The 225210-nt window shown below is 69.7% G+C and carries 210 protein-coding genes, 3 tRNA genes and 1 pseudogene (1 of these 214 only partly in view); 91 read left to right on the forward strand and 123 right to left on the reverse strand.

The window, feature by feature from the left end:
• Positions 1–12: 12 nt before the first annotated feature.
• Positions 13–1125, forward strand: coding sequence for a polysaccharide biosynthesis/export family protein (locus ASF49_RS12570; protein WP_082511221.1), 1113 nt, complete (start codon positions 13–15; stop codon positions 1123–1125).
• A gap of 173 nt (positions 1126–1298) precedes the next feature.
• Here ASF49_RS12570 and ASF49_RS12575 read toward each other — a convergent pair whose 3' ends face one another.
• Entirely contained in the window at positions 1299–2480 is a 1182-nt protein-coding gene (locus tag ASF49_RS12575; RefSeq protein WP_056473235.1) for a hypothetical protein, read from the reverse strand.
• A 209-nt stretch (positions 2481–2689) separates the two neighbouring features.
• Here ASF49_RS12575 and ASF49_RS12580 point away from each other — a divergent pair, with 209 nt between their 5' ends.
• From ASF49_RS12580 to hpnK, 5 genes are all read left to right on the forward strand, one after another.
• The gene (locus ASF49_RS12580) at positions 2690–3781 is read left to right on the forward strand and encodes a flippase-like domain-containing protein (protein ID WP_082511223.1); all 1092 of its coding nucleotides are present in this window, start codon (positions 2690–2692) and stop codon (positions 3779–3781) included.
• Complete coding sequence (locus tag ASF49_RS12585; RefSeq protein WP_056473239.1) at positions 3772–4383, forward strand: MlaC/ttg2D family ABC transporter substrate-binding protein; 612 nt, start codon at positions 3772–3774, stop codon at positions 4381–4383. Before ASF49_RS12580 ends, ASF49_RS12585 begins: the two co-directional genes overlap by 10 nt.
• A gap of 106 nt (positions 4384–4489) precedes the next feature.
• Positions 4490–5668 carry a bacteriohopanetetrol glucosamine biosynthesis glycosyltransferase HpnI gene (hpnI, locus tag ASF49_RS12590; protein ID WP_056474296.1) on the forward strand — a complete coding sequence of 393 codons (1179 nt, stop codon included), beginning with the start codon at positions 4490–4492 and terminating at the stop codon, positions 5666–5668.
• Between the two features lie 57 nt (positions 5669–5725).
• Positions 5726–7156 carry a hopanoid biosynthesis associated radical SAM protein HpnJ gene (gene hpnJ, locus ASF49_RS12595; protein WP_056473242.1) on the forward strand — a complete coding sequence of 477 codons (1431 nt, stop codon included), beginning with the start codon at positions 5726–5728 and terminating at the stop codon, positions 7154–7156.
• A gap of 114 nt (positions 7157–7270) precedes the next feature.
• Complete coding sequence (hpnK, locus tag ASF49_RS12600; RefSeq protein ID WP_056473245.1) at positions 7271–8107, forward strand: hopanoid biosynthesis-associated protein HpnK; 837 nt, start codon at positions 7271–7273, stop codon at positions 8105–8107.
• A gap of 98 nt (positions 8108–8205) precedes the next feature.
• Here the strand turns inward: hpnK and ASF49_RS12605 are convergent, their stop codons facing one another.
• Positions 8206–10878 carry an MMPL family transporter gene (locus tag ASF49_RS12605; RefSeq protein WP_056473247.1) on the reverse strand — a complete coding sequence of 891 codons (2673 nt, stop codon included), beginning with the start codon at positions 10876–10878 and terminating at the stop codon, positions 8206–8208.
• A 626-nt stretch (positions 10879–11504) separates the two neighbouring features.
• Between ASF49_RS12605 and hpnH the strand changes: the two genes are divergently transcribed.
• Positions 11505–12668, forward strand: a complete 1164-nt coding sequence (gene hpnH / locus ASF49_RS12610; protein WP_055951783.1) for an adenosyl-hopene transferase HpnH — start codon at positions 11505–11507, stop codon at positions 12666–12668.
• Positions 12669–12780: 112 nt separating this feature from the next.
• Here hpnH and ASF49_RS12615 read toward each other — a convergent pair whose 3' ends face one another.
• A complete protein-coding gene (locus ASF49_RS12615) occupies positions 12781–13200 on the reverse strand; it encodes a PilZ domain-containing protein (RefSeq protein WP_056473249.1) in 420 nt (139 codons plus the stop codon).
• Positions 13201–13597: 397 nt separating this feature from the next.
• On the opposite strand from ASF49_RS12615, the gene ykgO reads away from it, so the two are divergent.
• The 3 genes from ykgO (at position 13598) to ASF49_RS12630 (ending at position 15394) form a co-directional block, all read left to right on the forward strand.
• Positions 13598–13723 carry a type B 50S ribosomal protein L36 gene (ykgO, locus tag ASF49_RS12620; RefSeq protein ID WP_003601867.1) on the forward strand — a complete coding sequence of 42 codons (126 nt, stop codon included), beginning with the start codon at positions 13598–13600 and terminating at the stop codon, positions 13721–13723.
• Between the two features lie 78 nt (positions 13724–13801).
• Positions 13802–14407, forward strand: coding sequence for a tetratricopeptide repeat protein (locus ASF49_RS12625; protein ID WP_056473251.1), 606 nt, complete (start codon positions 13802–13804; stop codon positions 14405–14407).
• A gap of 6 nt (positions 14408–14413) precedes the next feature.
• A complete protein-coding gene (locus ASF49_RS12630; RefSeq protein WP_056473252.1) occupies positions 14414–15394 on the forward strand; it encodes an alpha/beta fold hydrolase in 981 nt (326 codons plus the stop codon).
• A gap of 38 nt (positions 15395–15432) precedes the next feature.
• Here ASF49_RS12630 and pyk read toward each other — a convergent pair whose 3' ends face one another.
• Positions 15433–16869 carry a pyruvate kinase gene (gene pyk / locus ASF49_RS12635; RefSeq protein ID WP_056474299.1) on the reverse strand — a complete coding sequence of 479 codons (1437 nt, stop codon included), beginning with the start codon at positions 16867–16869 and terminating at the stop codon, positions 15433–15435.
• A gap of 1272 nt (positions 16870–18141) precedes the next feature.
• Between pyk and ASF49_RS12640 the strand changes: the two genes are divergently transcribed.
• The 3 genes from ASF49_RS12640 (at position 18142) to ASF49_RS12650 (ending at position 20571) form a co-directional block, all read left to right on the forward strand.
• Positions 18142–19095 (forward strand): MBL fold metallo-hydrolase, encoded by a 954-nt coding sequence (locus ASF49_RS12640; protein WP_082511225.1) that lies wholly within the window; start codon positions 18142–18144, stop codon positions 19093–19095.
• Positions 19096–19359: 264 nt separating this feature from the next.
• Entirely contained in the window at positions 19360–20118 is a 759-nt protein-coding gene (locus ASF49_RS12645) for an SDR family oxidoreductase (protein WP_056473254.1), read from the forward strand.
• A 12-nt stretch (positions 20119–20130) separates the two neighbouring features.
• Positions 20131–20571 carry a hypothetical protein gene (locus tag ASF49_RS12650; RefSeq protein ID WP_056473256.1) on the forward strand — a complete coding sequence of 147 codons (441 nt, stop codon included), beginning with the start codon at positions 20131–20133 and terminating at the stop codon, positions 20569–20571.
• Here ASF49_RS12650 and ASF49_RS12655 read toward each other — a convergent pair.
• The 4 genes from ASF49_RS12655 to ASF49_RS12670 form a co-directional block, all read right to left on the reverse strand.
• Positions 20530–21474 (reverse strand): sigma-70 family RNA polymerase sigma factor, encoded by a 945-nt coding sequence (locus ASF49_RS12655; RefSeq protein WP_082511227.1) that lies wholly within the window; start codon positions 21472–21474, stop codon positions 20530–20532. The two genes, ASF49_RS12650 and ASF49_RS12655, sit on opposite strands and share 42 nt — an antisense overlap.
• Entirely contained in the window at positions 21458–21856 is a 399-nt protein-coding gene (locus tag ASF49_RS12660) for a hypothetical protein (RefSeq protein WP_056473258.1), read from the reverse strand. The genes ASF49_RS12655 and ASF49_RS12660 overlap by 17 nt, the downstream gene beginning before the upstream one ends.
• A gap of 359 nt (positions 21857–22215) precedes the next feature.
• On the reverse strand, positions 22216–22623 hold the full coding sequence (locus ASF49_RS12665) for a DUF1036 domain-containing protein (protein ID WP_335338464.1): 408 nt from the start codon (positions 22621–22623) through the stop codon (positions 22216–22218).
• Positions 22624–22963: 340 nt separating this feature from the next.
• The gene (locus ASF49_RS12670) at positions 22964–24280 is read right to left on the reverse strand and encodes a glycerate kinase type-2 family protein (RefSeq protein WP_056473259.1); all 1317 of its coding nucleotides are present in this window, start codon (positions 24278–24280) and stop codon (positions 22964–22966) included.
• 243 nt (positions 24281–24523) lie between these two features.
• On the opposite strand from ASF49_RS12670, the gene ASF49_RS12675 reads away from it, so the two are divergent.
• The 3 genes from ASF49_RS12675 to ASF49_RS12685 all read left to right on the forward strand — a co-directional run bounded on the left by ASF49_RS12675 (position 24524) and on the right by ASF49_RS12685 (position 25975).
• The gene (locus ASF49_RS12675) at positions 24524–25270 is read left to right on the forward strand and encodes an N-formylglutamate amidohydrolase (RefSeq protein WP_056473260.1); all 747 of its coding nucleotides are present in this window, start codon (positions 24524–24526) and stop codon (positions 25268–25270) included.
• A 48-nt stretch (positions 25271–25318) separates the two neighbouring features.
• A complete protein-coding gene (locus tag ASF49_RS12680; protein ID WP_056473263.1) occupies positions 25319–25627 on the forward strand; it encodes a DUF1244 domain-containing protein in 309 nt (102 codons plus the stop codon).
• A gap of 81 nt (positions 25628–25708) precedes the next feature.
• Entirely contained in the window at positions 25709–25975 is a 267-nt protein-coding gene (locus ASF49_RS12685) for a DUF2312 domain-containing protein (protein WP_056180857.1), read from the forward strand.
• 17 nt (positions 25976–25992) lie between these two features.
• On the opposite strand, the gene ASF49_RS12690 is transcribed toward ASF49_RS12685, so the two are convergent.
• Together ASF49_RS12690 and ASF49_RS12695 are read right to left on the reverse strand one after the other, a co-directional pair.
• Positions 25993–26304, reverse strand: coding sequence for a hypothetical protein (locus ASF49_RS12690; RefSeq protein ID WP_056473265.1), 312 nt, complete (start codon positions 26302–26304; stop codon positions 25993–25995).
• Positions 26305–26448: 144 nt separating this feature from the next.
• Complete coding sequence (locus ASF49_RS12695) at positions 26449–27783, reverse strand: MFS transporter (RefSeq protein WP_056473266.1); 1335 nt, start codon at positions 27781–27783, stop codon at positions 26449–26451.
• Between the two features lie 347 nt (positions 27784–28130).
• Here ASF49_RS12695 and cyoA point away from each other — a divergent pair, with 347 nt between their 5' ends.
• The 5 genes from cyoA to ASF49_RS12720 are packed head-to-tail and all read left to right on the forward strand — an operon-like array spanning position 28131 to position 33250.
• Positions 28131–29384 (forward strand): ubiquinol oxidase subunit II, encoded by a 1254-nt coding sequence (gene cyoA, locus ASF49_RS12700; RefSeq protein WP_082511231.1) that lies wholly within the window; start codon positions 28131–28133, stop codon positions 29382–29384.
• 60 nt (positions 29385–29444) lie between these two features.
• On the forward strand, positions 29445–31448 hold the full coding sequence (cyoB, locus tag ASF49_RS12705) for a cytochrome o ubiquinol oxidase subunit I (RefSeq protein ID WP_056473268.1): 2004 nt from the start codon (positions 29445–29447) through the stop codon (positions 31446–31448).
• A gap of 28 nt (positions 31449–31476) precedes the next feature.
• Positions 31477–32121: a cytochrome o ubiquinol oxidase subunit III gene (cyoC, locus tag ASF49_RS12710; protein WP_243214495.1), complete on the forward strand. Its 645-nt coding sequence runs from the start codon at positions 31477–31479 to the stop codon at positions 32119–32121.
• Positions 32118–32495 carry a cytochrome o ubiquinol oxidase subunit IV gene (cyoD, locus tag ASF49_RS12715; protein ID WP_056473281.1) on the forward strand — a complete coding sequence of 126 codons (378 nt, stop codon included), beginning with the start codon at positions 32118–32120 and terminating at the stop codon, positions 32493–32495. The genes cyoC and cyoD overlap by 4 nt, the downstream gene beginning before the upstream one ends.
• Positions 32495–33250 carry an SURF1 family protein gene (locus ASF49_RS12720; RefSeq protein ID WP_056473284.1) on the forward strand — a complete coding sequence of 252 codons (756 nt, stop codon included), beginning with the start codon at positions 32495–32497 and terminating at the stop codon, positions 33248–33250. The genes cyoD and ASF49_RS12720 overlap by 1 nt, the downstream gene beginning before the upstream one ends.
• Before the next feature lie 2 nt (positions 33251–33252).
• Here ASF49_RS12720 and ASF49_RS12725 read toward each other — a convergent pair whose 3' ends face one another.
• Both ASF49_RS12725 and ASF49_RS12730 read right to left on the reverse strand, forming a co-directional pair.
• On the reverse strand, positions 33253–33879 hold the full coding sequence (locus ASF49_RS12725; RefSeq protein WP_056473287.1) for an alpha/beta hydrolase: 627 nt from the start codon (positions 33877–33879) through the stop codon (positions 33253–33255).
• Between the two features lie 60 nt (positions 33880–33939).
• Entirely contained in the window at positions 33940–34869 is a 930-nt protein-coding gene (locus ASF49_RS12730; RefSeq protein WP_056473289.1) for a ring-cleaving dioxygenase, read from the reverse strand.
• A 126-nt stretch (positions 34870–34995) separates the two neighbouring features.
• Here ASF49_RS12730 and ASF49_RS12735 point away from each other — a divergent pair, with 126 nt between their 5' ends.
• Positions 34996–35919 carry a LysR family transcriptional regulator gene (locus ASF49_RS12735; protein ID WP_056473291.1) on the forward strand — a complete coding sequence of 308 codons (924 nt, stop codon included), beginning with the start codon at positions 34996–34998 and terminating at the stop codon, positions 35917–35919.
• A gap of 9 nt (positions 35920–35928) precedes the next feature.
• Here ASF49_RS12735 and ASF49_RS12740 read toward each other — a convergent pair whose 3' ends face one another.
• Entirely contained in the window at positions 35929–36156 is a 228-nt protein-coding gene (locus ASF49_RS12740) for a hypothetical protein (RefSeq protein WP_056473294.1), read from the reverse strand.
• Between the two features lie 174 nt (positions 36157–36330).
• Between ASF49_RS12740 and ASF49_RS12745 the strand changes: the two genes are divergently transcribed.
• Positions 36331–36858 carry a DUF4142 domain-containing protein gene (locus ASF49_RS12745; RefSeq protein WP_056473307.1) on the forward strand — a complete coding sequence of 176 codons (528 nt, stop codon included), beginning with the start codon at positions 36331–36333 and terminating at the stop codon, positions 36856–36858.
• A 55-nt stretch (positions 36859–36913) separates the two neighbouring features.
• On the opposite strand, the gene ASF49_RS12750 is transcribed toward ASF49_RS12745, so the two are convergent.
• The 5 genes from ASF49_RS12750 to ASF49_RS12770 all read right to left on the reverse strand — a co-directional run bounded on the left by ASF49_RS12750 (position 36914) and on the right by ASF49_RS12770 (position 41142).
• A complete protein-coding gene (locus ASF49_RS12750; RefSeq protein ID WP_056473309.1) occupies positions 36914–37720 on the reverse strand; it encodes a transglutaminase-like domain-containing protein in 807 nt (268 codons plus the stop codon).
• A 73-nt stretch (positions 37721–37793) separates the two neighbouring features.
• Entirely contained in the window at positions 37794–38714 is a 921-nt protein-coding gene (locus ASF49_RS12755; protein WP_056474308.1) for a transglutaminase family protein, read from the reverse strand.
• Positions 38715–38891: 177 nt separating this feature from the next.
• The gene (locus tag ASF49_RS12760) at positions 38892–39413 is read right to left on the reverse strand and encodes a response regulator (protein ID WP_056473311.1); all 522 of its coding nucleotides are present in this window, start codon (positions 39411–39413) and stop codon (positions 38892–38894) included.
• Between the two features lie 271 nt (positions 39414–39684).
• Positions 39685–40854 (reverse strand): transglycosylase SLT domain-containing protein, encoded by a 1170-nt coding sequence (locus ASF49_RS12765; protein WP_056473313.1) that lies wholly within the window; start codon positions 40852–40854, stop codon positions 39685–39687.
• A gap of 211 nt (positions 40855–41065) precedes the next feature.
• Positions 41066–41142, reverse strand: a tRNA-His gene (locus tag ASF49_RS12770).
• A 239-nt stretch (positions 41143–41381) separates the two neighbouring features.
• Between ASF49_RS12770 and ASF49_RS12775 the strand changes: the two genes are divergently transcribed.
• On the forward strand, positions 41382–43226 hold the full coding sequence (locus ASF49_RS12775; RefSeq protein ID WP_056473314.1) for a chloride channel protein: 1845 nt from the start codon (positions 41382–41384) through the stop codon (positions 43224–43226).
• Between the two features lie 6 nt (positions 43227–43232).
• Here the strand turns inward: ASF49_RS12775 and ASF49_RS12780 are convergent, their stop codons facing one another.
• From ASF49_RS12780 to ASF49_RS12790, 3 genes are all read right to left on the reverse strand, one after another.
• Positions 43233–43436 carry a hypothetical protein gene (locus ASF49_RS12780; protein WP_056473321.1) on the reverse strand — a complete coding sequence of 68 codons (204 nt, stop codon included), beginning with the start codon at positions 43434–43436 and terminating at the stop codon, positions 43233–43235.
• Positions 43437–43502: 66 nt separating this feature from the next.
• Complete coding sequence (locus ASF49_RS12785; RefSeq protein ID WP_056473322.1) at positions 43503–44300, reverse strand: YfdX family protein; 798 nt, start codon at positions 44298–44300, stop codon at positions 43503–43505.
• A 277-nt stretch (positions 44301–44577) separates the two neighbouring features.
• Positions 44578–45936, reverse strand: a complete 1359-nt coding sequence (locus tag ASF49_RS12790; protein WP_056473323.1) for an MFS family transporter — start codon at positions 45934–45936, stop codon at positions 44578–44580.
• 296 nt (positions 45937–46232) lie between these two features.
• On the opposite strand from ASF49_RS12790, the gene ASF49_RS12795 reads away from it, so the two are divergent.
• Positions 46233–47123 carry a DUF1236 domain-containing protein gene (locus tag ASF49_RS12795; RefSeq protein ID WP_056473325.1) on the forward strand — a complete coding sequence of 297 codons (891 nt, stop codon included), beginning with the start codon at positions 46233–46235 and terminating at the stop codon, positions 47121–47123.
• Positions 47124–47183: 60 nt separating this feature from the next.
• Here the strand turns inward: ASF49_RS12795 and hrcA are convergent, their stop codons facing one another.
• On the reverse strand, positions 47184–48239 hold the full coding sequence (hrcA, locus tag ASF49_RS12800; protein WP_200930057.1) for a heat-inducible transcriptional repressor HrcA: 1056 nt from the start codon (positions 48237–48239) through the stop codon (positions 47184–47186).
• 279 nt (positions 48240–48518) lie between these two features.
• Here hrcA and ASF49_RS12805 point away from each other — a divergent pair, with 279 nt between their 5' ends.
• From ASF49_RS12805 to hemW, 4 genes are all read left to right on the forward strand, one after another.
• The gene (locus ASF49_RS12805) at positions 48519–48827 is read left to right on the forward strand and encodes a hypothetical protein (protein WP_056473327.1); all 309 of its coding nucleotides are present in this window, start codon (positions 48519–48521) and stop codon (positions 48825–48827) included.
• 153 nt (positions 48828–48980) lie between these two features.
• Positions 48981–49709 carry a ribonuclease PH gene (gene rph, locus ASF49_RS12810; RefSeq protein WP_056473328.1) on the forward strand — a complete coding sequence of 243 codons (729 nt, stop codon included), beginning with the start codon at positions 48981–48983 and terminating at the stop codon, positions 49707–49709.
• A complete protein-coding gene (gene rdgB, locus ASF49_RS12815; protein WP_056473330.1) occupies positions 49706–50338 on the forward strand; it encodes an RdgB/HAM1 family non-canonical purine NTP pyrophosphatase in 633 nt (210 codons plus the stop codon). The genes rph and rdgB overlap by 4 nt, the downstream gene beginning before the upstream one ends.
• Before the next feature lie 63 nt (positions 50339–50401).
• Positions 50402–51580 carry a radical SAM family heme chaperone HemW gene (gene hemW, locus ASF49_RS12820; protein ID WP_056473332.1) on the forward strand — a complete coding sequence of 393 codons (1179 nt, stop codon included), beginning with the start codon at positions 50402–50404 and terminating at the stop codon, positions 51578–51580.
• Here the strand turns inward: hemW and ASF49_RS12825 are convergent, their stop codons facing one another.
• Positions 51581–52795 (reverse strand): penicillin-binding protein activator, encoded by a 1215-nt coding sequence (locus ASF49_RS12825; protein ID WP_056473336.1) that lies wholly within the window; start codon positions 52793–52795, stop codon positions 51581–51583.
• A 120-nt stretch (positions 52796–52915) separates the two neighbouring features.
• Here ASF49_RS12825 and rsmI point away from each other — a divergent pair, with 120 nt between their 5' ends.
• Positions 52916–53884: a 16S rRNA (cytidine(1402)-2'-O)-methyltransferase gene (gene rsmI, locus ASF49_RS12830; protein ID WP_056473338.1), complete on the forward strand. Its 969-nt coding sequence runs from the start codon at positions 52916–52918 to the stop codon at positions 53882–53884.
• Entirely contained in the window at positions 53874–54254 is a 381-nt protein-coding gene (locus tag ASF49_RS12835) for a YraN family protein (RefSeq protein ID WP_243214468.1), read from the forward strand. Before rsmI ends, ASF49_RS12835 begins: the two co-directional genes overlap by 11 nt.
• A gap of 2 nt (positions 54255–54256) precedes the next feature.
• On the opposite strand, the gene ASF49_RS12840 is transcribed toward ASF49_RS12835, so the two are convergent.
• Complete coding sequence (locus ASF49_RS12840) at positions 54257–54646, reverse strand: response regulator (RefSeq protein WP_055951890.1); 390 nt, start codon at positions 54644–54646, stop codon at positions 54257–54259.
• Between the two features lie 324 nt (positions 54647–54970).
• On the opposite strand from ASF49_RS12840, the gene ASF49_RS12845 reads away from it, so the two are divergent.
• The 3 genes from ASF49_RS12845 to ASF49_RS12855 are packed head-to-tail and all read left to right on the forward strand — an operon-like array spanning position 54971 to position 57836.
• Positions 54971–55891 carry a glycine betaine ABC transporter substrate-binding protein gene (locus tag ASF49_RS12845; RefSeq protein ID WP_431739888.1) on the forward strand — a complete coding sequence of 307 codons (921 nt, stop codon included), beginning with the start codon at positions 54971–54973 and terminating at the stop codon, positions 55889–55891.
• On the forward strand, positions 55891–57069 hold the full coding sequence (locus tag ASF49_RS12850; protein WP_056473341.1) for an ABC transporter permease subunit: 1179 nt from the start codon (positions 55891–55893) through the stop codon (positions 57067–57069). Before ASF49_RS12845 ends, ASF49_RS12850 begins: the two co-directional genes overlap by 1 nt.
• Positions 57070–57113: 44 nt before the next feature.
• Positions 57114–57836, forward strand: a complete 723-nt coding sequence (locus ASF49_RS12855; RefSeq protein WP_082511233.1) for an ABC transporter permease — start codon at positions 57114–57116, stop codon at positions 57834–57836.
• On the opposite strand, the gene ASF49_RS24505 is transcribed toward ASF49_RS12855, so the two are convergent.
• Both ASF49_RS24505 and ASF49_RS12865 read right to left on the reverse strand, forming a co-directional pair.
• A complete protein-coding gene (locus ASF49_RS24505) occupies positions 57823–59106 on the reverse strand; it encodes a L,D-transpeptidase family protein (RefSeq protein WP_243214465.1) in 1284 nt (427 codons plus the stop codon). The two genes, ASF49_RS12855 and ASF49_RS24505, sit on opposite strands and share 14 nt — an antisense overlap.
• A gap of 70 nt (positions 59107–59176) precedes the next feature.
• A complete protein-coding gene (locus ASF49_RS12865) occupies positions 59177–60109 on the reverse strand; it encodes an extensin-like domain-containing protein (RefSeq protein WP_082511235.1) in 933 nt (310 codons plus the stop codon).
• A gap of 202 nt (positions 60110–60311) precedes the next feature.
• On the opposite strand from ASF49_RS12865, the gene ASF49_RS12870 reads away from it, so the two are divergent.
• Together ASF49_RS12870 and ASF49_RS12875 are read left to right on the forward strand one after the other, a co-directional pair.
• Positions 60312–62414 (forward strand): M3 family metallopeptidase, encoded by a 2103-nt coding sequence (locus ASF49_RS12870; RefSeq protein ID WP_056473345.1) that lies wholly within the window; start codon positions 60312–60314, stop codon positions 62412–62414.
• Positions 62415–62484: 70 nt separating this feature from the next.
• On the forward strand, positions 62485–63300 hold the full coding sequence (locus tag ASF49_RS12875; protein ID WP_056473348.1) for a hypothetical protein: 816 nt from the start codon (positions 62485–62487) through the stop codon (positions 63298–63300).
• Positions 63301–63346: 46 nt separating this feature from the next.
• Here ASF49_RS12875 and ASF49_RS12880 read toward each other — a convergent pair whose 3' ends face one another.
• The 9 genes from ASF49_RS12880 to recQ form a co-directional block, all read right to left on the reverse strand.
• On the reverse strand, positions 63347–63562 hold the full coding sequence (locus ASF49_RS12880) for a hypothetical protein (protein ID WP_056474321.1): 216 nt from the start codon (positions 63560–63562) through the stop codon (positions 63347–63349).
• Between the two features lie 168 nt (positions 63563–63730).
• Complete coding sequence (locus tag ASF49_RS12885; RefSeq protein ID WP_056473352.1) at positions 63731–64618, reverse strand: SMP-30/gluconolactonase/LRE family protein; 888 nt, start codon at positions 64616–64618, stop codon at positions 63731–63733.
• Positions 64619–64688: 70 nt separating this feature from the next.
• The gene (locus tag ASF49_RS12890) at positions 64689–65588 is read right to left on the reverse strand and encodes an NAD(P)/FAD-dependent oxidoreductase (RefSeq protein WP_056473354.1); all 900 of its coding nucleotides are present in this window, start codon (positions 65586–65588) and stop codon (positions 64689–64691) included.
• Between the two features lie 132 nt (positions 65589–65720).
• A complete protein-coding gene (grxD, locus tag ASF49_RS12895; RefSeq protein ID WP_056473356.1) occupies positions 65721–66062 on the reverse strand; it encodes a Grx4 family monothiol glutaredoxin in 342 nt (113 codons plus the stop codon).
• A 32-nt stretch (positions 66063–66094) separates the two neighbouring features.
• Complete coding sequence (locus ASF49_RS12900; protein WP_056473357.1) at positions 66095–66472, reverse strand: DUF29 family protein; 378 nt, start codon at positions 66470–66472, stop codon at positions 66095–66097.
• 22 nt (positions 66473–66494) lie between these two features.
• Complete coding sequence (locus tag ASF49_RS12905; protein ID WP_055951915.1) at positions 66495–66731, reverse strand: BolA family protein; 237 nt, start codon at positions 66729–66731, stop codon at positions 66495–66497.
• 33 nt (positions 66732–66764) lie between these two features.
• Complete coding sequence (purL, locus tag ASF49_RS12910) at positions 66765–68990, reverse strand: phosphoribosylformylglycinamidine synthase subunit PurL (protein ID WP_056473359.1); 2226 nt, start codon at positions 68988–68990, stop codon at positions 66765–66767.
• Between the two features lie 111 nt (positions 68991–69101).
• Complete coding sequence (locus tag ASF49_RS12915) at positions 69102–70265, reverse strand: hypothetical protein (protein ID WP_056473362.1); 1164 nt, start codon at positions 70263–70265, stop codon at positions 69102–69104.
• Between the two features lie 171 nt (positions 70266–70436).
• A complete protein-coding gene (recQ, locus tag ASF49_RS12920; RefSeq protein ID WP_056473364.1) occupies positions 70437–72287 on the reverse strand; it encodes a DNA helicase RecQ in 1851 nt (616 codons plus the stop codon).
• Positions 72288–72398: 111 nt separating this feature from the next.
• Between recQ and ASF49_RS23685 the strand changes: the two genes are divergently transcribed.
• Positions 72399–72659: a type II toxin-antitoxin system VapB family antitoxin gene (locus ASF49_RS23685; protein WP_156653000.1), complete on the forward strand. Its 261-nt coding sequence runs from the start codon at positions 72399–72401 to the stop codon at positions 72657–72659.
• 89 nt (positions 72660–72748) lie between these two features.
• On the opposite strand, the gene recF is transcribed toward ASF49_RS23685, so the two are convergent.
• The 4 genes from recF to rpsT form a co-directional block, all read right to left on the reverse strand.
• Positions 72749–73876 (reverse strand): DNA replication/repair protein RecF, encoded by a 1128-nt coding sequence (gene recF, locus ASF49_RS12925; protein WP_056473366.1) that lies wholly within the window; start codon positions 73874–73876, stop codon positions 72749–72751.
• Between the two features lie 61 nt (positions 73877–73937).
• A complete protein-coding gene (gene dnaN / locus ASF49_RS12930) occupies positions 73938–75059 on the reverse strand; it encodes a DNA polymerase III subunit beta (RefSeq protein WP_056473368.1) in 1122 nt (373 codons plus the stop codon).
• Between the two features lie 189 nt (positions 75060–75248).
• Entirely contained in the window at positions 75249–76763 is a 1515-nt protein-coding gene (gene dnaA, locus ASF49_RS12935; RefSeq protein ID WP_056474325.1) for a chromosomal replication initiator protein DnaA, read from the reverse strand.
• A gap of 552 nt (positions 76764–77315) precedes the next feature.
• Positions 77316–77582 carry a 30S ribosomal protein S20 gene (rpsT, locus tag ASF49_RS12940; RefSeq protein ID WP_056190238.1) on the reverse strand — a complete coding sequence of 89 codons (267 nt, stop codon included), beginning with the start codon at positions 77580–77582 and terminating at the stop codon, positions 77316–77318.
• A gap of 240 nt (positions 77583–77822) precedes the next feature.
• On the opposite strand from rpsT, the gene speB reads away from it, so the two are divergent.
• Together speB and ASF49_RS12950 are read left to right on the forward strand one after the other, a co-directional pair.
• Positions 77823–78812: an agmatinase gene (speB, locus tag ASF49_RS12945; protein WP_056473370.1), complete on the forward strand. Its 990-nt coding sequence runs from the start codon at positions 77823–77825 to the stop codon at positions 78810–78812.
• Between the two features lie 52 nt (positions 78813–78864).
• Entirely contained in the window at positions 78865–79500 is a 636-nt protein-coding gene (locus ASF49_RS12950) for a glutathione S-transferase family protein (protein ID WP_056473371.1), read from the forward strand.
• 39 nt (positions 79501–79539) lie between these two features.
• Here the strand turns inward: ASF49_RS12950 and ASF49_RS12955 are convergent, their stop codons facing one another.
• The 4 genes from ASF49_RS12955 to ubiE all read right to left on the reverse strand — a co-directional run bounded on the left by ASF49_RS12955 (position 79540) and on the right by ubiE (position 83790).
• Positions 79540–79827: a hypothetical protein gene (locus ASF49_RS12955; RefSeq protein WP_056473374.1), complete on the reverse strand. Its 288-nt coding sequence runs from the start codon at positions 79825–79827 to the stop codon at positions 79540–79542.
• A 270-nt stretch (positions 79828–80097) separates the two neighbouring features.
• Positions 80098–81369: a bifunctional phosphopantothenoylcysteine decarboxylase/phosphopantothenate--cysteine ligase CoaBC gene (gene coaBC, locus ASF49_RS12960; protein WP_056473376.1), complete on the reverse strand. Its 1272-nt coding sequence runs from the start codon at positions 81367–81369 to the stop codon at positions 80098–80100.
• 47 nt (positions 81370–81416) lie between these two features.
• Positions 81417–82973, reverse strand: coding sequence for a 2-polyprenylphenol 6-hydroxylase (ubiB, locus tag ASF49_RS12965; RefSeq protein WP_056473378.1), 1557 nt, complete (start codon positions 82971–82973; stop codon positions 81417–81419).
• A 31-nt stretch (positions 82974–83004) separates the two neighbouring features.
• Positions 83005–83790 carry a bifunctional demethylmenaquinone methyltransferase/2-methoxy-6-polyprenyl-1,4-benzoquinol methylase UbiE gene (ubiE, locus tag ASF49_RS12970; RefSeq protein ID WP_056473381.1) on the reverse strand — a complete coding sequence of 262 codons (786 nt, stop codon included), beginning with the start codon at positions 83788–83790 and terminating at the stop codon, positions 83005–83007.
• Between the two features lie 131 nt (positions 83791–83921).
• Between ubiE and mutM the strand changes: the two genes are divergently transcribed.
• Both mutM and ASF49_RS12980 read left to right on the forward strand, forming a co-directional pair.
• Complete coding sequence (gene mutM, locus ASF49_RS12975; protein WP_056473383.1) at positions 83922–84821, forward strand: bifunctional DNA-formamidopyrimidine glycosylase/DNA-(apurinic or apyrimidinic site) lyase; 900 nt, start codon at positions 83922–83924, stop codon at positions 84819–84821.
• 242 nt (positions 84822–85063) lie between these two features.
• Positions 85064–86467 (forward strand): sensor domain-containing diguanylate cyclase, encoded by a 1404-nt coding sequence (locus tag ASF49_RS12980; protein WP_082511237.1) that lies wholly within the window; start codon positions 85064–85066, stop codon positions 86465–86467.
• 7 nt (positions 86468–86474) lie between these two features.
• On the opposite strand, the gene ASF49_RS12985 is transcribed toward ASF49_RS12980, so the two are convergent.
• The 3 genes from ASF49_RS12985 to uvrB form a co-directional block, all read right to left on the reverse strand.
• Positions 86475–87206, reverse strand: a complete 732-nt coding sequence (locus tag ASF49_RS12985; RefSeq protein WP_056473385.1) for a YidB family protein — start codon at positions 87204–87206, stop codon at positions 86475–86477.
• A gap of 138 nt (positions 87207–87344) precedes the next feature.
• Positions 87345–87728 (reverse strand): hypothetical protein, encoded by a 384-nt coding sequence (locus ASF49_RS12990; RefSeq protein ID WP_243214463.1) that lies wholly within the window; start codon positions 87726–87728, stop codon positions 87345–87347.
• 104 nt (positions 87729–87832) lie between these two features.
• On the reverse strand, positions 87833–90667 hold the full coding sequence (gene uvrB / locus ASF49_RS12995; protein WP_082511238.1) for an excinuclease ABC subunit UvrB: 2835 nt from the start codon (positions 90665–90667) through the stop codon (positions 87833–87835).
• Positions 90668–90719: 52 nt separating this feature from the next.
• Between uvrB and ASF49_RS13000 the strand changes: the two genes are divergently transcribed.
• The 5 genes from ASF49_RS13000 to ASF49_RS13020 all read left to right on the forward strand — a co-directional run bounded on the left by ASF49_RS13000 (position 90720) and on the right by ASF49_RS13020 (position 96468).
• Positions 90720–92339 carry a glycosyltransferase family 61 protein gene (locus ASF49_RS13000; protein ID WP_056473388.1) on the forward strand — a complete coding sequence of 540 codons (1620 nt, stop codon included), beginning with the start codon at positions 90720–90722 and terminating at the stop codon, positions 92337–92339.
• Positions 92340–92440: 101 nt separating this feature from the next.
• Positions 92441–92980 carry an ankyrin repeat domain-containing protein gene (locus ASF49_RS13005; RefSeq protein WP_056473391.1) on the forward strand — a complete coding sequence of 180 codons (540 nt, stop codon included), beginning with the start codon at positions 92441–92443 and terminating at the stop codon, positions 92978–92980.
• Positions 92981–93045: 65 nt separating this feature from the next.
• Positions 93046–94818 carry a pyrroloquinoline quinone-dependent dehydrogenase gene (locus ASF49_RS13010; protein WP_056473393.1) on the forward strand — a complete coding sequence of 591 codons (1773 nt, stop codon included), beginning with the start codon at positions 93046–93048 and terminating at the stop codon, positions 94816–94818.
• A 94-nt stretch (positions 94819–94912) separates the two neighbouring features.
• Positions 94913–95335 carry an acyl-CoA thioesterase gene (locus ASF49_RS13015; RefSeq protein ID WP_056473397.1) on the forward strand — a complete coding sequence of 141 codons (423 nt, stop codon included), beginning with the start codon at positions 94913–94915 and terminating at the stop codon, positions 95333–95335.
• The gene (locus ASF49_RS13020; RefSeq protein WP_243214459.1) at positions 95332–96468 is read left to right on the forward strand and encodes an endo-1,4-beta-xylanase; all 1137 of its coding nucleotides are present in this window, start codon (positions 95332–95334) and stop codon (positions 96466–96468) included. Before ASF49_RS13015 ends, ASF49_RS13020 begins: the two co-directional genes overlap by 4 nt.
• A 4-nt stretch (positions 96469–96472) precedes the next feature.
• Here ASF49_RS13020 and ASF49_RS13025 read toward each other — a convergent pair whose 3' ends face one another.
• Together ASF49_RS13025 and ASF49_RS13030 are read right to left on the reverse strand one after the other, a co-directional pair.
• A complete protein-coding gene (locus tag ASF49_RS13025; protein ID WP_056473401.1) occupies positions 96473–97381 on the reverse strand; it encodes an alpha/beta hydrolase in 909 nt (302 codons plus the stop codon).
• A gap of 111 nt (positions 97382–97492) precedes the next feature.
• Positions 97493–98476, reverse strand: a complete 984-nt coding sequence (locus ASF49_RS13030) for a lytic transglycosylase domain-containing protein (protein ID WP_056473403.1) — start codon at positions 98474–98476, stop codon at positions 97493–97495.
• A 138-nt stretch (positions 98477–98614) separates the two neighbouring features.
• Here ASF49_RS13030 and ASF49_RS13035 point away from each other — a divergent pair, with 138 nt between their 5' ends.
• The 4 genes from ASF49_RS13035 to ASF49_RS13050 all read left to right on the forward strand — a co-directional run bounded on the left by ASF49_RS13035 (position 98615) and on the right by ASF49_RS13050 (position 102116).
• Positions 98615–100243, forward strand: a complete 1629-nt coding sequence (locus tag ASF49_RS13035) for an ABC transporter ATP-binding protein (RefSeq protein ID WP_056473405.1) — start codon at positions 98615–98617, stop codon at positions 100241–100243.
• A gap of 10 nt (positions 100244–100253) precedes the next feature.
• On the forward strand, positions 100254–101474 hold the full coding sequence (locus tag ASF49_RS13040) for a phosphopentomutase (RefSeq protein WP_056473408.1): 1221 nt from the start codon (positions 100254–100256) through the stop codon (positions 101472–101474).
• A gap of 20 nt (positions 101475–101494) precedes the next feature.
• Entirely contained in the window at positions 101495–101686 is a 192-nt protein-coding gene (locus ASF49_RS13045; RefSeq protein WP_056473410.1) for a DUF1192 domain-containing protein, read from the forward strand.
• Between the two features lie 220 nt (positions 101687–101906).
• A complete protein-coding gene (locus ASF49_RS13050; RefSeq protein ID WP_056473412.1) occupies positions 101907–102116 on the forward strand; it encodes a hypothetical protein in 210 nt (69 codons plus the stop codon).
• A gap of 10 nt (positions 102117–102126) precedes the next feature.
• On the opposite strand, the gene ASF49_RS13055 is transcribed toward ASF49_RS13050, so the two are convergent.
• The gene (locus ASF49_RS13055; RefSeq protein WP_056473413.1) at positions 102127–103239 is read right to left on the reverse strand and encodes a helix-turn-helix transcriptional regulator; all 1113 of its coding nucleotides are present in this window, start codon (positions 103237–103239) and stop codon (positions 102127–102129) included.
• A 231-nt stretch (positions 103240–103470) separates the two neighbouring features.
• Between ASF49_RS13055 and ASF49_RS13060 the strand changes: the two genes are divergently transcribed.
• From ASF49_RS13060 to ASF49_RS13080, 5 genes are all read left to right on the forward strand, one after another.
• The gene (locus ASF49_RS13060; RefSeq protein ID WP_056473417.1) at positions 103471–104109 is read left to right on the forward strand and encodes a TetR/AcrR family transcriptional regulator; all 639 of its coding nucleotides are present in this window, start codon (positions 103471–103473) and stop codon (positions 104107–104109) included.
• 86 nt (positions 104110–104195) lie between these two features.
• A complete protein-coding gene (locus ASF49_RS13065; RefSeq protein ID WP_056473419.1) occupies positions 104196–104648 on the forward strand; it encodes a DUF2852 domain-containing protein in 453 nt (150 codons plus the stop codon).
• Between the two features lie 195 nt (positions 104649–104843).
• Positions 104844–105485 (forward strand): uracil phosphoribosyltransferase, encoded by a 642-nt coding sequence (gene upp, locus ASF49_RS13070; RefSeq protein WP_056473422.1) that lies wholly within the window; start codon positions 104844–104846, stop codon positions 105483–105485.
• A gap of 73 nt (positions 105486–105558) precedes the next feature.
• On the forward strand, positions 105559–106569 hold the full coding sequence (locus ASF49_RS13075) for an NAD(P)H-quinone oxidoreductase (protein WP_056473425.1): 1011 nt from the start codon (positions 105559–105561) through the stop codon (positions 106567–106569).
• A gap of 131 nt (positions 106570–106700) precedes the next feature.
• Positions 106701–107003 carry a hypothetical protein gene (locus ASF49_RS13080; protein WP_056473427.1) on the forward strand — a complete coding sequence of 101 codons (303 nt, stop codon included), beginning with the start codon at positions 106701–106703 and terminating at the stop codon, positions 107001–107003.
• Between the two features lie 25 nt (positions 107004–107028).
• Here ASF49_RS13080 and ASF49_RS13085 read toward each other — a convergent pair whose 3' ends face one another.
• The 8 genes from ASF49_RS13085 to ASF49_RS13120 all read right to left on the reverse strand — a co-directional run bounded on the left by ASF49_RS13085 (position 107029) and on the right by ASF49_RS13120 (position 115913).
• Complete coding sequence (locus ASF49_RS13085) at positions 107029–107910, reverse strand: 3-hydroxybutyryl-CoA dehydrogenase (RefSeq protein ID WP_056473429.1); 882 nt, start codon at positions 107908–107910, stop codon at positions 107029–107031.
• A 203-nt stretch (positions 107911–108113) separates the two neighbouring features.
• Entirely contained in the window at positions 108114–109061 is a 948-nt protein-coding gene (locus tag ASF49_RS13090; protein WP_056473431.1) for an electron transfer flavoprotein subunit alpha/FixB family protein, read from the reverse strand.
• Between the two features lie 101 nt (positions 109062–109162).
• Complete coding sequence (locus tag ASF49_RS13095; protein WP_056473434.1) at positions 109163–109912, reverse strand: electron transfer flavoprotein subunit beta/FixA family protein; 750 nt, start codon at positions 109910–109912, stop codon at positions 109163–109165.
• A 272-nt stretch (positions 109913–110184) separates the two neighbouring features.
• Entirely contained in the window at positions 110185–110757 is a 573-nt protein-coding gene (locus ASF49_RS13100) for a cob(I)yrinic acid a,c-diamide adenosyltransferase (RefSeq protein WP_056473435.1), read from the reverse strand.
• Between the two features lie 162 nt (positions 110758–110919).
• Positions 110920–111534 carry an acyloxyacyl hydrolase gene (locus tag ASF49_RS13105; RefSeq protein WP_056473436.1) on the reverse strand — a complete coding sequence of 205 codons (615 nt, stop codon included), beginning with the start codon at positions 111532–111534 and terminating at the stop codon, positions 110920–110922.
• A gap of 131 nt (positions 111535–111665) precedes the next feature.
• Positions 111666–112958 carry an AmpG family muropeptide MFS transporter gene (locus ASF49_RS13110; protein ID WP_056473439.1) on the reverse strand — a complete coding sequence of 431 codons (1293 nt, stop codon included), beginning with the start codon at positions 112956–112958 and terminating at the stop codon, positions 111666–111668.
• Positions 112959–112968: 10 nt separating this feature from the next.
• Positions 112969–113154, reverse strand: a complete 186-nt coding sequence (locus ASF49_RS13115; RefSeq protein ID WP_056474339.1) for a twin transmembrane helix small protein — start codon at positions 113152–113154, stop codon at positions 112969–112971.
• A gap of 92 nt (positions 113155–113246) precedes the next feature.
• Positions 113247–115913, reverse strand: coding sequence for a TIGR02302 family protein (locus tag ASF49_RS13120; RefSeq protein WP_056473441.1), 2667 nt, complete (start codon positions 115911–115913; stop codon positions 113247–113249).
• Between the two features lie 206 nt (positions 115914–116119).
• Here ASF49_RS13120 and ASF49_RS13125 point away from each other — a divergent pair, with 206 nt between their 5' ends.
• On the forward strand, positions 116120–116635 hold the full coding sequence (locus tag ASF49_RS13125) for a DUF533 domain-containing protein (RefSeq protein ID WP_056473443.1): 516 nt from the start codon (positions 116120–116122) through the stop codon (positions 116633–116635).
• Positions 116636–116638: 3 nt separating this feature from the next.
• On the opposite strand, the gene lysA is transcribed toward ASF49_RS13125, so the two are convergent.
• The 5 genes from lysA to ASF49_RS13150 form a co-directional block, all read right to left on the reverse strand.
• The gene (gene lysA, locus ASF49_RS13130) at positions 116639–117916 is read right to left on the reverse strand and encodes a diaminopimelate decarboxylase (RefSeq protein ID WP_056473445.1); all 1278 of its coding nucleotides are present in this window, start codon (positions 117914–117916) and stop codon (positions 116639–116641) included.
• Positions 117917–118022: 106 nt separating this feature from the next.
• Positions 118023–118376 carry an LPS translocon maturation chaperone LptM gene (lptM, locus tag ASF49_RS13135; RefSeq protein ID WP_056473447.1) on the reverse strand — a complete coding sequence of 118 codons (354 nt, stop codon included), beginning with the start codon at positions 118374–118376 and terminating at the stop codon, positions 118023–118025.
• 119 nt (positions 118377–118495) lie between these two features.
• Positions 118496–118789 carry a hypothetical protein gene (locus ASF49_RS13140; protein ID WP_056473449.1) on the reverse strand — a complete coding sequence of 98 codons (294 nt, stop codon included), beginning with the start codon at positions 118787–118789 and terminating at the stop codon, positions 118496–118498.
• Positions 118790–118977: 188 nt separating this feature from the next.
• Entirely contained in the window at positions 118978–119706 is a 729-nt protein-coding gene (locus ASF49_RS13145) for a hypothetical protein (protein WP_082511307.1), read from the reverse strand.
• Positions 119707–119855: 149 nt separating this feature from the next.
• Positions 119856–120476 carry a DUF1134 domain-containing protein gene (locus ASF49_RS13150; RefSeq protein WP_056473453.1) on the reverse strand — a complete coding sequence of 207 codons (621 nt, stop codon included), beginning with the start codon at positions 120474–120476 and terminating at the stop codon, positions 119856–119858.
• A 153-nt stretch (positions 120477–120629) separates the two neighbouring features.
• On the opposite strand from ASF49_RS13150, the gene ASF49_RS13155 reads away from it, so the two are divergent.
• Entirely contained in the window at positions 120630–121118 is a 489-nt protein-coding gene (locus ASF49_RS13155) for a hypothetical protein (RefSeq protein WP_056473457.1), read from the forward strand.
• Positions 121119–121131: 13 nt separating this feature from the next.
• On the opposite strand, the gene ASF49_RS13160 is transcribed toward ASF49_RS13155, so the two are convergent.
• A complete protein-coding gene (locus ASF49_RS13160; RefSeq protein ID WP_056473459.1) occupies positions 121132–122010 on the reverse strand; it encodes a 3'(2'),5'-bisphosphate nucleotidase CysQ family protein in 879 nt (292 codons plus the stop codon).
• A 130-nt stretch (positions 122011–122140) separates the two neighbouring features.
• Here ASF49_RS13160 and chpT point away from each other — a divergent pair, with 130 nt between their 5' ends.
• The 6 genes from chpT (at position 122141) to ASF49_RS13190 (ending at position 128798) form a co-directional block, all read left to right on the forward strand.
• Positions 122141–122875, forward strand: a complete 735-nt coding sequence (gene chpT / locus ASF49_RS13165; protein WP_056473461.1) for a histidine phosphotransferase ChpT — start codon at positions 122141–122143, stop codon at positions 122873–122875.
• A gap of 153 nt (positions 122876–123028) precedes the next feature.
• Positions 123029–125722: a hybrid sensor histidine kinase/response regulator gene (locus tag ASF49_RS13170; RefSeq protein WP_056473463.1), complete on the forward strand. Its 2694-nt coding sequence runs from the start codon at positions 123029–123031 to the stop codon at positions 125720–125722.
• A gap of 32 nt (positions 125723–125754) precedes the next feature.
• Positions 125755–126240, forward strand: a complete 486-nt coding sequence (locus tag ASF49_RS13175) for a chemotaxis protein CheW (protein WP_056274868.1) — start codon at positions 125755–125757, stop codon at positions 126238–126240.
• 23 nt (positions 126241–126263) lie between these two features.
• Positions 126264–126647, forward strand: coding sequence for a response regulator (locus ASF49_RS13180; RefSeq protein ID WP_056473466.1), 384 nt, complete (start codon positions 126264–126266; stop codon positions 126645–126647).
• A gap of 85 nt (positions 126648–126732) precedes the next feature.
• Positions 126733–127911, forward strand: coding sequence for a protein-glutamate methylesterase/protein-glutamine glutaminase (locus tag ASF49_RS13185; protein ID WP_082511244.1), 1179 nt, complete (start codon positions 126733–126735; stop codon positions 127909–127911).
• Entirely contained in the window at positions 127908–128798 is an 891-nt protein-coding gene (locus ASF49_RS13190) for a CheR family methyltransferase (RefSeq protein WP_056473467.1), read from the forward strand. The genes ASF49_RS13185 and ASF49_RS13190 overlap by 4 nt, the downstream gene beginning before the upstream one ends.
• 172 nt (positions 128799–128970) lie before the next feature.
• Here ASF49_RS13190 and ctrA read toward each other — a convergent pair whose 3' ends face one another.
• Complete coding sequence (gene ctrA, locus ASF49_RS13195) at positions 128971–129672, reverse strand: response regulator transcription factor CtrA (protein WP_019903129.1); 702 nt, start codon at positions 129670–129672, stop codon at positions 128971–128973.
• Between the two features lie 420 nt (positions 129673–130092).
• Here ctrA and fliI point away from each other — a divergent pair, with 420 nt between their 5' ends.
• The 3 genes from fliI (at position 130093) to ASF49_RS13210 (ending at position 133154) form a co-directional block, all read left to right on the forward strand.
• Entirely contained in the window at positions 130093–131448 is a 1356-nt protein-coding gene (gene fliI, locus ASF49_RS13200) for a flagellar protein export ATPase FliI (RefSeq protein ID WP_056473470.1), read from the forward strand.
• A gap of 92 nt (positions 131449–131540) precedes the next feature.
• Positions 131541–131948 carry a flagellar export protein FliJ gene (fliJ, locus tag ASF49_RS13205; protein WP_056473471.1) on the forward strand — a complete coding sequence of 136 codons (408 nt, stop codon included), beginning with the start codon at positions 131541–131543 and terminating at the stop codon, positions 131946–131948.
• Between the two features lie 156 nt (positions 131949–132104).
• The gene (locus tag ASF49_RS13210) at positions 132105–133154 is read left to right on the forward strand and encodes a lysylphosphatidylglycerol synthase domain-containing protein (RefSeq protein WP_056473473.1); all 1050 of its coding nucleotides are present in this window, start codon (positions 132105–132107) and stop codon (positions 133152–133154) included.
• Positions 133155–133254: 100 nt separating this feature from the next.
• Here the strand turns inward: ASF49_RS13210 and flhA are convergent, their stop codons facing one another.
• The 3 genes from flhA to ASF49_RS13225 all read right to left on the reverse strand — a co-directional run bounded on the left by flhA (position 133255) and on the right by ASF49_RS13225 (position 137555).
• Positions 133255–135417 carry a flagellar biosynthesis protein FlhA gene (gene flhA / locus ASF49_RS13215; RefSeq protein ID WP_056473475.1) on the reverse strand — a complete coding sequence of 721 codons (2163 nt, stop codon included), beginning with the start codon at positions 135415–135417 and terminating at the stop codon, positions 133255–133257.
• 146 nt (positions 135418–135563) lie between these two features.
• A complete protein-coding gene (locus ASF49_RS13220; protein ID WP_056473477.1) occupies positions 135564–136808 on the reverse strand; it encodes a hypothetical protein in 1245 nt (414 codons plus the stop codon).
• A 93-nt stretch (positions 136809–136901) separates the two neighbouring features.
• The gene (locus tag ASF49_RS13225; RefSeq protein ID WP_056473478.1) at positions 136902–137555 is read right to left on the reverse strand and encodes an ABC transporter ATP-binding protein; all 654 of its coding nucleotides are present in this window, start codon (positions 137553–137555) and stop codon (positions 136902–136904) included.
• Positions 137556–137799: 244 nt separating this feature from the next.
• Between ASF49_RS13225 and ASF49_RS13230 the strand changes: the two genes are divergently transcribed.
• Both ASF49_RS13230 and ASF49_RS13235 read left to right on the forward strand, forming a co-directional pair.
• A tRNA-Ser gene (locus ASF49_RS13230) sits at positions 137800–137889 on the forward strand.
• 440 nt (positions 137890–138329) lie between these two features.
• Positions 138330–138866 (forward strand): FUSC family protein, encoded by a 537-nt coding sequence (locus ASF49_RS13235; protein ID WP_056473480.1) that lies wholly within the window; start codon positions 138330–138332, stop codon positions 138864–138866.
• 54 nt (positions 138867–138920) lie between these two features.
• Here the strand turns inward: ASF49_RS13235 and ASF49_RS13240 are convergent, their stop codons facing one another.
• Positions 138921–139988 (reverse strand): spore photoproduct lyase family protein, encoded by a 1068-nt coding sequence (locus ASF49_RS13240; RefSeq protein WP_056473483.1) that lies wholly within the window; start codon positions 139986–139988, stop codon positions 138921–138923.
• Between the two features lie 93 nt (positions 139989–140081).
• Entirely contained in the window at positions 140082–140813 is a 732-nt protein-coding gene (locus ASF49_RS13245) for an SHOCT domain-containing protein (protein ID WP_056473485.1), read from the reverse strand.
• Positions 140814–141051: 238 nt separating this feature from the next.
• Here ASF49_RS13245 and glgX point away from each other — a divergent pair, with 238 nt between their 5' ends.
• From glgX to ASF49_RS13260, 3 genes are all read left to right on the forward strand, one after another.
• On the forward strand, positions 141052–143328 hold the full coding sequence (gene glgX, locus ASF49_RS13250) for a glycogen debranching protein GlgX (RefSeq protein ID WP_056473488.1): 2277 nt from the start codon (positions 141052–141054) through the stop codon (positions 143326–143328).
• A gap of 217 nt (positions 143329–143545) precedes the next feature.
• Positions 143546–145162, forward strand: a complete 1617-nt coding sequence (locus ASF49_RS13255) for a hybrid sensor histidine kinase/response regulator (protein ID WP_056473490.1) — start codon at positions 143546–143548, stop codon at positions 145160–145162.
• A 38-nt stretch (positions 145163–145200) separates the two neighbouring features.
• On the forward strand, positions 145201–145524 hold the full coding sequence (locus ASF49_RS13260; protein WP_056473492.1) for a hypothetical protein: 324 nt from the start codon (positions 145201–145203) through the stop codon (positions 145522–145524).
• A 345-nt stretch (positions 145525–145869) separates the two neighbouring features.
• Here the strand turns inward: ASF49_RS13260 and ASF49_RS13265 are convergent, their stop codons facing one another.
• The 4 genes from ASF49_RS13265 to ASF49_RS13280 form a co-directional block, all read right to left on the reverse strand.
• Entirely contained in the window at positions 145870–147081 is a 1212-nt protein-coding gene (locus ASF49_RS13265; protein ID WP_056474346.1) for an NADP-dependent isocitrate dehydrogenase, read from the reverse strand.
• Between the two features lie 136 nt (positions 147082–147217).
• Positions 147218–148567, reverse strand: coding sequence for a pilus assembly protein TadG-related protein (locus ASF49_RS13270; RefSeq protein ID WP_056473494.1), 1350 nt, complete (start codon positions 148565–148567; stop codon positions 147218–147220).
• A gap of 16 nt (positions 148568–148583) precedes the next feature.
• On the reverse strand, positions 148584–149237 hold the full coding sequence (locus tag ASF49_RS13275; protein ID WP_056473496.1) for a TadE/TadG family type IV pilus assembly protein: 654 nt from the start codon (positions 149235–149237) through the stop codon (positions 148584–148586).
• A 7-nt stretch (positions 149238–149244) separates the two neighbouring features.
• Positions 149245–149859: a TadE/TadG family type IV pilus assembly protein gene (locus ASF49_RS13280; RefSeq protein WP_056473499.1), complete on the reverse strand. Its 615-nt coding sequence runs from the start codon at positions 149857–149859 to the stop codon at positions 149245–149247.
• A 313-nt stretch (positions 149860–150172) separates the two neighbouring features.
• Here ASF49_RS13280 and ASF49_RS13285 point away from each other — a divergent pair, with 313 nt between their 5' ends.
• The 4 genes from ASF49_RS13285 to ASF49_RS13300 all read left to right on the forward strand — a co-directional run bounded on the left by ASF49_RS13285 (position 150173) and on the right by ASF49_RS13300 (position 155404).
• Entirely contained in the window at positions 150173–150721 is a 549-nt protein-coding gene (locus ASF49_RS13285) for a formaldehyde-activating enzyme (protein WP_056473500.1), read from the forward strand.
• A 173-nt stretch (positions 150722–150894) separates the two neighbouring features.
• Complete coding sequence (locus tag ASF49_RS13290; RefSeq protein ID WP_056473502.1) at positions 150895–151632, forward strand: RNA methyltransferase; 738 nt, start codon at positions 150895–150897, stop codon at positions 151630–151632.
• 43 nt (positions 151633–151675) lie between these two features.
• Complete coding sequence (locus tag ASF49_RS13295; protein ID WP_082511250.1) at positions 151676–154030, forward strand: putative bifunctional diguanylate cyclase/phosphodiesterase; 2355 nt, start codon at positions 151676–151678, stop codon at positions 154028–154030.
• Between the two features lie 123 nt (positions 154031–154153).
• Entirely contained in the window at positions 154154–155404 is a 1251-nt protein-coding gene (locus ASF49_RS13300; protein WP_056473507.1) for a glutamate carboxypeptidase, read from the forward strand.
• A 45-nt stretch (positions 155405–155449) separates the two neighbouring features.
• Here ASF49_RS13300 and ASF49_RS13305 read toward each other — a convergent pair whose 3' ends face one another.
• The 4 genes from ASF49_RS13305 to ASF49_RS13315 form a co-directional block, all read right to left on the reverse strand.
• The gene (locus ASF49_RS13305) at positions 155450–156745 is read right to left on the reverse strand and encodes an O-acetylhomoserine aminocarboxypropyltransferase/cysteine synthase family protein (RefSeq protein ID WP_056473508.1); all 1296 of its coding nucleotides are present in this window, start codon (positions 156743–156745) and stop codon (positions 155450–155452) included.
• A 34-nt stretch (positions 156746–156779) separates the two neighbouring features.
• Positions 156780–157166: a response regulator gene (locus tag ASF49_RS13310; RefSeq protein ID WP_056473511.1), complete on the reverse strand. Its 387-nt coding sequence runs from the start codon at positions 157164–157166 to the stop codon at positions 156780–156782.
• 62 nt (positions 157167–157228) lie between these two features.
• Complete coding sequence (locus ASF49_RS23690) at positions 157229–157387, reverse strand: hypothetical protein (protein WP_156653002.1); 159 nt, start codon at positions 157385–157387, stop codon at positions 157229–157231.
• Positions 157388–157456: 69 nt separating this feature from the next.
• The gene (locus ASF49_RS13315) at positions 157457–158737 is read right to left on the reverse strand and encodes an O-acetylhomoserine aminocarboxypropyltransferase (RefSeq protein WP_056473513.1); all 1281 of its coding nucleotides are present in this window, start codon (positions 158735–158737) and stop codon (positions 157457–157459) included.
• A gap of 337 nt (positions 158738–159074) precedes the next feature.
• Between ASF49_RS13315 and ASF49_RS13320 the strand changes: the two genes are divergently transcribed.
• Positions 159075–160391, forward strand: coding sequence for an MFS transporter (locus ASF49_RS13320; RefSeq protein ID WP_056474353.1), 1317 nt, complete (start codon positions 159075–159077; stop codon positions 160389–160391).
• Positions 160392–160413: 22 nt separating this feature from the next.
• Here the strand turns inward: ASF49_RS13320 and ASF49_RS23130 are convergent, their stop codons facing one another.
• Together ASF49_RS23130 and ASF49_RS13325 are read right to left on the reverse strand one after the other, a co-directional pair.
• Positions 160414–162774 (reverse strand): NACHT domain-containing protein, encoded by a 2361-nt coding sequence (locus ASF49_RS23130; RefSeq protein ID WP_156653003.1) that lies wholly within the window; start codon positions 162772–162774, stop codon positions 160414–160416.
• Positions 162775–162870: 96 nt separating this feature from the next.
• Entirely contained in the window at positions 162871–163296 is a 426-nt protein-coding gene (locus tag ASF49_RS13325; protein ID WP_056473514.1) for a CoA-binding protein, read from the reverse strand.
• A gap of 121 nt (positions 163297–163417) precedes the next feature.
• On the opposite strand from ASF49_RS13325, the gene ASF49_RS13330 reads away from it, so the two are divergent.
• On the forward strand, positions 163418–163864 hold the full coding sequence (locus tag ASF49_RS13330) for a PaaI family thioesterase (protein ID WP_056473516.1): 447 nt from the start codon (positions 163418–163420) through the stop codon (positions 163862–163864).
• Between the two features lie 179 nt (positions 163865–164043).
• The gene (locus tag ASF49_RS13335; protein WP_272481508.1) at positions 164044–165348 is read left to right on the forward strand and encodes a hemolysin family protein; all 1305 of its coding nucleotides are present in this window, start codon (positions 164044–164046) and stop codon (positions 165346–165348) included.
• Between the two features lie 430 nt (positions 165349–165778).
• On the opposite strand, the gene ASF49_RS13340 is transcribed toward ASF49_RS13335, so the two are convergent.
• On the reverse strand, positions 165779–166312 hold the full coding sequence (locus ASF49_RS13340; protein ID WP_056473518.1) for a MucR family transcriptional regulator: 534 nt from the start codon (positions 166310–166312) through the stop codon (positions 165779–165781).
• 848 nt (positions 166313–167160) lie between these two features.
• Positions 167161–168099 (reverse strand): N-acetyl-gamma-glutamyl-phosphate reductase, encoded by a 939-nt coding sequence (gene argC / locus ASF49_RS13345; RefSeq protein ID WP_056473520.1) that lies wholly within the window; start codon positions 168097–168099, stop codon positions 167161–167163.
• Between the two features lie 219 nt (positions 168100–168318).
• Here argC and ASF49_RS13350 point away from each other — a divergent pair, with 219 nt between their 5' ends.
• A complete protein-coding gene (locus ASF49_RS13350; RefSeq protein WP_056473522.1) occupies positions 168319–168837 on the forward strand; it encodes a hypothetical protein in 519 nt (172 codons plus the stop codon).
• A gap of 4 nt (positions 168838–168841) precedes the next feature.
• Here the strand turns inward: ASF49_RS13350 and ASF49_RS13355 are convergent, their stop codons facing one another.
• From ASF49_RS13355 to ASF49_RS13380, 6 genes are all read right to left on the reverse strand, one after another.
• Positions 168842–169093 (reverse strand): hypothetical protein, encoded by a 252-nt coding sequence (locus ASF49_RS13355; RefSeq protein WP_056473523.1) that lies wholly within the window; start codon positions 169091–169093, stop codon positions 168842–168844.
• Between the two features lie 80 nt (positions 169094–169173).
• Positions 169174–169653, reverse strand: a complete 480-nt coding sequence (rpsI, locus tag ASF49_RS13360; protein ID WP_056222465.1) for a 30S ribosomal protein S9 — start codon at positions 169651–169653, stop codon at positions 169174–169176.
• A gap of 2 nt (positions 169654–169655) precedes the next feature.
• Positions 169656–170117 carry a 50S ribosomal protein L13 gene (gene rplM / locus ASF49_RS13365; protein ID WP_055952181.1) on the reverse strand — a complete coding sequence of 154 codons (462 nt, stop codon included), beginning with the start codon at positions 170115–170117 and terminating at the stop codon, positions 169656–169658.
• Positions 170118–170314: 197 nt separating this feature from the next.
• A complete protein-coding gene (locus ASF49_RS13370) occupies positions 170315–170824 on the reverse strand; it encodes a ferritin-like domain-containing protein (RefSeq protein WP_056474361.1) in 510 nt (169 codons plus the stop codon).
• Positions 170825–171005: 181 nt separating this feature from the next.
• Positions 171006–171206: a hypothetical protein gene (locus tag ASF49_RS13375; protein WP_056473524.1), complete on the reverse strand. Its 201-nt coding sequence runs from the start codon at positions 171204–171206 to the stop codon at positions 171006–171008.
• An 86-nt stretch (positions 171207–171292) separates the two neighbouring features.
• On the reverse strand, positions 171293–173299 hold the full coding sequence (locus tag ASF49_RS13380; protein ID WP_056474363.1) for an OPT family oligopeptide transporter: 2007 nt from the start codon (positions 173297–173299) through the stop codon (positions 171293–171295).
• Between the two features lie 282 nt (positions 173300–173581).
• Here ASF49_RS13380 and ASF49_RS13385 point away from each other — a divergent pair, with 282 nt between their 5' ends.
• Positions 173582–173812, forward strand: coding sequence for a hypothetical protein (locus tag ASF49_RS13385; protein WP_056473525.1), 231 nt, complete (start codon positions 173582–173584; stop codon positions 173810–173812).
• A 23-nt stretch (positions 173813–173835) separates the two neighbouring features.
• Here ASF49_RS13385 and ASF49_RS13390 read toward each other — a convergent pair whose 3' ends face one another.
• The 20 genes from ASF49_RS13390 to ASF49_RS13485 all read right to left on the reverse strand — a co-directional run bounded on the left by ASF49_RS13390 (position 173836) and on the right by ASF49_RS13485 (position 195458).
• Positions 173836–174168: a PTS sugar transporter subunit IIA gene (locus ASF49_RS13390; RefSeq protein ID WP_243214454.1), complete on the reverse strand. Its 333-nt coding sequence runs from the start codon at positions 174166–174168 to the stop codon at positions 173836–173838.
• A 152-nt stretch (positions 174169–174320) separates the two neighbouring features.
• Entirely contained in the window at positions 174321–175022 is a 702-nt protein-coding gene (locus ASF49_RS13395; RefSeq protein ID WP_056473528.1) for a response regulator, read from the reverse strand.
• Positions 175019–177754 carry a sensor histidine kinase gene (locus ASF49_RS13400; RefSeq protein WP_056473530.1) on the reverse strand — a complete coding sequence of 912 codons (2736 nt, stop codon included), beginning with the start codon at positions 177752–177754 and terminating at the stop codon, positions 175019–175021. The genes ASF49_RS13395 and ASF49_RS13400 overlap by 4 nt, the downstream gene beginning before the upstream one ends.
• 33 nt (positions 177755–177787) lie before the next feature.
• Complete coding sequence (locus ASF49_RS13405; RefSeq protein WP_056473531.1) at positions 177788–178393, reverse strand: K(+)-transporting ATPase subunit C; 606 nt, start codon at positions 178391–178393, stop codon at positions 177788–177790.
• 32 nt (positions 178394–178425) lie between these two features.
• Entirely contained in the window at positions 178426–180516 is a 2091-nt protein-coding gene (gene kdpB, locus ASF49_RS13410) for a potassium-transporting ATPase subunit KdpB (protein WP_056473535.1), read from the reverse strand.
• 62 nt (positions 180517–180578) lie between these two features.
• Entirely contained in the window at positions 180579–180782 is a 204-nt protein-coding gene (locus ASF49_RS13415; RefSeq protein ID WP_056473538.1) for a hypothetical protein, read from the reverse strand.
• Positions 180783–180785: 3 nt separating this feature from the next.
• Entirely contained in the window at positions 180786–182501 is a 1716-nt protein-coding gene (kdpA, locus tag ASF49_RS13420; RefSeq protein WP_056473539.1) for a potassium-transporting ATPase subunit KdpA, read from the reverse strand.
• Positions 182502–182536: 35 nt separating this feature from the next.
• Entirely contained in the window at positions 182537–182626 is a 90-nt protein-coding gene (locus ASF49_RS13425) for a K(+)-transporting ATPase subunit F (RefSeq protein WP_056473541.1), read from the reverse strand.
• 249 nt (positions 182627–182875) lie between these two features.
• Positions 182876–184051 (reverse strand): amidohydrolase family protein, encoded by a 1176-nt coding sequence (locus tag ASF49_RS13430; RefSeq protein ID WP_082511254.1) that lies wholly within the window; start codon positions 184049–184051, stop codon positions 182876–182878.
• 7 nt (positions 184052–184058) lie between these two features.
• On the reverse strand, positions 184059–185336 hold the full coding sequence (locus tag ASF49_RS13435; protein WP_056473543.1) for an amidohydrolase family protein: 1278 nt from the start codon (positions 185334–185336) through the stop codon (positions 184059–184061).
• Between the two features lie 275 nt (positions 185337–185611).
• Positions 185612–186295, reverse strand: a complete 684-nt coding sequence (locus tag ASF49_RS13440; RefSeq protein WP_056473545.1) for a metallophosphoesterase family protein — start codon at positions 186293–186295, stop codon at positions 185612–185614.
• A 142-nt stretch (positions 186296–186437) separates the two neighbouring features.
• Positions 186438–187400 carry a type II secretion system F family protein gene (locus ASF49_RS13445; RefSeq protein WP_056473547.1) on the reverse strand — a complete coding sequence of 321 codons (963 nt, stop codon included), beginning with the start codon at positions 187398–187400 and terminating at the stop codon, positions 186438–186440.
• A gap of 82 nt (positions 187401–187482) precedes the next feature.
• On the reverse strand, positions 187483–188451 hold the full coding sequence (locus ASF49_RS13450; protein WP_056473550.1) for a type II secretion system F family protein: 969 nt from the start codon (positions 188449–188451) through the stop codon (positions 187483–187485).
• The gene (locus ASF49_RS13455) at positions 188448–189905 is read right to left on the reverse strand and encodes a CpaF family protein (RefSeq protein WP_056473552.1); all 1458 of its coding nucleotides are present in this window, start codon (positions 189903–189905) and stop codon (positions 188448–188450) included. The genes ASF49_RS13450 and ASF49_RS13455 overlap by 4 nt, the downstream gene beginning before the upstream one ends.
• Before the next feature lie 45 nt (positions 189906–189950).
• Positions 189951–191195 (reverse strand): AAA family ATPase, encoded by a 1245-nt coding sequence (locus tag ASF49_RS13460; RefSeq protein WP_056473556.1) that lies wholly within the window; start codon positions 191193–191195, stop codon positions 189951–189953.
• 86 nt (positions 191196–191281) lie between these two features.
• Complete coding sequence (locus ASF49_RS13465) at positions 191282–192016, reverse strand: CpaD family pilus assembly protein (protein WP_056473558.1); 735 nt, start codon at positions 192014–192016, stop codon at positions 191282–191284.
• 61 nt (positions 192017–192077) lie between these two features.
• Positions 192078–193568, reverse strand: a complete 1491-nt coding sequence (locus tag ASF49_RS13470) for a type II and III secretion system protein family protein (RefSeq protein ID WP_156653004.1) — start codon at positions 193566–193568, stop codon at positions 192078–192080.
• Positions 193569–193602: 34 nt separating this feature from the next.
• Positions 193603–194400, reverse strand: coding sequence for a Flp pilus assembly protein CpaB (gene cpaB, locus ASF49_RS13475; protein ID WP_056473564.1), 798 nt, complete (start codon positions 194398–194400; stop codon positions 193603–193605).
• A 123-nt stretch (positions 194401–194523) separates the two neighbouring features.
• The gene (locus ASF49_RS13480; RefSeq protein ID WP_056473565.1) at positions 194524–195030 is read right to left on the reverse strand and encodes an A24 family peptidase; all 507 of its coding nucleotides are present in this window, start codon (positions 195028–195030) and stop codon (positions 194524–194526) included.
• Positions 195031–195287: 257 nt separating this feature from the next.
• On the reverse strand, positions 195288–195458 hold the full coding sequence (locus tag ASF49_RS13485) for a Flp family type IVb pilin (protein WP_056473566.1): 171 nt from the start codon (positions 195456–195458) through the stop codon (positions 195288–195290).
• A 467-nt stretch (positions 195459–195925) separates the two neighbouring features.
• Here ASF49_RS13485 and ASF49_RS13490 point away from each other — a divergent pair, with 467 nt between their 5' ends.
• Entirely contained in the window at positions 195926–196381 is a 456-nt protein-coding gene (locus ASF49_RS13490) for a pilus assembly protein N-terminal domain-containing protein (protein ID WP_156653042.1), read from the forward strand.
• A 78-nt stretch (positions 196382–196459) separates the two neighbouring features.
• Here ASF49_RS13490 and ASF49_RS13495 read toward each other — a convergent pair whose 3' ends face one another.
• Both ASF49_RS13495 and ASF49_RS13500 read right to left on the reverse strand, forming a co-directional pair.
• Positions 196460–196915 carry a response regulator gene (locus ASF49_RS13495; protein WP_056474378.1) on the reverse strand — a complete coding sequence of 152 codons (456 nt, stop codon included), beginning with the start codon at positions 196913–196915 and terminating at the stop codon, positions 196460–196462.
• Positions 196912–198063: a PAS domain-containing protein gene (locus tag ASF49_RS13500; RefSeq protein WP_056473568.1), complete on the reverse strand. Its 1152-nt coding sequence runs from the start codon at positions 198061–198063 to the stop codon at positions 196912–196914. Before ASF49_RS13500 ends, ASF49_RS13495 begins: the two co-directional genes overlap by 4 nt.
• Positions 198064–198381: 318 nt before the next feature.
• On the opposite strand from ASF49_RS13500, the gene ASF49_RS13505 reads away from it, so the two are divergent.
• Entirely contained in the window at positions 198382–199839 is a 1458-nt protein-coding gene (locus ASF49_RS13505; protein ID WP_056473569.1) for an AmpG family muropeptide MFS transporter, read from the forward strand.
• A 10-nt stretch (positions 199840–199849) separates the two neighbouring features.
• Positions 199850–200803 (forward strand): EcsC family protein, encoded by a 954-nt coding sequence (locus ASF49_RS13510; RefSeq protein ID WP_056473571.1) that lies wholly within the window; start codon positions 199850–199852, stop codon positions 200801–200803.
• A 6-nt stretch (positions 200804–200809) separates the two neighbouring features.
• Here ASF49_RS13510 and ASF49_RS13515 read toward each other — a convergent pair whose 3' ends face one another.
• The gene (locus ASF49_RS13515; RefSeq protein WP_056473573.1) at positions 200810–202192 is read right to left on the reverse strand and encodes a leucyl aminopeptidase family protein; all 1383 of its coding nucleotides are present in this window, start codon (positions 202190–202192) and stop codon (positions 200810–200812) included.
• A gap of 130 nt (positions 202193–202322) precedes the next feature.
• Here ASF49_RS13515 and ASF49_RS13520 point away from each other — a divergent pair, with 130 nt between their 5' ends.
• The 4 genes from ASF49_RS13520 to ASF49_RS13535 all read left to right on the forward strand — a co-directional run bounded on the left by ASF49_RS13520 (position 202323) and on the right by ASF49_RS13535 (position 208188).
• The gene (locus tag ASF49_RS13520) at positions 202323–203177 is read left to right on the forward strand and encodes a CDC27 family protein (protein ID WP_056473575.1); all 855 of its coding nucleotides are present in this window, start codon (positions 202323–202325) and stop codon (positions 203175–203177) included.
• Positions 203178–203305: 128 nt separating this feature from the next.
• Positions 203306–205042: a heparinase II/III family protein gene (locus ASF49_RS13525; RefSeq protein ID WP_056473578.1), complete on the forward strand. Its 1737-nt coding sequence runs from the start codon at positions 203306–203308 to the stop codon at positions 205040–205042.
• 112 nt (positions 205043–205154) lie between these two features.
• The gene (gene purH / locus ASF49_RS13530) at positions 205155–206753 is read left to right on the forward strand and encodes a bifunctional phosphoribosylaminoimidazolecarboxamide formyltransferase/IMP cyclohydrolase (RefSeq protein ID WP_056473580.1); all 1599 of its coding nucleotides are present in this window, start codon (positions 205155–205157) and stop codon (positions 206751–206753) included.
• Positions 206754–206811: 58 nt separating this feature from the next.
• A complete protein-coding gene (locus tag ASF49_RS13535; RefSeq protein WP_056473581.1) occupies positions 206812–208188 on the forward strand; it encodes a DUF2252 domain-containing protein in 1377 nt (458 codons plus the stop codon).
• 48 nt (positions 208189–208236) lie between these two features.
• Here the strand turns inward: ASF49_RS13535 and ASF49_RS13540 are convergent, their stop codons facing one another.
• From ASF49_RS13540 to ASF49_RS13565, 6 genes are all read right to left on the reverse strand, one after another.
• Entirely contained in the window at positions 208237–209946 is a 1710-nt protein-coding gene (locus ASF49_RS13540) for an MFS transporter (protein WP_442919039.1), read from the reverse strand.
• 381 nt (positions 209947–210327) lie between these two features.
• Complete coding sequence (locus tag ASF49_RS13545; RefSeq protein WP_056473585.1) at positions 210328–212022, reverse strand: cation acetate symporter; 1695 nt, start codon at positions 212020–212022, stop codon at positions 210328–210330.
• A complete protein-coding gene (locus ASF49_RS13550) occupies positions 212019–212327 on the reverse strand; it encodes a DUF485 domain-containing protein (RefSeq protein ID WP_056473586.1) in 309 nt (102 codons plus the stop codon). The genes ASF49_RS13545 and ASF49_RS13550 overlap by 4 nt, the downstream gene beginning before the upstream one ends.
• Before the next feature lie 145 nt (positions 212328–212472).
• Positions 212473–214422, reverse strand: a complete 1950-nt coding sequence (gene acs / locus ASF49_RS13555; protein WP_056473588.1) for an acetate--CoA ligase — start codon at positions 214420–214422, stop codon at positions 212473–212475.
• Between the two features lie 147 nt (positions 214423–214569).
• Entirely contained in the window at positions 214570–214815 is a 246-nt protein-coding gene (locus ASF49_RS13560; RefSeq protein WP_082511311.1) for a hypothetical protein, read from the reverse strand.
• A 91-nt stretch (positions 214816–214906) separates the two neighbouring features.
• Positions 214907–217501, reverse strand: a complete 2595-nt coding sequence (locus tag ASF49_RS13565; protein ID WP_056473592.1) for a sensor histidine kinase — start codon at positions 217499–217501, stop codon at positions 214907–214909.
• Between the two features lie 201 nt (positions 217502–217702).
• Between ASF49_RS13565 and ASF49_RS13570 the strand changes: the two genes are divergently transcribed.
• Both ASF49_RS13570 and ASF49_RS13575 read left to right on the forward strand, forming a co-directional pair.
• A complete protein-coding gene (locus ASF49_RS13570) occupies positions 217703–218194 on the forward strand; it encodes a phasin (protein WP_056473597.1) in 492 nt (163 codons plus the stop codon).
• 224 nt (positions 218195–218418) lie between these two features.
• A complete protein-coding gene (locus ASF49_RS13575) occupies positions 218419–218733 on the forward strand; it encodes a hypothetical protein (RefSeq protein WP_056473599.1) in 315 nt (104 codons plus the stop codon).
• Positions 218734–218827: 94 nt separating this feature from the next.
• Here the strand turns inward: ASF49_RS13575 and ASF49_RS13580 are convergent, their stop codons facing one another.
• The 6 genes and pseudogenes from ASF49_RS13580 to ASF49_RS13605 all read right to left on the reverse strand — a co-directional run bounded on the left by ASF49_RS13580 (position 218828) and on the right by ASF49_RS13605 (position 222852).
• Positions 218828–219490 (reverse strand): L,D-transpeptidase, encoded by a 663-nt coding sequence (locus ASF49_RS13580; RefSeq protein WP_056473602.1) that lies wholly within the window; start codon positions 219488–219490, stop codon positions 218828–218830.
• A 115-nt stretch (positions 219491–219605) separates the two neighbouring features.
• Positions 219606–220088, reverse strand: coding sequence for a VOC family protein (locus tag ASF49_RS13585; protein ID WP_056473603.1), 483 nt, complete (start codon positions 220086–220088; stop codon positions 219606–219608).
• A 62-nt stretch (positions 220089–220150) separates the two neighbouring features.
• Entirely contained in the window at positions 220151–220615 is a 465-nt protein-coding gene (locus ASF49_RS13590) for an SRPBCC family protein (protein WP_056473605.1), read from the reverse strand.
• 43 nt (positions 220616–220658) lie between these two features.
• Complete coding sequence (locus ASF49_RS13595; RefSeq protein WP_056473607.1) at positions 220659–221081, reverse strand: VOC family protein; 423 nt, start codon at positions 221079–221081, stop codon at positions 220659–220661.
• Between the two features lie 136 nt (positions 221082–221217).
• Positions 221218–222469, reverse strand: a pseudogene (locus ASF49_RS13600) (RNA polymerase sigma factor).
• Entirely contained in the window at positions 222466–222852 is a 387-nt protein-coding gene (locus ASF49_RS13605; protein ID WP_056473611.1) for a YciI family protein, read from the reverse strand. The pseudogene ASF49_RS13600 and the gene ASF49_RS13605 overlap by 4 nt, the downstream one beginning before the upstream one ends.
• A gap of 203 nt (positions 222853–223055) precedes the next feature.
• On the opposite strand from ASF49_RS13605, the gene ASF49_RS13610 reads away from it, so the two are divergent.
• Positions 223056–223132 (forward strand) — tRNA-Arg (locus ASF49_RS13610).
• A 23-nt stretch (positions 223133–223155) separates the two neighbouring features.
• On the opposite strand, the gene ASF49_RS13615 is transcribed toward ASF49_RS13610, so the two are convergent.
• Complete coding sequence (locus tag ASF49_RS13615; protein WP_056473613.1) at positions 223156–224376, reverse strand: MFS transporter; 1221 nt, start codon at positions 224374–224376, stop codon at positions 223156–223158.
• A 65-nt stretch (positions 224377–224441) separates the two neighbouring features.
• On the opposite strand from ASF49_RS13615, the gene ASF49_RS13620 reads away from it, so the two are divergent.
• Positions 224442–225210, forward strand: partial view of an alpha/beta fold hydrolase gene (locus tag ASF49_RS13620; RefSeq protein ID WP_082511257.1) — the 5' portion only. It continues 20 nt past the right edge of the window; 769 of the gene's 789 nt are visible here — the first part of the coding sequence; the start codon lies at positions 224442–224444; its stop codon lies beyond the right edge, outside the window.

A 225210-nucleotide genomic window follows, 5' to 3' on the forward strand; every position in this document is an offset into this window, starting at 1 on the left:
GGCTGCTCGTCGCTGCTTCCTGCGGCCGGCCCGACGACGGGTGCGGTTGTGGAGGGGGCCGACATCTCGACGAGCGAGGGCACGTTCGCGCGCTACGAGATCGTGGACCTGTCTTCGGCCACCATCGAGGCCCTGCGCGGGCGGGCGCTGGACAGCCTGCTGGCCTCCTTCGGCGACCGGCGCCCCTCSCTCGAGCCCGTGATCGGGGTGGGCGACTACGTGGCGATCTCGGTCTGGGAAGCCGGCTCGGGCGGCCTGTTCTCCGGGCCGCTGGTGGCCGACCGCTTCTCGGCCGGCTCCAAGTCCGCCCTCATCCCCGAGCAGGTGGTGCCCCGCGAYGGGGCCATCAGCGTGCCCTATGCCGGGCGCATCCAGGTGGCCGGACGCCGGCCCCAGGACGTGCAGGCGCTGATCGAGACCGAACTCGCCGGCAAGGCGATCCAGCCCCAGGTCCTGGTCTCGGTCACCAAGGCGGTCTCCCAGACCGTGACCGTCACGGGCGAGGCCACGGGCGGCGGGCGCGTGCCGCTCTCGGGCAAGGGCGACCGCCTGCTCGACGTGGTGGCCACCGCCGGCGGCGTGCGCGCACCGGTCAACGAGACCTTCGTGCGCCTCTCGCGCGGCCCGCAGACCGCCACGGTGCCGCTGACCACGGTGGTGTCGAACCCGGCCGAGAACATCTTCCTGCGCCCGGGCGACACCCTGACCCTGGTGCGCGATCCCCAGACCTTCCTGGCGGTGGGCGCGCTGGGCAACTCCACCGAGATCCCGTTCCAGGCCGAGGGCATCACGCTCGCCCAGGCSCTSGCCAAGGCGCGCGGCCTGTCCGACTTCCAGGCCGACCCYTCCGGCACCTTCATCTTCCGCTTCGAGCCCGCCGCGGTGGTGCGCCGCCTCAAGCCCGGCAGCCCGCTGCTGGGCACCCCCCTGGTGCCGGTGGTCTACCGCATCAACATGCGCGACCCCAACAGCCTGTTCCTGACCCAGGCCTTCCGCATGCGCAACCGCGACCTCGTCTACGTCTCCAACGCCCCCTTCACCGAGGTCCAGAAGGTCCTCTCCGTCTTCTCCACCATCACCGCACCCGTCTCCGCAGGCGCCTCCCTCTACGCAACCGCCCGCTAGACCCGCGGGCGNACCGAGGTCCAGAAGGTCCTCTCCGTCTTCTCCACCATCACCGCACCCGTCTCCGCAGGCGCCTCCCTCTACGCAACCGCCCGCTAGACCCGCGGGCGCCACGAAAAAGAGGGGCGCCGATCGCGGCGCCCCTCTTCCTTCGAACGACGGTCGAGACGGTCCTAGAAATACGACTTCAGCGTGCCCCGCCGACGGACGTCGAGGGTGGCGCAGTGGAACGAGCCGCCGAACGGACCGTAGGACAGGAACGGCGCCGGGATGGGATCGAAGCCCCAATCCTTGAGCGCCTTGATCAGGGTCGGCTGGCTCGCGTCGACGACGATCTTCTTCTCGTCGAGCGCCAGCACGTTGATCGAGGTCCAGGGCGAGCACATCGAGATCTTGCTCATGAAGCCCTCGACGGGGTCGGGACGGGGGGCGATCAACACGTCCCACTTCTTCAGCACGGCGGGAAGCCTCTCGACGTCGATGTAGTCCGGGTTCACCAGGACCTTGCCCGGGGCCAGCGGCATGAACGACGAGTCGATGTGCATCGGCTGCGGGCAGCGGCTCTCGATCTCATGGACCCGGAAGCCGGAGCCGAGATGGCGGCGCAGCCACTCGATGCCCATCAGGTTCGTCACGTTGGAGCGCGTCACGAAGATGTCGCGGCCGCACCGGACGAAGTCAGCGGCATCGAAGACCGGCTCGAACTCGTTGACGGTGAACTGCATCGGCTCGCCGGCCTTCAGGTTCGGCACCCGGTAGTCGTAGTTGTAGAGCTCGTCCGTCAGCTGCGGCCGCGGCGCCGACGTCCAGCGCGCACCGTTGCGGAAATATTCCTTGAACAGTGAGCGGTAGGCGTCGCCCTCGAAGTAGCGCGAACGCCAGCACATCGGACTCTCGATGATCTCGTCGCCGATCACCAGGTACGGATCGCGGGGGCAGGCGACGCAGAAACCGCGCGAGGACCAGCGCGGCGCCTTGTACTTGCGCGAGAAGTCGAGGGAATCGGGACGGCGGATCTTCACACCCTCGCCGGCGAGGATCGAGATGAAGTTGTCGAGCTCCTTCTGGGCGAGCTTCTTCATGAACTGCGGGTAGCGAAAACCCGAAGCGAAGCGATAGAACGGCTGCGCCGCTCGCGGAAGGTTGAAGATCACCGTCAGGTGGTGTGTCGGAATGGTCGCACCGTCGAGACTTCCGACGATGACCTCCTCCAGCGGATCCCACTCGTTCCAAGCCATGACCGGGGAGCTCGGGGCGGGATCCCGGGTCGCTCCGTAGACGCTCCCGGCATAGCGCTCCGCCTGCGCGTCATCGTGCACGACCTCGCCGGCCGTGATGTGTGATTCGCGGTCCATCTAAATCCGTTCCCCTGTCCGCCCCGACGGCTGATTCGCGGGCCTTCCGCCCTGTGCCGCTTTGGTTCTGACTGTGTCTCCGGGGTGATAGACAACGGTTCCCAAAGCTGCAACTTCCGGAGACGTTCACCGTTTCCGACGGTTTTTTCCGGTCGGAAACACGGCGGATCTAAGCTCAGACCCGCTGTGCTGTTGGCCGAAAGGGGCCCATGAAACGTCTCACGACACTGGCCCTGATCGTCGGCCTCTGCACGGTCGTCGGCCTGTTCCTGTCCTCGGGACTGGAAGACGTCGCGGCTGCCGTGGTCAGCGCCGGTTGGGGCGCCCTGATCGTGGTCGTCGCCCGCGGCTTCGCGGTGGCCTGGGCCGGCCTCGGCTGGTACGTGATCTTCCCGAAGATGGCGCGTCCGACCCTGTGGGACTGCATGACGCTGCGCTTCGTGCGGGAGGGCATCAACACGCTCCTGCCGGTCGCCCAGGTCGGCGGCGATTTCGTCGGTGCCCGCCTGCTGACCAAGCGCGGCGTCCCGGGTGGCGTCGCCGGAGCCAGCATGTTCGTCGACCTGATGACCCAGGCGGTCACCCAGTTCCTGTTCACCGTGGCGGGCGTGCTGCTCCTCGTTTGGATCGCCGGCGACGGCCCCATCGTCCGGACCGTCGCGGGCGGCCTCGCCCTGGCGGCCCCCGCCCTCGGCGCCTTCTACCTCATCCAGCGCCGCAGCGGACACAAGGTCATCCAGGCTCTCGTCAGCCGCTTCGCCGGCTCGCGCGAGTGGCGGGCGCTCGGCGCCATCGACGTGCTCTACGACAGCCTGAAGCGCCTCTACGGCCATCGCGGCCGCGTCGCCGGCGGCCTCGGCATCCATCTCGTCGGCTGGTTCATCGGCACGATCGAGGTCTACGTCGCCCTGCACTTCATGGGATACCCTGTCAGCATCGTCGAGGCGGTGGTGATCGAGAGCCTGGCCCAGGCGGTTCGCGGTGCGGCCTTCGCCGTTCCGGGCGCCCTCGGAGCCCAGGAGGGCGGGTTGATCGCGCTCTGCGCCATCTTCGGCATCCCGGCCGAGGCGGCCCTGGCTCTCTCGCTGGTCAAGCGTCTGGCCGACCTCCTCGTCGGTGTCCCCGGTCTCTTCGCGTGGCACGCCCTCGAGGGCAGCGATGCCGCGGCGCCCGCGGTGGTGCCCGAGATCCGAAGCGAGCCCGTTCTGCGCCACGACCTTCTCGTCCCGGTGCTCGCCAACGATTTCGGCGGCCGCGCCCGGGTCGAGACCGATCTGGGAGACCTCAAGAAGTGCGCCTGAATCGCGTCGTTCTCGCCGGCCTCGTCATCGGGCTGCTGCACCTGAGCCCGGCCGCTCGCGCGGCGGACGATCCGGCCGTCGATTCCGTCACGAAGGTCTACACGACCTTCGAGTCGGCCCTGAAGGAGGCTCCGAAGGATGTCGGAGCCCGCGCGGCGAGCATCGGCTCGACCCTGAGCGAGACCTTCGATTTCCCGGCCATGATCCGCCTCGCCGCCGGACCGAAGTGGAAGACCTTCACGCCCGAGCAGCAGGGCGCCCTGACGGAGGCCTTCGGCCGCTACTTCACCGCGACCTACGCCACGCGCCTCGCCCAGGCGGCCGGCGGCAAGTTCACCGTGAAGCCGCAGAGCGAGGCCCGCGGCCCCAACCGGGTCGTCCAGACGGAAGTCGCCAACAAGGATGGCGACACATCCCAGGTCGACTTCCTGGTGGGTCCCGGCAACCGCGTGCAGGACGTCTATCTGAACGGCAATGTCAGCGAGGTGGCGAGCCTGCGCGGCAGCTTCGCCGAACCGCTGAAGACCGGCGGCGCGGACGGCCTGCTGACATTCATGCGCGATCGCACCACGGGGATGCTCGCCGCCAAACCAGCGCCTTAGAGTCCGGCCAGACACCCCGGACTTTGTTCCTCTTCCGACCCGTTGCGATTCGCGCCGCTTGCTACCGCGGCACTCTCACGAGACCCGTGACCGAGCGATGCCCTTCATGGACCTGACCTGGCTCTCGCACCTCCTGCCACTGATCGCCCTGGTCGGCTGCCTCTACGGCCTGACCGCAGCCGCCCTCGCGGGCCGGTTCGCGCGGAAAGCTGAGCCGGTGCTCGGGGCCGAGGCGCCGTCGGTGACGATCCTGAAGCCGCTCTGCGGTATCGAGCCGAACCTCTACGAGAACCTCGAGACCTTCTGCCAGCAGGCCTATCCGGGTCCGGTACAGATCGTCTTCGGCGTCCAGAACGCCGCCGACCCGGCGATCGCCGTGGTCCGCCGCCTCCAGGAGGTCTATCCGGCCGCGCGGCTCGATCTCGTGATCGATGCCCGCCAGCACGGTTCGAACCGAAAGGTCTCGAATCTCATCAACATGTCGGCCCGCATCGCCCATGAGGTGATCGTACTCGCCGACAGCGACATGGTGGTGAAGCCCGACTATCTCGGGCGCGTGGTCGCCACCCTGAGGCGGCCCGGCGTCAACGGTGTCACCTGCCTCTACCACGGCGTGCCGGCGCATCGGGGCATCTGGGCCCATCTCTCGGCGCTCGCCATCGACGTCCAGTTCCTGCCGAACGTCGTGATGGGCACCTCCCTCGGCCTCGCCAATCCCTGCTTCGGCTCCACCATTGCGTTCAGCGCGACTGCCCTCGCGGCAATCGGCGGGTTCGAGACGTTCCGGGACGATCTCGCCGACGACTATGCGATCGGCGAGGCCCTGCGCGCCCAGGGCGGACTCGTGGCGATCCCGAGCTTCACGATCGGCCACACCTGCGTCGACACCGACCTGGCCAGCCTCTGGACTCACGAGCTGCGCTGGAACCGCACCATCCGCAACGTCGATCCGGCGGGCTATGCCGGGTCCTTCGTCACGCATGCCTTCCCGCTCGCCCTGATCGGCGCCCTGATTCCCGGCGCCGGCACCACGGCCCTGGCGGTGGCGGCCTTCGCGCTGGCCTGTCGCATCGTCCTGTGCGTCCGCCTGGAGCGGGCTTTCGGTCTCGCCCCGCACCCCTACTGGCTGTTGCCGATTCGCGACATCCTCTCCTTCATGAACTTCACCTGGAGCTTCGTCTCAGGTGCGGTGACATGGAAGGGCCATGATTATCGCGTGGTTGCGGACGGCACCTTGATCCCCGAGACGACGCTCGGCCGCGATGCTGGTGCATCGTCGCTCTGATCTTCGCCTCGACCCTCGTTTCACCTTTCCCTAGATCTCGCTGAGGCCTTGAACCCCATGCGCACCCTTTTCCTGCAGGCTCCCACCTTCGACGGCTTCGACGGCGGCGCCGGTTCCCGCTACCAGGCCAAGCGCGAGATCAAGTCGTTCTGGTACCCGACCTGGCTCGCGCAGCCGGCCGCGCTCGTGCCGAACTCCAAGCTCATCGACGCGCCTCCGCACAACATCAAGCTCGAAGAGATCGTCGCCCAGGCGCACGACTTCGACCTCGTCGTGCTCCACACCTCGGTGCCGTCGTTCAAGTCCGACGTGAAGACCGTCGAGGCGCTGAAGGCCGCCAATCCGAAGCTCATCGCCGGTCTGATCGGCGCGAAGGTGGCGGTGGATGCCGCCGGCTCCATGGCGCAGGCCCCCTGCATCGATTTCTGCGCCCGCAACGAGTTCGACTTCACCGTCAAGGAAGTCGCCGACGGCACGCCGATGTCCGAGATCAAGGGGCTGTCCTATCGTGATGCCAACGGCGTCGTGGTCCATAACGAGGACCGCGAGATCATGACGGACATGGACCAGCTTCCGTTCGTGACGTCGGTCTACAAGCGCGACCTCGAGATGGAGAAGTACTTCATCGGCTACCTGAAGCACCCCTACATCTCGTTCTACTCGGGCCGTGGCTGCAAGTCGCGCTGCACCTTCTGCCTCTGGCCGCAGACGGTCGGCGGTCACACCTACCGCACCCGCTCGGTCGCGCACGTGATCGAGGAGATCAAGTACTGCTTGAAGGAATTCCCGCAGACGAAGGAGTTCTTCTTCGACGACGACACCTTCACCGACAACCTGCCGCGCGCCGAGGAGATCGCCCGCGAGCTCGGTAAGCTCGGCGTGACCTGGTCGTGCAACGCCAAGGCGAACGTGCCCCGCGAGACCCTGAAGGTCCTCAAGGACAACGGCCTGCGCCTGCTCCTGGTCGGCTACGAGTCCGGCAACCAGAAGATCCTGAACAACATCAAGAAGGGCATGCGCGTCGAGGTGGCCGAGAAGTTCACCAAGGACTGCCACGAGCTCGGTATCGCCATCCATGGGACCTTCATCGTCGGCCTCCCGGGCGAGACGAAGGAGACGATCCAGGAGACGATCGCCTTCGCCAAGCGCATCAACCCGCACACGATCCAGGTCTCGCTGGCTGCGCCCTATCCCGGCACGTTCCTCTACAAGCAGGCCGTCGAGAACGGCTGGCTCGACGTCGAGAATGCCGAACTGGTGGATGAGAACGGCGTTCAGATCGCGCCGCTGCACTACCCGCACCTGTCGCACACGGAAATCTTCGCGGCCGTCGAGGAGTTCTACAAGAAGTTCTACTTCCGCGCGCCGAAGATCGCCTCGATCGTCTCCGAGATGGTCCGGTCGCCCGACATGATGAAGCGCCGCCTGCGCGAGGGCGTGGAGTTCTATCGCTTCCTCAAGGAGCGCCAGACCAGCGCCGCCGCCTGAGCGCGACGCCAAGTCCCTGTGAAGCGGCCGGGCTGGCAAGCCCGGCCGTTTCGCGTTTCGGGGGAGAATTCTCTTTCAACGGGACGGTATGCCCCCGCCAGCCGGAGCCGCGACGTGAAGCGATTGGTTGTCACGGCCGATGATTTCGGTCTGAGCCTCGAGGTCAACGAGGCGGTGGAACAGGCTCACCGCGACGGTATCCTCACCGCCGCGAGCCTGATGGTCTCGGCGCCGGCCGCCGCCGATGCGGTGGCACGAGCCAAGCGCCTGCCGTCCCTGCGAGTGGGCCTCCACCTCGTGATGGTGGAGGCTTGGCCGACCTTGCCGCCGGCCGAGTTGCCGGATCTCGTCGGGCCGGACGGCCTCATCCGCAGCGACATGGGACGCCTCGGCCTCGACCTCGCCCTGAAAGGCTCGGCGCGGCGCCAGCTCGCCGCCGAGATCGAGGCGCAGTTCCGGGCCTACGAGGCGACGGGGCTACCCCTCGACCATGTCAACGCCCACAAGCATTTCCACGTGCATCCGCTGATCGCCGGACTGGTCCTCGCCGCCGGCGGGCGGCACGGCATGCGAGCGATCCGCGTGCCCCGCGAAACCCGTGCGGTGCTGCGTGCGGCCGAACCGGGCACCCGCGCGAAGGCGGCCCTGGACACGGCGCCCTGGGCAGCTCTGCTCGCAGTGCGGGCGCGCCAGGCCGGACTCCTGATCCCCGATCGAACCCTCGGCCTCGCTTGGTCGGGCGCGATGACGCCGGCCCGGGTGGCGAGCCTTCTGGCGCATCTGCCGGACGGCATCACCGAGCTCTATACCCACCCGGCGACCGGAGGCGGTTTCCCGGGCGAGGCACCGGGCTACGCCTATGCGGCCGAGCTGGACGCGCTGCTCGCACCTGAAAGCCGTGCGGCCGTTACCGGCATTCCGCGTGGCGGCTTCTCGGATTTTCTGACCTGACCGCCTGAGCGAGCCTCGGGTCTGATCGGCCTCCCGACATGAGAACGGGCGCGGACTCGGCCCGCGCCCGTTCTCATAAATGCGCTGGGAGCGGTGGCCTACTTGGCCGGCACCGCTTCAGCGACGGGGGCCCGTGCCGTCGGCGGCAGGGCTGCATCGCCCTCGGGACGCTTCGGGTCGGGATGCTTCGGCGGCGGACCGAGGAAGGCCGGAACCACGAAGAACGCAGCCACCAGGGTGAAGAACAGCGACAGCGCGAGGAGCTTGCCCATGCTGGCGGTCCCTGGATGGCTGGAGAGCACCAGCGAGCCGAAGGCGGTGCCGGTGGTCAGCGCCGAGAAGAAGATCGCTCGGGTCAGGCTGGATGCCAGCATGTCCGTGACGCCGGCCCGCCAGGCGATGACGTAGTAGATGTGGAAGGCCACACCGACGGCCAGCATCAGCGGCATCGCGATGATGTTGGCGAAGTTCAGCGGCATCCCGACGATGTGCAGGGCCATCAGGGTCCACAGGGTCGCCAGGACCAGCGGGCCGAGGGTCATCGCCACGTCCCACGGCTTGCGCAGGGCCACGGAGAGGATGATGAAGATCAGCACCAGGGCGGTGACCGCCGCCTGCAGGAAGGCGCCGAGGATGGTGTAGCTCGACGAGGTCGTGGCCACGGGCGCACCGGTCGCGTGGGGCGCGACGCTCTGCACCTCCTTCGCGAAGTTGCGCAGGACCCGGTTGTCGTTGGCATCCCCGCTCGGATGGACCTCGATCCGCGATCGTCCATCGGCGGCGACCCACTCCGCCTTGAGCTTCGGCGGCAGGTTGTCGAGCGTGACCTTCTCGGGGTTCAGGAGCCCCGAAAGACGCGTGAGCAGCGTCTTGAGGTCGGTGGTCAAGGCGACGCTGGCGGCCTCACGGGTGGCGACCGGCGCGACCGCGAGCTTTTCGAGATCGGTGGCGAGGTCGCCGGCCGCCTTCGCGCCGGGGGCGCTGGAGCTGGAGGCAATGCCCCGCAGGGCCGTTACGGCGTCCTTGATCGCCTTGACGTTGTCGGCATCGGTCGGCGGTGGCGGCTTGCGGCCCGGGTTCAGCACCGGACCCAGGAGCTGAGCGGTCTCCGCGATGGTCGCGAGCTTCTGATCCTGATCGGGCGGCACGAAGGTGTTGATGTCAATCACCTTCGCCACCGAGTTCAGCTTCGTCAGCTTGTCGGCCAGGCCGGGCACCGCGTCGACCGACGGCGCCATCACGTCGATGATGTTCGGGCTCGTCGCCGGGTCCTTGATCAGGTCGAGATAGGTCGAGATCGACTCCACCTTCGGGCTGCGCAGGTGCATCGGGTTGGAATCGAAGGGCAGTTTGAAGAGCAGCGGGATGCCCGCCAGCGTGATCACGCCCACGCCGATCAGAATCGGCTTGCGGTTGCGGATGATCCACGGATCGACACCGGCCAGCCAAGTGGTCTCGACGGCCTCGCGCTCTCCCTTCGGCCTGAACACCGCGATGAGCGCGGGCAGCAGGGTGAGGGCGAACAGGTAGGCCACGATCATGCCGACGCCGGCAATCAGACCGAGTTCGGAAACGCCGCGGAATGCGGTCGGCAGGAACGCGAAGAATCCGGCGATCAGCGAGATGGCCGCCAGTGTCAGCGACCAGCCGACCCCACGCGCTGCCGCCCGCATGGCCGAGGGAAGATCGGGCTGCTCGAAGCGGTCGGCACGATAGCGGACCGCGAACTGGATGCCGAAATCGATACCGAGCCCGACGAAGAGCGCGGCGAACGCCACCGAGATCGGATTCAGCTCACCGACCATGAGAAGGCCGAGGCCGGCCGTGACGATCAGTCCCGCGAAGGTGGTGATCAGGACCGCACCGATCAGCGGCGCGGAGCGGAGGGCGAGCCACAGGAACAGAACGATCGCGCCGACGGTGACGCTGTAGTTCAGCAGCGCATCCTCGGAGAGGGTGGCGAACTCGTCATCGGCCACGGCCACCGGGCCAGTCAGCCGCATGCGCGGAGCGCCGGCGAATTCAGGGCCACCCAGGGTGTTGATCTTGAGATCGGAGGCGACCTTGCGCACGACCTCGGTGGCGTTCGCACCTGGCTGAAGGGCATTGTAGTCCAGCACCGGCTGGATCATGACGAACTTGCGCAGGTCGGTGCTCTGCGTCTGTCCGTCCGACAGCAGCATCTGCCAGGACATCCGCGCGGGCTCGCCTGCCAGCACCTTGCGCACGGTCGCGTCGATCTGGGTCATCGGCCGCTCGAGATCTTCGAGCTTGGCGTCGCCGCTCTTGATGCCGCGGGCTCCCAGACCGAGGACGCGCATGATGCCGCGCAGCGAGGGATCGGCCGCCAGGGGACCGAGGAGGCCCTGCTGCTGAACGAGCTTCTCGGTGGTCTTGGTCAACTCCTCCTGCGACATCAGCAGGAAGCCGTTCTTCTCGTAGAAGGCACCGCCGTCCGGGCGATAGACGGACTCGATCATGTCCTTGTGGCTGGCCAGAGCCGCGGAGAATTCGGCGGCCGCTTCCTCCGCCTCCTCGGGCGTCTTGCCGTCGATCACCGCCACGAGGGTGCCGGTGCGCTGCGGAAACGCCTTCTCGTAATTGATCTCGTCCTGGCGCCAGGGCACATCCTTGTCGATCAACCGCTCGACGTCTGTATTGATCTTGAAGAGATGAGCCGCCACACCGGCACTTGCCACGGTGACGAGTGCGACGAGAGCTATGACCAACCAGCGACGCTGGACGGAAAACGCGACGAGCCGTTCGATCACGAGTGTCCTACCTGCCTGAGCGATCCAGTTCCCGTCCGGCCGCGCGGATCATCGGCGTAGCGGACGGTGAGGGCCGCGGAACGGGAACCGATCTGTCGAGTGACGCCGGTTATCACCTGTTGGTGCAAATCCCGAATCCAATGCCCGAGCCTGGTCGCGAGGAACCTAGGCGCGAAGGGGTCGGAGATGATCGACCGAATCGCATCGCTCACACGAATTTGCTTTACCGACCCGCCCACCTAGCGGTCCGGAGGCCGTAATGCAACGCAACCGCACCCACGCAACACCGGTTCACCCGACAGTGTGATTTCGCACCGCAACGACCGAAGAATCCAGGCTTTGCTCGCTGGCGACAGACTCGACGTACAGTCAAGCTGCGGCCCTGGCATGCAGTCACCGATTAGGAATAAGCGCTCTCGGCTGAGTTATATGCCGCTGGAGCGCTCCGGCCGTTCGACGGTCTGGAGTCCTGGTCTGTGGCCGGATTGTTTCAGCGCCGGAAGAACGTGCGCGAACGGCGCCCATTCGAGGTCTTTCGGATTGGTTCCAGTCTACCTCGCTGGAATTTGGCCTTTTTTCACGCTAAGCAGCCCGATACATCGGGGCCAACAACAAGGAGCCGCGTCTTGGGCATCCCTATCCGGTACGTCGCGAAGATCGGCGGCTACATCCTGAAGCAGCACCTCACCGGTCGCAAGCGCTACCCGCTGGTGATGATGATGGAACCGCTGTTCCGCTGCAATCTGGCTTGCGCCGGTTGCGGGAAGATCGATTACCCGGACGAGATCCTGAACAAACGGCTGCCGGTCGCGGACGCGCTGGAATCGGTGCGCGAGTGCGGTGCACCCGTCGTCGTGATCGCCGGCGGCGAGCCCCTGCTGCACAAGGATCTGCCCCAGATCGTCGAAGGCATCATCGCGCAGAAGAAGTTCGCCATCGTCTGCACGAACGCGCTCCTGCTCGAGAAGAAGATCAAGGAGTACAAGCCGAGTCCGTATTTCACTTGGTCGATCCACCTGGATGGCGACAAGGAAATGCACGACCAGTCGGTGTGTCAGCGCGGCGTCTACGACAAGGCAGTGGCGGCGATCGCCAAGGCCAAGGAGATGGGCTTCCGCGTCACCATCAACTGCACCTTCTTCAACAACTCCTCCGCCGACAAGATCGCCGACTTCTTCGACAGCGTGACGAAGATGGGCATCGACGGAATCACGGTCTCGCCGGGCTACGCCTATGAGCGGGCGCCCGACCAGAAGCACTTCCTGAACCGCAAGGCGACGAAGGAGCTGTTCCGCGGTGTGTTCCGCCACGGCAAGGAGAAGGGCCGCGAAAAGTGGACCTTCCAGCAGTCGGGACTGTTCCTCGACTTCCTGGCCGGCAACCAGACCTACCATTGCACGCCCTGGGGCAATCCGACCCGGACGGTGTTCGGCTGGCAGAAGCCCTGCTACCTGCTCGGCGAGGGCTACGCGGCGACGTTCAAGGAGCTGATGGAGGAGACCGACTGGGACTCCTACGGCACCGGCAACTACGAGAAGTGCGCCGACTGCATGGTCCATTCGGGCTACGAGGCTTCCTCCGTGGTCGATTCCGTGAAGAAGCCCTGGAAGCCCCTGGTGCATGCGCTCCGCGGCATTAAGACCGAGGGCGAGATGGCTCCGGAGGTCAGCCTGGAGAACCAGCGTCCGGCCGAGTTCGTGTTCTCGCGCAACGTCGCCCAGAAGCTGTCCGAGATCAAAGCGTCTGGCGTCGACACCAAGCGCGAAGCCCGCAACCGCAGCGCCGCCTGAGTCGTCTCGGCGCAGCATCCGCAACACCAAAAACCCCGCCCTGCGCATGCAGGGCGGGGTTTTTCCTTGTCGCGCAGGATAGCGTCGCCTCAAGGAGTGACGAGGCGCGGCTTCAGAACGAAGAGATGCCACGCTTCCGCGAGCGCACGCCGATGCCACCGCCCTCCACCTCGCCAGGCGTCGCGGGGTTGGCCGGTGGATCGATCGCGGGCGCGGTCGGTGCGGACGTGGCAGAGGGTGGCGGGACCTTGCCGACCCGTTCGATGCGAACCCCGACGAAGTCGCCGCGCCGCCACGCGATCCGGACGAGGCAAAGGAAATCGCGCCCGATGATCCTCAGCATGAAGACGGGCGGAAGTTCCTGACTGGCACCGACACAGATCCGCGCGCCGGATTTCGAGACGTCCTTCACGCTGCAGGGAATCTCGGTGCCGTCCCGGAATCGGATCGTCGCAATCCAGTTGGTCGGATTACGCTCTTCCCGCCGCTGGACCGCGGTCGGTGTCTCGGATTGCTCCAGGTTAGTCGTCACGGGTTCTGTCTCCGCGCCCCACGTGCGTTGAAAAAGCATAGCAACCTAATCCTTTACAGACGGATATCGGCAGCCTCTCGCATCGGCTTACAAGTGATTGACAAGCCGGCCAATGGTCACGGAAGCGCGAATGCCTCGATGAGGCCCCCGTTTGATCTGCCGGCTCGAGGAAGCGTAAAAGCCGCGACCCTGCCCCAGCTTCGAGGCGCGAGAAACGACTTTCCGGCGAAGCTTCCGCTTGGAATGGCCCCGAACGCCTTGCCTTGCCGACGCGAATCCTGATATGGCAACCGCCTTTCCGCGATGCATCGACACATCGCCGAGGCCGCCGTCAGGTGCCTCGTTCCCGAGACCCTATGGACAGGCGGCGGGTTCGTTCCCGACCGACGTGAGACCGATGAAGATTCGCAACTCCCTCAAGTCCCTGCGTGGCCGTCACCGCGACAACCAGCTCGTGCGTCGCAAGGGCCGTGTCTACGTCATCAACAAGACCCAGAAGCGCTTCAAGGCGCGTCAGGGCTGAAGCGCACGGGGCGCTTCGCCGCGAGACGCGGCAAGCGCGCACGTTGACGTCGCGATCCGAGGCGAGGAAGCTCCGCCCATGTCGCGCCCTTCATCCGATCGATCCTGCCTGAAAGCCGCGCTCGTCGCGGCTTTCTGCGTCGTTCTCGCTCCCTCCGCCAATGCGCGGCCGGCAGGCGATCCGCAGCCGCCGAAGAAGGTGCAGCCGCTCAGCCTCGACGATCTCTACGCGCGCCTCAAGGCGGCCGGGGACGATGCCGAGGCGAAGGGCGTCGCGCGGCTGATCGAGCAGCGGCTCGGGCGGTCCGGCAGCGCGACGGCCGACCTCCTGACCGAGCGCGCCCGCCAGGCCATGTCCAGTCAGGACCTGCCCCTGGCGGTCGAGCTGATGGACCGGGCCACGACCCTGGAGCCCGGCTGGTCCGAGGGCTGGAACCGGCGCGCGACGGTCTTCTGGATGCTGTCGGACCCCACCGCGGCGATCGCCGACCTGCAGCGCACCCTCGTGCTGGAGCCGCGCCATTTCGAGGCCTGGGCGGCTCTGGGGCGGATCTACCAGACCCTCGAGGACAAGCGCCGCGCCCTGGAGGCGTTCCGCCGGGCGGCCGCGCTGTACCCACGGATGGACCGGCTGCAACAGGCCATCGACCGCCTGGCGCCGGACGTCGACGGCCGCGACCTGTAGACGATCATGCTCCTCCTCAAGCTGATCGCCGGCCTCCTGGCCGGTGGGCTCGTCCTCGCGCTCGTCGCCGCGGGCATCACCCTGCTGATCGCGGCGCGGATCGACGCGCGCTATCCGCCGGCAGGCCCCTTCGCGTCGGTGACCGGCGGGCGCATCGCCACGATCCAGGCCGGCCCGAACCCGTCCGCGCGCGGCACTGTCGTCCTGCTGCACGGCGCCTCGGCCAATGCCGCCGACCCGATGGCGGATCTCGGCCGTCGCCTCGCGGCGGAGGGGTTTCGCGTCGTCGCCCTCGACCGGCCGGGCTTCGGCTGGAGCGACCGCCTGGCGGGCGGCGCCATGGCGACGCCGAAGGCCCAGGCCGCGGCGATCGCCGAGGCGCTGAAGGCGCTCGGGGTCGGACCCGCCCTCGTCGTCGGCCATTCCTGGGCCGGGGCGCTGGCGACCGCGCTCGCCCTCGATCATCCCGACCGGGTCGCGGGCCTCGTCCTCCTCGCGCCGGTGGCGATGCCGCTGCCCGCGCTCGGCCCGCTCCCCTGGTATTATCGGCTCGCCCTGGTGCCGCCGGTGACCTGGCTCCTCAGCCGCACGGTGGCGACGCCGATCGGGCTCACCTACCTCGCGCCCGCGGGCCGCTCGGTGTTCCGGCCCCAGGACGCGCCGGCCGGCTACCTGGAGGCGAGCCGGGCCGCCCTGGTCCTGCGTCCGGCGACGATGCTCGCCAACGTGCAGGATCTCATGGCGCTGCCGGAGGCCCTGCAGCGCCAGAGCGTCGATTACGGGCGCATCGCCGCCCCGACGGTCATCGTCACCGGCGACCGCGATGCGATCGTGCCGGCCGAGCGGCACGCCAGGCCCCTGGCGGGCCTGATCCCGGGCGCCCGGCTCGTGGTCCTGCCCGGGATCGGCCACATGGTCCACACCGTCGCGACCGAGGCCGTGGTCGAGGAGGTCGCGCGCCTCGCCGAATCGCTTCCCAGGCCCTGAGGCGGTTCGGGCCGTGGGCCCGGACCGCCCCGGCGGGATCACGCCTTGGCGGCGTGCTCGCGGGTGACGAAGGCGATGCGCACGAGGTTCGTCGCGCCGGGCGTCCCGAACGGCACGCCCGCCACCACGATGATGCGCCCGCCGATCTCGGCGAAGTTTTCGCGAACGGCGAACTTCGCCGCCCGGAACGCCATGTCGTCGACGTCGCTGGCATCCTTGGTGACGATCGGGTGGGTGCCCCAGCACAGGGCGAGGCGCCGGGCCGTCTCGCGCTTCGGCGTCAGCGCGATGATCGTGGCGTTGGGCCGGGATCGGGCGAGGCGCAGGGCGGTCGAGCCGGAATGCGTCCAGGCCATGATGGCCGTGAGGTTCAGGGCGTCGACCATCTGGTGGGCGGCGGCCGCGATGGCGTCGGAGGCGGTGGCGTCGGGCTCGGAGCGCTGGGCCGTCAGGATCGTCCAGTACAGAGCGTCGCGCTCGACCTGCTCGGCGATCCGGCTCATCATCGAGATCGCCTCGATCGGGAAGCTGCCGGAGGCGCTCTCGGCCGAGAGCATCACCGCATCGGCGCCCTCGTAGACCGCGGTGGCGACGTCGGAGACCTCGGCGCGGGTCGGCACCGGAGCGGTGATCATCGATTCGAGCATCTGGGTCGCGACCACCACCGGCTTGCCCATGCGGCGCGAGGCGCGGGTGATGCGCTTCTGCACGCCGGGCACCTGCTCCAGGGGCATCTCGACGCCGAGATCGCCGCGGGCCACCATCAGGCCGTCGGAGATCTCGATGATCTCCTCCAGGCGGGTCAGGGCCTGCGGCTTCTCGATCTTGGCCATGATGAGGGCCCGGCCCGCCGCGACCTTCTTGACCTCGGCCACGTCCTCGGGACGCTGCACGAAGGAGACGGCGATCCAGTCGGCGCCCGCCGCGAGGCCGGCCTCGAGGTCGCCGCGGTCCTTCTCGGTCATGGCGGCGACGGGGATCACGGTGTCGGGCAGGGAGACGCCCTTGCGATTCGAAATTCGGCCGCCGACCTCGACGCGGGTCACCGCGCGGCCCTCGGACACCTCGGTCACGGTCAGCCGCAGCTTGCCGTCGTCGATGATGACGACGTGGCCGGGCTCCAGGGCCGAGAGGATCTCGGGATGGGGCAGGTAGACGCGCGAGACGTCGCCGGGGGTCGGGTCGCTGTCGAGCACGAAGGTGGCGCCGTTCTGCAGGATCGCGGCGCCCTCGGCGAAGGCGGCCACGCGCAGCTTCGGACCCTGGAGGTCGACGAGGATCGCGATCGGATGCTTCAGCTCGCGCTCGATCGTGCGGATGACCTCGATCTTCTCGGGCAGCTTCTCGCGGGGCAGGTGGCTCATGTTGAGCCGGAAGACGTCCGCGCCGGCGCGAAACAGCTTCTCGATCATCTCCGGCGTGTCGGAGGCCGGCCCCAGGGTCGCGATGATCTTCGTGCGGCGTGAACGTTTCAAGGCAGTCTCCATCCCCGGATTGGGCTCCGCCGGCTTCGAAGCGACCGGATCTCGAGCGAGGGCCACAAGCACCGAAGCGGCCGGGAGGTCAAGAACGTCGCGCTCGCCCGGCGGACGCCCGGTCGGACGCGATGCGGCCAGCACATGGGAGCCAGCAGATGGGAGAAACGACCTGGACGACGGAAGAAGGAACCTGGGCGATGGGAGAACGGATCGCGGCGGACACGGGTATGCGGCCCCGCCGCCGTTTCGGGCGCGGGATTCGATCGGGGGAGACGCGGGACGCCGCGAAACCATGAGAGCAAGATGAAAGCCGGTTTCCCGGCGTCCCTGGGTCCGGCCCCGGAGGCCCGAACCCGTCACGTCACGGCGTCTGTCTACGGCGCCGGCGACTCGGCTTGTGGCAGCCCCCCTCCGGTGCCCCGATCCCTCGCGGGATCGACGGCCCCGGCGGCCGGCTTATCATGGCCCACGGCCCCGGACCCGCCTCGTAATGGGCGGGCCGTCCGTTCTCTGGGGGTGCCCCAGATGCCGGGCCGACGGATCGGCCCGCTCCGGAACACCCTGCGTCGCGCGGCGCGGCTCGGGGCGATGGCGAAACCGGGCCATCGACGCGAGCGCCGTCTCCTCCTCCCAAACCCGCCGGCCCGGTCCGCCGACGGGCCTCCCGTCGGGGGAGGCGAGTGACGGGAAGAGAGCACGGAATAGGAATATTGTCAATGTTTTTCGAGCGGCGACCGAGAGGCGCCTCCGCGCTTGCAGACCCTTCGCGGTCGAGTCCTGGGCGGATCGGACGCCCGCGTCCCCTTCGGCCGGTCGCGGGCTCGGAGGACGTCCGCCTGCAACCGTCGTCGAGACTGGGGCCGACGACCACGCGGCGTCGCTTCCGGCCTGTCCGCTTCTGGACGGCGGAGGCATCGGAGCGGACGACCCCGCGACAGCCGCACACGACCCTTCGCGGACCCTCGGACGGTCCGCTTCGCGGCAGCCTTGTCGAGGATGATCGACGTCCGGGTTCGGTGCCTCCTCGCCCGTCCGCTTCCGGGCGGAAAACGCTCCAGAACAGACATCGCCGTCCAGGTTGCTCCCGGTCTATTGCGAACCCGAGGAACGTCTGCTCCGGATGACTATCGCGGAGCGACGATCATCCATGGACGATGCGTTCGACGTCTCACCGCGCATGTCACATCTGTCGGCTCGATCTCGTCCTCATCGGCTGACGCGCGTTTCGCGCTCCTGACGAGCCGGAAGCACGCGCGTCCCACGAAAGGGATGACGATGACGAATGTGATACCCGCCGATGCCGGACGAAGCGATCCGGGATACGCTGGCCCTCGAAGTGGGGGGCGCGAGGAACTCGTGCCCTCGCGCTACGCGGTGCGGATCGGTGAGATCGACGTGCTGGTCGTCAGCGACGGCGTGCTACCGCTCCCGACCAAGATGTTGGGACACAACGTCGACCAGACCGTAAGGGCGGCTTGGCTGAACGACATGTTCCTGCCGACGGAGGCGTTCGACTGGTCGCTGAACGCGGTCGTGGTCCGCAGCGGCGGCCAGACCATCCTCGTCGACGCCGGGTTGGGACTGGACCCGAACCTGAACCTGCCGCGGGCCGGGCAATTGGTGAGACGGCTGGAGGCCGTAGGCATCGATCTCGCGTCCGTGACGGACGTGGTGCTCACCCACATGCACATGGACCATGTCGGAGGGCTCCTCGTCGACGGGGTGAAAGAGCAGCTGCGCCCGGATCTGCGAATTCACGTCGCGGCGGCCGAGGTCAGGTTCTGGGAAGACCCCGACTTCACCCATGTCGACATGCCGCAGGGGTTCCCGGATGCGCTTCGGGCGGCCGCCAGGCGGTTCGCGCAGGAATATCGCAGCCAGCTACGACTGTTCGACGAGGAGCACGAGGTCGCGCCGGGGGTGATCGTCCAACGCACCGGCGGCCATACCCCCGGACACAGCGTCGTCCGCATGGCATCCCGCGGCGACCGGCTGACCTTCGCCGGCGACGCCGTGTTCACGGTCGGGTTCGAACACCCCGACTGGCACAACGGCTTCGAACACGATCCCGAAGAGGCGGCTCGCGTTCGCGTCCGGCTTCTGCGGGAACTGGCAGCAACCGGCGAGCAATTGATCGCGACGCATCTGCCGTTCCCGTCCGTCGGCCGGGTCGCCGTCGATGGCGACGCGTTTCGCTGGGTTCCCGCGTTCTGGGACTACTGAGGGGGCCTGTGCCGATCCGGTCGTCCGTCGAAACCGGGGCTCCGCACGGATGACGCATCGAAAATCGTCCATCCTCGGGATGTGTCCCGGGGATGCGCTTCCACGAGAACGCGCGCCGTCCCGTCCTGGGCACCCCACACGGTCAAATCCTAGCCCGGCCCGGTCGGGCGCATCGATCTTCCGCGCCGATGTCACACGGCGCGGGGCGCGCCTCGTCATCACCACGACGGTCCCGATCGGACCGGAATCGAGAAGGAGCGTCACATGAAGATCGTGGTCATCGGCGGCACCGGGCTGATAGGATCGCAGGTCGTCGCCACCCTGGGGAACGCCGGCCACGAGGTGCTCGCGGCCTCGCCCAAGACGGGGGTGAACGCCGTCACGGGCGACGGCCTCGCGGAGGCGTTGCAGGGCGCCGGCGTCGTCGTCGACGTCGCCAACGCGCCCTCCTTTGCCGATGACGCGGCGATGGACTTCTTCGTCCGCGCCGGACGGAACCTCGCGGCGGCCGAGAAAGCTGCGGGCGTCACGCATCACGTGGCGCTCTCGGTGGTCGGGACCGAGCTCCTGCTCGACAGCGGCTATTTCCGCGCCAAGCTTGCCCAGGAGGAATTGATCGCCTCGGCGGGCGTGCCCTGGACGCTGGTCCGCGCCACGCAGTTCTTCGAGTTCGTCGGCACGATTGCGGGAGCGGCCGTCATCGACGGCGTCGCGCGGGTGACCTCCGCGTCGATCCAGCCGATCGCATCGGCCGACGTGGCTTCGAAGGTCGCGGAAGCCGCGCTGGCCGCGCCGCGGAACGGCATGATCGAGATCGCGGGTCCCGAGCGATTGCCGATGGTCGAGCTAGTAAAGCGCCACTTCGACGGTATCGGTGAGACGCGCGACGTCATCGCGGACGACACGGCGCCGTATTTCGGCGTGGTCCTCGAAGACCGTTGGCTGACGCCCGCGGGACCCGCGTGGCTCTCGGAGCGGCGCTACGGCGACTGGCTGGCGGCGCAGCCGAAGCGCGTGGCCTGAGACCCCTTCCCGATGGACGCGGCGTACATCTCGGCGCTCTCCGCGCTCGCGGGGTCCGCCATAGGCGCGATGGCCTCCTTCGCGACCACGTGGCTGACCCAACACAGCCAGGAGCGCGCGACGCTCCTGGTCCAGGACCGCGCACGCCGGGAAGCGCTCTACGGAGAGTTCATCCGGGAGGCGTCGACCCTGTTCGGCGACGCCTTCCGGCACGGCCTCGACGATCCGGCCAAGCTCGTGAACCTCTATGCCATCGTCAACAAGATCCGGCTTTTCGGGGAGCCGGAGACGTTGGAGGAGGCCGAGCGCGTCATGCAGCGCATCGGCGAGACCTACTTCGCCCCGAACAAGGATCTCGCCGCCTTCGCGGACATCCGCCAGGCCGGCGATCTCGACCCGCTCTGCAGGTTCTCAACCGTCTGCCGCAGGGAACTCGCCATCGCCCGCCGGTGAGATTCCGTGAGGTGTCGGCGCTCCCGCCGCCCCTCCGAACAGCATCGCCATCCGCTGGAGCTTGTCCGGGTTGCGCGTGAAATAGATGCCGACGATCAGGCCGTCCCGGATATCCAGCGCGACGGTCTGGAACGTCCCGCCGGGCTCCAGGCTGAAATACCCCGGCAGGCCATCGATCCAGAGATCCTGCAGCTTCCGGGCATGCTGGATCCATGCCTTCCGCACCACGCCCTCGAACATGCGCGTGACCTTGTCGATTCCGACGATGGGCCTGGGGAACGCATGCACCTTCCCGCCTCCGTCGGAATGAACGACGACGGCGTCGGCGAGCATGGTGCGCAGCGCCGCGACGTCGCCGGTCGTCGACGCCTCGAAGAAGGCCTTCGCGATGCGCGCGCCCTCGTCCTTCTCGATGGGAAAACGCAGCCTTTCGGATTGCACGTGTTTCCTGGCCCTCGCGGCAAGCTGACGGACCGCCGGCGGCTCGCGCCGGAGCGTCGTCGCGATTTCGGCGAGCGGGACCGCGAAGACGTCGTGCAGGAGGAACGCCGCCCGCTCCAGCGGCGACAGCCGCTCCAGGGCCAGCATCAGCGTGAGCGTCAGGTCGTCGCCGAACGCCTCCTCCGGGTCCATGGCGACGGGCTCGGGCAACCAGGTTCCGAAGTAGGTCTCGCGCCGCGCGCGGGCGGACTTCATGACGTCGAGGCAGAGCCGCGTGACCGTGCGCGAGAGGAAAGCGCCGGCCGACGCCACACCGGTATGGTCGACCTGCCGCCAACGGAGCCAGGCGTCCTGCACGACGTCCTCCGCCTCGCCGAGGGACCCGAGCATGCGGTAGGCAAGCCTCACGAGCCGCACCCGCTCCTGCTCGAAAACGAGGGTCGGATCATCGATGGTCGGCATGGCGGAACCACCAGGCGCTGAGGGCGATCGCGATCAGCGCAGGAAGTGTCACTGCAGGGAAGTCGCGGGCCAGGACCTCCGGTCCGCAAATGCCCACCGCAACCTCCCAGACGTGGAACAGCGCATGCCCCGAGAGCCAGATCGCGCCCAGGCTCCAGAGCAGCATACGCGAGCCGGGCCTCACTGCCCCATACGCGAATCCCGCCCCGATCAGTACGAAGATCAGACCGATGTCGCGCAGGAAGTGCTGATTGAACGGGCCTGTCGACGTCACGCCCGGCACCGCGACGTACCAAGCCTCGGGGGCGGCGAGCATGAAAATGCCGTTGCCGACAAATCCTGCGCCGAGAAGGCCCGCCAGGACCGGAATGACGTGGCTCATCGCATGCTCCTCACGTGATCGGTTCACGAGAGGGACGATGCGGGGGTGCCCCGTGTGACATTGGACGCGAGGTTTATCGGGGCCTTCGTCAAAGCCTACGCCCTGCCACGCGCTTGCGGCTTCGGGGGAGACCCCGGCGGACCCCCTCCGCCGGCGATGTCCGCTTTCGGGCTGGAGAAGGACGCCGTTCGCCGGCGATGCCGGGTCGTAGGCGCAGCGTCCGCTCCCGGTTCGAGAACAACGATGCCGTGGTCGCTCCGAGCGGATCGACTGCGCCAGTCCCGGGACGCGGGGGAGGGCGCCCCGACGGGCGGCGGATCTCCCGCGTGGGATGGACCCGAACCCGCCCCGGCCGCGCCTCAGGGCGCCGGCGTCAGCGGCTGATTCGGGTCGGTGAGCTGGATCGTCCAGCTCTTCTGCTCGCCGGTATCGACCTCGTAGAAGCCGTTGCGGTCGAGGCCGCGCGCGAGGCAGTCCTCGACGCCCCGGATCGTGAATTCGCGATCCTTGGTGCACATCAGGGAGCGTCCGCTCCACTCGCCGCCGCGCGTGTAGTCCACCGCGTAGACGTAGTAGAACCGCGCCGCGAGGGAGCCCTTCAGGAGCGTCTCGCAGGCCTTCGGCGCCACGTCCCACCAGCCCTCGGTGACCCAGCCCTGGGGGTCGCGGTAGCCCAGCGCGATGCCGACCTTGCTGGCGGTCTGGTTGCACATGCGCAGGTCGGCGCGGGCGGGGGCGGGGAGCAGCGTGACGGCCAGGAGGGCCACGCCCGCGAGTCCAGGCCTCCAGCGGAAGATCCGGGCGCCGCCGCGTGCGAGGAAGTCCGTCCCGCGCCTCCGGAGGATGGAAGGCACGCTCAGCCGCCACGGGCCGGCCGCCGTACTGGGCGGATCGATCGACGCCGGGCGTGAGACGCCGAGCCCGCGCGAGACCTGAGGCCCGGCGGCCATGCGGTGAGGCGCCGGTCGTGCGATCGATCGCATGTCCTGCCCAGTCTGGACGGCAGCCGAGCCGGGCGCGCTTCCGGCCTCCCCTCGCCGGACAGCGAGGGGAATGCGCGCGTGCCAGGGGCGGAAGCGCGCGCTGCCGATCGGGCGTTCGAACGCCCTAGCCGACGAGGATGATGCGGCAATCGTTGACATTGGTGCGTGTCGGACCCGGCTGCACGAGGTCGCCGATGGTGGCGAAGAACTTCGTCGAATCGTTGTCGGCCAGCATCGCGGCGGGATCGAGCCCGGCGGCGCGGGCGCGGGCGAGGGTCGTCGGGTCGACGAGGCCGCCGGCCGGATCGGTGGCCTCGCCGCGGCCGCCATCCGTGCCGTCGGTGTCGGCGGCGATGCCGAGGATGTCGTCCGCGCCGTCGAGCGCGAGGGCGAGCGCCAGGGCGTATTCCTGGTTCGGACCGCCATGGCCCTCGCCGCGGATGGTCACGGTGAGCTCGCCGCCCGAGATGATCGCGACCTTGCGGCCGGCCTTCGCCAGGTCGAGGGCCATGCGGGCATGCTCGGCGGCGACCTCGCGGGCCTCGCCCTCGACGTCGGGGCCGAGCATCACCGGCTCGTAGCCGGCCGCGGAGGCGGCGGCGGCCGCCGCCTCCAGGGCGTCGATCGGACGGGCGATGATGCGGTACTCGGCCCGGGCGAAGGCGGGGTCGCCGGCCTTCGGGGTCTCGTTGATGGGATCGTTCAGGAGCGCCTTGGCGGTCTCGGGCAGGGGGATGCCGCGGCGCTCGCAGATCGCGCGGGCATCGGCGAGCGTCGTCGGATCCGGCACGGTCGGGCCGGAGGCGATCACGGCCGGGTCGTCGTGCGGCACGTCGGAGACGGCCAGCGTCAGGATCGAGCGCGCGTTGCGCGCCATCATGGCGAGGCGGCCGCCCTTGATGCGCGAGAGGTGCTTGCGCACGGCGTTGATCTCGTTGATCGGCGCGCCGGAGCGCAGCAGGGCCTTGGTGATGGCCTGCTTCTCCGTGAGGGTGAGCTCCCCGGCCGGGGCGATCCAGTTGGCCGAGCCGCCGCCGGAGAGGAGCACCAGTACGTCGTCGTCCGGCCCGGCATCGGCGGCGATCTTCAGGGCGTCGATGGTCGCGTCGATGCCGGCCTGGTCCGGCACCGGGTGGCCGGCCTCGACCATGCGGATCATCGGCGCCTCCTCGCCGTAGCCGTGGCGGGCGACCGCGAGGCCGACGATGCGGTTCGGATCGACGCCGTGCTCCTCCCGGTAGAACCGGCTGGCCACCGCCGCCATGCTGCCGCCGGCCTTGCCGGCTCCCAGGATGATGAGGCGGCCCGGACCCGGGGCGGGCAGGTGGGGCACGAGGCACCGCACCGGGTGGGCGGCGGCGATGGCCTCGTCGAGGCAATGGAGGAGGAGGGCGCGGCGGGTCCCGGTCGAGGCGGGTGCGGTCATGGCGGGTGCGGTCATGGCGTTTCCGTATTCCGATGGTCGATCGCAAAGGCGGCCCGGTGGTTCTCCTCCGGATTGTTGTGCCCCCGGCATGGTGCCGGATTGTTGCCGTCGCGGCGCGATCCGCGATACGTGCTGTGCCCGACGCTCGCCGCCTCGGCAAGCCGCGCCGTCGCGGGACCTCCCCCCGCGACGCGGCCGGCGGCTTGCATCGCCGCCGTCGTCCCGATGCCGCCCGCGCCCAACCGGACCGTGCCTCCCATGCAGCCACCGCATCCCGTCGAGACCATCCCGGGCGATCCCGCCGGGGGCCTGCTCCTGATCTGCGACCACGCCTCGAACCACGTTCCGGCGGACCTGGCGCAGCTCGGGGTGCCGGAGCACGAGTTTGCCCGCCACATCGCCTACGACATCGGCGCCGCCGGAGTGACGCGCCGGCTCGCCGCCGCGCTCGGCGCCCCGGCGATCCTGACCCGCTTCTCGCGGCTGATCATCGACCCGAACCGGGGCCGGGCCGACCCGACCCTGGTGATGCGCCTCTCCGACGGGGCCGTGGTGCCGGGCAACGCCCGCATCGACGAGGCCGGCAAGGCCGAGCGCATCCGGCGCTTCTACGCGCCCTTCGACGCGGCGATCGAGGCCGGGATCGCGCAGGCCGAGGCGACCGGCATCCGGCCCGCCATCGTCACCATCCACAGCTTCACGCCGTACTGGCGCGGGGTGCCGCGCCCCTGGGAGGTCGGCATCCTGTGGGACCGGGACGACCGCATGAGCGCGCCCCTGATCGCCGGCCTGCGGGCCGACCCCGCCGGACTGACGGTGGGGGACAACGAGCCCTATGGCGGCGGCCTGCCCGGCGACACCATCGACCGCCACGCCATGGCCCGCGGCCTGCCGAACGCCCTGGTGGAGATCCGCCAGGACCTCATCGTCGGGGAGGCGGGCCAGGCCGAGTGGGCGGAGCGATTCGCGCGCCTCCTGCGGCCGATGCTGCCGATCCGCGCTTGACGGGAGGCCGCCGCGCGCCGACCTCAGGCCTCGACTGGGAGAACGACCATGACCGAGATCGACGACGCCACCCGCACCGAACTCGAGGCCGCCGTGTTCCGGCGCCTCGTCGCCCATCTGCAGGCCCGCACCGACGTGCAGAACATCGACCTGATGACCATGGCCGGGTTCTGCCGCAACTGCCTGTCGAACTGGCTCAAGGACGCCGCCGATGCCCGCGGCCTGCCGATGGACAAGGAGGAGAGCCGCGCGCGCGTCTACGGCATGCCCTATGCCGAGTGGAAGCGCCTGCACCAGCCGGAGGCGACGGCGGAGCAACAGGCGGCCTTCGCCAAAGCCGCGGCGGAGCCGCACTAAGGTCCCGGTAAGCTTGACGGCTTATCGAGGCGGTTCCGGCGCGGCCCCACGCGCCTCGCAGATCAGGGACACGAGACGACCATGGCCGCATCCGCCGCACCCGCCGTCGACGCTTCCTCCGTCGCCGCCGACCAGCTGAAGAGCTTCATCGAGCGCATCGAGCGCCTCGAGGAGGAGAAGGCCGGCCTCGCCTCCGACATCAAGGACGTCTACGCCGAGGCCAAGGGCACCGGCTTCGACACCAAGGCCCTGCGCAAGATCATCTCGCTGCGCAAGAAGGACCATGCCGAGCGCCAGGAGGAGGAGGCGATCCTCGAGCTCTACATGCAGGCGCTCGGCATGGTCTGACCGACGGGACCGCCGCGCTAGGGCAGCGCCTTCGGCGGCGGCGCGCCATGGGCCGCCCCGGCCGGGTCCGCATCGCGCAAGCCGGCCCAGTGCTTCCACTCGGTCCAGGCTTCCGCCAGGGCCGCCACGGCCGCGTCGCGCGAAGAGACCGTCGCGCCCCGCCGGAACGGCGCCGCGCCGATGTCGAGGTGCAGGCTCCAGGTCCATTGCGCGGCGGGGGCGGGCGCGTCGCTGATGCAATCGACCCGCCCGACGATCAGCGCCCCGCTCGTGATGACGTAGGTCTCGCGCGGGTGGTCCTCTAGGCGGGTATAGATCAGCTTCGCCACGACGCTTCCCGCCTCGATCCCGGACGGGGTCTCCGCCCCGTCACATCCCAACGCCCACCGGCGCGCCGGGTCCCCGGACGACGAAAGAAGCCCCGGAGGCGGGTCCGCCGTCCGGGGGTCCTTCGTGGGTGGCCGGAACCGGCCTCAGAGGCGGGCGGTCTCGCGGCGGTTGAAGGCGAGGGCGCACAGGGTCGCGACGGCGCCGGACAGGAGGTAGACGCCGACCCAGGACAGGCCGAAGCGGCTCGACACGCCGAGCGCCACCAGGGGCGCGAAGCCGGCCCCGATCAGCCAGGCGAGATCCGAGGTCAGGGCGGCGCCGGTGTAGCGGTAGCGCGTGCCGAGATTGGCGGTCACCGAGCCCGAGGTCTGGCCGTAGGACAGGCCGAGCAGCCCGAAGCCGATCAGCACGTAGATCGTCTGGCCCAGTTCGCTGTCGCCGAAGATGATCGGCGCGGCGATGCTCGCCAGGGCGAACAGCCCGATCAGGCCGGCGGCCACGCCCACCAGGGTGCGCCGGCCGATGCGGTCGGCCAGGACGCCGGAGAGCACGATGGTGCCGGCGGCGAGGAAGGCGCCGGAGCATTGCACCAGCAGGAACTCGCCCGCCGAGCGCTGGGTGAAGAGGTGGATCCAGCTGATCGGGAACACCGTCACGAGGTGGAACAGCGCGAAGCTCGCCAGCGGCACCACGGCGCCGATCAGCACGAAGCGGCCATGGCTCCGCAGCAGCTCCAGGACTGGGGTCGGCTCCAGCTCCTGCATCTCCAGCATGCGCGAGAATTCCTCGGTGGCCACGAGGCGCAGGCGGGCGAAGAGCGCGACGACGTTGATCGCGAAGGCCACGAAGAACGGGTAGCGCCAGCCCCAGTCGAGGAAGTCGGCGTTGGAGACGTTGCCGAGGAAGAACGCGAACAGGGCGCTCGCCAGCATGAAGCCGACCGGGGCGCCGAGCTGCGGGATCATCGCGTACCAGCCGCGCTGCTTTTCGGGAGCGTTGAGCGCCAGCAGCGAGGCGAGCCCGTCCCAGGCACCGCCGAGGGCGAGGCCCTGGCCGAAGCGCAGGGCGGCGAGGATCCAGATCGAGAGCGCGCCGATCTGGTGGTAGTTCGGCAGGAATCCGATCGCCATGGTCGAGCCGCCGAGCAGGAACAGGGCGATGGTCAGCTTGGCCGCGCGCCCGTGGCGCCGGTCGATCTCCATGAAGATCACCGAGCCGATGGGGCGAGCGATGAAGGCCAGGGCGAACAGCGCGAAGGCGTAGAGCGTCCCCGTCAGCGGATCGGCGAAGGGGAAGAACACGCCGGGGAAGATCAGCACCGAGGCGATGCCGTAGACGAAGAAGTCGAAGTACTCGGCCGCGCGGCCGATCACCACGCCGATGGCGATCTCGCCCGGCGCGACCCGGTGGTCGCTGGAGGCCTCGTGCGCATCGCGTTCCAGCGACGTGGAGGATGGCACTGCGTATTCTGCGCTCATCGAGGAAACCGTGCTCGCTTCGTGCGTTCGAGGGCGAATCGGGTGCGCCGCAGCGCGCCGAGCCCAGGGATCGGGGACACGTGTACGCCCTGCGTTTCGTCTGCGTCAAAGCGCAGCGTGACGCGCCCCCTGACAAAGAGCGCGGTCCCTTCGCGCCTTCCGTCAAATGATGGGCTCGGTCTATAGCGCGCTTTGTCTTGCGCCCGCTATGAGCCTAGCGCTGATCAGACGCGCCGCGCGCGACTTGTCAGATTGATGCAATGCAGCGAATTGAGAGCCGACGATTCCTCCCTCGGCCAATCGGGGCCGGCGGACGTCGCTCATCCGAGATGGTGCCAGACGAGTCCATGCCGGTCAAAACCCTCCGTACGCTCGCGCTCCTCCCCGTGTCCGGCCTGCTGTCCGGCTGCAACATGGTCCTGATGCAGCCCTCCGGCGACATCGCGACCCGGCAGCGCGACTTGATCCTGGCCTCCACCGGCCTGATGCTCCTCATCATCATTCCGGTCATCGCCTTCACGCTCCTGTTCGCGTGGCGCTACCGCGCCTCGAACACCGAGGCCGAGTACGATCCCGACTGGCACCATTCCACGCAGCTGGAGGTCCTGATCTGGTCGGCGCCCCTGGTGATCGTCATCGCCCTCGGCGCGCTCACCTGGATCAGCACCCACACCCTCGATCCGTACCGCCCCCTGAGCCGCCTCGACGCGGACCGGCCGCTGCCCGCCGGCGTGAAGCCGCTGACGGTCGAGGTCGTCGCACTCGATTGGAAATGGCTGTTCTTCTACCCAGATCAGGGCATCGCCACCGTCAACGAACTGGCCGCGCCGGTCGACGTGCCGATCTCGTTCAAGATCACCTCCGCCACCGTCATGAACTCGTTCTTCATCCCCGCGCTCGCCGGGCAGATCTACGCCATGGCCGGCATGGAGACGAAGCTCCACGCGGTGATCAACAAGGCCGGCACCTACGAGGGCCTCTCGGCCAATTACAGCGGCTCCGGCTTCTCGCGGATGAACTTCAAGTTCCACGGCCTCGACCAGGCCGGGTTCGACCAGTGGGTCGCCAAGGTGAAGGCCGAGGGCAAGCCCCTCGACCGCCAGAGCTATCTCGCCCTCGAGAAGCCGAGCGAGCGCGAGCCGGTGCGCTACTTCTCCAGCGTGGAGAACGGCCTCTACGGCGCGGTGCTGAACATGTGCGCCGTGCCGGGCAAGATGTGCATGAACGAGATGATGCACATCGACGCCATGGGCGGCGCCGGCAAGGAGAGCCACGCCAATCGGGCACGGCTCGAATACGACAACCGCTACGCCGAGCAGGGCATCGAGGCCCCGGCCGCCACGGTGGGCGGCTCGGGCCGCGAATCGCACAGCAAGGAGCAGCCCGAGGGCATGAAGCCGAAGTCGATCGCCCCCGAGGTGAAGCCCGGCGCGGCGCCCGAGCATTCCGGCCACGGCCCCATGGGCCATGACCATTCCGGCCAAGGCCATTCGGGCCAAGACCGCTCGGGCCAGGACCACTCGGGCCACGGCGGCCCCGCCGGCGACGGGAAGGACTCGAAGGGGTCCGACCCGGTGGCGCCCGGCCAACTCAATCGATAGCGCGGACGCCTCGGACGCCCGCGACCCCCGTTCGGCACTCTTCTCTCACGAGCAGGTCCCATGTTCTCCAATCCGGATCTCCAGAAGCTCCTGTTCGGGCGCCTGACGCTCGACGCCGTGCCGCTTCATGAGCCGATCCTCCTCGTCACCTTCGCGATGGTCGGCCTCGGCGGCGTCGCGGTACTCGGTGCACTGACCTATTTCCGCCTCTGGGGTCCCCTCTGGCGCGACTGGTTCACCTCCGTCGATCACAAGAAGATCGGCATCATGTACATCGTGCTGGCCCTGGTCATGCTGCTGCGGGGTTTCGCCGACGCGCTGATGATGCGCGCGCAGCAGGCGATGGCCTTCGGGCCGAACGAGGGCTACCTGCCGCCGCACCACTACGACCAGATCTTCACCGCCCACGGCGTGATCATGATCTTCTTCGTGGCGATGCCGCTCGTCACGGGCCTGATGAACTTCGTGGTGCCGCTGCAGATCGGCGCCCGCGACGTCGCCTTCCCGTTCCTCAACAACTTCAGCTTCTGGATGACGGTGAGCGGCGCCGTGACCGTGATGGCCTCGCTGTTCGTCGGCGAGTTCGCCCGCACCGGCTGGCTGGCCTATCCGCCGCTCTCGGGACCGGCCATGAGTCCGGGGGTCGGCGTCGACTACTACATCTGGGCGCTGCAGATCGCCGGGATCGGGACGCTGCTCTCGGGCATCAACCTCATCGCCACCATCGTGAAGATGCGGGCGCCGGGCATGACCATGATGAAGATGCCGGTCTTCACCTGGACCGCGCTCTGCACCAACATCCTCATCGTCGCCGCCTTCCCCATCCTCACGGCCGTTCTCGCCCTGCTGTCGCTCGACCGCTACGTCGGCACGCACTTCTTCTCGAACGACCTCGGCGGCAACCCGATGATGTACGTGAACCTGGTTTGGATCTGGGGGCACCCGGAGGTGTACATCCTCATCCTGCCGGCCTTCGGCGTGTTCTCGGAGATCGTCTCGACCTTCTCGAGCAAGCGCCTCTTCGGCTACGCCTCGATGGTCTACGCCACCGTCGTGATCACGATCCTGTCCTACCTCGTGTGGCTGCACCACTTCTTCACGATGGGCTCGGGCGCCAGCGTGAACTCGTTCTTCGGCATCACGACGATGATCATCTCGATCCCGACGGGCGCCAAGATCTTCAACTGGCTCTTCACCATGTACAAGGGCCGCATCCGCTTCGAGGTGCCGATGCTCTGGACGGTCGGCTTCATGGTGACCTTCGTCATCGGCGGCATGACCGGCGTTCTGCTCGCGGTGCCGCCGGCCGACTTCGTGCTGCACAACTCGCTGTTCCTGATCGCCCACTTCCACAACGTGATCATCGGCGGCGTGCTGTTCGGCATGCTCGCCGGCATCACCTACTGGTTCCCGAAGGCCTTCGGCTTCAAGCTCGACGAATTCTGGGGCAAGGTGTCGTTCTGGTTCTGGCTGACCGGGTTCTGGTTCGCCTTCATGCCGCTCTACGTCCTCGGCCTGATGGGCGTGACCCGCCGCGTCCAGCACTTCGACGACCCGTCCCTGCAGATCTGGTTCGTCATCGCGGCCTTCGGCGCGCTGCTGATCCTCTGCGGCATCGCCGCCTTCGCGGTCACCCTCGTTGTGAGCGTCCTGCGCCGCGACCAGCTGCGTGACACGACCGGCGACCCGTGGGGCGGCCGGACCCTGGAATGGGCGACCTCGTCGCCGCCGCCGGACTACAACTTCGCCTTCACGCCGGTGATCCACGATCACGACGCGTGGTGGGACATGAAGAAGCGCGGCTACGCCCGCCCCCTCCAGGGCTTCAAGCCGATCCACATGCCGAAGAACACCGCGGCCGGGCTGATCCTCGGGGTGCTGAGCATCGTCTTCGCCTTCGCGATGATCTGGTACATCTGGTGGCTCGCGGCCGTCAGCTTCGCCGCGATCGCGATCGTCTCGATCGGCCACACCTTCAACTACAACCGCGACTTCTACATCCCGGCCGACGAGGTCGTCCGGACGGAAGCCCAGCGGACCTCCCTGCTGGCGGAGCGCGTCTGAGATCATGGCAACCCACGCTTCTCCCGCCATGAACTTCGAGCCGGGCCGAAGCCCGTCGGTGGCGATCCCCCAGGTCGACCCGACGGCCTTCTACGACGCGAAGGGCGAGCATCACCCGGAAGGGAGCACGATGCTCGGCTTTTGGCTCTACCTGATGAGCGACTGCCTGATCTTCGCGGCCCTGTTCGCCACCTACGCGGTGGTGGGCCGGAACTACGCCGCCGGACCGTCGCCGAAGGACTTGTTCGACCTGCCGCTGGTGGCGCTGAACACCTCGATGCTGCTGTTCTCCTCCATCACCTACGGCTTCGCCATGCTGGAGATGGAGAAGGGCGACCTCAGCCGGGTGCAGATCTGGCTGGCGGTGACCGGCCTGTTCGGCCTCGCCTTCGTCGGGCTCGAGCTCTACGAGTTCCACCACCTGATCCACGAGGGCGCCACGCCCCAGCGCAGCGCCTTCCTGTCGGCCTTCTTCACCCTGGTCGGCACCCACGGCCTGCACGTCAGCCTCGGCATCGTCTGGCTGGTGACGCTGATGGCGCAGGTGCACAAGCGCGGGCTGGTGCCCGAGAACAAGCGCCGGCTGCTCTGCCTCAGCATGTTCTGGCACTTCCTCGACGTGATCTGGATCGGCGTCTTCACCTTCGTGTACCTGATGGGAGTCCTGCAATGAGCGCCGCGTCGAAGGCAGGACACGACGACCACGGGCACGGGCACGCCGACGGCGCCAGCCACGGCACCTTCAAGGACTACATGACCGGCTTCGTGCTGTCGGTCATCCTGACCGCGATCCCGTTCATCCTGGTGATGGGCAACGTGATCGGCAACGACCGGATCACCGGCATCGTCATCATGGTCTTCGCCGTGGCGCAGATCGTCGTGCACATGATCTACTTCCTGCACATGAACACGAAGTCGGAGGGTGGCTGGACCATCCTGGCGCTGATCTTCACCCTGACGCTGGTGATCATCACCCTCGCGGGCTCCCTGTGGGTGATGTACCACCTCAACACCAACATGATGCCGCAGCACATGCATATGGGCTGATGGCCGGCCCTCGACCGGCGGCGCGGCGCTCTCGCCTGGCCCTCGCCGCCATCGCCATCGCGGGACTCGTCATGGCGACGGGTCTCGCGGCGCTGGGGACCTGGCAGGTCCAGCGCCGGGCCTGGAAGCACGACCTCGTCGCCCGCGTCGAAGCCCGCGTGCGGGCCGATCCGGTCGAGGCACCCGGCCCCGGCGCCTGGGACGGCCTGACGGCGGAGGCCGATGCCTATCGGCGCGTGCGGGCCTCCGGGCGCTTCCGCAACGATCGTGAGACCCTGGTCCAGGCCGTCACCGACCTCGGTGCCGGGTTCTGGGTCCTGACGCCGCTGGCGCGCGGCGACGGCACCATGATCCTGGTCAATCGCGGTTTCGTCCCTCAGAACCGGCGCGACCCCGCCGCCCGGGCGGACGGGCAGATCGGCGGCGAGACCACGGTCACCGGCCTGCTGCGCCTGACCGAACCGGGCGGTGCCTTCCTGCGCAGCAACGCCCCCGAGGCCGGGCGCTGGTACTCCCGCGACGTCGCCGCCATCGCGGCGGCGCAGGGTCTGACGAGGGTCGCCCCCTACTTCATCGATGCCGACGCCACGCCGAACCCGGGCGGCTGGCCCGTGGGCGGGCTGACGATCGTGCACTTCCCCGACAACCACCTCGTTTACGCCCTGACCTGGTACGTCCTCGCCCTGATGGTGCTGGGCGCGGTCGGCTACACCCTAATCGATGCCCGCCGCGGCGGGCGGCGGGCATCAGCCTGAGGTCAGGCGGCGGCGAGGCCCGCGAGCCAGGCGCCGGCCCGGGTCACATCCGCCTGCGAGAGGCCGTGCCCGACCGGCAGGGTCTCGTGGGTGACGGCGGCGCCGTCGGCCCGCAGGCGTTCGGCGAGCGCGCCCGCATTGGCGGCCGGCACGATCGGGTCGGCCGCGCCCGAGAGCATCAGCACCGGCCGTCCGGCGAGGTCCACCGGCGGCGTCTCGCGCAAAGGCACCATCGGACGCAGCAGCACCGCACCGGCGAGCACCTCGGGATGCAGCAGGAGCAGGGCCGCGGCGATGTTGGCGCCGTTCGAGAACCCGACCGCCACCGGCGCGGCGAGGTCGTAGGCCGCGCGCGCCCCGGCGACGAAGCCGGCGAGGTCGGCCACGCGCCGGCGGATGTCGGCCTCGTCGAACACGCCCTCGGCGAGGCGGCGGAAGAAGCGCGGCATGCCGTTCTCCAGCACGGCGCCGCGCGGCGAGAGCAGGGCGGCGCCGGGCAGCAGGGTCCGGCCGAGGGGCAGGAGGTCGGCCTCGTCGCCGCCGGTGCCGTGCAGGAGCAGGAGCGGCGGCCGGCCGGGCGCGGCGGCGGGCACGAAGCGATGGACGAAGCCCAGGGATGTCTCGGTCATGGCAATCTCGTGGATGGCGGGGGAGGGCGCGCCCGCTCCGGGGGGCGGGCGCCCGTCGCGTCAGGCGATCTCGGGCAGGTGCCCCGCGATCTGGTCCCGGTGCGGCTCCAGGAAGGCCGGCAGCTTGAGGGCGCGGCCCAGGGATTCCACCGGCTCGTCGACGGCGAAGCCCGGCACGTCGGTGGCGATCTCGAACAGCACGCCCCCCGGCTCGCGGAAATAGACCGAGCGGAAGTACTGCCGGTCCCGCTGCTCGGTGACGCCGAGCCCGTGGGTCCGGGTCAGAACCTCCACCATCCGCGCCTGCTCCGCATCGTCCGCCGCCCGGAAGGCGATGTGATGCACCGAGCCGGCGCCCTGACGGCCGGGCAGGAAGCCGCCCACCGCCCGCAGGGTGACGAAGCCGCCCTCCGCGGCGCCGCTGGCGTAGCGGGTCGCAGCCCCCTCGCGGCCGGCCTCCTGGAAGCCGAACACGCCGGTGAGGACCGCCGCCGTGGCCTCCGCCTCCTCGAGGAGCAGGGTGACGCCGTGGAAGCCGCGGATCGCGAACTCCGCCGGGATCCCGGCGCCGGTCCAGGGCGCGTCCGTGTCCGTCGTCTCGGTGCCGACCAGGGCCAGCATCATGCCGTCGGGGTCGCGGAAGCGCAGGGTCGGTTCGCCGTGGACCTGGACCAGGGCCTCGTGGGTCACGCCCTTCTCGATGAAGCGATGGGTCCACCAGCCGATCGCGGCGCGCGGCACCCGGAAGGCGGTCTCCTGGGTCTCGCCGATCCCGACCCGGCCGGGCGCCGCGTGCGCGATCGGGAAGAAGGTCAGGATCGTTCCGGGGCGGCCGGTCTCGTCGCCGTAATAGAGGTGATAGGTGCCCGGATCGTCGAAATTGACGGTCTTCTTCACCAGGCGCAGGCCGAGCACCCGGGTGTAGAAATCGACGTTGCGGGCCGCGTCGCCGGAGAAGGCCGTGACGTGATGGATGCCGTTCGGGGACATGGGACGAACTCCTTCGGGGCCGCACGGCGCCTGGGACCGGCCGTGCTGCGATGACCGGAAGATGGCCCTTGCCTCACCTTTCGAAAATGGAAACGATGGAAAGGCATCGTTTCCGAAAGTCAGCGTATGAAGCTCCCCGATTTCGAGGCCTGGGCCATCTTCGCGAAGGTGGTCGAGACCGGTGCCTTCGGTCGAGCGGCGACCGAACTCGGCATCACCACCGGCACGGTGTCGAAGGCGGTGACCCGGCTCGAGGCGCGGATCGGCGCGCGGCTGTTCCACCGCACCTCGCGCAAGCTGGCGCTGACGGAGGCCGGTGCCGCGGCGCGGGCGGCCGCCGCCCGCATCCTGGCCGAGGGTGAGGCGGCCGAGGCCCAGGCCCGGGACGCGGCGGCGCAGCCGCGCGGCAAGGTCCGGCTCGCCGCGCCGATGTCCTTCGGCGTGCTGCACGTGGCGCCGCGCCTGCCGGACTTCCTCGCGACCCATCCGGGCTTGAGCATCGATCTGCATCTCGGCGACGACCTGATCGACTTGGTCGGCGGCGGCTTCGATCTCGGCCTGCGCATCGCCGCCCTGACCGATTCTTCGCTCCGGGCGCGGCGGCTCTGCACCATCCACCGCTCCCTCGTCGCCACGCCGGACTACCTCGCCCGGCACGGCCGCCCGGCCCATCCGCACGACCTCGCGGTCCATGCCTGCCTCGGCTACGCCTACCTGCCGAGCCCGGATCGCTGGCGCTTCCTCGGCCCCGCCGGCGAGGAGGCCACGGTGGTGCCGGACGGCCCCCTGCGGGCGAACAATGCCGACGCCCTGGCGCCGGCCCTGCGCGCCGGCCTCGGCCTCGCGGTCCAGCCGGACTTCATGGTGTGGGAGGATCTGCGCGACGGGCGGTTGGTGCGGGTCCTGCCGGGCTGGACGCCGCCGCGGATCGACCTCCACCTCGTGACACCGCCGGGCGATCCGCGCCCGGCGCGGGTCACCGCCCTGATCGCGTATCTGGCCCGGGCGCTCTCGGCCGCGCCCTGGGCCGAGGGGCGGGAGGCGACCTGAGACCGGCGCTCAGGCTTCCGCGATCTCGAGGGTGAGGCCGCGTCCACGCAGCACCTTGTCGATGCGCTGGCGCATTTCCGGGCACAGCCGGTTCACCCGCAGGTGAAGCGTGTCGCCCTGCGGCGTTCCGGTGACCCAGAGCCGATAGCGCAGGCCTTCGTCCCGAAGCTGCTCGAGCAGACGCTCGGAGGCGATTCGGTTGGCCTCGTTGTTCATCGCGATGAGGCGTGCATCCATCTCGATCTCTCCTGCTTGCAGGAGTGCAACGCGCAGCGTGGCACTTTTCGTCCCTTCGACCTGGATTCGTGGTGAAGCCGAGCGAATCCAGACCCACCGCAGGAGCCGCGCTTTCGGGGGAACAGAGCCCGGGCGCCGAGGTTCTCGCGGGTGAAACCGCCTGAGGAGGGTGTGATGAGACGCATGGCCATGATCGCCGTCACGGTTCTGCTCGCGGGACCCGCGGCGGCACAGTCGGTGGGCGAGAAGACGGGGGTGAATTCGCTGATCGGGGTCAGCCCCTCCACGGCGGATTTCGTGAGCCAGGCCGGGATCAGCGACCTCTTCGAGATCCAGACCAGCCGGCTCGCGGCCGAGCGCAGCGACGCGGCGACCAAGGCCTACGCCCAGCAGATGATCACCGACCACGAGAAGACCACGGCCGAGATGAAGGCGATGGTCCAGGGCGGGAAGGTCCAGGCGACCCTGCCGACGGCCCTCGACAGCGCCCACCAGGGCAAGCTCGACAGCCTGAAGGGCCTTCAGGGCGACGCCTTCACGAAGCAGTACCACGGCGATCAGGTGAAGGCGCACAAGGACGCCGTCGACCTGTTCCAGCGCTACGCGAAGGGGGGCGACAACCCGGACCTGAAGGCCTGGGCGGCCAAGACGCAGCCGGCCCTCGAACATCACCTGAAGATGGCCCAGGACCTCGACACGTAGGGCAGGCCCTGCCGGGACGGGGCGGGCCATGCCTCGCTCCGGCGCAGCGGCGGGATCAGAAGACCTCGTCGGTGTGGACGTCGAAGCGGGCGAGATGCGCGTAGCCGAAATTGGTGGTGATCGCGACGTCGGTCGCGTCGCGCCCGCGCGCCATCACGATCCGGCCGATGCGCGGCGTGTTGTGGCGCGCGTCGAAGGTGTACCAGGTCCCGTCGAGATAGGCCTCGAACCAGGCCGAGAAATCCATCGGGTCGGGCACCGGCGGAATCCCGATATCGCCGAGGTAGCCGGTGCAGTAGCGGGCCGGGATGTTCATGCAGCGGCAGAACGCGACCGCGAGATGCGCGAAATCGCGGCAGACGCCCTGGCGCTGCATGAACCCGTCCCAGGCCGTGCGGGTGGCGTCGGCGCACATGTAGTCGAAGCGGATCCGGTCGTGGACGTAGTCGCAGATCGCCTGCACCCGGCCCCAGCCCATCGGCGTCCCGCCGAACAGCGACCATGCCGTCTCCGAGAGCTTGTCGGTGTCGCAGTAGCGGCTGCCCAGCAGATAGACGAGCACGTCGCTGGGCAGGTTCTGCACCTCGATCTGCTGCGCGTACGGCGCGTAGGCGTCGGGCAGACCGGAATCCTGGACCACGAAGTCGGCCGAGATCGTCAGGCGACCGGGCGGCGTGACGATGCGCGTGCAGATGTTGTCGAAGACGTCGCGGTAATCCTGGGACGGGATCGGCGGATCGAAACTGATCACGTGGGGGGTCAACACGTCCGGCATCCGGGAGGGATGGACGCTCAACGCGAGGATCATCGGCGTCGGCTGAACCGATTCGAAGGCGATGTCGAACCCAGTCCTGATTTTCATGTCGACCACCTGATCCTGTCCAGAAACACACGCTCTTCGTCTGCGACCGGGCGGCGGGCGCCGCGCCGGTGCGTCAACGCGCCAAGTTCGGATCGGTCACGCGAGGCCCCCCGGCTCCCGGCTCGACTTCATCGACATGTACGCTCACCGTCATGCCCAGGTCGTCCGCCGGAAACCCGAAGAACGATCCGTGCAGCGGTACCGCCTGACGCGGGTCCCGCGCCACCGCGACCCGGATGAGGTCGCGGTTCCCAACGATACCGTTCGTCGGGTCGAACTCGATCCAGCCCGCGCCGGGCAGGTAGACCTGCACCCAAGCATGAGTCGAGCCACCGCCCACGTGCCGGTCGCGATCCCCGCGTGGGTTGTAGAGGTAGCCGGAGACGAAGCGCGCCGCCATGCCGAGGGCGCGCACGGCCTCGATCATCAACACAGCGAAATCACGGCAGCTTCCGCGCTTCAGGCGCAGGGTGGTGACGGGGTCCTGGACGCCCTTCTCGGAGCGGGCGAGATACGCGAAGTTGCGCCGGACGCTGCGGGTCATCTCCGCCAGGAGATCCTGGGTGCCGATCCGGCCGGCGGGCGGCACGAAGCTGCGGGCCCAGGCATCGACCTCGTTGCGGGGGTCGGAATATTGCCGCTCCATCGAGCGGCTGAGATCCGGGATGTCGTCGGCGCCGTAGCCGAAGGGGTAGTAGGCCGCGTGGGCCGCGATCGGGAAGTTCGGTGCCGATTCCGGCGTGTGGTCGAGGGTGATCGCGCATTCGAAGGTGAGCTGCGCGGCGCGGCCCGTGAAGGTCGCGACGGCGACGCAGTTGCCGAAGACGTCGTGGAGCCAGCGCAGACCGCTCGGCTCGGGCGTGATCTTCAGGGTCGCCGAGATCAGGCGCTGGTCGTAGCTGTCGCGCGGTCGGAACAGGATGCGGTGCTCACCGAAGGCCACCGGCTGCCGGTAGCGGTAGGTGGTGAGGTGGCGGACGGACAGGATGGGCAAGGCGAGGGGCTCCACCACGCGGACTCGGCGCGGTCTGGTCGGCACGGACGCTGGGTTCGGGAATGCAAGTCGTGCGCCGGGGCTCGCGCACCGGGCTTCATGCGCCGGGACGCGCCCGGAGTCATCCGCCGAGCGCCGGCTTCGGAACCGGAGGCCCGGCGATGGATCCGCTTCGCGTCAGGACACGATCGGCTGCGGCGCGCTCGTCGCCAGTTCGGCCTCGGTCAGCAGGTCGAAGGGCCGCCAGGGCTTCGCGATGAAGACCGCCTGCTCCGGCAGGGTGCCGGGCCGCTCGGCCCGCCGGCCCGAGGTCACGACCATGCGGGTCGCCGGCCAGAGCAGCGCCACGGCGGAGGCCAGTTGCACCCCGTCCATCGCGCCCGCGAGGCTGACATCGGCGAAGACCAGGGCGACGTCCCCACCGCGCTCGCGCATGATGTTCAGGGCCGCCTCGGCGCTGTCGCAGCCGATCGCGGTGAGTTCGGTATCGCTCAGCAGGGCCTCGGCGAGGGAGCGCGTGGCGGCGTCGTCCTCGACCACGAGGGCGAGCTTGGAGGAGCGTGCCCTGTCCGCGTCCGGACGGGCCTCGGGCTCGGGCTGGACCTTGCGGACGAGAACGGCGAGGTGCTCCGGAACGCCCTCGGCGATCAGGTCGTCGTAGAAGGCGGCGAGAGCCTGGCCGATCCGGTCCAGCGACATGCCGGGACTGAGGCTGTCCGCGAGCGATGTCCGGCTGACGGCGGATGGTGAATCCGCGTTCGTACCTTTCGGGTCCGGCAAGCAGGGCCTCCGCGGTTCGTGTCTCGGGACGAACCCGGAAACGGGCTCGCCGACATTAAAGCCGGGAGGACACGGTCAGTTGCGGTAAATCATCCGCGACGCCGTTCGCCCTGTGCGTTTCGGCATCCGATTTCCGCGCGATGCGGTCGCGGCGACGGCCTGCGGCTTCGCTCGGACGGACGCCGCCGTCTCAGTCCACCGTCGCGTCGGCGTAGGCGAGGATGCCGGCCACCGAGCGCACGTCGCGGTAGCGTTCGCCGCGGGTGCTCATCATCGCCTCGAACTTCTCGTGCACCTGCGCCACCGACAGGCTGACCGCCTTCCGGCGCCCGCGCTGGGCGGCGAAGAAGATGGTCTTGTTGGCGCGGGCCGGGCCGGGCAGCATCGAGGCGGCGGCCGCCTTCGGCTTGTCGACCACGCTGGCGAGGAAGTCCTCGGCATCGTCCGGGCCGAGGAAGTGGGCGAGGTAGACCTCGCCGAGGGTGAGTTCGCGGCCGATGCGCAGGGCGATGCGGGCAGCGTCGCGCTTCAGCATCTCGCCGGCCAGCAGGGCGGAGAGGTAGGGGTCGCGGCGCATCTCGAGGATGCGGGTGCGCTCGGCGGCGTCGAGGACGGTGGGACGCCCGTTGTCGCCGGCGACCACCAGGGCCGCATCCGCGGCGAGGCCGTATTTCGGCCCGAAGTCGCGCACGACGCCGAACCAGGTCCGCTCGATGAACTGGAACAGGCCGGTGGCCGAGGAGGTCTGGGCCTGGACCTCGGTCTTGAAGCTGGATTCCTTGTCGGCCACCGCCATCAGCAGGACGGGGTCGGTCTGCACCGCCTGGGCGGCGCGGACGATCTTCTGCACCAAGTGGCGCCGGATCTTCATCGGCCCGAATTCGAGCACCTCGTTCGGGTCGCCCACCGAGCTCTCGGTCAGGAGGTAGTCATAGGAGACGCGGTCGACGGCGTTGGAGCCGAGTTCGGTGTCGAGGTCGTGCACCGGGGCGAAGGCCGAGGAAGCCGTGATGACGGCGCGCGACGCGGGGGCGATCGCCTGGGCGGAGGCCTGCAGGATCACCGGCACCGGCTGGATGCGCGGGCGCGGCATGGTGATCTCGGTCATCGCGTGGGCCGACTGCACCACACCGGTGTCCGGGCCGACCCCGTAGGACAGCACGGCGCCGAGGCCGCCGGCCAGCAGCAGCATGGACAGGACGGAGCGGGTGAGCGCGGGGCGGCTGCCATGGTCGCGGCCGACGCGGCCCCCGAGGGTCAGGGCATCCGAGGCCGGCGAACCGGTGCCGAAACCGGAGCGCGGCGCGAGCGAGCCCTTGGCGAAGACGGTCCGTGACGATCCGACATTCCGACCCTGCATCTGCGCGACCCAACCCCGTTCCCTGGCGACGGATTGAGATTAGCTTGACAGATGTGGCGACAACACGGCCCAGTTTGGGGCAATCCCGTGGCAAGTTTGGCACGGTGTCCAGAGCGTTTTCGCACATCGCGGCCCGGGCGCGGGCCGAGGGGAAACGCCGAACGCGGCCATGCCCGAGCACGACCGCCGCAGAACCATCATCGGATGGGAATGGTACCACTGCCCCGGCTCGAACGGGGGACCTCTTGATCCACAATCAAGCGCTCTAACCAACTGAGCTACAGCGGCACTGCGGGCGATCTATCCCGAGCCGCGCCGCATTTCAAGCCGCCTTCGGCCGATCGCCGCCAAAAGTATCGGCCGTCCCCCGCCGGTTGCGGCGGGGCGGGCGCGCCCAAGATAGACCTGCCAAAGGTAGACCCGCCGGAGGGCAGAGCTGTCGACGCAGAGCGGGCCGGCAGGCTAAGCAGGGCGCGGGTCCGTCTCCCGCGCGCTCTCCTCCCGGCGCCCGCCCCCGACACCGGTCGATGCCACCGCCACCCGTCTCCTCCCGCCCGCCGCTCGCCCAACAGGTCCTCGTGCAGGCGCCCGGGCAGCTTCGTGCCCTGGTGCGCGGCAGCGAGATCGGCTTGATCGTGCTGGCCGCCCTGATCGGGTGCTGCGGCGGCGTCGCGGTGGCGGCCATGAACCTCGCGACCCAGAGCATGCGCGAGTTGCTCTACGGCCTGCCGCCCGGCCTGCGCCTCAGCGCGGCCACCGACCTTCCGCCCCTGGTGATGCTGCTGGCGCCGGCCTTCGGGGGCGTGCTGCTGGCGCTGTTCACCCTCGCCCTGCGCTGGCGCGGCCGCCCCCGCCGCGCCGTCGTCGACCCGATCGAGGCGAACGCCCTGCATGGCGGCCGGATGTCGATCCGCGATTCCACCGTGGTGGTGATCCAGAACACCATCTCTAACGGCAGCGGCGTCTCCGTGGGGATGGAGGCGGCCTACACCCAGTTCTGCGCCGGCCTCGCCTCCCGCCTCGGCCTGTCGTTCGAGCTGCGCCGGACCGACCAGCGCACCCTGGTCGGCTGCGGGGCGGCGGCCGCCATCGCGGCGGCCTTCGGCGCGCCCCTGACGGGCGCCTTCTACGCCTTCGAGCTCATCATCGGCACCTACTCGATCGCCACCCTGACCCCGGTCGTGGTCGCCGCCCTCTGCGGCAGCGTCGTCGCCCGCGCCCTGGTGGCGCAGACCGCCCTCGTCGCCGTCGAGCGCGCCGACGCCATCGCCACGACGGCGCTCACCACCCTCGACACCGTGCCGAGCCTCGTCCTCGGCCTCGTCTGCGCCGGCCTCGGCATCCTGATCATGCGCGGCGTGACCCTGGTGGAGGCGGCCTTCCGCGCCACCCGCCTGCCGACCCTGTGCGTCCCGATCCTCGGCGGGTTCTGCGTCGGCGGCCTGGCGCTCCTCGCCTCGCCGCAGGTGCTCTCGGGCGGACACGGGGCGCTGCACCTGCACCTCGACGCCCACGGCACCCCCACGAGCCTGTCCGCCCTGATCCTGCTGTTCGTCGCCAAGGCGACCGCCTCGGCGATCTCGATCGGGTCGGGCTTTCGCGGCGGCCTGTTCTTCGCCTCGCTGTTCCTGGGGGCAATCGCCGGCGAGATCTTCGCCGCCGGGATGCCGCTGATCCTGCCCGGCCTCGCGGCCTTCGGGCTGACCCCGCTCGCCTACGCGGTGATCGGGATGAGCGCCCTGGCGGTGGCGGTGATCGGCGGGCCGCTGACCATGACGTTCCTCGCCCTCGAACTCACCGGGAGCTTCCCGATCACCGGCCTCGTGCTCGTGGCGGTGATCGCCTCGTCCCTGACGGTGCGCAAGACCTTCGGCTACTCCTTCGCCACCTGGCGCTTCCACCTGCGCGGCGAGAGCATCCGCAGCGCCCACGACGTCGGCTGGATTCGGAGCCTCACCGTCGGGAAGCTGATGCGCCGCGAGGTGCCGACGGCCAGCCTCGATCAGACCCTCGCGACCTTCCTGCGCAAGCACCCGCTCGGCTCGCCCTCGCGGGTGGTGATGGTGGACGGCGACGGGCGCTATGCCGGCATCATCCTGGTGCCGGAGGCCCACGCGGCCCTGCGGGAGGCGGCGGACGGCTCGCCCGATCTCGCCGGGCTGCTGCGGCACGCGGACGACGTCCTCACCGCCGACATGAACGCCAAGGTCGCCACGGCGATCTTCGACCGCACCGAGAGCGAGGCCCTGGCGGTGGTGGAGGACCTCAAGACCCGCAAGGTCATCGGCCTCCTCACCGAGAGCCACACCCTGAAGCGCTACAGCGAGGAGCTGGACCGGCAGCGCCGGGCGGTGCTGGGCGAGACCGGTTGAGGGCGCTCAGGTCGTCCGGCCGGTGACGCGGCGCCAGCCGACATAGCCGCAGGCGAGCAGGCTCGCCCCGCCCATCATGACGAGGCTCCAGCCCCAGTCGCTCGGCAATTGCCCGTCCACCGGATGCAGGACGAGCCCCGTGGCCAGCACGAGACCGAAGCCGGTGACGATGGCGGAGACCAGAAGCCCGAAACGGATCCCGATGCCCATGGGAAGAGTGCCTTCTCGATCGAGATGGGCCGGTCGCCCTCGCGAGGCGGCCGGCGGGTCGGAGCATCACTTCTGCGGCGCGGTCGAGGCCGTCGCGGCGGCCGGGGTCGCGGTCTTCTGCGGGGTGCCGAGCACGTCGACCACGTCGAAGCGGACGCCGTCCTCCACCTTCTTCAGGAGGGCGTTGCCCTCGTAGTACTGGCCCTGGCCGATCAGCTTGGCGGCCTGGTCGACCTCGGTCGTGGTCTGGTTCAGGGGCACGACGGCGAGGACGAAGTTCACGTCGACGCCGGCGAGCTTCAGCCCATCCATGGCCGCCTTGCGGTCACCCTTCTCCAGGCTCTTGTTGGCGCTCGCCACCGCGGCGGCCTTCGTCGGCGTCGCCACGAAATCCTCGCCGAGGGTCAGCTGCCCGTCGACCGGGAGCCAGGCGGTGGGCGGGGTGGACGCCTTGGCCGGATCCGCCGGCTTGGTCGTGTCGGCCTTCTTGGTCGTGTCGGCCTTCTTGGCCGTGTCGGTCGGCTGGGCCGGAGCGGTCGGCTTGGCCGGGCCGCGCAGGTCCGCCTCGGCCTTGGTGTAGACCGCCTCGTCGGTCTTGGCCTTGGCCAAGGCGGCCTGGGCCTTTCCGATCAGGTCCTTGGCCAGGGTCGGATCGGCGTCGAAGATGGCGATCCGGGCGAGATGCAGGTCGTGGAAGGCCTGGGCGCCGTCCTTCGACAGCTTGCCCACGTCCGTGTCGGCCGCCTGCTGCGCGGCGCCGACCGGCGGAGCGGCCGGGGCCTTCACGGCGTCGTTGGCGAGGGCGACTCCGCCGAGGAGGGAGGTGGCGGCGAGGAAAGCGGCGACTGTTCTGGTCTTTGTCATGGCAATACCTCCGAAGACGAGCGGCGCCAAGCATCTCGGGCCACCTTGACCTGTCCGCGCCGAAGCTCTCTTCTGATCTCGACTGTGATCCCGCTCCTTTTCGAAGTCACCTTAAAGAATCGTCAGGTTCGGTTCATGCGATCCGGCTTGACAGGGGCCGGGATCGGGCGGCCGCCCTCGCGCGAACGGGCGGCCGCCGGCGCCCGGAAACCGGGCATGAAAAAAGCACGCGGTGCGCCGGCACCGCGTGCTCCCGGAGTTCGGAAAGATCGTCGTCTCAGGCGGCCGAGAGCCGGGTCTTGCGCATCAGGGCCTCCTCGACCGTACCGTCGCCGTCGAGGTAGCCGTGCCGCTTCGGGTTCGGCATGATCAGCGAGCCGATGAAGGCGATGCCGAGCATGACCGTCACGTACCAGAAGAACGTGCTCTCGGAGCCGACCTGCTTCAGGTAGAGCGCGACCATCTCGGCGGTGCCGCCGAACAGTGAGTTGGCGATGGCGTAGGAGAGGCCGACGCCGAGCGCCCGCACCTGCGTCGGGAACAGCTCGGCTTTCACGATGCCGCTGATGCCGGTGTAGAAGCTGATCACGATCAGCCCGATCATGATCAGGGCGAAGGACAGGACCGCGTTCTGGGTGGACCCGATCGCCGTCATCAACGGCACCACCATGAGGGTGCCGAGGCCGCTGTAGAGCAGCATGTTGGCCTTGCGGCCGATCCGGTCGGAGAGCCAGCCGAAGAACGGCTGGATGATCATGTAGACGAACAACGCGGCCGTGGAGATCTGCGAGGCCGTGACCTTGTCGATATGCGCCGTGTTGAAGAGATATTTCGGCATGTAGGTGGTGAAGGTGTAGAAGCTCAGCGAGCCGCCGGCGGTGTAGGCCAGCACCACGCAGAATGCGCGCCAGTGCTTGAACAGGGCCGAGAAGGTGCCGGAATCCTTCTTGGCCATGTCCTCCTTGGTGGCCGTCTCGTCGAGGGACGAGCGCAGGTAGAGGGCGACCACCGCCGCGATGGCGCCGATCACGAACGGGATGCGCCAGCCCCAGGCGGTCAGTTCCTGGGCGGTGAGGAAGCTCTGGAGGATGATCAGCACCAGCGAGGCGAGGAGCTGGCCGCCGATCAGGGTGACGTACTGGAACGAGGCGAAGAAACCGCGCCGGCCCTTCACGGCGATCTCGCTCATGTAGGTGGCGCTGGTGCCGTACTCGCCGCCCACCGACAGGCCCTGGATCATCCGGGCGAGCAGCAGCAGGGCCGGCGCGAGCTGCCCGACCGTGGCGTAGGTCGGCAGCACCGCGATCATCAGCGATCCGGCGCACATCATCAGCACCGAGATCAGCATCGACGTCTTGCGGCCGAGGCGGTCGGCGATGCGGCCGAACAGCCAGCCGCCGATCGGGCGCATAAAGAAGCCCACCGCGAACACCGCGGCAGATTGCAGGAGCTGACTGGTGCTGTCGCCGGCCGGGAAGAACACCGGCGCGAAGTAGAGCGCGAAGAACGCGTAGCAGTAGAAGTCGAACCACTCGACGAGGTTGCCCGACGAAGAGGCGACGATCGCCTTGATCCGGCGTCGGTTGTCGGCGGCGTCTTCCGCCTTCGTTGTGATGGTGCCGGCCCCACCTGTCATCCGTTCCGTCCCTGTGCTCTGCGCAACGCCGTTCCGCGGCTCGCTTTGGCGGGACGTTACCGCCTGAGCCGATTTTCACAAGGGCGATCAGCAGGTTGCAGGAGACAGACAAGCTCATCATGAAATCAGGCTGTGGAAGACCCAAGCTTGAGCTCGGCTGGACTGATCCGACAGGTCGGAAATCTGGAGCCTGAAGATCAGCGCAAGAAAACCGGGAACGGTTTGTCGAAGATGTCCGTTGCGGGGGGCATCGACGTCGAGCGGCGTCTGGCGGCAATGAGAGTGGAATCGATCCCATGAGCAAGCTCTTTCGGAGCACGGTGACGGCGGCGGCCCTGGTGATTGGTGCGGCGAGCGCATTCGCGCAGGGCGGACCCGGCGGTGCCGGCGGCGGTGCCGGCGGCGGGGCGGGCGGTGGCGCTGGCGGTGGCGCTGGCGGAGCCGGAATGGGTGCCGGCGGCGGCGCCGGGGCAGGCGGCGGAGCCGGTGGCGGCGCAGGCGGTGGAGCCGGCGGCGGCGGGATGCGCGGCGGTGCGGGTGGCGGCGCAGGCGGGGCCGGGATGCGCGGAGGTGAGGCCGGCGGTGCCGGTGCGGCCGGTGGCGCACAGCGCGGCGAGGCCGGCGGAGCCGGTGCCCGTGGCGCCGAGGGCGGCGCAGGTCGCCAGGACGGCCGTTCGGGTCCGGCGGCCGGCGAACGCGGTGGCCGCGAGGACGGCGGAGCCGGGGCGCGGGGTGATCGTGACGGCAAGGCCGATCGTGACGGCCGGTCGGATCGCGACGGCAGGGCGGACCGGGATGGCAAGGCCGATCGGGATGGCAAGGGCGTTCGCGGGGACCGGGATGACCGCGGGGGCCGTGACGGCCGGGCGGATCGCGAGGGCCGAGGCGGTCGTGGCGACCGCGGCGATCGCGGTGCGGTCCGGGGTGCCTATGGCCGCCTGGGTGCGCCGCAGCGGACGGAATTCCGCCAGAGCGTGTTCCGCCGCGGCGTTCCGCGCCTCGCGGCCGGCGCCTTCGCGCTCACCGTCGGCACGGCCATCGCCCGCAGCTACACCCTCTACAACCTGCCGCCGGACATCGTCCGGATCGCGCCGGAATACGAGGATTACCGCTACGTGCTGGTGGACGACGACATCGTCATCGTCGATCCCGATACCTACGAGATCGTCGACGTGATCCGCGGCTGATCCGAGCGATCAGGATTCGGGGAGGGGCGGGGCTTCGGCTTCGCCCCTTCGCGTGTCCGCTCAACGCTTGCGGTCGAGGAGCCCGGAGACCACCCGGGCGGTGTAGTCGACCATCGGCACGATGCGCGCGTAGTTCAGGCGCGTCGGCCCGATGACGCCCACCACACCGACGATCTTCTGCGAACCGTCGCGGAAGGGCGCCGCGATCATCGACGAGCCGGAGAGCGAGAACAGCTTGTTCTCCGAACCGATGAAGATCCGCACGCCCTCGCCGCCCTCGGCCCGGGACAGGAGCTCGATCACGTCCTTCTGGGTCTCGAGGTCGTTGAACAGCAGGCGGATGCGCTCGAGATCCTCAGCCGCGCGCAGGTCGTCGAGGAGGTTGGCCTGTCCGCGCACGATGAGCTGACGGGCATCCGAGGGGCCGACGCTCACCGCGAGGCCGGCATCGACCAGGCGCTCGGTGATGACGTCGAGCTCGCGCTTCATCGCCTGCCGGCCCGATTCGATCTCCGCCCGCAACGTTCCGAGGGTCCGGCCCTGCAGGCGGGCGTTCAGGTAGTTCGAGGCCTCCTGGAGCGCGCTGGCCGGCAGGCCCGGCGGCAGGTCGAGGAGGCGGTTCTCCACCGAGCCGTCGTCGGAGACGAGCACGACCAGGGCGCGCGTCGGATCCAGGCGCACGAACTCGATGTGCTTGAGATGGACGTTGGTCTTGGTGGTCAGGACCACGCCGGCGCCGCGCGAGATGCCCGAGAGCAGCATCGAGGCCTCGGCGAGGGCGGAATCGAAGGTGTGGCCCGAGGCGGCCGCGCGCATCTGCGCCTCGATCCGCTCCTGCTCCTCGCGGCCGACATCGCCGAGTTCGAGCATGGCGTCGACGAAGAAGCGCAGGCCCTGCTCCGTGGGCAGGCGGCCGGCGGAGGCGTGCGGCGCGAAGATGAGCCCGGAATGCTCGAGGTCCGCCATCACGTTGCGGATCGAGGCCGGCGACAGCGCCATCGGCAGGATGCGGGCGAGGTTGCGCGAGCCGACGGGCTCACCGGTCGTGAGGTAGCTCTCGACGATCTGCCGGAAGATCTCGCGCGAGCGCTCGTTCAGCGCACTGAGCACCTGCATCTGCTGCGATGTCGAGAAGGGGCGGGCGGGCTCTGTCACGATCCATTCCTGAGGGGGAGAGTGTGACGATCTCCAGTGCTTTACACAATGCTTCCCGCGGTCGCCCCCCCGGGGGAGATCACGCGGCGGCGAAGAAACAGCTTGGCCGTGTGAGGCGTTCCGGGGGGTTCGTGCGTTGCTCAAGCCCATCGTCGAAGGCGGGCCGCGAGGCCGGGCCGACGACGACGGGACCCTGCCGATGTCCAGCTTGCGCGTATCGCACAGAGGAGTGACCATCCCATGAGACCCACCGCCCGATCCGGTCTGATCAAGTCCCTTGCCATCGTCCTGGCGATGGTCGGTGCGATGCTCTTCGGGGCACCACAGGGCGCCCAGGCCGCCCCCGCCATCGTCTCGTCCGAGGTCGCCGGCCCCGCCGCCACGATCACCGACGTGCAATATGGCGGCCACTGGCGCCACCACGGCCGCGGCTTCCGCCACCATCACCACCATGGCCGCCACTTCGGCCATCGTCACCACCGCCACTTCGGCCACCATTACGGCCGGCGCCACGGCCACCATTACGGTCATCGCCGCTACCGCTACTGATCCGAAGCGCGGCCTCGCTCGCCAGGCAGCGCGCCTGGCGTGTCGGGGCGCCCTTCCGGGACAGGGGCGACTCCTGCCGGATGGGGGCGACTCTTGCCGGACGTCCCCCCGAACCGTAAAGCCGCTCTCCATCACATCCGGAAGGAGAGCGGCATGCGGCCCTCGAAGCGCGCGACCGACGAACTGCGCAACGTCACCCTGGAGCGCGCCGTCTCCCGCCACGCCGAGGGGTCGTGCCTCGTCAGCTTCGGCGACACCAAGGTGCTCTGCACGGCCACCCTGGAGGAGCGTGGCCCCGGCTGGCTGCGCGGCTCGGGCAAGGGCTGGGTCACGGCCGAATATGCCATGCTGCCCCGGGCCACCCACGAGCGCACCCGGCGCGAGGTGAATTCCGGCAAGCCGTCCGGCCGGACCCAGGAGATCCAGCGCCTGATCGGCCGATCCCTGCGCGCCGTCACCAACCTTCCGGCCATGGGCGAGCGCCAGATCACGGTCGATTGCGACGTGATCCAGGCCGATGGCGGCACCCGCACCGCCGCGATCACCGGGGCCTGGGTCGCCCTGCACGACTGCTTCGCCTGGATGCGCGGCCGCTCGATGATCTCGGTCGACCCCCTGCGCGACCACGTGGCGGCGATCTCCTGCGGCATCTACAAGGGCAAGCCCGTCCTCGACCTCGACTACGCCGAGGATTCCGGGGCCGAGACGGATGCCAACTTCGTCATCACGGGCACCGGCGGCCTCGTCGAGGTGCAGGGCACCGCCGAGGGCAAGCCGTTCTCGGAGGAGGAGCTGTTCGAGCTGATGCGGCTCGCCAAGGGCGGCATCCAGTCCCTCGTCGCCCTCCAGAAGCAGGCCGTGGCGCCGGGAGCCTCCGTATGAGCGGGCACCGCATCCTCACCGGCCGCGTCGTCATCGCGACCCACAATGCCGGCAAGCTCGTGGAGATGCGCGAGCTGCTGGCGCCGTTCGGCGTCGACGCGGTCTCGGCGGGCGAGCTCGGGCTGGCCGAGCCCGACGAGACCGGCACGATGTTCGCCGAGAACGCCGCCATCAAGGCGCTCGCCGCGGCCACGGCCTCCGGCCTGCCGGCCTTCGCCGACGATTCCGGCCTCTGCGTCAATGCCCTCGATGGGGCGCCGGGGCTGTTCTCGGCGCGCTGGGCCGGTCCCTCCAAGGATTTTTCGGGCGCCATGGCGCGCATCGCCTCGGAGCTCGACAAGCGCGGCGCCACCACCCGGCGCGCGCATTTCGTCTCCGCCCTGGTCATCGCCTGGCCGGACGGGCACACCGAGACCTTCGAGGGCCGGGTCTTCGGCGAGCTGGTGCCGCCGCGCGGCGCGGGCGGCTTCGGCTACGACCCGATGTTCCTGCCCGACGGCCACGACCGCACCTTCGGCGAGATCTCCTCGGAGGAGAAGCACGGGGTCGACTGGCAGACCGGCAACGCCCTCTCGCACCGCGCCCGCGCCTTCGTGCTCCTGGCCCAGACCTGCCTGCGGCGTCCCTGAGACCGGCGCCGGGATTGCCAAACGGCGGCCCCGCGCGCACATCCGCCCCATGACGTGCGCCGCATGACCGAACCGACAGGCCCGGACCACCCGACCCGCGACGCGGGCTTCGGGGTCTACGTGCACTGGCCCTTCTGCGCCTCGAAGTGCCCCTATTGCGACTTCAACAGCCACGTGCGCCACGCGCCCGTGGACGAGAGGCGCTTCCTCAAGGCCTTCCGGACCGAGATCGCCCACGTGGCCGCCCGCACGCCCGGCCGCACCGTGTCCAGCGTCTTCCTCGGAGGCGGTACGCCCTCGCTGATGCAGCCCGCCACCGTCGCGGGGCTGCTCGACGCCATCGGGGGTGCCTGGGCCGTGGCGCCCGGCGTCGAGATCACTCTGGAGGCCAACCCGACCAGCGTCGAGGCGGAGCGATTCCGCGGCTACCGGGCCGCCGGCGTCAACCGCGTCTCCCTCGGCGTCCAGGCCATGGACGACGTCTCGCTGAAGCGGCTCGGGCGCCTGCACAGCGCGGCGGAAGCCATGGCGGCGGTGCGGGTCGCGGCGGCGCATTTCGAGCGCTACTCCTTCGACCTGATCTACGCGCGCCCGGACCAGAGCCCGGCCGCCTGGCGGGCCGAGCTCGAGGACGCCATCGCCCGGGCGGCGGAGCACCTGTCGCTCTACCAGCTCACCATCGAGCCGGGCACGCCGTTCTTCGGCCTCGCCGCCGCCGGCAAGCTGGTGCCGCCCGACGACGATTCCGCGCGCGCCCTCTACGACGTCACACAGGAGGTCTGCGACCGGGCCGGTCTGCCGGCCTACGAGATCTCCAACCATGCCCGGCCGGGCGCGGAATCCCGCCACAACCTGCTGTACTGGCGCTACGGCGAGTATGCGGGCATCGGCCCCGGCGCCCATGGGCGCCTCCTCGGGGAGACGGGCCGGATCGGCACCGTCACCGAGCGGGCGCCGGAAGCCTGGCTCGCCCGGGTGGAGGCCCAGGGCCACGGCATCGTCGAGACCGAGGCGCTGGCGGCCTCCGACCAGGGCGACGAGTTCCTGATGATGGGCCTGCGCCTGCGCGAGGGCATCGACCCGGGGCGCTACGCCGCCCTCAAGGGACGCGCCCTGGATTCAACCCGGATCGACGACCTCGTCGCCGAGGGGCTGATCGCGCGCCGATCCGACGGCCGCATCGCCGCGACGCCGGCCGGCGCGCCGGTGCTCAACGCCGTGGTGGCGGCGCTCGCCGCCTGATCAGGTCCCCGAGGGGCCGAGCGTGCGGGGAGCCGGACTGACGATGGCGGGCGCGCCGGAGCGGATCTCGTAGACCGCCAGCGCCCGGTCGCTCGGGCCGTCCGGCCGGAACCGGAAGGTCCCGTCCACGCCGGAGAAGCCCGAGGGGTTGGTCAGCGTGCTGTCGGCGAAGCGCTGCGAGCCGAACTGGCGCGACAGCGCCGCCGTCAGCGAGACCGCGTCATAGGCCAGGGTGGCGACCCGCGGCGGCACAGCGCCGAAGCGCGCTTGGTAGCGCTGCGAGAAGCCGTTGAAGCCGCCTGCGTCCGGCGCCGCGAACCAGCCGCCCTGGAGGGCGGGCAGCGCGAACACGCGGGGATCGTTCCAGACGGCGGTGCCGATCGGCCGGACGCGGCCGGGGACGAACCCGGCCTTGGTCAGGGCGAGGGCGACGGTGGCGAGACCGTCCGGCGTGTCGGGGATGAAGAGCGCGTCGGCCTGGGCCGCCGGCCCGGTGATCAGCCCGCCGAGGCGCCCGACGGCCGCGGCCGGGTTGCCGGCGGGATAGCGCTCGATCGCCACGAGCCGCGCGCCCTTGCGGGCCACCGCTTCGCGGAACTGGGCTTCGACGGCGTTGCCGTAGCTCGAATCCGGGATCATGGCCGCGAAGGACTTGCGGCCGGCGGCAACGGATTCGTCGACCACCCGGTCGACCTCGGCCTGGGGCAGGAAGCTCAGGAGGTAGGTGCCGCGCGCGGCCACCCCGGCGTCGGTCGAGAAGGCGATGAGGGGCTTGCCCGCCGCGCGCGCCACGCCGGCCGCCGCCTGCACGTTGGCCGCGAAGAGCGGGCCGAGAACGAGTTCGGCCCCGTCCGCCACCGCCGCCTGCGCGGCCTCGCGCGCGCCGTCCGGCGCGCCGCGATCGTCCTTCACCAGGATCTGCAGGTCGGGCTTCTGGAAATCCTCGATGGCGAGTTCGGCCGCGTTGCGCATCGCGAGGCCCACCGCCGAGCCCGGCCCGGTCAGCGGCACCACCAGGGCGACCTTCACCGATCCGGTGCCGATCCGTCCGCCCGCGGCGGGAACCGGCGCATCCGCGGCCACGGCGTCCGGCTGGGGCGGCGGCGCACGGTTCGAGAAGCGGCCGCCGCCATCGGGACCGCCGACGCAGGCTGCGAGCAGGAGCAGGGTCGAGATTCCGACCAGCCCCGATTTCAGCCTGTTCGCGCGCGTCATCGGTGGCCCCCCTGTCGCCGGCTGACGACCCACGCTTGCAGTCTAGGGGCGAAAAGTAAATGTGAGCCGACGCCCTCCCGTGCATTCCGCAGCGGGGGCCGATCGTGGCAAGGTCCGGCCATGACCCAGAAGATCGATCCTCGTCCCCGGCGGCGCCGCGACCCGGCCGCCACGGGCTCCGGCGCCCGCCCGCCCGCCACCTTCACGGCCTTCGGCCTCGCCGCGGAGGCCGAAGCGATCGAGCCCGGCCTGCACGTGGTGGCCACCCCGATCGGAAACCTGAAGGACGTCTCGTTTCGCGCGCTGGCGACGCTCGCCGCCGCCGACGCGGTCCTGGCCGAGGACACCCGCGTCACCCGTACGCTCTTGATGCATTACGGGATCACCACGCCGCTGGTGGCCTATCACGAGCATTCCAACGCGGCGGTGCGCGAGCGGATGGTCGCCCGGATGCAGGCCGGCGAGGCCCTGGCCCTGGTCTCCGACGCGGGCACGCCCCTCGTCTCCGATCCGGGCTTCAAGCTGGTCCAGGCGGCGATCGAGGCGGGCCTCGCCGTCACGCCCATCCCCGGCCCCTCGGCGGTGATGACCGCCATCGTCGCCGCGGGCCTTCCCACCGACCGCTTCTTCTTCGAGGGCTTCCTGCCGACAAAATCGGGTGCCCGGCGCAACCGCCTGGAGGCGCTGGGGGGCATCCCCGGCACCCTCGTGCTGTTCGAATCCCCCCATCGCCTGCCCGAGATGCTGGTCGACGCCGTCGAGGTCCTCGGGGCGACCCGCCCGGCCGCCGTCGCCCGCGAGCTGACCAAGCTCTACGAGACGATCCGGCGCGGCAGCCTCGCGGATCTCGCCGCCCTCTACGCGGAGGAGGGCGCGCCCAAGGGCGAGGTGGTCGTGATCATCGGAACGCAGGACGAAGTTCCGGACGAGGCGCGGACCGATGCCGGCATCGACGCGGCCCTCACGGCGGCGCTCGCCCGGCACTCGATCAAGGACGCCGCGACCCTGGTGGCGGAGGAGACCGGCCAGCCCCGCCGAACCGTCTATGCCCGTGCCCTGGCCCTGGCCCGGCGCGACGATGAGGGCTGAGGGCGGCGCCGCCGAGCGCCGGCGCAGCACCGAACTGCGCGGCCGCACGGCCGAGACCTTGGCGCTCCTCGCCCTGATGCTGAAGGGCTATCGCCCGCTCGGGTCGCGCTTTCGCGCGGCGGGCGGCGAGATCGACCTGATCGTCCGCCGTGGGGCGACGATCGCTTTCGTCGAGGTGAAGGCGCGGGGGACGCTGGAGGCGGCGCAGGGCGCCATCGACGCCCGCAAGGTCGCGCGCTTCTCGCGCGCCGCCAGGGCCTGGATCAGCCGGCATCCGTCGACCGACGCCGCGACGTTCCGGGCGGATGCGGTGTTCGTCTCGCCGCGGGCCTGGCCCCGGCACGTGGCCGACGCCTTTCCGATCCGGTGAGGTCAGGCGCGCGCGGCGGCCACCGCGGCGATCAGCGTCCGCTTCAGATCGGCCTGGCTGAACGGCTTCTGGACGACCGGGCGCTCCCGGAACGGCTCACGGATGCCGGCGCCGCCATAGCCCGTCGAGAACACGATCGGGAGGTTGCGCTTCACGATGGCCTCGGCCACCGGATAGATCGGCTCGCCGGCGACGTTGACGTCGAGGATGGCGACCTCGAAACTCTCGTTCTGCGCCATCTCGAGGGCGGTCGACAGACGCGCGGCGGGTCCGACCACGGTGCAGCCGAAATCGAGCAGCATGTCCTCGAGCAGCATCGAGATCGCAGCCTCGTCCTCGACGACAAGCACGCGAGCCCCGTTGAGAAGGTCTTCGTCCACTTGAGCACTCACGCCGGGGCTTCTTCCCTTCGATCCGTTCGGAATTCCGAAAATCCTTCCGCGGAAGGTCTTCGGATGTTCGCTCCCACCGTGTGCAAACGGCCCCGCGTCTCGCGAACGATCCAGGGTCCGGGCGAGACCGCAAGGCCCGCTGACCGGCCCGGCACAGATCGAGCCGTCGCCCGTTCCGCGGGGCGTGTCAAGCACCTGACGGTCGCCAGAGGCCGTCGGAGAGCATGCAATGTTACGGTCTGATACATTTGCGCGTCGCCGACACCCATCGGTAGGCAGCGCCCCCTCGGACGCCAACAACCTATGTTAATCGGACGGGCGCCTGTGCGAGACCCGACGCGGCGCCGGGCGCTGCTCTGGCTCGGCCTCTCCGGCGCCACCGCCGCCGGTCCGGTCGCGGCCGACGCGCCCCTCGTCGTGGCCTCGAAGAGCGACACCGAAGGGGTCCTCACGGGTGCGATGATCGCCCGCGTCCTGGAACGCCTCGGACTGCCGGTCCGGCGCAAGCTCGGGCTCGGGCCGACCCTGATCGTCCGCAGCAGCCTGCTGTCGGGCGAGATCTCGATCTATCCCGAATACACCGGCAACGGCGCGTTCTTCACCGGCACCGAGACCGACCCGGTCTGGAAGTCGCCGCAGGGTGCCTACGAGACGATCCGGCGGAGCGATGCCGAGCGCGGCCTCGCCTGGCTGACGCGGGCCCCCGCCGACAACACCTGGCTCATCGCCGTCAACGGGGCGCTCGCCCGGCGCGAGCGTCTCGCGACGATGGCCGACTTCGCCGGTGCGGTCCGCCGCGGCGCGATCACGCTCGCGGCCTCCACCGAGTTCGTGGAGAGTCCGGCGGCCCTGCCGGCCTTCGAGGCGGCCTACGGTTTCGCCTTGCCTCTCGACCGCATCATCAGCCTGCCCGGGGGCGACACCTCGGTGACCGCGCGGGCCGCCGCGCAGGGCATCAGCGGCGTGAATGCCGGCATGGTCTACGGGACGGACGGGGCGCTCGCGGCCCTCGACCTCGTCGTGATGAGTGATCCCCTCGGTGCCCAGATCGTCTACGAGGTCGCCCCCGTGATTCGGCAGGCCGACCTCGCCCGCCACCCGGAGATCGCCCCGGCCCTCGCGCGGGTCTTCACGCGCCTCGATGCGGAGACCTTGCGGCGACTGAATGCCCGGATCACCGTGGACGGCGCGGTCGCCGAGGCGGTGGCGGAGGACTTCCTGTCCACGAACGGATCGCTGCCGTGATGGCGAGCCTCCGACAGGGCAGGGCGCACCTGTCCGACATTCGCCCGCTCCTCGCGGCGACGGCGTGGCTCGGCGCCCTGGTCCTCGTCCTGACGCACCTGCCCCTCCTGAGCGTCGCCGAGAACCGGCTGGCCCTCGGACATCCGGTGACGGGTCTCGCAGCCCTCGGCACGACGGGCCTCGTCGTGCTGTCGCTTGCGGCCGGCGCCATCGGCCTCACCGCCGCTTCGCGGCGCAGGGCCGGCGCCGCGGCGGCCGTCCTGCTGCTGATCCTCGCCACGCTCCTGCTCGGGCAGGGGCTCGGGAGGGGCGCCGCCCTCTCCCTGGTCGGCCTTCCCCCGGCGGCCCGGGCCAGCCTCGGTTCGGGATGCTGGCTGGCGCTCGCCCTCCTCGGCGGCGCCCTCGGCCTCGCGGTCCGGCGCGCCCGCATCCCCGGCCTCGGCCTCGCCGCAGGCGTGCTCCTGAGCCTCGCCGTGGCCGCGATGGGCCACGCGGGCGCCTTCGACGCCCTCTCGCTCGCCGTCGAGTACGCGGCCCGGCGCGGGACGGTGAACGCGGCGATCGGAGAACACCTCGCCCTCGCGGGCGCCGCGCTGGTCCTCGCCGGCCTGCTGGCGGTCGGATTGTCGCCGGCATCGCGCGGGCAGGGGCTGGTGGCCCTGGTCCTCGGCGGGCTCCAGGTCGTGCCCGCCGTCGCCCTCCTCGGCGCGATGGTCGCCGCGACGGCGGCCCTCCTGCGCGCCGTCCCGGCCCTGCGCGACCTCGGCCTCTCGGCCCTCGGTCCCGTTCCGGCCGTCGTCGCCATCGCCGCCTACCTGGCCCTGCCGCTCTGGCGCGGCCTCGCCCTGGCCCTGCGGGCGCCCGACGCCGACACGCTCCTGGCCGCCGAGGCTCTCGGCCTCTCGCGCAGGCAGATCCTGGCCCGGATCCGCCTGCCGATCGGGGCGCCGATCCTCGTCGGCGCCGTCCGAGTCGCCGCCGTGCAGGGCCTCGGCCTCGCCACCCTCGGCGCCCTGGTCGGCGCCGGCGGCCTCGGGCGCATCGTCTTCGACGGCATGGCGCAGTTCGCTCCCGACCTGATGCTCCTCGGGGCGATCCCGGTGGTGGCGCTCTCGCTCCTGGCCGAACGGGGACTCGGCCGGCTCGAGGCGGCCGCGCGGCGGCGGTGGCACGCATGAGGATCCGGCACACGATGGGAACCCGGGACAGGAAGCGTCTCCGGATGTCGCCCGCCCTCGGTTTCGCCCTGACGGGTCTGGCCCTGGCGGCCGCCAGCCATCCCGCCATCGCCGCCTGGATCACCGAGGCGCTGGGCGAGCCCGCCCGCCGCCCCCTGGCGGTGGGACGTCTCCTCGAGCTGGCGCGCGCGCACCTCGTCCTGGCCGGGACCGGCCTCGCCCTCGTGGCCGTCCTGGGCATCGGCCTCGGAATCCTGGTGACGCGGCGCTTCGCCGAGCCGTGGCGCCCGGCCATCGACGGCCTCGCGGCGGCGGCGCAGGCGGTCCCGCCGGTCGTCGTCGTGGCCCTGGCCTTGCCGGTGCTCGGCTTCGGCGGGCCGCCGACGCTGCTCGCCCTCGTCGCCTACGGCATCATGCCGGTGCTGCGCGGGACGGCGGGCGCGATCGCCGGCGTGCCTCCCGATATCCGCGAGGCCGGACGGGCGATCGGCCTGAACCGGCTCCAGATCCTGTGGCGGATCGAATTGCCCCTCGCCGCGCCCGACATCGTCGAGACCCTGCGGACCGCGCTGGTGCTGGCCATCGCCACGGCCGCCGTCGGCGCCCTGGCTGGTGCCTCGACCCTGGGCACGCCCATCGTGGCCGGCCTGCAGAACCAGAACACCGTCGCGATGCTCCAGGGCACCGCCGCCACGGCCGCCCTGGCCTTCCTCGCCGACGCCGCGCTCCTGGCGGGCGTCGGCCGGTGGCGGTCTACTCGTCCTTGAACACCACCTGCGCGCCGCGGCTGACGCGGTTGGCGAGATCGCGCGCGTCCCAGTTCGTCAGCCGGATGCAGCCGTGGGATTCGGTCTTGCCGACCTTCTCCGGCTCCGGCGTGCCGTGGATGCCGTAGGACGGGATCGACAGGTCGATCCAGACCACGCCGACCGGGTTGTTCGGCCCCGGCGGGATCGTGAACTTGGTCTTCGCCTTGACCCCGGCGAACTGGTATTTCGGGTTGTAGGTGTAGGTCGGCGCGTAGGCGACGCCCGCGACCTTCGCCTCGCCGGACGGCGCCGGCTTCTCCTCGCTGCCGATCGAGGCGGGGTAGAACGCCACCAGCGTCCCGTCCTTGTCGAAGGCCCGCACGTTGCGGCTCTCCTTGTCGACCTCGATGCGGGTCACGTCCTTGGTATCGCGATCCTTGAGATCGGGCGCCTGGGCACCGGCATCCTTCGCCTCCGCGGCCTTGCCCGCGTCGCGCCTGGCGTCCTTGCTCGTGTCCTTCTTGCCTGCCTCCTTCTTGCTCGCTTCCTGGGCCTGCTTCTTGGCGGCCTTCTCCTCCGCCGTCGGCTTGCCGGTCTCCAGCGGCTTCACCGCCGCGACCAGGATCGTCGTGCCGGCCTTGCCGAAATCGGCGTCCGGATTGAGCGCGCCTAGGAGATCGGGGGACATGTGGAAGCGCTCGGCCAGCATCTCGCGCGGGCTGGTGTAGCCCAGGGCGTCGAGGTCGGCCTGATCCTCCATCTTCGGCGGCATCTTCTCGACGAAGGGGCCCGCCACGTCGGCCTCCGTGATGGCGTACGCGGTCAGCACCGGATCGCGGCTGGTGGCCTGCAGCCTGTCGGCGAGGTCGGGCTTGATCTCCGTCTCGGGTTTGAGGCCGTTGGCGGTGGCGAAGGCCGCCAGGGCGCCGCGGAGGTTGTCGCCGTCGCGCCCGTCGATGGCGCCGGGCGAGAAGTGCGCCCGGTCGAGAAGGACCTGCGCCTTGATCAGGGCAGGCTCGGGCCGCTTCGCGCCGCTGCGCCGGGCCGCCTCGCCCTTGTCCGCCTTCTTCGCGTCGCTCTTCTTCGCCTCGCCATCCTTGGCATCGGGCTTCGTCGCGTCCTCGGCCGGTGCCAGCGCGGCGGATTCCACCGCCTCGCGCGTCAGGGCCGGCGCCTCGGCCTTGCCCTTCGTCTCGGCGCGCGCTCCGCCCGCCAGCGTGACCAGGATCAGGACCGCGAGGCCGCCGATGGCCCGCCCGCCGATCCGTGTCGAAGGATACCTGATCACCGAAGAACTCCCGCGCTATCCGCCTGATGGCGCAGAAGTAAGCGCGCTGGGGCGGTCAGCGTTCCGCCCCTCACTGACACAGGCGGTGGCCGGCATTGCGCTGCCGCTCGTCGAGGTGGAGATGGTTGGCATGCGCCGCATCGGAGCCCGGCCCGAGGACCGTGCGGAAGAAGTCGCAGGCCCGGCCCCGCACCGCGGCGAGGAAGGTCGCCTCGGGCGTCCCCTCGGGCGCGGCCAGGACGGAGATCGCCGGGCGGCTGGCGAAGGTGAAGCCCATCACGTCGACCCCGTTGGCGAAGCTGTGCTCGCTCAGCTTGGCGTCGGGATCGTGGTTCTGGCCCCGGCATTCGTAGGAGGTGCCGATCGTCAACCCCTTCAGCGGCTGGCCGAGGTCGCGTTCGGCGGCGACCTGCGCCTCCGTCGCCCAGCGGGCGAGCGATTCGGCCGCCGAGCAGACCAGGGTCACGGGTGGCGTCAGCGCGAGGTCGTCGGCGAGCGCCGTGACCCTGAGGGGCTTGGCGGCCCCGCACTGGCCGTTCGTGATGGCCGGCAGGGGTTCGAACCGGGCGCCGAGGCGCTCCAGGCGGCGGCGGCAGGCGCTGTCGTCGACGGGCGCGACGGTGAGCGCGAGCGCGGGGGCCGAGAGATCGGCCGGCCGCGGCGGCGGGGCCGGCACCTCGGCGCCTTCCGGCGGCTTGACCGGCTCGGGCTCGCGGGCCTTGGCGGAATCCGTGGACGCCGGGATCGCGGGCGCCGAGGTCGTGGGCACGGAGAGTTCGGGCGGGCGCTCGGGCGGGCGCGGGGCCTCGGCCGGTACCGGCGCCGGGGTCGCGAGTTCGGGCGGGCGCTGGGGCGGCTCCGGCGGCGGCATCGGGATCGCCGTGGCGTCGGAGGGCACGCCCCTCGGCTCGGCCAGCGCGGCGCCGGACAGGGCGCCTGGGCCGGACAGGGCGAGGATCGCGGCCGCGGCGAGGCGCGTGGCGAGGCGGTGGCGCAGGGGCATCTCGTTCCCGATCTGGTCCGTCGAAACTGGTCCGTCTCGGCGGACGGCCTGTAACGGCCGAGACGACCGCAGGGTTCGAACGGGCGGAAGCGTGACGGATGACGCCCCGCGACGCCGCCGACCGCGCCCACGGCTTTGCGCTTCGCGCCCACGTGCTTACCTTGCGGCGCGACGCGCGACGAACCGCTCGAAGGAACCGCGAATGACCATTGGCACGCCCGACGCTCCCCAGGAGACCGCCCAGCAGATCGCCAACGCCCCGGCGCAGATCGGGCCCTTCGCGGAGCGGACCTGGTCGACGCCCCACGGGCTGCCGCCCTTCGAGCGGATCGCGCCGGCCCATTACCTCCCGGCCTTCGAGGCCGCGCTCGCCAGCCATCGGGCCGAGATCGACGCCATCGCGGCGGAGACGAGCCCGGCGCGCTTCGACGACACCGTCGCGGCCCTGGAGCGGGCCGGGCACGACCTCGACCGCGTTGCCTCGGTGTTCTTCAACCTGAGCGGCAGCCACACCAATCCCGAGCTCCAGGCCGTCGAGCGCGCCATCACGCCCCGTCTCGCCCGCCACGGCAGCGCGATCTACCTGAACGCGGCCCTCTGGGCGCGCATCTCCGCCGTCGATGCCGAGGCCGAGGGGCTCGGGCCGGAGGAGCGGCGGGTGCTCGACCGCTACCGGACCCGCTTCCGCCGCTCGGGCGCCGACCTCGCGCCGGAGGCCAAGGCCCGGATGGCCGAGATCGCCGCGCGTATGGCCGAGCTCGGCACCACCTTCAGCCAGAACCTCCTGGCGGACGAGAGCGCCTTCGCGCTGCCCCTGGAGAGCGAGGACGACCTCGCCGGGCTGCCGCCCTTCCTGCGCGCCGCCGCCGCCTCGGCCGCCCGCGAGCGCGGCAGCGCGCACGGCCACGTCATCACCCTGTCGCGCTCGCTGATCGAGCCGTTCCTGGTCTTCTCCACCCGCCGCGACCTGCGCGAGAAGGCCTACGAGGCCTGGACCCGCCGCGGCGAGGGCGGCGGCGCCACGGACAATCGCGGCATCATCGCCGAGATCGTCTCCCTGCGGGCCGAGCGCGCGCGCCTCCTCGGCTACGACAGCTTCGCGCATTTCAAGCTCTCGGACACGATGGCCGGTTCGCCCGACCGGGCGATGGACCTGCTGCGCAACGTCTGGACGCCGGCCCACCACCAGGCCGCCGCCGAGCGCGACCGGCTCCAGGCCCTGGTCCAGGCCGAGGGCCACAATTTCGACCTCGCCAAGCACGACTGGCGCCACTACGCGGAGAAGCTGCGCCGGGCCGAGCACGACCTCGACGAGAGCGAGATCAAGCCGTACCTGCCCCTCGACGGCGTCATCGCGGCGGCCTTCGACACGGCCGAGCGGCTGTTCGGCCTGCGCTTCACGGAACTGCCCGACGTGCCGCGCTACCATCCGGACGTGCGCGCCTGGGCCGTGCGCAACGCCGACGGCTCGGAGGTCGGCCTGTTCCTCGGCGACTATTTCGCCCGCGCCACGAAGCGCAGCGGCGCCTGGATGAGCGCCTTCCGCTCGCAGGAGCGACTCAACGGCGACATCAAGCCGATCATCGTCAACGTGATGAACTTCGCCAAGGCCCCGGAGGGCGAGGCGACGCTGCTCTCCTTCGACGATGCCCGCACCCTGTTCCACGAATTCGGCCATGCCCTGCACGGCCTCCTGTCCGACGTGACCTACCCGCTTCTGGCGGGCACCGCGGTCGCGGGCGACTTCGTCGAATTGCCGTCGCAGCTCTACGAGCACTGGCTCGAACAGCCGGAGGTGCTGCGCAAGCACGCCCGGCACCACCGCACCGGCGAGCCGATGCCGGAGGATCTGCTGAAGCGGCTGCTCGCGGCCCGGACCTTCAACCAGGGCTTCGCCACCATCGAGTACACGTCGTCGGCCATCGTCGACATGACGCTGCACCTGTCGAGCGGCGGCGAGGACGGCCTCGACGTGACCGCCTTCGAGGCGGACGCCCTGAAGCGCATCGCCATGCCGGCGGAGATCTCGATGCGGCACCGGACGCCGCACTTCGCGCACATCTTCTCGGGCGACGGCTATGCCGCCGGCTACTACAGCTATCTCTGGTCGGAAGTCCTCGACGCCGATGCGTTCGACGCCTTCCGCGAGGCCGGCGACATCTTCCATCCCGAGACGGCGGCCCGGCTGCGCAAGTACGTGTACGGGGCCGGCAACCTGCGCGATCCGGGGGAGGCCTACACCGCCTTCCGCGGCCGCCTGCCGAGCATCGACCCGCTCCTGCGCCAGCGGGGGCTCGCGGCCTGAGAACAGGGTAACGGTTTCGTAAAGAAACAGCCTTAACCAATGCTTCCTGCCCCATCAGGAAGCATTGGTCATGACGGATAAGGTCCTCGCGGCGTCGGCGGAACCCTCGCCCGACACCCTGCTCAAGCAAGCGATCCTCGGCGCCCGCGCCTCGGCCGAGAAGACCGCGGCGCCGCCGACCGAGACCGCCACGGCCTGGGCGGGCAGGTTCCGCGTCGAGCCGCGCCTCCTCGCCATCGCCGTCGCGAGCCTCGGTCTCGGGGCGCTCCTGGGCGCGGGCGCGATGGGCCTGGCCGCCCCGCGCGGCTCGGAAGGCGGCGAGACCCTGGCGCAGATCCGCCACCAGATCGAGATCGGCCGCACCGAATCCGAGCGCCAGGTCGAGCGCCTGGTCAAGGGACTCGCGCAGCTTCAGGACAATGCGGAGGCCGCCCGCACGGAAGCCAAGGCCCGCCACACGAACCTCGCCGAGCGGCTCGGCCGGGCCGAGCAGAGCCTCACCACGAAGCTCGCCGCCACCGGCGACCGCCTCGAACAGGCCGAGAAGGACCAGACCGCACGATTGGCGGCCCTCACCACGCAGATCGAGAAGCGCGCCGCCGCTCCTGTTCCCGCCGCGGCGCCGCAGGCGGCCAAGGCCCTGCCAGCGGAGCCCACCGAGACCGGCACGATCCCGGACAAGCCGAAGCCGTCACCGGCCGAGGGCTGGGCCGTGCGCGAGGTCTACGACGGCGTGGCGGTGCTGGAGGATCGCAAGCGGCGACTGGTCGAGGTCGGCCTCGGCGACACCGTTCCGGGCGTCGGACGGATCGAAAACATCGAGCGGCGCGGCAAGACCTGGGTCGTGGTGACGAAGCAGGGCACGATCACGCCGCAGGCGTGGTGAGATCGAAGCAAGCCGATGCTACCGGCCGGAGAGGCGCGGTGCGAGCCTAGGAAGCTTGTGCCTCAATCTCGGTCTCGGCGCTGCGCACGGGAAACCGCGGCTCGATCGTCAGCGGATCGGCGATCATCGAACCGCGGGCCGCACGGTTGCGGCCGTGGGTCAGTGCCCGGGTCTGCGCCTCCGCGGACGGATGCAGAATCGCCGTCAGGAAGGCAAAGCCTTCGAAATCGGCATCGAGGTTCTTGGCTTCGAACACTGGCATGGCGGTCACCGGACCCGAGGTCCTGAATGGCTCCCGGAAGGGAGCCTCAAGACCCGTCATTGGCAGATAATGTGGACAACGGCAATAAGTTCCGAAAGCCGACGATTATTTACCCTTAATTTACGTATGCCCGGCGCCAAAGGTTAACGCCGTGTGGCAGCGCACCCATTACAGTGTTCGCGCGTCGCGGTAGATTCCGGACGGCAGCCCGGCGACCTCGGTCTCGACGGCGAAGAGGTGGCCGGCCATCGGGTCGATCCTGGGGTCGCGGCCACGCGTTCCGGTGGTGATGAACAGGGTCGTGAGGTCGGGTCCGCCGAAGGCGCACTTGGTGACGAGCGCGGTCGGGACCGGCAGGACGCGCTCGATCTGGCCGTCCGGATCGTAGCGGGTGATGCGCGATCCGCCGTAGTGGCAGACCCAGAGATGCCCCGCCGCGTCGACGGTCAGGCCGTCGGGCTTGCCCCAGCCCGATTCGAAGACGGCGAAGGGCCGGGGTGGCCCGATCCCATCGTCATCGACGCGATGAACCCGGATCAGCCCCTCGGTGGTATCGGCGGTGTAAATGCGGCGGCCGTCGGGCGTCACCACCGGGCCGTTCGAGACCACCACCCGGCCGCCGGAGGCATCGAGGCGCCCGCCATGCCAGCGGTGGAAGGTGCCGGTCGGCTCCGCCTCGGCGTCGTCCATGGTGCCGAAGTACAGGGCGCCGTCCGGCCCGACATAGCCGCTGTTGAGCCGGTTTCCCGAGCGAGGAGCGTCGGGCGTGATCAGGGGGCGTCTCCGGCCGCTCTCGAGGTGCAGCAGGGCGATGCCGGATTCGAATCCGGCGAGCAGCGTCTCGGGATCTTCGGTGAGGAGCGCGAAGCCGAGCTTCTCGTCCTGCGGATGGTGCTGCGTCGCCCCGCTCGCCGGGTCGTAGCGCCAGATCGTCGGCTTCTCGACATCCACCCAGACGAGGGTGCCCGACCGGGCGTCCCATGTCGCCTCCTCGCCGAGTTCGCAGCCGCAGGGAACGGCGATGCGCGGCGTGTGCGGATGGACGCTGACGGTCATCGTATCTCGGACTCCGGGGGCAGGTGGCTCGATCGGCGAGGGCGGCGACGGTCCCGTCGCGCGGCTCCGGTCAGGCGACGTCCTCGCGCAGGAGCTCGGTGTTCGCCGCGAAGGCCGCCATCGCGCCCTCGGCGGCGGCGACCACGGCGAACTGCACCCGACGGGAGGCGTCGCCCGCGACGAACAGGCCGGGCACGTTGGTGGTCTCGTATTCGCCGGTGGGCACGACGCCCTTGTGGGTCAGGTCGCAGCCGAGCTGGGTGATGAGGTCGGAGGGGTCGCAGGGCATCGGCATCAGGAAGACCGCGTGGCAGGGCAGGGCGCTGCCGTCCGTGAAGCGGATGCGCTGCGGCTGGCGTCCATCGCCCTCCAGGCGCCGGATCGGCGTCTCCACGATGCGGACGCCATGGCGGCCGAGGCGCTTCCGGTCGTGCTCGGACAAGTCGGTCGGATGGGCATCGGTGCAGAGGGTGACGTCGTCGCTCCAGACCGTCAGCTCCAGAGCCATGCCCTTGGCGGCCTGGCCATGGGCATAGACCACGAGGGGCCGGTCCCGGTTCTCGTAGCCGTCGCAATAGGGACAGGAATGGACGCCGTGACCCCAATAATCCTCGAAGCCCTCCACCGAGGGCAGGGCCTGGTGCAGGCCCGTGGCGAGGATCAGCTTGCGGGTCGTCTCTCGGGTCCCGTCGGCGAGCAGGACCGAGAAGCCGTCGTCCCGGCGCTCGGCTCGCGTGATCTCGGCCTCACGCCGCTCCACGGTCGGGTAGCGGGCGAGATCGGCCTCGGCCTGCGCCCGCAGTTCCAGGGGTGGGGTTCCGTCCCGCGTGAAGACGCCCCAGCTTCGCGGCGTGACCGCGTTGCGCGGATGCCCTGCATCGCAGAGCAGGACGTTGCGGCGGCAGCGGCCGAGGATGAGCGCCGCGTTGAGGCCCGCGGGGCCGCCGCCGACGATGATGACGTCGCGCATGTCGTGCCGCTCCCCGGTCCGGACTGTCCGAGGCTCAACGGCTCGACCGGGGCGGATGTTCGGTCGCCTGCCCCGCGGACAGGAAAAAGGGCGCTTCCGCGCCCTCGTTCCGTCCCGCAGGGGTGACGCGCCTCAGGCGGCGGTCGGCGCCTTCACGGGGATGCCCTTCTCGGACAGGAACTGCTGCAGCTCGCCCGACTGGAACATCTCGCGGGTGATGTCGCAGCCGCCGACGAATTCGCCCTTCACGTAGATCTGCGGGATCGTCGGCCAGTTGGAGAAGGCCTTGATGCCGTCGCGGATCGCCATGTCGTCGAGGACGTTCACGCCCTTGAACGGCACCTCGAGGTAGTTGAGGATCTGCACGACCTGGCCCGAGAAGCCGCACATCGGGAATTGCGGTGTGCCCTTCATGAACACGACCACGTCCTGGGACTTGATCTCGTTCTCGATGGTGGTGTTCGCGTCGCTCATGGTGTCTCGATCCTCTAACGTGTGACGCTGATCTAATGCTGGTCGGGCGGCCGGTTCAAGGTCGCGGCCAAGCGTTCGAGCGCCCAATCCATCGTGAAGGTCTCGGCGACGAGTTCGCCCGGGGTGAACGGCATCCTGCCGGGCAGGCCCGCGACACGACGATCGTCGGACGTCCGACGCGATGCTTCCGCCTGGAGTCGGGCCGTTTTCGGGACATGGACGAGGGTCTGGAGCAGTTGCCGCTCCGCCGCGTCGATCTGCGAGCGCCCCGCGCTCTCGATCTCCCCGGCGACGTTCTCCCGGTCCACGATGTTCGCCGGGTCGGGCCGCCGCGCGAGTTCGCGCAGGGTCGAGGCCTGCTGCTCGGCCCAAGTCACGCTGTCGTCGTCGTAGAGGCTCGGCTGGTCCATGCGGTCCGCCTCCGGAGGGGCCTCAATCCTGCGGGACGCCCGTGGTCAGCGCAAGGGCGTGCAGTACGCCCCCCATCCGCCCCTGGAGCGCGCCGTAGACCATCTGGTGCTGCGCGACCCGGGTCTTGCCCTTGAAGGCCGAGGACAGCACCGTGGCGGCGTAGTGGTCGCCGTCGCCGGCCAGGTCCTTGATCTCGATCCGGGCGTCGGGCAGCGCCTCGCGGATCATCGCCTCGATCTCGCGCGCATCCATCGGCATCGGGTTGGCTCCTGACGATCGGGAAAGGGGGCTTCAGGCGGGAACGCCCGCCGGCTGGCTCGCCATGTAGGCCGGCAGCCAGCCCTCGTGGGTCTCGCGCAGCTCGGCCACCGATATGGTCTCGCCGTGCGGCAGGGTCAAATGGTCGTTGCCCGTCACGCCGATCACCGCGGCCGGCACCCCCTGTGCGGAGGCGCTGTAGAGGAGGTCGGGCGCGGTCTCCGGGTCGACGGCGAGGAGGTAGCGGGCCTGGTCCTCGCCGAAGAGGTAGGCGTGGGTCGGCACGCCCGGCGGCACCTCGGGAATGACGGCGCCGATGCCGCCGGCCATCGCCATCTCGGCGAGCGCCACGGCGAGGCCGCCGTCGGACAGGTCGTGGACGGTGTCGACGAGCCCGGCTGTGATGAGCCCGCGCACGAAGTCGCCGTTGCGGCGCTCGACGGCGAGGTCGACCGGGGGCGGGGCGCCCTCTTCACGTCCGGCGACGACCGCGAGGTAGACCGACTGGCCGAGCCAGCCGGCGGTCTCCCCGATCAGCACGAGGACGTCGCCGGCGCGCTTGAGGTCGAGGGTGGCGTGCCGCGTCACGTCGTCGAGGACGCCGACGCCGCCGATGGTCGGGGTCGGCAGGATTCCGACGCCGTTGGTCTCGTTGTAGAGCGAGACGTTGCCGGAGACGACGGGGAAGTCGAGGGCCTTGCAGGCCTCGCCGATGCCCTTGAGGCAGCCGACGAGCTGGCCCATCACCTCGGGCTTCTCGGGGTTGCCGAAATTCAGGTTGTCGGTGATGGCGAGCGGGCGTCCGCCGACCGCCGTGATGTTGCGCCAGGCCTCCGCCACGGCCTGCTTGCCGCCCTCGACCGGATCGGCCTCGCAGTAGCGCGGCGTGACGTCGGCGGTCATGGCGAGGCCCTTCGGGCCATCCTCGACGCGTACGATCGCGGCGTCGCCGCCCGGCTTCTGCACGGTGTTGCCGCCGATGAAATGGTCGTACTGCTCGTAGACCCAGCGCTTCGACGACAGGTCGGGCGAGCCGACAAGGCGCTTCAGGGCCTCGGCGCTGCCCACCCTCTCGGGCACGTCGGCGGCGGCGAGCACCGGCTGGTGCGTGTTGGCGATGTGGGGCCGGTCGTAGAGGGGCGCCTCGTCGCCGAGCTCCTTGATCGGCAGGTCGGCCATGACGACGCCGTCATGCTTCACGACGAAGCGGAGCGTGTCGGTGGTGTGGCCGATGATCGCGAAGTCGAGGCCCCACTTCACGAAGATGGCCTCCGCCTCCGCCTCCATGCCGGGCTTGAGCACCATGAGCATGCGCTCCTGGCTCTCGGAGAGCATCATCTCGTAGGCGGTCATGCCGGCTTCGCGGGCCGGCACCTTCTCGATGTGGAGCTCGACCCCGAGGTCGCCCTTGGCGCCCATCTCGACGGCCGAGCAGGTCAGGCCGGCCGCGCCCATGTCCTGGATCGCGATCACGGCGCCCGAGGCCATCAGCTCGAGGCAGGCCTCCAGCAGCAGCTTCTCGGCGAAGGGGTCGCCGACCTGCACGGTGGGGCGCTTCGACTCGGAGGCGTCGTCGAACTCCGCCGACGCCATGGTGGCGCCATGGATGCCGTCGCGGCCGGTCTTCGAGCCGAGATAGACGATCGGATTGCCCACGCCGGTGGCGGCCGCATAGAAGATCCCGTCGGTGCGGGCGAGGCCCACCGCCATGGCGTTGACGAGGATGTTGCCGTCGTAGCGCGGGTGGAAGCCCATGGCGCCGCCCACCGTCGGCACGCCGAAGGAATTGCCGTAGCCGCCGATGCCCGCGACCACGCCGGAGACGAGGTGGCGGGTGCGCGGATGGTCCGGCGAGCCGAAGCGGAGCGCGTTCAGGGCCGCGATCGGGCGCGCGCCCATCGTGAACACGTCGCGCAGGATGCCGCCGACGCCGGTCGTCGCGCCCTGGTAGGGCTCGATGAAGCTCGGGTGGTTGTGGCTCTCCATCTTGAAGACGCAGGCGAGCCCGTCGCCGATGTCGATGACGCCCGCGTTCTCGCCCGGCCCCTGGATCACCCAGGGCGCCGAGGTCGGCAGGCCGCGCAGGTGCTTGCGGGAGGACTTGTAGGAGCAGTGCTCGTTCCACATCGCCGAGACGATGCCGAGCTCGGTCAGGGTCGGGTCGCGCCCGATCAAGCCACGGAAGCGCTCAAACTCGTCCGGCGTCAGGCCGTGCTGGCGGACCAGTTCGGGGGTGATCGGAACATCGTTGCGGAACATGCGACCCTCTCGGCACCGCCCCCGTCCGGGTCCGGCCGTGCGTGACGGCTCTAAAGCGGAACGCCGCGCCCTGGCAACACGCGATCGCGGATCGGGCCCGCTCCCGGGGGGTTAATCCGCCGGCTCTTCCTCGAAGAACCGGCCCTTGGGCTGCTCCTTCACGTCGCGCCAGCGCCGGATCAGGTCGTGGACCGGCTCCGGGCCGGCCACGAAGGCGATGTAGTCGAACGCCTCCGGGTCGCGGCTCGACATCAGCAGTTGGAAGTGCATCCGGAACAGGTTCCACTTGCGCCGCGCGATGATGCGCTTCTCGATCAGGTCCTCGATCCGGACGTGGATCTCGACGGGGCGATGGGCGAAGGGCGCCGGCAGCTTCGAGGCGGTGAGCGGGTTGCGCTGGTGCACCGAGAGCCAGTCCCACTTCGCCCGCACGTCGAGCCAGCGGATGGCATCGCTCGCCGCCACGCGGGCGAGGGCGCCGCGCGTCTCGGCGGCGCGGGGGTCGAGGGTGATCCAGGGAATTACGCTGCCGATGCTGACGAAGGACACCGCCGTGCCGCGCCGGCCGAATTCGGGATCGGCGGTGAGCACCCGGTCCAGGGCCTCGAGGCCGAGGAAGCTCGACGAGGAATGGCCGATGACCACGATCTCGGAGGCCTTGCCCTCCGCCCCCCGGATGATCGCCGCGAAGGCGTCGAGCCGCGCGCGCATGCGGGTGTCGCCGCCGGCGGCGTGATCGTGGGTGAAGGCGGTGTCGTCGACGAGGTGGGCCACGTAGAACGGCTTGCCGCGGGTCGCCCACATCAGCAGGGAGAGGAGCCCGTAGGCCAGGACCGGGATCGCGAGGAGCTTCCAGGTCCAGTCCAGGCCAGGCACCAGGGCGACCGCGCCCGCGGCGAGGCCGAGGCTCAGGACGACCAGGAACAGGTAGATCAGGTGAACTCCGAAGATGACCCGGGCGAAGCGCCGGGCCTCGCGGCGAAAGGGCCGGATGTAGCCGGACCGGATCAGGCGCCACCACAGGGCCGGCACGGCGAGGAGCCGGCGCCCGTTCGAGCGCGGGAAGCGGGCGCCGACGATGTCGTCCCAGCGGAGCAGGGTGTAGCGCGTCGTGTGCCCGTCGAGGTCGACCCGCCAGTCGACGGCGAGTCCGTCGGCCGTCCGCTCCGGGTCCCCGACCGTGATCGTCAGTCCGCGGCGGACGGCCGTCAGCCGGGCCTCGCGCCGGAACAGGCCCCAATAGGTCTCGGGTTCGCGGGGGTCGAACCCCGGCATGTAGAAGACCTGACGGGCGACCGTCGCGGGCGGCGCTGAAGGCGTGATGATGAGAGACCCGTTCGATTCTTGGCTTGCGATCCCTGCCGCGCCCGTCCCCTACACGAAGGCGATCCGGAAAGACGAGTGCGAAAGCGCATCAGGCCGGCGAGGGCCGGGCGAGCCGGATCCCTACCGGGCGGCCGGTGCGTGGGAGAGGAAGTCGGCCACCGCGGCGACGAAGCGCTCACCATAGGCCTCGCGCTTGCGCTCGCCGACCCCGTGCACGGTGCGCAGGGCGTAGAGGTCGACGGGCTTGGCGCGCGCCATCTCGATCAGGGTCCGGTCGGGGAACACCATGAAGGCGGCGATACCCTCGGCCCGGGCGATGGTGGCGCGCAGGCCGCGCAGGTGCTGGAACAGGGCCTCCGTGGCCGGATCGAGGTCGAGGCTCGCCTCCTCGCGGGCCGGCCCGCGCCTGCGGTCGCGCGGTTCGGCCACCTTCGGCTCCGGGTCGGGCCGCATCTGGATGGCCTCCCGGCCGAACAGGATTGCCTCGCCCTTGTCGGTGAGCGAGAGGCCGCCGAAACCGTCGCCGTTCTCGGTGACGGCCCCGGCCGCGAAGAGCTGCCGCAGCATGGCCCGCCAGGCATCGATCGGCTTGTCGGCGCCGACCCCGAAGGTCTTGAGCGCGGTGTGCCCGTTGCGGCGGATCGTGTCGGATTCCTTGCCGTGGACCACGTCGCAGACATAGGCCGCGCCGAAGCGCTGGCCGGTGCGCACGATGGCCGAGAGCAGCTTCTGGGCCGGGATCGTGGCGTCGATGAGCGAGACGCCCGAGCGGCAGAGGTCGCAGCGCCCGCAGGGCTCGCTCGCCTCGCCGAAATAGCCGAGCAGCGATTGGCGCCGGCAGGTGGCGCCCTCGCAGAGCGCGATCATCGCCTCGAGCTTGCGCCGCTCCACGCGCCGGCGCTCGTCCGGCACCTCCTTCTCGTCGATCTGGCGGCGGCGCAGGGCCATGTCGTCGAGGCCGTAGATGGTGAGCGTGTCGGCGGGCAGGCCGTCGCGGCCGGCCCGGCCGATCTCCTGGTAGTAGCCCTCGACGTTGGAAGGCATGTCGGCATGGCAGACGAAGCGCACGTCGGGCTTGTTGATGCCCATGCCGAAGGCGACGGTGGCGGTCATCACCACCCCGTCCTCCTGCAGGAAGGTGTCCTGGTTGCGCATGCGCGTGCCCTGGTCGAGGCCGGCATGGTAGGGCAGGGCGTTGAAGCCGTCCTTCGAGAGGACCTCGGCGAGTTGCTCCGTGCGCTTGCGCGACGAGCAGTAGATGATTCCGCTCTCGGACCGGCGCGGCCGGAGGAAGCGCTCGATCTGGCGGGTGGGGTTGTCCTTCGGCACGAAGGTCAGGCGGATGTTCGGCCGGTCGAAGGAATGGACGAAAGCCTTGAGTTCACGGCCGGCCGGAAACAGCCGCTCGGTTATGTCGGCCCGGGTCGCCTTGTCGGCGGTGGCGGTGAGCGCCACGGTCTGGACGTTGCCCAGTGCCTCCCGAGCCCGCGCGAGGTCCCGGTACTCGGGCCGGAAGTCGTGCCCCCATTGCGAGACGCAATGCGCCTCGTCGACGGCGAGCCGGCGCACGCCCGCGCCCCGCAGGGCGTCCATCAGGCCCTCCATCATCAGGCGCTCGGGCGAGACGAAGAGCAGGCGCAGGTCGCCGGAGCGGATCTGCCGCCAGGTCTCGCGGGACGTCGCCTCGGCCACCGAGGAGTTCAGGGTCGCGGCGGCGACGCCGAAGCCGAGCATCTGCTGCACCTGGTCGTGCATCAGGGCGATCAGCGGCGAGACCACGACGGTCAGCGAGGATTCCACCAGCGCCGGAAGCTGGTAGGTCATCGACTTGCCGGAGCCGGTGGGCATCACCGCGAAGACGTCGGTTCCGTCGAGGACGGCGCCGATCACCTCGTCCTGGCCGGGCCGGAAATCGTCGTAGCCGAAGGTGGTCTTCAACGCGGCGCGAGCCTCGTCGAGGCGGCTTGTCATGGGCATCCTGGCCTGGCGGTGTACGGGCGGACGGGCGGCTTATGGCCCCGATGTGTCGGCAATACGCTCGCGGCGTCGACACGGGCCGCGGGCCTATCGGCGATCGGCATAATGCCTCTGGCCATCCGAAGCGAGGAGGTCAATCGCCTCGCGGAAAAGGTGGCGGCGCGGGCCGGGGTCAGCGGGTCCGAGGCGGCGCACCGGGCGCGGGTGCACGAGATCGAACGCAAGGAGCGCGGGCCGCCGCACGCCTTCGTCCCATGCAGATTCGCCCGATCCAGGAAAGCACTCGGAGCGGCACCAGGCATCGAGTCGGGTGACGGCAGATACCTGAACGAGGCATCCGACGATATCCCGTCGGCCCGCGCCTGACCCTCAGCGCAGGGCGATCGCAGTCGCGGCACCGGCATAGACCAGCGCGAAGAGGGCGAGGCGGGAAAGGGGCATGGTCCCGGCGCGAGTCAGTCCTGGACGATCCGCCCGTCCGCGACCTTGACCATATCCGCCCGCCCGTCCAGTTCGCCGAACAGCGCCGGGTCGGCGCCCGTCATCCAGACCTGACCCTGCAGGGCTTCGAGGGCGTCGAAGAGCCCGGCGCGCCGGCGCGGATCGAGATGGGCCGCGACCTCGTCGAGGAGGATCACCGGCGCCAGGCCGCTCATGGCCTGGACGAGCCGGGCATGGGCAAGGACGAGGCCGATGAGGAGCGCCTTCTGCTCGCCGGTGGAGGCGGTCGCGGCGGGCACGTCCTTCGGGCCGTGGCGGACCACGAGGTCGCTGGTCTGCGGGCCGCTCAGGGTGCGCCCGGCGGCGCGGTCGCGGCTGCGGCCCTGGCGCAGGGCCATGCGGAAGCGGTCCTCGGCCTCGAGCGCCGGCCACACCGCCACGAGGTCGTCGAGGTCGCCCTCCAGGCGCAGGCCGGCCCAGGGGAAGGGCTGGGCATCGTCGCGTCCCTCGGCGATGAGGCGGTCCAGGCGCTCGGCGGTCTCCCGCCGGGCCAGCGCGACCGCGACTCCGAGTTCGGCGACCTCGCGCTCGATGGCGTCGAGCCACTGCCCGTCATTCGGCCGCTCGTCGAGGAGCCGGTTGCGCGAGCGCAGCGCCCGCTCCATCGCGTTGACGCGGGCGCCGTGCGTGGCGTCGACCGCGAGCACCAGACGGTCGAGAAAGCGGCGCCGGTCGCCGGCCGGCCCGCGGAACAGGCCGTCGAGGTCCGGGGTCAGCCAGACCACCCGCAGGAATTCCGAGAAGGCCACGGGGGAAGGCGCGGTGGCACCGTCGATGCGGCACAGGCGGGCGGCGCGCCCGTCGAAGCCCGGCGGCTCGTAGCCGGTCCCGATCCGGTGCTCGGCCTCTTCCCCGGCCAGGGTCATCGAGACGGCGAAGCCGCCCGGCCCGCCGCTGCGCGGCATCGCGGCGAGATCGGCCCGGCGCAGGCCGCGCCCGGGGGAGAACAGCGAGATCGCTTCGAGAAGATTGGTCTTTCCGGCCCCGTTCTCGCCCACCAGGGCGACGAAGCGGCGGTCGACCGCGAGGTCGAGGTCGGCGTGGTTCCGGAAATCGCGGCAGATCAGACGGGTGAGGCGCACCCGTCTGCCCTTAGCCGATCGGCCCGGGCCTGTCTCGCATCGCGGCGCGGCAGCGCGCCGGTCACACTCGCATCGGCATCAGCACGTAGAGCGCCGCCGCGCCCTCGCGGTCCTGGATCAGGGTCGGCGAGCCGGGATCGGCGAGCTTGAACAGGGCGGTGTCGCCCTCGAGCTGGCTGGTGATGTCGAGGAGGTAGCGGGCGTTGAAGCCGATATCGAGGGCGGGCGCGTCGTAGTCGACGTCGAGCTCCTCGGTGGCGCTGCCGGAATCCGGGTTGTTCACCGAGAGGGCGAGGCGGCCCTCCTGCACGGCGAGCTTCACCGCGCGGCCGCGCTCCGACGAGATCGTCGAGACGCGGTCGACGGCCTTGGCGAAGACGTCGCGCTCGACGGTGAGGAACTTGTCGTTCCCAGCGGGGATGACGCGCTGGTAATCGGGGAAGGTGCCGTCGATCAGCTTGGAGATCAGCACCACGCCGCTGGCGAACTTGAAGCGGATCTTGGCCGGCGACAGGTCGATCTCGACGCTCTCGCCGCCATCCTCGACCAGCTTGATGATCTCGGCGACCGCCTTGCGGGGCACGATGATGCCCGGCATGTCGCGGCTGCCCTCGGGTGCCTCGATCTCGACCCGGGCGAGGCGGTGACCGTCGGTGGCGACGCCGCGCATGCGCAGCGCGCCCTCCACCTCGATGGTGTGGAGGTAGATGCCGTTGAGGTAGTAGCGCGTCTCCTCGGTCGAGATCGCGAACTGCGTCTTCTCGATCAGGCGCTTCAGGTCCGAGGCCGCGATGACGAAGCGGGTCGGCAGCTCGCCGGCGGCGAGGTCCGGGAAATCGCCCTCGGGCAGGGCGCCGAGGGAGAAGCGCGAGCGGCCGGAGCGGATCGTCATTTGGCCGGTCTCGCCGCTGGTCTCCAGCGAGACCTGGGCGCCGTCGGGCAGCTTGCGGACGATGTCGTAGATCACGTGCGCGGGCACCGTGGTGGCGCCGGCATCCACCACGTCGGCGGGGATGGTTTCCGTGACCTCGATGTCGAGGTCGGTCGCCTTCAGCTCGAGGCCGTCCGCGTGGCAGCGCAGGAGCACGTTGGAGAGGATCGGGATGGTGTTCCGCCGCTCCACCACGCGGTGCACGTGGCCGAGCGACCGAAGGAGGGCCGCACGCTCGACAGTGACTCTCATGGTCTGAACTCGTGGTCTCTCGTCGGGCGTCGCCGGGAGGCGCGCGATCGACGCGCCCCGGTCCCGCGTGCGCCCTGGCACCGTGGCCGCTGAACTTGGCGAAGCCTCCCGGCGAACGCAAGTGCGAGAGGCCGGCTATCCCGCAGATGATTCGGGGCGTCGCGGGTCGCCGCGACGCCCCGGCGGGCCTCAATCCTGGAGCATGCGCTTCAGGAGCTCGACCTCGTCGTTCAGCACGTTGTCCTCGCCGATCAGCTTGTCGATCTTGCGCACGGCGTGCAGCACCGTGGTGTGATCGCGCCCGCCGAAGCGGCGGCCGATTTCGGGCAGCGAGCGCAGGGTGAGGACCTTTGACAGGTACATCGCGATCTGGCGCGGCTTGACCACGGCCGCGGTGCGCCGCTCGGAGAGGATGTCGGAGCGCGAGACGTTGTAGCGCGAGGCCACCAGCTTCTGGATGTCCTCGATCTTGATGCGCTTGGGCTCGCGGTTCTTCACGAGGTCGCGGATCGCGGTCTCGGCGGTCTCCATGGTCACGGCGGTGCCCGTGAGGGTGGCGTGGGCCAGGAGGCGGTTCACGGCGCCCTCGAGGTCGCGGCCATTGGCCGTGATCGCCCGGGCGACGTAGGTCGCCACCGTCGGCGAGACCTCGAAGTTCGGGTGCGAGACCTGCACGGCGGCGAGACGCGCCGACAGGATGGAGGTGCGCAGCTGCTCGTCGAGGCTGCCGATCTCGACCACGAGGCCGCCGGCCAGGCGCGAGCGCACGCGCTCCTCCAGGGCTTCGAGCTCGGTGGGCGGGCGATCCGAGGCGACGACGACCTGGCGGCCGGCATCGATCAGCGCGTTGATGGTGTGGCCGAACTCGGCCTGGATCGACTTGCCCTGGATGAACTGCACGTCGTCGAGGATGAGCAGGTCGATCGCCCGCAGGCGCTCCTTGAAGGCGAGGGCGTTCTGGGTCTTCAGGGCGTTGACGAAGCCGTACATGAAGCGGTCGGCGGTCAGGTAGATCACCCGGCGGCCGGATTCGCGGGCCGCGTGGCCGATGCCGTGCAGGAGGTGGGTCTTGCCCAGGCCGACGCCGGCATGGAAGTAGAGCGGATTGTAGAGCGCGCCCTGGCCGTCGTGACGGGCGACGCGCTCGGCGGCGGCGTGGGCCAGGGCGTTCGAGCGGCCGACGACGAAGCTCGCGAAGGTCAGGCGGTTGTCGAGGGGCGCCCCGTTGAGGTCCCCGCCGGCCTCGCCGCGCGGGGCCTGGATCGACTCGCCCTCGGAGGCGCTCATCGCGTCGCCGTGCGACGGCATCGCGGCGTTGACGGATTGCAGGCGGGCCAGAGGGCTCGCCGGGCTGCTCGCCGTCTTCGGGGTGCTCGGCACGGGTCGGGCCGCGGCGGACGGGCCGCGCACCGAGACGTCGAGGCGCGAGACCGTCTCGACCTCGCTGCGGAAGGTGGTCAGCACGCGATCGAGGTAGTGGGATTCGATCCAGCTCTTGAGGAATCGGGTCGGAACCGTGAGGCGGGCGGTCCCGTCGACGACCTCCACCAGTTCGAGCCTGGCGAACCAGCTCGCGAAGACATCCTCACCCAGCTCCGCCCGCAGGCGGCGCTTCACCCGGGCCCAGGCGGCCACCATATCGGGACCGCTCACGCCGCTCATGCCCATCTCGGCATTGCCGGACACGCTTCCGTCGACATGCATCATCGCTCTCCTCGTGCCGAGAGCGGAGGGCCGCCACCGGTACGTACGCACACTTGACTGACGTCGCGCCCCGCGAGGTATTCGCGAGACCCATAATGCCGGGCCAGAGTCAACAGGCTCTGGAGTGGCTTTTGTCGATGAAGCAAGCCTATCAACAATAAGCTACGGTTCTCCTAACAACGGGACTTATGGGGACAGCAAAAATTGCAGCAATTCCGGCCTGGGGTTCGTGGCCAGAGTCGAGGCGACCATCCCACCTTGTGGACGATTCGGCCTGGACTCAGAGGTGCGGGGGATTTGCTGGTTCATCGTCAGACATCGTTAAGCTACACTCGGCCCGAACAGGTCGCAACAAAACAGATTTCGATTAGCGTTAACGCCTTATCACCGAAACTGTCCTGATTCGGGAGTCCGATCGCGGCGGCGCCTCTCCGGACCGTGCGGCACTGGACGACCCCAGGCGGCGGCCTTCCGCGCCGCATCGGGAAGGCCGAAACGAAAGAAGCCCGGCATCACTGCCGGGCTTCTTCGCGTCACTGCTGGAAGGATGGCTTAGGCGGCGAGCGCCTTCACCCGCGCGGCGAGGCGCGACACCTTCCGGGAGGCGTTGTTCTTGTGCACGATACCGTGCTGGGCGGCCCGCATGATCTCGGGCTCTGCGGCGCGGAGGGCGGTCAGCGCGTTCGACTGATCACCGGTGGCGATGGCCTCCTCGACCTTGCGGACGAAGGTGCGCATACGGCTGCGACGCGAGCGGTTGACCGCGGTGCGCTTCGCAATCTTGCGGGTCATTTTCTTGGCCGACACGGTGTTGGCCATGGGGCATCCTCGTCACGTTTGAGGCGATCGCGACGAGCCCGCGGGCTGAGATGTCGGTGGATCGCGTGCAGGTTGTTCGGGCAATGGCGAAGCCGACGATCGCGGTGTGCGCGCCCGTCGGCGATGGGGGCTCTATAGCCACGCGTTGCCGATCCGTCAACGGAACGTCATCGTGCCGTCTCCGGTCCGGCCCGGAAAGCCGGTTCGCCTCCATCGCCATCCCCGTCACGAGGAGACCCCATGCTGAGCACGGCGGATCAGGCACGGATCGCACGGCACCGCCCGCTCTCGGGCATGGCGACGCCCCGGTTCTCAGGGCTCGCGAGCTTCATGCGGCTGCCCCTCGTCGATCCCGCGGAGGCGCCGGGGCGAATCGATATCGGCCTCATCGGCATTCCGTTCGACGGCGCCACGACCAACCGGCCGGGCGCCCGCCTCGGTCCGCGCGGGGTGCGGGAGGCCTCCACCGGCACCCGCGCCCGCAACGCCGTCACGGGCATCGCGCCCTACGATCTCGCGGCCTGCGCCGATCTCGGCGACGTGCCGGTCAATCCCATCGACGTGGCGGCGACCGCCCGGGCGATCGAGGCCTTCCACCGGCCCCTGGCGGAGGCCGGCATCGTGCCGCTCTCGGTGGGCGGCGACCACTTCGTCACCTACCCGGTGCTGCGCGCCCTCGGGCGGCCCCGTTCCGTCGGCCTGGTCCACATCGACGCCCACAGCGACACGGATGACGGGCAGTACGACGGAACCCGCCTGACCCACGGCACCCCGTTCCGCCGCGCCATTGAGGACGGCGTCCTCGACCCGCGGCGGATGGTGCAGATCGGCCTGCGCGGCAGCACCGATTCGGCGGACGAGCTCGACTGGGCCCTGGCTCAGGGCGTGCGCATCGTGCCGATGGAAGCGGTCGTCGCGCGCGGGCTGCCGGAGGTCCTGGCCGAGGCCCGCGCCGTGGTCGGGGCCGGCCCCGCCTACCTGAGCTTCGACATCGACGCCCTCGATCCCGCCTACGCGCCCGGCACCGGGACGCCCGAGATGGGTGGATTCACCTCCCGGGAGGCGCTGCAGATCGTCCGCGGCCTGCGCGGCCTCGACCTCGTCGGCGCGGATGTCGTCGAGGTCGCCCCGCCCCTCGATCCCTCCGGCGTGACGGCGCTCGCCGGGGCGACCCTCGCCTTCGAGATCCTGTGCCTCCTGGCGGAGGCCATGGCGGCGCGGCGCGATTGACGCGGTGGACCCGAATGGAAAGCCTGCACCGACCGATTCGCAGGAGCCGACCTTGGACGCCGACCTGACCCTGTACCACTCGCCCCAGACGCGCTCGACGGGCGTGCGCATCCTGCTCGAGGAGCTCGGCGTGCCGCACAGGCTCGACGTCCGCGACCTGCGGTCGGGACAGGGGCGGGATTCCGCCTACCTGCGGGTCAATCCCCTGGGCAAGGTCCCGGCCCTGCGCCACGGCGATGCGCTGATCACCGAGCAGGCGGCGATCTATCTGTACCTCGCCGACCTGTTTCCGGAGCGGGGCCTCGCCCCGCCGATCGGCGACCCGCTGCGGGGGCCGTACCTGCGCTGGATGGTGTTCTACGGATCGAGCTTCGAGCCGGCCGTGGTCGACCGGGCGCTCCAGCGCGAACCCGGCCCCAAGGCGATGTCGCCCTACGGGGATTTCGATGCGGTGCTGAAGACGGTGGTGGATGCGCTCACGCCCGGTCCTTACCTCCTCGGCGCGCGGCACTCGGCGGCCGACGTGCTCTGGGGGTCCGCGCTGAACTGGACTACGAGCTTCAAGCTCGTGCCGGAGGAGCCCGCGATCATGGCCTACCTCGCCCGCATCAACGCCCGACCGGCGGTCGGCACGATCCTGGCGGCCGAGGCTGCCCTCTCGGCGGAGCTGGAGGCGGCAAGGGGGTGATTGTGCGGGTCTCGGCGTGTGACGGAGCCCGGCGAATCCTCAGCCCGGCGGCAGTGACGTCGCCGTGCTGCGCGCCGCCACGTCGGAGGCCGGCGCGGTGGGGGCGTAGGCGGCGATCAGGTGGACGCCGATCACCGGGCCGAACACCAGGGTCATCATCACGGCCATGATCAGGGCCACGTTGGCATCGCCCGAGGCGGCCTTGCGGACTTTGGGGCGACGCGTCTTGACGCGGACCGGCGCCGCGCCGTCCGCGCGGCGGAAGCTCAGGGTCCGCACGGGCGCTACGGCGACGCGCAGGCGTGGAAGGGCATTCGAGAAGGTCATCGGCTCACCTCGTTCGACCGGGCCATCGGCGGCCGGTCGCGGGCGAGCCCGATCAAGCGATCAGGCGCGGGTCTCGCGGAGGGCCATCGGCGGCGCGGTCCATCGACTACTGTCGCTGGGCATTAGGGTCGGGAGTTCCTGTGGAGCCGCGCGGGCGAGCGAATGTGCTGCACGTGCGAACGACGCCGAAATGATGCGGCGGGAGACGTTAGTCAAGCCTTAACGCGCCAGCACCGGATCGGCTCCGCCCGCTTTTCCCGAGGCTGTGGATCAGGCGCCCAGCAGGCCGGCGAAATGTCGGATCAGCCGGCGTCCGACTTCGTCCTTGTCGAGGGTCGGCCAGGTCTCGACGTGGCCGTCGCGACCGACGAGGTGGACGGTGTTGGCGGTGCCGCCCATGACGCCGCCGGCGGGCGAGACGTCGTTGGCGACGATGAGGTCGCAGCCCTTGCGGGCGATCTTGGCGCGGGCGTTGTCGAGGACCGCGTCCGTCTCGGCCGCGAAGCCGACGACGAGGCGGGGCCGCCCGGCCGAACGCCCCGCGATGGTCGCGAGGATGTCGGGATTCTCGACGAGGGCGAGGGGCGCGGGCGCGGCGCCGTCCTTCTTGATCTTGGACTCCCGGGTTGCGGCCGGACGCCAGTCGCCGACGGCAGCGGCGAAGATCGCGAGGTCGGCGGGCAGCGCGGCCTCCACCGCCGCCAGCATCTCGCGGGCGGTCTCGACCGCCACGACCTGCACGCCCGGCGGGTCGGGAATCGCCACCGGGCCGGAGACCAGGGTCACGATGGCGCCGGCGGCGGCGGCGGCGGCGGCGATGGCGTGGCCCTGGCGCCCGGAGGAGCGGTTGGCGAGGTAGCGCACCGGATCGATCGGCTCATGGGTCGGGCCGGAGGTCACGAGGATGCGCCGGCCGGCCAGCGGGCCGGCCGGCGCATCGGCGGTGGCTCCGCGCCCCGCCAGGAAGCCGAAGCCCGAGGCGGGGCGCGCCTCGGCCAGCATCGCCTCGACCGCGTCGGCGATCTCGGCCGGCTCGGCGAGGCGGCCGGGTCCGAACTCCGCCTCGGCCATGGCGCCTTCGTTCGGACCGACGACCCGGACGCCATCGGCCCGCAGGGTCGCGAGATTGCGCTGCGTCGCCGGGTGCTGCCACATCCGCACGTTCATCGCCGGCGCGATCAGGATCGGCAGGGTGGTGGCCAGCAGCACCGTGGCGGCGAGGTCGGAGGACTCGCCGGTGGCCATGCGCGCCATCAGGCTCGCGGTGGCGGGCGCGACCACGATGGCGTCCGCGTCCCGCGCCAGCTTGATGTGGCCGATATCGGCTTCCTCGGCCCGGTCGAACAGGTCGGTATGGGCGCGCTCGCCGGCGAGCGCCGCCGCGGCCAGGGGCGTCACGAATTCCTGGGCGCCCTTGGTCAGGAGCGGGCGCACCTGCGCCCCGCGCTCGCGCAGGCGCCGGATCAGGTCCAGCGCCTTGTAGGCGGCGATGCCGCCCCCGATGACGAGGAGGACGCGGCGGTTCTGGAGCGGGCGGGTCATGGTTGAACCCCTCGGGAGGCGAGCCTGACGGATCGTTGCGAAGCAGGCTACCGGAACGCCATCACCAGCGCACCGATGGCGATGCCCCACAGGGCCACCGTCGACCAGATCGCGCGCTTGCGTTCGGACCGGGCGAAGATGTCGAGGCGGTTGGCCTCGCTGGCCCCCGTCTCGTCGAGGCGCACCAGGATGCGGCGCAGGCGCTGGGCCAGGTCGGGAAGGTCCGAGACCACGTCGGTGATGGTGAGCGCGGCGCGGCCGAGGCTCTCGACGCGCCCCACGGGACCGAGGTTGCGGGCGATCCAGGAGCGCACCACGGGCTCGGCCCCGGTCCACATGTCGAGTTGCGGATCGAGGGAGCGGGCGACGCCCTCGACCACCACCATGGTCTTCTGCAGCATCACCAGTTCGGTGCGGGTGCTCATGTCGAACAGAGCGGTGATGTCGAACAGCAGGGTGAGCACCTTGGCCATCGAGATCTCGTCGGCCTTGCGCTGGTGGATCGGCTCGCCGATCGCCCGGATCGCCTGGGCGAAATCCTCGACCGAGTGGTGGGCCGGGACGTAGCCCGCCTCGAAATGCACCTGGGCCACCCGCTTGTAGTCGCGCAGGATGAAGCCGAGCAGGATCTCGGCGAGGAAGCGCCGCTCCATCTGGCCGAGCCGGCCCATGATGCCGAAATCGACCGCCACCAGGGTGCCGGTCGGATCGACGAACAGGTTTCCGGGATGCATGTCGGCGTGGAAGAAGCCGTCCCGGATCGCGTGGCGCAGGAAGGACTGGATCACCGCCCGGCCGAGGGCCCTGGGGTCGTGCCCGGCCGCCACGATGGCGGCGCGGTCGTTCAGGCGGATGCCCTCGATCCACTCGCTGGCGAGCACGTCGCGGGCGGTCAGCTCCCAGTCCGGCTTGGGGACGCGGAAATCGGCATCGTCCTTCGTGTTCTGGGCCAGTTCGGACATCGCGGCCGCCTCGAGCCGGAAGTCCATCTCCATCATCACGGAGCGGGCGAGGATCTCCACCACCTCGCGGGGGCGCAGGCGCTCGGCTTGGGGCGACAGCGCGTGCACCACGCCGGCCATGAAGCGCATGACCTGAAGGTCGCGCTGGAAGCGCTCGCGCACGCCCGGGCGCATGATCTTGATCGCCAGAACCCGCTCGGCGCCGTCGGCGTCGAGGACATGGGCCTTGTGGACCTGCGCGATCGAGGCCGCCGCGATGGGCGGGCTGAACGAGACGAAGAGATGCGCCACGGGCTTGCCCAGGGCCGCCTCGACGAGGCGGATCGCGGTCTCCTGCGGGAAGGGCGGGACGCGGTCCTGCAGGGTCTCGAGGTCGCGGGCCGCCGCCATGCCGACGATATCGGGGCGGGTCGCCAGGAACTGCCCGAACTTGACGTAGCTCGGCCCGAGGCGCGTGAGCGCGCGCTGGAGGGGACCGGCGCCGGCACCGAGGCCGGGACGCTCCAGCATCCGCCCGATGCGCAGCACGAAGCGCAGGTGCGGCGGCAGGTCGGCGGAATCCACCAGCGCGAGCGCGCCCTCGCGGGCGAGCACGAAGCCGACATGCGCGCCCCGGACCAGGTGAACGACGGCACCGAGCATCAGGCGACCGAGTCCGTCACGCGACCCGCCGTCACGAGACCTTCCAGCCCGAATGGATCGCCACGATGCCGCCCGTGAGGGCCCGGTGGCTCACGTGCCGGAACCCGGCCGCCTCGATCATTCCGGCGAAGCGCCCGGGGGAGGGGAACTTGCGGATCGATTCCACGAGGTAGCGGTAGGAATCCGCATCGCCCGCCACCTGCGCGCCGAGGCGCGGGATCACGTGGAACGAGTAGGCGTCGTAGATCCGGTCGAGCACCGGCAGGTCGACCTTCGAGAATTCGAGGCAGAGGAAGCGGCCGCCGGGCTTCAGCACCCGGTGCGCCTCGGCGAGGGCCTTGTCGATCCGCGGCACGTTCCGGATGCCGAAGGCGATCGTGTAGGCGTCGAAGCGCTCCGCGGGCAGCGGCAGCGCCTCGGCATTGGCCGTGACGAAGTCGATGCGCCCGGTGAAGCGGTCGGCCGCCCGCTCGGCGCCCACGCGCAGCATGGCCTCGTTGATGTCGAGGACGGTGGTGTGCGTCCCGGGGCCGCCGGCCTCCAGGGCGCGAAAGGCGATGTCCGCGGTGCCGCCGGCCACGTCGAGGTGGCGGAAGGGCCGGTTGCGCGGCGGCCGCAGCATCGAGATGAGGTGCGACTTCCAGGCGCGGTGGAGCCCGCCCGACATCAGGTCGTTCATGAGGTCGTAGCGCTTGGCGACCGAACGGAACACGTCGTCGACGCGTCCCTGCTTCTCGTCGAGGGCCACGCTTTCGAAGCCGAAATGCGTGCTCGCCTCGTCCGCGGATTGATCGACCGACCGTTTCACCGAACTCATGGACCACCCTCTCGCGGACGCTCATAGCGAAACGTGGCCGAAATCGCCATGTGCCATCCAAGCCCATTCCCCATCGGCGACGCCGCACGTGCCCCATCGGCGACGCCACACCGAAGATCCCGATCGAACGCATGCCCGAACTTCCGGAAGTCGAAACCGTACGGCTCGGCCTCGCTCCCGCCCTGGTGGGTGCCCGCTTCAGCCGGGTGATCCTGCGACGCCCGAACCTGCGCTTCCCGTTCCCCGACCGGTTCGCCGAGCGCCTGGAGGGCCGCACGGTGACGGACCTCGCCCGCCGGGCGAAGTACCTCGTGGCCGGCCTCGATTCCGGCGAGTCGCTGATCCTGCACCTGGGCATGAGCGGCCGCTTCGACGTGGCCCTGCCGGACGGACGCAACCTCTCGCCCGGCGACTTCTACCTCGAGGGCGCGCAGGGCAACGCCAAGCACGACCACGTCGTCCTGGCGATGTCGAACGGCTGCACCGTGACCTACAACGACGTCCGGCGCTTCGGCTTCATGGACCTCGTTCCGACCGCCGCCCTGGCCGAGAGCCGGCACTTCGCCGGCATGGGCATCGAGCCCCTGAGCGAGGCCCTGACGCCGGACGCCGTCGCCCGCCTGTTCCGCAACAGGATCACGCCGCTGAAGGCCGCGCTCCTCGACCAGCGCCTGATCGCCGGCCTCGGCAACATCTACGTCTGCGAGGCCCTGCACCGGGCGGGCCTGCATCCCGAGATGCGGGCCGGGCTCCTCGCCAGGCCCGACGGGACGCCGACCCCGAAGGCGCGGCGCCTCGCCAGGGTCATCGGCGAGGTGCTGACGGAGGCGGTGGCGGCCGGCGGCTCGACCCTGCGCGACTATGCCCAGCCCGACGGCGCCAGCGGCGCCTTCCAGCACGCCTTTCGGGTCTATGACCGGGTCGGCCATGCTTGCGGGGCCAGGGGATGTACTGGTGTGATCGAACGGATCGTCCAGTCCGGCCGGTCGACGTTCTTCTGCGCGACCTGCCAGACGCAGCCCGCGAAATAACCGAGTCCGAAGACGGCCGGTCGTTTCGTTCGAGAAATCGTCGGGACCGGTCCGTTAAAGCTGATTTGATGATTTGGTGCGAGGGTCAGGTCCGAAGAACGGCGACCCGGTTCTTCGGGAGACCTATCCTTCAACCACACGACGAGAGCTTTCGGCCCGAGACAATCAGGCCGGTTCCGGCCCACGGGAGGCGCCGGGTCGGCTCGGTCGGGTGCGCCGGTCCGCTGGAATCCTGGGCACGCATGTACCCCAAAGCGAGCAACGAAGCCGATCGCCTCCGGGCCTTGCAGGAGCTCGATCTCCTGGAGGCCGAACCGGAGCCGCATTTCGACGCCCTCTGCCGGACGGCGGCGGCCCTGTTCGACATGCCGATCTCCTACGTCTCACTGGTGGCGCAGGACCATCAGCGCTTCGTCGCCAAGTGCGGCTTCGACCTCGACGGAACGGCGCGCGAGGGCGCCTTCTGCAACTACGCCATCCTGTCGGACGCGGTATTCGTCGTGGAAGACGCGCGGACGGATCCGCGCTTTCGGGACAGTCCGCTGGTCGTCGGACCGCCGCACGTGCGCTTCTACGCCGGCGCGCCGCTCGTCACGCAGGTCGGCCTGCGGGTCGGCATCCTCTGCGTCCTCGACCGCGTGCCGCGCCGGTTCACGCCGGAGGATTGCGCCCGGCTGCAAGATCTCGCCTCCGTCGTCTGCGCCCAGCTGAGCCTCCACCGGGCCAAGGCGGAACTCCGGGAGCGGGAGGCCCATTACCGGCTGCTCGCCGAGAACAGCTCCGACATGGTGATCTGGGCGACTCTCGACACCGTGCGCCGCTACGTCTCGCCCGCCTCCCGGAGCCTCCTCGGCTACGAGGCGGAGGAGCTGATCGGCACGAAGCCCCTGGACCAGGTCCATCCGGCCGATGCCGAGGCCTATGGCCGGCTGCTCGACGACCTCTGCCACGGGCGCGTGACGCGTGCGGTGGCGACCCAGCGCTATCGACGCAAGGACGGCAGCTGGATCTGGGTCGAGGTCAATTTCAACCTGACCTACGAGGCCGAGGGCGGGCGCGCGACGGGCTACGTCGCTGCGGCGCGCGACATCAGCGCCCGCAAGGAGGCCGAGTTCCAGATCGCCCACATGGCCCGCCACGACGCGCTCACCGACCTGGCGAACCGGACGCTGTTCCACGAGCGTCTGGTCCAGGAGCTCGCCGTGAGCCAGCGCCGGGGCGCCAGCTTCGCCGTGCTGTGCCTCGACCTGGACCGGTTCAAGGTCGTCAACGACACCCTCGGCCACCAGGCCGGTGACGCCCTGCTGCGCAAGGTGGCGGATCGTCTGCGCACCCTGGTCCGCGCCGAGGACACCGTGGCCCGGATCGGCGGCGACGAGTTCGTGATCATCCAGACCGGCCCGGTGGTGGGAAGCAGCATCCGCACCCTCGCCCAGCGGCTGATCGAGGTGGTGTCCCAGCCGATCGACCTCGACGGCACCAGCGTGACGGTGGGCGTCAGCGTCGGCGTCGCCGTGGCGCCGCAGGACGGGACGGATCCCGACCTCCTGTGCCGGCATGCCGACCTCGCCCTGTTCCGGGCCAAGGATGCCGGCCGCAACACCTTCCGGCTCTACGAGGCCGGCATGCGCTTCGGCCCGGCCTGACGGCCGGTCACCAGCCGCGGATGTCCTCGCCCGTGGGCCGGCGGCCCTGCGGCGTCAGCCCGTTGATCACCTGGGGCAGCGCCTGGGCCAGTTGCGCGAGCAGGTCGTCGCGGTTCAGGCCGGTGCGCTGCTGCAGGGCGTTCACCGTGTCCGATCCGAGGGCGTCGGCGAGGCGGTTGGGGGCCACCGGGCGGTTCTCGCCGTGCCCGATCCAGGATTCCATGACGTCGCCGAGGCCGCCCCGCTGGAAGCGGTCGATCAGCCCGTCGAGGCCGCTGCGGCCATCTTGCGCCTCGTCGTCGAAATGCGCGTAGGGGCCGGCGCCGGCGCTGCGATCCTCCGGAGCCGAACCACGGTCGCCCGGGCCGTCAAGCATGCCGGAGAGGTCGCTGAAGTCGCCCTCCCGGCCGGACGGGGGCGGATTCTCGCGGTTCTCGTCCCGCTCGTAACCGCCCTGGCCACGGTCCTGACCGCGGTCCTGGCCGAAGCCCCCGAGATCGCCGCCATCGTCACCGCGCGGGGCGCGCGCCTCGCCGCGATGGCCGCCGCCGAGGAGATCGCCGAGGCCGCCGGCGCCCTTCGACATGAGCAGCATGAGGAGCGCCTGGACGATCGGCGACATCGCGCCGCCGAGCATGCCGCCGCCCTGAGCACCGCCCTGGCCGCCCCGTTCGGGCTCGCGCCCACCGCCGAGCACCTGCCCGAGCACACCGCCGATGACCTGATCGAGCAGACCCATTGCGTTTCTCCCCCTGTATCGCCTGACGGCGGTGATGCGAGAGACGTGGCCGACCGCGTCGGGTCGGGTCACGTCCCGAGACCTTCGATTGGACGCGCTCTCCTTCGACGAACCGGCGACCGTTCGTCGGACAGCGCCCTAGTCGCGGCGGGTTCCGCCGGTGGCCGCGCGATCCTTCGCCGGAAGGTGGTCGAGCGGATTGGTGCGTGCGCCCGACTTGGCGCCCGAAGCGGTGACGGCGGTCGTGGCCGAGATCGCCTTCGGCGGCGCGACCTGACCGGTGGGCCGCTCGGCCGCGCCGGCGGCGTCGTCGCGGCCCGGCAGGGTGCCGGGGGTCGGCTGATCGTTCGGGTTGGCCACCGTCTGCGCGGCGGCCGGGCGCAGGCTCGCGGGGCCGACGAGCAGGCCGACGGCGCCCGAGAGGGCGAGGCCGGACAGGAACAGCGCGGTGACCGCGCCGCCGGCGCGCGGCCGGAAGACCGGACGGGACGATCGGGATTTGGGAGACGGAATGCGAGTCACGGGACGGTCTCCGGGCGCGGGGGGACGTCTGATCCCGAACCAAGCCTTGCCGCCGCCGATGGGTTCCGGCCCGCTCGCGGGCAAAGAGCCGGCGGGCCCGGCGCTCAGCCGCGCTTTCGGCCGCCGCCGCCCTTGTATTTCGGCTTCTGGCCGCCGAGCCCCTGCGTCGAGCGGGCCTTCGGGCGCTCCTGCCAGACCGGCGCGCCGACGGGCACCTCGCGGTCGGTGCCCGGCCCCATATTGTCGAGGGTCGGCTTGGAGATGCGGCTCTGCTTGGCGCCGAAGCGCCCGGCCTCGCGCTCGACGTCGCCCTGGCGGGCCATGGGATCGTCCGAGACCAGCAGCTCGGTCGCCTGCAGGCGCTTGAGCTCGTCGCGCAGCCGGGCCGCTTCCTCGAAGTCGAGGTCGGCGGCGGCTTTGCGCATCCGCTTCTCCAGGTCGGCCATGACTGCCTTGAGGTTGTGGCCGATGGTGACGGCGTTCTTGGCGAGCCCGGTATCGACCTGGACGTGGTCGCGCTCGTAGACGCTGTCGAGGATGTCGGCGATGCCGCGCTTCACGCTCTGCGGGGTGATGCCGTGCTCCGCGTTGTAGGCGAGCTGCTTCTGGCGCCGGCGCTCGGTCTCCGCCATCGCCCGCTCCATCGAGCCGGTGATCTGGTCGGCGTAGAGGATGCAGCGGGCATCCGCGTTGCGGGCCGCGCGGCCGATGGTCTGCACCAGCGAGGTCTCGGAGCGCAGGAATCCTTCCTTGTCGGCGTCGAGGATGGCCACCAGGGCGCATTCCGGGATGTCGAGGCCCTCGCGCAGCAGGTTGATGCCGATCAGCACGTCGAAGGCGCCGAGCCGCAGGTCGCGGATGATCTCGATGCGCTCCAGGGTGTCGATGTCCGAGTGCATGTACCGCACCCGGACGCTGTTCTCGTGCAGGTACTCGGTCAGGTCCTCGGCCATGCGCTTGGTCAGCGTCGTCACCAGGGTGCGGTAGCCGGCCTGCGCGACCTCGCGCACCTCGCCGAGGAGGTCGTCGACCTGGGAGCGTGCCGGGCGCACCTCGATCACCGGGTCGACAAGGCCGGTCGGGCGGATGACCTGCTCGGCGAAGACGCCGCCGGTCTGCTCCATCTCCCACTTGGCCGGCGTCGCCGAGACGTGGATCGACTGGGGGCGCATCGCGTCCCACTCCTCGAACCGCAGCGGGCGGTTGTCGAGGCAGGAGGGCAGGCGGAAGCCGTACTCCGCCAGGGTCGCCTTGCGGCGGAAGTCGCCCTTGTACATGCCGCCGATCTGCGGAACCGTGACGTGGCTCTCGTCGGTGAAGACGAGGGCGTTGTCGGGCAGGTACTCGAACAGGGTCGGCGGCGGCTCGCCGGGCTTTCTCCCGGTCAGGTAGCGCGAATAGTTCTCGATGCCGTTGCAGGCGCCGGTGGCCTCGATCATCTCGATGTCGAAGGTGCAGCGCTGCTCGATGCGCTGCGCCTCGATGAGGCGGCCCATCTTCGTCAGCTCGTCGACGCGCTGCTTGAGCTCGGTCTTGATCCCCTTGACCGCCTGCTGGAGGGTCGGGCGCGGCGTGACGTAGTGCGAGTTGGCGTAGACCTTCACGAACTTCAGGTCGTTGATCTTCTTGCCCGTGAGCGGATCGAATTCGGTGATCGACTCGATCTCGTCGCCGAACAGCCCGATTCGCCAGCCGCGGTCCTCCAAGTGGGCGGGCCAGAGCTCGATCACGTCGCCGCGCACCCGGAAGGTGCCGCGGGCGAAGTCCGACTGGATGCGCTTGTACTGGAGCGCCACGAGGTCGGCGATGAGCTGGCGCTGCTCGATCTTCTCCTCCAGCGACACCGTGAACGACATCGCCGTGTAGGTCTCGACCGAGCCGATGCCGTAGATGCACGAGACCGAGGCGACGATGATGACGTCGTCGCGCTCCAGCAGCGCGCGGGTGGCGGCGTGGCGCATCCGGTCGATCTGCTCGTTGATCGAGGATTCCTTCTCGATGAAGGTGTCCGAACGCGGCACGTAGGCCTCGGGCTGGTAGTAGTCGTAGTACGAGACGAAATATTCCACCGCGTTGTCGGGGAAGAAGCTCTTGAACTCGCCGTAGAGCTGCGCCGCCAGGGTCTTGTTCGGGGCCAGGATCAGGGCGGGACGCTGCGTCTCGGCGATGATCTTGGCCATGGTGAAGGTCTTGCCGGAGCCGGTGACGCCGAGAAGCACCTGATCGCGCTCGGCCTTGCGGACGCCGTCCACCAGCTCGGCGATGGCGCGCGGCTGGTCGCCGGCCGGCTCGAACTCGGATTTCAGCGTGAAGGCGACGCCGCCCTCGGACTTCTTCGGCCGGTCCGGGCGGTGGGGCACCCAGGTCTGGCCGTCCCTGAACAGCGGATTGCCCTCGGTGAGCAGGCGCGAGAGCGCGTCCACCGTGGCCGAGACGCCGTCCGTGGCCAGCGACGGATCGCCGTCATCCGCCGATCCGGCCGGGTTGAGGCCGGCGGGCATCGGGCCGTCCTCCGGCGCGCGCAGCCCCAGGGCCTGTGCGAGGCGCGGATCGACGTCGGCCGCCTCGCCATGGGCGAAGGTCGCCTGCGCGGCCTCGCCGAAGCCCATCCCGGACGTCTTGTCGGGGGCGGCGGACGTCTTGCCGCGTCCGCGCGCCGGCTTCGGCTGTCCCGGACGCGGTGGAGCGGGCGGCTCGACCGGCGGCAGGCGATTCCGGTTCAGCGCCGGGCTGAGCAGCGCCGCCAGGTGCTCGTCGAGCGGCTGAAGCTCCGGCTTCGAGGCCTTGGAGTTCGGCGTCCGCGGGCTCGACGCCTTCGCGCCACCTCTCGAGCCCGCACTCTTCGATCCCGCACCCTTGGAATTCCCGACGTTCCTGTTCAGAACCTCGGCGTCGGGAGCTGGGTCGGATGCGGCGCGTGGCTTCTTCGGAGTCGGCATGGTGCAAGTATGGTTTCTGCCGGCCGCTTGGAAAAGGGTGCGATCCGGCCGGATGTGGCGCGCGCTCCGATCCGCCCGCCCGGCGGGCGCCGCACGGGGCGATATATCGCGCCTCGCGACGCTGCCGGCGGTGCTCGCGATGGCGACGCGGCCGAGCGCGATCCTGATCCTGAGCGATCACCTGGACCCCGGCCTCGACGCGTTCGCACGGCGCTTCATCCATGCGCCGATCTGCCTGGCGACCGGGAATCCGAGCCTTGCGCAGGACGCACCGGCCGGCGTGACCGTCGCGTGCGGCGACCTCGAAGACCGCCGATGGCTGCGCGCGCTGGCCGTCGCGCACGGACCGAGCCTGATCGTCGATCAGCGCGCCGTTTCCGAAAGGACACTGGCCCGGGCCTTCACCGTTCTCTTCCCGGTCCTCGCCCAGGGCGGCGTCTACGCGATCCAGGGCCATGGCGGGCCATGGGACCGTCTCCGGGCCTGGAGCCGGTCGGCGCGGGCCCTCGACAGGCGCCTGGCGGCCGCGGGCGGATCGGCTCGTCGCCGGGACGGCGACCGGATCGCCGGCAAGCCGGACGCGGTGCCCCGACCGATCCACCTGCGTCCCGCCGCCGAGATCCCGGCGCCTCCGGCCGTCGCCATCGACGCGCCGCGCTATCGCCGGGCGACGGCCGTGCTGCTCGGCGCACAGCCTGCGGTCGCGGATTTCGCCGCGCAGTTTTCCGGCTCCGAGGCCGTGCCGCCGGAGGCCCGGGTCTACCGGTTCCCGGACGCGATCGTCTTCGGCATCGCCCTGGTGCAGGTCGGCGACGCCCTGGTCGAGGAGAGCCTGATCAACCGCGACCGCAACGGCTACCTCGGCGCGCTGTCGCTCGGCCCCGACGGGACGGGCTCGGTTCACCACACCCTCCCGCGCCCCCGCCGCATCGCCGGTCGCACCGTGCATCTCTGGCAGCTCTGGGCGGAGAATTACGGGCACTGGCTCATCGAGTGCCTGCCCCGGCTCCACGTGGCCGCCCGGGCCGGCCTCCTCGACGGCGCCAAGGTCACCGTCCAGGCCATCCCGTCGATGGAGGCGCTGTACCGGGAGTCGCTCTCGGCTCTCGGCATCGGCGCGGACAGGATCGTCTGGCTGACCCAGCGCGAAGTCGTGTTCGAGGAGCTGCTCTATCCCACCCCGGTCACCTTGCAGCCGATCACCAAGTCGCCCCTCGTCATCGACGCCGCGCGGGACCTGCGCGAACGGATCGGCCCGCCGCCCGAGCCCTTGCCGGAGCGCATCTATGTCAGCCGCAACCGCAACGCCCGGCGGCGGCTCGTCAACGAGGCGGAGGTCGTCGCTCTCCTGGCGGAGCGCGGCTACCGAACCGTGCATCCGGAGGCGGAATCCTTCGCGCGTCAGATCCAGCTCTTCGCCGCCGCGCGCTTCGTCGTCGGCGGCATGGGAGCCGCCCTCAGCAATCTCGCCTTCTCCGACCCCGGCGTGCGCTGCCTGATGCTCACCAACCAGGACATGCTCGACGACTTCTTCCTCGACCTCGCCGGCCTCGTCGGCGGGAGCTACGTCTCGATCCACGGCGACAGCATCGCGCCGGAACTCGGCATGCAATCCGACTACACCATCCCGATCGAAATCCTGCGCGAGGCCCTCGACCGGCACGGATTCTGAGCGGCGGCGCAGGCGAGAATCGCGCGCGTCGCTCGACACCGGGCCGAACGGAGCTAGCTTCCGAGCCAGCCCCCTGCCGCATCCCCAGACCGGACGGACCGATGGATCCCGCGACGCCGCCGAAACCCGAGCTCGACGCCGACACCCTGGCCTTCGCCGCCCGGGTCTTCCAGTACGCCCGGATGGGCCACGCGGAGGAGCTCGCAGAGCTGTTCGGGCAGGGCCTGCCGGCGAACCTGCGCAACGACAAGGGCGACAGCCTGCTGATGCTCGCGGCCTACAACGGACAGGCCGAAGCGACCCGGGTGATCCTCGAGGCCGGCGGCGACCCCGAACTTCCCAACGACCGGGGCCAGACACCGCTGGCCGGCGCCGCCTTCAAGGGCGACATGGACATCGCCGGCCTGCTCCTCGCCCACGGCGCCGCGGTCGACGGCACCGGACACGGCAGTCGCACCGCGTTGATGACCGCGGCGATGTTCGACCGAACCGCGATGGTCGCGCTGCTCCTCGACCACGGGGCCGACCCGGACGCTCGGGATGGCGCCGGCCAGACCGCCGCCACCCTGGCGGAATCCATGGGGGCGGCCGACACGCCCGCGCAGCTCGCCGGGGCGAAGCGCACGGGCACAACCGGCTAAGCCGGAACGTTCCCGTCCCAAGATCTGCGGCGGATCGCCCGGCCACGGGGCGACCGAGGTGAGGAATGCGCATGCCGAACACGATCCGTCGCGGCCTCGCCGCTCTCCTCGTCGCATGCCTGCCCAGCGCGTCCCTGGCCGCCGACGACTGGCCGATGTTCGGGCGCGACCACACCAACCAGCACTTCTCGCCGCTCACCGGGATCGATCGGGCCAACGTGAAGGCTCTGCGCCCGGCCTGGATCTTCCAGACCGGCATCACGGGCTACTTCCAGGCGGAGCCCGTGATGGTGGGCGGGACGCTCTACGTCTCGACCACCCAGAACCACGTCGCCGCCCTCGATGCGCGCAGTGGGCGCGTGCTCTGGACCTACACCCATAAGGCGCGCACGGAGAAGATCTTCGGGCCGCCCTCGAACCGGGGCGTTGCCGTCTCCGACGGCAAGGTCTTCGAGGCCACCATGGACGGACGGGTGATCGCCCTCGACGCCGCCACGGGCAAGGTCCTGTGGGACCACGAAGCGGTGCGCCCGGAGGAGGGCGAATCCGAGACCGCCTCGGCCCTGGCCGACAAGCTCGGGGCCGGCGCGGTGCAGGGATCGAGCCGCCTCGGCTTCAAGATGCCGCCCCTGGTGGCCGACGGCCTCGTCATCGTCGGCGTCGCGGGTGCCGGCTACGGCCTCCATGTCGAGGATGCCAAGGGTGGCCTCGACGGCGGCGCGGTGGTGGGCATCGAGGGCGGCTACGGCCGCCGGGGCTGGCTCGCGGCCTACGATGCCGCCACCGGCGCCGAGCGCTGGCGCTGGTACGTGACCAAGGCGGATGGCTGGGAGGGCGACTTCTCCGCGACCACGCCGGACGGCGTGCCGCTGCACCGGGACATCGCCGCCGAGAAGGCCGCCGCCCCGGCCCATCCGGAGGCCTGGCGGGTGGGCGGCGGCTCGCTCTGGATGACGCCGGCCTACGACCGGGATCTCGGCCTGATCTACGTCGGCACCGGCAATCCGGCTCCGCAGAATTTCGGCCTCTCGCGCCCGGGCGACAACCTCTACACCATGAGCCTCGTCGCCCTCGACGTCCGCACGGGGCAGCTGCGCTGGTACTACCAGCAGGTGCCCCACGACGAGTGGGGCTACGACGTGGCGAGCCCGCCCTTCCTCCTCGACCAGCCGACGCCGCAGGGACCGGTCAAGGCCGTGGCGCAGGGTTCGAAGACGGGCTGGCTCTACGTCCACGACCGCGGCACGGGCAAGCTCCTGGCGAAGTCCGAGCCGCTGATCCGGCAGAAGAACCTCTACGCGCCGCCCACCGAGGCCGGCACCGTGGTGAGCCCGGGCCCCCTCGGGGCGATCTCATGGCACCCGGTGGCCTACGATCCCCGCGGCGGCACCGCCTATGCCCAGGTCCGCCACGGGGCGACCACCTACGTGGTCCGGACGGTGCCCCCGTCGGGCGACCGCCCGGCGATCCGCTACACCGAGACCACCGAGGCCAGGGGCGAACCGAGCTTCAGCACCCTGACGGCGGTGGACCTCGCCAAGGGCGGGGCGATCAAGTGGTCCGTGAAGGGCGGCAGCCGCCTCTCCGGCGGGACCCTGGCCACGGCTTCGGGGCTCGTCTTCTCCGGCGAGGAGGACGGCCACCTCGACGCCCACGATGCCGAGACCGGCGCCGTGCTGTGGCGCTTCCAGTGCGGGGCCGGGATCGGCGGCCCGCCCATCACCTACGCCCTCGACGGCAAGCAATACGTTGCGGTGGCGGCGGGCGGCGCCTCCTTCACCAAGGGGTCGGGCTTCGGCACGGGCGACGCGCTCGTGGTGTTCGCCCTGCCGGATTGAGGATCTGGCCGCTGCGGGATCGATGTGACATGACGGCGTAGGCGGCCCATGGCTTGCGTGCGCCGCCCCAGCGCAGCCAGAGACCGCATCTTCCATGACGACCGACGCTCCCGAACCGCGCCAGCCCGAGGACCGGGGGCCGCCGGTGGTCCGCACCATCGCGATGCCCGCCGACACCAACCCAGCCGGCGACATCTTCGGCGGATGGCTGATGGGGCAGATGGATCTGGCGGCCGGCAACATCGCCGCCCGCCGCTCCCGGGGCCGCTGCGCGACGATCTCCGTGGAGGCCATGACCTTCCACCGCCCCGTCATCGTCGGCGACGAGGTCAGCATCTATGCCTGGATCGTGCGCGTCGGCCGCACATCCATGCGCATCCAGGTCGAGGTCTGGCGCCGGGAGCGCGAGGGCGAGGAGACCATGAAGGTGACGGAAGGCCTGTTCACCTTCGTGGCGATCGGACCGGATCGCCGGCCCCGGGCGATCCCGCCGGAGAGCGAGACCGCCGGGGCGTGATCCCCCCCGGTCCCACCCGTCGGGCTCTCGTCGGCGGCGCGTTCTGCCTCGCGGCGAGCCCCGCTTCGGCCGCAGCGCCGTCGTGGGCGGCCGACAGCCTTCAGGCGGCGGCGGCACGCACGGGCGTCGCCTACGGCTCGGCGGTGAACGGGGTGACCCTGCGCCAGGACCCGGCCTACGGACGGGTGCTCGCGCGCGAGGCCGGCATCCTCGTGTCCGAGAACGCGATGAAGCTCACCTATGCTTGGCGCGCGCCGGGTTCCCTCGACTTCACCTACGCGGACGAGGTCGTGGCCTTCGCGGAGGGCAATCGCCAGCGCATGCGCGGCCACACCCTGGTCTGGCACGAGGGCCTGCCCGCCTGGGTCGCGGCCCGGCTCGCGGCGGGCGAGGGCGAGGCCTTCCTGCGCCGCTGGATCGGCGCCATGGCCGGGCGCTATCGCGGCCGGATCGAGGCCTGGGATGTCGTCAACGAGATCTGCGGTCCCCAGGACGGGCGTGCGGACGGGCTGCGGCGCACACCGTGGCTGGAGGTGCTCGGCCCCGGCTACGTCGATCTCGCGTTCCGCATCCAGCAGGCGGTCGCACCGGGCGCGGCCGGGGTCTGGAACGAGAACGATCTCGAACTCGACGCGGACTGGATCGACCAGCGCCGCGCGATGGTGCTGCGGACTCTCGAGGGGATGCGGCGGCGCGGCGTGCCGATCCGCCGCCTCGGCCTGCAGGGCCACCTCTACGCCAGGCACCCGCTGAACCAGGACAAGCTCCGCCGCTTCCTGAAGGAGGTCGCCGGCCTGGGTCTGGCCATCGAGGTCACGGAGTTCGACGTCAACGACCGGACCTATCCGGCCGAGCTCGGCGCCCGCGACCGGGCGGTGTCCGACCTCGCCCGCCGCTTCCTCGACGTGGTGCTGGACGAGGCGGCCGTGCTCAACGTCCTCACCTGGGACATCACCAACCGCAACACCTGGCTGAACACCAACCCGGAACGCCGACGCGCCGACGGCCTGACCCAGCGCGCCCTGCCGCTCGACGAGCGGCTGGCGCGCACGCCGCTCTGGTCGGCGATGCACCGGGCCTTCTCGGCGGCGCCCGACCACAGCAAGGCGCGCGCGGCCCTGCGCGGCGCCTGAGTCCCTAGCGGGCGATCATCCGCGCCTGCTGCGGCCGGTCGCCGGCATGCTGGCGCAGGAACGCTGCCATCTCGGCGAGTTCGGGCGCCTTGGAGCGGAAGGTCACGGACAGCGCCAGCAGCGTGTCGGCATGGTCGAGGCCGGCATAGATCCGCTCCTGCACCGGCACGCGGACGGCGCGCAGGCGGGCGGCGAGGTTGCGGGTGTTCGACGGCCGTACCGTGGTGTCACCGTCGCCCGAGGCGAGGAAGGCCGGCGGCGAGTGCGGACCCGCGAAGGTGATCGGCTGGGTCGCGGCCTTGTCGGGAGCCTCGCCGAACAGCTCCGTGGCGGTGCCGGCATCGAGGGGCAGGAAGTCGTAGGGACCGGACAGGCCGGCCACCGCGCGGATCACCCGCGGGTCGACGCCCGCCCGGCGCAGGTAGGCGGGGTTCAGCCCGAGCATCACCGCATTGTAGGCGCCCGCCGAGTGCCCGGCGAGCACGACCCGGCTCGGGTCGCCGCCATAGGCGGCGATGTTCCGCTCGACCCAGGCCAGGGCCTGCGCGCCGTCGTCGAGGAAGTCGGGGAAGCGGACCTCCGGGTAGAGCCGGTAATCCGGCAGCACCGTCACGAAGCCCTGGGCGGCCAGGGCCTGGCCGACGAAGGCATAATCCTCCTTCGCGCCGTTCTTCCAGGAGCCGCCGTAGAAGAACACCAGCACGGGCGCCCCGGTGGGGCCGGCCATGGGCGTGAAGACGTCGAGCCGCTGGCGCGGATGCGCGCCGAAGGCCGCGTCCTTCAGGCTGAGCCGTCCGCCCTGGTCGCGCGGACCGATCGCATCGAAGAAGGCGAGGGGCGAGCAGGCCGTGATGCCGAGCGCGACGAGCGCGAGTCCGGCGAGGCTGGCAAGGACGGCGAGAACCCGGTTCATGCAACTCTCTGTTGGGGCGCGTCCCCCCTGTGACAGGGCTGGCGCGGCGGATTCATGGCGTTCCGGGCCGTCCCGGCGCGCGCCCGACGGCGTCGCGGTCCGATGTCGCGGTCAGGTTCGCAGAACGAGGCAGGCGCCGCCGACCTGCCGGATCTTTCCGCAGAGCCCGTCGGCGGCCTCGCGGCTCTGGGCCGGGATGCGGACGCGGTAGAAGGCGCGCGTGCCGCGGCTGCGCAGGCGGGTTCCGATGATCATCGGACGAACATCGCCGATGACGCTTGTGTAGAGCTTCCGTGTCCGCGCGAAGCTCTGCAGGGCCAGGAACTTCGAGAAGTTTCCGGCGAGCTGGATGCCCCAGGGCGCCGCCGGTCCCTCGTTGCCGCCGAGGGCGAAGCGGTCGCCGCGCGACGGGATCCGCAGGGCCGCCGTCACCTTCAGGCAACTCGTCTCGGTCTCGGTCCTCGCCTCGGAACCCTTGGTGTCGGAACCCTTGGTTTCCAAACCCTTGGTTTCCGAACTCTTGGTTTCGGAAACCTTGGCCGCCGGGTCCTTCGCCTTCGGCTCGTCGCCCTCCGGCATCTCGACCGCGGCACCGGGGCGCCACGCTTCGGCGGGCGAGCCGGTGATCGCCAGCACGTAGTTGCGGGTCTCCGCCGGAAGGCCCCCGGTCCCCGCGAGCCAGGCCGAGACCCGGCCCGGCCCGCCGTTATAGGCCGCCGCCGCGAGGCCGAGATTGCCGAATTGCCGGTTGAGGTCGGCGAGGAGGTGGGCGGCGTGCGGGATCGCCTGCTCGGGGTCGAACGGGTCGGTCAGACCACGCTCGCGGGCCGTGCCGGGCATGAACTGCGCCACCCCCTGCGCACCCACGGGGCTCACCGCGCCGACGCGGAAGGCGCTCTCGCGCCAGATCAGCCGCGTCAGGAACGGTACGGGCAGGCCGCGCGCCTTGGCCGAGCCCTCGATGAGGCGGCACAGGGCCTGCTCGACCGTCTCGGTCGCCGCCTCGGCGGCGGCATTCGCCGGCCGGGCCGCGAGGGGGAGCACGAGGAGCAGGGCGAGGAGGGCTGCGGGGAGGCGGCGGAGGAACGAGGTCACCGGCGGGTTGTAGAGCGTGCGCGGCGCCGATCAATTACAAAGGCCGCCGACCGCGGCGCATCCGCGTTCGCCGATCCGGGATGCCCACGCTATAACGAAGGGGGCGACGACCTCCGCCGCGCTGCAGAACAGGCCTCGATGCCCGAAACGCTCCTCGACGTTCAGGACCTGTCGGTCGCCTTCCGCTCGCGGGAGCGCGAGACCCGCGCCGTGGACCGTGTCGGCTTCACGATCACGGCCGGCGAGACCCTGGCCCTCGTCGGCGAATCCGGCTCGGGCAAATCGGTCACCGCCCTCTCGATCCTGCGCCTCCTCGACGGCAGCGCCTATCATCCCGGCGGCCGCATCCTGTTCAAGGGCGAGGACCTGCTGAGCCTGCCGGAGAAGCGGCTGCGCGGCATCCGCGGCGCCGACATCACCATGGTGTTCCAGGAGCCGATGACCTCCCTGAACCCGCTGCACACGATCCAGCGGCAGATCGGCGAGGTGCTGGAGGTGCATCGCGGCCTGTCGGGCCGCAAGGCGCGGGCGCGCATCCTCGAACTCCTCGAACTCGTCGGCCTGCGCGACGCCGAGCGCCGCCTCAACGCCTATCCGCACGAGCTCTCGGGCGGCCAGCGCCAGCGCGTGATGATCGCCATGGCGCTCGCCTGCGAGCCCGACCTGCTGGTGGCCGACGAGCCGACCACCGCCCTCGACGTGACGGTGCAGGCGCAGATCCTGACCCTGCTGGCGGACCTGCAGAAGCGCCTCGGCATGGCGATGCTGTTCATCACCCACGATCTCGGCATCGTGCAGCGCATCGCCGACAACGTCTGCGTCATGCTCGCCGGCCGCATCGTCGAGGCCGGCCCCGTGGCGGAGATCTTCGCCCGGCCGCAGCACGAGTACACCCGGCGCCTGCTCGCCTCGGAGCCGAAGGGCCGGGCCAACCCGGTGCCGGCGGACGCCGCGCCCCTGCTGGAAGCCGGCCCCCTCAAGGTGTGGTTCCCGATTCGGGAGGGCCTGCTGCGCCGGATCACCAGCCACGTGAAGGCGGTGGACGGGGTCTCCCTGCGCGTCCGGGCCGGCGAGACCATCGGCGTCGTCGGCGAATCCGGCTCGGGCAAGACCACCCTCGGCCTGGCGCTCCTGCGGCTCACCGGCTGCGAGGGGCCGATCGTCTTCCTCGGCCGCTCCATCGCGGGCCTGCCGCCCGCCGCCATGCGCCCGGTCCGCCGCGACATGCAGGTGGTCTTCCAGGACCCCTACGGCTCGCTCTCGCCGCGCATGACGGTGGCCGACATCGTCGCCGAGGGGCTCGTGGTCCAGGGTGCGGTGAAGACGCGGGCCGAGCGCCAGGCGGTCGTCGCCAAGGCGCTGACCGATGTGGGTCTCGATCCGGCGACCATGAACCGCTACCCGCACGAGTTCTCCGGCGGCCAGCGCCAGCGCATCGCCATCGCCCGCGCCATCGTGCTCAAGCCGAAATTCGTGGTGCTCGACGAGCCGACCTCGGCCCTCGACCGTTCGGTCCAGGCCCAGATCGTCACCCTCCTGCGCGACCTCCAGCGCGAGCGCGGCCTCGCCTACCTCTTCATCAGCCACGACTTGAAGGTGGTGCGGGCGCTCGCGAACTACGTGCTGGTGATGCAGAACGGCCACGTCGTCGAGGAGGGGCCGGCCGAGGCGATCTTCGCCGCACCCCAGACCGCCTACACCCAGGCGCTGTTCGCCGCCGCCTTCGATCTCCAGAGCGACGCGGTCGCCGACCCGATCCCGGCCTGAGGGAAGCCCGATGGCCCGCGCCTTCCTCATCGTGCTCGATTCCGTCGGCATCGGCGGCGCCCCGGACGCCGACCGCTACGGCGATGCCGGGTCCGACACGGTCGGGCACATCGCCCGCGCCTGCGCCGAGGGGCGCGGGGACCGGGCCGGTCTGCGCGCGGGGCCTCTGGCGCTTCCGAACCTGACCCGCCTGGGCCTCGGCCTCGCCGCGAAGGGCGCGACCGGTGCGGTGCCGCCGGGCCTCGACCTCTCCGGTGCCCCGGCGGGGGCCTACGGCCACGCGGTCGAGACCGCCGCCGGCAAGGACACGCCCTCGGGCCACTGGGAGATCACCGGCGTACCGGTCCGCGATCCCTGGGGACACTTTCCCGTCGCGGTCCCGACCTTCCCGGCCGCCCTGACCGAGGCGCTGATCGCGCAGGCCGGCCTGCCGGGCATCCTCGGCGATTGCCACGCCGCCGGGGTCGCGATCATCGACGGCCTCGGCGCCGAGCACGTCCGGACGGGCAAGCCGATCTGCTACACCTCCGCCGACAGCGTCTTCCAGATCGCGGCGCACGAGAACAGCTTCGGGCTGGAGCGCCTCTACGCCACCTGCCGGATCGCCCGCGATCTCTGCGATCCCTACCGGGTCGGCCGCGTCATCGCCCGTCCCTTCGTCGGCAGCGCCGCGGAGGGGTTCCGGCGCACCGCCAATCGCAAGGACTACGCCGTCGAGCCGCCGGGCCGCACCCTGCTGGACGTGTTGGACGCCGCGGGCCGGAGCGTCGTCAGCGTCGGCAAGATCGGCGACATCTACGCCCATCGGGCGACGGGCCGGGAGATCAAGCCCGGCGGCAACGCCGCCTGCCTCGACGCGGCGCTCGCGGCCTTCGCGGCGCTGCCGGAGGGCGGGCTCGTCTTCCTCAACCTCGTGGATTTCGACACCGAATACGGCCACCGCCGCGACGTGGCGGGTTACGCCGCAGAGCTCGAACGCTTCGACGCGCGCCTGCCCGAGATCCAGCGCGTCCTTCGCCCCGGCGACCTCTGCGTGATCACCGCGGATCACGGCAACGACCCGACCTGGGCCGGGACCGAGCATACCCGCGAACAGGTTCCCGTGCTGGCCTTCGGACCGGGGATCGCGCCGGGGTCGATCGGGCGTCGCGAGAGCTTCGCCGATATCGGCGCGACCCTGGCGTATCACCTCGGAACGACCCGGCTGGATGCGGGAACATCCTGGCTCTGACGCACGATTGGGAGACGATCATGAGGGACGAGGACGATCGCGCCGCCGGACAGACCATCGCGCACCGGGTCGGCGAACCCCTCGACACGCTGTCCGTCGAAGATCTGGAGGAGCGAATCGGGCTCCTGCGCTCGGAGGTGGAGCGCCTCGAGGCGGCACGCCTCGCCAAGAAGGCGGCCCTCGAACGGGCGAGCTCGCTGTTTCGCCTGTAAAAGCCCTGTGCCCGAAGGATTTGTGACAAACCTCCGGCTTTGAGGACGGAATCTTCATCCTCCCCCAAATGGGGGATGAAGGGCCGCTGCCCGCGCGCTTCAATGTCGCACGGAACCATGAGCGAGGGCGGTCATGCTAGAGAAATGGACAAGGGCGCCATGGATGCGCCGGCGACTTGCACGGCACGTTCAGCGGGGCACCAGCGATCGGGTGATCGCGTTGCTGATCAATCCCGCGACGGCGGCCCCGCCGAGCCAGACCCTGAACGACGCAGATCCGTCCACGGAGCTTCGGCCGAGCGAAATTCCCGCAGGCGAGATCCGGCAGGCCGGCATGAGTGCCGATCCGTCCACCCGGTACGATCTCTCGAACGTCATCCTGTTCCGCGCCCTGGCCTTCGATCGGGCCAGCGGTCGCGACGCCCGGTGACCGCGGGCGGTCACCGGACCAGACTGAACCCCGAGATCAGCCGGGCGAGATCGACCTGACGGGTGACGCCGGTCTTGGCGAAGATCGCCTTGACCTGACTGCGGATGGTGCCCTCACCGACGCTCTGTTGCGTGGCGAGGAGCGAGATGGTGGCGCCGTCGGCGATGCCGCGCGCGATGCGCGCCTCGGCGGCCGTGAGGTCGAACAACCCGGCGAGAAGCTCGGTGCCGGGGACCGGACGCGGCAGGACCGGTGCGGCGACCATCAGCAGGGTGCCGCCGCCGAAGACATCCTGGGCCAGGCCGCGCATGGGCAGCAGGTGCAAGACCATGGCGGGGTCGTCGTCGCCGGCCGGGATCGGGATCGACCGCGCCGTCTGCGCCCGCCGCCCCGCGAGGACGTCGGCCAGCAGCGCATCCGCTCCCGGATGGGCGAGGGCGATCCGCTCGCGGTGATCCCGCACCACCCGCGGGACGAGGCCGGCGAAGCCCTCGTTTCGGTCGTGCAGGCGCCCGCCGGCACCCAGCACCGCGGCGGGCAGGCCCATCACCTCCAGGGCGCTCACGGCCGCCCGCGCACGCTCCAGCTTCAGCCGGGCCGAGACCAGGGCGGCCCGCCCCAGATGCGGCCGCAGGGTGTCGAGGATCTTGATCACGGCATGGGGCACCGGGCCGTCGACGTAGCGCCGCTCGACGCTGAAGATCAGCGTGTCGCCGGTGGTGAGCGGGCAGGCGGTGGCGACGCCCCAGCCCAGGCCGCGCGGGCGCAGGAACTGCTGGATCAGGACGTCCTGCTCCAGTTCCGCCTGCGTGTAGACGTCCTCCTCGCGGATGAAGCCGGCATGCCGGGCACCGAGGAGCCGCGCCGTGCGCTGGCCGGCGCCGCTCCAACCCCCGGAGGCGAAATCCGCCATGACCTGATCGAGCGACGCGGAATTGATCCACCGGTGCGACTCGAGGTCGGCCGCGATCAGAACCGTGCCCTGGGCACCGGCGATCTCGGCGAGCCGGTCGAGCACCGCCGGCCACCGTTCGGGCAGGACCGCGGCCTCGTAGATGAGGTCCGTCAGGGCCTCGAAGTCGTCCGGTCCCGATCGATCCTGCACGGCCCCCTGCACCCACATGTGTCTGGATCGTAAACACCATGCGGTCAAAGCGCGGCTCGCGGCAAGCTGCGTCACCGGCAAAATCCCGTGCTCCGCCCATGGGATAACGGAAACCGAGGGCGATTCGGAACCGCCCGGCCTCGGGAGGGCTCGAAAGCTGCGCCCTTCGTGTTAGGGGAGGGGATCAGGGGGAACCTTGAGCCCATCCGACCGGTCATGTCGATTCGGAGCGGGGGCGGGGAGTTTGGCGTGCGGCACTGGCGCGAAGGACCGGGCGACCGGCGAAGCTACCACCACGGCAACCTCAAGGAGGCGCTGATCGAGGCTGCGCGCCGCTTCATCGCCGAACGTGGGATCGGCGGCTTCACGCTGGTGGATGCCGCGCGCCTCGTCGGCGTCACGCCCGCGGCCCTCTACCGCCACTTCCGCGGCCGGGAAGCGCTCCTCGAAGAGGTGGCGGGCCGCGGCTTCGCCGATCTGGCCGAGCGCCTCGCCCGGGCGCTCACCGCGAAGGGCACCCCCCTGGAGCGCTTCACCCGGATGGGCGAGGCCTACCTCGCCTTCGCGGAGGAGGAGCCGGGCTACTACGCGGCGATCTTCGAGACCCGCGGCCTCGCCGCCGCGATCCCCAACGAGGCCGCGTCGACCCGGCCGAGCCCCTTCGATCTCCTGGTCGAGGCGCTGCAATCGACGTTTCCCGAGGGGTTCGGCGGCGCCCCGCCGCGCTTCATCGCCCTGGAGGTCTGGGCCCTCGCGCACGGCCTCGCGACCCTCTCGGCCTCCGGGCACCTGCCGAAGGCGTCCGGCATGCCGGACAAGTACGAACTTCTGCGGGCCGGCGTCCTCGCCCTCGTCCACGGGGCGGCCGGCAACCGGTCCCGGGAATAAGGACCGTCGGCACAGCCCGCCCCTTGAAAGCGCACGGGACCATCCGCAAGTGAATGTCGTTCACATTTACATTGGAGCCGTGAGCCGTGAGCTTCTCTTCCTCCCCCTTCACTACCGGGAAGGTCTGCCGTAGCGGCCCCTTCCCCAAGCGGTCCCTCGAAATCGGCGCGATCGTCGTCGCCTTCGTCTACTGGTGGCCCCTGGCCGCCGCCTACGTCGCCTGGAAGGTGGCGGGGTATCCCGCGCTCAGCGAATTGCGGGGCCTGGCCGGCCGCGGCCTCTCGTGGAACGCGGGCGCCACGCGCTCGCGCTTCGCCGCCGCGTTCGAGGCCGCCAATGGCGGCGGCACGGGCAATCGTGCCTTCGACGAGTATCGCCGGAGCGAGATCGAGCGCCTCGACGCCCAGCGCCGCGCCCTGCAGGAGGAGAGCCGCGCCTTCGCTGAATTCGTCGAAGAGCTGAAGCGGGCCAAGGACCGCGAGCAGTTCGACGCCTTCATGCAGAAGCGCCGCGGCGCGGACACCACCCGCTCGGTCTGACGCGCGGATTCATCTCCCTGCAACACGAGGGCTTCCGGTGCAGGCCGGGAGCCCTTTTTCGTGCGCGCGGCCGACTCGAACACCCTCGCTCGCGCTGCCGCGATGCTCTAGGAACGGTCCCGGTCTTGCCTCGGACCCGCCCTGCCCGGGATCCGAGCTCGGCCGCCTCAGACCTCGGCTTCTTGGAGATCAGCGATGCAGGCAGAAGCCGCGACCGTCCGGGTGGTGGATCACCCCCTGGTGCAGCACAAGCTGACCCTGCTGCGCCAGCGCGAGCGCTCGACCAAGGGCTTCCGCCAGATCCTTAACGAGATCGGCATGCTGCTGGCCTACGAGGTCACCCGCGACCTGCCCCTGGAATCCGTCACGATCGAGACGCCGATCCAGGCGATGGAGGCGCCCCAGATCGCCGGCAAGAAGCTGGTGCTGGCACCGATCCTGCGCGCCGGCGTCGGTTTCCTCGACGGCATGCTGTCCCTGGTGCCCTCTGCCCGGGTGGCGCATGTGGGCCTCTACCGCGATCCCGAGACGCTGAGGGCGGTGGAATACTACTTCAAGGCCCCCTCGGACCTCGTCGACCGGACGGTGCTGGTCCTCGACCCGATGCTGGCCACGGCGAATTCGGCGGTGGCGGCGATCAACCTCCTGAAGCAGCGCGGGGCGCAGGACCTGCGCTTCGTCTGCCTGCTCGCCGCTCCGGAAGGCATCGCCCGGCTCCAGGCGGCCCATCCCGACGTGCCGGTCTGGACGGCCGCCATCGACAGCCATCTCAACGACCACGGCTACATCGTGCCGGGCCTCGGCGATGCCGGCGACCGGATGTACGGGACCCGCTGAGGCCCGGAGCGGGCGCGACCTTGCCAAGCGCCGCTCCGGCGGCACATGACGGGGCTCCGAGGAGGAGACCCCGATGACAGCCAGCCTGCCCGAGACCATGCGACAGATCCGCTTCGACGGTGCCGGCGGGCCCGACGTGCTGGCCCTGGAGACGGTGCCGCTGCCGCAGCCCGGTCCCGGCCAGGTCCTGATCGAGGTCGTGGCCGCCGGCATCAACCGGCCCGACATCCAGCAGCGCGAGGGCAAGTATCCGCCGCCGAAGGGCGCCACCGAGATCCCCGGCCTCGAGGTCGCCGGCCGCATCGTCGCCCTGGGCGAGGGCGTCTCCGGATTCGCCATCGGCGACGAGGCCTGCGCCCTGGTGATCAGCGGCGGCTATGCCGAGTTCGCCGTGGCGGAGATCGGCCAGTGCCTGCCGAAGCCGTCGTCGCTCTCGCTGGTCGAGGCCGGCGGCCTGCCGGAGAACTACTTCACCGTCTACAGCACCGTGATCGAGCGCGGCCGCCTCAAGGCCGGCGAGGCCTTCCTCGTCCATGGCGGATCGAGCGGCATCGGCTCGACCGCGATCCAGATCGCCAGGCACCACGGCGCCCGCGCCTTCGCCACCGCCGGCTCGGCCGAGAAATGCGACTTCTGCCGCGAGCTCGGCGCCGAGGCCGCGATCAATTACCGCGAAGACGATTTCGTCGAGGCGGTGAAGCGGCTGACCGACGGCAACGGCGTCGACGTCATCCTGGACATGGTCGGGGCGCCCTACCTCGCCAAGAACCTCTCGGCCCTGGCGATCGAGGGGCGCCTCGTGCAAATCGCCTTCATGCAGGGCTACAAGGTCGACGCCTTCAGCATGACGCCGATCATGATGAAGCGCCTGACCTTCACCGGCGCGACGCTGCGGGCCCGGCCCAAGGCCGAGAAGGCGGCGATCGCCGAAGGCCTCGCCCGCGATGTCTGGCCGCTGCTCGAGGCCGGGACCATCCGCCCGGTGATCCACGCCACCTTCCCGCTGGAGGAGGCGCGCAAGGCCCACGAGCTGATGGAATCGAGCGCCCATCTCGGCAAGATCATGCTGGTGACTGGCCGCTAAGGCCGGAGCCGAGCGGAACTCCGCTCTCGACCGTCGCGTTTCAGATCCGAGCCAGAATCACGAGCGGGATTCACGGGAATCGACGCTCGGGTCGAAACGTCGGTCTTCAGGACCGTTCAAGCGAGGATCGCATGGTCGAGAAATTACACGGTCAGGAAGCCCGGCAGGGCAAGCGCGGCAAGCCGGTGCTCTACGTCCTCGTCGCCAGTCTCGTGCTGCTCGCGATCGCGATCACGGGCCTGATGACCTGGCAGGGCGCCAACTCGCCGAAGGACTATGCCAGTCAGAGCCAGGACGCCTCGCGCCAGGAAGTCACCGGCTCCGTGAAGGGCAGCTCGAACGCCACGTCGTCGTCGAACACCGGTTCGGTACCGACCGCGAACCCGGCCTATCCGAGCCCGGCCCAGCCGGCCGCCAACGGCAACAAGCAGTAGGACGGATCGCCCGTGCCGGTCCGCCTCAGCGGGTCGGCACGGGCGTCTCGCCGCGATAGTCGTAGAAGCCGCGCTTGGACTTGCGTCCGAGCCAGCCGGCCTCGACATACTTCACCAGCAGCGGACAGGGCCGGTACTTCGAGTCAGCCAGCCCCTCGTAGAGCACCTGCATCACCGACAGGCAGGTATCGAGGCCAATGAAGTCGGCGAGCTGCAGCGGACCCATCGGGTGGTTGGCACCGAGGCGCATCGCCGTGTCGATCGACTCCACCGAGCCGACGCCCTCATAGAGGGTGTAGATCGCCTCGTTGATCATCGGCAGCAGGATGCGGTTCACGATGAAGGCCGGAAAATCCTCCGACATCGTCGAGATCTTGCCGAGCTTGGCGATGAAGGCCTTCGCCGACTCGTAGGTCGGATCCTCCGTGGCGATGCCGCGGATCAGCTCGACGAGCTGCATCACCGGCACCGGATTCATGAAGTGGATGCCGATGAAGCGCTCCGGCCGATCGGTCGAGGCCGCCAGACGCGTGATCGAGATCGACGAAGTGTTGGTGGCGATCAGGGCATCCGGCTTCAGGGACGCGCAGAGCGTGCTGAAGATCTGGCGCTTGGTCGATTCGTCCTCGGTGGCCGCCTCGATCACGAGGTCGCAGGGCGCGAGGTCGTCGAAGGTCTCGGCCGCTACGATGCGGGAGACGGCGTGGCGGCGCTGCTCGTCGGCGATGCTGCCCTTGGCGACCTGACGCGCCAGGTTGCCGTCGACGGTGGCGAGGCCGTTGTGGATGCGGGCCGGGTCGCGGTCGTTCAGGCGGACGTCGAGCCCCGCCATCGCGCAGACATGGGCGATGCCGCTTCCCATCTGCCCGGCGCCGATGATGCCGACCGTCCTGATATCGATGCCCATCGTCTGCACTCGCACCCCTGGGGCATGCCTCCGTCGCGCTCCGGGCCCCCCGCCCGGCCGCCGAGGGCGCCCGCCTCGCTTATAACGTCCCGCGGCGGCAGCGTCCTAGAGCAATTCCATGCCGGAGACGCGGTTCGCGCGGGTGAACCGATGCGCCCGGGAGCGCACCGGTCCACCCGAACCCTTCGGGCCGGCGTTCCGGATCAGCCCTTGGCCTTGGCGATCTCGGATTGCAGCTCGGGCACGATCTGGAACAGATCGCCGACGAGGCCGTAATCCGCCACCTGGAAGATCGGCGCATCCTCGTCCTTGTTGATGGCGACGATGACCTTGGAGTCCTTCATGCCGGCGAGATGCTGGATCGCGCCCGAGATGCCGACGGCGACGTAGAGCTCCGGCGCCACGACCTTGCCGGTCTGGCCGACCTGCCAGTCGTTCGGGGCGTAGCCCGCATCCACGGCGGCGCGCGAGGCGCCCACGGCGGCGCCCAGGCTATCGGCCAGCGGCTCGATCAGCTCCTTGAACTTGTCTGACGAGCCGAGGGAGCGGCCGCCGGAGACGATGATCCTGGCCGCGGCCAGCTCCGGGCGGTCGGACTTGGCGATCTCCTCGCCCTTGAAGCTCGACTTGCCCGACGAGGCGGCCGCCTGGACCGGTTCGATCGACGCCGCGGCGCCGCCCTCGGCCGCCGGCTTGAAGGCCGCCATGCGGACGGTGATCACCTTCTTGCCCGCCCCGGCCTGCACGGTCTGGATCGCGTTGCCGGCGTAGATCGGACGCTCGAACGTGTCGGCGGAGACCACGCTGATGATGTCGGAGATCTGCGCCACGTCGAGGAGGGCGGCCACCCGCGGCAGCACGTTCTTGCCCGTGGTCGAGGCCGCCGCGACGACGACGTCGTAGGGCTCGGCCAGGGAGACCAGCAGGGCGGCGGTGGGCTCGGCGAGGAGATGGTCGTAGGCGGCGTCCTCGGCGAGCAGCACCTTCTCGACGCCGTCGAGCTTGGCGGCGGCCTCTGCGGCGGGGCGGCTGCCGGCGCCGGCCACGAGGGCATGGACCGGGCCGCCGAGGGAGACGGCAGCGGTCAGGGCCTTGAGGCTGGCGTCGCGGACCGCGCCGTTGTCGTGCTCGATGAGAAGAAGGGTGGCCATGGTGTGCGAACCTCGAAATCGATCAGCGGGAGGGTCCCGGACCCCGTCTCACCCGCCGCGGCGAGGCGGCGGGCTCTTGAAACCGTGGGAGGGGTGGGGGCTCAGAGAACCCCGGCCTCGCCCTTCAGCTTCTGCACGAGTTCGGCCGGGGACCCGACCTTGATGCCGGCCTTGCGCCCGGCGGGCTCCACCGTCTTGAGCACGGTGACCCGCGGGGTCACGTCGACGCCGAGGGCATCGGGAGCCAGTTCCTCGAGGGGCTTCTTCTTGGCCTTCATGATGTTGGGCAGCGAGGCGTAGCGCGGCTCGTTGAGGCGCAGGTCGGTGGTGACGATGGCCGGCAGGGTCAGCGTCACGGTCTGGAGGCCGCCGTCGATCTCGCGGGTGACGTCGATCGAGCCCTCGCCGAACTCCACCTTGAAGGCGAAGGTGCCCTGCGGCCAGTCGAGGAGCGCCGCCAGCATCTGGCCGGTCTGGTTCGAGTCGTCGTCGATGGCCTGCTTGCCGAGGATGACGAGGCCGGGGGCCTCCTTCTCGACCAGGGCCTTCAGGATCTTGGCCACCGCCAGCGGCTCGACCACGCCATCGGTCTTCACCAGGATCGCCCGGTCGGCGCCCATGGCGAGCGCGGTGCGGAGCGTCTCCTGCGCCTGTTGCGGTCCGATGGAGACGGCGACGATCTCGGTGACCTTGCCCTTCTCCTTGAGGCGAATCGCCTCCTCGACGGCGATCTCGTCGAAGGGGTTCATCGACATCTTGACGTTGGCGAGGTCCACGCCCGAACCGTCGGCCTTGACCCGGATCTTGACGTTGTAGTCGACGACCCGCTTGACGGGCACCAGAACCTTCATGGCGTTCACAATCCTCCGCGCGGATGATGTTCTTCGACCAGGCCGGCGCGGCGCGCAAAGGAACTCCGGGACAACCGGAGGTCCAGAACCCTGGTCATTGAGGCGGCGGACCGTAACGGCCTCATTTCCGCCTTGTCAACGCGCCCCGCGGCCGCCCACCGGGGGGAGGGCCGCCGAGGACGCCGACCGGGCAGACACCCGTCGGTTCGCGGTCCGGTTGGTATTCAAGATGCCTGGGTCTCGGCGAGACGGATTCCCCGCGCGTCCCGCTCTCAGCGATTCTTGCCGGGAACCCAGAGCACGTCGTCGGCGCCGTTGGAATTGGCGGTCCGGCTCGCCACGAACAGGAAATCCGAGAGCCGGTTGAGGTACTGCAGGGCCTCCGGCGAGACGATCTCGCCCTCGGTGGCCGCGAGCGCCACGGCCAGACGCTCGGCCCGCCGGCACACCGTCCGGGCGAGGTGCAGGGCGGCCGAGGCCGGCGACCCGCCGGGCAGCACGAAGGACTTCAGGGGCGACAGGTCGGCGTTCAGGGCGTCGATGTCGCGCTCGACCCGCTGCACCTGCGCGGCGACGATCCGCAGCGGCTCGTATTTCGGCGGCTCCGCGCTCTCCGGGGTCGCGAGGTCGGCGCCCAGGTCGAAAAGGTCGTTCTGGATCGCGCCGAGCAGGGCGTCGAGGCGCGGATCGGCGTGCAGCCGCACCAGCCCGATGCAGGCATTGGTCTCGTCGACGGTGCCGTAGGTCTCGATGCGCAGGTCCGCCTTGGAGCGCCGCTCGCCGCTGGCGAGCGCGGTCGACCCCTTGTCGCCGGTGCGGGTGTAGATGCGGTTGAGGGTGACCACGATGGCGTCCGATCCTGAGCGGGGCTGGCAGGAGCGGGAACCTAGCGCAGTTCGCCGCCGGTGGGAGTCGCCCGAGACGGGGTCGCGCGAAAAGCGGAAGGGCCGGTCCCACCTCGGCGGAACCGGCCCCGCGGGCTCACGGCGTGCTGGATCGCAGCGCGCTCAGAAGGTGTAGCCGAGCTTGCCGCCGAAATTGGTCAGGCCGCGGTTGTTCGCGCAGAGGCCGGCGTTCGACATGTGCTCGACGGTCGCCATGATGCTCCAGTGCTCGGTGAGCCGGAAGCCGAGGGCGGCCGCCTCGCGGAACAGCGGGTTGCAGCCCAGGGTGTTGAACCCGGCCGGGGCCGTGGGCTTGGGACCGGTATAGCCGTTATGGGCGCCGGCGCCGAAGAAGCCTTCGAGGAAGACGATGTTGTTCAGCGTCTGCGGGAAGAGGTCCACGGTCCAGGTCGCGCCGATATAGGCGTAGCTGGTACGGCCGCCGAAGTTGTAGCTGCCACCCACGGTCGGCCGGGGCACGAAGGCCTGCCAGAACGGGTCGATGCTCACGAGCGGCTTGGCGAACAGGATTTCGCCGTTGATGTTGTTGGTGTTGTGCTCGGCGCTGCCGGGATCCTGCACGGCCCCGCCGATGCGGACCTCGGAGACGATGCTCAGGGGCTTCACCGGGCTGGCATAGGCGGCCGGCGGCGCGGACGGGAAGTCGGCGGCCTGGACCGGCATGGCCGTGGCAAGTACGGCGGCAGCAACGGCGAGGCGGAACGTGTGGGAATGCATCGAGACGGTTCCGGTTTGACCGAACGTGTCTAGCATGGCCGCCCGCGACACCGTCAGACATCGGGGGCCTCCCGGCGGCGATAGCTGTGCGGTGAGACCTCCGGGCAACACCGGTCCCGGTGCCGGCTGCCTCAGGCCGCCGCGGCGGGCGCCATCGCCCCGGTCTCGCCCTGGCGGTGCCAGACGTGCCAGCACAGGACGGCGACCGGCACGCCGATGATGGAGGTCGCCACGAAGAACCAGGCGAAGCCCGTCGTCTCGATGACGAAGCCGGAGGCGCCGGCGAGCAGGCTGCCGGGGAGGGCGCAGAGGGACGTGAGGAGCGCGTACTGGCTCGCCGCGTGCTCGGAGGCGGCGAGCGACGACATGAAGGTGATCAGCACGATGGACGCGAAGGCGTAGGCGAAGCTGTCGATGCTCACCGCGATGGCGAAGGTCCAGAACGCGGTCCCGCCGTCGCCGCCGTGCAGCGCCAGGTAGGCGAGGCTGAGATGCGAAGCGGAGCCGAACACGGTCCCGGCCAGGAGGCTCGCCATCATGCCGATCCGCGGGACGACGTAGCCGGCCAGTAAGGTGCCCGCGAGGGCGACGCCGAAGCCGAACAGCTTGGTCACCGTGGCGATGTCGGTGTTGGAGTAGTGCAGGCTCTTGAAGAGCGGCATCGCCATCGCGCTGGCGACGTAGCCGGGCATGCGGAAGCCGGCGACCATGAGCAGGATCGGGACCGCCAGCGGACCCAGGCGGCGGACGAGGTCGCGGATCGGCGCCGCGATGGTCTCGACGATGCCCGGATGGTCGTGCGTCGCGGTCCGGTCGGTCTTGGGCTCGGGGGCGAGCAGGGCGGCGATCACTCCCGGCGCCATCGCCGCCGCCATGAAGAGGTAGGCCGCCCGCCAGCCATAGGCGTCGGCGAGGTAGAGGGCGCCGGCCCCGGCGACGAGGTTGCCGATGCGCCAGCCGATCTCGGCCCAGGACGACATCAGCGACTGGCGCTCGACCGGCGCCACGGTGATGCGCCATCCGTCGATGACCACGTCCTGCGTCGCGCCGGCGAAGCCGAGCGCCAGGGAGAACGCGATGGTCCAGGCGAGCCAATGGCCCGGGTCGCCGAAGGCGATGCCCGCGAGCGCCAGCATCACGCCGAGCTGCGAGACGATGATCCAGCCGCGCCGCCGCCCCACGAACCGACTGAGGAAGGGCGCATCGTAGCGGTCGAGGAAGGGTGCCCAGAGAAACTTGAACTTGTAGGCGAGGGTGAGCTCGCTCATCAGCCCGAGGATGCCGATGGGCACCTTGGCCTCCGACAGCCACGCCGATTGCGTGACGTAGACGAGGAGGAAGGGGATGCCCGAACTGAAGCCCAGGCCCAGCATCGCCGCGACCCGTCGGTCGAGGACCGAACTCAGGAACGATGCGGCGCCCATCGGCGCGCGATCAGGCCGAGCGCCACCAGACCACGCCCATGATGAAGATGATCGCCAGGAACTGCAGCAGCACGCGCAGGCGCATCAGCTTCTGCGAGAGGTTGGCGCTGCCCCCGCGCATCATGTTGAACAGGCCGAGGACCAGGACCACCGCCACCGCGACGCAGGCGAGGAGCACGAGAGTGTTGGAAGAGATCACGGCGTCCGTCTCGGTTCTGTCGGGTCGGGGAATGTTGCCCCCCATATGGACTCCGCGAGGGGAGGAGCCCAGGGGGCGGGTTCATCGCGTCAGTTCCGGCGCAGCAGGCGCTCGAAGTAGTCGAGCTCCTCGCGCGGGCGGTTCGGGTCGCCGAGCTTGCGACGCAGCTCCTCCATGATGCGGCGGGTGCGCTGAACGGCGGATTCGTCCGCAGTGGGCACGCGGGCATTGCCGTTGGTCATGTCGCGGCCCTTGGTGGGGCGGCCGAGGGGATCGTCGTCGCGATTCCCGGCCTGGCCCTGCTGGCTCGGCTGTTCGCCCCCCTCGCCCTCGCCTTTGCCCTCGCCCTCGCCCTCGGCCATCTCCTGCATCTGCTTCTGCATGCCCTCGGCGCCGCGCTTCAGGCCGTCGAGCGCCCGGCCCTGGGCGTCGACCGCCTCGCCGTCCTTGCCCTGGCCGAGGGCGCCCTCGGCCTCGCGCATGGCCTCCTCGGCTTCCGACAGGCCTTCCTCGCCCTGCATGCCGAGATCCTTCATGCGGCGCTGAAGGTCCTCCAGGCGCTCGCGCAGGGCCTGCTGGCGCTGGCCGGCGCCGCCCTTCTGGCCCTCGCCCTTCTGCCCCTGCTGACCCTGGCCCTGCTGACCTTGGCCCTGCTGGCCCTGGCCCTGCTGCCCGGGCTGGCCCTTCTGGCCCTCGCCCTGCTGGCCCTGTTGCCCACGCTGCGGACGCTGGCCGCGCTGACCCTGCCCCTGCTGGCCGCGCTTGTCCTGGCCGTCCTTGAAGGTCTCGTCGCGCAGGTCTTGCTGCTCGCGGGAGAGCTTGTCGAGTTCGTCGGCCTGCTTGCTCATCTCGCGGCCGTTCGGGTCGGACTTGCCGCCCGGCTCCGCGGTCTGGAGGTTCTCCAGGATCTCGCGCAGCTGGTCGAGCAGGCGCTGCGCCTCTGCGGTGTCGCCGCGCTTCATGGCCTCGGCCATGTCGTTGAGCATCTTGTTGAGATCGTCCGGCGTCACCGTCTTGGCGTTCGGGTTGGGCTGGCTCTTCTCGGCCTGGGGCTTCCCGTCCTTGCGCTGGCGCTCGGCCATGCCCTTCATGAACTTGTCGAGGGCCTGCTTCAGGTCTTCGGTGAGCTTCTTGATCTCCTCGTCCGGCGCATTGCGCTCGATCGCCTGCTTCAGGTTGTCCTGGGCCGCGCGCAGGCTCTTCTCGGCGTCCGACAGGTCGCCGTCCTCGATCTTCAGGGCCATCTCCCAGAGGAGGTCGGCCACTTCCATCAGGGCCTCGTCGCTGCGGGCGGCGCGCAGACGGCGGGCGGCGGTCTTCAGCCCGAGGAAGACGCTCGGCTGCGGCGTGAACGTGTCTGGGGCGATCAGGAGCGCGTCGAGGGCGGTCTGCACCCGGCCGCGGCTGTCGTCCGGCGCGGTGATCAGGCGCCGGCGCTCCTCGGCCAGGGCGCGGGCCAGCGGCTGGGCGAAGATCCGGGCCGGCAGCGTCACCTCGGCGGTGGGCGTGCGGCCCTCCTGCCCGGCCTCGTCCTTCACCACCAGCGTCAGGCGCACGCGGGCGCCGGACCACGGATTGTCGGTGAGGTCGACCAGGGTCTTGGTCTCGTGCTCGCCGGTCGCATCGGCCGGCAGGGCGAGCGCGATCTTCGGCGGCGGCACCAGGGCGCGGGTGTTGGCCAGGGGCTCGACCAGGCCCTCGGCCGAGGCGATGCCGTAATCGTCCTTGGCCCGGTAGGTCAGGTTGAAGGTCCCGCGCGCATTGACCTCGAGGGCGCCGATGCGCTCCACCTCGGGAGCCGTGTCGGGGATCGTCTCGACGAGGAGGTGCTGCGTCGTGCCGCCGGCCGCGACCGTGAGGTCGGCGACGCCGCCGGTGAGCTGGAAGCGGTCCTCGCGCAGGTCCGCATGGGGCGGCTTGCCCGGCAATGCCGTCAGCCCGGCCTTCGGCGTCAGCACCGCCTCGCCCTGGCCGGCGATCCGCACGATCAGGGTGGAGTTGACCGGCGCGCGCAGGCGCTGCTGCTCGCCGTTCATGGTCACGACCAGGGGCGGCAGGCGGGTGTAGAGCGGCGGATCGATCCAGCCGTCCACCCGGAAGGTCGGCCCCGGCGCCGGTGGCGCCCGCCAGTCGAAGGCGCCGAGGATGCGGGGGCGCCACTCGGCACCGGCGACGAACAGGCTCGCCACCGCCGCCACGATCAGGGCCGCCCGGAGCGCGAAGGGATCACGCCGCGCCATGCCGGGCCGCGGCGGCGGCGGTGCCAGCCCGGCCACGGCCTCGGCCGCCCGGGCCTGGTGCAGGGCCCAGAGGGCGCGGGTCGCCGGATCGGCGGTGCCGACCGCGAGGGTGTCCTCGATCGAGGAGGCGGGGTTGTGGGAGAGGGGACCGCCCTTGGCGGCGGCCGCGCGGTCGATCCGGGCCAGGGCCGCGCGCCGGCTGTCGCGCCGCAGGCGCGCCAGGGGCAGGAGCACGGCGACGAGGGCCAGGGCGAAGAGCGCGATCCCGGCGATCCGGGCGAGCGGCGGCAGGTCGAGCCAGAGCCCGAGCCAGGACAGGGTGAGGAAGGCCAGGACCAGGCCGATGCCGCGCCACAGGATCGGCCAGGCCCGCTCCCAGAGCCCGGCGGCCTGCGAGCGGGCGACCAGCCGGTCGAGCCGCTGGCGCAGGGCGGGTCCCCGTGCCTCGGGGGCCGTCGCGCGCGAATCCGACGCCTGTCCGCTGCGTGTGGAGGTCGCCGGGTCGGCCTCGCCCATCGTGTCTGGCTCCTCGCGCGTCGCATGGGCGGCGCGCCTTCCCCGCAAGGCTAGCATGGTGGCGGCACCGCGCGACGGGGTCAAATCATCCCAGGGTGCCTCGTCGCCTGCCCCGGCGTCTGGCCCTCGGCGACGGGCCGATCTGAACCCGCCGCGTCCCTCGCGGGTTGCTGCCTCGATTTCAGCGGTTCGGAAGGATGTCCGCCATGGTCGATGTGAAGCCCCTCGTCGATGCCCTGGTGCGCGCGCGCCGCGGCCGCCTCGCGGCCACCGCCGCCCTCGGCGGCCTCGCCCTGGTGGCGGGACTCGCCGCGCGGGCGCTGCGCGGATCGCCCCTGCCGGAGCCCGAGGAGGCACCGGCGGCCCCCGGCGTCGACGAGGACGAGGCGCGCTGGATGCTGCGCGCGATGGTGGCGGCGACCCTGGCCGACGGGATGATCGACAAGGACGAGCGCCAGCGCCTCGACGCGGCGGTCCAGGCCTCGGGGGTCGCGCGGGACGGGGCGGCCTGGCTGGAGGCCGAGATCGCCGATCCGGTCGACCTCGACACCATCGCGGATGCGGTGAACACGCCCGAGCAGGCGACGCGGATCTACTCGGCGGTGCGCCTCTCCGTCCTGGCGGACACGCTGCAGGAGCGGGAATTCCTCAAGCGGCTCGCCGAAGCCCTCGACGTTCCGGAGGAGGCCGTCGCCCGGATCGAGGGCGAACTCGCCGCCTGAGGTTCAGGGCTGCGGCTCGAGCCAGCCCGGCATCCGGTCGAGGGCGATCAGGTCCTCGTAGGTCTGGCGCGGACGCACGATGGCGGCGTCCGCGCCGCGCACCAGCACCTCCGGCACGAGCAGGCGGGAATTGTAGGTGCCGGCCTGCACCGCCCCGTAGGCCCCGGCGCTCATCACGGCGATGAGGTCGCCGGGGGCGACCTCCGGCATCTCACGGCCCAGCGCGATGTAGTCGCCGCTCTCGCAGACCGGACCGACCACGTCGGCGACCATCCTCGGCGTCTCGGGCATAGGCTCTCTGACCGGCCGCAGCCCGTGATAGGCCTCGTACAGGGTCGGACGGATCAGGTCGTTCATCGCCGCGTCGACGATGACGAAGGTCCGGCCCTCGGTACGCTTCACGTAGATCACGCGGGTCACCAGGATGCCGGCATTGCCGGCGATCATCCGGCCGATCTCGAAGACCGGGCGCAGGCCCAGCGGCGCGAAATGCGGGCGCAGGATCGCCGACAGCGCCGCGGGCTCCGGCGGCGGCGCGTTGTCGTCGCGATAGGGGATGCCGAGGCCGCCGCCGAAATCGATGTGGTGGAGGTCGTGCCCCTCCGCCATCAGGTCGCGGGCGAGGCCGGCGAGCAAGCCGGCGGCGTGGTCGAAGGGCGCGAGATCGGTGATCTGGCTGCCGATATGCATGTCCACGCCGGCGATCGCGAGGCCCGGCAGCGTCGCCGCGTGGGCGTAGGCCGCCCGGGCCCGGCCGATCGGGATGCCGAACTTGTTCTCGGACTTGCCGGTGGAGATCTTGGCGTGGGTGCCGGCATCGACGTCGGGATTGACCCGGATCGAGACCGGCGCCGTCAGGCCGAGGCTGGACGCCACGGCGGAGAGCTGGGCCAGTTCCGGCTCGCTCTCGACGTTGAAGCAGAAGATGCCGGCCTTCAGGGCGGCGGCCATCTCGCCCTGCGTCTTGCCGACGCCGGAGAAGACGATGCGCTGCGGATCGACGCCGGCCGCCAGCGCCCGGCGCAGCTCGCCCTCCGAGACGATGTCCATGCCGGCCCCGAGGCGGGCCAGGGTGGCGAGCACGGCCTGGTTCGAGTTCGCCTTCATGGCGAAGCAGACGAGGGCGTCGTCCGCGCCGAACGCCTTGGCGAAGACGCCGTAATGGCGCTCCAGGGTGGCGGTGGCGTAGCAGTAGAACGGCGTCCCGACCGTGTCCGCGAGGGCGGTCAGGTCGACATCCTCGGCCTGGAGGCGGCCGTCGCGGTAGTGAAAGTGGTGCATCGGCCTGCCTGCGGGCATCCGCCCGGGGATTCGGGCCTGCGCGCGGCGCGTCCGGGCGGGCGCGTCTTCCCGCACGAGGCCGGGGAAGGTCTGTGGTGAGCCGCTTCTACAGCAGCGGGTCGAGCAGGAAAGGCTGCTTGGGGATGACGTAGCCGCGCTTGGCGCCGCGCGTCGTCTTCACCGGCGCCTCGGCGCCCGAGCCCGGCACCGCCAGGGTGTCGAGCTCGTCACCGGCACGCACCGCGTCCGGCTCCGGCGTCGCGGCCCCGCCGCCGAGGCCGACGCTCTGCGGCAGCGCGCGCGGGCTCGCGACGCCGGGCAGGCCAGGGCGCGCCACGGAGCGCGCGGCGGCGGTGCCCGGCGGGGGCTCCAGCGCCCCGCGGCGACCGCAGGCCGAGGCGGACAGCGCGACGAGGCCGAGCGCGGCGATCGTCGTCAGAGGGCGGGAACGGAGGAACATCGACGCTTGCGGTCCGGGACACGGTGGCCGTCAGCATAGCCGTTGCGGCCGCGCGACGCGAGGGAAACGGCGACGCTGTCCCGCGCGGCGATGGCGTCCCGCGCGGAACCGGGCGCCCCTCAGCTCTTCTTCTTGCCGTCCGTCTTCTGGTAGACGTCGATGGCGCGACGGCAATTCTCCGAGAGCTTGGTCCAGTTGGTCTGGAAGCACTTGTCGAGAGCCGGATCATCGGTGGCGAGGTTGCCGCAATAGGTCAGGTAATCGCCGGTGCAATACTTCTTCAAGGTCTCGTTGCCGCGCTTCGTCTGCGGAGCGGCGGCTCCCTGCGGCTGCGCGGCGGGCTGGGCGAGCGCGGGTGAGACCGCGGCCGTGGCGGCGAGGAGGAGGGCAAGCGACGTGAGCTTAAGGGCCATGGGGGGCGCGGTCCGTCTCAGAAAACAGGGAATGGGCGATCCGATGAAGCGCCGACATGGTCGAAACATGGCGCGCGGATGGTCGCCGCGTGGTCAGGCCGCTTTCTACGCCGCGATTTCCCGTCCGCGCAACGTCCGCGGCGTTTTCCGCCGCACATGACGCGACGCGAATGCGGCCGGATCGCGGATCAGTTGGTCCGCGCCGGCATCGGGTAGGCCGAGACGGGCGGAAGCCGCTCGCGCTGCATCAGGCTGTCGGCGACGTCGGAGATCCTCCGGCGCAGGTCGGCCGCCTCGCCCTCGCGCCGGGCCATCACCTCGGCCAGGGCCTCCTCGGCCGCAGCGAGGCTGGCGCGCAGGGTCTCGCGCTCCGCCACCAGCGTGGCGGTGAGGTCCGGAACCTCGGAGCCCGACGGAACCCCAGCTTCGGCCACCTCCGGCCCGCTCTGCCCGGCACGGGCGGCGATGAGATCGTCGAGGATCTCCTGGTGGGCGAGTTCGAGCACCTGAAGGGTGGCGAGCCCCAGGGCCGTGTCCTGGCGCGCGGCCTCGAGGTCGCGCTCGACGTCGCTCAGGGTCGCGCGGGTCGCCGCGAGCACCGCCTCGCGCTCGCCCAGGGTGGCCTCCCGCTCCTCGACCGTCCGGGTGAGGGCCGCCGCCTCCATGGTCCGCGCGCCGATGGCGGCGAGGTCGCCGTGGCGGTGGGCCTTCACCGCCTCGACCCGGCGCTCGAGGCGGCGCTGGGCGACGGCGAACTGCGCCCGCAGATAGTCCTTCTCGGCGGCGACCTCGGAGATCGACAGGGGGAGGCGGGCCTCGACGCGGCGCTTCGACAGGCGCGCCGCCCGGGCGTTCACGGCGGGCAGAAGCAACAGCGCGCACAGGCTCGCGGCCAGGAAGCCGAGCGTGAAGATCATCACGGTTTCGATCACGCGGAAACGCTCGCTCAACACGCCGTTGACGACAATGACGACGGGGTGACCCGTCGACCCTCGCCGGCCTGTTTAGCCCATGTCCCCCCGGGATGGGCAAGGCGTGCGGGGACACACCCCCGCGCTCGCGCGACTCAGAACGGATTCCAGGTCGGCTTGGCCGTGAACTTGAGATAGCCGATGTTGATGCCGAGGCGGGCGCCGACGCCGGTGCGGATCGGCACCACCACGATGTCGTCCGCCGTCACCGCCGTCATGCCGAAGCCGCCCACGAGGTAGGCCGAACCGTCCACGCCGCCGAAGCGGCGATACAGGCCCGCCACCGCCGGCAGGTTGTAGACCAGCATCATGGTGCGGTCGCCGTCGCCGCCGACGTCGAAGCCGATCGACGGACCCTGCCAGTAGATCCGGCGCTGGCCGGCATTGCGGGTGTAGAGCGTGCCCTCGCCGTAGCGGACGCCGCCGACGATGGCGCCCGAGGCCTCCTGGCCCAGGATGTAGCCGTTGGGCTCGCCCCAGCGGCGCGTCGCCTCCTCGACCAGCTGGGCGAGGCCGCGCGACATCGAGCCGAAGAAGCGGTGGCCGTTATCGACGAGTTCCTCGGGGCGAAACTTGCCCGGCGCGCCGTCGGCCGCCGCGAGGGCGCGGGGCGAGACGCCGAGGAGGAGCGCGCCCGCAAGGGCGCCGACGACGGCGCGCCGGGTGGCGGGCTCGCGCGATGGCAGGGCGCGGCCGGCCCGATGGTTCAACGTCATGCCTCGTCCCTCCTGTCTACCGACACCCGCCCGGAGGCGCTATCGTCTCGCTAACCGAGACCGCGCTATGGACGATCCTGTCATCCTAGGGACGCCGCGGCCCGCAGCCGGTGCGCCTCGATACGCGGCGATCATGATGCGAAACAAAGCAACATGTGGTTAACGCGCCGTCACCTGCTTCGCGTCGCCGCCATCGGCGGTCTGCTGCCGGTCGGCGCCGGGGTCCGGGCGTCTCCGCTACCGCCGCTTCCGGCCGGCCGCATCGCCCTCGCGGGCTTCGACGTGGTGAGCTACTTCCTCGACGGCCCGGAGCCGGGGCGACCGGCCTACGAGGTGTCCTGGGCGGGACGGACGTGGCGCTTCGCGCGGGCCGCGAACCGGGAGGCGTTCCGGGCCGCGCCCGCCGCCTATGCCCCCCGGCTGGGCGGATTCGACCCGGTCGGCGTCCTCGCCGGGCGCCTCGTCGATACCGATCCGCTGGTCTATGCCCGCCTGCCGGGTCCGGACGGCACCGAGCGGCTCTACCTCTTCCGCAACGACGCGCACCGCCTGCGCGTCATCGCCGAACCGCGCCTCGGCGCCGAGGCGGAGGCGCGCTGGCCGAGCCTGCACGACCAGATCGACAGCGACTTCCCGGACTGAACATCCGTCCCGGTCAGATCCGGCCCTCGCCCTGCGGCGCGGGCCGGTCCGGGCCGCGCCCGACCGGGCTGCGCTCGGGCAGCACGAGGTTGTCCGCGTAGCTCGCGTCGCCCAGGGCCGCGAAGGGGCCGTTGCGGTAGTTGCGGGTGTAGTGCCCGTAGGTCATCGGCCGGCCGGCGGGGACGACGACGCAACCGCCCGCGACCGTGAGGATGTGGTCGCCCGCCGCCGTGTCCCACTCCATGGTCGGCCCGCAGCGGACGTAGATGTCGGCCTCGCCGGAGGCGATGAGGCAGAATTTCAGGGCGGATGCGGCCGAACGGGTCGCCCCGAGCCGAAGGGCGCCGAGGCAGGCCTCCGTCTCGCTGTCCCCGTGCCGGTTGCTGCGCAGGGCGACGAGGCCCTGGTCCGGCCGCGGCCGCACCGCGATCGGCTGCCGCTCGCCGAGATGTCCGTCGCGGATCTCCGCCCCGAAGGCATGGGCGCCGGCGCCCCAGACCCGGCGCAGGCCGGGAGCCGCGAGGGCGGCGGCGATCGGCCGGTCGCCCGCGACCAGGCCGATATTGACGCTGTACTCGGCGTTGCCGGCCAGGAAGTCGCGGGTTCCGTCGAGGGGGTCGACGAGGAAGAACAGCGGCGCCGGCGGATGGTCGTAGGAGGATTCCTCGGCGATCACCGGGATGCCGGGCCAGTGCCGGGCGAGCTCCCCGATGATGAAGGTCTCGGATTCCGCGTCCGCCTGGCTGGCCGGCGAGCCGTCGGGCTTGAGAACGTGCGGACAATCGCCGCCATGGTGCCGCCTCAGGATCTCGCCCGCCCGGCAGGCGATTTCCATCAGGGTGGCCGCAATACGGTCGCGCGTCGGCGCATCGATCGACATGATACGGGGCATGATGCCCGCGGCACGGACCCTTGTCGACCCGGATCGCGAAGGGTCCGGGTGCTTTTCAAAGTATCCGGCGCCGTCTATCGGTGCCCTTCAAGACCGGACGCGGCCCTGAAACGCCTGCGCGGAGCGCACCATGACCCCCCTCAATCTCGACGCCCTCGACCTGTCCGCCCTCCTGTGCTCACGCGTCTGCCACGACGTGATCAGCCCGGTGGGAGCCATCGTGAACGGGCTGGAGGTCCTGGAGGACGAGAGCGACACCTCCATGCGGGAATTCGCCCTGGAGCTCATCGCCAAGAGCGCGCGCCAGGCCTCGGCGCGCCTGCAATTCGCCCGCATCGCCTTCGGCGCCGCCGGCTCCGCCGGAGCCTCGATCGACCTCGCCGATGCCGAGAAGGTGTCGCGCGGGATGTTCGCCGACGACAAGACGCAGCTCGCCTGGAGCGCGCCCCAGGCGCTCTACCCGAAGAACAAGGTCAAGCTTCTCCTCAACCTCGTGATGATCGCGCAGAGCGCGATTCCCCGCGGCGGCCTCATCGACGTGGTGGTGCGCGGCGACGGCGAGGCCCCGACCCTGACCCTGACGAGCAAGGGCTCGCACGCCCGCATCCCGGCCCATGTCGAGGACATGATCGCCGGCACGCCCGAGAACGGTACCGTCGACGCGCACGGCATCCTGCCGTTCTATGCCGGGCTCGTCGCCCGCGCCGCGGCCATGGACGTGCGCTTCTCGATCGAGGGCGACACCGTGACCATCGCGGCGACGCCGACCGCCGCCGCGGGGCCGGAGGCGCCCGTGGCGCCGCATGCGGAGCCGGAGGCCGACCGGCCGTCGGATTCCGAGCCGCCGGACACGGCGCTGGCCTGACGCGAACCGAGCTTTCGGCGGTTCATCGGGAGATCGACAAATATTATAGCGATCTCCCGCTTTGTCCTCGGGGATGAAACCCTTCCCTAACCGGTTCGGGTTCAAGGTCGGTCCTGCACAGACTGTAGTGCGCGTATGGACCGAGTACCTCTCATGGACGACTTGTTGCGTGAGTTCCTGACCGAGAGCGCGGAGCACCTCGACACCGTCGATGCCGAGCTCGTCCGGTTCGAGCAGGATCCGAACAATCAGACGATCCTGCGGAACATCTTCCGCCTCGTCCATACCATCAAGGGCACCTGCGGATTCCTCGGCCTGCCGCGCCTCGAAGCGCTGGCCCACGCCGCCGAGACCCTCATGGGCCAGTTCCGCGACGGCATGCCGGTCACAGGCCCCGCGGTCAGCCTCATCCTCGTCACCCTCGACCGCCTCAAGGCGATCCTCGGCGACCTCGAGGCCACCGGCTCCGAGCCGGCCGGCAGCGACGACGATCTCATCGGCGCCCTGGAGGAGATGGCCTCCGCCCCGATCGCCCCGGCCGCCCCCGCGCCCGTCGCAGAGATCAAGCTGCCCGACCCGGTCGTGCGCGAGCTGAAGCCCGGCGAGGTCAGCCTGGAGGATCTCGAGCGCGCCTTCCTGGAGGCCGAGGGGCCCGATCCGTTCGACGTCGCCCCCGCGCCGGCGCCGGTCGCCGCCGCTCCCGAGCCGGTGCGCGAGGCTCCGGCCCCGATGCCCGCGAAGGCCGCCGAGGCGCCCGCGAAATCCGCCGATGCGCCCGCCGCCCCCGAGGGCGAGGGCGGCATCGCGAAGGTCCAGACCATCCGCGTCAACGTCGACACCCTCGAACACCTCATGACGATGGTGTCCGAGCTGGTGCTGACCCGCAACCAGCTCCTCGAGATCGCCCGCCGCCACGACGACTCGACCTACAAGGTTCCGCTGCAGCGCCTCAGCCACGTGACGGCCGAGCTGCAGGAAGGCGTCATGAAGACGCGCATGCAGCCCATCGGCAACGCCTGGCAGAAGCTGCCGCGCGTGGTCCGCGACCTGTCCTCGGAACTCGGCAAGCAGATCGAGCTCGTGATGAGCGGCGCCGAGACCGAGCTCGACCGCCAGGTCCTCGAGGTCATCAAGGACCCGCTCACCCACATGGTGCGCAACTCGGCCGATCACGGCATCGAGTCGGCCGCCGACCGCAAGGCCTCCGGCAAGCCGCTGCGCGGCACCATCCGCCTCTCCGCCTATCACGAGGGCGGCACGATCACGATCGAGATCGCCGACGACGGCAAGGGCCTCGATCTCGCCGCCATCCGCCGCAAGGCCGTGGAGCGCAAGATCGCGAGCCAGGCCGAGGTCGAGCGGATGACCGACGCCCAGGTGGCGAAGTTCATCTTCCATCCGGGCTTCTCGACCGCCGCCGCCATCACCTCGGTCTCCGGCCGCGGCGTCGGCATGGACGTGGTCAAGACGAACATCGAGCTCATCGGCGGCGTCATCGACATCAACACGCAGCTCGGCCGCGGCACCACCTTCACCATCAAGATCCCGCTCACCCTCGCGATCATCGCCGCCCTCATCGTGAAGGCCGGCGAGCAGCGCTTCGCGGTGCCCCAGGTGGCGGTGCTGGAACTGGTGCGCGTCGACAAGGCGACCGCCCAGAAGGTCGAGCGCATCAACGGCTCGCCGGTGCTGCGCCTGCGCGAGCGCCTCCTGCCGATCGTCACCCTCACGGGCGTCCTCGGCCAGGACCAGGCCGCCGACGCCGTGGATTCCGGCTTCGTGGTGGTGGCCCAGGTCGGGCGCCAGCGCTTCGGCATCCTCGTCGACGAGGTCTTCCACACGGAGGAGATCGTCGTGAAGCCGATGTCCTCGAAGCTGCGCCACCTGCCGCTGTTCGCCGGCAACACCATCCTGGGCGACGGCGCCGTGGTGCTCATCGTCGACCCGAACGGCATCGCCCAGCAGGTCAGTCAGGGCTCGCAGTCCGGCGCCATCCCGGTCGAGGCCGAGGTCGAGGAGATCGAGGCTGCCGACGCCAAGGCCACGCTCCTCGTCTTCAAGGGCGGCGCGGGCAGCTACAAGGCGGTGCCGCTCTCCCTGGTCACCCGCCTGGAGGAGATCGAATCGGCCAAGGTCGAGTGGGTCGGCGGGCGTCCGCTGATCCAGTACCGCGGCCGCCTGATGCCGCTGGTGCCCGCCGATCCGTCGATCGAGATCCGCACCTCCGGCACCCAGGCCCTCGTGGTGTTCTCCGACGGCGAGCGGGCCATGGGCCTCGTGGTCGACGAGATCGTCGACATCGTCGAGGAGCGCCTCGACGTCGAGATCTCGGCGGACCGCTCGGACCTCATCGGCTCCGCCGTCCTGCGCGGCCGCGCCACCGAGATCATCAACATCGCCCACTTCCTGCCGCTGGCCTACGACGACTGGGCGCGGGGTCCCAAGAAGACGGTCAAGAAGAGCTCGACCCTCCTCCTCGTCGACGATTCCGCTTTCTTCCGCGAGATGCTGAGCCCCGTCCTCAAGGCCGCCGGCTACAGCGTGATCACCGCCGCCAGCGCCGACGAGGCGGTGGCGGCCCTGCTCTCCAACGGCCGGATCGACGTGGTGGTGTGCGACCTCGAGATGCCGGGCCGCAACGGCTTCGACCTCGTCGGCGCCATGCGCAAGGTGGAGGGCCGCGTCGCCGGACTTCCCGTCATCGGCCTCTCCGGCACCATCGGCGCCGAGGCCATCGAGCGGGCGCGGACGCTCGGCATCGCCGACCTCGTGGCGAAGTTCGACCGCAGCGGCCTGATCTCGGCCCTGGCCGAGCTCGACGTCTCCAGCCTCGCCGCCGCCGCCTGACCGGCGAAGCCCCTTCGGAGTCCACGCCCATGATGCAGGCCGCCAACACCAACGCCGCGGAAACCGTCGGCACCCACGACTTCGTCACCGTCTTCGTCGGCGAGACCATGTTCGGTCTCGCCATCGACCGGGTGCACGACGTCTTCATCCCGGCCGGCGTCACGCCGGTGCCGCTCGCCCCGCCGGAGATCGTCGGGCTCCTCAACCTGCGCGGCCGCGTGGTCACCGCCCTCTGCCTGCGCCGCCGCCTCAGCATGGCGCCCCGCACCGGGGACGGCGCCCAGATGGCGATCGGCCTGGAGCAGGGCGGCGAGACCTTCGCCCTCATCGTCGACGGCGTCGGCGAGGTGCTCAAGCTCGGGGCCGAGACCCACGAGCCGGTGCCGATCAACCTCGATGCCCGCTGGCGCGACCTCACGCTCGGCGTCCACCGCCTCGACGGGCGCCTCCTCGTCATCCTCGACGTCGATGCGCTCCTCGCCTTCGGGACGAACGCCCGCACCGCCGGCGCCGCCTGACCCCAGCCCAGGAGAAGGGACCGATGAAAACCTGTCTCATCGTCGACGACTCCGCCGTCATCCGGAAGGTGGCGCGCCGCATCTTCGAGACCATGAACTTCGAGGTCGGCGAGGCCGAGGACGGCGAGAAGGCGCTCAGCGCCTGCGGCAAGACGATGCCGGATGCGATCCTGCTCGACTGGAACATGCCGACGATGGACGGCTACGACTTCCTCCGGGCCCTGCGGAAGACCCCCGGCGGAGAGAAGCCGAAGGTGCTGTTCTGCACCACGGAGAACGACGTCGGCGCCATCGCCCGCGCCCTGCATGCGGGCGCCGACGAGTACATCATGAAGCCCTTCGACCGCGACATCGTCACGGCGAAGCTGGCCCAGGTCGGCTTCGCCACGGACGCCGACGCAGCCTGACGCGGACGCGGACCGGGCGCCCCGCCCCGTCCGGCCGAGGTTCCCCTTTCGACCGCATTCCCGCGTCGCTTACAGCGTGAAATCCATGATGGCCGCTCCCGCACCGACCTTCGCGTCGACCCATTCCGCGCCGCCGCCCCTGGCGGGGCAGCGGGTGAGGGTCCTGATCGCCGACGATTCGGCCGTGGTGCGCGGGCTCGTCGCCCGCTGGATCGGCGAGGCCGGCTACGAGGTCGTCGCCACGGCCGCCAACGGCCGGATCGCCCTGGAGGCGATGTCGCGCCACGACCCCGACGTGATCCTCCTCGACATCGACATGCCGGAACTCGACGGCACCCAGGCGCTGCCGCTGCTGCTCGCCAAGAGCCCCGGCGTCCAGGTCATCATGATGTCGACCCTGACGACCCGCAACGCCGACATCTCCCTGCGCTGCCTCGCCCTCGGCGCGGTGGACTACATCCCCAAGCCCGAGAGCAACCGCGGCGTCACCACCTCGGACGCCTTCCGCACCGACCTGATCGAGCGGGTGCGCCTGTTCGGCTCGGCCCGGGCGCGCAAGCGCGGCGCCTCCGGCGCGCCGGTCCCGGTCTCGCCCGGCATGCCGGCGCCCGCGCCGGTCTCGGCCCTGCGGCCGACGTCGCCCCTGGTGCTGCGTCCCAAGGCCCGCAACGGCGTCACCCCCCGGGTCCTCCTCATCGGTGCCTCCACCGGCGGACCGCGCGCGGTCGGCGAGGTCCTGGAGAAGATCGGCAGCGCCACCCTGCGCCAGTTCCCCGTCCTCATCGTGCAGCACATGCCCCCGGTCTTCACCGCGGTGTTCGCCGAGCATCTCGGCGTCCGCACCGGCCTGCCGGCGGCGGAGGGCAAGGCCGACGAGCGCCTGCAGCCGGGCCGGATCTACGTGGCTCCCGGCGGACGCCACATGGGCCTCGCCGGATCGCGCCAGGACGTGACCATCCGCCTGCACGACGGCCCGGTGGTGAATTTCTGCCGTCCCGCCGTCGACGTCCTGTTCCAGGATGCCGCCGCGATCTTCGGGGCCGCCTCCCTGGCCGTGGTGCTCACCGGCATGGGCTCGGACGGGACCGGGGGCGCCCGCGCCCTCACCGAGGCCGGCGCCGCTGTGCTCGCCCAGGACGAGGCGACCAGCACGGTCTGGGGCATGCCCGGCAGCATCGCCAAGGCGGGGCTCGCCCAGGCGATCCTGCCGCTCGGCGAGATCGGCCCGGCCTTGCGCAATCTTCTGACGGGACAGGGCGCATGACCGACGTCGAATTCGATTTCCTGCGCGCCTACCTCAAGACCCGCTCCGGCCTCGCCCTGAGCGGAGAGAAGCGCTACCTGGTGGAGAGCCGCCTCGGGCCGGTCTGCCGGCGCTTCAACCTCGCCGATCTCGGCGCGCTCGTGAACGCCCTCAAGGGCGGCCGCGACCTCGCCATGGAGAAGGCGGTGGTCGAGGCGATGACCACCAACGAGACCTTCTTCTTCCGCGACCGCACGCCCTTCGACCTGTTCCGCGACGTGCTGCTGCCGGAGGCCATGGCCCGCCGGGCCGCCCAGCGCCGCCTGCGGATCTGGTGTGCCGCCGCCTCCACCGGCCAGGAGCCCTATTCCCTGGCGATGATGCTGCAGGACGCCGCCCCCCGCCTCGCGGGCTGGACCGTCGACCTCATCGGCACCGACCTCTCGACCGAGGTCCTGGAGAAGGCCAGGGCGGGGCTCTACAGCCATTTCGAGGTGCAGCGCGGCCTGCCGGTGCAGTCGCTGATCAAGCATTTCGAGCAGGTCGGCGAGCAGTGGCGCATCTCCGCCACGCTCCGCCAGATGGTGGATTACCGCCCCCTCAACCTGCTGCAGCCCTTCGACGGCCTCGGCACCTTCGACATCATCTATTGCCGCAACGTGCTGATCTACTTCGACGCGCCGACGAAGGGCGACGTGCTGGCCCGCCTGAGCAACAGCCTGGCGGCCGACGGCGCGCTCCTCCTCGGCGCCGCCGAGACCGTGATCGGCCTGACCGAGAAGCTCGTCCCCAACACCAAGCACCGGGGCCTGTACAACCAGGCCGGAGCATCGTCCCTGCCGCACGGCCGGCCGGCGCCGGGGCTCGCCCCCGCCGCCCCGCCACTGCGCCGGGCCGTCGGCCTCTGAGCCCGAATCGACGCGAGGCCGGACGGATCGTGGCGCGGGCGCGAGCCCGCGCCATTCGCGTCTGAGGGCCGGCATCGCCCGGGAGGGGGAGGGGACGGCGGCGGCGCAGACGGAGGGGGCCAACAAAAAAGGCCCCGCTCGCGCGGGGCCGTTTCGTCGTCCGACCGGTGGATCAGACGGCGATCCGCTCTTCGCCCTCGTTGGGCTCGCGCAGCACGTAGCCGCGGCCCCAGACGGTCTCGATGTAGTTCTTGCCGGAGGAGGCGTTGGCGAGCTTCTTGCGCAGCTTGCAGATGAAGACGTCGATGATCTTCAGCTCGGGCTCGTCCATGCCGCCGTAGAGATGGTTGAGGAACATCTCCTTGGTCAGCGTCGTGCCCTTCCGGAGCGAGAGGAGCTCCAGCATCTGGTACTCCTTGCCGGTCAGGTGCACGCGGCTTCCGGAGACCTCGACGGTCTTCTGGTCGAGGTTCACGATCAGGTCGCCGGTGGTGATCACCGACTGGGCGTGACCCTTCGAGCGGCGGACGATCGCGTGGATGCGGGCGACGAGCTCGTCCTTGTGGAAGGGCTTGGTGAGGTAGTCGTCGGCGCCGAAGCCGAGGCCCTTCACCTTGTCCTCGATGCCGGCCATGCCGGAGAGGATCAGGATCGGGGTCTTCACCTTGGCGACGCGGAGGTTCCGCAGCACCTCGTAGCCCGACATGTCGGGCAGGTTCAGGTCGAGCAGGATGATGTCGTAATCATACAGCTTGCCGAGGTCGATCCCTTCCTCACCGAGGTCGGTGGTGTAGGTGTTGAAGCTCTCGGACTTGAGCATCAGCTCGATGCTCTGCGCGGTTGCGCTGTCGTCCTCGATCAGAAGTACCCGCATCGTCGGTCCCCAGCCCAGCCGGCCGTGTGCAGCGTACGGGCAAGCCCCCGCCGTTCGTTCGCCACCGGCCCGTGGCGAACGCTCCCTCGTCAATGACGTGAAACGCTATTCGTTAATCGTTAACAAACCCTGATTCACGGACGCAAGCACACAATTGAAACGGAGGTCTGGCCACGCTTCGAACCGTTGACGATCTGTTCTCGTTCGATCGTCGCCGGGCTTCAGACGAAACCTTCGCATGTCCTCTCAAGTGCCTTGTCCGCAAGGACTTGTCGCGTGCTGTCTCTCCGGTACAACGGCATCGAGATGTCGTCGACCGGACAGAAGTTTTTTCGTCCCGGCCTGAACCGGCGGCGCGCTACAAGCCCGATGCACACAGTGTTAAGGAGGGAGGTAAACGAATGGTTGAGAGAACCGCCGATGACGGACCGCGACCCTAGCGGCGCGCGCTTGCGCCTGGCTGACGCACGCGGCGCCATCGACGCGGTCCAGGTCCTGGAGACCTACGGGCGGGTGGTGGCGATTCGCGGCCTGCTGATCGAGGTGGCGGGTCCCGTGGCGGCGATGCGCCTCGGCGGCCGCCTCGACATCGCCGTGGAGAACGGCCTCGGGGCGGTGCCCTGCGAGATCATCGGCTTCCAGGGCGACCGGGCGCTCGCCATGCCGTTCGGCTCCCTCGAGGGGGTCCGGCGCGGCTGCCCCGCGATGGTGCGGGACGAGGCCGCGGGTGCCGTGCGCCCTTCCGCGGCCTGGCTGGGGCGGACGATCGACGCCCTCGGCCGGCCCATCGACGGCCTCGGGCCGTTGCCCCCCGGGCCGGCGATCTATCCCCTGCGGGCCGATCCACCCCCGGCCCATGCGCGCCAGCGGGTCGGACCGCCCCTCGACCTCGGCATCCGCTGCATCAACACCTTCCTGACGATGTGCGCCGGCCAGCGCATGGGCATCTTCGCCGGCTCGGGCGTCGGCAAGTCGGTGCTGCTCTCGATGCTCGCCCGCTACACCGCCGCCGACGTGGCGGTGATCGGCCTCGTCGGCGAGCGCGGCCGCGAGGTGCAGGAATTCCTGCAGGACGATCTCGGGGCCGCGGGCCTCGCCCGCTCGGTGGTGGTGGTGGCCACCTCCGACGAGCCGGCCCTGATGCGCCGCAACGCCGCCTACGTCACCCTGGCGATGGCGGAGTACTTCCGCGACCAGGGCGCGCAGGTGCTGTGCATGATCGATTCGATCACCCGCTTCGCCATGGCCCAGCGCGACATCGGCCTCGCGGCCGGCGAGCCGCCCACCGCCAAGGGCTACACGCCCACCGTGTTCAGCGAGCTGCCGCGCCTGCTCGAGCGCGCCGGACCCGGGACGGGGCAGGGGGCGATCTCCGGCCTGTTCACCGTCCTGGTCGAGGGCGACGACCACAACGAGCCCGTGGCCGACGCGGTCCGCGGCATCCTCGACGGGCACATCGTCATGGAGCGCGGCATCGCGGAGCGCGGACGCTACCCGGCGATCAACGTCCTGCGCTCCGTGTCCCGCACCATGCCGCGGGCCTGCGACCCGGAGCACCTGCCCACCGTCCGGCGCGCCCGGCGCCTGCTCTCGACCTACGCCGACATGGAGGAGCTGATCCGGCTCGGCGCCTATCGGGCCGGCGCCTCGCCCGAGGTGGACGAGGCGATCGCGCTGATGCCCGAAATGGAGGCTTTTCTGGGTCAGGGTAAGGAAGAAGCAACTTCGATCGGCGAGGGTTATCGTCGCCTGGCAGAGATCGTCGGCGCCCCGTGAGGGGACGCCCCGACCCCATCTCCCGATGCCGGGCCCGGAGTGCGGCCCGTCGCGCACCGGCGAGCCGTGCGTTGCGTGGAGTGAGACCGCCCATGAAATCCCGTGACACGTTGATCCGGCTGCGACGCTTCCAGGTCGACGAGAAGCGTCGGCGCGTGACCCAGATCGAGATGATGAAGGCGGACTTCACCCGCATGGCGATGGAGCTCGACCGCGAGGTGGCCCATGAGGAGAGCCGCGCCGGCATCTCCGATCCCGCCCACTTCGCCTACCCGACCTACGCGCGGGCGGCCGCCACCCGCCGGGACAACATGCGCCAGTCGGCCGCCGCCCTCGAGGGGCAGCTGGCCGAGGCCAAGGCCGAGCTCGGCGAGGCCTTCGAGGACCTGAAGAAGATCGAGATCCTGGACGACCGCGAGCGCACCGCGGAACGCGTCGCCGAGGCGGCCCGGGACCAGGCGGCCATGGACGGGATCGGCCTCTCGCGCATCCGGGCCTGACCGCGTCCCGCGTGCCGGCCCCGGGGGAGGCCGGCACGAAACCGTCATGATCCCGTGGGAAGAGCCGTCCCTGCCGGGGCCGCACGGAACCTTGCTTGCGATGCCGTGCGGCGTCGTGCAGGGAGGGCTCCGGAGAAGGGGCTCGTCCAGACCACAATGAAGAAGATCAGCGATTTCATCTGGCCGATCATCGGCCTCGCCGCCGTGATCGGTTCGGGCTACCTGCTCTACAAGGAGCTGGCGGGCATCTCGGTGGCGGAGATCAAGGGCAGCTTCGCCGCGATCCCGGTGCACCGCTTCCTCCTCGCCGGCCTCGCGACCCTCGTCGCCTACGCGGCCCTGGCTTGGTACGACCGGATCGCGCTCCTGCACCTCGGCGTGCGCCACATCTCGTGGTTCTTCGTCTCCGTCTGCTCCTTCACCACCTACGCGCTCTCGCACAATATCGGCGCCTCGGTGTTCTCCGGCGCGGTGGTGCGCTACCGCGCCTACACCGCCAAGGGCCTGTCGGCGGCCCAGGTCGCCGTGCTGGTGGCCCTCTGCTCCTTCACCTTCGGCCTCGGGACGATCCTGCTCGGCGGCTTCGTCCTCACCGTGCTGCCCGACACCCTGACGCGCCTCAACGGGTACCTGCCGGCGATCCTGACCGACCCCGCCACCGCCCGCATCCTCGGCGCCGGCCTGCTCGGCTTCGTCGCCCTCTACGTCGCGGGTTCGCTGCTGCACCTCAAGCCGCTGACGATCCGCAAGTTCAAGCTCGAATACCCCCGCCCACGCATCATGGGCCGCCAGCTCATCGCCGCGCCGCTGGAGCTGCTCGGGGCCGCCGGAATCATCTACTTCGCCCTGCCGGAGGCCGGGAACCCGGGCTTCCTCGTCGTGCTCGCGGTCTTCCTCGCCTCGTTCTCGGCCGCGCTCGTGTCGAACGCGCCGGGCGGCCTCGGCGTGTTCGAGCTGGTCTTCGTGGTGGCGATGCCCGACATCGCCCGCCCGTCGGTGATCGCCGCCCTGCTCGTCTTCCGGCTGTTCTACTTCTGGATCCCGTTCCTGATCTCGGTGGTGGTGGTGCTCCTCTACGAGCGCAACCGCCTCGCCTCGGCCCTGCGCGACAAGCCCCACGACCCGTCGGCGCCGGAGCCTCCCTTCACCGCCCCGGGCCTCGACGCGCACGCCATCGAGCGCCGCATGGAGAAGAAGCCGGTCTGATCGCCGCGACGCGGGATCGCCCGTACGACGAAAAGGCCCGTCGCCGAGACCCGGTTGGGATCGGCGATGGGCCTTTTCGTTGAGCGGGCCGGGGATGCGTTCAGACCGAGCCCACGGTCCGGAGCCGGGCGCGGGGATGGATCTCCGCCTGGCTCATCACCGGGGTCTCGCGCCGGAAGCGCTCGATGATCGAGCGCACGAAGGGCCGGGCCTGGACCGAGGTGACCAGCACCGGCATCTCGCCCATGCGCGCGGCGGTCTCGAAGCGGTCGCGGACCGTGTTGACGAATTCCGAGAGCTTGGAGGGCTGCATCGCCAGGTAGCGCTCGTCGCGCTCGCCCGCGATCGATTCGAGGAAGGCCTGCTCCCAGGCCGGCGACAGGGTGATGATCGGCAGCATGCCGTCCGGCCCCTGGTACTGGGCGCAGATCTGGCGCCCGAGGCGGGCGCGGACGTGTTCGACGATGTCGCGCGGGTTCTTCACGTGGCCGGCCACCTCGGCGATGCCCTCGATGATCGCCCCGAGATCGCGGATCGAGACCCGCTCGGCCAGCAGGAACTGCAGCACCCGCTGGATGCCGGTGGTGCCGATCTGGCTCGGCATGACCTCCTTGAGAAGTTCGGCATGGTCCTTCGAGACCTCGCGCAGGAGCTTCTGGACCTCGACGTGGTTCAGGAGCTCGGAGACGTGGGCCTTGATGATCTCGGTCAGGTGCGTCGACACGACGGTGGCAGCGTCCACCACGGTGTAGCCCTTGAGCTGGGCCTGGTCGCGCAGGGAGGCGTCGATCCAGGTGGCGGGCAGGCCGAAGGTCGGTTCCAGCATGTGCTGGCCGGGCAGCTGCACCTGTCCGCCCATCGGGTCCATGGCCATGAACTGGCCGGGGAAGATCTGCCCGGTGCCGGCCTCGATCTCCTTGACGCGCACCACGTAGGCGTTGGCGTCGAGCTGGACGTTGTCGAGGATGCGCACCGAGGGCATGACGAAGCCGAGCTCCGCGGCGAGCTGGCGGCGCAGGGCCTTGATCTGGTCGGTGAGGCGGTCCTGCCCCTCCGGCCCGTTGACCAGGGCGAGCAGGGCGTAGCCCATCTCCAGCTTGAGGTCGTCGAGCTTGAGGAGATCCGTGACGGTCTCCTCCTTGGCGGCCGCGGCGGCGACCGCGGTGGCGTCCATCGGGCTGCCGTCGGCATCCAGCGGCGGCGCGTCGCGGGCGATCCTGGCGAAGTGCCAGGCGGCGTAGCCCGAGGCGCCGGCGAGCGCCAGGAACGGCAGCATCGGCATGCCGGGCAGGAGCGCGATCAGCACCATGACGCCCGACGACATGCCCAGAGCCTTCGGGTAGTTCGCGAGCTGCTTGCCCAGCGCCTTGTCGGCCGAGCCCTTCACGCCGGCCTTGGAGACCAGGATGCCGGCCGCCGTGGAGACGATGAGGGCGGGCACCTGGGAGGCGAGGCCGTCGCCGATGGTGAGCAGGGTGTAGGACTTGGCCGCCCCCATGAACGGCATGCCCTGCTGGGCCACGCCGATGATGATGCCGCCGATGACGTTGATGAAGGTGATGAGCAGGGCGGCGATGGCGTCCCCGCGGACGAACTTCGAGGCACCGTCCATGGCGCCGAAGAAGGAGGATTCCTCCTCCAGGGCGGCGCGGCGGGCCTTGGCCACCTTCTCGTCGATGAGCCCCGCCGAGAGGTCGGCGTCGATGGCCATCTGCTTGCCGGGCATCGCGTCGAGGGTGAAGCGCGCCGCCACCTCGGCGATGCGGCCCGAGCCCTTGGTGATGACGACGAAGTTCACGATGATCAGGATCGCGAAGACGATGATCCCGATGACGAAGTTGCCGCCCATCACGAAGTTGCCGAAGGCCTCGATGACGTGGCCGGCCGCCGCCGTGCCCTCGTGCCCGTGGCCGAGGATCAGGCGGGTCGAGGCGAGGTTGAGGGCCAGGCGCAGCAGGGTCGCCACGAGGAGCAGGGTCGGGAAGACCGTGAACTCGAGCGGATTGTCGATGAACAGCCCGGTCATCATGATCAGCACCGAGATGATGATCGAGACCGCGAGCAGCAGATCGAGCAGGAAGGCCGGCAGCGGGAAGATGAGCACCGTGAGGATGCCCATCACGGCGGTGGCGAAGAACAGGTCGGTGCGCTTTGACAGCGCGTTCAGGTTCGCCCGGTTCGGGATCGCGAAGCTCGCGAACTGTGCGAGGCTCCCGCTGGAGCCCCCCGCCGGAGCCGGCGCGGCGGCGGCCGTCTCGCTCATCGTCACCCTCACTGCTCCCGAGGTTCGGGAGCCCGGCAAGATTTGCCGGGTGCAGGGTTAGCGAAGGGTTAATGCCGCGCCGATCGCCGCCGGCCGGGAGGCCGCGCGCGCGTCAGGCCAGGTACTTGGTCAGGCCAGATACTTGGTCAGGCCAGGTACTTGCGGGTGACCACCGCCAGGGCGAACACGATCGCGGCGCCGCCGGAGATGAGGCAGATCATCAGGAGGCGGCGCGGCTGCTGCGAGGATTCGGGCTTCACCGGCTGGACGATCATGCTGAAGAACTCGATCTGGCGCTCCGCGATGATGCGCGCGCGCTCGTGCGAGGCCAGCACCTTGGCGAAGTACTTCTCCGCGTCGGTCCGCTCGGTGTCGAAGGCCTCGAACCGGGTCAGCGCGTTGGCCAGAATCCGGCGCTGCTCCGGGTCCTCGCTCGCCGACTGGCGCTCGATCCGGGCGATGTTGTCGTCGAGGTCCTTGAGCTGGGCCTTCATGTCCTGGATGCGCCGGGTCTCCGGCGAGAGGTCGCGCTGCCCCTGGATGAGCTGGACCGCCAGGTTGATGCGCGCGGTCCTGAGTTCGCCCAGCACCTTGAGGTTGCTCTCGTTGGTCTTCTGGGCGTCGAGGACGCCGTCGCGGTTGCGCAGGGCGGCGACCTCGGTGCGGATCTTCACCATCCGCTCCTCGGCGCGCTTGAGCTCGCGCTGGCTCTCGGCGACGGCATCCTCGCGGGCGCGGCCGCTGAGGGCGTTCACCATGCGCTCGCTCTCGGCCAGGATCGCGTTCGAGAGGTCGAGCGCCTCCTGCGGGTCGAAAGCGTTGACCGTCAGCTCGATGATGCCGGAGCCCGCCTCGACCTTGGTATGGACCCGCTCGTGCCAGTACTTCACCAGCTTCTCGATCGGCTTCCCGGGATCGAAGCGCGACAGGAAGTCGATCCCCGGGCGGGAGAACATCTCCCGCAGGGGATAGGCCTTCTCGATCGCCTCGATCATCGGCCGGCTTGTGATGTAGTTCGTCGTGATCAGGCTGTCCTGCGCCACCATCTGGCGCATCGGCGTGCCGGAATTGGTGCCGACCTGGTCGGGCGAGGCCTTCTCGACATTGCCCAGGGCGGGGCGCAGGGCGAAGCGCGACTCGACGACGAAGCGGTCGGAGGCGATGAGGCCGTAATAGGCGACGGCCGCCAGGGTCGGGATCAGGAAGCAGACCACGAACAGAACCGGGATCAGCGGGTCCGTCTTCACGTGGCTCTGGTAGGAGCGAATGCCCTTCTTGCGGTCGGCGAAGCGCGAGACCCGGGCGATCTGCCTCAGGGATTCAGCGACCGCGTTGGAGCGGTCGGCCGTGGTCAGCGGCTGGCCCTGCGGATTGCGGATTTCGATGCTCATGCGCCCCGGTATTCCATGTCGTGCGGCCCTCCGGCCGCCACGATGCAACCTCTGGACCCTCGACGCGGCAAAACCGTGGCCGGCCTGCGCCTCTCAGGCGTTGAGGCGGCGATAGACCTCGATGGCGTCGTCGATGTTCTCGTAGACGATCGCGCGCCCGTTGATGATGACGATGCCCTGCTGGCACCAGGTGCGCAGGGTGTCCATCGCGTGGGACACCATGATCACGTCGGCGTTCTCGCGGCGGGCGGCGAAGGCCTCCTCGCAGCGCTTCTGGAAGCGCGCGTCGCCCACCGCCGTCACCTCGTCGATGAGGTAGCAGTCGAACGGGATCGCCATGCTCATCCCGAAGGCGAGGCGCGAGCCCATGCCGGAGGAGTAGGTCCGGATCGGCACGTCGAGGTAGCTGCCGAGCTCCGAGAAATCCTCGACGAACTCCAGCACCTTGCGCGGGTCCTCGCCGTAGATCCGGGCGACGAAGATGATGTTGTCGCGCCCCGTCATGGCCGGGTGGAAGCCGCCGGCAAAGCCCAGCGGCCAGGAGACGCGCGTGCTGCGGATCACGCGCCCCTTCGTGGGCATCTCGGTGCCGGCCAGCAGGCGCAGGGAGGTCGACTTGCCGGCGCCGTTGATCCCGAGGATGCCGTAGCTGACCCCCGGCTTCAGGGTGAACGAGACGCGCTCCAGGATCGTCCGGCGATGGCCGTCCGTCCGGTAGACCTTGGTCACGTTGTCGAAGCGGATCACGGCGGCGAACGGCTCCCGGGGCCTTCGGGCGGCGCGACGCCGCCCCCAGCGCATCGGGGGCAAAAGCGGCGAATCTGAGAACCCGCGCTGCGGTCGCCGCCGCGGCGCACCCGAAATCGCGACGGATTCGCCGGCTTTGCCGTTCTGAGGCTTGCACGCCGCCGGTGCGGCTTGTACACGACGCCTCCCGGCGCGATCGCGAAGCCCGGCCGCCCCGGCGGCTGCGAGACGCGGTGCCGGGACCGGAGGGGTGGCCGAGTGGTTGAAGGCGCACGCCTGGAAAGTGTGTATACCGGAAACGGTATCGCGGGTTCGAATCCCGCTCCCTCCGCCATGTGTTTCCTTCGTTGATTTACCTAACGAAAACACGCCGTTCCGGGACCGATCCTCGGTACTGACCTCGATCTTGTTCCCTCCGATGTCTCCCGGAACGGACGCCTTCGAGAACGTTGCCTGAAATGGACCCGCCGGCCGATCGCCTTCGCGGACAACGCGAGCTAGCGCTTCACCGGGTTCGATAGTCTCGGATGGCCCACACCGCGACGTCCTGACGGTAGCCGCTGCCCGAGCGCCATGCCTCCAACGTCGTATTGCACCGCACAACATGGCGTTGTGCGACGGGTTGCGGTGTCCTCGTGTTTGCGCGAGCGCTAGGGGAGGCCGTGCCCCTCCGGTGGCGACCGGCACGGCATGCAGGACCAGGGCAGGGCTCGTGCGGTCAATTCGGCGCCGGGCGGCGCGAAGGCGCGGGTCGGCCGCCGGGGGAGAGGCACGATGAACCGCACGCGAACCCTCGATCCTGCGGCGATCCGGTCGATCGCGTTCGTGGGCCGGTGCACGGCGGCGTCGATTCTGTCCTACGCCGCAGCCAGCGGGATCGGGCTGGGGCACCCGCTCTGGGCCGTCGTCTCGACGCTGATCGTCTCGCAGGAGACGGCTTCGGAGACGCAGCGCTCCTTCTTGTGGCGGTGCGCCGGGACCCTGCTCGGCGCCGGTGTCGCGGTGCCGGCGGCTTTGTGGCTGATGCCCGACCCGGCGCGGCCCCTGGCCGCCATCGCCCTGGCGGTGCCAATCGCCGCCGCCGTCGCCCGGCGCTGGCCGCGGCTGCGGGTCTGCCTGTGGACGGCCCCCCTGGTGATCCTCACGGCGACGGCCGACCACAGCCTTCTGCACACGGCCAGCCAGCGCTGCGGCGAGGTCCTGCTCGGCGGCCTGATCGGCTCGGGGATCCACCGGGTGATCGATCACCTCGCCCGGCGCTGGCTGAAGCTGGCCTGGGATGTCCGCGACGCCCCGAGACCGCCCGGATAGGGCAGGGGAAGCACCGGTGGCCGCCTGCTCACGTCCGAGCCGGGAAAGGCGCCCTCAGAACGCGTAGCGCACCGTGCAATACGGCATGCGCTCGGCCAGCAGCGCCTTGAAGCGGCCGAGCCATCTCCCCTTCCACCCGGTGCGGTAACGCAGGTTGGCGCCACCGCCCTCGGAAATCTTCGCTTCCTGGGTGTCCGGGCGCCAGAGCAGGTCCTCGGCCCTGGGGTGCCAGCCGAGATTGACCGCGTGCAGGTCGGCGTTGTGGGTCAGCAGGATGATCTCCGCCTTGAACTGGGCGCGGGCCGCCGGGCCGATCGCCCCGTCGATGGCCTCGAACAGCGCCGCCCAGTCGGCCTCCCAGCCCTCGTAGAGGATCACCGGCGAGAAATTGACGTGGACCTCGTAGCCGGCGGCGACGAAGTCGTCGATCGCGGCGATGCGCTCGGGGATCGGCGCGGTGCGCACGTCCACGATGCGGGCGATGCGCTCGGGCATCAGCGAGAAGCGGATCCGGGTCTTGCCCTGTGGGTCGTAGGCGAGGAGGTCGCGGTTCACCGCCTTGGTGGCGAAGGAGGCCTTGGCGTTCGGGATGTCCCGGAACAGGGCCACGAGGTCGCGCACGGTGTCGCTGACCATGGCGTCCACCGAGAGGTCGCCGTTCTCGCCGAGGTCGTAGACCCAGAGGGCGGGGTCGATCGTGTCGGGCTCGGGCAGCGGACCCTGGCGGGCGGCGTGGCGGGCGATGGCGGCGGAGACCGCCTCGACGTTGACGAAGAGCGAGATCGGGTTGGCGAAGCCCTTGCGCCTCGGCACGTAGCAATAGGCGCAGGCCATGGCGCAGCCGTTCGAGGTCGAGGGCGCGATGAAGTGGGCGCTGCGCCCGTTGGGCCGCATGGCGAGGCCCTTCTTCACCCCGAGCACCAGGGTGGAGCGCTTGATCCGCACCCAGTCCTCCACCGAGCCCGCATTGCCGTGCAGGCTCGGGATGTTCCAGTGCGAGGGCACGACGATGCGCTCGGCCTGCGGAAACCGGTCCAGGATCTCCCGCCCGCGCGAGAAGTCCGGCACGGCGGCCTCGTGGTAGATCGTCGAGACGTCGAGAAGGTCGCGGGGTCGGGCCATCTGCCTTGGGACATCGGCCGGGATGCGCGTCCTGCGCGCGCATCCGGCCCGGGGCCAACGCCCCGGGGGAGCGGGCGATCCGCGATGCGGCGATCAGAGGCGGGCGAGCAGCTCGGCCTTCTTGGCGGTGAACTCGCCCTCGGTGAGGATGCCCTTGCGGCGCATCTCCGACAGGCGCTCGATCGTCGTCAGCACGTCGCTGCCCGGGACCGGGGCGGCACCGGGCGCGGGCGGCGGTTCGGCCCCCGGGGCGCCGGCCTCGAACGGCTCGGGCGCGAAGGGGCGAGCCTCGCCGCGCTCGGCCTCGTCGAGGCGCCTCAGGCTGGCGAGGTCCACGGGGCCGCCGGGGCCGGAGAAGCGCAGGTTCGTGCTCCCGCCCTGCTGCTGCGAGACGCCGCTGATCGTGTGATCGCCGGTGTCGTAGATCGCGGCCCGGCCGTCCGCCTCGACCACCAGGCGCCGGTGGGCCGGGAAGTAGGCGTAGCGCATGCCGTTCTGCGAGCCGGAGGTCGCCGGCGCGCCCCACTCGGCGGGCCAGGGCGATCCGCCGGCGCGGGGCGCCTCCACGAAGGCGCCGGCGGGGAGCGCCGCGGCGAGGGTGGTGCACAGGGCGTCGACCCGGGCCTTGAGGTCGGCGTTGAACATGTCGCCGATCATGGTCATGCCGGCGCCCGACCATTGGCCGAAGCCGCCGAGCTCGGGATGGTTGAACTGCGCCATCCGGCCGTTGCCGGCCTCCAGCGCGTGCACGAGGTGGCGCACGGCGTCGAGGCTGACCCGGTAGCGGTCGCCGATCGCCTGCAGGCCGTTGGGCTGATCCGTCATGCGCCGCTCTCCTCGCGCGCGGCCCGGCCGCGCCATCGTCCAGGTCTCGTCGCGACAGTCTTGCCGCAAGCGCGGGCGGCGTGGAAGCCGCCGCGGTCGGTCCGACCGTGCGACGCAAAAAGATTTCTTCGAAGGCGGACCTTCCGGCGAAGCGTGAGCGTTCCTGTCGAGGTTTCCAGGACGGGGCGTCGCGCGGCGCCCCGTCCCGACGCACGCATCGATACCGCCCGGAGCGAACATGGCCGACACGACGAATCCCGCGGACCGCTCGAGCCCGCAGGGCCGCGCCAAACGTTCGCGCATCAAGGAAGGGTCGCCCTATCCCCTCGGCGCCAACTGGGACGGCCTCGGCGTCAATTTCGCCCTGTTCTCGGCCAACGCCACCAAGGTCGAGCTGTGCCTGTTCGACGATGACGGCATCAACGAGATCGAGCGCATCGAGCTGCCCGAGTACACCGACGAGATCTGGCACGGCTACCTGCCCGACGCGCGCCCCGGGACGATCTACGGCTACCGGGTGCATGGCCCCTACGATCCGAAGGCCGGCCACCGCTTCAACCCGAACAAGCTGCTCATCGACCCCTACGCCAAGGGCCTCGTCGGCTCGATCACCTGGAACCCGGCCCTGTTCGGCTACCAGATGGAGACGGGCGACGACCTGACCTTCGACGAGCGCGACTCCGCGCCCTTCACCCGGCGCAGCCGGGTCATCGACCCGGCCTTCACCTGGGGTCGGGACCGCAAGCCGCACGTGCCGTGGGAAAAGACGATCTTCTACGAGACCCACGTGAAGGGCTTCACCAAGATGCACCCGGCCGTGCCGGAGAAGCTGCGCGGCACCTATGCGGGTCTCAGCACCCCGGCCGTGCTCGACTACATCAAGAGCCTCGGCGTCACCTCGGTGGAGCTCCTGCCGGTCCACGCCTTCGTGCAGGACGACTACCTGCAGGAGAAGGGCTTGGTGAACTACTGGGGCTACAACACCATCTCGTTCTTCACGCCCGCCCGGCGCTACGCCGCGGTGCCGGACTTCGCCTTCTCCGAGTTCAAGGAGATGGTCGCGCGCATGCACGGCGCCGGCCTCGAGGTCATCCTCGACGTGGTCTACAACCACACCGCCGAGGGCAACGAGAAGGGTCCGACCCTGTCGTACAAGGGCGTCGACAACGCGTCCTACTACCGGCTGATGCCCAAGGAGCCGCGCTACTACATCAACGACACCGGCACCGGGAACACCTTCAACCTGTCGCATCCCCGGGTGCTGCAGCTCGTGACGGATTCCCTGCGCTACTGGGCCACAGAGATGCGGGTCGACGGCTTCCGCTTCGACCTCGCCACCATCCTGGGACGCGAGCCGCACGGCTTCGACGAGGGTGGCGGCTTCCTCGACACCTGCCGGCAGGACCCGGTGCTGAACAGCGTCAAACTCATCGCCGAACCGTGGGATTGCGGCCCGGGCGGCTACCAGGTCGGCGGCTTCCCGCCGGGCTGGGCCGAGTGGAACGACCGCTTCCGCGACGACGTGCGCGGCTACTGGCGCGGCGACGAGGGCATGTTGCCGGATCTCGCCGCCCGCCTCACCGGCTCGGCCGACAAGTTCAACAAGCGCGGGCGCAAGCCCTGGGCCTCGGTGAACTTCCTCACCGCCCATGACGGCTTCACGCTGAACGACACCGTGTCGTACAACGAGAAGCACAACATGGCCAACGGCGAGGACAACCGCGACGGCCACTCGCACAACCTGTCGAACAATTACGGCGCCGAGGGACCGACCGACGATCCCGAGATTCGGGCCGTGCGCCTGCGCCAGATGCGCAACATGCTGGCGACCCTGTTCCTGTCCCGCGGCACCCCGATGCTGCTGGCCGGCGACGAGTTCGCCCGCACCCAGAACGGCAACAACAACGCCTATTGCCAGGACAACGAGATCTCCTGGCTCGACTGGGAGGCCATCGGCCCGGAGGAGCGGGATCTGGCCGAGTTTACGCAGCGCCTAACCCTGCTGCGCGAGGCCCTGCCGATCCTGACCCGCGGGCGCTTCCTCACGGGCGCCTACGACGAGGAGTTCGGCGTCAAGGACGTGACCTGGCTGCGCCCCGACGGCGGGGAGATGTCGCCCGAGAACTGGTCCCAGGGGGATGCCCGCGCCATCGCGGTGCTGCTCGACGGCCGGGCCCAGGCCTCGGGCATCCATCAGCGCGGCGGCGACGCCACCCTGCTGCTGCTCTACAACGCCTATCACGACCTCGTGTCGTTCACCCTGCCGGAATCGGTCGGCGGCGTCGGCTGGACCCGGCTTCTCGACACCAACCTGCCCGACAGCCAGGACGTGGTGAGCAAGCCGATCGGGGCGACCTACGACGTCACCGGGCGCTCGATGCTGATGTTCGTGCTGAAGCCGGAGGAGGTCGACGGCGTCGACGCCACCGACATGGAGCGCTCCTACCAGCACGTGATGCAGGCCTTCGAGCGCGCCAACGTCAACAGCGTGCGCTTCGAGACCGAGCAGCGCTGACGGCCGGAGGACCGCTGGGCGCGACGCGCACAGCGGTCCTCGCCGAATCGTCATGCGGCGTGGCGGCCCGCGAAGCGTAACGCGGGGAACGATGATGGCGCCGGTCGTTTGACCCGTGTTAGGGGCGGGCTGTCAGGCTCCGCCTGCCGAATCCCGCTCGGCCAGTCCCGCGCGGCAGATCCCGCCTGCGACGCCCCGCCGATGTGATTGCGCGACGATGATCGACACGCCCAAGACGCCGCCCATCGGGGCGCCCGCGCAGGACCCCATCCTCTCCTCGGACGAGGCGCAGACCAAGCCGGAAGCGGCCTTCTTCTTCGCCGCGGTGGCCGCCTCGCGCATGCCCATGGTGGTGAGCGACCCGCGCCGGCCCGACAACCCGATCATCTTCACGAACGACGCCTTCCTGGAGATGACGGGCTACCGCCGCGACGAGGTGATGGACCGCAACTGCCGCTTCCTGCAGGGGCCGGAGACGGACCGCGCGGCCGTGCGCGAACTCGCCCGGGCGATCGCCGCCCGCGAGAACCTCGCCACAGAGATCATCAACTACCGCAAGGACGGCACGCCGTTCTGGAACGCGCTGTTCGTTTCGCCGATCTACGACGCGAGCGGGACGCTCGTGTACTTCTTCGCCTCGCAGCTCGACGTCTCGCGCCGGCGCGATGCCGAGGAGGCCCTGGGCCAGGCCCAGAAGATGGAGGCGCTCGGCCAGCTCACCGGCGGCATCGCGCACGATTTCAACAACCTCCTCCAGGTCATCGTCGGCTACGTCGACATCCTCGGCGCCGGCCTCGACGACCCGGCGGCCGACCGCAACCGCCTGCGCCGCGCCACCGACAACATCCGCACCGCGGCCGAGCGTGCCACCACGCTGACGCAGCAGCTGCTGGCCTTCGCGCGCAAGCAGCGTCTCGAGGGCCGCTCGGTGAACCTCAACGCCCTGGTCGAGGGCATGGCCGACATGGCCGGCCGGACCCTCGGCGAAACGGTGAGCCTCGGGTTCGACCTCAGCCCAGACCTCTGGAATTGCCGGGTCGACCCGAACCAGGCCGAGGTCGCGCTCCTCAACGTCTTCATCAACGCCCGCGACGCGATGCCGGAGGGGGGCCGCCTCACGGTCAGGACCGAGAATCAGCTCATCACCGGCGAGCTGGCCGGCCCCCTGGCACCGGGCCGCTACGTCACCATCAGCGTGAGCGATACCGGAAGCGGCATCCCGGCCCATGTCCTCGCCCGGGTGATGGACCCGTTCTTCACGACGAAGGAGGAGGGCAAGGGCACCGGCCTCGGCCTGTCGATGGTCTACGGCTTCGCCAAGCAGTCGGGCGGCGCGGCCCGCATCGAATCCGTGCTGGGGGAGGGGACCGTGGTGCGCCTGTCCTTCCCGGCGACCGAGAACGCGGTGCTCGAATCGGCCCCGGCCGCGGTCGGCGAGCAGGAGGGATCGGGTACGGAGACCATCCTCATCGTCGACGACCGCGAGGACGTGGCGGAACTGGCCCGGACGATCCTGCGCGATTTCGGCTACAGCACCCTGATGGCGCAGAACGGGCGCGAGGCCCTCGACGTGCTGGAGAGCGGCGGCCCCGTCGACCTGCTGTTCACCGACCTCATCATGCCGGGCGGCATGAACGGCATCGTCCTCGGGCGCGAGGCCAAGCGCCGGCGCCCGGACCTCAAGGTCCTGCTCACCACCGGCTATGCCGAGGCGAGCCTGGAGCGAACCGATGCCGGGGGTTCGGAGTTCGATCTCCTGAACAAGCCCTATCGCCGGACAGACCTGGTCCGCCGCGTCCGGGCGATCCTCGACGGACCCGTAGCGGCCGGCTGACGCTCCCGCCCAGGTCCACCCCATCGGAGTGCGCAGGCATGGCCCAGGGCGACAAGTCGAAATACACCGACAAGCAGGTCCGCAAAGCCGAGCACATTGCCGATTCGTACGAGTCGCGTGGGGTGCCGGAGAAGGAAGCCGAGGCGCGGGCCTGGGCCACCGTCAACAAGGACGATGGCGGCGGCAAGAAGCCCGGCGGGTCCGGGCGCGGCAAGGGGAGCGGTCACCCTGCGGCCCATCGCGGCGGAGCGGTCGGCGGCAAGGCCTCGGCCGGCCGCACGGCGGAAGAGCGCTCCGCGTCCGCCAAGAAGGCCGCCGCCACCCGCAAGCGCAACGCAGAGGCCGCACGCCACGCATCCTGAGGGGTTCGTGGTCGCGATGGGTCGGGCACCGCTAAGCCGCCCGATCCGGTGGTTCGCGGTCGCTCGACCGACGCGTCGCCACGTCGTTCCGGGAGGCGTTCGCGGCGTGCAATCCTGAGCCGCCGACGCTGTTCAAGGTTGGCGCGACCTGCGTGTCGGGATCTTGGGCTCCATTGCGCGGTCCCGGGATGACCTGGTGGCGCGGAGGTTCATCGGGTCAGGCGCACGGGCAGACGCGCTCCTCGCCGGAAGCGGCGACCGGATCGACTTCCCAAAAGCGAAGGGGGCGCACCCGCCGATGCGCCCCCCGCCACTGACCTATCCGGATGGCTCCGCCGAGACCTCTCAGGCCATCGCGGTCTTCAGGTACTGATCGACCTTGTCGAGGAAGCCCGTGGTCGAGAGCCACTTCTGGTCGGGACCGACGAGCAGGGCGAGGTCCTTCGTCATGAACCCGGCCTCGACGGTGTCGACGCAGACGGTCTCCAGGGTGGTGGCGAACTTGGCGAGCGCCGCGTTGTCGTCGAGCTTGGCGCGGTGGGCGAGGCCACGGCTCCAGGCGAAGATCGACGCGATGGAGTTGGTCGAGGTCTCCTTGCCGTTCTGGTGCTCGCGGTAGTGGCGGGTCACCGTGCCGTGCGCGGCCTCGGCCTCGACGGTGCGGCCGTCGGGGGTGAGGAGCACGGAGGTCATCAGGCCGAGCGAGCCGAAGCCCTGCGCGACGGTGTCGGACTGCACGTCGCCATCGTAGTTCTTGCAGGCCCAGACGTAGCCGCCCGACCACTTGAGGGCCGAGGCCACCATGTCGTCGATCAGGCGGTGCTCGTAGGTGATGCCGGCGGCGTCGAACTTCGCCTTGAACTCGTTCTGGAAGACCTCCTCGAACAGGTCCTTGAAGCGGCCGTCATAGGCCTTGAGGATGGTGTTCTTGGTCGAGAGATAGACCGGGTACTTCCGGTTCAGGCCGTAGTTCATCGAGGCGCGGGCGAAGTCGCGGATCGAGTCGTCGAGGTTGTACATCGCCTGGGCGACGCCGGAGCTCGGGAACTTGAAGACTTCCTTCTCGATGACGGTGCCGTCCTCGCCCTCGAACTTGATGGTCAGGCGGCCCTTGCCCGGCACCTTGAAGTCGGTGGCCTTGTACTGGTCGCCGTAGGCGTGGCGGCCGACGACGATGGGCTGGGTCCAGCCCGGCACGAGGCGGGGCACGTTCTTGCAGATGATCGGCTCGCGGAAGATGACGCCGCCGAGGATGTTGCGGATGGTGCCGTTGGGCGACTTCCACATCTCCTTGAGGTTGAACTCCTTCACCCGCGCCTCGTCGGGGGTGATGGTGGCGCACTTCACGCCGACCCCGTGGCGCTTGATCGCCTCGGCCGCCTGCACGGTGACCTGATCGTTGGTGGCGTCGCGGTGCTCGACGCCGAGATCGTAGTATTCCAGGTTCAGGTCGAGGTAGGGGTGGATCAGCTTGTTCTTGATCTCGCTCCAGATGATCCGGGTCATCTCGTCGCCGTCGAGTTCGACGACCGGGTTCGCAACCTTGATCTTGTCCATCTGCAGCACGCCTTCCTGAGCCAGGATGTCCGGCGCCACGCAAGGCGGATGCCGAACTCGCGCCGCTCTTAGCCCGCGCGCTTCCGGGGCGGAAGCAGGCTGGCCGCCCCGCGCCCATGACAAACCTTTTGGCCTGTCAGGGATTGGCGACGAGACGCGCCTTCTTGGTCGCCTGATCGAACATCGCGTTCAGCGCCTCCTGGATCTCGCTCGCCGAACTGGCGGTGCGGAAGTAGCCCGACGAGGCGCAGTTCTGCAGCGTGGCCGGGACGCTGGGGATCAGTCCGTTCACCACGACGTTCTCGTAACCGACGTTGGTGTTGAACGGTAGGGCCAGCGGCACGTAGGGTATGTAGAGCACCGAGACGGTCACGCCCTTGTCCTTGAGCGACTTGCACAGGCTCGGATCGAGCAGCTTGGCCTGAGACCCGGTCCAGCCGGTCTTGTTGTACCAGTACTGGTTGTTTCCCATGCCGTCGGTGATCAGGAAGACGAACGGGAGCGGTCGGGCAGCGGTCGAGCCGTCGCCCACGGCGGTGATCTTGCTGGAGATCGTGGAGAAGACGTTCTCGAAATGCGTCCCGCCGCTCCCGCGCGGGACGTTGGAATCGCCGATATCCATGTAGTTCTCGAGGTTGACGCTCGTGAGCGACCCGAGATTGGTCGTGATGTCGGCGGCGGTCTCCAGGAAGCTGACGAACGGATAGAGGCCGATCCGGTACTGGTTGGTCAGGGTCTGGTTCGACTGGGCCTTGGCGATCAGCGCCTGGACGGCGTTGCTGACCGTGGCGATGCGCAGCTCGATGTTGTTCGACTTGGCGAGGTTGAAGCCCTTGTAGCCGGAGAAATGGCAGGCGAAGGCGCAGTTGTTGCCCTTCGAATCAGCCATGTCGGGGTTGAGCTTGGCGAACGCCACCTGCGCGGTGCTGGAGGTGGGAAAGCCCATCGAGCCCGAGGTGTCGAGGAGCAGGTAGAAATCGGCGAAGCTGCCCAGCGTCAGGCTCGAGGTCGAGGCGCCCGAGACCGCGATGGAGGTCAGGTTCCCGAGAACCCGGCTGAACGGGGATTCGTAGTTCGATGCGTAGGTCGCGGTCGCCGAGACGACGCCGCCGGTCCGGGTCACCGTCAGGTTCGGCGTCAGGGGCATGCTGTTGAGCATCGGACCGGCATTGACCCGGAAGGCCGCCAGACCGCGGGTCTTGCCCAGGGCCAGGGCGGAGGCGGTCGGGTTGGCCTCGTTGTTGGGATTGGTCGAGATGTAGTCCCGCGCCGCGGCGATCGCCGTGATCGTGGCGGCGTCGGCGGCGCGGTCGAAATGGGTGCGGTAGTTGATGCCGCGGACGTAGTCGACGCTGAGGCCGGTCAGGCCGATGAGCGGCACCAGGGCGAGGGCGAAGACCATGAGGACGTTGCCGCCCCGCTCGTCGCGCAGGCGCCGCAGCAGGTGCCGGGTGCGGGATATCGGGGCGACAGGTTCGGCGCGCATGGAAAATGCCTCGGAGTCAGGGGCAGGCATTGGCGGACGTCGTTCCGCCGCTCGGATCGAAGGTGATCGACGCGACGTAGCGCGGCGCGAAGTAGAAGGACTTCGCGATGTCGATCGAACCGACGACGGACTGGAGAATGAGGGGCTTGTAGCTGAAGACCACGTCGGCCACGACGAGGAAGCCGGGGCCGAAGGTGTCGCTCGGCAGGGTCGTGGGGCTCGGACCGGCCGTGTTGGGAGCCGCCACCGGAGGCGTCGTGCAGGAGCGCTTCTGGCCCGAGGTCCAGGCCACCTTCGGCGTGTAGGTGCAATTGGCGGTGCAGGTCGCCACCGTCTGGGTGAACTTGACGCCCGAGACCGACCATCTCAGCAGCGTCCAGACCGAGACGTTGGCGTCCTTGGCCGCCGACATCGCCTCCGGGAACATGACCAGCTGCGCGCGCGAGATCGCCAGGATGTCGGTCTGGGAGATCTTGCCCGTGTCGTTGCGGGCCACGAGGTCCGCCAGGGTGCTGGCGGCGAGTTCGATCTTGCGCATGTAGATGACGTAGCGGACGAGATCGAAGGTCACCGCCGAGAGCGTGATCAGCAGGGGCATGATCAGCGCGAACTCGACGAGGGCGATTCCGCGCCCGTCCCGTCCGAAGCGTCTGAGGAGGGTGCGGCTCATCGCGGCGTCAGCACCCGGTCGAGACGCTGGCGGTGGTGAAGGGCTCGTTGCGGAACGCCACCGCCGCGCGGGCGAACACGGCCGAGCCGCCCTTCCAGGGGGAGCTCAGCTTCAGGGTGATCCAGAGCGGGCTGAACACCGGGACCGCGTAGAAGACCTGGATGTAGCCGTAGGTGCCCGGCGCCCCGGTGCAGTACGAGGTCTGGCTGTTGTCCATGGCGACGGGCTTGAGGCTGCGCTCGTCCGGGCTGACGAACACCGAGTAGCCGCCGCCCGAGCCCGACAGGGTCGTGGTCTGCAGGCTGGTGACGATGTTGTCGCAGGAGAGGCCGGCGATCAGCTTGGTGCAGACCACCGAGTTGCGGAAGCCGTTCGCGGTGGAGGCGGCGTCGGTCAGGGCGCCGATCATGATCGTCCGGCTCGTGTCGGCCGTCGCCTTCTCCAGGGCGGCGTAGCAGAACACGTAGAGGCCGGCCTGGAGGATCTCGACGAAGACCATGATGAAGAGCGGCATGACGAGCGCGAATTCGACCGCGGTCGCTCCGCCCGAAGCTCGGCGAAAGCGGCACAACCAGCCTTTCTTCTTGAGCGCGCAGGACATGCCGGTGCCGAAATCGATCATTGTCTGGTGACGCGGGTCGCCTGTCCTTGCGATCACGGTCCGACCCGAAGGTTCCACGACCGTCGTCTCGAACAGGCGATGCCCGTGTCCCGTATCGATCAGCGATGCACGGCAAGCCTTAAGGTCGGATTACCCGGTTCCCTCGAGGTCGCGGTCCGCCTCACCGGGCTGTGGATGCGCCGCGACAGGGCGCCATGCGGGGGCGGGGGTGGACATTGGGCGCCACACCCGGATTCTGCCGTCCCCGTGGAACCGGCCGGACGGCACGCCTGCGCGCCTCCGGCGGCTCCGCACCCCCTCTCGAGAGATCACCATGAGCGAACGCATCATCCTCCGGGCCGGCGAGGCCCTGGTCGCCGGCGGGCCGCCGAACACGGCGTCCGAGCCCGAGGTGATCATCGGCGAGCTCGACGGGCCGGTGGGCACCGCGCTCGCCACCCTCACGGGCGACCAGGTGGTCGGCCACAGCCGGGTCTTCGCGCTCCTGAACACCGACATCATGGTGCGGCCGGTGACCTTGTGCGTCTCGAAGGTCAGCGTCACGGAGAGCAAGTACACCTCGATCCTGATGGGCACGGTGCAGTTCGCCATCGCCAACGGCGTGCTCGATGCGGTCCGCGCCGGCTACATTCCGAAGGAGAAGGCGAACGACCTCGGCATCATCTGCTCGGTCTGGCTCAGCCCCGGCGTGATCGAGGCGCAGAGCGTCGACCACAAGGCGCTGTTCGACATCCAGCGCCGGGGCATGACCGAGGCGATCCGCAAGGCGATGACCAACGAGCCGTCCATCGACTGGCTCCTGGAGAACCAGGACAGGATCGTCCACAAATATTACCAGATGGGCCTCGACGGAAAGATCTGAGGCCGCGACCGGCCGGGGCCGGCCGCGGGCGCTTTGCCCTCCCGGCCGGCCCGTGCGAGAGGGCCGGCCGGGCGCCGCCGGACCCGCCCCGGCCGATCCCGAAGCTTGCGATGCGATGACGTCAGACCCCGATGAACACTGCCCGATGAATACCGCCCGGTGAATACTGCCCGATGAATCCGTCCGAGTCCCCCGCCGGCCCCGTCGTCATCCTGGTCCAGCCCCAGCTCGCCGAGAACATCGGCATGACGGCGCGGGCGATGGCGAATTTCGGCCTGTCGGAGCTGCGCCTGGTGGCGCCGAAGAACGGCTGGCCCAAGAAGGGCGTGCGCGAGGCGGCCTCTGGCGCGACCCACATCCTCGACGGCGCCGTGGTGTTCGACACCCTGGGCGCGGCGATCGCCGACATGCACTACGTGCTGGCGACCACGGCCCGCGAGCGCGGGCAGATGAAGCGGGTCTTTCCCCCGGACGAAGCGATGCGCGACGTCGCGGCCCGGGCCGGCCAGCGGGTCGGCATCCTGTTCGGCCGCGAGCGGTCCGGCCTCGACAACGACGAGGTGTCGCTGGCCGACGCCATCGTCACCTTCCCGGTCGATCCCCGCTTCTCCTCGCTCAACCTCGCCCAGGGCGTGCTGCTGATGGGCTACGAGTGGCGCCGGGCGGCCGGCCTCTCGGCGCTGCCCTTCAGCGGCGAGATGCTGTCGCCCCCCGCCACCCGCGAGGCGATGGCCTCTCTGTTCGGAACCCTGGAGGACAGCCTCGCGGCGGCCGGGTTCTATCCGCCGGAGAAGCGGGACATCATCGCCCGCAACATGCGCGACATGCTCCACCGCATGGCCATGACCGAGCAGGACGTGCGCACGATGCGGGGGGCGCTGCGCGCCCTGATGAGCCGCCGGCCGCAGTGAGGAGAGACTGCGCAGGCGCTCTTAACCCGCGCGCTATATTTGCATGGCACACTACAGCGGCATGCAGAACGATCGTCTCACGACCTTCGGGGGCGAATTCGCCTGCCGATCCCGCGAAGCGGCGTTCCGGGCGGAGCGGCTGCCGGAGACCCTGCGCCACACGCAGCTGATCTTCCTCGTCTGCATCGCCATCGAGGTGCTGCTTCTGGCCGCCGACGGCACCCTGACCGGCGGTCAGGCCGCCTTCGGCCCGATGCTGGCGGCGCGCCTCGGCATCGTCGCGGCAACGCTGGCGAGCCTCCTCGTCCTGCCGCGCATCCGGCACTTCTCCGGCCTGCAATGGCTGCTCGTCACCTGGCAGGCCGTGCTCAGCGTGGCGGCCTCCGTCCTGTGCGCCTCCCAGTCGGACGTCGCCCTGGCGGCGACCCTGATGATCCCGGCCGCCTTCATGCTGGTGCTGCCGCTGCGCTTCGCCTGGACGGTGGCCGCCGGCAGCTTCTCGGCGATCGTGCTGCTGGCGGGCTACCTGATGCCGCGGGCCCTGCCGGTGACGGTGATCGGCCTGACCCTCGAGGTCGTCCTCGCGAATCTGACGATCCTGCTGTTCGTGGCGTGGTCGAACCGGCTCAGGCGCCTCGAATGGTCGGCGACCGAGGCCGAGCGCCGGACGAACGGGGCGCTCGCGGAGAGCCGCGCGCTGTTCGAGACGATGTTCCGGGCGGTACCGGTTCCGATCGTCGTCTCGCTGGCGGCCAACGGGCAGATCATCAGCACCAACGATGCCGGGATCGCGTTCTTCGGGCTCGCCCCCGGGGACGCCCTGTCGAACTACGCCAACCGGACCTTCATCGCCTCCGCCGATCGCCGCGAGATGCAGGCCGTGCTCGACCGCCAGGCCGTCGTCCGGGACCGGGAGACGAGCATCGTCACGCTCACGGGCGAGCGCCGGGAGGTCCTCCTGTCGATCGAATGCGTTCAGATCGACGGGACGGCCTGTCACGTGTCCAGCCTCGTCGACATCACCAGCCGGAAGGCCGCCGAGGCGCAGATCCGCACGGCCGCCCATCACGACGTGCTTACCGGATTGCCGAACCGGGCCCTGTTCCAGGCGACCCTCGATGCCGCCCTGGGGCGGGCCGCGGCGGAATCCGCCCCGGTCGGGCTGATCCTGCTCGACCTCGACGCGTTCAAGGAGGTCAACGACACCCTCGGGCACGATTCCGGCGACGCGCTCCTGAAGGAGGTCGCCCGCCGCCTGTGCGGCGTCATCGGACCCGACGACCTCGTCGCCCGCCTCGGCGGCGACGAGTTCGTGGTCCTCTCCACCGGGCGCGACGCGTCCGGACGGTCGAGCATCCACGGCCTCGCGACGGACATCCTGGACGCCCTGCACCCGCCGATGTCGATCAGCGGGCGCGTCGTGGCGCCCCGGGCCAGCCTCGGCCTCGCCCTCTATCCCGATCATGCCGGCAATTCGGCCGACCTGTTCACCAATGCCGACCTCGCCCTCTACGCCGCCAAGGCCTCGGGGCGGAACCGCGCGACCCTGTTCGTTCCGGCCCTGCGCGCCAGCATCGAGGACCGGGTGACGGTGACGCGCGAGATGCGCGCCGCCCTCGACGCGGGCGGCGGGCTCGTGCCCCACTACCAGCCGAAGATCAACCTGGCCTCCGGGGCGGTGATCGGCTTCGAGGCCCTGGCGCGGTGGCAGCACCCGACCCGGGGGCTGCTGATGCCCGGCGCCTTCTCGGCGGTGTTCGACGATCCCGAGATCGGCGTCGCGGTGGGCGATGCCCTGCGCCGCCGGATCATCGCCGACATCCTGCACTGGACCAGCCTCGGACTCGATCCCGGCCGCGTCTTCCTCAACCTCTCCTCGGTGCAGTTCGCGCAGGGCGACCTCGCCCGCACCTTCCTGAACGACGTCGACACCGCCGGACTTGCGCGCAGCCGGATCGGCGTCGAGGTGACCGAGACCGTCCTCCTCGGCAGCCATGTCGACCGGGTCAGCGACGTGCTGGCCGAGCTGCACGGCAGCGGCATCCAGGTGGCGCTGGACGATTTCGGCACCGGCTACGCCTCGCTCACCCACCTGAAGCAGTTCCCGGTGCACGAGATCAAGGTCGACCGCAGCTTCATCCGCGACCTGGAGCGCGACGCCAACGACGCCGCCATCGTCACGGCGGTGCTCCAGCTCGGCCGCAGCCTCGGCCTCGACGTCACCGCCGAGGGGGTCGAGACCCCGGAGCAGGCCGCCTTCCTGCGCGAGAACGGCTGCACCCACGTGCAGGGATACCTCTACGGCAAGCCGATGCCGGAAGGCCGCGTACCCTGGTTCCTGGGCAACCACGCGGAGACCCTGGACAAAGCTGCGAGCCCGATCCTGCGCATCGCCTGAGGCGACCGGGCCTCGCCGGTGCGGCGCTTCCCGCCGAGTTGATGCCCCGGCGATTTCGGAGCATGGCTGCCCCATGCTCCGAGAAGGCGAGCCCGGCCTCGCCCTTCGCCGATCAGGATCGCCATGCGCCCGAACGCTGCCCTCGCCCTCGCGCTGCTCGTCATCCTGTCGCCCGTCGCCGCGTGGGCCGCGCCGGACGAGGCCGTGCTCGCGGCGGTCAAGGCCCAGGACGGCCCCTATCGCGAGACCCTGAAGGGTCTGGTGGACGTCGATACCGGCACCGGCGACGTCCCCGGTCTCGCCAAGGTCGAGGCGGTCCTGAGGTCGCGCCTGGAGGCGGCGGGGCTCGCGGTGGAGAGCCGGGCCGCCCCCGCCTTCGGCGGCAACACCCTGATCGGCACGCGATCCGGCACGGGCACGCGCAAGATCATGCTGCTGGTGCATTACGACACCGTCTTCGCGACCGGCGACGCCGCCAAGCGCCCCTATACCGAGCGCGACAGCCGTGCCTACGGCCCCGGCGTCGCCGATGCCAAGGGCGGGATCGCGATGATCCTGCACCTGATGGCGGCTCTCGAGACCCTGCGCTTCGACCGCTACGGCACCCTCACGGTGGTGTTCAATCCCGACGAGGAGCGCGGCTCGCGAGGGTCGCGCGACGAGATCGCCCGGGTCGCCCGCGAGCAGGACGTGGTGCTGTCCTTCGAGCCGTCCTTCGCGGATGCCGGCGTCGATGCCGTCACGGTGGCCACCAAGGGGATCAACTACGCGAGCCTGACCGTGAAGGGCCGCGCCTCCCATGCCGGCGGCGCCCCGGAGGCCGGCCGCAACGCCGTGGTCGAGCTCGCCCACCAGATCCTGCAGCTGCAGGACCTCGGAGACTCCGGCAAGGGGACCAGCCTGCACTGGACCGTGGTCCAGGGCGGGACCAAGCCGAACATCATCCCGGAGGCGGCCCGGGCGGAGGGCGACATGCGCTACTTCGTGCCCGGCGAGTACGACAGGGTGCTGACCCAGGCCCGCCGGATCGTCGGCAGCCATCGCGTGCCCGACACGCAGGTCAGCTTCGATCTCGCCCGGGGCCGGCCGCCGCTGCCGCAGAACCCGGCGACGCAGGCGCTCGGCGAACGGGCCCGGGCGATCTATGGCGAGCTGGGCGCCCCGCTCGCCCTGGCGGAGATCGGCGGCGGCACCGATGCGGGCTACGCCTTCCAGCCGGACAGCCCGGCGAAGCCCGCTTTGCTCGAGTCCCTCGGCATCGTCGGCGGCCACTATCACAGCGCCGACGAGTTCGCCGTGCTCGCCAGCATCACGCCGCGGCTCTACCTCGCGACCCGCCTGGTGATGGAGGTGTCCCAGGAAAGCGGGCGCTGACCCGGCGCGGATTCCGGTCCCGGCAACGCCGCGACCGGGGCCGCGTCAGCCCAGCTGCGCCAGGGCCTGCTCGACGTCGGCGATGAGGTCCTCGACGCTCTCCAGGCCGATCGAGAGGCGCACCGTCTCGGGGCCGACCTTGGCGGCGGCCTTGTCGGCGGGGTCGAGCTGGCGGTGGGTCGTGGTGGCCGGGTGGATCGCCAGGGACTTGATCTCGCCGATGTTCACGAGATGCGAGATCAGCTTCAGGCTCATGATGAACCTGACCGCCTCCGCCTCGCCGCCCTTCAGCGCGACGGTGAAGATCGAGCCCGGCCCCTGCGGCACGTAGCGCGCGGCCATCGCCTCGCCCTCCTGGCCAGGCAGCGCCGGGTAGCTCACCCAGGCCACGGCCGGATGGTCCTTCAGGAAGGCCGCCACGGCCTTGGCGTTCGAACAATGCCGCTCCATCCGCAGCGGCAGGGTCTCGATGCCGGTCAGCGTCAGGAAGGCGTTCATGGGCGACAGGCCGGGGCCGAGCTCGCGCATGCCGAAGACGCGGCAGGCCGAGGCGAAGGCGAAGTCCGGGAAGCGCTCGGTGAGCACGAGGCCGTCGTAATCGGCCCAGGGCTCGCTCATCAGGTTGTAGCGGCCGGGGATCGCGGCCCAGTCGAACCGGCCCGCGTCGCAGATCACGCCGCCGATGGTCTGGCCCGAGCCGCCGAGGAACTTCGAGGTCGAGTGGATGACGATGTCGGCGCCGTGCTCGATCGGCCGGATCAGGGCCGGGGAGGCGAGGGTGTTGTCGACGACCAGCGGCAGGCCGTGCCGGCGCGCCACCTCGGCGATGCCGGCCAGATCCATCACGGTGGCGCAGGGATTGACGATGGATTCGCAGACGATCGCCCGGGTCTCCGGGGTGATCTCGGCCTCGAAATCGGCGGGGGTCAGACCCTTGGTGAACTGGGGCTTGAGGTCGTAGCGCCCGTCGAGGCGGTTCATCAGGCCGAGGGATCCGCCGAAGAGGCGCGAGGAGGCGACGTAGGCCTCGCCGCTCTTCATCAGGGTCATCAGCACCATGAGCACGGCCGACTGGCCCGAGGCCACCGCCACGGCGGCCTTGGCGCCTTCCAGCGCGGCGACGCGGCGCTCCAGGGCGGCCACGGTCGGGTTCGAGCCGCGCGAGTAGGAGAACCCGGTGCGGCGCATGGCGAAGATGTCCGCCGCCTGCTGGGTGTCCTCGAAGACGAAGCCGTTGGTGAAGTAGATCGGCTGGGCCCGGGCGCCGGTGGCGGGGTCGGGCGCGGCGCCGGCATGGATCGCCTGGGTCGCGAAGCGATGGGTCTGGGTCTCGGTGGCCATCGGGGCCTCCCGTCTGTGAAGGTCGGGGGAGCGGTCAGGCGGCGCGGCGGGCGAAGGCGCGCAGGGTCCGGACCAGGGTCGAGGGCTCGTAGGGCTTCGGGATGAAGCGCGCCCCGTCGGGCATGTCGTGCGGGCCGGGCGTGCCCATGCCGGAGACGACGAGCACCGGGATCGCGGGCCAGCGATGCGCCACCAGGCGGGCCAGGGCGAAGCCGTCCATGGAGCCGCGCGGCATGTCGACGTCGGTCATCAGCACGCCGACGTCGCCGCGGCTCTCCAGCACCGTCAGGGCGTTGTCGGCGTGGCTGGCCTCCAGCACCTCGAACCCGGCCTCCGCGAGGGTGTCGGCGGCTTCCATCAGGAGCAGGCCGTCATCTTCGACGAGGAGCACGACGGGGAGGTCTGGCGGGTCTTGCTGCATCGGCGGCCGGACGATCTCGCGACAGGGGTGAGACGGGGGCCTAGGCCCAGCCGGCGGTGGCGTCAATAACGGCCGGTGTCGCGCATCCGTTTCGCCGGGGCCGGCAGGCGCCGCGCCGGCATCTCCGGGGCGAAGGCCACCGCGAGGACGACGAGGGCCGCCAGGATGGCCAGGAACGCCAGTCCGTCGTTGATCTGTTCCACGAATGCCCAGGCCGACATCGCCACCTCCGGTGATCGCGGCCCCAGCCTCGGCCCAACTTGGTAAAGGGAGGGTTAACACGGCTCCACTCAAGCGCTCAGGGCCGCGTCGAGGTCGGCGATCAAATCCTGTGGATCCTCGAGGCCGACCGAGAGCCGCACCACCTCCGGGCCGGCCCCGGCGGCGACCCGCTGCGGGTCGGTGAGCTGGCGGTGGGTGGTGGAGGCCGGGTGGATGATCAGCGAGCGGGTGTCGCCGATATTGGCCAGATGCGAGAACAGGGTCAGGTTCGCGACGAGCTCGACGCCCGCCTCGTAGCCGCCCTTGAGGCCGAGGGTGAACACCGCGCCGGCGCCGTGCGGCGTGTAGCGCCGGGCGAGCTGGTGGTACCTGTCCGTCTCCAGCCCCGGATAGCTGACCCAGGCCACCGCCGGGTGGCTCTGCAGGAAGCTCGCCACGGCCAGCGCGTTGTCGCAGTGGCGCTGCATGCGCAGGGGCAGGGTCTCGATGCCCGAGAGCAGCAGGAAGGCGTTGAAGGGCGAGAGCGCCGGCCCGAGGTCGCGCAGGCCCAGCACCCGCACCGCGATGGCGAAGGCGAAGTTGCCGAAGGTCTCGCCCAGCACCATCCCGGCATATTCCGGCCGCGGCGCCGACAGCATCGGGTAGCGCGCGTCGCCCGCCCACGGGAAGGTGCCGCCGTCGACCACGAGGCCGCCGATGGAATTGCCGTGGCCGCCGAGGAACTTCGTCGCCGAGTGCACGACGATGTCGGCCCCGTGCTCGAAGGGGCGGATCAGGTAGGGGCTCGCCATCGTGTTGTCGACGATGAGCGGGATGTTGTGGCGCCTGGCGATCTCCGAGAGCGCCGCGATGTCGGTGATGACCCCGCCCGGATTGGCGATCGACTCGCAGAAGATCGCCTTGGTGCGCGGCGTGATCGCGCGCTCGAAGGAGGCGGGGTCGTCGGTCTGCGCCCAGACCACGTTCCAGCCGAAGTTCTTGTAGGAATGGTTGAACTGGTTGATCGAGCCGCCGTAGAGCCGGTCGGCCGCGATGAACTCGTCGCCGGGCTGCATCAGGGCGTGCATCACCAGGAACTCGGCGGCGTGGCCCGAGGCCACCGCCACCGCGGCGGTGCCGCCCTCCAGCGCCGCGACGCGCTCCTCCAGCACCGCGTTGGTCGGGTTGGTGATGCGCGAGTAGATGTTGCCGAAGGCCTGGAGCCCGAACAGCGAGGCGGCGTGCTCGGCATCGTCGAACACGAACGAGGCGGTCTGGTAGATCGGGGTGGCGCGCGCGCCCGTGGTCGGGTCGGGCGCGGCGCCGGCATGGATGGCCCGCGTGTTGAAGCCAGGCAGACGATCGGTCATCGAGAAATCCTCCCGGGCCCGCCGGCCCGCTCGCGCGTGTGGTCTCTTGCCTGTCTTCTAGCGCCGGACCGGGCACCGGCGGAAGAGCACGCCATCCGCTGAAACGAACGAGAGTTCTTTATGACGGACGGGGGAGGGGGTCAAGGCGGGGCGCTCGCGCCGTCCCCCTCCTTGCGGGGAGGGATCGCGGGTGGGGGTGGCTAGGTGACCCGCGGCGTGCGGAGGCCGCCGGTGCCGCCGCCACCCCTGATCCCTCCCCGCAAGGGGGAGGGGAAGCCGCGCCCGGCCCCGAAACCAGCGCTATCCTGCCGGTCGCGCCTGAGCTATGGCCCCGGCCATGAGCCAGACCGCGACCCGCCCGACCCTCGCCCGCCCGCAGACGACGCCCGAGGCGGCCGTGCCGGCGGCGCGCATCCTCATCGCCAGCTTCGTCGGCACCGCGATCGAGTTTTACGACTTCTACGTCTACGCCACGGCCGCCGCCCTGGTGATCGGGCCGATCTTCTTCCCGCCCGGCGATCCGGCGGTGCAGACGCTGGCCGCCTTCGCGACCTTCTCCATCGCCTTCATCGCGCGGCCCATGGGCGCGGCCTTCTTCGGCCATTTCGGCGACCGGGTCGGGCGCAAGGCGACCCTGGTGGCCTCCCTGATGATCATGGGCCTGTCGACGGTGCTGATCGGCTGCCTGCCCTCCTATGCCACCGCCGGCTGGTGGGCGCCCTTCGCCCTCTGCGTGCTGCGCTTCGGCCAGGGCGTCGGCTTCGGCGGCGAGTGGGGCGGGGCGGCCCTGCTGGCGGTGGAGAACGCGCCGCCGGGCCGGCGCGCGCTCTACGGCATCTTCCCGCAGCTCGGCGCGCCCGTGGGCTTCATCACCGCCAATCTGGGCTTCCTCGGCCTCGCCCTGGCGCTCAGCCCCGCCGACTTCCAGGCCTGGGGCTGGCGCATCCCGTTCCTGGCGTCGGCCGTCCTCGTGGGCGTCGGGCTCTATGTGCGCCTCAAGCTCACCGAGACCCCGGTCTTCAAGGCCGCCCTGGAGAAGGCCGCCCCCGAGAAGGTGCCGCTGGCGGTGATCTTCACGAAGTACATCCGCGCGACCCTGCTCGGCACCTTCGCGATGGTGGCCTGCTACGCGGTCTTCTACCTCTCCACCGTCTTCGCCCTGAGCTACGGCGTCTCGACGCTGGGCTTCACCCGGCCGACCTTCCTGCTCTTCGAGTGCGTGGCCGTGCTGTTCATGGGCCTCGGCATCCCGCTCTCGGGCTGGGCCGCCGATGCTTATGGCCGCCGCCCCGTCCTGCTCTCCGGCCTGATCTTCACCGCGAGCCTCGGCCTGCTGATGGGCCCGATGCTCGGCAGCGGCCAGGGCGGCCTCGTCCTCGGCTTCCTGTGCCTGGGCCTGTTCGCGATGGGCTGGCTGTTCGGCCCCATGGGCGCGCTGCTGCCCGAACTCTTCCCGACCCGCGTGCGCTACACCGGCGCCAGCGTGACCTACAACCTCGCGGGGATTTTGGGGGCCTCCGCTGCGCCGTACCTGGCGCAGCGGCTGTCGGAGTGGGGTGGTGTCGGTTGGGTGGGGCTTTATCTGGCCGTGGCGGCTGGGGTTAGTTTTGTGGCTGTGGCTTTGATGACAGAAACGAAAAACGAAACCATCTAAAATATCAAAGCTACTAAGCATTCTATATATCAATGCGTGCCGCTATACCTTTGCGCAAAACATCAAGAGCGTTACTAAATAATGTCGATTTAACCCCAGTCATAACCTGATCAAATTCAAATCTGTAAGTATTTATGTTTGATCTTTCAATGGGCAACCGGCCAGCCGGCACCAGTCTAGGAGGACGAATATTATAGACATCGTTATAAAATCTGTCGAAATCAACTACTATCACTGGCTTTCCAGCAGAGCTGGCCTCTGCCGCAATTCTTGAATTTCGTAATATCAAAAATTCGAACAAGTTCTTTCGCGAAAATGACAATTTTGGAAATGTTGCTACTTCCGTTTGCTTGAAGTACCAATATTTCCATTCAACAGCTGCCAAACATTGCCTAATAACAGCTTCCGCCAATAGCTTCGCGCTTGCAGTTCCTGTGTTCGACCGAATGAAATCAGCAGCAAAAACTAATGCAGTTTCACGTTTTTCCACCGTTTCAGATTGAAAATCTTCCAGTATAAGTTTTACAATGTCTTCTCCGTTGCCATGGTCCATATCCTCGGTATAAATAAACGCATAGCGAAGAAGCATACTTGCGGCCGCTTGAGATTTTCGAATGTCTATTCCTTTTTCGTTAGTATAAATACATATTTGTGCTAACAAATAAATTTCTATCTCAGCAGATGAAATCTGCATAAGCTCAAATATATAACCCATAAAATCATCGACAAGCCGTCCCTGGACTATAAAGTTCATAATCTCAGGATTAATATTATTATTGATCTGAGCCAAAGTCATTCTTGATGCTCGACTTCTAGCAAGTTTTTTTGAAACAAAATATTCGAGGAATGAACGATGGGAAAAATAATAATTCTCACCAAATTTTCGCTCGACGAAAGATCCCGAGAAGATTTCCCGATACATTGCCTCATCAGAAATTTCTGTCTGAGCAGGGAATGCCTGTCGAATGTATGAGGGTGGCACCTCCCTCGGATTGAAACTTAAGGAACGCCCATTTGTCTTTTCCCAGAGCCACCAAGCTATCTCTTCGATAGCAGACTGTCTCACAGCGGAGTCTATAAACGATCGTTCTACTTTTTGAGATTCGCGCTCAGCGATGCGCGAAGTTGAAACGCTATATAACTCAAAAACGTTAAATTCCCTAAGTTTTACACTTTCGTCAGTTGCAATGTCAGAAAAAATCTTGAGATGGACTGGTCGAAAAAGATCTTCTCTGATTTTAAGCTTGGAAAATTCATCCAGCCGGCCATCAATCCAAGCCTGTTGATCGGCTTGAATCACGCCATCAGAACTTCTATTTCGACAGTGATTTTCCAGATACAGTCTTAGGAAAAGTCGGGCATCTTCCATAGAAAAATATTGCATTTCTATTTCAATATATTTCGGCCAGTCAGCTACATTAGCTACATACTCGCCTGTACTTCTCATGCCCCGGAGCACCCAATTATGCTCGTCGTCTGAGAGAAATGCGTTCGGACGCCCGGCAACAATGATTTTTGCCTTGCCCTTTAATATGCTATTGATCTGAGAAAAATTATATTTGAAATCCGCCCAGTTAAGGGCGTGCTTCATTTCATCAAAACCATCAAATATTACAACAAATTTCCCATTCTTGTTGAATCTCAGAAATTTTTCGAAATAATAGTCTTTTATACGATATCTCTGAGCAATGGTTTTCGCAATAAGCCCGTCTAAGTCCTGTTGTTTTGAAATGTCGGATAATCTGACGTAGATAGGAACGCGATTGACTGCGTCATTCAAATATTTCTTGCTAATCTCCGAAACAAGGTACCTGCAAAACGACGTTTTCCCCATTCCATACCCACCGAGCAGAGCAAGTGGACGATTTTCATCACTGTCTATCCAAGAAATAACTGATTCTATAAGCTTTTTACCTTCCGAGTCTCTTTGTTGAATGTAATAATGATTTAGATCATCTTCGTTGAAAACCTCCATTAGCTGCCTTACATACCGACGAAAGCCATGCGCACGCTCTTCGAACTCTGCAATAGTAAAAATTGATAGATTAGGTCGATTTTCCGCCCAGTTCTTCGCCTCAGGCGAATAGTCTTTCCTAGCAATAACCCAAATTTGGTTTATCTTTTTTGCTTCTATTAAGCTAAGGTGATCTGCATATATTTCTGTAATATCTTGTTGACTCAAGTTTTTTGAAACATTCTTGCATTCGATCGCAATCGTCTGCGTTACGAAATCATCGTCCAGACGAAGAATTATGTCTATTTTCTTTGTATCTACCCGCTGCTCTCGCGAAATACTATGTCCATCTGCTTCAAGTATTTCTATAACATAATCTCTTAGTTCGTCTCCGAGAGCCGTATTCGTGATTTTTCTCGTGCCAGTCAAAACTAACCCCTGCGTCTAAGGCAATCTACAGCCTAATTTATATTTCATAAATTGCAACAACGACGCATTATTCAACTAGAAGAATTGGTGTTCCATCTAACGGAAAATCTCAATCTTCGGACACCGATCCATCACGACAATCAACCCCGCCGCCTCAGCCCGCGAGGCGGCGGAAAGATCCCGCACGCCGATCTGCATCCAGATGAAGCGCGGCGGCTGGGGGAGGGCGAGGGCCTCGTCCACCACGCCGCCGGCGGCGTCGGAGCTCCGAAAGATCTCGACCATGTCGACGGGCTCGGGCAGGTCGGCGAGGCGGGCATAGACGGGCTGGCCCTGGAGACTCTGCCCGGCGAGCCCGGGATTGACCGGGATCACCCGGTAGCCGCGCGCCAGCAGGAAGGCCATGACGTGGTGGCTCGGCCGGGCCGGGTTGGCCGAGGCGCCGACCAGGGCGATGGTCCGGGTCTCGGCGAGCACCCGGCGAATCAGGGCGGGGTCGTAGGCATCGTGGGACTGGCGCATCCCCGATCTTGTCGGGCAAGCGGGGGCGTGCTGCAAGGCTTCGCGGGTCGTCCGCAAGACGTCGCGCGGTTTCCCCAGGTCATCGGGCCTGCCGCGTCACGGTGAGCCGGAGTTCGCGTCCATGTCCGAGACCCTGCCGCAGGCCCTCACGCTGGCGGAGACCGTGGCCTTCCTCGAATCGGCCTTCCCACAGATGGAGGCCGGGGGCCGGACCTACCACCTCGTCGAGGTCGGCCCCGGCCTCGCCCGGATGCGGATGGACCACCACGAGCGCCACCTGCGCCCCGGCGGCACGGTCTCCGGCCCCTCCATGATGGCGCTGGCCGACTACGCCCTCTACGCGGCGATCCTGGCCAGCCTCGGCCCGGTGGCGCTCGCCGTCACCACCAGCCTGACCTTCAACTTCCTGCGCAAGCCCGGCCCCACCGGACTCCTCGGCACCGCCCGCCTGCTCAAGCTCGGCCGGCGCCTCGCCGTCGGCGACGTCCACATCACCGGCCCGGACGGCGCCCCCCTGGTCTGCCACGCCACCGGCACCTACGCGATTCCGCCGGGCGCCCCGTCATGACACCGGGTGGGCCGCCCGATCCCCACGACCTCGACACGACCCCCGCGGTATACGCCGGCCTCCCGCACGCCCGCGATCCATCCGGAGCCGGGCCCCGGGTTCGCTGTGGCCCGCCCCGTGCGTTGCTGCTAGAGATCCGCCGCTGACCAGGGGAGACGACGATTTCCGACGCTGTATGGGTGACCGGCTTGGGCCTCCTCGCCGTCTTTGCCCTCGTGCTGGCTAACGGGTTCTTCGTTGCCGCCGAGTTCGCCCTGGTCTCCGTCCGGAAGAGCCGCGTCGCCGAGCTGGTCTCCGAGCGCCGGACCAACGCCCGATCGCTCCAGCGCGCCACCGACCAGCTCGACGCCTACCTCGCCGCGACTCAGCTCGGCATCACCATCTCGTCCCTGGCCCTGGGCTGGGTCGGCGAGCCGGCCCTGGCCCATCTCATTGTTCCGGCACTGCATTTCCTGCCGGAGCCGGTCGGCACAACCGCCGCCCACACGATCGCGGTGGTGATCTCGTTCGTCATCATCACGGCGATGCACATCGTCCTCGGCGAGCTGGCCCCGAAGAGCCTCGCCCTCCAGCGCAGCGAGCGAACCGCGCTCGCCGTGGTGCGCCCCCTGGGTGTCTTCCTGTTCGTCTTCCGGCCGGCGATCCTGTTTCTGAACGGCCTCGGCAACGGCGTGGTGCGGATGTTCGGCCTGCAGGCCGGCCACGGCGAGGGTTCGCTGCACTCCACGGCGGAGCTCAACCTCCTGGTCCAGGCGAGCCAGGAGGCCGGCCTGATCCGCGAGGCCCAGCAGGAGGCGGTGCAGCGCATCTTCTCGATCGGCGAGCGGCGGGTGCGCGATATCATGACGCCGCGCCACGAGGTCGAGTGGGTCGACGCCGATGAGGAGCCGGAGGCCGTCCTGAAGTCGGTGCGGGAATGCGACCATGCGCAGCTCGTGGTCAGCCGCAGCGAAGTCGACGAGATCGTCGGCGTCGTGCGCAAGCAGGACCTGCTCAACCAGCTCCTCGACGGCAAGCCCGTGAACGTCCTGGCGGCCACTCAGCCGCCCATCGTTGTGCACGAGAGCATGTCGATCCTGGCGGTCCTGGAGACCTTCCAGGCGAAACCCGTGCGGATGGCGGTCGTCGTCGATGAGTACGGCAGCCTGGAGGGGATCGTGACGCAGACCGATCTTCTGGAGGCCATCGCCGGCAACATCCCGGAAGTGGGCGACGAGCCGAGCGTGGTCGAGCGCGAGGACGGGTCGCTCCTCATCGACGGCATGATGCCGGCGTCGCAGGCCTTCGATCGGCTCGCTTTCGCCGAACACCCGAATTCCGACGACTTCACCACACTGGCAGGCTTCGTGATCTTCCGTCTCGGCCGCATCCCGGGAACGGGCGACCACTTCGAGTCCCACGGCTGGCGGTTCGAGGTCGTCGACATGGATGGGCGGCGCATCGACAAGGTCCTGGCGACGCCCCTATCGGGAGCGACCGAGTAAGGTCGCGACATTTCGTGGAAACACCTGCCGGGCGATCGCTCGGCCCGTGACGCCAGATTGCCGCGACTGAAGTGTTGTTGGGGTGAGCTCCTTGACGGACGCGACGATGTTTTCAGCATCGATAGGGCCACTCAGGGCAAAGCACCTCACGCGCAGGACGGCCTAATCAGCCCATCTCATGGATGCGCCCGCCCACAAAGTTTTAGTCGCCGAAATAAGTCTGTTCGTGCCGATCGGAGCGTGAAGAGCGGCAGGAAACGAATCGATGAGCGGCGCTCCGTTCGACCCAAGTCATCCGCGCGCTGAACCCATACCCGGCACGACCGGTGCACGTCGATCACCAACGGAAGCAACGCAGACAGCATGCTGCCTGCGTTGCGGTCACGAATGGAACGGCACGCGCTGGAACAACGCGCCGATGATCAAGAACTCAGGCGTCGACCTTCTTGCGCGGTCCGCGCCGCTTCTTCTCGACCTGCGGAGCCTCGGCCTGAGCTTCCTCGGGCGGGGGAGCCGACACGGTCTCCTCCGATGCGCTCTTGGCAACGCCTTTGCGGCGCTGCTGACCGAGACCGAGGGCGCGGGCCAGTTCGGAGCGCTGCTCGGAATAGCTTGCGGACGTCATCGGATAATCGGGCGCCAGGCCCCATTTGGCGCGGTACTGTTCGGGGGTCAGGCCACGCAGGGTAAGGTGCCTGCGCAGGGTCTTGTACTGCTTTCCGTCCTCGAAGCTGATCAGGTAATCCGGCGTGATCGAACGGCGAATTTCCTGGGGGGTCGCTTTCGGCGGACCAGCCTCCGCAGCTGGCGTACCGCTGGCAGTCACGCCTCGGATCGCCTCATGGACATCACTGAGCAGCTTGGGAAGCTCTGCACTCTGTACATGATTGTTGCTGACGTAGGCCGAGACGATATCGGCCGCCAGGGTGATGAGCCGAGCCGCGTCGTTATCCGTTTCATTCATGTGACTTCGCCGATCTGCATAAGTGTTGATCTTGTCTTCAAACGTAGGCTCGGATCTTTTCACAAGCAAGATGTTACGTCGAAGAATGAACGTTTTTCCGTCGGCATAAAGTGGATCATTTATCAAATTTTCGCGCATCGCCTGCACTAGTGGGGCCGATCGCGCTCCGGTTGCCCGAACACATCATCGAGGGCTCGTGCCGACTCACTTGAGTTCAATGGATTCTCGCGACGATGCTGATAAACCGCTCCATCAGCGCAACATATTCGACCGCAATCCGAATTCGTCCCCGGTCCACTTGGTGCCGCTGGTTTTCAGCGGATCGGTGTCTTTACGCTTCCAGGCGTGCAGGTGGCGCGCTTCCCTACATCGACACTTATGCGGCCGCGTCGATCTCCAACGAACGTCTGCCCGATCAGCGGACATAACGTTTCGTTCGATAAAACAATTTTATGGTGTTCGCAATGAAGCGAAGAGACTCTGCACAGCATTGGCAGCAGATGCTTGGCGAAGGCTGAGATGCCGATCAGACTCGAATGGAAACGAAGTGGCCCTGCAGTGCGTCTTTAGCTGCCTGGCCACCACTCATCTTCGCGGGCGCGTCGAGGACCTCGCACGGATGATACTCGTTCGGAGGCCCGAAGAAATTCTGTCGATCAAGGCTTCGGATGAAGGCTTCTGCACCACGCCCGCATACTGGCGAATCGGCGTGACCTCGAGAGCGAAACCGAATGTCCGATGCGGCACTCACCACTGAAGGGTTGTGGAGGCGATGGTCGGAGAGCAGGGTCGAAGGACCGAGTTGCGTGACGGCCCCGCCGGAAGTCCGGCGGGGCCGCGTTTGGTCATCAGTCGAGGCCGAGCATCAGGCCGATATTCTGGACCGCCGCGCCGGATGCACCCTTGCCGAGATTGTCGAGGCGGGCAACGAGGACAGCCTGCCGATAGGTCTCGTTGCCGAAAACCCGAACCTCGAGGCGGTCGGTGTCGTTCAACGCTTCCGGCTCGAGACGCTCGGCACCATCGTTGGGAATGACCCGCACGAGATCCTGCCCCTCGTAATAGGCAGCAAGGGCCTTCTCCAATTCCAGCACCGTCGGCGAACCCGGCAGGGTGTCGAGGTGGAGCGGTACGCTCACCAGCATGCCCTGCCGGAAGTTACCGACGGAGGGAATGAAGATCGGCCGCCGCGTGAGGCCGGCATAGGCCTGCGTCTCGGGCAGGTGCTTGTGGCTGAGCCCGAGCCCGTAAAGCAGGAAGGATTCTCCTTCTCCGGCCTCATAGGTCTCGATCATGCCCTTCCCGCCGCCGCTGTAGCCGCTGACGGCATTGATGCTGATGGGGTGGTTCGACGGGATCAGGCCCACTTCCACCAGGGGGCGCAGCACCGCGATCGCGCCGGTCGGATAGCAACCTGGATTGGCGACGCGCCGGGCGCCGCGGATCGCCAGCGCCTGGGCGGGCTCGAGTTCGGCGAAGCCGTAGACCCAGGCCGGATCGACCCGGTGCGCGGTACTGGCGTCGAGGATGCGAGGTCCGCCGCCCAGCAGGGTGTCGGCAAGGGCAACGGTCTCCTTGGCGGCGGCATCCGGCAGGCACAGCACCACGAGGTCGACCACCTGCAGCAGGTCGCGCTTCACCGCGATATCCTTGCGGCTCTCATGCGGGATGCTCTTCAGGGCGACACGGCCCTCGCGCTCGAGGCGCTCGCGGATTCCGAGGCCGGTGGTTCCCGCCTCGCCATCGATGAAGACCGTGGGCTTCCGCCCCGCATCGTTCTCGCTCATGGTTGCCTGATTTCCTCTTGATCGCACCGACGAAGATACGTCTCGCACCGGTCCGTGAGCGCAGGTGACCGGGACGCTTCGTCAAGTCAACGTCTTCTCGCGACCGGAACAAGGCTTGATGACGCTCGATCAAGCCTGTGTATCGCTCGGAGCGGCCTGGAACGGCGGCATCGGACGGCTGTTATTCGCGGGACGACACATCCGATCGAGGTCGAACCGATGTCAGCCAGCGCAGAAAAGAGCGATCCCAAGCTTTGGGAGAAGGTGAAGAAGCAGGTCACCGAATCCGACAAGGGCGGAAAGCCCGGTCAGTGGTCGGCCCGCAAGGCCCAGGCCGCCACGAAGGCCTACAAGGATGCCGGCGGCGGCTACCAGGGCAAGAAGTCCTCCGACAATCACCTGAAGCAGTGGACCGAGGAGGAGTGGGACACCAAGTCCGGCAAGAAGAGCGGCGAGACGGGCGAGCGCTACCTGCCGAAGAAAGCCCGCGAGTCGGTGTCCAAGTCGGAATACGACCGGTCCACAAAGAAGAAGCGCGTCGATTCGGCCAAGGGGAGGCAATTCTCGAAACAGCCCGCCGACGTCGCCAAGAAGACTGCCGCGGCGCGCAGATCCGCTTCAGGAAAATCAGGCTCGGCGAAAACGAAGGCCGACCTGATGAAGGCGGCGCGCGACAAGAACATTCCTGGCCGCTCGAAGATGTCGAAGGGCGAACTGGAACACGCCCTGCACGCCTGAGGGCTCAAGCGCTGAGCGTACCCCAGGACGGCTTCCACAAGTTATGGGGATCGATCACCACGATCTCGCGCCCGCTCTCGTTGGCCACGTGAACGGCGATGCCGAAGGCCTGAGCAATGGGGAGCACGCCGGTGGTGCTGAACAGGCGCCCGTCGGCGAGCTTCACCTCCCCGCTCGTCGCACCGTCCGTCTCTGCCAAGCAAAGAGTGACCGCGTCGGCGTCGGGCCGGGTGACGCGTCGGAAGGGCTTCGCCATGGGTCCTAGTCTCTCTGCCGCGGCTCAAAAGGAAAGGGCGGCCGAAGCCGCCCTGTCCGGACATGTATCGAAGGGCCGGATCAGCGCTTCGAGAACTGGAAGCTGCGACGCGCCTTCTTGCGGCCGTACTTCTTGCGCTCGACCACGCGGCTGTCGCGGGTGAGGAAGCCTTCGCGCTTCAGCGGCGAGCGCAACTCCGGCTCGTAGTAGGTCAGCGCCTTCGAGAGGCCGTGGCGCACCGCACCAGCCTGCCCCGAAAGACCACCGCCGTGAACCGAGACGGTGATGTCGTACTGGTCGACGCGGTTGGCGATCTGGAGGGGCTGACGCAGGATCATGCGCAGCACCGGGCGAGCGAAGTAGGTCTCGACGGCGCGGCCGTTGACGACCACCTTGCCGGTACCGGGCTTGATCCAGACGCGGGCGACCGCGTCCTTGCGCTTGCCGGTGGCGTAGGCGCGGCCCTGGGCGTCGAGCTTCTGGACGTGGACCGGGGCGGCGTTCTCCGGCGACTCGACGTTCGCGCGGTTCAGGTCGGAGAGGGACTGAAGGGTCGCCATGATCAAGCGCTCACGTTCTTGCGGTTGAGGCTGCCGACGTCGAGCGCCTGCGGTTGCTGGGCGGTATGGGGATGCTCGGAGCCCTTGTAGACCCGGAGGTTGCCCATGATCTGGCGGAAGAGCGGGCCGCGGGGAAGCATGCGCTCGACGGCCTTCTCCACGACACGCTCAGGAAAGCGACCGTCGAGGATGAACTTGGCCGTGCGCTCCTTGATGCCGCCCGGATATCCGGTGTGATGATAATACACCTTCTGCTCGCGCTTGCGGCCGGTGAACTTCACCTTCTCGGCGTTGATGACGATGACGTTGTCGCCGCAATCGACGTGGGGCGTGTACGCAGCCTTGTGCTTGCCGCGCAGGCGCATGGCGACGATGGAGGCGAGCCGGCCAACGACCAGGCCCTCCGCATCGACGATGATCCACTTCTTGTCGACGTCGGCGGGCTTCAGAGAAAAGGTCTTCATCCCGTGGCGTTCCGTAATGGTGTCTGGACAAAACGATGCGCCGCCGCGTGCGGGACGCGGCGGCGTTGGAGGTTCCATTAGGGAGATGCAGCGGTTTCGTCAAGCGGCTTTCCGCACGTTTCGACCCGCTTGGAAAGCGAAAAGCGCAATCATTCGAAACGCTTCGATCTCACGGTATCCAAATACCGCGATCCCGTTCAGCGATCCGCCTTGTCGCCGCTCGTGGTCAGTTCGATGTAGCGCAAGGTGGTGGGGCGCACGAGTTCGCGCACCCTACGCGCCATCGCCTCTTCCTCACGCAGAGATTGTTGAAAGCCCGTGAGTGCCGCCTGCTGACCCGCCGCCTCGGTGATGGCGAGGAGCGATTCGTAGGCGGCGATCTCGAAGTTCTCGAAGGCGTGGTTCGCGTAGGCATTCTTCAGGATCTCGTCCTGGGCCGGCATGTGGCCGAGGGCCATCATGTTGCCGACGAAGCCGAGCACGCCCTCCTTGATGGTGGAAGGGCTCTCCGAGACGCCGTGCAGAGCCTCCTCGAGGCGGGTCCGCTGACCATGCGTCTCCTCGATGTGACGGCGCAGGGCCGCTTCCATCTCGGGGTAGCGCTGCAGGCGCTCGACCTGCCGCTCCATGATCTGGAGCGCCTGCATCTCGAGCGCATGGGTGTTCTTCAGGGCAGTCACATAGATTTCGCGCGTGTCGATGGCCACCTGGACGTTCTCCTCATCGCTTGCGAAGACATTCGCTGTCGTCACGAGAAGATGTCTGCACAGACTCCTGTTCCGCGCCGGCCCGGGAGGTCTTTCGCACGCAGCCGCGCGACAGAAAGGCATCCGGCGCCATTGCCGAAGTCTGCAAATCAATTGCCGCGCTTGTCGTCCTGCGAAAAACTCAGCCTCGTTTCAGTCGCTCCAGTTCCGCCTCGGCCACCAGAGCCCGCGTCTTCCAGCCGTCGCGCTCCGCCTCGGCTTCGCGGGCCGCGATCTCGGCACGCTGGGCACGCGCCGCCTGCGTCGCGGCCAGGGCTTGCGCCCGTTCGCGGGCGCGGGTCTCGCCCGCCATCTGAACTTTGAGGTCGCGGGGCGTGGCCATCGCGGCAATCCTTGGCTCGGGTCCGGTCCGCTGCTGTCCCGCGCAGTCGAGCTAGGGTCAAGCGCTGCCGAGGCAGCGCGGAGCGCTTAGGCAGGTGACGCACGGGACACCAAGCGGTGAAAGCCGAGGGCGGCCGCGGCGAAGACAGCTGCTCCGAGACCCGTCGCTACCGGTGCAAATCCTGGACCGACCAGCACGAGGGACGAGCCGCGCCCAGCAAGCGTGTCGGCAGCGGCGAGGAGCACGCCCACGATGCTCTCGCCGACGAGAAATCCCGACGCGACGAGAACGCCCCGTCGTCGAGCCAGGGTCTCTCCATCTTTCGAAGGGTGTGCCTGAAGGCGCCTTCGGCCGAACCAGCCGATGATGCCCCCGATGGCGATCGTCACCACGACTTCGAGGGGGAGGTAGATCCCGATCCCCACCGTCAGCGCCGGAAACGACAGGTCCCGCCGCCGCAGGACGGCTTCCAGGGCGACGAACACCACGCCGAGTCCGGCACCGACCGCCACCATCGTCCAGGGCAGCTCGCCATGGACGATGCCGGTCGCGATCTGGGTCATCAGGGCGGCCTGCGGCGCCGGCAGGGCGGTGCCCGCCTCCATGTCCGCCCGGGGCAGGGCTCCGGCGAAGCCGTAGGCCTGGTAGAGCAGAGACAGGAGCGGAGCGATGACGAGGGCGCCGACGGTGACGCCCGCGATCAGGGCCACCTGCTGACGCCAGGGTGTGGCATCGACGAGTTGTCCGGTCTTCAGGTCCTGCAGGTTATCGTTGGCGATGGAAGCCGTCGTCACCACCACGGCCGCGAGGAGAAGCGCGAGTCCGATGACGAAGCGGTCGCCCTCCGGCCCGGCCTCGCCACCGATCAGCAGCGGGATCATGACCGCGGTCACGAGCGTCGTGAGGATGCCGATACCCGAGATCGGGCTGCTCGACGAGCCGAGGAGCCCGGCGAGGTAGCCGCAGGCCGCCGCCATCAGGAAGCCGAACAGCACCGCGAAGAGCGTCGCGGCCGCGACCACCACGCCGTGCAGGCGCCCGAGCGCGGCACCCGAGGCGAAGACCCAGAACAGGCCGGCGAGGAGGACGGCCAGTACGAGGGTCCCGCCGGCGACCCAGACTATAGGCAAGTCGCGTTCCTGGCGCGGGACATCCCCGCTGGTGCCACCCCGACGCGCGCTGGCCAGGGCGGAGCGCAGGCTGCCGGCGATCTGGCCGCTGAGGCGTGCCACGGTCCAGAGGGCGCCCACCGCGATGATGCCGGCGCCCAGAAGGCGGACCTGTCCCGACCAGACCACCTGCGCGGCGTCTCCGGTCTGATCGCCCGCAGACCCGAGAGCGGTGAGCAGTGGCACGGCGATGCCCCAGGCGATGGCGACGCCGGTCAGGAGCGCGAGGCAAGCGCCGATCCCGACGAGGTAGCCGACGCCGACGAGAGCCAGTGAGAAGCCGGTGCCGAGCCGGAACAGGGCTGAGCCCGCCGCCACGGTCGTGTGAATCCCGTCCGCCAGGATGCGGAAGCCGGTGGTGGAAAGCCCGATCAGACCGGCGAAAGCCGCTGCTCCGATCAGCGGGCGCAGACCGCCGCGATGATTCACGTCCCCGGAGGAGTCGCCCGCCCGCAGCACTTCGGCCGCCGCGGTGCCCTCCGGGTACGGTAGGCCCGCCCCCATGACCAGGGCGCGGCGCAGCGGGATCGAATAGGCGATGCCGAGAAGTCCGCCGATCAGGCACAAGCCTGTCGTCTGCCAGTACGGAAAATCCGCCCAATGGCCGATAAGGACGAGTCCCGGCAGGACGAGGATGACATTGCACAGCGTCCCAGCCGCCGAGGCCTGCGTCTGAACGATGTTGTTCTCGAAGATGTTGCTGCCCCCGACAAGGCGCAGCATCCCCATCGACAGCATCGCCGCGGGAATCGAGGTCGAGAAGGTCACACCCGTTTTCAGGCCCATGTAGAGGTTGGCCGTCATGAACACGACGGTGATGACCGCGCCGAGCAGCAGCCCGCGCCAGGTCAATTCGGCGGCATGCGGGGATTCGGTCCTCACGAAACCGCGTTCGGCGCGCCGCTCTTCGGGGGGAGAGGACAGGTCGAGAGCGCGAGCCGGTGCATGGGGTAGGGTCCTGACGCCTCGGGGGTCCGCCACATCCGAAGCGTCGCCCCCTATCGGCATCGTGCGAAAGCTCGCCCGCCCTGCAAACCACATAGGTTATCGGAGGTGGTCTCCGGTCCGGCGCGGCCACGTCTCCGCGGGCGATCCTGATGCGACCCTTATGAAATGAAACCGCTTTTCCGCTCGAACCCTCACACGATGCGACGCAGATTTCCCGTGCGTTCCGCCACTTGGACCGCCCGAACCGACGAGACAAACATGTCCATTCCTCTCCCGGCCGCCATCGACAGCCCGGTCTCCGCCGACGACCTGCCGCGCTACCTCATCGGGCGGGACGGACAAGGCTGCTGGGTTGCCGTCGAGACCCATGGCCGTGCCGGCGGTCTGTTCCGCACATGCCAAGCGGCGGTGCATTATGCCGTCGAGGCGACCGCGCATCGGCCAGAGGCCGTTCGGATTGCGGCGGACCGCGTCGAGCTTCGGATCTGACGAGCGGGCCGCTGGTCGGGCTCTCAGCCGTCGGCCTCGCACCAATCTCGGCTCGGGGCGACATGAAGGCCGGGCGCATCACGAGCAGCGAGCTGGGCGCTCGGCACGGCCGGATCGCGCAGCCGCCGGACGATGCAGGCGAGGCCATTCGCCGAGTCGTCCCGCGGGACAGCCGGCAGGGGCAGCAGAGCGACGAGATCCACGGGAGGTTCGTCGATCGCCTCGAACTCGATGGGATCACGCAGGTGGGCCAGCAGACCGAACAACCGTTCCAGGTCTTCGCGCCGGGCATGCGGCAGGACGATGCCGGCTCGGATCCCGGCGGAGCCAAGGCGCTCGCGCTTCTCCGGGACCATGCGGATCGGTGCGGATTCCCTTCCGAAAGCGAGTGATGCCGGGTGCGCGAAGTCTTCGAGGAGCGCCGCCTTGCCGGCAACGCGCAGGCCGCAAAGGATACGTCCGGGCGGCGGAAACGCTTCGAGCCTCACGGGACCGGCGTTCAACCGGCTCACCGGAGCGGCCCGCCCTCGTCGTCCGGCGCACGCAGGCGATATCCGACACCGGTCTCGGTGAGGAGAAGACGTGGGCGCTCGGGATCGGCTTCGATCTTCTGGCGAAGCTGGCGCACGTAGACCCTGAGGTACTGCGGGTCCGACGAGGTCGAGACGGCGTTCATGAGTTGGGCGTGCGTCAGGGCCTTGCCGGCATGCTGCACCAAGATCCGCAGGAAGTCGTACTCCCGCGGTGTCAGCTTCACCTCGACGCCGCGAACGCGGACGATGCGGCGCACCAGATCGACGCTCAGGCCATCGACCTCGAACAGGGCGCGCTCGCCCTGGACTGCCAACTGGTGGCGCAGGGCCGCGCGAAGGCGCGCCAGGAGTTCGCCCATGCCGAAGGGCTTGGTGACGTAGTCGTCCGCGCCGAGATCGAGAGCCTCGACCTTGCCCGGCTCGTCGTCGCGGCTCGACAGGACGACCACCGGCAGATCACGGTGACCCTCCCGGATCCGGCGCAGGAGATCGTGTCCGTGCATGTCCGGCAGGCCGAGATCGAGGATGATCAGATCGATCGTCTCGCGGGCCAGGACCTCGAGGGCGACCCGCGCGCTCGGTGCCTCGAAGATCGTATAGCCCTGCGTTGCCAAGCCCATCCGGAGCAGCTTGCGGATGGGTGGCTCGTCGTCGACCACGAGGACAGCGAGGGTCATGCGGCAAGGTCTGGGGCGGCGGGACGGGCGGTGGGTACCGGCAGGAGGAGGGTGAAGGCGGCGCCGCTTCGATCCTCACGGTTACCCGCGATCAGCGTACCGCCCATCGCCTCGACGAAGCCGCGCGCTATGGCGAGGCCGAGGCCCGTCCCGGCGCGCACGCTGTCGCCCTTCCGGGCGCGGTAGAACTTGTCGAATACCCGCTCGCGCTCGGCCTCGGGCAGGCCGTCGCCCTCGTCGAGCACTTGAAGACGGACCTTCGACGGCGCGCCGGCTTGGCCGAAGACGAGCTGCGCCGACACCGTGACGGCGGAACCGGCCGGAGCGTACTTGGCGGCGTTGTCGAGGAGATTGACCAGGACCTGCTCGAACAGCACCGGATCGAGGCGAAGAGCCGGCAGGTTCGGCGCCAGTTCCAGCACGACCCGGTGCTCCGCCAGGATGGGACCCTGGCGGCGCAGGGCGGTGTCGACGATCTCCGCCACGTCCTGCGCGGTCAGGTTTGCCGCGACCGCGCCAGCCTCGAGTCGGGTCATGTCGAGGAGGTTGGCGATGAAGCGGTTGAGCCGTTCCGACTCGGCGATAATCGTCGCCAGGAGATCGCCCTTGGCCTCACGGTCCAGCTCGGCGTCGAGGTCGCGCAGCGTCGTGGCGGCGCCGAGGACCGATGACAATGGCGTCCGCAGGTCGTGGGAGATCGAGGTCAGCAGAGCCTGGCGCAGCCGGTCGGTCTCGGCATCGCGTTCTGCCCGCGCCAGATCCTCCACGAGCCGGACCCGTTCGATGGCGAGAGCCCCCATGTCGGCCAGCGCGTCGAACAGGCGTCGATCCTCGGGTGTGAGGATCGGTCCCCTGCCATCCGCATCGAGGCCGATGACTCCGATGGGACCGCGACCTGTTCGCGTCGGGAGGAAGAGGCGACGCGCGCCCGGAAGCGTGTCGGCCCCGCGCCCCGCCGGCCGATCGTTGGCGAAGGCCCATTGGGCCGCGGCCAGATCCGCCGCATCGAGGCGGTCCTCGGGTGGATAACCGGCCCGGACCGTGACCGTGTCCTCCTCGGGCAGCAGCAGCACGACCCGTACGCGCAGCATCGCTGCGATCTGGGCCGAGGTCGCCCAGAGCACGTCGTCGAGGGTGCCGCAGGCGGAGAGCTTTCGGCTGAAGCCGTAGAGGCGCTCCGTCGCCCGGGCGCGGCGCTGGCTGACCACCGCGACCGTCCGGGCCCGGGCGGCGAGGTTCGAGACCAGGACGGCGACCAGGGTGAACAGCAGGAAGGCGGCGACGTTGGTCGGGTCGGCGATGGTCAGCGTGTAGACCGGCGGCAGGAAGAAGAAGTTGTAGGCCAGCGAGGCGGCGACCACGGCGGCCAGCGCAGGACCCAGGCCGAAGCGGGCCGCGACCGCCACCACAGCCGTCAGCAGGAAGAGGTCGGCATTCTCGACCCCGAGATAGGGCTGCAGCCCGAGGGCGAGGCCGAGGCCGGAGAGGATCGCGAGCGCCGCGAAGCCGTAGCCGGCGCTGTCGAGAGCAGGACGCGCGGGGGCCGTCGCCACCGCCTTTCGTGGCGCGGGCATCGGCAGGGTCTCGCCGGGGACGACGTGAATGCTGATGGCCCCGCTCCGACGCACGAGGTCGTATACCACGGAGCCGTTGACGAGCTCGAACATCCAGGACCGCGTCGCCTTGCCGACGACGATGTGGTTGACGTTGGCGCCGCGGGCATAGGACAGGAGGTCGTCGGCCACGCGCCGGCTCCCCGGCAGGGTGACGGCGTCGCCGCCGAGCCTGTCGGCGAGGCGCAGGGCGTCGGCGATCCGGTCGCGGTCCGCCTCGCTGAGGCCGAGGCTGCGCGCGCCCTCCACCGTGACGGCCGTCCACGGCGCGTGCAGGCGGTCGGCGAGGCGCTTGGCGTAGCGGACGAGACCGGCGGAGCGCGGATCCTCGCTCACGCAGACCATCACCCGTTCGCCGGCACTCCACGGTCCCGCGATGGCATGGGCCTGCATGTGGCTCAGGAGTTCGTGGTCGACCCGTTCGGCCGTACGCCGCAGGGCGAGTTCGCGCAGGGCCGTCAGGTTGCCGCGCGAGAAGTAGTGGCGCAGGGCGCGCTCCGCATGGGCGGGCACGTAGACCTTGCCGGCCTTCAGGCGCTCGATCAGGTCGTCGGGATTGAGGTCCACGACCTCGATGTCCTCGGCCCGGTCGAGGATGCCGTCCGGCACCGTCTCGCGCACCCGGATCCGGGTGATCTGCGCGACGACGTCGTTCAGGCTCTCGACGTGCTGGATGTTGAGGGTCGTGTGCACGTCGATGCCGGCATCGAGCAGTTCCTCGACGTCCTGATAGCGCTTGGGATGGCGCGAGCCGGGCGCGTTGGTGTGGGCGAGTTCGTCCACGAGAGCCAGGGCCGGTCGCCGCGCCAGCAGGGCGTCGAGGTCCATCTCCTCGAGGACGGCGTCATGGTAGGCGACCCTGCGTCGCGGAACGACCTCGAAGCCCTCGACCAGGGCCTCGGTCTCGCTGCGGCCGTGGGTCTCGACGACGCCGATCACCACGTCCGTCCCGGCCTTCAGCCGCGCCCGGCCGATCGTCAGCATCTCGTAGGTCTTGCCGACGCCGGGTGCCGCGCCGAGGAAGACCTTGAGGCGGCCGCGCCCCGCCGCGTCGCGGCGCGCGCGGTCGAGCAACGCCTCCGGCGAGGGACGCTGGCGCTCGCGGCCATCCTCGTTCATCGAAATCCCTTCGTCTGCTTCCCGCGGAACGGATTATTGCCGGAGGTGCGCGTCCAAAGCGAGGTTCAGCGCCAGCACGTTGACGCGCGGCTCGCCGAGGAGCCCGAAGGTCCGGCCTTCGACCTGCGCAACAACGAGGTCGCGCACCCGATCCGCGCCGACGCCCCGCGCGCGGGCCACACGCGGCACCTGGAACAGGGCGGCCTCCGGCGACAGATCCGGATCGAGCCCGGACCCGCTGGTGGTGACGAGGTCGACCGGCACCGGTGCACCGGGGTTCTCGGCTCTCAAGGCGTCGAGATCGCCCTTCACGCGCTCGGCCAGGGCCGCGCTGGTCGGGCCGAGATTGGAGCCGGCCGAGTTGGAGGCGTTGTAGGGCGACGGAACGGTCTTGGTGGCATCGGCCGGATCGGCGGCGACGGTCGCCGAGGGGCGTCCATGGAAGTAGCGCGGGCTGGTGAAGGACTGCCCGATGAGGCCGGAGCCGACGATCGCGCCGTCGCGGCGGATCAGGCTGCCGGCGGCCTTGGCGGGAAAGATCGCCGCGGCGAGCCCGGTCATGGCCAGGGGATAGGCGAGACCGGTGATCGCCGTCAGCACGAGGAAGAGGACGAGCGCGGGACGTAGGGACGCGAGCATGGGGGCGACTCTGGTTCGGAGCGGGAAGGGGATCAGGCGAGGTGCAGGGCATTCACGGCGAGGTCGATCGCCTTGATGCCGACGAACGGCACCAGGATGCCGCCGAGGCCGTAGACCAGCAGGTTGCGCCGCAGGAGCGCGGCGGCGCCCACCGCCCGGTACGCGACGCCGCGCAGGGCGAGCGGAATCAGCGCGACGATGATCAGGGCATTGAAGATGATCGCCGACAGGATCGCGCTCTGGGGCGAGGCGAGCCCCATGACGTTCAGGGCCTGAAGCTGCGGATAGAGCGTCAGGAACATCGCCGGGATGATGGCGAAGTACTTCGCCACGTCGTTGGCGATGGAGAAGGTCGTCAGGGCGCCGCGGGTCATGAGGAGCTGCTTGCCGATCCCGACGATCTCGATGAGCTTGGTCGGATCGGAATCGAGGTCGACCATGTTGCCGGCCTCGCGGGCCGCAACCGTTCCGGTGTTCATGGCGACGCCGACATCGGCCTGGGCGAGGGCGGGCGCATCGTTGGTGCCGTCGCCGCACATGGCCACGAGCTTGCCGTCCGCCTGCTCCTTACGGATCAGCGCGAGCTTGTCCTCCGGGGTGGCCTGCGCCAGGAAGTCGTCGACGCCGGCCTCGGCCGCGATGGCGGCGGCGGTCATGGGGTTGTCGCCGGTGATCATCACCGTGCGGATGCCCATGCGGCGGAGTTCGGCGAAGCGCTCGCGGATGCCGCCCTTCACGATGTCCTTCAAGGTGACGACGCCGAGGAGTCGACCGTCGCGGGCGACCGCCAGGGGCGTGCCGCCGGCCTTGGCGATGGTCTCCGCGATGTCCCTGATCTCGGCGACGGTCCGGGAATCCTCGTCCGGGCGAAAGGCGAGAGCCGCATTCGAGCCGCGCGACACCACGGGCTGGCCGCCCAGCGAGGCGATCACCGCCTCGACGGCGCCCTTGCGGATGGATGCGCCGTCGAGATCGACGCCGGACATGCGCGACTGGGCCGTGAAGGGCACGAAGGTGGCATTCAGGCCGGCCATGTCGCGGGCGCGGATGCCGTAGCGGTCCTTGGCCAGCACCACGATCGAGCGGCCCTCGGGCGTCTCGTCGGCGAGGGAGGCGAGTTGCGCCGCGTCCGCGAGATCCTGCTCGGTGACCCCGCCGACGGGCCGGAACTCGGTCGCCTGGCGGTTCCCGAGGGTGATGGTGCCGGTCTTGTCGAGGAGGAGGGTGTCGACGTCGCCCGCCGCCTCGACCGCGCGGCCCGACATGGCGAGCACGTTGAAGCGAACGAGGCGATCCATGCCGGCGATGCCGATCGCGGACAGGAGCGCGCCGATGGTGGTCGGGATGAGGGTCACGAACAGGGCGACGAGGACGACGAGGGGAATTGCGCCGCCGGCATAGCTCGCGAAGCTCGGAATGCTGGCCACCGCGAAGACGAAGACGAGGGTCAGGCCGGCGAGCAGGATGTTGAGGGCGATCTCGTTCGGCGTCTTCTGCCGGGATGCCCCCTCGACCAGCGCGATCATGCGGTCGACGAAGGTCGAGCCGGCCGCGGCCGTGATGCGGACCCGGATCGCGTCGGACAGGACCTGCGTTCCGCCGGTCACCGCCGACCGGTCGCCGCCGGATTCCCGGATGACAGGCGCGGACTCGCCGGTGATGGCCGCCTCGTTGACGGAGGCGACGCCCGCGATGACCTCGCCGTCGGACGGGATCAGGTCGCCGGCCTCCACCAGCACCACGTCACCGACCTTCAGCGACGTGCCGGGCACGGAATCCCAGGAATCGCCCTGACCGGCGAGGCGCTTGGCCGTCATCTCGGTGCGCGTGCGGCGCAGGCTGTCGGCCTGTGCCTTGCCGCGGCCCTCGGCCAGGGCTTCGGCGAAGTTGGCGAAGATCAGCGTGAACCACAGCCACAGGATGATCTGACCGGAGAAGCCGAGTCCGGGAACGCCGGTCGCCAGATCGCGGACGAACAGCACGGTCGTCAGGGCGGCCACCACCTCGACCACGAACATCACGGGATTGCGGATCATGATCCGGGGATCGAGCTTCCTGAGCGAACCGACGAGCGCCGGGCCGACGAGGGCGGCGCTGAAGAGGGAGGAGGACGGGCGAGACATGACGGGTGTTTCCACGAAGGGTCGCGGGGAGACCGGGCGCGGCGCCGGGTCGGTGAGGCGGATCAGGGCGCGAGCGCGCGGCTCGCGAGACCGGCAGCGAGCACCAGGGCGAGGGCGCCCAGGAGGGTGACCCCGAGCAGCGCCAGGATCAGGTCGGAGAGCCGGATCGGCCGGGCTCCGGAACCCGTGAGGGGCGGGCGGCTGCCCGGGCGGGGCACATGCAGGTGATGGCGCCGGCCCCGGCGCGGCGGAAAAGCGGGCCGCATCGCTCAGCCGCCCGCCGCGAAGGTCTGACCCGCGCTGCCCGCGAGGTGTTCGACGATCGGGCCAAGCGCCAGGGACGGGAAGAAGGTCAGGCCGCCGACGATCAGGATCACGCCGACCAGCATGCCGATGAACAGCCCGCCATGGGTCGGCAGGGTCCCGGCGGAGGCCGGCACGGTCTTCTTGGCGGCGAGGGCGCCCGCGATCGCCAGGGCGGGGATGATCACGAAGAACCGCCCCACCAGCATGCCGATGGCCAGCGTGGTGTTGTAGAACGGGGTGTTGCCGCTGAGGCCGCCGAAGGCGGAGCCGTTGTTGGCCGCCGCGGAGGTGAAGGCGTAGAGGATCTCCGAGAAGCCGTGCGGCCCGGCATTGGCGGGACCGGCGAGACCGGCGGCCACCACGGTGGCGAGGGCGGTGAAGCCCAGCATCATCAGGGGCAGGCACAGGATGGCGAGCATGGCCATCTTCACCTCCCGGGCCTCGATCTTCTTGCCGAGATATTCCGGTGTCCGGCCGACCATGAGCCCGGCGACGAAGATCGCCACGATGACGAAGACGAGCATGCCGTAGAGGCCCGCGCCGACGCCGCCGACGATGATCTCGCCGAGCTGCATGTTGATCATCGGCACCAGCCCGCCGAGGGCGGTGAAGCTGTCGTGCATCGCGTTGACCGCGCCGCAGGAGGCGGCGGTGGTCACCACCGCGAAGAGCGCCGAGGCGACGATGCCGAAGCGCAGTTCCTTGCCCTCCATGTTGCCGCCGTCGAGCCCGAACCCGTTCAGCACGGAGCTGCCCGCGGCCTCGCTGGCATAGGTGACGAGGACGCCCGCGAGGAACAGCACGCCCATGGCGCCGAGGATCGCCCAGCCCTGCCGCTCGTCGCCGACCATGCGACCGAACACGTTGGTCATCGCCGCCCCGAGGACGAAGATCGAGAGGATCTGGACGAGATTGGACAGCGCGGTCGGGTTCTCGAAGGGATGCGCCGCGTTGGCGTTGAAGAACCCGCCTCCGTTGGTCCCGAGCATCTTGATCGCGACCTGGCTCGCCACCGGGCCGACCGCGATGGTCTGGGTGGCGCCCTCGAGCGTCGTCGCCTCGATGGAGGCCCCGAGGGTCTGCGGGATGCCCTGCGAGACCAGGAACAGGGTGTAGACCACGCAGATCGGCAGCAGCACGTAGAGCGTGCAGCGGGTGAGATCGACCCAGAAGGAGCCCACCGTCCGGGCCGAGGCCCGGGAGAAGCCCCGGACCAGCGCCACCGCGAGGGCGATGCCGGTGGCGGCCGAGAGGAAGTTCTGGTGGGTCAGGCCCAGCATCTGCGACAGGTAGGAGAGGGTGCTCTCGCCGCCGTAATTCTGCCAGTTGGTGTTCGTCACGAAGCTCGCGGCGGTGTTGAAGGCGAGGTCCGGCGCCACCGCCGATTGCCCGGCCGGATTGAGGGGCAGGACGTCCTGCAGCCGGAGCAGACCGTAGAGGGCGGCAAAGCCGAGGGCGTGGAACGCCAGCATGGCGAGCCCGTAGGCGAGCCAGCTCTGCTCGCTCCGGGCATCGATGCCGGCGAGGCGATAGAGTCCGGCCTCGACGGGGGCGAGGACGGGCGAGAGGAGCGTGCGCTCCCCCTGGAAGACGCGCGTCATGTACCCGCCGAGCGGCCTGACGAGCGCCAGCACGATCGCGCAGAACAGCGCGACCTGAAGCCAGCCGTTGATGGTCATGGAGGTGGTCCTTGGGAATTCGTCCGGAGGGTTCGTCAGAACCGCTCGGGGCGCACGAGGGCGTAGGTGAGGTATCCGAGCAGGCCCAGGGTCACGAGGGCGCCGAAGGTCAGGTCGAGGGTCATGATGCGCGCTCCCGGCAGCCGGCTCAGAGGCGTTCGCAGAGCTTGGCGTAACCGGCGGCGAGGCCGAAGAAGGCGAGGCCCGCGGCAAGGAAGGTGATGTCGAGCATGGTGGGTCCGATCCGGTGCGGCGGATCGGTCTCGGGTCGTCACGACCGATCGCGCCTCGCCCGAAGGATGGACGGGAACCGCATTAGGGTTCGAGAGGGCGTCCGGCGCGTTCTTATAAGGATCGCATGAGGATCGGGGCGCTCAGGGGGCCGGCCCGACCTGCGCGAGCCTGGCCGCGAGGCGCGGGTAGACCCGAAGGGCGTTGCCCGCATAGAGCTTGGCCCGATCCGCATCGGAGATCGCGGCCGCCTCGACGTATCGCTTGGTGTCGTCGTAGGCGTGGCCGGTCTCGGGATCGATCCCGTTCACCGCGCCCACCATCTCGGATGCGAAGAGCACGTTGTCCGTGGGCACGACCTTCAGCAGCAGATCGATGCCGGGTTGGTGGTAGACGCAGGTGTCGAAATAGACGTTGCGCAGCAGGTCCGTGAGCGGCGGGCGCTTCAGGTCCTGCGCCAGCCCGCGGTAGCGGCCCCAGTGATAGGGGACCGCGCCGCCCCCGTGCGGGATGATCAGGCGCAGGGTCGGGAAATCCTTGAACAGGTCCGAGGTGACGAACTGCATGAAGGCGGTGGTGTCGCCGTTCATGTAATGCGCGCCGGTCGCATGGAAGTTGAGATTGGCCGAGGCGCTGACATGCACCATGCCGGGCACGTCGAGCGCGACCATCTTCTCCCAGAGCGGGTACCAGAACCGGTCCGAGAGGGGCGGATCGCTCCAGTGGCCGCCGGACGGGTCGGGATTCACGTTGCAGCCGACGAAGCCGAGCTGCGTCACGCAGCGCTCGAGTTCCGCCGTGCAGTTCTTCGGCGAGACGCCGGGCGTCTGCGGCAGCTGGCAGATTCCGACGAAATTGCGCGGCATCAGCGTGGCGACGCGGTGGATCATGTCGTTGGAGACGACCGACCAGTCGAGGCTGGTCCGGGCATTGCCGATGTGGTGCCCCATGCCTCCGGCGCGCGGCGAGAACAGGGCGAGGGAGATGCCGCGCTCGGTCTGGAGCTTGACCTGGCGCCCGGCGACGCTCGCGCGGACCTCGTCGTCGCTGACGGATAGCGCGGAGGGCGAGGGGGACTGGGCGGGATCGTTGATCGCGTCGATCTGGCGCTTGCGCCAGGCCAGCATGGCCGGCGGCTCGGTGGTGTAGTGGCCGTGGCAATCGATGACGGGGCCGCGATAGGGCGTGCGATCCGCCGGCTGCGCCGCCGCGTGCGAGCCGGCGGCCACCGCACCGCCCAGGGCCGCCACGGCCCGCATGAAGCCGCGACGCGGCAGGCAGCAGGTGCAGGCGGCCGGGACGTCGGACGATGCGATCATCGCGGCCTCACCGAACGGAGAAGGGGAGCTGGTACGGGCGCCCGAACGGGACGCCATTGTTCACCGTCTGGACGGGCGCGAGGAAGCCTGTGCCGTCCCGGCGATTGTTGCGGGTGTCCACCATGGAGAGCGGTCGCTCGACCCATTCCATCACCGAGACGTCGCCCGGCGCACCGACCTGCAGGGTTCCGAGCTTCGCGTCCCGGTCGATCACGCGGGCCGGTGCCGCGGTCGCCATCGCGATCACCTGCTCCAGGCCGAAGCCGAGAGGCAGGAACTTGCTCATGACCAGCGGCAGGAACGGCATGCCCGGCGTATTGCCGGAGACGACGTGCAGGTCCGACGAGATCGTATCGGGCGGGGCTCCCTGCGCGATGGCCGCTTCCGCCACGGTGAAGTCGAACGAGCCGCCGCCATGGCCGATGTCGAAGACGACGCCGCGCTGCTTGGCGGCGAGCGCCGCCGGCAGGAGCTTGCCGTCCTGGACGATGTTGGTGAACTGGCCCGCCAGGTTGGGCGCGCCGGAATAGCAGTGCGTGAGGATGTCGCCGGGGCGCAGCAGGTCGAGGATCCGGCTCATCAGGTCGGCGGTCTCGACGCCGCCGATATGCGCCATCACCTTGGCGGGCCGTCCCGACATCTCGCAGGCCTGGATCGCCCGGCGCAGGGGTTCGGCGCCATGCTTGAAGATGACGTTCTCCGACATCCGCACCTTGGCCCCCAGGACGAAGTCGGGGTTCTCGGCGATGGCGCGCGCACAGGCTTCCACCTGGGCATTGTCGATGTTGTAGAGCTCGGCGACGGGGAAGGCCGACAACCCGTTGTTCGCGATGTGCACGAAGGCGAACATCCGCGTCCGGGTCTGGGCGGCGATGTGCCGGCGCAGGGCGGCGATGGTGTTGGCGCCCGCGTCGCCCGCCGAGACGACCGTGGTCACGCCCGAGAACGGCACCGTCTCGTCGGCCGGAATGCCGATCGCCGAGCCGTACGGAAAGGTATGGGCGTGGAGGTCGACGAGGCCGGGCAGGACGAGCTTGCCGGACGCGTCGATCGTCTGCCTGGCCCGGTCCGTCGGCAGGTCCGGCGCGAGGGCCGCGATCCGCCCGTAGCGGAGGCCGACATCGCGCTTCGCGCGCAGGGACTGGCTCGGATCGATCACCTCGCCACCCCGGATGACAAGGTCGAAGGGCGCGTCCGGATCCGGCTCCGCGCGTGCGCCGGCCGCGGCGGCGAGACCGGCCGCGGCCGCGCCGCCGAGCCAGGCACGGCGTGTCAGCTCATCCACGGCCTCGCCCCCGGATCACGACCGCACGGCGGATCACTGCCCTGCTCGGCATGGTTTCGACTCCCTGGCCCCGGCGCTCGTTCGTCGGCCCCGATGTCCGGGAGACTAGGGGGCGATCGCCAGGGCAGGCAATGCTTTTCGGAGATCGGGCGGACGCGTTCCGACAAACCCGCGGCACTTGCGCCCGGCGTCGCGCCGACCGCTGCCCATCACGCCACGCGGAACGGTGCGCGATCGGCGACGAAAACCTGCGACGGCAAGGTCTCGGCCGCGGTTCAGCGGTCGGACCCATCGTCACGATCGACCTGGAGGAAGCCGATGGGGCCGGGCCGGGTCTCGTCGAAGATCCCGGCGGTGAGAGCTCCGCCGTAGACGCAGCCGGTGTCGAGGTTGGTGCGGAACGCCTGCTGGTCCGGCACGCCGCTCGTCTGCGGAGTGTGCCCGTGGACCACGTGCTTTCCGAAGTCGAAGGCCGCGCTCAGGAACGGCTCGCGGATCCAGAGGCGGGCGGACACGTCCGGATCGATCCCCTGGCGTCCGGGCCGAAAGCCCGCGTGCACGTAGTAGCGCAGGGCATCCTCGTGAACGGTGGGCAGGAGGGAGAGCCAGGTCAGGACGTCGTGCGGAAAATCTTCCGGATCCGCGATCCCGAAGGATTGCAGCGTTTCCTGGCCGCCATTGGTCAGCCAGACCGTGGCACCGAGCGCGTCACGATAGGCATCCAGCATCATCTGCTCGTGATTGCCCAGGAGGCAGGTGATGGCGTTGGGGGCGTCGCCCTGAAGATGTCTCAGGATCGCGATCACCTGGGCACTCTCGGGACCGCGGTCCACGTAGTCGCCCAGGCAGACGATCCGGGCGGGACGGCCGGCCCGATGCACGTTGATCCGGCGCAGCAGCCGGAGCAGCGCGCCTGCGCAGCCGTGAATGTCGCCGATCGCGTAGGTCAGGTCGTTCATGCAGAATCCGGTGACGGGGTCAGAAAGCACGCCGACCGCATGGCAGGATTCCGAAGCTCCGAACATCCTCGATTCACGAAGGGTCTGCGCGCCTCCCCATCCTGTGAGACGTCCGGGTCCAGGCCGTGTCGCCGGCCGCGCCCTATCGGAAGATCTGGATCATCGCCGGGGTCAGGATGACCACGAACAGAACGGGCAGGAAGAACAGGATCATCGGCACCGTCAGCTTCGGCGGCAGGGCGGCAGCCTTCTTCTCGGCCTCGTTCATGCGCATGTCGCGGCTCTCCTGCGACAGGACCCGCAACGCCTGGCCCACGGGCGTCCCGTAGCGCTCGGCCTGGATCAGGGCGGTCGTGACCGCCTTGATCTGGTCGAGGCCGATGCGGTTGGCGAGATTCTCGAAGGCGATCCGTCGATCCGGAAGGTAGGAGAGCTCGGCCGTCAGGACCGCGAGTTCCTCGGCGAGGACGATCGACTGCCCCACCACCTCGGTGCTGACGCGGCGGAAGGCGTGCTCGACCGACATACCCGATTCCACGCAGATCAGCGTCAGGTCGAGGGCGTCCGGCCAGGCCGCCCGGATCTCGGTCTGGCGCTTGTTGGCGCAGTTGTGCAGGTAGAGTTCGGGCGCCTTGATGCCGAGGAGGAGAACCGCGATCACGATCATCGTCCGGATCGCGAAGGGCTGGTCCAGAACCCCGAGGACGAAGACGTAGAAAATCGCGACGACGGCGAGGACGATCGGGGTCACGAGACGGAAGAACAGAAAGCCGGTTTCCGCGCCGGGCGAGCGATACCCCGCCATCATCAGCTGCTTCCGGGAGGTTTCGGTCCCGAGCCAGCGGTTCAGGTTGAACTGCTCCACCACCCGTTTCATGTAGGCCTTCGGCGCGACCCGCAGGGTCGCCTTGGAGCTCATGCGCTCGCGCTCGCGGCGCCGGATCTCCTCGCGCTCCTCTCCCAGCAGCTTCATGCGCTTGCCGAGACGGTCCGGCTCCAGGATCGGCTGGAGCAGCGCGAACGCCGTGGCAGCCGCGGCGACCGCCGCCAGGGCGGTGCCGAGAAATCGCGGGTCGGTGACCTTCGCGGCGATGAGATCCAGCATGCGGTGTCTCCGTACGATCCGACCGGACGAGGATTCTGGGTGACGGGGTGTCTTGCGGCGGGGCGTCTTGCGGCGGGGCGGTTCAGACGTCGAAGTTGATCATCTTCTTCATCGTGAAGACGCCGAACGACATCCAGATCGCGGAGGCCACCAGGGCGAGCTTGCCGATATCGGTGCGCCAGAGGAGCGAGATGTAATCCGGGCTCGACAGGTAGGTCAGGGTCGCGACGATGAAGGGCAGCGCCGCGATGATGCCGCCGGACGCCTTCGCCTCCATGCTCATCGCCTGGATCTTCCCGGCCATCTTCTTGCGCTCGCGCAGCACCCGCGAGAGGTTGGCCAATGCTTCGGAGAGATTGCCGCCGGACTTCGCCTGGATGCTGATCACGATGGCGAAGAAGTTCACGTCGGAGACCGGCACCCGCTCGTGCATCTTCAAAAGGGCCTCACCGAGGGAGAGACCGAGGGTCTGGGCCTCCACGACCTGCCGGAACTCGCTGCGGATCGGCTCCTCGGCCTCCCGCGAGATGATCCGGAAGCAGTCGCCGACCGGGATACCGGCGCGCACGCCACGGGTGATGATATCGATGGCGGTCGGCAACTCGTTGATGAACGCTTTGATCCGGCGCTTGCGCAGATAGGCGACCAGCCAGAGCGGCAGGCCGAAGCCGCCGGCGAACACCGCGCCGAGACCCGCCAGCGGATTGCCGGTCGTGACCAGGATCGCGAAGCCGAACACGATCGCCATCACCACCGAGATGACGAAGAACTGATTCCGGGACCAGGACAGACCGGCCCGGGCGAGCTTCAGTTCGAGCGTGACCTTGGTGCCTTCGCGCTTGGCCTCGACTTCCTTGAGGCTCTTGGCGACCTGCTCGCGGCGGCTGACGGTCGCGGTCCGGCTCCCCGGCGCGGCGACGACGCTGACGGTCCGGCGGCGTTCGGCGGACCGCTTCTCGCCGGAGAGGTAGGGGAACACGAAGACGTAGGCGAGCCCGCCGGCCGTGAGCGCGAGGAGGCCGGACGCGAGGGCGAGGCCGCTGGCGTTCACAGGGCGCTCCCACCGGCGCTCGCGGCATCGAGGGCGGCCGCGAGGGCCTCGTCCTCGCCGTAGTAGCGCGCGCGCTCCCAGAAGCGCGGCCGGCCGATGCCCGTGGAGCGGTGGCGCCCGATGAGCTTGCCGTTCGCATCCTCGCCGAGCACGTCGTACAGGAACAGGTCCTGCGTGATGATGACGTCGCCTTCGAGCCCCATCACCTCGGTGATGTGGGTGATCCGGCGCGAGCCGTCACGCAGGCGGGTGGCCTGCACGATGACGTCGATGGAGCCGCAGATCATCTCGCGCAGCGTGCGCGAGGGCAGGCTGAAGCCGCCCATGGTGATCATCGACTCGATACGCGCCAGGGCCTCGCGCGGCGAGTTGGCGTGCAGCGTTCCCATGGAGCCGTCGTGGCCCGTATTCATCGCCTGCAGGAGGTCGAAGGCCTCCGGGCCGCGGACCTCGCCGACGATGATGCGCTCGGGCCGCATGCGCAGGCAGTTCTTGACGAGGTCGCGCATGGTGACCTGTCCGGACCCCTCCATGTTGGGCGGCCGGGTTTCGAGGCGGACCACGTGCGCCTGCTGGAGTTGCAGCTCGGCCGCGTCCTCGCAGGTGATGATGCGCTCGTCCTCGTCGATGTAGCGGGTCAGGCAGTTCAGCAGCGTGGTCTTGCCCGAGCCGGTACCGCCCGAGATCACGACGTTGCAGCGGACGCGGCCGATGATCTGCAGGATGCGGGCGCCTTCCGGCGAGATCGCCCCGAAGGTGACGAGCTGGTCGAGGGTGAGCTTGTCCTTCTTGAACTTACGGATGGTGAGCACCGGCCCGTCGATCGCCAGCGGCGGGGCGATGATGTTGACGCGGGAGCCATCGGGGAGACGCGCGTCGCAGATCGGCGAGGCCTCGTCGACGCGCCGGCCGACCTGGCTCACGATCCGCTGACAGATGTTCATCAGCTGCTGGTTGTCGCGGAAGCGCACATTGGTGAGCTGGATCTTGCCGCCCACCTCGATGAAGGCCCGGCTGGCACCGTTGACCATGATGTCGGCGATGTCGTCGCGGGCGAGCAGCGGCTCGAGGGGGCCGTAGCCGAGCACGTCGTTGCAGATGTCGTCGAGCAGTTCCTCCTGCTCGGCGATCGACAGGACGATGTTCTTGAGCCCGATGATCTCCGAGACGATGTCGCGGATTTCCTCGCGCGCGGACTCGGCATCGAGGCGCGAGAGCTGCGACAGGTCGATCGCCTCGATCAGCGCACCGAAGATCATGCTCTTGGTGCGGAAGTAGTCCTCCGACTTCACCGTCTCCGTGACGGCCACGGGTTCGGGACGACGCGGCGCCTCCACCTTCGGGCGGAGAGCCGAATCGTCGTGGACCGGCAGCGAGACCTGCGGCGTGGCGATGACGGCTACGGGACGCGGCGCCGCCGCCGCCGCCGCACTGCCGGATCGTCTACCGAACATGGGGCGGCCTCCTGGCGGTCGGGTTGTGCGAAACCGGCTGGCGCATCACGAGGCCTTACGCCGCGCGAGCTTGGAGAGCAGGGGCTCGAACAGGTTCGGCCGTGCGCGCCGCAATTCGGCGCGGCCGGTGATCGCGGCGGCGAGGGAGGAGAAGATCTCGGCCGCCTTCGCGCCGGACTGCACCTCGCCGATCATCTGTCCGTTATTCGCCGCCGTGCCGAACAGGGCGGCGTCGAAGGGGATCGCGGCCGTGATCGTCGTATCGAGGGATTTCGCGAATTCGGCCGAGGCGATCTCGGGGCGCTTGGGAACACCGACGCCGTTGAGGATGATGCGCGGCTTGCGGTCGTTCGGACGATTCTGCTGCAGCAGGGTCAGGAGGTTCTTCGCGTTGCGCAGAGCGGCGAGCTCGGGGCTCGCCACGATGAGGATCTCGTCGGCGCTGATCATCAGCCGGCGCGACCAGGCCGTCCACTGGTGGGGGACGTCGAGCACGACGCAGGGCACGGCGGCCCTCAGCAGATCGAGCAGGTGATCGAAGGCCGGCTCGGCCAGATCGGTGGTGCGGTCGAGGGTGGCGGGCGCGGCGAGGAGCGAGAGGTTGTCGCTGCACTTCGACAGGAGACGGTCGAGGAGATTCGAATCGAGCCGGTCCGGCGCGAACACCGCCTCGGCGATGCCCTGCGGCGGGTCCTGGTTGAAGTTCAGGCTGGCCGTTCCGAAGGCGATGTCGAGGTCGGCGATGACGGTCGCGGTGTCCTGCTCCCGGGCGATCGTCCAGGCCAGGTTGTGGGCGAGTGTGGAGACGCCGACCCCGCCCTTCGCGCCGACGACGGCGACGGTCCGACCGACCGGCTTGGCGCCCGGTGCCGTGAACAGGTCCGAGATCGCCTGGATCAGGTCGATCGGGCGCACCGGCGCCATGAGGTATTCGCTCACGCCGCGCTGGATGAACTGGCGATAGAGCGCCACGTCGTTGACGTGCCCGATGACGACGACCTTCGTCCCCTCGTCACAGACCTCCGCCAGCGAATCGAGGCTCTCGAGGGGGCGGGACTTCGTGCCCTGCGTCTCGATGACGATGACGTTCGGCGTCGGCGCGTGCCGGTAGGCCTCCACCGCGGCGGCGCCACCGCCCATCTGGACCTTGACGTGCGCCTTCTGCATGCGCCGGTCGGCGCCGACCGACTCGATCAGCGCCGCGCTTTCCTGCGTCTCGCAGAACGCCTGAATCGTGATCCGCGGCACGGGAGCGATGATGCGCTCGGACGTCTCGTTCAGATCCGCCATGAGGAGAATTCCGGTTCCGGTTGCCGCCGATGCGGATGCGAGGACGGGTCAGGTCGCGGGCGAAGCGGGGCGCCCGCCCAGCGCGCTTATTGCGAGACCTGCGCCTTGATCGAGGTCTTCCCATCCTGACGCCATTCGATTGACGGATCCTTGCCGTCTCGGATCTTGCCGATGTCGTTGGTGCGCCGGATCGTGTCGATGCGGCCTTCGGGGCGGGCCCGCACGAGATCGACCGGGTCCGCCACCTGCGCGGCGACGTTCGACTGCGTTGCGCAGCCGAAGTTCCAGTAGATCTCGTTGCGGCCGCTGAACGCCGGATCGCCGACGCCGAGATCCTGAGGCCAGTTCCCGCACTGGCTGGCGACCTTGGCCTCCATGCGCTGGAAGCTCAGCCGCAGGGGCGCAGCGAGGTTCGGATTGGCCACCACGTAGCGGGAGACCGCGACCTGACGGCCGGACACGCCGCCCTCGAGGCTCATCCGCTGCAGGGCCGCGGCCGTCCGGTCGACCGCGGCGGCGGTCCCGGGCGTGCCGCCGGCCGGAACGTCGAGGACGAGCGTGCCGCGCCCGTAGCGCCGGTACTCCAGCAGGAAGGCGTCGACGTCGGCGGCCTGGCGGGGATCGATATGGCCCGTGCCGGTCACGAAGACGTCGAGGGTGCGCACGCCCTCGGCGAGGGCGAGGGGATGCCGCGCGCGATAATCGGCCGGGTAGAGCGAGCCGGTGGTCGCGGCTGGATCGGCGCGGCAGGCCCCGAGCAGGGCGGCGACGCCGGCCAGCGCTGCCAGAGCCAGCGGTGTGCGGAGGGAAGGGAGGGACATCGGGGAAGGGTCCTGCTGGGGCCGGGGCCGCGGTACCTTGATCGTTCGGGGATGCGCCGGATCAGTCGGTGATGAAGCCGACGCGGCCGCGATAGGCGCTGCCGAGCGGGCTGGCGCCGGCGACCCCGTAGAGGCGGTTGAAGCGCCCGAGCAGGATGCCCTGCGCATCCTGGGCATCGACGAAGCCGTCATCGGGACGGGCGACCTGGCGCGGCTCCATCGGCTTCGCGATGTACGGCGTGACCATGATCATCAGCTCCGTCTCCTGGCGCTGGTAGTCGCGGGACCGGAAGAGCGCGCCGATGACGGGCAGGTTGATGAGGCCCGGCAGCCCGGTGATCGCCGCCTTGTTGCGCTGCTGGATCAGGCCGGCGGTCATCATCGTGGCGCCGGAGGCCAGTTCGATCGTGGTCTCGGACTTGCGGACGGTGAAGCCCGGCACCGCGGTGGTGGTCCCGGTGAAGTTCAGGTTCAGGGCGTTCTGCTGATCGATCTCGGTGACCTGGGTTCCGACGCGCACCGAGATCCGGTTCTCCGCCAGGACCACCGGGGTGAAGTTGAGGCTGACGCCGTAATCCTTGTAGCTGACGCTCGGCACGCAGGTCTGGATCGTGCTGGTCCCGACGGAGGTGCAGCTCAGGTTCGAGGGGACGGGGATCTGGCCGCCGGCCGTAAAGGTCGCGGATTCGCCGGAGATGGCCGTCAGGGTCGGTTCGGCGAGGACCCGGGAGACGCCGGCCTGCTCGAAGGCCCGAAGGGTGGCCGTGAGGTTCGCGCCGCCCGGGCCGTTGATCGTGCCCGCGAGCAGGTTGCCGGTCGGGAAGGCGCCGCCGTTGAGCGCGAGCGGCGTGGTGTTGACGAGGTTGAGGCCGGACCAGCCGCCGCTCAGATTGACGCCGAACTGCTTGAGCACCGTGCGCGAGACCTCGACCACGGTGACGCGCAGCATCACCTGATCCTTGCCGCGGATCGTGAGGTTGTTGATGACGGCGCCCCGCGCGGCCGGACCGACGCCCGAGACACCCACGAAGGCGTTGGCGATGTCGAGGGCCTGGGCGGCCTCGGATGCGGAATTCACCGTCCCGGTCATGACGACCGAATCCCCGGCCGCGCGGACGTCGAAGCGTCCGCCCGCGATGCTCTGGTTCAGGGTCTGGCGCAGCACGTTGAGGTCGCGCGCCACGGTGACGTCGAGGGCGGTGATCTGCCGGCCCTCGCCATCCATGATGAAGATCGAGGTCGCCCCGTTCTCCATGCCGATGACGAACACCTTGCGGGTCGAGCGAACGACCGCATTGGCCACCTTCGGGTTGGCGACGAACACCTCCTTGGCGTCGCGCGGCAGGTCGATCACCAGCGAGCGCCCCATGGTGAGGTCGACCCGGCGCGACGTCGCCCCCTCGTTGGCCCCGACGGCCAGCACGGGTGCCGCGGTCAGGCCGCCATGGGACTGAGCGGATGCGGGGCTTACGGCCGCGAAGGGCAGGAATCCGGCGAGGAGCCAGGCGAGCGGCGGGGCGCGCCGCAGGGCCGGCCAGGGGGAGAGGGTCATCGACGCGTCCTCTGTCATCGTGCGGGCGCCGGTCTCAGCGTCGCGATTGCTGCTTCGCGACGCCGAACCGCACCACGGTCAGGGCCGTCTCGGGGCGGCTCTCGAGGCTCGGATCGCTGCTGCGTCCGCTGTCCACCAGGCTGCGCAGCGAGAGCGAGAGTTGCCCGACCTTCTGGGCGAGGGTCACGGTCTCGGCCTGGCCCGGCGTCAGCGCCAGGGTGGCCGTCTGTCCGGTGACGACGGTGTTGCCGTTCTTCTCCTGGACGACCTGTCCGATGGCCAGGACGCGCACGTCCTGGAGCAGGGTTTCGGAGAGCTGGACCTCGGCGGTCCCGCGTGCCGAATCGTCGTCCCGGTAGGTCCGGATCACGTCGACGTGGTCGTTGGGCAGGATGAAGCCGCCCGCCGTGCTGCTGCCGACCGCGTCGATGGTGATCGCCACGGCGCGCATGCCCGCGGGCAGAATCGCCGCCATGAAGCCGCCGTCGGAACGGGCGAGCTTCTGGGGCCGGATCGGCTCGCCGGCGAGGAAGCCGGACCGGGCGATCGAGCCGACGATCTCCTCCATGCCCTTCGGCGCGTTCGTGCGGGTGATGTAGCCGGTCGTCACGGCATCGTTCGGCCAGGGCTGCCAGCGCAGGTCCGGCGCCTGGATGTTCTGCCCCATCGGCAGTTCGGCGGCGGCGACGAGGACGTCGGTCATCGGCACGACGGGCGGCGGCACGACGGCCGCCGGCTGCACCACCGGCTTGTCCTCCCCACTGATCAACAATGCCGCTCCACCACCTGCCACGAGGGCTATGGCAAGGACGGCCAGTCTGGCTGGTTTCATCGCCGAACTCGAACCTGCGCGGCACATCGCCGTGTCGGTCGAGAATGACGTCGCATTCCTCAAATTACGGTTAACAAGGAGTAATCGATGCGAAGGAATGCCGAAACCGGAGGCAGGGGCAGATCAGACCGTGACAAGGCGGAGCCAGATGGCCGTATCGGGCATCACCACCAGGGCCGAGAGCGCGAGAGCGATGCCGTAGGGAACGCCGGTCCTGGCGTCGTGCAGGTGCCGGACGAAGGGCAGACGCGCGACGGGGGAGGGGAGCGGCTGCAGGCGCAGGGCGAGAAGCGTCAGGGTCAGCGCGCCTCCGGCGAGGGACGCGATGATCAGGTAGCCGGCCAGCTGGTCGAAGCCGATCCACAGGGCCGTCGCGGCCGCGAGCTTGGCGTCGCCGCCGCCGATGAACCCCAGGGCGAAGAGCGTGAAGGTGACGGCGAGGGTCGCGGCGCCCGCGCCGAGATGGCCCGCCAGGTCGTCCCAGCCGAGGCCGCCGGCGATGGCGAAGACCACGAAGGCCGCGACCAGGGCGATCGACACCGTGTTCGGGATCAGCATCGTCAGGAGGTCCCTGGCGGCGGCATAGGCCATCAGGAAGGGAAACACGACGAGGAGACTGACGCTGGCCATGTCGCTTTCGGTCCTGCCGCTTGGTGGACGGACGAGGCGGGAGGAGGGCCCGATCGGTCCAGCGATCGAGGCCTCCGGAGATATGCTCGCGCCGGACCCGGCAGGATCGGCCGGGCACCGCGGTGTGAAGAAGCGATCACGGCCGAATGGAGCGAGGAGCATTGCGGATGACCGCAATACTCCTCGGAACCGATCAGGTCGGGCTATCGAAGGCGCTCCGCAGCACCGTAACGACAGGCGCGGTGCGCCGAGCGCGATTACGAGGTCTTGAGGTTGGTCGCCACAGTGGTCAGCGTCGCTTTGAGGTTGGTGCCGACGGTGGTCAGAACGGCGACGACGGCGACGGCGATCAGCGAGGCGATCAGGCCGTACTCGATGGCGGTGGCGCCGGACTCGTCAGCCACGAAACGCTTGAACATGGTGGTCATGGCAAAATTCCCCTGGGAGTGAATGTGCCGTTCACGCTCTGGGCGTCTCGATCGGCGACGGGTTCATATTGCCGAACGGCCCTTGCCATTGCGTTAAATCAGTCGCCGAAACGGGGGCAGATCCGCGAGCCTCTCGTTGTAGTGAAGCATTGGTAAAGCCCAAGATTTCGCAGGCGGCCATCGCCGCTCCGCAAGGATCGGCGATGGCCGATTGCATCGCGATCTCAGTTCACCTCGGGCGCCGTGCCCGTATCCGTGCCGATGCGTCCGGACCGGTGGCGAAGACGTCCGGTTATCGGTTCGTTTACCCTGCTCGTGCTTCCTGAGGATCAAGCCTCGGCAGCCGGGCGCGTGCCTCCTCGCCGAGATCGATCACGATTTGCGTCGTGCCGTCCGGTCCGAGTGAGCGTCCGATGCCCCCCCCATCCAACCCATCGCATATTCCGCTCCGGGTCCTGACGGCTCTGATGCTGGGCGGCTACGCCGTGTTCGGCTGCTCCCATGCGCGCGCCCAGGCGATCGATGCACCGCCCACTACCGTCGCGGTGACGGTCGACAACGCCAAGGTCATGCGCCTGCCGGAAAAGACCCAGACCGTGATCGTCGGCAATCCGATGATCGCCGACGTGGCCCTGCAGCGGAACGGAATCCTGATCCTGACCGGCAAGAGCTTCGGCAGCACGAACCTGATCGCCCTCGACGCCACGGGCCAGATGCTGGCGGAGTCCACGATCAGCGTCCAGGCGCCGCAGGCCGCCGTGATCACCGTCCAGCGTGGTCTGGAGCGGGAATCCTACTCCTGTACGCCGAACTGCCAGCCGTCGATCCAGCTCGGCGACGCGAACAAGTTCTACGGCGAGGTCAGCAGCCAGGCCGAGAGCCGCCGCAGCATGGCGACGGGCGGCGCCGCCGCGAGCCGCTAGTCCAGGCCCCGGCGAGACGCCATCGGCCCGCCCGCGGCGGATACCGGTCAGACAGATCCGCGTCCCTCGCGTCCGGCTTCACCGGCCGGGCGGATGGCGATGCGTTGCCGCTCCCTCGATGGCGAGGCGAAAGCCATCCAGGCCCTCGACCGTCGCTTCCAGGCCCGCCCGCCGGTCCGCGACGTACCGGAGGGCGCCGGCCACCACCCGCTCCGAGTAGGGCTTGGCGATCACCCCGACGGCACCGGCGAAATCGTCGGGGATCCGCTTGGCGTTCGCCGTCATGAACACGACCGTGACGTTCGGGTCGGCGCTGAGCGCGCGGGCGACGTCGACGCCGGTCGGACCATCGATCAGGTGGATGTCCACGAATGCCACGTCGGGCGCGGTCGCCTGCCCGAGGGCGATCGCCTCGGCCGAACTGCCGGCGACACCCACGGTGACATGGCCGAGATCGTCGAGCAGGCATTCGAGTTCGAGGGCGATCAGGACCTCGTCTTCGACCACGAGAATGCGCAGCGGCGACCCGGTCATGGGGAAGCCCATTCGGGGCCGGGAGCCCGATCGGTGATGGCGCTCTGGAGCGAGATCGCGTCGAGGGGGACCACGATCTCGACGCGGGTTCCAGGCCCGACATCGCTCCAGGCGATGACACCGCGAAGCTGGCGCACCACCATCTCCACCAGGGAGCGGCCGAACCCCGCCGGGTTCGGCGTTCCACCCGCGAGACCCACCCCATCGTCCTCGATCAGCATGCGCAGGCCGTCCGCGCTGCGCTGGGCGGTGATCGTGATCCGCCCGGGCCGGCTGTCGGGAAAGGCGTGCCGGACGGCGTTGGTAGCGAGTTCGTGCATCATCAGCGCCAGGGGCGCCGCCATCGCGGCGGACACGGCGATGGAGTCGATCTCGGCGCTGACGGCCGTCCGGTCGGTATCGAGGCCGGCCACCAGCTCCGAGACGAAGTCGTCCGCGAATTCACGCAGGTCGAAGCGCGTCACGTCCCCGGTGGAGTAGAGCATCCGGTGCACCGTCGAGAGCGCCCCGATGCGCTCGGCCATGCCCTGAAGAGCGTCCCGGGCCTCCCCGCGCGGCGTCCGGCGCGCCTTGAGGAGCATCAGCGAGGAGATGACCTGGAGGTTGTTCTTGACCCGATGGTCGACCTCGTGGAGCAGCGCCGTCTTCTGTTCGAGGGCAGCCCGCAGATCCGCCGTCTGCTCGCTGACCCGGCGCTCGAGCTCGTCGTGCGCATCCTTCATCGCGACTTCGTGCCGGTACTTGCCGGTCATGTCGGCCTGGGCCGAGTAGAAATGCGCGATCCGGCCGGTCTCGTCGCGCACGGGAGCCACCGTCATGCCGTTCCAGAACGACGTCCCGTCCTTCCGGTAGTTGACGAGCTCGATCTCGATCGGGCGGCCGGCGGCCACCGCCTCGCGCAAGCGGCGCACCGCGCGCGGATCGGTCTCGGGACCCTGCAGCATCCGACAGTTCCGGCCCGAGATCTCCTCCCAGGCGTAGCCGGTCAGGGACAGGAAGGCGTCGTTGGCCCACACGATCGGATTGTCGGCCTGATGCGGGTCGGTCAGGACCATGGGCGTCGGGCTCGCGGTGAAGGCCGCCACGAACGCGCCTGAACTGATACCCAGCTCGCGGGGTCCCGTCGCCGGCGTTTCCCTATGCGTCATGATCGACTTCAGCCAAGACGAGACACCTGCACTGTCGACCTGAACGGTGGCCGGTCGCCTGTCGACTGGAACGCGAACCTGGATTTGAACTGCCGGGCGGACCCGCCGTCAACACCTGGATCGGAGAACCTCTGGAGGGCGGTCGGACCGCTAACAGGAAGATGCGAGACCTCGCGTTAAGATTTCGGAAGGCATGCTGTCGGTGGTAATCGATGTGCCACGGCAAGCCGGCCCGGCGGCTACCCCCGTCCCAGGCGGGCGCCAAGGTCTGCTTGGTTTGCGGGCATCAAGCCTTTCGGCCCTCAGGAGTTCCATGCCATGGCCCAAAGCGACGCGCTGGACAGCCCGAGCCGCCGTCTCCGCCTGAAAGACATCGTCGAGGATCCGCGCATCCTGCTGATGCTGGCGCTGGGCTTCTCCTCGGGATTGCCGCTGCTCTTGGTGCTCGGAACCTTCTCGACGCGGCTCGCCTACTCGGACGTCGACGTCAAATCCATCGGCCTGTTCAGCTACCTGGCGCTGCCCTATTCGCTGAAGTTCTTCTGGGCCCCGCTCATCGACCGGTTCGACGTGCCGGTGCTCAGCGGATGGCTGGGTCGCCGGCGCGCCTGGATGATCACGACCCAGTGCGCGGTCGCCCTGTCGCTGACGCTGATGGCCTCCGCCGACCCCGGCACCAGTCTCGCGCTTCTCGGCCTCGGGGCGTTCCTGGTCGCCTTCGGCGCCGCGACGCAGGACGTAGTCATCGACGGCTGGCGCATCGACGCGGCCGGCACGGACCTCCAGGGCGTGATGGCGGCGACCTCCAATCTCGGCTACCGCCTCGCCCTGATGTCGGCCGGCGCCGGCGCCCTGTTCATCGCGAGCGCCTATGGCTGGAGCGTCGCCTACCTGTCGATGGCGGGGCTGATGGGCGTCGGCATCGTCGCCGCGCTGCTCGCCCCGGCCTATGACCGCGCGACCGCGGAGGCGGCCTCGCCGGCACCGGCGAGGAGCTGGACCTTCCGCGGCGCCGTCCTGGAGCCTCTCACCGAACTGCACACCCGGCTCGGGGCCGGACTCTGGGCGATCCTCCTCCTCGTCGCCCTCTATCGGCTGCCCGATTTCATCTCGGGCGTCATGGCGAGCCCGCTCTACCGGGAGGTTGGCTTCAGCCTGGTCGAGATCGGCGCGGTGTCGAAGCTCTACGGCATCTGGGTCGGCATCGCGGGCGCCTTCGTGGGCGGCTGGGCGATGACGCGCTTCGGCCTGTTTCCCACCCTCGTGGTCGGTGCCTTCCTGGGCGCGGCCTCGAACCTCTCCTTCTCGTGGCTCTCCTTCGGCGGACCGGAGGTCTGGCGCCTCACCGCCGCGATCTCCATCGACAATTTCTGCGGGTCCTTCGCCGGGATGGCGCTGATCGCCTACATGTCCAGCCTGACCGCGCCGGGCTTCGCCGCCACCCAGTACGCCCTGTTCTCGTCGCTCTACGCGCTGCCGGGCAAGCTAGTGGCCGGAACCTCCGGCTACATCGTCGCGGCCTTCGGCTATCCGGTGTTCTTCGCCTTCACGGCGGCCGTCGGCATCCCGGTGGTCGTCCTGTGCCTCCTCGTCGGCCGGGCGGGCGAGCGCAAGGCGGCCGCGGCGCAGGAGACCGCGACCGATCCGGTCCGCCCGGAGGCCGCCGCCGGCGACGAGATCGGCGGGAACCATGCGCGGGGTCCCGGCCTTGCTTCCACCGGCAACGACCAATCCGGGGCGGGCCGGACCGGACGCCCCCACCCGGCACACGGATGAGAGCGCAGACGTGAGCAACATCGAACTCGTCGACGACACCGGCACCGTTCCGGCCGTCACCCCCGGCGCCCCGGACCTCAGCGACGCCGATCGCGCGGCGCTCCGGCGCGCCGTGGCGGCGCTGGAGAAGCCCGGGCTCGCCGCGCGGCTCTCGGCGGTGGCCGGTGCGCCCCTCGACATGATCGGCCGGGCGCTGCCCGCGCCGGTGACCGACGCGGTGTCGCAGGCGACCGAGAGCGCCATGCGCGCCTCGCTCAAGGTCGCCCTGGCGACCCTGCCGACCGGCGGCGAGATCACCGTCGCGGCCCCGTCCGATCCGCTTCTGGCCGGCCCCGCCGGCACGGAATCGGCTACGGTCCGCACCGCCACGCGCCTGGCGAAGTACCTGCCGTCCAGCGCCTTCGGCCACAAGGCGATGGCGGCCGTCTCCGGCGCCGTCGGGGGCGCCTTCGGCCTCGCCACCCTCGCGGTCGAACTGCCTGTCTCCACGACTCTGATGCTGCGCTCGATCGCCCAGATCGCGCAGGAGGAGGGGGAGGATCTGACCGATCCCGAGAATGCGCTCGCCTGCGTGCAGGTCTTCGCCCTCGGCGGTCGCGAGGCGGCCGGGAGCGCCCTGACCGAGAGCGGCTACTTCGCCGTGCGCGCGGCGCTGGCCAAGACGATGGTCGAGGCTGCGCGCTACGCCGGCAACCGGGCGCTCCTCGACGAGGCCGCGCCGGCCCTGATCCGCTTCTCGACGCAGATCGCCGCGCGCTTCGGCCTCGTCGTCTCGCAGAAGGTGGCGGCGCAGGCCGTGCCGATCCTCGGCGCCGTCGGCGGCGCGGCGGTGAATGCCGCTTTCATGGACCACTTCCAGTCCACCGCCCGGGCGCATTTCACCGTGCGGCGGCTGGAGCGGACCTACGGCGCCGCGCCCGTTCGCGCGGCCTACGAATCCGAGAAGGCGATGCTGGGCCTCTGAGCCGGGTCAGGCCCGCGGGTAGCGGCCTGCGAGCAGGGCGTGGACGAGGCGGGCGGTCTGGACCTCGCCCCCCTCGGGCCGGCCGGGCTTGGTCGACGGATTCCAGCCGTAGAGGTCGAAATGCACGTGCGCCCGCGTGCCGGGCGCGAAGCGGCGCAGGAACAGGGCCGCCGTGATCGCCCCCGCGAAGGGGCCGCCCGAGACGTTGTTCAGGTCGGCGATCTTCGAGTCGAGCAGGCCCGCGTAGGGCTTGTGCAGGGGCAGCCGCCAGACCGGGTCGGCGACGGCGATCCCGGCTTCCGAGACCGCTGCGGCGAGGGCATCGTCCTCGGTGAAGAACGCCGGAAGGTCCGGTCCGAGGGCGACGCGCGCCGCGCCCGTCAGGGTCGCGAAGTCGAGGAGCAGCTCCGGGCCTTCGGCATCCGCCAGGGCGAGGGCATCGGCGAGGATCAGCCGTCCCTCGGCATCGGTGTTGCCGATCTCGACGGTCAGGCCGGCCCGGCTGCGGATCACGTCGCCCGGGCGGAAGGCGCCGCCCGAGACGGCGTTCTCCACGGCCGGCACGATCAGACGCAGGCGCAGGTTCAGTCCCGCACCCATCACCATGTCGGCGGCCGCGAGGGCCGCCGCGGCGCCCCCCATGTCCTTCTTCATCAGGAGCATGCCGCTCGAGGGCTTGATGTCGAGGCCGCCGGTGTCGAAGGCGACCCCCTTGCCGACCAGCGTCACGCGCGGCGCATCGACCGGGCCCCAGGACAGGTCGATGAGGCGCGGCGCCCGCGGGGAGGCGGCCCCGACCGTGTGGACGAGGGGAAACGCCCGCTCGAGCTCCTCGCCGGTGACGATCGAGACGGTGGCGCCGTGGCGCCCGGCGACGGCGCGCACCGCCGCCTCGATCTCCGCCGGACCGAGGTCGTTGGCCGGGGTGTTCACGAGATCGCGGCCCTGCGCCACCGCCTCGGCGATGCGGCTGACGGCCTCGCCGTCGACCCCCTCCGGCACCACCAGGACCGGACGTTCGGAGCCGGCCTCGCGATAGCGGCCGAAGCGGTAGCTCCCGAGGAGCCAGGCGAGCGCCGCCGCGCCGGCATCGAACCCGTCCATGGACGTCAAGCGATAGGCGCCGGGCGGGAGTGCGCCCGGCAGCTTGCCGGCGATCATCCGGTCGCCGCCATCGCCCAGGCCGAACAGCACCTGGCCGAGCCGTCCGTCCGCCGCCGGGAGGAGGGCGATGCGCCCGGCCTTCGGCGCGAACTCCGTCGCGCGCGCATAGGCGGCCTGGGATGCCGGAAGCGCGTCCTCGACCCGGGACCAGGATTCCGGCGTGACGCAGGTGATCGGGACGGCGTCGCCCGGATCGGCGACGAGGCGGGACAGGGTCTGGGTCATGGGTCTCGCGAGGGCAGGGGCGGCGGATTAACGGCGGGTTAGGGTTAACGCTCTATCACCGGCGGAAAGGCGGCGCGAAGCGTTCGCCCGAGCAAATCCTGCGCCCGATCGGGCCGTCGCGGAGCGCGTCATGGTCACGCCGCTGTTCACGTTCTCCCGGGTGCGCCCGATGCCGCTGCTGGCGGCGACGCTCCTCGCCGCCCTCGCGGCGGGCTGCCAATCCCGGTCCCCCGAGACCACCGGCTCCCTCGGCGGCCTTTCGCTGCCGGGCTTCGGCCGCCCGCAGAATCCCGCGGTGATCAGCCGCCGGGAGGTCGAGGCCCTGGGCGAGAAATACGCCGCCGATCAGAACGACGTCTCCCTGGCGCTCCGCTACGCGCAGGCCCTGCGCGCCACGAACCAGAAGCCGCAGGCCGTCGCGGTCCTCCAGCAGGCGGCCCTGCGCAACCCGAAGAACAACACCGTGCTCGCCGCCTACGGCAAGAGCCTGTCCGAGGTCGGCCGCTTCCAGGAAGCGGCGGACGTCCTTCAGAACGCCCACACGCCGGCCCGGCCGGATTGGCGCGTGCTGTCGGCGCAGGGCGCGGTCGCCGACCAGCTCGACGATCACAACCGGGCGCAGGGCTTCTACGAGGCGGCGCTGAAGATCCAGCCGGACGATCCGGTCATCCTGTCGAACCTCGGACTCTCCTACGCCCTCGGCCGGCAATTGCCCCTGGCGGAGGCGACCCTGCGCCGGGCCGCCGAGCAGCCGCGGGCGGACGCGCGTGTGCGCCAGAACCTCGCCCTGGTGCTCGGCCTCCAGGGCAAGTTCTCCGAGGCGGAGGCGGTCTCCCGCCAGGACCTCTCGCCGGAGGAGGCCGCGGCCAACACCGCGGCGCTGCGTGCCTTCGTGGCGCAGCCGAACAGCTGGAAGGCCCTGAAGGCCGCCGATGGCCGCGGCGCCCGGGCCGTGCGCCAGGCCGCCGCGCGGCCGGCGGAGTGAGGTCGCCTGCCACCGATGGGGCGGGTGACTTGAGGTTAACCGCAGGTTAAGGCCCACGGCCTAGTCACAAACGGACATGGCGCCACGCGGCGCCGGCTCGCGGCCGTGCCGGCGGAAGAGGAGAGTGCGTGCGTTGGGGGGCTGATCGCTGGCGCTTCTATCGGCTGATCGGACGCGAGATCGCGCGCTCGGTGCGCGACACCTATGCCCGGGTGACCGGCCGGCCCGACATTCTTGCCCGCGCCCGCGTCACCGCCCTCGTCATCGCGCCGCACGACCTGCGCACCAGCGACGCGACCTTCGCGGACGACATCTATGCCGGCCTGTTCGTCTTTGCCGGGCGCTCGCTCTCGGTCAGCGGCCGCTCGCCCTTCGACTACGCGCCTCCCTCGCCGGAATGGGCCGACATCCTCTACGGCTTCGGGTGGCTGCGCCACCTGCGGGCCGCCGACACGGCCCTGGCCCGCGCCAATGCCCGCGCCTTCGTGGCCGACTTCATCGCCGGCCGCGGCGATGCGGCGCTCGCCCGGCCGACCCCCGTCGCGGCCCGCCGGCTGATCTCCTTCCTCTGTCAATCGCCGCTGGTCCTGGAGGGGGCCGATCACGCCTTCTACCAGGCTTTCCTGAAGGCCCTCGGCAAGACGGCCCGCGACCTCGAGGGCGACCTGCGCCGGGGCATCTCGCCCCAGAGCCGCCTGCTCGCGGCGGTGGCGCTCTGCTACGCGGGCCTGTGCTGCGACGGGATCCAGCCGATCCTGCGCCGCGCCACCCGCATCCTGGTGCGCGAGCTCGAGCGGCAGATCCTGCGCGACGGCGGCCACCGCAGCCGCGACCCGCGCTTCGCCATGGAGTTGCTCCTCGACCTGCTGCCCCTGCGCCAGAGCTTCCTCTCGCGCAGCGTCGACCCGCCGGAAGCGCTCCTGCACGCCATCGACCGGATGCTGCCGCTGCTGCGCCTGCTCCGGCATCCGGATGCCTCGCTCAGCCACTTCAACGGCATGGGCGCGACGGCGGCCGACCACCTCGCCACCCTCCTGGTCTACGACGGCGCCCTGGCCCAGCCGATGATGCACGCGCCGAATTCCGGCTACGAGCGCCTGGAGGGCGGGCGCGTCCTCGTCGTCGCCGATGTCGGCGCGCCGCCCCCGCTGCCCGACTCGATCAACGCGGGCGCCGGGTGCCTGTCCTTCGAGATGTCGAGCGGACCGCAGCGCATCGTCGTCAATTGCGGCCTTCCCGCGAGCGGACCCGAACTGCGTCGCCTCGCCCGCAGCACGGCCGCCCACTCCACCGCCACGGTGGGCGACACCTCGTCCTGCCGTTTCCTGGTCGGCGGGGGCGCCTGGTACGAGCGCTGGGCCGTGACCTGGCTCTCGCACCGGATCGGCCCCGTCATTCTGCGCGGCCCGCGCGACGTGAAGTCGGAGCGCACGAAGGAGGAGGGCGCCACCATCCTGGCGGCGCGCCACGACGGCTATGCCCGCGACCTCGGGCTCATCCACGAACGCCGCTGGCGCCTCACCGGCAACGGCAACCTGCTCGAGGGCGAGGACGCCTTCGTGCGCCCGCCGGTGGCCAAGCGGGGCAAGGTCCGGCACCGGCCGCAGGAGGTGGCTTTGCGCTTCCACCTGCATCCCGCCATCGCCGCGCGCGGCCTCGACGACGGACGCCTCGAACTCACCTCGCCGATCGGCGAGGTCTGGCATTTCGGGGCCGAGGGCGCGCCGGTCGCCCTGGAGGAGAGCGTCTACTTCGCCGGGATCACCGGCGCCCGGCGGACCGACCAGATCGTGCTCTACCTGTCGGTGAGCGAGGACACCCGTGTCCGCTGGGGCTTCGCCAGGGCCCCGACACGGCAGGGTTGAAGGAGCGGCACGGCCGACGGCGCGGCAGGGCCGTGGGGACGACTGGCCGCAGCGCACAATTTCGTGGTAGGCGCCCGTCAGTTCCTCGTCGCTTGCCTTCGGACGCAACGCCATGTCGCATGACCAGGTGCGGGTCACCCGCGCACTCCTCTCCGTCTCGGACAAGGAAGGCCTCGTCGCGTTCGCCAGCGCCCTCGACCGCCTCGGCGTCGAGCTCGTCTCCACCGGCGGGACCCACAAGGCCCTGAGCGCGGCCGGGCTCCGGGTCACCGAGGTCGCCGACCTGACCGGCTTTCCCGAAATGATGGACGGGCGGGTGAAGACCCTGCATCCGGGCGTTCACGGGGGCCTGCTCGCCGTGCGCGACAACCCCGAGCATCAGGCCGCCCTCGCGGCGCACGGGATCCGCGCCATCGATCTCTTGGTGGTCAACCTCTACCCGTTCGAGGCGACGGTGGCGAAGGGTTCCTCCTACGACGAGTGCGTCGAGAACATCGACATCGGCGGACCGGCGATGATCCGTGCCGCCTCGAAGAACCACGCCGACGTCGCGGTCGTGGTGGATGTCGCCGATTACGGCGACCTCCTCGCCGAGCTGGAGGCGAATGCCGGCAGCCTGCACGAGAAGACCCGCCGTCGCCTCGCCCAGAAGGCCTATGCCCGCACCGCGACCTACGACGCGGCCATCGCCAACTGGCTCGCCGGACAGATCGAGAGCGAGGCGACGCCCGCCTATCGCGCCTTCGGCGGCAGCCTCGCCCAGCCCCTGCGCTACGGCGAGAACCCGCACCAGAGCGCCGCGTTCTACCGGTCTTCCGGGCTGCCGCGCCCGGGCGTCGCCACCGCGCGCCAGCTCCAGGGCAAGGAGCTGTCCTACAACAACCTCAACGACACCGATGCGGCCTACGAGTGCGTGGCCGAGTTCGATCCGGCACGGTCGGCGGCGGTGGCGATCATCAAGCACGCCAATCCGTGCGGCGTCGCCGAGGGTGCGAGCCTCCTCGAGGCCTACGAGCGCGCCCTGAGCTGCGATCCGACCTCGGCCTTCGGCGGGATCGTCGCCCTCAACCGTCCCCTGGACGCGGAGGCGGCGCGCAAGATCGTCGAGATCTTCACCGAGGTGATCATCGCGCCGGACGCCAGCGAGGAGGCGATCGCGATCGTCGCGGGCAAGAAGAACCTGCGCCTCCTCCTCGCCGACGGTCTGCCCGACCCGCGCGGGGCCGGCGAGACCGTGAAGACCCTCGCGGGCGGCCTCCTGGTCCAGGCCCGCGACGCGGCGGTGGTCGACGACATGCCCCTGACGGTCGTCACGCAGCGCGCGCCGTCCGAGCGCGAATACGCCGACCTGCGCTTCGCCTACCGGGTCGCCAAGCACGTGAAGTCGAACGCGATCGTGTATGCGCGCGACGGCGCGACGGTCGGCATCGGGGCCGGGCAGATGTCGCGGGTGGATTCCTCGCGCATCGCCGCCTGGAAGGCGGCCGAGGGCGCCAGGCGCCTCGGTGCGGCGGAGAGCCTCGCCAGAGGCTCGGTGGTCGCCTCCGACGCCTTCTTTCCCTTCGCCGACGGCCTGATCGCGGCCGCGGAGGCCGGAGCCACGGCGGTGATCCAGCCGGGCGGCTCCATGCGCGACGCCGACGTGATCAAGGCCGCCGACGAGGCCGGCCTCGCCATGGTGTTCACCGGCCACCGCCATTTCCGGCACTGACTTCCCGCTCGGGCCGCCGGGAACGGCTCTGCGACCCGGTACCACGAGGCCCGACCCCATGACCCACACGCAACATTCCACCCGCCGCGAGGAGCGCCGTGCGGCGGGTAAGCGCCTGCGCGAGCAGGTCTCGCGGGAATCGCATGCCGAGTGGCGGCCGTCGCCGCAGCGCGATCCCCTGGCGATCCTCCAGGCCGGGGAAGCGGGCCGGCTCGCCGAGCTCCTGCCGCTGCGTCGGGAGCGGATGCGGGCCGATCCCTTCGCCTTCCTGCGCGGGGCCGCCGCCGTGATGGCGGCCGATCTCGAGGGCGTGCCGGTGCCGGGCATTCCGGTCCAGGCCTGCGGCGACTGCCATATCGGCAATTTCGGCGTCTATCGCAGCCCCGAGGGGCAGACGCTGTTCGACATCAACGACTTCGACGAGACCCTGTGGAACGTCGACTTCACCGTCGACGTGAAGCGCCTCGCCGCCAGCATCGCCCTGGCCGCCCTGCCGCGGGGCGAGGACAAGGCCCGCCGCGCGGCGCGGGCCGGCGTCCGCGCCTATCGCGAGCACATGCGCGAGCTCTCGGCCCTCTCGCCCCTGGCGATCTGGCACAGCCGGATCGACCTCGACCACGAGGTCGGCCGCCTCGGCGACGACGACCTGTGCCGGCGCCTCCTGTCCGAGGCCGCGACCGAGAACGCCGACGGGCTGAGCCGCGGCGACGTCCCCACCCTCGCGGTGGCCCCGGGCGAGACCGACCCGGCGGATTGGCGGATCGCCGACAAGGCGCCGACGATCTTCCACGAAGGGCCGGGCGGCCTGACCGAGGCGGTGCGCGACGCGGCGGAGGCGCTGCGCGCCTATCCGGACAGCCTCACCGCCGACCGCTGGACCTTGCTCTCCCGCTACGCGCAGCGCGACGTCGCCTTCAAGGTCATCGGCATCGGATCGGTGGGGCTGGTCTGCGCCGTCGGGATCTACACCGATGCGGACGGCGCCCCGCTGTTCCTGCAGATCAAGGAAGCCCGTCCCTCCGTGATCGGCCAGCTCGCGCTCAGCCCCTTCAGCGTGGTCTCGGAGGGCCAGCGGGTGATCGACGGCCAGCGGATCATGCAGGCGGCGAGCGACCTGTTCCTCGGCACGTCGTTCTCCGACGCGAGCGGCCGCCGCTACTACGTGCGCCAGCTCAAGAACCGGAAGCTGTCGGCGGTGGGCGGGATCCTCGCCGAGAGCGGGGCCAAGCCCTACGCCCAGCTCTGCGGCACGACCCTCGCCCGTGCCCATGCGCGCTCCGGCGACGCGGCGATGATCGCCGGCTACCTCGGCAAGGGATCCGCCTTCGACGAGGCGGTCGCGGACTTCGCGATGGCCTATGCGCGCCAGAGCATCGCGGACCACGCCCTGCTGGTCACGGACTTCCTGACCACGCCCGAGCCTCAGGGCCACTGAAACGAAAAGGGCCCCGCCTCGCGGCGGGGCCCCTCGGGCGCGCGATCCTCAGCGGACCGGGTTCTCGTCGTAGGTGAAGATATCGCGGTCCTTGGTCTCCGGGATGAAGAGCAGGCCGATGACGAAGGTCATCGCCGCGATCGCGATCGGGTACCACAGGCCGTTATAGATGTTGCCGGTCTGGGCGACGATGGCGAAGGAGGTGGCCGGCAGCAGGCCGCCGAACCAGCCGTTGCCGATATGGTAGGGCAGCGACATCGAGGTGTAGCGGATGCGGGTCGGGAACAGCTCCACCAGCGCCGCCGCGATCGGGCCGTAGACCATCGTCACGTAGAGGACGAGGATCGTGAGGATTCCGACCACGATCAGCTTCTGGCCCGTGAAGATGTCGATCGGGTTCGCAGCCTTGACGATGGTGGCGTTGCCGGCGGGCGCCGGGTAGCCCGCCGCGGTGAGCGCCGCCGGCACCGCCTTGGCGAAGGCCGGGTCGGCGACGGGGAAGTCCTTGCCCGCGATGGTCACGATGGTCGGTACACCGGCGGCGACCGGCTCGGTGGTGTAGTTCACGGCGGAGCGGGCGAGGAGCGCCTTGGCGACGTCGCACTCCTTGGTGAACTTCGCCGTCCCGACCGGATTGAACTGGAACGAGCACGCCTCCGGGTTGGTCTTCACCACCACCGGCACCGTGGATTGCGCCTGGTACAGGGCCGGGTTGGCGTTGGCGGTCAGTTGCTCGAACAGCGGGAAGTAGGTCAGCGCCGCGATCAGGCAGCCGCCGAGGATCACCGGCTTGCGCCCGATCTTGTCTGAGAGCGCGCCGAAGAACAGGAAGCCGCCGGTGGCGAGGAGCAGCGACCAGGCGATCAGCACGTTGGCGGTGAACTGGTCGACCTTGAGGATGCTCTGCAGGAAGAACAGGGCGTAGAACTGGCCGGCATACCAGACCACGGCCTGGCCGGCGGTGAGGCCGAACAGGGCGAGGAGCGCCCACTTGGCGTTGCGCCATTGGCCGAAGGCCTCCGAGAGCGGCGCCTTCGAGTGCGTGCCTTCCTCCTTCATCTTCTTGAAGGCCGGGCTCTCGTTCATCTGCAGGCGGATCCAGACGGAGATGAGCAGCAGCACGCAGGAGACGAGGAACGGGATGCGCCAGCCCCAGGCCTGGAAGGCCGTGATGGTGGTCTGGGTGCCGTCGGCGGCGGTGGTCACGGTGGGCGCGTAGGCGCCGTTCACGTAGCCCTGCGTCGACAGGATGATGATCAGCGAGAGCAGCAGTCCGAGGGTCGCCGTCGTCTGGATGAAGGCGGTGTAGAACCCGCGGCGGCCCCGCGGCGCGTGCTCGGCCACGTAGACGGCCGCACCGCCATACTCACCGCCCAGGGCCAGGCCCTGGAGCATGCGCAGGGCCAGCAGCGTCACCGGGGCGACCCAGCCGATGCCGTAGCCGTTCAGGGTGTCGTAGGAGGGCAGCAGGCCGACGCAGAAGGTCGAGATGCCCATGATCAGGATGGTGATCAGGAAGGTGTGCTTGCGGCCCACCATGTCGCCGAGCCGGCCGAAGACCAGGGCGCCGAAGGGCCGGACCAGGAAGCCGGCCGCGAAGGCGAGCAGGGCGAAGATGTTTCGCGTCGCTTCCGGGTAGGCCGAGAAGAACTGCGCTCCGATGATCGTCGCGAGCGATCCGTAGAGATAGAAATCGTACCATTCGAAGACGGTACCCAGGGACGAGGCGAGAATGACCTTCTTCTCGCCCGCGCTCATCGGCCGTGTGGCCGACTCGCTGGCGGGAATTGCGCTCGACGCAACCATGTGGCGTTTCTCCAAGTCTTGTGTCGCCCGGGCGTAGTCCGCCCGTGGCTTGTTGGACCTTGCGGGGATCGCTGCACGGTGTTGGCGTCCCGCACGACCGGTCGAGCGGACACAAGTCTGTCCGCGTGCCCGATACCCACCGGCCGATGCTAAGCGATGCCTTGTTTTCGCCCAAGTCCGAAAGGCCGCCCCGGACTACCGAATTCAGATCTTTTTTAATCACCAGCGAAGTATTTTTTGGCATCGCGCGGGATTAAAGCCGTCCGAACGAAAGAAAGGGCGCGGCCTGCGCCGCGCCCTTCCTGGTCCCGTCCGTTCGCCGAAGCGCCGGTTTCAGTGGGCGTGTGCCCCGTCGGCGCCGATACCGGTCTCCGAGCGCACGAATTGTGCGTCGAACAGCGCCCGCTCGCGCTGGGCTCTGCGGGTGTTGTCGAGCTTCGAGACGATGAAGATCGTCAGGAAGGCCAGCGGCATCGAGAACAGGGCGGGGTTGTCGTAGGGAAAGATCGCCACCGGGTTGCCGAAGGTCGTGACCCAGACCGCCTTCGACAGCACCACCATGCCGACCGCCGCGACGAGGCCGACGAGGCCGCCGATGAGGGCGCCCCAGGTGGTGGTGCCCTTCCACAGGATCGACATGGTGAGGACCGGGAAGTTGCAGCTCGCCGCCACCGAGAAGGCGAGGCCGACCATGAAGGCGACGTTCTGGTTCTCGAAGACGTAGCCGAGATAGATCGCCACGATGCCGATGACCACGGCGGCGATCTTGGAGAGCCGGACCTCGGCGGCCTCGTTGGTGCGCCCGCGGGCGATCACCTGGGCGTAGAGGTCGTGGCTGACCGCGGAGGCGCCGGCCAGGGTCAGGCCCGCCACCACCGCCAGGATGGTCGCGAAGGCCACGGCCGAGATGAAGCCCAGGAAGTACGGGCCACCGACCGCGTTGGCGAGGTTCACCGCCACCATGTTGGTGCCGCCGATCATGCCCTTGAGCTTGTCGAAGGCGCCGGCCGCGTCGAGGGAGAAGTAGGCCGGATCGGACATCAGCAGGGCGATGCCGCCGAAGCCGATGATGAAGGTGAGGATGTAGAAGTAGCCGATCAGGCCGGTGGCGTAGAACACCGACTTGCGGGCCGCCTGGGCGTCCGACACCGTGAAGAAGCGCATCAGGATGTGGGGCAGGCCGGCGGTGCCGAACATCAGGCCGACGCCGAGCGAGATCGCCTCGATCGGGTTGTTGACGAGGCCGCCCGGCGCCATGATCGCGTCCCCCTTGGGGTGGGTCGCGACGGCGGCGGCGAAGAGGGTCTCGGGGTTGAAGCCGTACTTGTAGAGCACGGCGCCGGCCATGAAGGTCGCGCCGCCGAGGAGCAGGCAGGCCTTGATCACCTGCACCCAGGTGGTCGCCTTCATGCCGCCGAAGGCGACGTAGACGATCATCAGGACGCCGACGATGATGACGGCGTAGAGGTAGGGCAGGCCGAACAGGAGCTGGATCAGCTTCCCGGCGCCGACCATCTGGGCGATCAGGTAGAACGCCACCACCACCAGCGTGCCGGTGGCCGAGATGATGCGGATCGAGGTCTGGTCGAGGCGGAACGAGGCGACGTCGGCGAAGGTGAACTTGCCGAGGTTGCGCAGGCGCTCCGCGATCAGGAACAGCACGATCGGCCAGCCGACGAGGAAGCCGGTGGAGTAGATCAGGCCGTCGAAGCCGGAGGTGTAGACGAGCCCCGAGATGCCGAGGAACGAGGCGGCGGACATGTAGTCGCCCGCGATGGCGAGCGAGTTGGTGCCGGCCGAGATGCCGCCGCCGGCGGCGTAGAAGTCGGCCGCCGACTTGGTGCCCTTGGCAGCCCTGTAGGTGATGCCGAGGGTGAACAGCACGAAGAACGCGAACATGCCGATGGCCGGCCAGTTCGTCGCCGACTGCTTGACCGCGCCGAGGTCGGGACCAGCGGCGAAGGCGGCCGTGACGGCGAGCGCCGCCAGTGTCGTGCCGAGGACGAGGGGATGCTTGAGGCGGATCATCGGCCGAGATCCCGCTTGAGGGCGGCGGTCAGCTGGTCGAAGCGGCCGTTGGCGCGCTGGACGTAGATGCCGGTGAGGATGAAGGCGAGCACGATCACGGTGACGCCGAGGAGGAGGCCGAGCGACGCGGTGCCGCCGCCGATCTTCACGGCCAGCAGCGCCTTGTCGAAGGCGATCAGCCCGATGAAGCCGAAATAGATCAGCAGCATGATGATGGTCAGCGTCCAGCCGAAGCGCGTGCGCTCGTGAACGAGTTCCTTGAAGTGCGGGCTCTGCGCGATGCGCGCAGTCTCCAGGTCGGCCATGACGTGTTTCTCCCAAGGATCCGCCTCTTGGCAGGGCGGCTTCCGGATTGAAGGCTTCTGAGGTTCTTGGATTTCGGAAGAGGTGGGCGGCAGGTCCGCGCGGATGCGGGGTCACAGCCTCCGCGCGATCGAAGGGCCGGAGCGCTCAGTGCGTCCGGTTCTGGCGATTCTCGATGAGGTCGTCGACCACCGCCGGCTCGGCGAGGGTCGAGGTGTCGCCCAGCGACGAGAACTCGTCCTCGGCGATCTTGCGCAGGATGCGGCGCATGATCTTGCCCGAACGCGTCTTGGGCAGGCCCGGGGCGAACTGGATCAGGTCCGGCGAGGCGATCGGCCCGATATCCTTTCGGACCCAGGTCACGAGCTCCTTGCGCAGCTCGTCCGAGCCCTCCTCGCCCTCCATCAGGGTGACGTAGGCGTAGATGCCCTGGCCCTTGAGGTTGTGCGGATAGCCGACGACGGCGGCCTCGGAGACCTTCGGATGCGCGACGAGGGAGGATTCGACCTCCGCCGTACCCATCCGGTGGCCCGAGACGTTGATGACGTCGTCGACGCGGCCGGTGATCCAGTAGTAGCCGTCCGCGTCGCGGCGGCAGCCGTCACCGGTGAAGTAGTTGCCCGGATAGGTCGAGAAGTAGGTCTGCTCGAAACGCTCGTGGTCGCCGTAGACCGTACGCATCTGGCCGGGCCAGGAATCCTTGATGCAGAGATTGCCCTCGCAAGGACCGTCGAGGGTCTTGCCCTCGGCGTCGACCACGATGGGCTGGACGCCGAAGAACGGACGCGTGGCCGAACCGGGCTTCAGCTTGGTCGCGCCCGGCAGCGGCGTGATGAGGATACCCCCGGTCTCGGTCTGCCACCAGGTGTCGACGATCGGGCAGCGCGAGTCACCGACGACCTTGTAGTACCAGTCCCAGGCTTCCGGATTGATCGGCTCGCCGACCGAGCCGAGAACGCGCAGGGAGGCCCGCGAAGTCTTCTTCACTGGGCCTTCGCCGCCGCCCATCAGCGAACGGATCGCGGTGGGCGCCGTGTAGAAGATGTTGACCTTGTGCTTGTCGACCACGTCCCAGAAGCGGGAATTCGACGGGTAGGTCGGGATGCCCTCGAACATCAGCGTGGTCGCGCCGTTCGCGAGCGGCCCGTAGACGATGTAGCTGTGCCCGGTGACCCAGCCGACATCGGCCGTGCACCAGTAGACCTCGCCCTCGCGGTAATCGAAGACGTACTGATGCGTCATCGAGGCGTAGACGAGGTAGCCGCCGGTGGTGTGGACGACACCCTTCGGCTGACCCGTGGAGCCCGAGGTGTAGAGGATGAAGAGTGGGTGCTCCGCCTCCACCGGCTCGGCCGGGCACGCATCGGTCACCTGGGCGGCCGCCTCGTCGTAATAGACGTCGCGGCCGGGCTCCATCGCGATCGTCGAGCCGGTGCGCCGGACCACGACGACGTGGTCGACGCTGTCCTTCGGCAGGCGGGCGATGGCGGCATCGACATTCGCCTTCAGCGGCACCTTGCGGCCGCCGCGCAGGCCCTCGTCCGCCGTGATGACCATCTTCGACGCGCAGCCCTCGATGCGGCCGGCCAGGGAATCGGGCGAGAACCCGCCGAAGACGATGGAGTGGATCGCGCCGAGGCGGGCGCAGGCGAGCATCGCGTAGGCGGCCTCGGGGATCATCGGCAGGTAGATCGTGACCCGGTCGCCCTTCGACACGCCGCGGTTGCGCAGCACGTTCGCCATCTTGCCGACTTCCGAATGAAGCTGGCGATAGGTGATGTGCTTGGACTCGCTCGGGTCGTCGCCTTCCCAGATGATCGCGACCTGGTCGCCGCGCGTCTCGAGGTGACGGTCGATGCAATTATGGGCGACGTTCGTGCGCCCATCCTCGAACCACTTGATCGATATGTTTCCCGGCTCGAAGCTGGTGTTCTTCACCTTCGTGAAGGGCGTCATCCAGTCGATGCGCTTGCCGTGCTCGCTCCAGAAAGCTTCTGGATCGGAGACGGAGGCCTCATACATGGCCAGGTACTTCGCGTTGTCGACGTGGGCACCCTGGCTCCACGTCGAACGCACTTCGACCACCTTCTCGTCCATCGCGTTTTCCCTATCGGTGCCCGATCGTATCGCGACTGTTCACGCAGCCGGGTCTTCCGAATACCGTCATAGGCTCAACGAGATATTCCCCGCAAGCACCCATATGGCTCGGTGCGGGACAGGACCGATATTTTGTTTGCGTGCTAGTCAATTGCACCCAATGCAGATGCCGGTCTCGACCTTTCTGTCGATCGCCTGCTGCTTGCGGGTGGTCTCGGAGGGGCGGTCGTCGGACGGCGCCTCCGCCCGGCCCGGAGGCTTCGTGACTCCGGTGGATGTGATGTTGCGGAACTGGCCGGCGGAATTCAGATTCGGCTCGGTGCCGGATTGCTGTGCCAGGGCCAGACCCGGCAATCCGATTCCGAGGACAGCGATCAGAGTCACGGCACGCATCGTCGTCTCCATGGGAGGCAGAGGGCGATTCGCCCTCGTTGACGATCCAACGCGCGCTGCCCGGGCCGGTTGCAGCGGCGGCCGTACGGGGTCAGGCCCGCATCGTGGCGCCGCAGACCGGAAACAGCATCTCCACCAGCGTTCCCTCCTCCTTGCGGCTGGAGATCCGGAAGCGGCCGTGATTGGCCTCGACCAGCGCCTTGGTCAGCGGCAGACCGAGGCCCGTCCCCCGGCGCGGCACCGCCGTCGCGCCCGTCGCGAACGGCCGGAGCGCATCCTCGACCTCGGCTGCCGTCATGCCGGTCCCGGTGTCGCGGATGCGCAGGGCGATCTCGCCGCGATCCGCCAGGGTGGTCGACACGATGACCTGTCCGCCGGGCTCGGTGAGCGCGATGGCGTTCGCGATCACGTTGACCGCCGCCTGATGCACCGAGCGCTCGTCGGCCATCAGGTTCGGCAGGTCCGCGGAGAAGCTGGTGCGCAGGACGATTCGCCGACGGGACGCTTCCGGCTGCAGATGGGCGACGCAGCGCGCCACCACGTCGTTCAGGGACACCTCCGCGACGGCGAGGTCGATGGTCCCGGACTCGATGCGGGCGAGGTCCAGGAGATCGTTGACCAGATCGAGCAGATTCGCGCCGGAGGCGTGAACTTCCTGGAGGCAGGCGCGGTGGCGTTCCGATCCCGGCGGTCCGACGGATTCCGAGATCAGACCTTCGATCGATGCGAGCATGCCCTTGATCGGCGTCTGGACCGCCCGGCCGACCTGGCTCAGGAGCTCCGCCCGGTGCACGACGTGATCCTGGGCGGCGGTCTGCTCCCGCACGTTCGCCTCGCGGCGTTCCGAGGTCGGAACGTCGTCGCGGATCACGGCGCATTGACGGTTCTCGGCGTCACCGGCCAGGGGCAGGACCCGGACCCGTAGGCGCCTGCGCGAGCCGCGTGCCGCGACCGGCGCATCGTCCGTCCCGGTGGATCCGGGCTCGGCATGCAGGCGCGCCAGCAGATCCACGGCATGCTCGGAGGCGAACAGGCCGAGGAAGCTCGCCCCGACCACTTCCCGGGGATCGAGCCCGAAGATCTCGGCGGATCTTCGATTCAGGGACAGGATGCGGGCCTGGTGGTCGAGCAACACGATTCCGTCCTCCAGGGCGGCGAGGACCGCGAGGGCCTCCGCGCCGTGGCGGGCGGCGAAGTCCTGGGCGATCGCCGTCGCCGTGGCGGCGCGGGCTTCCGCGCTCGGCTCGGCATCGCGGGCGAGCAGCAGGTCCGCCGGCCGGCCCGCCCAGTCCAGCACGGAGTGCTCGATCAGCACGCTGGCGCGCCCGCCCGCCCGGGTCGCCAGGACCAGCGGCGCGTCGCCCGTCGACCGCTGCCGCGGGTCGAGCCCGCCGAACAGGTGGTCGATCCCGCCCGCGTCCGTGAGCTCCTGGTGATTCGTGTAGCCGACGAGATCGAGCAGGGGCCGGTTGGCGAACAGCACGGTCTCGTCGCGGTAGACCAGAACCCCGGAGGGAATCCGCTCCAGGGTCGCAACCATGGCGGCATCCGGCGCGCCATCCTCGGCCGGGCGCGGCGGCTGGAGGGGGAACGGCATCACCGCGCAGGGAAGGCTCGGCTCGGCCGCGTGATCGGGGCGCTCGTCGCCGGCGAACCGCGCACCGAGCGCGCGCGCGATCTCGCGGAACGCGGCGTGTTCGTGCGTCGAGAGGTGCGGGTCCGCCGGAGGTGGAGCGGCGTCCGGCGCGGGGACCGGAGGCTCCGAATCGTCGGCGGCAACCTCCGCGATCGGCTCCGGGACGGGCGACGCCCTCTCCACATCCGGTTCAGGCGGCGTATCGCTGATCGAGCGGACCTGGCCGAACCCGCGAAACCCGGTTCCGCTCCGGCTGGCCGGGGCGCCGGAAAGTTCCAGCTCGCAGACGGCCCCGCCGGCGTCGATCATCGTGATCGGGATCGCCCGGAAGGTGCGTCCGCTCTCCAGGGCGGCGAGTAGCCCACCGGCATCGCGCAGAACCGCCGCCTCCGCGAGCGCGTGCCACGTCCGCCCCTGGAGCCTCTGGCGAAGCGCTGACCCGGCCACCTGGGAGACCTGGAGGATCGTGCCCGCCGCGTCGCTCTCCCAGGTGAAGCGCTGCCGCACGACGATCGGCTCCAGCGCCTCCGGCGCAGGTTCGGGGGAACGGACCTTCGGGTCGTCCGGCGCGGGCTCGGGGCGGCGCTCCGCGCGGAGCGGGGACGAATCGGGTGCGGAGGTCTCCCGTCCGCGCCGGTTCGCGCGCAGATCCGGCAGGGGCGCGTTCGCGACGAGGACTACCACGTCCCGCGTATCGGTGAGGGACGCGCGCATCAGGGTGACCAGCACCGGCGGCGCGAGGCGGCGGGCATCCAGCCGAAGGCGCAGGAGCATCGGGCGGTCGGGGCGCAGGCGGGCCCGTGCGATCTGTTCGCGGAGCCCGAGGGCCGGAGCGACGCGCCCATCCGAATCGCTGATCGCTCGCCGCAGGACCTCGCCGCGCGTCGAGGCCTGGAGCACCCGCTCCCCGCCCGCGTCGAGGACGACGATCACGCTTTCGGGATCGTTGATGCGGGGCGCGAGGGGCGAATCATCGGCGCATCGGCGCAGGAGCGCAGCGATGGTCGATTCGTCGGTCTCACCGGGCCCTGAGGCTCCACTCTCGAACATCCGCACCCGTTTATCGTGACGAATCCTGGAACGTGACGTCCTTTTTACCGCGCCACCGCCCCCTCTTAAGCCACGAGAGGGGCCGCCGCACGTTTACCTGTTGTCAACCTTAATGCGCCCGAGCAGGGTGGCATAGGGCTGGAGCTGTGCTATTGTGCAGCGCACAACACGCCGTCAACAATTGAGCAAGAGGAGAGGATAATGAGCAGCACCCCGAATTACGAGGTTCCCGCCGAGATGCGCGATTTCGCCGAGAAGAGCGTCGACCAGGCGCGCAAGGCGTTCGACACTTTCATCAGCGCCGCCCGGCGCACCGCCGACACCGTGCAGGGCTCCGCCGAGATGGCGCGCACGAACGCACAGGACGTGTCCGCCCGCGGCTTCGAATTCGCCGAGCAGAACGTCACGGCCGCCTTCGACCTCGCGCAGAAGCTGGTCCGCTCGCGCGACCTGCAGGAAGCGATGCAGCATCAGGCCGAGTTCGTGCGCAGCCAGTTCGCCGCGATCCAGGCCCAGGCCAAGGAATTCGGCGGTCTCGCCCAGTCGGCGATCCAGCAGAGCGCCGAGAAGGCCAAGGGCGCCATGCAGGAGAGCGCCGAGCACGCCCGCAAGGCGATGGAGCAGGGCACCGAGGCGGCCCGCAAGGCCGGCACCGATGCCGAGCAGGCCATGCGGAACGCGACCAACTCCTAATCCGTCATAGACCGGCGCCCACGCGGCGCCCCTCCGCAGCCCGCTCGGTTCCAGACCGAGCGGGCTGTTCTCGTTGGGGGTCCGGGATCGCGCTGGGACTTGCCGAGAGGACTGGCCGAGAGCACTGCCGGTAGGACTTGCCGAGGGCGGGCGGGTCTCCTAACCGTTACCGCCGCAGCGTGCCCGAGCTTCCCGGGACGTGGCGTCAACCAGGGCGTGAGACCATGCGACGTATCTCCCGAGGCAGTCTGATCCTCACCGTCCTCGCCGGGCTGTTCGCGGCGCAGGGCGCCAGTGCCCAATATTACGACGACGGCTACGACCGTCCGCCGCCGCGCCGCGCCTACGACGAGCGCCGTCTGCCGCCCCGCCGCGAGGTCGGACTCAATTGCGATGCGGTGCAGTCGGGCCTGACGGGCTACCAGCCCTATTCCTGTCCGCTGACGAGCCCGCGGCCCCTCGGCGCCCGCTGCTTCTGCGACATGCCGATCGCCCCCCTGAGCTCGCCGCAGACCGCGGTCGGCCGCGTGGTGCCCTGAGGTCCGACCCGGACGCGGCGCTCCGAACGACGAAGGCCGCGCCATCCTTCCGGACGGCGCGGCCTTCTCTCATCGCGGTTCGGGCGGAACGACCTCAGTTCAGGACGACGACCTTCGCGCCGACCTTCACCCGCTCGTAGAGATCGGTGACATCCTCGTTCGTCATCCGGATGCAGCCCGACGACACGGCCTGGCCGATCGTATCCGGCTCGTTGGAGCCGTGGATGCGGTACTCGGTGTTGCCGATATACATGGCGCGGGCACCGAGCGGATTCTCGACGCCGCCTGCCATGTAGCGCGGCAGGTCGGGCCGGCGGGCGATCATGGCGGCCGGCGGCGTCCACGACGGCCATTCCTTCTTGGCGGTGACGGTCTTCACGCCGGACCAGGTGAAGCCGGGACGGCCGACGCCGACGCCGTAGCGGATGGCCTCACCGTTCGGCATCACGAAATAGAGGCGCCGCTCGGCCGTGGAAACCACGATCGTACCGGGCTTGTAGTTGCCGTTGAATGCCACGATCTCGCGCGGGATCGGAGCGACCTGGGCCTGGGGCGCCGCCTGGTAGCCCTGGCCAACCGTGCCGGGATAGCCGTAGGGATCATCGGTCGTCCGGCCATAACCATAGGCCGGATCGGAGGAGTAGTAATCCTCGCTGCCATTCGTGCTGAACGGATCATAGGGAGCTGCCAGAACTGGGCTCGCGGAGAGGACGCAGACACCGAACAGGCCTGTGAGGGCGGTCGCCAAGGTCTTCATGTTGGATCCCTTACCTGTGCCGTAACCTTTGCTATACAAGCGTAAGCATGGGACAGTGGTTCCATGGGCCTCCGATGAATCCGACATATTTGCGGCAGGACCAGCAGGAGCGCCGTTACCGCGGGTCCTCGGCGGCCCGCGCGAGGGCCGCGGCGTCGAGCTTCACCATGGTCTGCATGGCGGCGAACACCCGCGCCGCGACGGCGGGATCGGCATCCGCGAGGAGTCGCGGCAGGACCTCGGGCACGATCTGCCAGGGCACGCCCCAGCGGTCCCGCAGCCAGCCGCACATGATCTCCGACCCTCCCTCAGAGACCAGGCCGTTCCAGAGCCGATCCACTTCCGCCTGATCGGCGCAGGTCACGGAGATCGAGGCGGCCGTGCCGTAATCCGCAGGCACGCCGCCGTTCAGAGCCTGGAAGCTCTGGTCACCGAGGGTGAAGCCGATCAGGATCACGTCGCCGGGCTGGCCACCGGGCCAGGGACCGGGCGAGCGCTGGATGTGGCCGATGCGGGAGCCCGGCACCAGGGACACGTAGAGGCGCACGGCCTCTTCCGCGCCCCGCTCGAACCAGAGGCAGGTACTGACGTTCGACATGAATCCGCTCCTGCGTGTCTGCATCCCAATGGCCTCCGGTAGCAACGGAGGCGCCCGCGGCGCTAGAGGCGCGCGGCCAACTCGCCGAGCTGATCGGCGCAGCGGCCCCACCCGTCGTGGAAGCCCATGGCCTCGTGCGCGGCACAATCCTCAGCCGACCAGTGACGCACGCGCGCGGTGTAGCGGGTCGCCGCGCCGTCCGGCTCGAAGGTGATGATGCCGGTGAAGAAAGGCTTGGCCGAAGGCTCCCAGGCCCGGACATAGGCGTCCGTGAAGACGATCCGGGCGTTCTCCACCAGTTCGAGATAGACGCCGGCGCTGGGAAACTCCGCGCCGTCCGGACCTCGCATGACGATGCGGGTCGCGCCGCCGGGACGCAGATCGGTCTGCGCCTCCGTCACGACGAAGGGCTTCGGCGCGAACCAGCGCTTGATCAGGTCCGGCTCGGTCCAGCACCGGTAGAGCGCCGCCGGAGCGGCGTGGATGAGGCGTTCCAGGACGAGTTCGCGTCCGGTCAAATCGGTCATGGCGGCGTTCCAGCTCAGACGTTGCGGAGGGGGTGAGAGGCGGTCAGCGCTTCTGCTGGTTCATCGCCCAGAGGACCCCGAAGGGATCGCGCAGCTGGCCGTAGCGGTCGCCCCAGAACATGTCGGCCGGCGGCATCACCGCGACCGCGCCCGCCTCGACGGCCCGCGCGTAACGCGCGTCGATGTCGTCGACCATCAGCATCAGGGTGAAGGCCTGCGGCGGCTGGAGGGAATGTCCATGCTCGGGAAAGGCGTCGCTCAGCATCAGCGAGGCGCCATTGAGGTGGAGGTGGACGTGCATGGTGCGGCCCTGGTCGTCGACGGGCATCGCGGTGGCGATCTCGGCCCCGAAGGCCCGGACGTAGAACTCCGCCGCCTTCATGGCGCCCGCGACGGTCAGGTAGGGCACCAGACCGCTCTTCACGGGGGCCGGGGTCGGCGGCTCGGATTGGTTCGTGCTGCTCATCGTGGTCCTCTCCTCTCGGGCCGCCCGACACCGTTCCCGGCACGGTCCCGTGCCGATCGCACGGCCTCGTCGCAAGGACGCGTGAGCGGAGCGGTATCCGACAGGGACGACGATTTTTTTTCAAGCGCCGCGGCGTTCAGGGCGCCGGGAGGCTCAGGCGGTCGAGTTCCGCACGGATCTGCGCGGCCTCGGCCGGCGTACCGGCCAGCGCGATCGCCCGGCCCATCGCCTCGCGCGCCTCCGCGGACCGTCCGAGTTTCAGGAGAAGGGCGCCGCGCAGGCCATGGAAGTAGAAGTAGCCATCGAGCGGCCGCGCCAGGGGGTCCGCCAGGGCGAGACCGGCCTCGGGTCCGGCGGCCCTCCCGACGGCCGCTGCCCGGTTCAGGCTCACGACCGGCGAGGGCTGCAGCCGCTCCAGCGCTTCGTAGAGGGCGGCGATCCCGGACCAGTCGGTCTCCTCGGGACGCCGCGCGCGGGCATGGAGGGCGGCGATCGCCGCCTGGATCTGGTAGGGGCCCGGACTCCGATGCCGGATCGCCTTGTCGACGAGGGCCAGCCCTTCCGCGATCATCGGGACGCGCCAGAGGGCGCGATCCTGGTCGTCGAGGAGGACGATCCCGCCTTGCGCATCGAAGCGTGCCGGCGTTCGGGTATGCTGCAGGAGCATCAGGGCGAGGAGCCCCATCACCTCCGGGTCGGTGCCGAACAGGCGCAGCAGCAGGCGGGCGAGACGGATGGCCTCCGCAGAGCCCCGCCCGCTCCGCGCCGCTGGCCGCCGAATAGCCGGCGTTGAAGACGAGGTAGAGCATCGCCGCGACCGCCGCGAGCCTCTCGACGCGCTCCACCGCACCGGGAGCCTCGTAGGGCACGTCGCTGCGGGCGATGCGCGCCTTGGCCCGGGTGATGCGCTGCTCCATCGCGACCTCGCTGACGAGGAAGGCGCGGGCGATGCGTGTCACGCTCAGGCCCGAGACGACCCGCAGGGCGAGGGCGATCTGCTGCGTCGCCGGCAGCTCGGGATGGCAGCAGATGAAGAGCAGGCGCAGGAGATCGTCGCGGTAGGAGTCGGAATCGAGCGCCTCGACCAGGGGCACCTCGGCGTCGTCGAGGTCCGACAGCGCGTCCTCCGGAGGCAGGGGCGCGAGCCGGGCGGTCCGGCGCTTGCCGTCGAGGCCGGCATTGCGGCCGACGAGGATCAGCCAGGCCGCGACGTCCCGCGGCGGCCCGGTGCGGGGCCAGGTCCGCAGGGCGCGAAGGGTCGCGTCCTGGACGGCTTCCTCGGCCGCGTCGAGGTCGCGGAAGACCCGCAGCAGGGCGGCCAGGACCCGCGGACGCGCCGCGGAGACGGACGCGGCGATCCAGGCCGCGTCGGGGCCGGACGCACTCATCCGCCCGTCCTCGCCGCGTCCCGCGGATCCGGATTGTACAGGAGAACGGGACGCAGTTCGTAGGCGCCACCCGGATTGGCGGCGGCGAGATCGCGGGCGATCGCCAGCGCCTCGTCGAGGTCCGCCACGTCGACGACGTAGAAGCCGAGCAGTTGCTCCTTGGTCTCCGCGAAGGGGCCGTCGATGACGAGGGGCGGGTCGCTCGCCTTGCGCAGGGTCGTGGCGGCGGTGGTCGGCAGAAGGCGCAGGGATGGCCCGAGCTTGCCCTGGTTCGCGAGCCGCTCGTGCACCGGCCCGAGCCGCGCCATGACGGCGGCGTCCTCGTCGGCGCTCCAGGCGCTGACGACGTCCTCGTCCTTGTAGCAGAGGATGGCATAGAGCATGGCAATTCCTTCTCCTCACAGGACGCACGCGGCGACCTTCAGCCGACAGCACCTGACAAAATTTTTGCGCCGCCGGGAATGGTCTCGCGATTCGCGCTTCCCGCGCCGGGCCGGAGAACGCCCGCGATGAGGTGGCGCTGTGCCGGGGTCGAGAGGCTTGACCCCAGGCGGGACCCATGCCTTTTACCGGCGACGGCACCCCCGACTCCGTAGCTCAGCTGGATAGAGCAGCCGCCTTCTAAGCGGCAGGTCGTTGGTTCGAGCCCAACCGGGGTCGCCATGCCACCGTGCCTGGCCGAGCGGTCAGGCGGCGGAGATCCGCAGCGCCCGGTGGGCGACCGTGATCGAGAGAGCGATGTTGAGCGCCGCGATGGCCAGCATCAGCTCGAGCAGGGAATCGAGTCCGAACCAGGCGCCGACATAGCCGCAGACCAGTGGCGTCGCCGCCTGTCCGAGCAGGGGCATCAGGGCGAGGCGCCCCATCACGGCCGCGTAATCGTGCTGGCCGTAGAGTGCGAGGGGCAGGGTTCCGCGCACCACCGTGCGCATCCCGTTGCCGGCGCCGTAGAGCACGATCGCCAGCCAGGCAAAGCCGGGGGCGGTGGCGAGCAGCAGCAGACCCAGGCCGACGCTTCCGCTCGAGACGAGCAGCGCCCAGGCGGGATGCGCCCTCCGGCCGAACAGGAGTTCGATGATGCGGGCGCCGACCTGCGAAGGGCCGATCAGGGCGCTGAGGGCCACGGCCGCGCTCGCCGCGACGCCCTTGGCCTGGAGCAGCAGCAGCAATTGCACGGAGACGGCCGTCATCAGCACGGCCGCGCTCGTGAAGGTGACGGCGAGGATGCGTTCGCCGGGAAGCGGTCCCCGGCCGGTCGGGACGTTCAAGGGGGTGGCCCCGGACGGCGCGGGCGGCACCGGCAGGGACCGGGCCCCGGCCGGGAGGGCGAATGCGAAGAGCGGGACCACGACGAGGGTAGCCAGGGCCGCATAGACGAGACAGGTGCCGCGCCAGCCGACCCATCCCACGAGGCCGCTCGACGCCGGCCAGCACAGGGTGATGGCGAAGCCGGAGGCGATCGCGATCTGGGTCATCGCGCCCCGCGCCGAGGCGCCGTAGGCCTGCCCGATGGCGGCGAAGAGCGGATCGTAGAGGGCGCCGCCCATGCCCAGGCCGATGATCACCCAGGCGAGCAGGAAGACCGGCAGGTTCGGCGCCAGCGCCATCACCACCTGGCCGAGCGCGATGATCAGGGAGCCGGCGATGAGAACGGACCGTCCGCCATGGCTCCGGATCCTGCGCCCCACCCAGGGCGAGCACAGGCCCGAGACGAGGATCGCCAGCGACAGGGCACCCACCACGACCCCCTGCGGCCAGCCGGTCGACTGGACGATCGGATCGGCCAGCACCGCCATCAGGAAGAACGAGCCGCCCCACAGGATGATCTGGGTGAAGCCGAGGGCGGCGTTGCCGGCGAGCGTCGGAGCACGGTGCGCGGTGGAAGGCGGTACGGTCGATGGCGTCACGCGCTGTCGCCGATCATGGGTCTGACCTCGGTGGTTTCGGACGGTGTCCCGTTCTATGAGCCTGGATGACCGCCCCGCTCAAGGCATCGCGATGCGCGCCGGTGCTGCCCGGTCGACCCCGAGGCCGGCCGGTGACGGGCGAGGGTCTTTGCGAGGCTTCCATGATTCCGCTCGTGCTCCTGCCCGGCCTCCTCAACGACGCGGACCTGTTTCGTGATCAGGTCGCGGTCCTGGCCGACATCGCGGCCTGCACCGTCGCCGACCTGACGCGCGGGGAGACGCTCGACGCGTTGGCGGAATCGGTTCTCGCCGAGGCGCCGGAGACCTTTGCCCTGGCCGGCTTCTCGCTGGGCGGATACGTGGCGCAGGAGATCGTCCGGCGCGCGCCGGAGCGGGTCACGCGGCTCGCCCTGCTCGATACCTCGATCCGGCCCGACGGGCAGGACCGCGCCGCCACGCGCCGCGCCCTCGACAAGGCCGTCCGCATTCCCGGCCGCTTCCACGGCTTCGGCGATCGGCTGCTGGCGACCTATCTCGACCCGGCGCATCTCGACGACGCGGCGATCGTCGCCCGCATCCGAGGGATGACCGAGCGGCTCGGCGCGGAGGTCTTCCTCCGCCAGAACGCCATCGTGCGGCGCGACGGAAGCGAGACGCTGCGGAGCCTGACCTGCCCGCTCCTCGTCCTGTGCGGCGCGAGCGATGCCGTGACGCCGCCCGCGATGCACCGGGAGATGGCCGCGCTCGCGCCGGGTGCCCGCCTCGTGATCGTGCCGGGCGCGGGGCACATGACACCGATCGAACAGCCCGAGGCAGTCGCCGAAGCCCTGAGAG

The organism is Methylobacterium sp. Leaf104 (genome assembly GCF_001422885.1).
Lineage (GTDB): Bacteria > Pseudomonadota > Alphaproteobacteria > Rhizobiales > Beijerinckiaceae > Methylobacterium.

Bases quoted from the DNA above. Each gene is read 5' to 3' on its own strand.
- ASF49_RS13285 (WP_056473500.1), top strand. From the start codon at position 150,173: ATGAGCGAACGCATCATCCTCCGGGCCGGCGAGGCCCTGGTCGCCGGC.
- ASF49_RS13340 (WP_056473518.1), bottom strand. From the start codon at position 166,312: ATGAATGAAACGGATAACGACGCGGCTCGGCTCATCACCCTGGCGGCC.
- ASF49_RS12740 (WP_056473294.1), bottom strand. From the start codon at position 36,156: ATGGATGCACGCCTCATCGCGATGAACAACGAGGCCAACCGAATCGCC.
- ASF49_RS13045 (WP_056473410.1), top strand. From the start codon at position 101,495: ATGAGGGACGAGGACGATCGCGCCGCCGGACAGACCATCGCGCACCGG.
- purL (WP_056473359.1), bottom strand. From the start codon at position 68,990: ATGTTCCGCAACGATGTTCCGATCACCCCCGAACTGGTCCGCCAGCAC.
- ubiB (WP_056473378.1), bottom strand. From the start codon at position 82,973: ATGCTCGGTGCCGTCGTTCACCTGGTCCGGGGCGCGCATGTCGGCTTC.
- ASF49_RS12630 (WP_056473252.1), top strand. From the start codon at position 14,414: ATGCTCCTCCTCAAGCTGATCGCCGGCCTCCTGGCCGGTGGGCTCGTC.
- ASF49_RS13460 (WP_056473556.1), bottom strand. From the start codon at position 191,195: ATGGCGGATCTGAACGAGACGTCCGAGCGCATCATCGCTCCCGTGCCG.
- lysA (WP_056473445.1), bottom strand. From the start codon at position 117,916: ATGCACCACTTTCACTACCGCGACGGCCGCCTCCAGGCCGAGGATGTC.
- ASF49_RS13425 (WP_056473541.1), bottom strand. From the start codon at position 182,626: ATGACCCTCGACCTGACCTTCGGCGCCCTCGTGACCCTGGGCCTGCTC.
- ASF49_RS13320 (WP_056474353.1), top strand. From the start codon at position 159,075: ATGAGCCAGACCGCGACCCGCCCGACCCTCGCCCGCCCGCAGACGACG.
- cyoC (WP_243214495.1), top strand. From the start codon at position 31,477: ATGAACTTCGAGCCGGGCCGAAGCCCGTCGGTGGCGATCCCCCAGGTC.
- cyoA (WP_082511231.1), top strand. From the start codon at position 28,131: ATGCCGGTCAAAACCCTCCGTACGCTCGCGCTCCTCCCCGTGTCCGGC.
- ASF49_RS12735 (WP_056473291.1), top strand. From the start codon at position 34,996: ATGAAGCTCCCCGATTTCGAGGCCTGGGCCATCTTCGCGAAGGTGGTC.
- cpaB (WP_056473564.1), bottom strand. From the start codon at position 194,400: ATGAAACCAGCCAGACTGGCCGTCCTTGCCATAGCCCTCGTGGCAGGT.
- ASF49_RS12750 (WP_056473309.1), bottom strand. From the start codon at position 37,720: ATGAAAATCAGGACTGGGTTCGACATCGCCTTCGAATCGGTTCAGCCG.
- ASF49_RS13395 (WP_056473528.1), bottom strand. From the start codon at position 175,022: ATGACCCTCGCTGTCCTCGTGGTCGACGACGAGCCACCCATCCGCAAG.
- recQ (WP_056473364.1), bottom strand. From the start codon at position 72,287: ATGACAAGCCGCCTCGACGAGGCTCGCGCCGCGTTGAAGACCACCTTC.
- ASF49_RS13575 (WP_056473599.1), top strand. From the start codon at position 218,419: ATGCGACGTATCTCCCGAGGCAGTCTGATCCTCACCGTCCTCGCCGGG.
- ASF49_RS12680 (WP_056473263.1), top strand. From the start codon at position 25,319: ATGACCGAGATCGACGACGCCACCCGCACCGAACTCGAGGCCGCCGTG.
- ASF49_RS13040 (WP_056473408.1), top strand. From the start codon at position 100,254: ATGGCCCGCGCCTTCCTCATCGTGCTCGATTCCGTCGGCATCGGCGGC.
- ASF49_RS13160 (WP_056473459.1), bottom strand. From the start codon at position 122,010: ATGCCCCGTATCATGTCGATCGATGCGCCGACGCGCGACCGTATTGCG.
- ASF49_RS12880 (WP_056474321.1), bottom strand. From the start codon at position 63,562: ATGCCAGTGTTCGAAGCCAAGAACCTCGATGCCGATTTCGAAGGCTTT.
- ASF49_RS13140 (WP_056473449.1), bottom strand. From the start codon at position 118,789: ATGGCCCTTAAGCTCACGTCGCTTGCCCTCCTCCTCGCCGCCACGGCC.
- rdgB (WP_056473330.1), top strand. From the start codon at position 49,706: ATGAGCGGGCACCGCATCCTCACCGGCCGCGTCGTCATCGCGACCCAC.
- ASF49_RS13485 (WP_056473566.1), bottom strand. From the start codon at position 195,458: ATGACCACCATGTTCAAGCGTTTCGTGGCTGACGAGTCCGGCGCCACC.
- ASF49_RS12575 (WP_056473235.1), bottom strand. From the start codon at position 2,480: ATGGACCGCGAATCACACATCACGGCCGGCGAGGTCGTGCACGATGAC.
- ASF49_RS13455 (WP_056473552.1), bottom strand. From the start codon at position 189,905: ATGTTCGGTAGACGATCCGGCAGTGCGGCGGCGGCGGCGGCGCCGCGT.
- ASF49_RS13110 (WP_056473439.1), bottom strand. From the start codon at position 112,958: ATGGGCGCCGCATCGTTCCTGAGTTCGGTCCTCGACCGACGGGTCGCG.
- ASF49_RS13375 (WP_056473524.1), bottom strand. From the start codon at position 171,206: ATGGCCACGCCCCGCGACCTCAAAGTTCAGATGGCGGGCGAGACCCGC.
- purH (WP_056473580.1), top strand. From the start codon at position 205,155: ATGTCGCATGACCAGGTGCGGGTCACCCGCGCACTCCTCTCCGTCTCG.
- ASF49_RS12775 (WP_056473314.1), top strand. From the start codon at position 41,382: ATGCCACCGCCACCCGTCTCCTCCCGCCCGCCGCTCGCCCAACAGGTC.
- ASF49_RS12875 (WP_056473348.1), top strand. From the start codon at position 62,485: ATGACGGATAAGGTCCTCGCGGCGTCGGCGGAACCCTCGCCCGACACC.
- ASF49_RS13015 (WP_056473397.1), top strand. From the start codon at position 94,913: ATGACGACCGACGCTCCCGAACCGCGCCAGCCCGAGGACCGGGGGCCG.
- ASF49_RS13400 (WP_056473530.1), bottom strand. From the start codon at position 177,754: ATGAACGAGGATGGCCGCGAGCGCCAGCGTCCCTCGCCGGAGGCGTTG.
- ASF49_RS13350 (WP_056473522.1), top strand. From the start codon at position 168,319: ATGTCAGCCAGCGCAGAAAAGAGCGATCCCAAGCTTTGGGAGAAGGTG.
- ASF49_RS12825 (WP_056473336.1), bottom strand. From the start codon at position 52,795: ATGACGCGCGCGAACAGGCTGAAATCGGGGCTGGTCGGAATCTCGACC.
- speB (WP_056473370.1), top strand. From the start codon at position 77,823: ATGCTGAGCACGGCGGATCAGGCACGGATCGCACGGCACCGCCCGCTC.
- ASF49_RS12785 (WP_056473322.1), bottom strand. From the start codon at position 44,300: ATGACAAAGACCAGAACAGTCGCCGCTTTCCTCGCCGCCACCTCCCTC.
- kdpB (WP_056473535.1), bottom strand. From the start codon at position 180,516: ATGTCTCGCCCGTCCTCCTCCCTCTTCAGCGCCGCCCTCGTCGGCCCG.
- cyoB (WP_056473268.1), top strand. From the start codon at position 29,445: ATGTTCTCCAATCCGGATCTCCAGAAGCTCCTGTTCGGGCGCCTGACG.
- ASF49_RS13570 (WP_056473597.1), top strand. From the start codon at position 217,703: ATGAGCAGCACCCCGAATTACGAGGTTCCCGCCGAGATGCGCGATTTC.
- ASF49_RS13120 (WP_056473441.1), bottom strand. From the start codon at position 115,913: ATGGGCGAGGCCGACCCGGCGACCTCCACACGCAGCGGACAGGCGTCG.
- ASF49_RS13125 (WP_056473443.1), top strand. From the start codon at position 116,120: ATGGTCGATGTGAAGCCCCTCGTCGATGCCCTGGTGCGCGCGCGCCGC.
- ASF49_RS13270 (WP_056473494.1), bottom strand. From the start codon at position 148,567: ATGCGCGCCGAACCTGTCGCCCCGATATCCCGCACCCGGCACCTGCTG.
- ASF49_RS13550 (WP_056473586.1), bottom strand. From the start codon at position 212,327: ATGGCCGACCTGGAGACTGCGCGCATCGCGCAGAGCCCGCACTTCAAG.
- ASF49_RS12655 (WP_082511227.1), bottom strand. From the start codon at position 21,474: ATGCCGACCATCGATGATCCGACCCTCGTTTTCGAGCAGGAGCGGGTG.
- ASF49_RS13010 (WP_056473393.1), top strand. From the start codon at position 93,046: ATGCGCATGCCGAACACGATCCGTCGCGGCCTCGCCGCTCTCCTCGTC.
- ASF49_RS13275 (WP_056473496.1), bottom strand. From the start codon at position 149,237: ATGAGCCGCACCCTCCTCAGACGCTTCGGACGGGACGGGCGCGGAATC.
- rph (WP_056473328.1), top strand. From the start codon at position 48,981: ATGCGGCCCTCGAAGCGCGCGACCGACGAACTGCGCAACGTCACCCTG.
- ASF49_RS13465 (WP_056473558.1), bottom strand. From the start codon at position 192,016: ATGTCCCTCCCTTCCCTCCGCACACCGCTGGCTCTGGCAGCGCTGGCC.
- ASF49_RS13560 (WP_082511311.1), bottom strand. From the start codon at position 214,815: ATGCGTGCCGTGACTCTGATCGCTGTCCTCGGAATCGGATTGCCGGGT.
- ASF49_RS13495 (WP_056474378.1), bottom strand. From the start codon at position 196,915: ATGACCGGGTCGCCGCTGCGCATTCTCGTGGTCGAAGACGAGGTCCTG.
- hpnI (WP_056474296.1), top strand. From the start codon at position 4,490: ATGGACCTGACCTGGCTCTCGCACCTCCTGCCACTGATCGCCCTGGTC.
- ASF49_RS12905 (WP_055951915.1), bottom strand. From the start codon at position 66,731: ATGCCGATGGATGCGCGCGAGATCGAGGCGATGATCCGCGAGGCGCTG.
- argC (WP_056473520.1), bottom strand. From the start codon at position 168,099: ATGAGCGAGAACGATGCGGGGCGGAAGCCCACGGTCTTCATCGATGGC.
- ASF49_RS13300 (WP_056473507.1), top strand. From the start codon at position 154,154: ATGCGCCCGAACGCTGCCCTCGCCCTCGCGCTGCTCGTCATCCTGTCG.
- ASF49_RS13290 (WP_056473502.1), top strand. From the start codon at position 150,895: ATGAATCCGTCCGAGTCCCCCGCCGGCCCCGTCGTCATCCTGGTCCAG.
- ASF49_RS13280 (WP_056473499.1), bottom strand. From the start codon at position 149,859: ATGATCGATTTCGGCACCGGCATGTCCTGCGCGCTCAAGAAGAAAGGC.
- glgX (WP_056473488.1), top strand. From the start codon at position 141,052: ATGGCCGACACGACGAATCCCGCGGACCGCTCGAGCCCGCAGGGCCGC.
- dnaN (WP_056473368.1), bottom strand. From the start codon at position 75,059: ATGAGAGTCACTGTCGAGCGTGCGGCCCTCCTTCGGTCGCTCGGCCAC.
- ASF49_RS13150 (WP_056473453.1), bottom strand. From the start codon at position 120,476: ATGACGTTGAACCATCGGGCCGGCCGCGCCCTGCCATCGCGCGAGCCC.
- dnaA (WP_056474325.1), bottom strand. From the start codon at position 76,763: ATGCATGTCGACGGAAGCGTGTCCGGCAATGCCGAGATGGGCATGAGC.
- mutM (WP_056473383.1), top strand. From the start codon at position 83,922: ATGCCCGAACTTCCGGAAGTCGAAACCGTACGGCTCGGCCTCGCTCCC.
- hemW (WP_056473332.1), top strand. From the start codon at position 50,402: ATGACCGAACCGACAGGCCCGGACCACCCGACCCGCGACGCGGGCTTC.
- rsmI (WP_056473338.1), top strand. From the start codon at position 52,916: ATGACCCAGAAGATCGATCCTCGTCCCCGGCGGCGCCGCGACCCGGCC.
- kdpA (WP_056473539.1), bottom strand. From the start codon at position 182,501: ATGACCATCAACGGCTGGCTTCAGGTCGCGCTGTTCTGCGCGATCGTG.
- ubiE (WP_056473381.1), bottom strand. From the start codon at position 83,790: ATGAGTTCGGTGAAACGGTCGGTCGATCAATCCGCGGACGAGGCGAGC.
- ASF49_RS13080 (WP_056473427.1), top strand. From the start codon at position 106,701: ATGGTCGAGAAATTACACGGTCAGGAAGCCCGGCAGGGCAAGCGCGGC.
- ASF49_RS13490 (WP_156653042.1), top strand. From the start codon at position 195,926: ATGCTGGGCGGCTACGCCGTGTTCGGCTGCTCCCATGCGCGCGCCCAG.
- ASF49_RS12765 (WP_056473313.1), bottom strand. From the start codon at position 40,854: ATGCAGGGTCGGAATGTCGGATCGTCACGGACCGTCTTCGCCAAGGGC.
- lptM (WP_056473447.1), bottom strand. From the start codon at position 118,376: ATGTTCCTCCGTTCCCGCCCTCTGACGACGATCGCCGCGCTCGGCCTC.
- ASF49_RS12745 (WP_056473307.1), top strand. From the start codon at position 36,331: ATGAGACGCATGGCCATGATCGCCGTCACGGTTCTGCTCGCGGGACCC.
- ASF49_RS13155 (WP_056473457.1), top strand. From the start codon at position 120,630: ATGTGGTTAACGCGCCGTCACCTGCTTCGCGTCGCCGCCATCGGCGGT.
- ASF49_RS12890 (WP_056473354.1), bottom strand. From the start codon at position 65,588: ATGCGCGACGTCATCATCGTCGGCGGCGGCCCCGCGGGCCTCAACGCG.
- ASF49_RS13515 (WP_056473573.1), bottom strand. From the start codon at position 202,192: ATGACCCAGACCCTGTCCCGCCTCGTCGCCGATCCGGGCGACGCCGTC.
- ASF49_RS12720 (WP_056473284.1), top strand. From the start codon at position 32,495: ATGGCCGGCCCTCGACCGGCGGCGCGGCGCTCTCGCCTGGCCCTCGCC.
- ASF49_RS13305 (WP_056473508.1), bottom strand. From the start codon at position 156,745: ATGGCCACCGAGACCCAGACCCATCGCTTCGCGACCCAGGCGATCCAT.
- ASF49_RS12795 (WP_056473325.1), top strand. From the start codon at position 46,233: ATGAGCAAGCTCTTTCGGAGCACGGTGACGGCGGCGGCCCTGGTGATT.
- ASF49_RS12650 (WP_056473256.1), top strand. From the start codon at position 20,131: ATGGACGCGGCGTACATCTCGGCGCTCTCCGCGCTCGCGGGGTCCGCC.
- ASF49_RS13325 (WP_056473514.1), bottom strand. From the start codon at position 163,296: ATGCGCCAGTCCCACGATGCCTACGACCCCGCCCTGATTCGCCGGGTG.
- ASF49_RS12870 (WP_056473345.1), top strand. From the start codon at position 60,312: ATGACCATTGGCACGCCCGACGCTCCCCAGGAGACCGCCCAGCAGATC.
- ASF49_RS13095 (WP_056473434.1), bottom strand. From the start codon at position 109,912: ATGAAGGTTCTGGTGCCCGTCAAGCGGGTCGTCGACTACAACGTCAAG.
- ASF49_RS12580 (WP_082511223.1), top strand. From the start codon at position 2,690: ATGAAACGTCTCACGACACTGGCCCTGATCGTCGGCCTCTGCACGGTC.
- ASF49_RS13240 (WP_056473483.1), bottom strand. From the start codon at position 139,988: ATGGCCCGACCCCGCGACCTTCTCGACGTCTCGACGATCTACCACGAG.
- ASF49_RS12790 (WP_056473323.1), bottom strand. From the start codon at position 45,936: ATGACAGGTGGGGCCGGCACCATCACAACGAAGGCGGAAGACGCCGCC.
- ASF49_RS13075 (WP_056473425.1), top strand. From the start codon at position 105,559: ATGACAGCCAGCCTGCCCGAGACCATGCGACAGATCCGCTTCGACGGT.
- ASF49_RS12670 (WP_056473259.1), bottom strand. From the start codon at position 24,280: ATGACCGCACCCGCCATGACCGCACCCGCCTCGACCGGGACCCGCCGC.
- ASF49_RS13415 (WP_056473538.1), bottom strand. From the start codon at position 180,782: ATGCGGCCCGCTTTTCCGCCGCGCCGGGGCCGGCGCCATCACCTGCAT.
- ASF49_RS12760 (WP_056473311.1), bottom strand. From the start codon at position 39,413: ATGTCGCTGGACCGGATCGGCCAGGCTCTCGCCGCCTTCTACGACGAC.
- ASF49_RS12915 (WP_056473362.1), bottom strand. From the start codon at position 70,265: ATGCCGGGGTTCGACCCCCGCGAACCCGAGACCTATTGGGGCCTGTTC.
- ASF49_RS13180 (WP_056473466.1), top strand. From the start codon at position 126,264: ATGAAAACCTGTCTCATCGTCGACGACTCCGCCGTCATCCGGAAGGTG.
- ASF49_RS13500 (WP_056473568.1), bottom strand. From the start codon at position 198,063: ATGACGCATAGGGAAACGCCGGCGACGGGACCCCGCGAGCTGGGTATC.
- ASF49_RS13440 (WP_056473545.1), bottom strand. From the start codon at position 186,295: ATGAACGACCTGACCTACGCGATCGGCGACATTCACGGCTGCGCAGGC.
- ASF49_RS12885 (WP_056473352.1), bottom strand. From the start codon at position 64,618: ATGACCGTCAGCGTCCATCCGCACACGCCGCGCATCGCCGTTCCCTGC.
- ASF49_RS12730 (WP_056473289.1), bottom strand. From the start codon at position 34,869: ATGTCCCCGAACGGCATCCATCACGTCACGGCCTTCTCCGGCGACGCG.
- hpnJ (WP_056473242.1), top strand. From the start codon at position 5,726: ATGCGCACCCTTTTCCTGCAGGCTCCCACCTTCGACGGCTTCGACGGC.
- ASF49_RS13480 (WP_056473565.1), bottom strand. From the start codon at position 195,030: ATGGCCAGCGTCAGTCTCCTCGTCGTGTTTCCCTTCCTGATGGCCTAT.
- ASF49_RS13580 (WP_056473602.1), bottom strand. From the start codon at position 219,490: ATGAAGACCTTGGCGACCGCCCTCACAGGCCTGTTCGGTGTCTGCGTC.
- ASF49_RS13170 (WP_056473463.1), top strand. From the start codon at position 123,029: ATGGACGACTTGTTGCGTGAGTTCCTGACCGAGAGCGCGGAGCACCTC.
- ASF49_RS13025 (WP_056473401.1), bottom strand. From the start codon at position 97,381: ATGAACCGGGTTCTCGCCGTCCTTGCCAGCCTCGCCGGACTCGCGCTC.
- ASF49_RS13090 (WP_056473431.1), bottom strand. From the start codon at position 109,061: ATGGCCACCCTTCTTCTCATCGAGCACGACAACGGCGCGGTCCGCGAC.
- grxD (WP_056473356.1), bottom strand. From the start codon at position 66,062: ATGAGCGACGCGAACACCACCATCGAGAACGAGATCAAGTCCCAGGAC.
- ASF49_RS12985 (WP_056473385.1), bottom strand. From the start codon at position 87,206: ATGGGTCTGCTCGATCAGGTCATCGGCGGTGTGCTCGGGCAGGTGCTC.
- rpsT (WP_056190238.1), bottom strand. From the start codon at position 77,582: ATGGCCAACACCGTGTCGGCCAAGAAAATGACCCGCAAGATTGCGAAG.
- ASF49_RS13210 (WP_056473473.1), top strand. From the start codon at position 132,105: ATGAAGAAGATCAGCGATTTCATCTGGCCGATCATCGGCCTCGCCGCC.
- rpsI (WP_056222465.1), bottom strand. From the start codon at position 169,653: ATGGCGACCCTTCAGTCCCTCTCCGACCTGAACCGCGCGAACGTCGAG.
- ASF49_RS13260 (WP_056473492.1), top strand. From the start codon at position 145,201: ATGGCCCAGGGCGACAAGTCGAAATACACCGACAAGCAGGTCCGCAAA.
- hrcA (WP_200930057.1), bottom strand. From the start codon at position 48,239: ATGCAGGTGCTCAGTGCGCTGAACGAGCGCTCGCGCGAGATCTTCCGG.
- ASF49_RS13185 (WP_082511244.1), top strand. From the start codon at position 126,733: ATGATGGCCGCTCCCGCACCGACCTTCGCGTCGACCCATTCCGCGCCG.
- ASF49_RS12725 (WP_056473287.1), bottom strand. From the start codon at position 33,879: ATGACCGAGACATCCCTGGGCTTCGTCCATCGCTTCGTGCCCGCCGCC.
- ASF49_RS12805 (WP_056473327.1), top strand. From the start codon at position 48,519: ATGAGACCCACCGCCCGATCCGGTCTGATCAAGTCCCTTGCCATCGTC.
- coaBC (WP_056473376.1), bottom strand. From the start codon at position 81,369: ATGACCCGCCCGCTCCAGAACCGCCGCGTCCTCCTCGTCATCGGGGGC.
- ASF49_RS13590 (WP_056473605.1), bottom strand. From the start codon at position 220,615: ATGACCGATTTGACCGGACGCGAACTCGTCCTGGAACGCCTCATCCAC.
- ASF49_RS12625 (WP_056473251.1), top strand. From the start codon at position 13,802: ATGTCGCGCCCTTCATCCGATCGATCCTGCCTGAAAGCCGCGCTCGTC.
- ctrA (WP_019903129.1), bottom strand. From the start codon at position 129,672: ATGCGGGTACTTCTGATCGAGGACGACAGCGCAACCGCGCAGAGCATC.
- ASF49_RS13355 (WP_056473523.1), bottom strand. From the start codon at position 169,093: ATGGCGAAGCCCTTCCGACGCGTCACCCGGCCCGACGCCGACGCGGTC.
- ASF49_RS13470 (WP_156653004.1), bottom strand. From the start codon at position 193,568: ATGACCCTCTCCCCCTGGCCGGCCCTGCGGCGCGCCCCGCCGCTCGCC.
- ykgO (WP_003601867.1), top strand. From the start codon at position 13,598: ATGAAGATTCGCAACTCCCTCAAGTCCCTGCGTGGCCGTCACCGCGAC.
- ASF49_RS13265 (WP_056474346.1), bottom strand. From the start codon at position 147,081: ATGGACAAGATCAAGGTTGCGAACCCGGTCGTCGAACTCGACGGCGAC.
- ASF49_RS13430 (WP_082511254.1), bottom strand. From the start codon at position 184,051: ATGATCGCATCGTCCGACGTCCCGGCCGCCTGCACCTGCTGCCTGCCG.
- ASF49_RS13330 (WP_056473516.1), top strand. From the start codon at position 163,418: ATGTCCGAGACCCTGCCGCAGGCCCTCACGCTGGCGGAGACCGTGGCC.
- uvrB (WP_082511238.1), bottom strand. From the start codon at position 90,667: ATGCCGACTCCGAAGAAGCCACGCGCCGCATCCGACCCAGCTCCCGAC.
- ASF49_RS13535 (WP_056473581.1), top strand. From the start codon at position 206,812: ATGACCCACACGCAACATTCCACCCGCCGCGAGGAGCGCCGTGCGGCG.
- ASF49_RS12645 (WP_056473254.1), top strand. From the start codon at position 19,360: ATGAAGATCGTGGTCATCGGCGGCACCGGGCTGATAGGATCGCAGGTC.
- ASF49_RS12675 (WP_056473260.1), top strand. From the start codon at position 24,524: ATGCAGCCACCGCATCCCGTCGAGACCATCCCGGGCGATCCCGCCGGG.
- ASF49_RS13310 (WP_056473511.1), bottom strand. From the start codon at position 157,166: ATGCAGCAAGACCCGCCAGACCTCCCCGTCGTGCTCCTCGTCGAAGAT.
- chpT (WP_056473461.1), top strand. From the start codon at position 122,141: ATGACCCCCCTCAATCTCGACGCCCTCGACCTGTCCGCCCTCCTGTGC.
- ASF49_RS23685 (WP_156653000.1), top strand. From the start codon at position 72,399: ATGCCTCTGGCCATCCGAAGCGAGGAGGTCAATCGCCTCGCGGAAAAG.
- ASF49_RS13175 (WP_056274868.1), top strand. From the start codon at position 125,755: ATGCAGGCCGCCAACACCAACGCCGCGGAAACCGTCGGCACCCACGAC.
- ASF49_RS13255 (WP_056473490.1), top strand. From the start codon at position 143,546: ATGATCGACACGCCCAAGACGCCGCCCATCGGGGCGCCCGCGCAGGAC.
- ASF49_RS12865 (WP_082511235.1), bottom strand. From the start codon at position 60,109: ATGCCCCTGCGCCACCGCCTCGCCACGCGCCTCGCCGCGGCCGCGATC.
- ASF49_RS12780 (WP_056473321.1), bottom strand. From the start codon at position 43,436: ATGGGCATCGGGATCCGTTTCGGGCTTCTGGTCTCCGCCATCGTCACC.
- ASF49_RS13005 (WP_056473391.1), top strand. From the start codon at position 92,441: ATGGATCCCGCGACGCCGCCGAAACCCGAGCTCGACGCCGACACCCTG.
- ASF49_RS13405 (WP_056473531.1), bottom strand. From the start codon at position 178,393: ATGCTCGCGTCCCTACGTCCCGCGCTCGTCCTCTTCCTCGTGCTGACG.
- ASF49_RS13055 (WP_056473413.1), bottom strand. From the start codon at position 103,239: ATGTGGGTGCAGGGGGCCGTGCAGGATCGATCGGGACCGGACGACTTC.
- fliJ (WP_056473471.1), top strand. From the start codon at position 131,541: ATGAAATCCCGTGACACGTTGATCCGGCTGCGACGCTTCCAGGTCGAC.
- ASF49_RS12955 (WP_056473374.1), bottom strand. From the start codon at position 79,827: ATGACCTTCTCGAATGCCCTTCCACGCCTGCGCGTCGCCGTAGCGCCC.
- ASF49_RS13245 (WP_056473485.1), bottom strand. From the start codon at position 140,813: ATGACGGATCAGCCCAACGGCCTGCAGGCGATCGGCGACCGCTACCGG.
- ASF49_RS12980 (WP_082511237.1), top strand. From the start codon at position 85,064: ATGTACCCCAAAGCGAGCAACGAAGCCGATCGCCTCCGGGCCTTGCAG.
- ASF49_RS13315 (WP_056473513.1), bottom strand. From the start codon at position 158,737: ATGACCGATCGTCTGCCTGGCTTCAACACGCGGGCCATCCATGCCGGC.
- ASF49_RS12855 (WP_082511233.1), top strand. From the start codon at position 57,114: ATGTCGCCCGCCCTCGGTTTCGCCCTGACGGGTCTGGCCCTGGCGGCC.
- ASF49_RS12685 (WP_056180857.1), top strand. From the start codon at position 25,709: ATGGCCGCATCCGCCGCACCCGCCGTCGACGCTTCCTCCGTCGCCGCC.
- rplM (WP_055952181.1), bottom strand. From the start codon at position 170,117: ATGAAGACCTTTTCTCTGAAGCCCGCCGACGTCGACAAGAAGTGGATC.
- ASF49_RS23690 (WP_156653002.1), bottom strand. From the start codon at position 157,387: ATGTCGGCCTGGGCATTCGTGGAACAGATCAACGACGGACTGGCGTTC.
- ASF49_RS13385 (WP_056473525.1), top strand. From the start codon at position 173,582: ATGTCCATTCCTCTCCCGGCCGCCATCGACAGCCCGGTCTCCGCCGAC.
- ASF49_RS13190 (WP_056473467.1), top strand. From the start codon at position 127,908: ATGACCGACGTCGAATTCGATTTCCTGCGCGCCTACCTCAAGACCCGC.
- ASF49_RS12900 (WP_056473357.1), bottom strand. From the start codon at position 66,472: ATGGACCAGCCGAGCCTCTACGACGACGACAGCGTGACTTGGGCCGAG.
- ASF49_RS13085 (WP_056473429.1), bottom strand. From the start codon at position 107,910: ATGGGCATCGATATCAGGACGGTCGGCATCATCGGCGCCGGGCAGATG.
- ASF49_RS13295 (WP_082511250.1), top strand. From the start codon at position 151,676: ATGGCACACTACAGCGGCATGCAGAACGATCGTCTCACGACCTTCGGG.
- ASF49_RS13520 (WP_056473575.1), top strand. From the start codon at position 202,323: ATGGTCACGCCGCTGTTCACGTTCTCCCGGGTGCGCCCGATGCCGCTG.
- ASF49_RS13505 (WP_056473569.1), top strand. From the start codon at position 198,382: ATGGCCCAAAGCGACGCGCTGGACAGCCCGAGCCGCCGTCTCCGCCTG.
- ASF49_RS12640 (WP_082511225.1), top strand. From the start codon at position 18,142: ATGACGATGACGAATGTGATACCCGCCGATGCCGGACGAAGCGATCCG.
- ASF49_RS13390 (WP_243214454.1), bottom strand. From the start codon at position 174,168: ATGGTCCCGGAGAAGCGCGAGCGCCTTGGCTCCGCCGGGATCCGAGCC.
- ASF49_RS13565 (WP_056473592.1), bottom strand. From the start codon at position 217,501: ATGTTCGAGAGTGGAGCCTCAGGGCCCGGTGAGACCGACGAATCGACC.
- ASF49_RS13605 (WP_056473611.1), bottom strand. From the start codon at position 222,852: ATGCTCTATGCCATCCTCTGCTACAAGGACGAGGACGTCGTCAGCGCC.
- acs (WP_056473588.1), bottom strand. From the start codon at position 214,422: ATGGACGAGAAGGTGGTCGAAGTGCGTTCGACGTGGAGCCAGGGTGCC.
- ASF49_RS13145 (WP_082511307.1), bottom strand. From the start codon at position 119,706: ATGATCTTCACGCTCGGCTTCCTGGCCGCGAGCCTGTGCGCGCTGTTG.
- ASF49_RS12660 (WP_056473258.1), bottom strand. From the start codon at position 21,856: ATGAGCCACGTCATTCCGGTCCTGGCGGGCCTTCTCGGCGCAGGATTT.
- ASF49_RS12850 (WP_056473341.1), top strand. From the start codon at position 55,891: ATGGCGAGCCTCCGACAGGGCAGGGCGCACCTGTCCGACATTCGCCCG.
- ASF49_RS12695 (WP_056473266.1), bottom strand. From the start codon at position 27,783: ATGAGCGCAGAATACGCAGTGCCATCCTCCACGTCGCTGGAACGCGAT.
- ASF49_RS13585 (WP_056473603.1), bottom strand. From the start codon at position 220,088: ATGTCGAACGTCAGTACCTGCCTCTGGTTCGAGCGGGGCGCGGAAGAG.
- ASF49_RS12835 (WP_243214468.1), top strand. From the start codon at position 53,874: ATGAGGGCTGAGGGCGGCGCCGCCGAGCGCCGGCGCAGCACCGAACTG.
- ASF49_RS13035 (WP_056473405.1), top strand. From the start codon at position 98,615: ATGCCCGAAACGCTCCTCGACGTTCAGGACCTGTCGGTCGCCTTCCGC.
- ASF49_RS13595 (WP_056473607.1), bottom strand. From the start codon at position 221,081: ATGAGCAGCACGAACCAATCCGAGCCGCCGACCCCGGCCCCCGTGAAG.
- ASF49_RS13445 (WP_056473547.1), bottom strand. From the start codon at position 187,400: ATGCTGGATCTCATCGCCGCGAAGGTCACCGACCCGCGATTTCTCGGC.
- ASF49_RS13220 (WP_056473477.1), bottom strand. From the start codon at position 136,808: ATGAGCATCGAAATCCGCAATCCGCAGGGCCAGCCGCTGACCACGGCC.
- ASF49_RS13545 (WP_056473585.1), bottom strand. From the start codon at position 212,022: ATGATCCGCCTCAAGCATCCCCTCGTCCTCGGCACGACACTGGCGGCG.
- upp (WP_056473422.1), top strand. From the start codon at position 104,844: ATGCAGGCAGAAGCCGCGACCGTCCGGGTGGTGGATCACCCCCTGGTG.
- ASF49_RS13540 (WP_442919039.1), bottom strand. From the start codon at position 209,946: ATGAGCGCGGGCGAGAAGAAGGTCATTCTCGCCTCGTCCCTGGGTACC.
- fliI (WP_056473470.1), top strand. From the start codon at position 130,093: ATGACGGACCGCGACCCTAGCGGCGCGCGCTTGCGCCTGGCTGACGCA.
- ASF49_RS13105 (WP_056473436.1), bottom strand. From the start codon at position 111,534: ATGCATTCCCACACGTTCCGCCTCGCCGTTGCTGCCGCCGTACTTGCC.
- ASF49_RS13235 (WP_056473480.1), top strand. From the start codon at position 138,330: ATGAACCGCACGCGAACCCTCGATCCTGCGGCGATCCGGTCGATCGCG.
- cyoD (WP_056473281.1), top strand. From the start codon at position 32,118: ATGAGCGCCGCGTCGAAGGCAGGACACGACGACCACGGGCACGGGCAC.
- flhA (WP_056473475.1), bottom strand. From the start codon at position 135,417: ATGAGCGAGACGGCCGCCGCCGCGCCGGCTCCGGCGGGGGGCTCCAGC.
- ASF49_RS13000 (WP_056473388.1), top strand. From the start codon at position 90,720: ATGTGGCGCGCGCTCCGATCCGCCCGCCCGGCGGGCGCCGCACGGGGC.